The 228,572-nt window shown below is 60.5% G+C and carries 215 protein-coding genes, 3 tRNA genes and 6 pseudogenes (1 of these 224 only partly in view); 100 read left to right on the top strand and 124 right to left on the bottom strand.

Annotated elements, in window-relative coordinates:
* The 3 genes from mprF to QU606_RS29420 form a co-directional block, all read right to left on the bottom strand.
* A protein-coding gene (gene mprF / locus QU606_RS29430) for a bifunctional lysylphosphatidylglycerol flippase/synthetase MprF (protein ID WP_024077224.1) crosses the window boundary here: on the bottom strand, positions 1-520 show its start. Its footprint begins 2,123 nt before the window's first position; the window shows 520 of its 2,643 coding nt (coding positions 1-520); it begins with the start codon at positions 518-520; the stop codon falls past the left edge of the window.
* Between the two features lie 266 nt (positions 521-786).
* Positions 787-863 (bottom strand) — tRNA-Met (locus tag QU606_RS29425).
* 209 nt (positions 864-1,072) lie between these two features.
* A tRNA-Met gene (locus tag QU606_RS29420) sits at positions 1,073-1,149 on the bottom strand.
* Between the two features lie 276 nt (positions 1,150-1,425).
* On the opposite strand from QU606_RS29420, the gene dinB reads away from it, so the two are divergent.
* On the top strand, positions 1,426-2,484 hold the full coding sequence (gene dinB / locus QU606_RS29415; protein ID WP_304997895.1) for a DNA polymerase IV: 1,059 nt from the start codon (positions 1,426-1,428) through the stop codon (positions 2,482-2,484).
* A gap of 161 nt (positions 2,485-2,645) precedes the next feature.
* Here the strand turns inward: dinB and QU606_RS29410 are convergent, their stop codons facing one another.
* The 4 genes from QU606_RS29410 to QU606_RS29395 all read right to left on the bottom strand — a co-directional run bounded on the left by QU606_RS29410 (position 2,646) and on the right by QU606_RS29395 (position 7,431).
* On the bottom strand, positions 2,646-3,599 hold the full coding sequence (locus QU606_RS29410) for a hypothetical protein (RefSeq protein WP_024077221.1): 954 nt from the start codon (positions 3,597-3,599) through the stop codon (positions 2,646-2,648).
* A gap of 20 nt (positions 3,600-3,619) precedes the next feature.
* On the bottom strand, positions 3,620-5,335 hold the full coding sequence (locus tag QU606_RS29405) for a proline--tRNA ligase (RefSeq protein WP_024077220.1): 1,716 nt from the start codon (positions 5,333-5,335) through the stop codon (positions 3,620-3,622).
* Positions 5,336-5,540: 205 nt separating this feature from the next.
* Positions 5,541-7,073 carry an AmpG family muropeptide MFS transporter gene (locus QU606_RS29400; RefSeq protein WP_024077219.1) on the bottom strand — a complete coding sequence of 511 codons (1,533 nt, stop codon included), beginning with the start codon at positions 7,071-7,073 and terminating at the stop codon, positions 5,541-5,543.
* 43 nt (positions 7,074-7,116) lie between these two features.
* A complete protein-coding gene (locus QU606_RS29395; protein ID WP_206379640.1) occupies positions 7,117-7,431 on the bottom strand; it encodes an MGMT family protein in 315 nt (104 codons plus the stop codon).
* 194 nt (positions 7,432-7,625) lie between these two features.
* On the opposite strand from QU606_RS29395, the gene QU606_RS29390 reads away from it, so the two are divergent.
* From QU606_RS29390 to groL, 5 genes are all read left to right on the top strand, one after another.
* Positions 7,626-8,633, top strand: a complete 1,008-nt coding sequence (locus tag QU606_RS29390; RefSeq protein ID WP_304997894.1) for a DUF481 domain-containing protein — start codon at positions 7,626-7,628, stop codon at positions 8,631-8,633.
* A 114-nt stretch (positions 8,634-8,747) separates the two neighbouring features.
* Positions 8,748-9,479, top strand: a complete 732-nt coding sequence (locus tag QU606_RS29385) for a HugZ family protein (protein ID WP_024077216.1) — start codon at positions 8,748-8,750, stop codon at positions 9,477-9,479.
* 67 nt (positions 9,480-9,546) lie between these two features.
* Positions 9,547-10,023, top strand: coding sequence for an FxsA family protein (locus QU606_RS29380; RefSeq protein ID WP_024077215.1), 477 nt, complete (start codon positions 9,547-9,549; stop codon positions 10,021-10,023).
* Between the two features lie 246 nt (positions 10,024-10,269).
* Complete coding sequence (groES, locus tag QU606_RS29375; RefSeq protein ID WP_003175874.1) at positions 10,270-10,566, top strand: co-chaperone GroES; 297 nt, start codon at positions 10,270-10,272, stop codon at positions 10,564-10,566.
* A gap of 50 nt (positions 10,567-10,616) precedes the next feature.
* Positions 10,617-12,263 (top strand): chaperonin GroEL, encoded by a 1,647-nt coding sequence (groL, locus tag QU606_RS29370; RefSeq protein ID WP_024077214.1) that lies wholly within the window; start codon positions 10,617-10,619, stop codon positions 12,261-12,263.
* A 99-nt stretch (positions 12,264-12,362) separates the two neighbouring features.
* On the opposite strand, the gene QU606_RS29365 is transcribed toward groL, so the two are convergent.
* On the bottom strand, positions 12,363-13,100 hold the full coding sequence (locus QU606_RS29365; protein WP_024077213.1) for a phosphatase PAP2 family protein: 738 nt from the start codon (positions 13,098-13,100) through the stop codon (positions 12,363-12,365).
* Between the two features lie 48 nt (positions 13,101-13,148).
* Positions 13,149-15,098 (bottom strand): LTA synthase family protein, encoded by a 1,950-nt coding sequence (locus QU606_RS29360; RefSeq protein ID WP_304997893.1) that lies wholly within the window; start codon positions 15,096-15,098, stop codon positions 13,149-13,151.
* Between the two features lie 201 nt (positions 15,099-15,299).
* On the opposite strand from QU606_RS29360, the gene colR reads away from it, so the two are divergent.
* From colR to QU606_RS29335, 5 genes are all read left to right on the top strand, one after another.
* Positions 15,300-15,983 carry a two-component system response regulator ColR gene (gene colR / locus QU606_RS29355; protein WP_016975511.1) on the top strand — a complete coding sequence of 228 codons (684 nt, stop codon included), beginning with the start codon at positions 15,300-15,302 and terminating at the stop codon, positions 15,981-15,983.
* Entirely contained in the window at positions 15,973-17,253 is a 1,281-nt protein-coding gene (locus tag QU606_RS29350) for a HAMP domain-containing sensor histidine kinase (protein ID WP_024077211.1), read from the top strand. Before colR ends, QU606_RS29350 begins: the two co-directional genes overlap by 11 nt.
* Positions 17,254-17,441: 188 nt before the next feature.
* Complete coding sequence (locus QU606_RS29345; RefSeq protein WP_024077210.1) at positions 17,442-18,122, top strand: class I SAM-dependent methyltransferase; 681 nt, start codon at positions 17,442-17,444, stop codon at positions 18,120-18,122.
* A gap of 4 nt (positions 18,123-18,126) precedes the next feature.
* Positions 18,127-18,846 (top strand): lipopolysaccharide kinase InaA family protein, encoded by a 720-nt coding sequence (locus QU606_RS29340; RefSeq protein ID WP_304997892.1) that lies wholly within the window; start codon positions 18,127-18,129, stop codon positions 18,844-18,846.
* On the top strand, positions 18,843-19,070 hold the full coding sequence (locus QU606_RS29335; RefSeq protein WP_024077208.1) for a hypothetical protein: 228 nt from the start codon (positions 18,843-18,845) through the stop codon (positions 19,068-19,070). Before QU606_RS29340 ends, QU606_RS29335 begins: the two co-directional genes overlap by 4 nt.
* 640 nt (positions 19,071-19,710) lie before the next feature.
* Here QU606_RS29335 and QU606_RS29330 read toward each other — a convergent pair.
* The 5 genes and pseudogenes from QU606_RS29330 to QU606_RS29310 all read right to left on the bottom strand — a co-directional run.
* Positions 19,711-22,728, bottom strand: a pseudogene (locus QU606_RS29330) (multidrug efflux RND transporter permease subunit); the annotation flags it as partial.
* On the bottom strand, positions 22,725-23,870 hold the full coding sequence (locus tag QU606_RS29325; protein WP_304997891.1) for an efflux RND transporter periplasmic adaptor subunit: 1,146 nt from the start codon (positions 23,868-23,870) through the stop codon (positions 22,725-22,727). The gene QU606_RS29325 and the pseudogene QU606_RS29330, both read right to left, overlap by 4 nt.
* A gap of 192 nt (positions 23,871-24,062) precedes the next feature.
* On the bottom strand, positions 24,063-25,160 hold the full coding sequence (locus QU606_RS29320) for a DUF1513 domain-containing protein (protein ID WP_304997890.1): 1,098 nt from the start codon (positions 25,158-25,160) through the stop codon (positions 24,063-24,065).
* Positions 25,161-25,162: 2 nt separating this feature from the next.
* The gene (locus QU606_RS29315) at positions 25,163-26,227 is read right to left on the bottom strand and encodes an imelysin family protein (protein WP_069076908.1); all 1,065 of its coding nucleotides are present in this window, start codon (positions 26,225-26,227) and stop codon (positions 25,163-25,165) included.
* A gap of 31 nt (positions 26,228-26,258) precedes the next feature.
* Positions 26,259-27,686 carry a di-heme oxidoredictase family protein gene (locus QU606_RS29310; RefSeq protein ID WP_024077203.1) on the bottom strand — a complete coding sequence of 476 codons (1,428 nt, stop codon included), beginning with the start codon at positions 27,684-27,686 and terminating at the stop codon, positions 26,259-26,261.
* 139 nt (positions 27,687-27,825) lie between these two features.
* Here QU606_RS29310 and QU606_RS29305 point away from each other — a divergent pair, with 139 nt between their 5' ends.
* Positions 27,826-28,389 (top strand): NAD(P)H nitroreductase, encoded by a 564-nt coding sequence (locus QU606_RS29305; RefSeq protein WP_024077202.1) that lies wholly within the window; start codon positions 27,826-27,828, stop codon positions 28,387-28,389.
* 124 nt (positions 28,390-28,513) lie between these two features.
* Here the strand turns inward: QU606_RS29305 and QU606_RS33135 are convergent, their stop codons facing one another.
* From QU606_RS33135 to gap, 8 genes and pseudogenes are all read right to left on the bottom strand, one after another.
* On the bottom strand, positions 28,514-29,218 hold the full coding sequence (locus QU606_RS33135) for a methyl-accepting chemotaxis protein (RefSeq protein ID WP_370531132.1): 705 nt from the start codon (positions 29,216-29,218) through the stop codon (positions 28,514-28,516).
* Positions 29,219-29,419: 201 nt separating this feature from the next.
* Positions 29,420-29,476, bottom strand: a pseudogene (locus tag QU606_RS33130) (hypothetical protein); the annotation flags it as partial.
* A 1,315-nt stretch (positions 29,477-30,791) separates the two neighbouring features.
* A complete protein-coding gene (locus tag QU606_RS29295; protein ID WP_024077200.1) occupies positions 30,792-31,193 on the bottom strand; it encodes a YbaN family protein in 402 nt (133 codons plus the stop codon).
* A gap of 173 nt (positions 31,194-31,366) precedes the next feature.
* Positions 31,367-31,975 (bottom strand): biliverdin-producing heme oxygenase, encoded by a 609-nt coding sequence (locus QU606_RS29290; protein WP_024077199.1) that lies wholly within the window; start codon positions 31,973-31,975, stop codon positions 31,367-31,369.
* Between the two features lie 133 nt (positions 31,976-32,108).
* The gene (locus QU606_RS29285) at positions 32,109-34,673 is read right to left on the bottom strand and encodes a TonB-dependent receptor (protein ID WP_304997889.1); all 2,565 of its coding nucleotides are present in this window, start codon (positions 34,671-34,673) and stop codon (positions 32,109-32,111) included.
* 116 nt (positions 34,674-34,789) lie between these two features.
* The gene (locus tag QU606_RS29280; RefSeq protein ID WP_069076913.1) at positions 34,790-35,755 is read right to left on the bottom strand and encodes a FecR domain-containing protein; all 966 of its coding nucleotides are present in this window, start codon (positions 35,753-35,755) and stop codon (positions 34,790-34,792) included.
* 77 nt (positions 35,756-35,832) lie between these two features.
* The gene (locus QU606_RS29275) at positions 35,833-36,351 is read right to left on the bottom strand and encodes an RNA polymerase sigma factor (RefSeq protein ID WP_024077196.1); all 519 of its coding nucleotides are present in this window, start codon (positions 36,349-36,351) and stop codon (positions 35,833-35,835) included.
* Between the two features lie 333 nt (positions 36,352-36,684).
* Positions 36,685-37,686 carry a type I glyceraldehyde-3-phosphate dehydrogenase gene (gene gap / locus QU606_RS29270; protein WP_015885658.1) on the bottom strand — a complete coding sequence of 334 codons (1,002 nt, stop codon included), beginning with the start codon at positions 37,684-37,686 and terminating at the stop codon, positions 36,685-36,687.
* A gap of 221 nt (positions 37,687-37,907) precedes the next feature.
* On the opposite strand from gap, the gene edd reads away from it, so the two are divergent.
* From edd to QU606_RS29250, 4 genes are all read left to right on the top strand, one after another.
* Positions 37,908-39,734, top strand: coding sequence for a phosphogluconate dehydratase (edd, locus tag QU606_RS29265; RefSeq protein ID WP_024077194.1), 1,827 nt, complete (start codon positions 37,908-37,910; stop codon positions 39,732-39,734).
* Positions 39,731-40,687: a glucokinase gene (locus QU606_RS29260; protein WP_069076916.1), complete on the top strand. Its 957-nt coding sequence runs from the start codon at positions 39,731-39,733 to the stop codon at positions 40,685-40,687. Before edd ends, QU606_RS29260 begins: the two co-directional genes overlap by 4 nt.
* A 133-nt stretch (positions 40,688-40,820) precedes the next feature.
* Positions 40,821-41,555, top strand: coding sequence for a response regulator (locus QU606_RS29255; protein ID WP_024077192.1), 735 nt, complete (start codon positions 40,821-40,823; stop codon positions 41,553-41,555).
* Positions 41,545-43,014, top strand: a complete 1,470-nt coding sequence (locus QU606_RS29250) for an ATP-binding protein (protein ID WP_024077191.1) — start codon at positions 41,545-41,547, stop codon at positions 43,012-43,014. The genes QU606_RS29255 and QU606_RS29250 overlap by 11 nt, the downstream gene beginning before the upstream one ends.
* A 62-nt stretch (positions 43,015-43,076) precedes the next feature.
* On the opposite strand, the gene QU606_RS29245 is transcribed toward QU606_RS29250, so the two are convergent.
* Positions 43,077-44,006, bottom strand: a complete 930-nt coding sequence (locus tag QU606_RS29245; RefSeq protein WP_024077190.1) for an AraC family transcriptional regulator — start codon at positions 44,004-44,006, stop codon at positions 43,077-43,079.
* Between the two features lie 328 nt (positions 44,007-44,334).
* On the opposite strand from QU606_RS29245, the gene QU606_RS29240 reads away from it, so the two are divergent.
* Both QU606_RS29240 and QU606_RS29235 read left to right on the top strand, forming a co-directional pair.
* On the top strand, positions 44,335-44,676 hold the full coding sequence (locus QU606_RS29240; RefSeq protein WP_024077189.1) for an antibiotic biosynthesis monooxygenase family protein: 342 nt from the start codon (positions 44,335-44,337) through the stop codon (positions 44,674-44,676).
* 42 nt (positions 44,677-44,718) lie between these two features.
* Positions 44,719-44,964 carry a hypothetical protein gene (locus tag QU606_RS29235; RefSeq protein ID WP_024077188.1) on the top strand — a complete coding sequence of 82 codons (246 nt, stop codon included), beginning with the start codon at positions 44,719-44,721 and terminating at the stop codon, positions 44,962-44,964.
* Positions 44,965-45,087: 123 nt separating this feature from the next.
* Here QU606_RS29235 and QU606_RS29230 read toward each other — a convergent pair whose 3' ends face one another.
* On the bottom strand, positions 45,088-45,720 hold the full coding sequence (locus QU606_RS29230) for a flavin reductase family protein (protein ID WP_069076917.1): 633 nt from the start codon (positions 45,718-45,720) through the stop codon (positions 45,088-45,090).
* Positions 45,721-45,914: 194 nt separating this feature from the next.
* Here QU606_RS29230 and QU606_RS29225 point away from each other — a divergent pair, with 194 nt between their 5' ends.
* Entirely contained in the window at positions 45,915-46,670 is a 756-nt protein-coding gene (locus QU606_RS29225; protein WP_024077186.1) for a membrane protein, read from the top strand.
* Positions 46,671-46,725: 55 nt separating this feature from the next.
* Here QU606_RS29225 and QU606_RS29220 read toward each other — a convergent pair whose 3' ends face one another.
* The 4 genes from QU606_RS29220 to QU606_RS29205 all read right to left on the bottom strand — a co-directional run bounded on the left by QU606_RS29220 (position 46,726) and on the right by QU606_RS29205 (position 53,342).
* Positions 46,726-48,045: an MFS transporter gene (locus QU606_RS29220; protein WP_024077185.1), complete on the bottom strand. Its 1,320-nt coding sequence runs from the start codon at positions 48,043-48,045 to the stop codon at positions 46,726-46,728.
* Between the two features lie 295 nt (positions 48,046-48,340).
* Complete coding sequence (locus QU606_RS29215; RefSeq protein WP_024077184.1) at positions 48,341-49,666, bottom strand: sigma-54 dependent transcriptional regulator; 1,326 nt, start codon at positions 49,664-49,666, stop codon at positions 48,341-48,343.
* Positions 49,660-51,426 carry an ATP-binding protein gene (locus tag QU606_RS29210; RefSeq protein ID WP_041161010.1) on the bottom strand — a complete coding sequence of 589 codons (1,767 nt, stop codon included), beginning with the start codon at positions 51,424-51,426 and terminating at the stop codon, positions 49,660-49,662. The genes QU606_RS29215 and QU606_RS29210 overlap by 7 nt, the downstream gene beginning before the upstream one ends.
* Before the next feature lie 392 nt (positions 51,427-51,818).
* Positions 51,819-53,342, bottom strand: coding sequence for a fumarate hydratase (locus QU606_RS29205; RefSeq protein WP_024077182.1), 1,524 nt, complete (start codon positions 53,340-53,342; stop codon positions 51,819-51,821).
* A gap of 495 nt (positions 53,343-53,837) precedes the next feature.
* Here QU606_RS29205 and QU606_RS29200 point away from each other — a divergent pair, with 495 nt between their 5' ends.
* Both QU606_RS29200 and QU606_RS29195 read left to right on the top strand, forming a co-directional pair.
* The gene (locus QU606_RS29200) at positions 53,838-54,770 is read left to right on the top strand and encodes an iron-sulfur-binding ferredoxin reductase (RefSeq protein ID WP_024077181.1); all 933 of its coding nucleotides are present in this window, start codon (positions 53,838-53,840) and stop codon (positions 54,768-54,770) included.
* A 30-nt stretch (positions 54,771-54,800) separates the two neighbouring features.
* Positions 54,801-55,550 (top strand): enoyl-CoA hydratase-related protein, encoded by a 750-nt coding sequence (locus QU606_RS29195; protein ID WP_069076919.1) that lies wholly within the window; start codon positions 54,801-54,803, stop codon positions 55,548-55,550.
* A 366-nt stretch (positions 55,551-55,916) separates the two neighbouring features.
* On the opposite strand, the gene pyk is transcribed toward QU606_RS29195, so the two are convergent.
* Positions 55,917-57,368, bottom strand: a complete 1,452-nt coding sequence (gene pyk, locus QU606_RS29190; RefSeq protein ID WP_024077179.1) for a pyruvate kinase — start codon at positions 57,366-57,368, stop codon at positions 55,917-55,919.
* A 175-nt stretch (positions 57,369-57,543) separates the two neighbouring features.
* Here pyk and QU606_RS29185 point away from each other — a divergent pair, with 175 nt between their 5' ends.
* Together QU606_RS29185 and QU606_RS29180 are read left to right on the top strand one after the other, a co-directional pair.
* Positions 57,544-57,918, top strand: a complete 375-nt coding sequence (locus tag QU606_RS29185) for a hypothetical protein (protein WP_024077178.1) — start codon at positions 57,544-57,546, stop codon at positions 57,916-57,918.
* Between the two features lie 226 nt (positions 57,919-58,144).
* Positions 58,145-58,504 (top strand): PilZ domain-containing protein, encoded by a 360-nt coding sequence (locus tag QU606_RS29180; RefSeq protein WP_041161290.1) that lies wholly within the window; start codon positions 58,145-58,147, stop codon positions 58,502-58,504.
* A gap of 60 nt (positions 58,505-58,564) precedes the next feature.
* Here QU606_RS29180 and QU606_RS29175 read toward each other — a convergent pair whose 3' ends face one another.
* The 6 genes from QU606_RS29175 to QU606_RS29150 are packed head-to-tail and all read right to left on the bottom strand — an operon-like array spanning position 58,565 to position 65,235.
* Entirely contained in the window at positions 58,565-59,896 is a 1,332-nt protein-coding gene (locus QU606_RS29175; protein WP_024077176.1) for a DUF58 domain-containing protein, read from the bottom strand.
* A gap of 7 nt (positions 59,897-59,903) precedes the next feature.
* The gene (locus QU606_RS29170; protein ID WP_024077175.1) at positions 59,904-60,899 is read right to left on the bottom strand and encodes a MoxR family ATPase; all 996 of its coding nucleotides are present in this window, start codon (positions 60,897-60,899) and stop codon (positions 59,904-59,906) included.
* Positions 60,896-62,053 carry a DUF4350 domain-containing protein gene (locus tag QU606_RS29165; protein WP_304997888.1) on the bottom strand — a complete coding sequence of 386 codons (1,158 nt, stop codon included), beginning with the start codon at positions 62,051-62,053 and terminating at the stop codon, positions 60,896-60,898. Before QU606_RS29165 ends, QU606_RS29170 begins: the two co-directional genes overlap by 4 nt.
* Entirely contained in the window at positions 62,053-63,579 is a 1,527-nt protein-coding gene (locus QU606_RS29160; protein ID WP_304997887.1) for a DUF4129 domain-containing protein, read from the bottom strand. Before QU606_RS29160 ends, QU606_RS29165 begins: the two co-directional genes overlap by 1 nt.
* The gene (locus QU606_RS29155) at positions 63,566-64,546 is read right to left on the bottom strand and encodes a stage II sporulation protein M (protein ID WP_069076921.1); all 981 of its coding nucleotides are present in this window, start codon (positions 64,544-64,546) and stop codon (positions 63,566-63,568) included. Before QU606_RS29155 ends, QU606_RS29160 begins: the two co-directional genes overlap by 14 nt.
* The gene (locus QU606_RS29150) at positions 64,543-65,235 is read right to left on the bottom strand and encodes an RDD family protein (RefSeq protein ID WP_041161009.1); all 693 of its coding nucleotides are present in this window, start codon (positions 65,233-65,235) and stop codon (positions 64,543-64,545) included. Before QU606_RS29150 ends, QU606_RS29155 begins: the two co-directional genes overlap by 4 nt.
* A 167-nt stretch (positions 65,236-65,402) precedes the next feature.
* Between QU606_RS29150 and sbcB the strand changes: the two genes are divergently transcribed.
* Entirely contained in the window at positions 65,403-66,830 is a 1,428-nt protein-coding gene (sbcB, locus tag QU606_RS29145) for an exodeoxyribonuclease I (protein WP_102623798.1), read from the top strand.
* 90 nt (positions 66,831-66,920) lie between these two features.
* Here sbcB and mvaT read toward each other — a convergent pair whose 3' ends face one another.
* Positions 66,921-67,295, bottom strand: a complete 375-nt coding sequence (gene mvaT / locus QU606_RS29140; protein WP_024077169.1) for a histone-like nucleoid-structuring protein MvaT — start codon at positions 67,293-67,295, stop codon at positions 66,921-66,923.
* Between the two features lie 351 nt (positions 67,296-67,646).
* Here mvaT and purU point away from each other — a divergent pair, with 351 nt between their 5' ends.
* Positions 67,647-68,495, top strand: a complete 849-nt coding sequence (gene purU, locus QU606_RS29135) for a formyltetrahydrofolate deformylase (protein WP_024077168.1) — start codon at positions 67,647-67,649, stop codon at positions 68,493-68,495.
* A gap of 126 nt (positions 68,496-68,621) precedes the next feature.
* On the opposite strand, the gene QU606_RS29130 is transcribed toward purU, so the two are convergent.
* The 5 genes and pseudogenes from QU606_RS29130 to QU606_RS33120 form a co-directional block, all read right to left on the bottom strand.
* Positions 68,622-69,722, bottom strand: coding sequence for a lysylphosphatidylglycerol synthase transmembrane domain-containing protein (locus QU606_RS29130; RefSeq protein WP_024077167.1), 1,101 nt, complete (start codon positions 69,720-69,722; stop codon positions 68,622-68,624).
* The gene (locus QU606_RS29125; protein WP_304997886.1) at positions 69,719-70,462 is read right to left on the bottom strand and encodes a DUF2334 domain-containing protein; all 744 of its coding nucleotides are present in this window, start codon (positions 70,460-70,462) and stop codon (positions 69,719-69,721) included. Before QU606_RS29125 ends, QU606_RS29130 begins: the two co-directional genes overlap by 4 nt.
* Positions 70,455-71,576, bottom strand: a complete 1,122-nt coding sequence (locus QU606_RS29120; RefSeq protein WP_024077165.1) for a glycosyltransferase family 1 protein — start codon at positions 71,574-71,576, stop codon at positions 70,455-70,457. Before QU606_RS29120 ends, QU606_RS29125 begins: the two co-directional genes overlap by 8 nt.
* A 187-nt stretch (positions 71,577-71,763) precedes the next feature.
* Entirely contained in the window at positions 71,764-72,528 is a 765-nt protein-coding gene (locus QU606_RS33125; RefSeq protein ID WP_370531131.1) for a methyl-accepting chemotaxis protein, read from the bottom strand.
* Between the two features lie 93 nt (positions 72,529-72,621).
* A pseudogene (locus tag QU606_RS33120) lies at positions 72,622-73,653 on the bottom strand (cache domain-containing protein); the annotation flags it as partial.
* A 204-nt stretch (positions 73,654-73,857) separates the two neighbouring features.
* Here QU606_RS33120 and QU606_RS29110 point away from each other — a divergent pair.
* A complete protein-coding gene (locus QU606_RS29110) occupies positions 73,858-75,336 on the top strand; it encodes a helicase HerA-like domain-containing protein (RefSeq protein ID WP_024077163.1) in 1,479 nt (492 codons plus the stop codon).
* A 4-nt stretch (positions 75,337-75,340) separates the two neighbouring features.
* On the opposite strand, the gene QU606_RS29105 is transcribed toward QU606_RS29110, so the two are convergent.
* A complete protein-coding gene (locus QU606_RS29105) occupies positions 75,341-75,796 on the bottom strand; it encodes a DUF721 domain-containing protein (protein ID WP_024077162.1) in 456 nt (151 codons plus the stop codon).
* 305 nt (positions 75,797-76,101) lie between these two features.
* Between QU606_RS29105 and secA the strand changes: the two genes are divergently transcribed.
* From secA to QU606_RS29090, 3 genes are all read left to right on the top strand, one after another.
* Entirely contained in the window at positions 76,102-78,837 is a 2,736-nt protein-coding gene (gene secA / locus QU606_RS29100; RefSeq protein WP_024077161.1) for a preprotein translocase subunit SecA, read from the top strand.
* A 124-nt stretch (positions 78,838-78,961) separates the two neighbouring features.
* On the top strand, positions 78,962-80,179 hold the full coding sequence (gene argJ / locus QU606_RS29095) for a bifunctional glutamate N-acetyltransferase/amino-acid acetyltransferase ArgJ (protein WP_024077160.1): 1,218 nt from the start codon (positions 78,962-78,964) through the stop codon (positions 80,177-80,179).
* 150 nt (positions 80,180-80,329) lie between these two features.
* Positions 80,330-81,274, top strand: a complete 945-nt coding sequence (locus tag QU606_RS29090) for a Nudix family hydrolase (protein ID WP_024077159.1) — start codon at positions 80,330-80,332, stop codon at positions 81,272-81,274.
* A 127-nt stretch (positions 81,275-81,401) separates the two neighbouring features.
* Here the strand turns inward: QU606_RS29090 and QU606_RS29085 are convergent, their stop codons facing one another.
* Genes QU606_RS29085 through QU606_RS29075 form a run of 3 tightly spaced genes read right to left on the bottom strand, consistent with a single transcriptional unit; the run spans position 81,402 to position 84,982 of the window.
* On the bottom strand, positions 81,402-81,980 hold the full coding sequence (locus QU606_RS29085; RefSeq protein ID WP_024077158.1) for a cob(I)yrinic acid a,c-diamide adenosyltransferase: 579 nt from the start codon (positions 81,978-81,980) through the stop codon (positions 81,402-81,404).
* Between the two features lie 2 nt (positions 81,981-81,982).
* A complete protein-coding gene (locus tag QU606_RS29080) occupies positions 81,983-84,019 on the bottom strand; it encodes an ATP-binding protein (protein ID WP_024077157.1) in 2,037 nt (678 codons plus the stop codon).
* Between the two features lie 45 nt (positions 84,020-84,064).
* Complete coding sequence (locus QU606_RS29075; RefSeq protein ID WP_069077451.1) at positions 84,065-84,982, bottom strand: putative 2-dehydropantoate 2-reductase; 918 nt, start codon at positions 84,980-84,982, stop codon at positions 84,065-84,067.
* Positions 84,983-85,104: 122 nt separating this feature from the next.
* On the opposite strand from QU606_RS29075, the gene QU606_RS29070 reads away from it, so the two are divergent.
* Both QU606_RS29070 and QU606_RS29065 read left to right on the top strand, forming a co-directional pair.
* Positions 85,105-85,590 (top strand): YajQ family cyclic di-GMP-binding protein, encoded by a 486-nt coding sequence (locus QU606_RS29070; RefSeq protein WP_003193880.1) that lies wholly within the window; start codon positions 85,105-85,107, stop codon positions 85,588-85,590.
* 135 nt (positions 85,591-85,725) lie between these two features.
* On the top strand, positions 85,726-86,568 hold the full coding sequence (locus tag QU606_RS29065; RefSeq protein WP_024077155.1) for a mechanosensitive ion channel family protein: 843 nt from the start codon (positions 85,726-85,728) through the stop codon (positions 86,566-86,568).
* A 192-nt stretch (positions 86,569-86,760) separates the two neighbouring features.
* Here QU606_RS29065 and QU606_RS29060 read toward each other — a convergent pair whose 3' ends face one another.
* Positions 86,761-88,062, bottom strand: a complete 1,302-nt coding sequence (locus QU606_RS29060) for an OprD family porin (RefSeq protein WP_024077154.1) — start codon at positions 88,060-88,062, stop codon at positions 86,761-86,763.
* Positions 88,063-88,246: 184 nt separating this feature from the next.
* Complete coding sequence (locus QU606_RS29055) at positions 88,247-88,630, bottom strand: hypothetical protein (RefSeq protein WP_143036939.1); 384 nt, start codon at positions 88,628-88,630, stop codon at positions 88,247-88,249.
* Between the two features lie 174 nt (positions 88,631-88,804).
* On the opposite strand from QU606_RS29055, the gene QU606_RS29050 reads away from it, so the two are divergent.
* Entirely contained in the window at positions 88,805-89,230 is a 426-nt protein-coding gene (locus tag QU606_RS29050; protein WP_041161288.1) for an HIT domain-containing protein, read from the top strand.
* Positions 89,231-89,233: 3 nt separating this feature from the next.
* Positions 89,234-89,440, top strand: a complete 207-nt coding sequence (locus QU606_RS29045; RefSeq protein ID WP_024077152.1) for a SlyX family protein — start codon at positions 89,234-89,236, stop codon at positions 89,438-89,440.
* Positions 89,441-89,523: 83 nt separating this feature from the next.
* Here QU606_RS29045 and QU606_RS29040 read toward each other — a convergent pair whose 3' ends face one another.
* A complete protein-coding gene (locus tag QU606_RS29040) occupies positions 89,524-90,126 on the bottom strand; it encodes a cold-shock protein (RefSeq protein ID WP_024077151.1) in 603 nt (200 codons plus the stop codon).
* Positions 90,127-90,553: 427 nt separating this feature from the next.
* Between QU606_RS29040 and QU606_RS29035 the strand changes: the two genes are divergently transcribed.
* The 19 genes from QU606_RS29035 to nadA all read left to right on the top strand — a co-directional run bounded on the left by QU606_RS29035 (position 90,554) and on the right by nadA (position 105,880).
* The gene (locus QU606_RS29035; protein ID WP_003193874.1) at positions 90,554-91,027 is read left to right on the top strand and encodes a Dps family protein; all 474 of its coding nucleotides are present in this window, start codon (positions 90,554-90,556) and stop codon (positions 91,025-91,027) included.
* Between the two features lie 181 nt (positions 91,028-91,208).
* Positions 91,209-91,550 (top strand): ribbon-helix-helix domain-containing protein, encoded by a 342-nt coding sequence (locus tag QU606_RS29030; RefSeq protein WP_041161008.1) that lies wholly within the window; start codon positions 91,209-91,211, stop codon positions 91,548-91,550.
* 169 nt (positions 91,551-91,719) lie between these two features.
* Positions 91,720-91,941 (top strand): FmdB family zinc ribbon protein, encoded by a 222-nt coding sequence (locus tag QU606_RS29025; RefSeq protein ID WP_010208103.1) that lies wholly within the window; start codon positions 91,720-91,722, stop codon positions 91,939-91,941.
* Positions 91,942-92,055: 114 nt separating this feature from the next.
* Positions 92,056-93,831, top strand: a complete 1,776-nt coding sequence (aspS, locus tag QU606_RS29020) for an aspartate--tRNA ligase (RefSeq protein ID WP_024077149.1) — start codon at positions 92,056-92,058, stop codon at positions 93,829-93,831.
* A 135-nt stretch (positions 93,832-93,966) separates the two neighbouring features.
* A complete protein-coding gene (locus tag QU606_RS29015) occupies positions 93,967-94,713 on the top strand; it encodes a YebC/PmpR family DNA-binding transcriptional regulator (RefSeq protein WP_024077148.1) in 747 nt (248 codons plus the stop codon).
* Positions 94,714-94,869: 156 nt separating this feature from the next.
* On the top strand, positions 94,870-95,394 hold the full coding sequence (gene ruvC, locus QU606_RS29010) for a crossover junction endodeoxyribonuclease RuvC (RefSeq protein ID WP_024077147.1): 525 nt from the start codon (positions 94,870-94,872) through the stop codon (positions 95,392-95,394).
* Between the two features lie 67 nt (positions 95,395-95,461).
* Positions 95,462-96,073 (top strand): Holliday junction branch migration protein RuvA, encoded by a 612-nt coding sequence (ruvA, locus tag QU606_RS29005; protein ID WP_003175802.1) that lies wholly within the window; start codon positions 95,462-95,464, stop codon positions 96,071-96,073.
* Positions 96,074-97,132 (top strand): Holliday junction branch migration DNA helicase RuvB, encoded by a 1,059-nt coding sequence (gene ruvB / locus QU606_RS29000; RefSeq protein WP_024077146.1) that lies wholly within the window; start codon positions 96,074-96,076, stop codon positions 97,130-97,132.
* Between the two features lie 152 nt (positions 97,133-97,284).
* Positions 97,285-97,740, top strand: coding sequence for a tol-pal system-associated acyl-CoA thioesterase (gene ybgC / locus QU606_RS28995; RefSeq protein ID WP_032890914.1), 456 nt, complete (start codon positions 97,285-97,287; stop codon positions 97,738-97,740).
* Between the two features lies 1 nt (position 97,741).
* The gene (tolQ, locus tag QU606_RS28990; protein ID WP_024077143.1) at positions 97,742-98,437 is read left to right on the top strand and encodes a protein TolQ; all 696 of its coding nucleotides are present in this window, start codon (positions 97,742-97,744) and stop codon (positions 98,435-98,437) included.
* 23 nt (positions 98,438-98,460) lie between these two features.
* Positions 98,461-98,913 (top strand): protein TolR, encoded by a 453-nt coding sequence (gene tolR, locus QU606_RS28985; protein ID WP_160384999.1) that lies wholly within the window; start codon positions 98,461-98,463, stop codon positions 98,911-98,913.
* Positions 98,913-99,986, top strand: a complete 1,074-nt coding sequence (gene tolA, locus QU606_RS28980; RefSeq protein WP_024077142.1) for a cell envelope integrity protein TolA — start codon at positions 98,913-98,915, stop codon at positions 99,984-99,986. Before tolR ends, tolA begins: the two co-directional genes overlap by 1 nt.
* Positions 99,987-100,003: 17 nt before the next feature.
* Entirely contained in the window at positions 100,004-101,284 is a 1,281-nt protein-coding gene (gene tolB / locus QU606_RS28975) for a Tol-Pal system beta propeller repeat protein TolB (RefSeq protein ID WP_041161007.1), read from the top strand.
* Positions 101,285-101,339: 55 nt separating this feature from the next.
* Positions 101,340-101,840: a peptidoglycan-associated lipoprotein Pal gene (gene pal / locus QU606_RS28970; RefSeq protein ID WP_003209827.1), complete on the top strand. Its 501-nt coding sequence runs from the start codon at positions 101,340-101,342 to the stop codon at positions 101,838-101,840.
* A 6-nt stretch (positions 101,841-101,846) separates the two neighbouring features.
* Positions 101,847-102,683, top strand: a complete 837-nt coding sequence (gene ybgF, locus QU606_RS28965) for a tol-pal system protein YbgF (RefSeq protein WP_024077140.1) — start codon at positions 101,847-101,849, stop codon at positions 102,681-102,683.
* Positions 102,684-102,847: 164 nt separating this feature from the next.
* Positions 102,848-103,495 (top strand): 7-carboxy-7-deazaguanine synthase QueE, encoded by a 648-nt coding sequence (gene queE, locus QU606_RS28960; protein ID WP_024077139.1) that lies wholly within the window; start codon positions 102,848-102,850, stop codon positions 103,493-103,495.
* A gap of 16 nt (positions 103,496-103,511) precedes the next feature.
* Positions 103,512-104,186, top strand: a complete 675-nt coding sequence (gene queC / locus QU606_RS28955; RefSeq protein ID WP_162163619.1) for a 7-cyano-7-deazaguanine synthase QueC — start codon at positions 103,512-103,514, stop codon at positions 104,184-104,186.
* Between the two features lie 63 nt (positions 104,187-104,249).
* Positions 104,250-104,325: transfer RNA gene (locus tag QU606_RS28950), tRNA-Lys, on the top strand.
* 496 nt (positions 104,326-104,821) lie between these two features.
* The gene (nadA, locus tag QU606_RS28945; protein WP_304997885.1) at positions 104,822-105,880 is read left to right on the top strand and encodes a quinolinate synthase NadA; all 1,059 of its coding nucleotides are present in this window, start codon (positions 104,822-104,824) and stop codon (positions 105,878-105,880) included.
* A 135-nt stretch (positions 105,881-106,015) separates the two neighbouring features.
* Here the strand turns inward: nadA and QU606_RS28940 are convergent, their stop codons facing one another.
* From QU606_RS28940 to arcD (QU606_RS28885), 12 genes are all read right to left on the bottom strand, one after another.
* Positions 106,016-106,504, bottom strand: a complete 489-nt coding sequence (locus QU606_RS28940) for an RDD family protein (protein ID WP_024077136.1) — start codon at positions 106,502-106,504, stop codon at positions 106,016-106,018.
* Between the two features lie 107 nt (positions 106,505-106,611).
* Positions 106,612-106,824: a cold-shock protein gene (locus QU606_RS28935; RefSeq protein WP_024077135.1), complete on the bottom strand. Its 213-nt coding sequence runs from the start codon at positions 106,822-106,824 to the stop codon at positions 106,612-106,614.
* Between the two features lie 387 nt (positions 106,825-107,211).
* Positions 107,212-108,336 carry a glycine cleavage system aminomethyltransferase GcvT gene (gcvT, locus tag QU606_RS28930; RefSeq protein WP_069076931.1) on the bottom strand — a complete coding sequence of 375 codons (1,125 nt, stop codon included), beginning with the start codon at positions 108,334-108,336 and terminating at the stop codon, positions 107,212-107,214.
* 39 nt (positions 108,337-108,375) lie between these two features.
* Positions 108,376-109,752, bottom strand: coding sequence for an L-serine ammonia-lyase (locus tag QU606_RS28925; RefSeq protein ID WP_024077133.1), 1,377 nt, complete (start codon positions 109,750-109,752; stop codon positions 108,376-108,378).
* Positions 109,753-109,910: 158 nt separating this feature from the next.
* Entirely contained in the window at positions 109,911-112,760 is a 2,850-nt protein-coding gene (gene gcvP, locus QU606_RS28920; protein ID WP_304997884.1) for an aminomethyl-transferring glycine dehydrogenase, read from the bottom strand.
* A gap of 10 nt (positions 112,761-112,770) precedes the next feature.
* Entirely contained in the window at positions 112,771-113,154 is a 384-nt protein-coding gene (gene gcvH / locus QU606_RS28915; RefSeq protein ID WP_024077131.1) for a glycine cleavage system protein GcvH, read from the bottom strand.
* A gap of 413 nt (positions 113,155-113,567) precedes the next feature.
* A complete protein-coding gene (locus QU606_RS28910) occupies positions 113,568-115,076 on the bottom strand; it encodes a sigma-54-dependent transcriptional regulator (RefSeq protein WP_193689762.1) in 1,509 nt (502 codons plus the stop codon).
* A gap of 189 nt (positions 115,077-115,265) precedes the next feature.
* Complete coding sequence (locus QU606_RS28905; RefSeq protein WP_024077129.1) at positions 115,266-115,628, bottom strand: DUF5064 family protein; 363 nt, start codon at positions 115,626-115,628, stop codon at positions 115,266-115,268.
* 18 nt (positions 115,629-115,646) lie between these two features.
* Positions 115,647-116,576: a carbamate kinase gene (gene arcC, locus QU606_RS28900; protein ID WP_102623788.1), complete on the bottom strand. Its 930-nt coding sequence runs from the start codon at positions 116,574-116,576 to the stop codon at positions 115,647-115,649.
* A gap of 170 nt (positions 116,577-116,746) precedes the next feature.
* Positions 116,747-117,757, bottom strand: a complete 1,011-nt coding sequence (locus QU606_RS28895; protein WP_024077127.1) for an ornithine carbamoyltransferase — start codon at positions 117,755-117,757, stop codon at positions 116,747-116,749.
* 69 nt (positions 117,758-117,826) lie between these two features.
* Complete coding sequence (gene arcA, locus QU606_RS28890; protein WP_024077126.1) at positions 117,827-119,083, bottom strand: arginine deiminase; 1,257 nt, start codon at positions 119,081-119,083, stop codon at positions 117,827-117,829.
* A 24-nt stretch (positions 119,084-119,107) separates the two neighbouring features.
* On the bottom strand, positions 119,108-120,535 hold the full coding sequence (gene arcD, locus QU606_RS28885) for an arginine-ornithine antiporter (protein ID WP_277378658.1): 1,428 nt from the start codon (positions 120,533-120,535) through the stop codon (positions 119,108-119,110).
* Between the two features lie 446 nt (positions 120,536-120,981).
* Here arcD (QU606_RS28885) and arcD (QU606_RS28880) point away from each other — a divergent pair, with 446 nt between their 5' ends.
* The gene (arcD, locus tag QU606_RS28880; protein ID WP_024077124.1) at positions 120,982-122,409 is read left to right on the top strand and encodes an arginine-ornithine antiporter; all 1,428 of its coding nucleotides are present in this window, start codon (positions 120,982-120,984) and stop codon (positions 122,407-122,409) included.
* Between the two features lie 205 nt (positions 122,410-122,614).
* Here arcD (QU606_RS28880) and QU606_RS28875 read toward each other — a convergent pair whose 3' ends face one another.
* From QU606_RS28875 to QU606_RS28845, 7 genes are all read right to left on the bottom strand, one after another.
* A complete protein-coding gene (locus QU606_RS28875; protein ID WP_304997883.1) occupies positions 122,615-123,964 on the bottom strand; it encodes a CoA transferase in 1,350 nt (449 codons plus the stop codon).
* A gap of 40 nt (positions 123,965-124,004) precedes the next feature.
* Positions 124,005-125,348: a HAMP domain-containing sensor histidine kinase gene (locus tag QU606_RS28870; RefSeq protein ID WP_024077122.1), complete on the bottom strand. Its 1,344-nt coding sequence runs from the start codon at positions 125,346-125,348 to the stop codon at positions 124,005-124,007.
* Between the two features lie 67 nt (positions 125,349-125,415).
* On the bottom strand, positions 125,416-125,880 hold the full coding sequence (locus tag QU606_RS28865) for an LTXXQ domain-containing protein (protein WP_024077121.1): 465 nt from the start codon (positions 125,878-125,880) through the stop codon (positions 125,416-125,418).
* A gap of 236 nt (positions 125,881-126,116) precedes the next feature.
* A complete protein-coding gene (locus tag QU606_RS28860) occupies positions 126,117-126,794 on the bottom strand; it encodes a response regulator transcription factor (protein ID WP_024077120.1) in 678 nt (225 codons plus the stop codon).
* A 7-nt stretch (positions 126,795-126,801) separates the two neighbouring features.
* Positions 126,802-127,209, bottom strand: a complete 408-nt coding sequence (locus QU606_RS28855) for a translation initiation factor 2 (protein ID WP_024077119.1) — start codon at positions 127,207-127,209, stop codon at positions 126,802-126,804.
* 106 nt (positions 127,210-127,315) lie between these two features.
* A complete protein-coding gene (locus QU606_RS28850; RefSeq protein ID WP_024077118.1) occupies positions 127,316-127,615 on the bottom strand; it encodes a YciI family protein in 300 nt (99 codons plus the stop codon).
* 1 nt (position 127,616) lies between these two features.
* Positions 127,617-128,213, bottom strand: coding sequence for a septation protein A (locus QU606_RS28845; RefSeq protein WP_069076936.1), 597 nt, complete (start codon positions 128,211-128,213; stop codon positions 127,617-127,619).
* An 87-nt stretch (positions 128,214-128,300) separates the two neighbouring features.
* Here QU606_RS28845 and QU606_RS28840 point away from each other — a divergent pair, with 87 nt between their 5' ends.
* The 5 genes from QU606_RS28840 (at position 128,301) to rluB (ending at position 133,143) form a co-directional block, all read left to right on the top strand.
* On the top strand, positions 128,301-129,164 hold the full coding sequence (locus QU606_RS28840; protein ID WP_024077116.1) for a PHP domain-containing protein: 864 nt from the start codon (positions 128,301-128,303) through the stop codon (positions 129,162-129,164).
* Positions 129,165-129,177: 13 nt separating this feature from the next.
* Positions 129,178-129,807 (top strand): L-threonylcarbamoyladenylate synthase, encoded by a 630-nt coding sequence (locus QU606_RS28835; RefSeq protein ID WP_024077115.1) that lies wholly within the window; start codon positions 129,178-129,180, stop codon positions 129,805-129,807.
* 120 nt (positions 129,808-129,927) lie between these two features.
* Entirely contained in the window at positions 129,928-130,626 is a 699-nt protein-coding gene (locus QU606_RS28830; protein WP_172831386.1) for a ScpA family protein, read from the top strand.
* Between the two features lie 12 nt (positions 130,627-130,638).
* Positions 130,639-131,607 carry an SMC-Scp complex subunit ScpB gene (gene scpB / locus QU606_RS28825; protein ID WP_304997882.1) on the top strand — a complete coding sequence of 323 codons (969 nt, stop codon included), beginning with the start codon at positions 130,639-130,641 and terminating at the stop codon, positions 131,605-131,607.
* A gap of 291 nt (positions 131,608-131,898) precedes the next feature.
* Complete coding sequence (gene rluB / locus QU606_RS28820) at positions 131,899-133,143, top strand: 23S rRNA pseudouridine(2605) synthase RluB (RefSeq protein ID WP_024077112.1); 1,245 nt, start codon at positions 131,899-131,901, stop codon at positions 133,141-133,143.
* Positions 133,144-133,333: 190 nt separating this feature from the next.
* Here the strand turns inward: rluB and QU606_RS28815 are convergent, their stop codons facing one another.
* Positions 133,334-134,293: a leucyl aminopeptidase gene (locus QU606_RS28815; RefSeq protein ID WP_304997881.1), complete on the bottom strand. Its 960-nt coding sequence runs from the start codon at positions 134,291-134,293 to the stop codon at positions 133,334-133,336.
* A gap of 73 nt (positions 134,294-134,366) precedes the next feature.
* Positions 134,367-134,504: a hypothetical protein gene (locus QU606_RS28810; protein WP_003237751.1), complete on the bottom strand. Its 138-nt coding sequence runs from the start codon at positions 134,502-134,504 to the stop codon at positions 134,367-134,369.
* A 646-nt stretch (positions 134,505-135,150) separates the two neighbouring features.
* Here QU606_RS28810 and QU606_RS28805 point away from each other — a divergent pair.
* Positions 135,151-136,572 carry an amino acid permease gene (locus QU606_RS28805; RefSeq protein ID WP_102623785.1) on the top strand — a complete coding sequence of 474 codons (1,422 nt, stop codon included), beginning with the start codon at positions 135,151-135,153 and terminating at the stop codon, positions 136,570-136,572.
* An 84-nt stretch (positions 136,573-136,656) separates the two neighbouring features.
* On the opposite strand, the gene QU606_RS28800 is transcribed toward QU606_RS28805, so the two are convergent.
* Complete coding sequence (locus tag QU606_RS28800; protein ID WP_024077109.1) at positions 136,657-137,031, bottom strand: cytochrome c; 375 nt, start codon at positions 137,029-137,031, stop codon at positions 136,657-136,659.
* Between the two features lie 69 nt (positions 137,032-137,100).
* Here QU606_RS28800 and arfB point away from each other — a divergent pair, with 69 nt between their 5' ends.
* Positions 137,101-137,514, top strand: coding sequence for an alternative ribosome rescue aminoacyl-tRNA hydrolase ArfB (gene arfB, locus QU606_RS28795; protein WP_024077108.1), 414 nt, complete (start codon positions 137,101-137,103; stop codon positions 137,512-137,514).
* Here arfB and QU606_RS28790 read toward each other — a convergent pair.
* From QU606_RS28790 to QU606_RS28780, 3 genes are all read right to left on the bottom strand, one after another.
* Positions 137,511-138,707 carry an MFS transporter gene (locus QU606_RS28790; protein ID WP_024077107.1) on the bottom strand — a complete coding sequence of 399 codons (1,197 nt, stop codon included), beginning with the start codon at positions 138,705-138,707 and terminating at the stop codon, positions 137,511-137,513. The two genes, arfB and QU606_RS28790, sit on opposite strands and share 4 nt — an antisense overlap.
* Before the next feature lie 104 nt (positions 138,708-138,811).
* Positions 138,812-138,994: a hypothetical protein gene (locus QU606_RS28785; protein ID WP_024077106.1), complete on the bottom strand. Its 183-nt coding sequence runs from the start codon at positions 138,992-138,994 to the stop codon at positions 138,812-138,814.
* A gap of 363 nt (positions 138,995-139,357) precedes the next feature.
* A complete protein-coding gene (locus QU606_RS28780; RefSeq protein WP_024077104.1) occupies positions 139,358-139,669 on the bottom strand; it encodes a DUF962 domain-containing protein in 312 nt (103 codons plus the stop codon).
* 160 nt (positions 139,670-139,829) lie between these two features.
* Here QU606_RS28780 and QU606_RS28775 point away from each other — a divergent pair, with 160 nt between their 5' ends.
* On the top strand, positions 139,830-140,888 hold the full coding sequence (locus tag QU606_RS28775) for an AraC family transcriptional regulator (protein WP_069076942.1): 1,059 nt from the start codon (positions 139,830-139,832) through the stop codon (positions 140,886-140,888).
* Here QU606_RS28775 and QU606_RS28770 read toward each other — a convergent pair.
* From QU606_RS28770 to QU606_RS28735, 8 genes are all read right to left on the bottom strand, one after another.
* On the bottom strand, positions 140,845-142,299 hold the full coding sequence (locus QU606_RS28770) for a TrkH family potassium uptake protein (RefSeq protein ID WP_024077102.1): 1,455 nt from the start codon (positions 142,297-142,299) through the stop codon (positions 140,845-140,847). The two genes, QU606_RS28775 and QU606_RS28770, sit on opposite strands and share 44 nt — an antisense overlap.
* Before the next feature lie 248 nt (positions 142,300-142,547).
* Entirely contained in the window at positions 142,548-143,891 is a 1,344-nt protein-coding gene (locus QU606_RS28765) for an imelysin family protein (protein WP_024077101.1), read from the bottom strand.
* A 126-nt stretch (positions 143,892-144,017) separates the two neighbouring features.
* Positions 144,018-146,069, bottom strand: coding sequence for a bifunctional diguanylate cyclase/phosphodiesterase (locus QU606_RS28760; protein ID WP_024077100.1), 2,052 nt, complete (start codon positions 146,067-146,069; stop codon positions 144,018-144,020).
* A gap of 238 nt (positions 146,070-146,307) precedes the next feature.
* A complete protein-coding gene (locus QU606_RS28755; RefSeq protein WP_168232544.1) occupies positions 146,308-146,481 on the bottom strand; it encodes a hypothetical protein in 174 nt (57 codons plus the stop codon).
* Positions 146,482-146,848: 367 nt separating this feature from the next.
* Complete coding sequence (locus QU606_RS28750; protein WP_024074122.1) at positions 146,849-147,874, bottom strand: IS110 family transposase; 1,026 nt, start codon at positions 147,872-147,874, stop codon at positions 146,849-146,851.
* Positions 147,875-147,987: 113 nt separating this feature from the next.
* The gene (sodB, locus tag QU606_RS28745) at positions 147,988-148,584 is read right to left on the bottom strand and encodes a superoxide dismutase [Fe] (protein ID WP_024077098.1); all 597 of its coding nucleotides are present in this window, start codon (positions 148,582-148,584) and stop codon (positions 147,988-147,990) included.
* A gap of 178 nt (positions 148,585-148,762) precedes the next feature.
* Positions 148,763-149,362, bottom strand: coding sequence for a LysE/ArgO family amino acid transporter (locus QU606_RS28740; protein ID WP_069076944.1), 600 nt, complete (start codon positions 149,360-149,362; stop codon positions 148,763-148,765).
* Between the two features lie 6 nt (positions 149,363-149,368).
* Complete coding sequence (locus tag QU606_RS28735) at positions 149,369-149,770, bottom strand: ACT domain-containing protein (protein ID WP_024077096.1); 402 nt, start codon at positions 149,768-149,770, stop codon at positions 149,369-149,371.
* Between the two features lie 98 nt (positions 149,771-149,868).
* Here QU606_RS28735 and QU606_RS28730 point away from each other — a divergent pair, with 98 nt between their 5' ends.
* The 10 genes from QU606_RS28730 (at position 149,869) to QU606_RS28685 (ending at position 161,165) form a co-directional block, all read left to right on the top strand.
* Complete coding sequence (locus QU606_RS28730) at positions 149,869-150,762, top strand: LysR family transcriptional regulator ArgP (protein WP_024077095.1); 894 nt, start codon at positions 149,869-149,871, stop codon at positions 150,760-150,762.
* Between the two features lie 52 nt (positions 150,763-150,814).
* The gene (locus tag QU606_RS28725) at positions 150,815-151,813 is read left to right on the top strand and encodes an NAD(P)-dependent oxidoreductase (protein ID WP_069076945.1); all 999 of its coding nucleotides are present in this window, start codon (positions 150,815-150,817) and stop codon (positions 151,811-151,813) included.
* Positions 151,814-151,940: 127 nt separating this feature from the next.
* Positions 151,941-152,786: an ATPase gene (locus QU606_RS28720; RefSeq protein ID WP_069076946.1), complete on the top strand. Its 846-nt coding sequence runs from the start codon at positions 151,941-151,943 to the stop codon at positions 152,784-152,786.
* A 354-nt stretch (positions 152,787-153,140) separates the two neighbouring features.
* Positions 153,141-154,400, top strand: coding sequence for an AGE family epimerase/isomerase (locus QU606_RS28715; RefSeq protein WP_304997880.1), 1,260 nt, complete (start codon positions 153,141-153,143; stop codon positions 154,398-154,400).
* Between the two features lie 105 nt (positions 154,401-154,505).
* Positions 154,506-155,792 (top strand): ABC transporter substrate-binding protein, encoded by a 1,287-nt coding sequence (locus QU606_RS28710; RefSeq protein ID WP_024077091.1) that lies wholly within the window; start codon positions 154,506-154,508, stop codon positions 155,790-155,792.
* An 80-nt stretch (positions 155,793-155,872) separates the two neighbouring features.
* On the top strand, positions 155,873-156,781 hold the full coding sequence (locus tag QU606_RS28705; RefSeq protein WP_024077090.1) for a carbohydrate ABC transporter permease: 909 nt from the start codon (positions 155,873-155,875) through the stop codon (positions 156,779-156,781).
* Positions 156,774-157,619 (top strand): carbohydrate ABC transporter permease, encoded by an 846-nt coding sequence (locus QU606_RS28700; RefSeq protein ID WP_024077089.1) that lies wholly within the window; start codon positions 156,774-156,776, stop codon positions 157,617-157,619. Before QU606_RS28705 ends, QU606_RS28700 begins: the two co-directional genes overlap by 8 nt.
* A 2-nt stretch (positions 157,620-157,621) precedes the next feature.
* Positions 157,622-158,782: an ABC transporter ATP-binding protein gene (locus tag QU606_RS28695; protein ID WP_024077088.1), complete on the top strand. Its 1,161-nt coding sequence runs from the start codon at positions 157,622-157,624 to the stop codon at positions 158,780-158,782.
* Positions 158,783-158,869: 87 nt separating this feature from the next.
* On the top strand, positions 158,870-160,216 hold the full coding sequence (locus tag QU606_RS28690; protein WP_168233480.1) for a carbohydrate porin: 1,347 nt from the start codon (positions 158,870-158,872) through the stop codon (positions 160,214-160,216).
* Positions 160,217-160,319: 103 nt separating this feature from the next.
* On the top strand, positions 160,320-161,165 hold the full coding sequence (locus QU606_RS28685; protein ID WP_024077086.1) for a D-hexose-6-phosphate mutarotase: 846 nt from the start codon (positions 160,320-160,322) through the stop codon (positions 161,163-161,165).
* Between the two features lie 130 nt (positions 161,166-161,295).
* Here QU606_RS28685 and QU606_RS28680 read toward each other — a convergent pair whose 3' ends face one another.
* A complete protein-coding gene (locus QU606_RS28680; protein ID WP_172831385.1) occupies positions 161,296-162,156 on the bottom strand; it encodes a MurR/RpiR family transcriptional regulator in 861 nt (286 codons plus the stop codon).
* 219 nt (positions 162,157-162,375) lie between these two features.
* On the opposite strand from QU606_RS28680, the gene zwf reads away from it, so the two are divergent.
* Genes zwf through QU606_RS28665 form a run of 3 tightly spaced genes read left to right on the top strand, consistent with a single transcriptional unit; the run spans position 162,376 to position 165,225 of the window.
* Positions 162,376-163,842 carry a glucose-6-phosphate dehydrogenase gene (gene zwf, locus QU606_RS28675; RefSeq protein ID WP_024077084.1) on the top strand — a complete coding sequence of 489 codons (1,467 nt, stop codon included), beginning with the start codon at positions 162,376-162,378 and terminating at the stop codon, positions 163,840-163,842.
* Positions 163,829-164,542, top strand: a complete 714-nt coding sequence (gene pgl / locus QU606_RS28670; protein ID WP_102625437.1) for a 6-phosphogluconolactonase — start codon at positions 163,829-163,831, stop codon at positions 164,540-164,542. Before zwf ends, pgl begins: the two co-directional genes overlap by 14 nt.
* 17 nt (positions 164,543-164,559) lie before the next feature.
* Positions 164,560-165,225, top strand: coding sequence for a bifunctional 4-hydroxy-2-oxoglutarate aldolase/2-dehydro-3-deoxy-phosphogluconate aldolase (locus QU606_RS28665; protein WP_025858441.1), 666 nt, complete (start codon positions 164,560-164,562; stop codon positions 165,223-165,225).
* Between the two features lie 106 nt (positions 165,226-165,331).
* Here the strand turns inward: QU606_RS28665 and QU606_RS28660 are convergent, their stop codons facing one another.
* A complete protein-coding gene (locus QU606_RS28660; protein WP_024077082.1) occupies positions 165,332-166,507 on the bottom strand; it encodes an aminotransferase class V-fold PLP-dependent enzyme in 1,176 nt (391 codons plus the stop codon).
* A gap of 11 nt (positions 166,508-166,518) precedes the next feature.
* Positions 166,519-166,755 carry a DUF3820 family protein gene (locus QU606_RS28655; RefSeq protein ID WP_003213031.1) on the bottom strand — a complete coding sequence of 79 codons (237 nt, stop codon included), beginning with the start codon at positions 166,753-166,755 and terminating at the stop codon, positions 166,519-166,521.
* Between the two features lie 207 nt (positions 166,756-166,962).
* On the opposite strand from QU606_RS28655, the gene QU606_RS28650 reads away from it, so the two are divergent.
* Positions 166,963-167,430 (top strand): PA2169 family four-helix-bundle protein, encoded by a 468-nt coding sequence (locus QU606_RS28650; protein ID WP_024077081.1) that lies wholly within the window; start codon positions 166,963-166,965, stop codon positions 167,428-167,430.
* A gap of 136 nt (positions 167,431-167,566) precedes the next feature.
* Here QU606_RS28650 and QU606_RS28645 read toward each other — a convergent pair whose 3' ends face one another.
* Together QU606_RS28645 and QU606_RS28640 are read right to left on the bottom strand one after the other, a co-directional pair.
* Positions 167,567-168,037: a MaoC family dehydratase gene (locus tag QU606_RS28645; RefSeq protein WP_024077080.1), complete on the bottom strand. Its 471-nt coding sequence runs from the start codon at positions 168,035-168,037 to the stop codon at positions 167,567-167,569.
* A gap of 57 nt (positions 168,038-168,094) precedes the next feature.
* A complete protein-coding gene (locus tag QU606_RS28640) occupies positions 168,095-169,039 on the bottom strand; it encodes an alpha/beta hydrolase (protein ID WP_102625434.1) in 945 nt (314 codons plus the stop codon).
* Between the two features lie 221 nt (positions 169,040-169,260).
* Here QU606_RS28640 and fadD2 point away from each other — a divergent pair, with 221 nt between their 5' ends.
* The gene (gene fadD2, locus QU606_RS28635; protein WP_304997879.1) at positions 169,261-170,949 is read left to right on the top strand and encodes a long-chain-fatty-acid--CoA ligase FadD2; all 1,689 of its coding nucleotides are present in this window, start codon (positions 169,261-169,263) and stop codon (positions 170,947-170,949) included.
* A 383-nt stretch (positions 170,950-171,332) separates the two neighbouring features.
* Positions 171,333-173,024, top strand: a complete 1,692-nt coding sequence (gene fadD1 / locus QU606_RS28630; protein WP_024077076.1) for a long-chain-fatty-acid--CoA ligase FadD1 — start codon at positions 171,333-171,335, stop codon at positions 173,022-173,024.
* Positions 173,025-173,143: 119 nt separating this feature from the next.
* On the opposite strand, the gene QU606_RS28625 is transcribed toward fadD1, so the two are convergent.
* Entirely contained in the window at positions 173,144-173,521 is a 378-nt protein-coding gene (locus QU606_RS28625) for a hypothetical protein (RefSeq protein ID WP_024077075.1), read from the bottom strand.
* Positions 173,522-173,721: 200 nt separating this feature from the next.
* On the opposite strand from QU606_RS28625, the gene QU606_RS28620 reads away from it, so the two are divergent.
* The 3 genes from QU606_RS28620 (at position 173,722) to def (ending at position 175,582) form a co-directional block, all read left to right on the top strand.
* Positions 173,722-173,907: a CsbD family protein gene (locus QU606_RS28620; protein WP_024077074.1), complete on the top strand. Its 186-nt coding sequence runs from the start codon at positions 173,722-173,724 to the stop codon at positions 173,905-173,907.
* 181 nt (positions 173,908-174,088) lie between these two features.
* On the top strand, positions 174,089-175,039 hold the full coding sequence (locus QU606_RS28615) for a YihY/virulence factor BrkB family protein (RefSeq protein ID WP_024077073.1): 951 nt from the start codon (positions 174,089-174,091) through the stop codon (positions 175,037-175,039).
* A gap of 3 nt (positions 175,040-175,042) precedes the next feature.
* Positions 175,043-175,582: a peptide deformylase gene (def, locus tag QU606_RS28610; protein WP_024077072.1), complete on the top strand. Its 540-nt coding sequence runs from the start codon at positions 175,043-175,045 to the stop codon at positions 175,580-175,582.
* A gap of 74 nt (positions 175,583-175,656) precedes the next feature.
* Here the strand turns inward: def and QU606_RS28605 are convergent, their stop codons facing one another.
* From QU606_RS28605 to gstA, 3 genes are all read right to left on the bottom strand, one after another.
* Complete coding sequence (locus tag QU606_RS28605) at positions 175,657-176,475, bottom strand: class I SAM-dependent methyltransferase (protein ID WP_069076888.1); 819 nt, start codon at positions 176,473-176,475, stop codon at positions 175,657-175,659.
* Between the two features lie 59 nt (positions 176,476-176,534).
* Positions 176,535-176,972: a GNAT family N-acetyltransferase gene (locus QU606_RS28600; protein WP_024077070.1), complete on the bottom strand. Its 438-nt coding sequence runs from the start codon at positions 176,970-176,972 to the stop codon at positions 176,535-176,537.
* Between the two features lie 399 nt (positions 176,973-177,371).
* Positions 177,372-177,974, bottom strand: coding sequence for a glutathione transferase GstA (gstA, locus tag QU606_RS28595; RefSeq protein WP_024077068.1), 603 nt, complete (start codon positions 177,972-177,974; stop codon positions 177,372-177,374).
* 96 nt (positions 177,975-178,070) lie between these two features.
* Here gstA and QU606_RS28590 point away from each other — a divergent pair, with 96 nt between their 5' ends.
* Positions 178,071-178,943, top strand: a complete 873-nt coding sequence (locus tag QU606_RS28590) for a LysR family transcriptional regulator (protein ID WP_304997878.1) — start codon at positions 178,071-178,073, stop codon at positions 178,941-178,943.
* Between the two features lie 149 nt (positions 178,944-179,092).
* Here the strand turns inward: QU606_RS28590 and QU606_RS28585 are convergent, their stop codons facing one another.
* The 6 genes from QU606_RS28585 to QU606_RS28560 all read right to left on the bottom strand — a co-directional run bounded on the left by QU606_RS28585 (position 179,093) and on the right by QU606_RS28560 (position 184,426).
* Positions 179,093-179,605, bottom strand: coding sequence for a hypothetical protein (locus tag QU606_RS28585; RefSeq protein WP_024077066.1), 513 nt, complete (start codon positions 179,603-179,605; stop codon positions 179,093-179,095).
* Between the two features lie 133 nt (positions 179,606-179,738).
* The gene (locus tag QU606_RS28580; protein WP_102625304.1) at positions 179,739-181,154 is read right to left on the bottom strand and encodes an MFS transporter; all 1,416 of its coding nucleotides are present in this window, start codon (positions 181,152-181,154) and stop codon (positions 179,739-179,741) included.
* Between the two features lie 139 nt (positions 181,155-181,293).
* A complete protein-coding gene (locus QU606_RS28575) occupies positions 181,294-182,031 on the bottom strand; it encodes an NAD(P)-dependent oxidoreductase (protein WP_304997877.1) in 738 nt (245 codons plus the stop codon).
* 16 nt (positions 182,032-182,047) lie between these two features.
* Positions 182,048-182,680, bottom strand: coding sequence for a glutathione S-transferase family protein (locus QU606_RS28570; RefSeq protein ID WP_024077063.1), 633 nt, complete (start codon positions 182,678-182,680; stop codon positions 182,048-182,050).
* A 170-nt stretch (positions 182,681-182,850) separates the two neighbouring features.
* The gene (locus tag QU606_RS28565) at positions 182,851-183,084 is read right to left on the bottom strand and encodes a DUF6124 family protein (protein WP_150296001.1); all 234 of its coding nucleotides are present in this window, start codon (positions 183,082-183,084) and stop codon (positions 182,851-182,853) included.
* Positions 183,085-183,394: 310 nt separating this feature from the next.
* Positions 183,395-184,426 carry a LacI family DNA-binding transcriptional regulator gene (locus QU606_RS28560; protein ID WP_304998657.1) on the bottom strand — a complete coding sequence of 344 codons (1,032 nt, stop codon included), beginning with the start codon at positions 184,424-184,426 and terminating at the stop codon, positions 183,395-183,397.
* A 212-nt stretch (positions 184,427-184,638) separates the two neighbouring features.
* On the opposite strand from QU606_RS28560, the gene QU606_RS28555 reads away from it, so the two are divergent.
* Complete coding sequence (locus QU606_RS28555; RefSeq protein WP_024077060.1) at positions 184,639-185,172, top strand: gluconokinase; 534 nt, start codon at positions 184,639-184,641, stop codon at positions 185,170-185,172.
* A gap of 85 nt (positions 185,173-185,257) precedes the next feature.
* Positions 185,258-186,610, top strand: a complete 1,353-nt coding sequence (locus tag QU606_RS28550; protein WP_024077059.1) for a GntP family permease — start codon at positions 185,258-185,260, stop codon at positions 186,608-186,610.
* A 138-nt stretch (positions 186,611-186,748) separates the two neighbouring features.
* Here the strand turns inward: QU606_RS28550 and alaC are convergent, their stop codons facing one another.
* Positions 186,749-187,966, bottom strand: coding sequence for an alanine transaminase (gene alaC, locus QU606_RS28545; RefSeq protein ID WP_024077058.1), 1,218 nt, complete (start codon positions 187,964-187,966; stop codon positions 186,749-186,751).
* A 195-nt stretch (positions 187,967-188,161) separates the two neighbouring features.
* Here alaC and QU606_RS28540 point away from each other — a divergent pair, with 195 nt between their 5' ends.
* On the top strand, positions 188,162-188,641 hold the full coding sequence (locus QU606_RS28540) for a GyrI-like domain-containing protein (RefSeq protein ID WP_193689752.1): 480 nt from the start codon (positions 188,162-188,164) through the stop codon (positions 188,639-188,641).
* 255 nt (positions 188,642-188,896) lie between these two features.
* Here QU606_RS28540 and QU606_RS28535 read toward each other — a convergent pair whose 3' ends face one another.
* Positions 188,897-189,406, bottom strand: coding sequence for an N-acetyltransferase (locus tag QU606_RS28535; RefSeq protein WP_069076892.1), 510 nt, complete (start codon positions 189,404-189,406; stop codon positions 188,897-188,899).
* Positions 189,407-189,551: 145 nt separating this feature from the next.
* Between QU606_RS28535 and QU606_RS28530 the strand changes: the two genes are divergently transcribed.
* From QU606_RS28530 to QU606_RS28515, 4 genes are read left to right on the top strand one after another with little or no spacing between them, the layout of a single operon-like run.
* Complete coding sequence (locus tag QU606_RS28530) at positions 189,552-189,971, top strand: nuclear transport factor 2 family protein (RefSeq protein ID WP_024077055.1); 420 nt, start codon at positions 189,552-189,554, stop codon at positions 189,969-189,971.
* 43 nt (positions 189,972-190,014) lie between these two features.
* Positions 190,015-190,359 (top strand): YciI family protein, encoded by a 345-nt coding sequence (locus QU606_RS28525; RefSeq protein WP_024077054.1) that lies wholly within the window; start codon positions 190,015-190,017, stop codon positions 190,357-190,359.
* A gap of 34 nt (positions 190,360-190,393) precedes the next feature.
* Complete coding sequence (locus QU606_RS28520) at positions 190,394-190,870, top strand: SRPBCC family protein (protein WP_024077053.1); 477 nt, start codon at positions 190,394-190,396, stop codon at positions 190,868-190,870.
* Positions 190,867-192,090: an RNA polymerase sigma factor gene (locus tag QU606_RS28515; protein WP_193689750.1), complete on the top strand. Its 1,224-nt coding sequence runs from the start codon at positions 190,867-190,869 to the stop codon at positions 192,088-192,090. Before QU606_RS28520 ends, QU606_RS28515 begins: the two co-directional genes overlap by 4 nt.
* Before the next feature lie 124 nt (positions 192,091-192,214).
* On the opposite strand, the gene QU606_RS28510 is transcribed toward QU606_RS28515, so the two are convergent.
* Positions 192,215-193,069, bottom strand: coding sequence for a LysR family transcriptional regulator (locus QU606_RS28510; protein ID WP_150296005.1), 855 nt, complete (start codon positions 193,067-193,069; stop codon positions 192,215-192,217).
* Positions 193,070-193,157: 88 nt separating this feature from the next.
* Between QU606_RS28510 and QU606_RS28505 the strand changes: the two genes are divergently transcribed.
* Positions 193,158-193,670, top strand: a complete 513-nt coding sequence (locus tag QU606_RS28505) for a multidrug/biocide efflux PACE transporter (RefSeq protein WP_304997876.1) — start codon at positions 193,158-193,160, stop codon at positions 193,668-193,670.
* Here QU606_RS28505 and QU606_RS28500 read toward each other — a convergent pair.
* Positions 193,569-194,327 (bottom strand): SDR family NAD(P)-dependent oxidoreductase, encoded by a 759-nt coding sequence (locus tag QU606_RS28500; RefSeq protein WP_024077049.1) that lies wholly within the window; start codon positions 194,325-194,327, stop codon positions 193,569-193,571. The two genes, QU606_RS28505 and QU606_RS28500, sit on opposite strands and share 102 nt — an antisense overlap.
* A 106-nt stretch (positions 194,328-194,433) precedes the next feature.
* On the opposite strand from QU606_RS28500, the gene QU606_RS28495 reads away from it, so the two are divergent.
* On the top strand, positions 194,434-195,330 hold the full coding sequence (locus tag QU606_RS28495) for a LysR family transcriptional regulator (RefSeq protein WP_193689747.1): 897 nt from the start codon (positions 194,434-194,436) through the stop codon (positions 195,328-195,330).
* Here QU606_RS28495 and QU606_RS28490 read toward each other — a convergent pair.
* Positions 195,327-196,244, bottom strand: coding sequence for a LysR family transcriptional regulator (locus QU606_RS28490; RefSeq protein ID WP_304997875.1), 918 nt, complete (start codon positions 196,242-196,244; stop codon positions 195,327-195,329). The genes QU606_RS28495 and QU606_RS28490 overlap by 4 nt on opposite strands.
* Positions 196,245-196,348: 104 nt before the next feature.
* Here QU606_RS28490 and QU606_RS28485 point away from each other — a divergent pair, with 104 nt between their 5' ends.
* The 3 genes from QU606_RS28485 to QU606_RS28475 all read left to right on the top strand — a co-directional run bounded on the left by QU606_RS28485 (position 196,349) and on the right by QU606_RS28475 (position 199,314).
* Entirely contained in the window at positions 196,349-197,131 is a 783-nt protein-coding gene (locus tag QU606_RS28485; protein WP_024077046.1) for a 5-oxoprolinase subunit PxpA, read from the top strand.
* 333 nt (positions 197,132-197,464) lie between these two features.
* Entirely contained in the window at positions 197,465-198,343 is an 879-nt protein-coding gene (locus QU606_RS28480; protein WP_304997874.1) for an allophanate hydrolase subunit 1, read from the top strand.
* Entirely contained in the window at positions 198,340-199,314 is a 975-nt protein-coding gene (locus QU606_RS28475) for a biotin-dependent carboxyltransferase family protein (RefSeq protein WP_069076880.1), read from the top strand. Before QU606_RS28480 ends, QU606_RS28475 begins: the two co-directional genes overlap by 4 nt.
* Before the next feature lie 78 nt (positions 199,315-199,392).
* On the opposite strand, the gene QU606_RS28470 is transcribed toward QU606_RS28475, so the two are convergent.
* The gene (locus QU606_RS28470; RefSeq protein WP_024077043.1) at positions 199,393-201,009 is read right to left on the bottom strand and encodes an inorganic phosphate transporter; all 1,617 of its coding nucleotides are present in this window, start codon (positions 201,007-201,009) and stop codon (positions 199,393-199,395) included.
* A gap of 519 nt (positions 201,010-201,528) precedes the next feature.
* The gene (locus QU606_RS28465) at positions 201,529-202,548 is read right to left on the bottom strand and encodes a transporter (RefSeq protein ID WP_024077042.1); all 1,020 of its coding nucleotides are present in this window, start codon (positions 202,546-202,548) and stop codon (positions 201,529-201,531) included.
* A gap of 263 nt (positions 202,549-202,811) precedes the next feature.
* Between QU606_RS28465 and QU606_RS28460 the strand changes: the two genes are divergently transcribed.
* Complete coding sequence (locus tag QU606_RS28460) at positions 202,812-204,440, top strand: methyl-accepting chemotaxis protein (protein ID WP_304997873.1); 1,629 nt, start codon at positions 202,812-202,814, stop codon at positions 204,438-204,440.
* Here QU606_RS28460 and QU606_RS28455 read toward each other — a convergent pair whose 3' ends face one another.
* From QU606_RS28455 to QU606_RS28445, 3 genes are all read right to left on the bottom strand, one after another.
* Positions 204,441-204,596 carry a hypothetical protein gene (locus QU606_RS28455; protein WP_304997872.1) on the bottom strand — a complete coding sequence of 52 codons (156 nt, stop codon included), beginning with the start codon at positions 204,594-204,596 and terminating at the stop codon, positions 204,441-204,443.
* Between the two features lie 8 nt (positions 204,597-204,604).
* Positions 204,605-204,913 (bottom strand): PepSY domain-containing protein, encoded by a 309-nt coding sequence (locus QU606_RS28450; protein WP_024077040.1) that lies wholly within the window; start codon positions 204,911-204,913, stop codon positions 204,605-204,607.
* A gap of 87 nt (positions 204,914-205,000) precedes the next feature.
* Positions 205,001-206,149 carry a glycerophosphodiester phosphodiesterase family protein gene (locus QU606_RS28445; protein ID WP_304997871.1) on the bottom strand — a complete coding sequence of 383 codons (1,149 nt, stop codon included), beginning with the start codon at positions 206,147-206,149 and terminating at the stop codon, positions 205,001-205,003.
* Positions 206,150-206,381: 232 nt separating this feature from the next.
* Here QU606_RS28445 and QU606_RS28440 point away from each other — a divergent pair, with 232 nt between their 5' ends.
* A complete protein-coding gene (locus QU606_RS28440) occupies positions 206,382-206,705 on the top strand; it encodes a DUF2025 family protein (protein WP_024077038.1) in 324 nt (107 codons plus the stop codon).
* A 306-nt stretch (positions 206,706-207,011) separates the two neighbouring features.
* On the opposite strand, the gene QU606_RS28435 is transcribed toward QU606_RS28440, so the two are convergent.
* Positions 207,012-207,335 (bottom strand): antibiotic biosynthesis monooxygenase, encoded by a 324-nt coding sequence (locus tag QU606_RS28435; protein WP_102624552.1) that lies wholly within the window; start codon positions 207,333-207,335, stop codon positions 207,012-207,014.
* Positions 207,332-208,039 (bottom strand): CTP synthase, encoded by a 708-nt coding sequence (locus tag QU606_RS28430; protein ID WP_193689744.1) that lies wholly within the window; start codon positions 208,037-208,039, stop codon positions 207,332-207,334. The genes QU606_RS28435 and QU606_RS28430 overlap by 4 nt, the downstream gene beginning before the upstream one ends.
* Positions 208,040-208,119: 80 nt before the next feature.
* Here QU606_RS28430 and QU606_RS28425 point away from each other — a divergent pair, with 80 nt between their 5' ends.
* Positions 208,120-209,004: a LysR family transcriptional regulator gene (locus QU606_RS28425; protein WP_024077035.1), complete on the top strand. Its 885-nt coding sequence runs from the start codon at positions 208,120-208,122 to the stop codon at positions 209,002-209,004.
* On the opposite strand, the gene QU606_RS28420 is transcribed toward QU606_RS28425, so the two are convergent.
* The 5 genes and pseudogenes from QU606_RS28420 to QU606_RS28405 form a co-directional block, all read right to left on the bottom strand.
* Positions 209,001-209,519: a DUF1003 domain-containing protein gene (locus QU606_RS28420; RefSeq protein WP_024077034.1), complete on the bottom strand. Its 519-nt coding sequence runs from the start codon at positions 209,517-209,519 to the stop codon at positions 209,001-209,003. The two genes, QU606_RS28425 and QU606_RS28420, sit on opposite strands and share 4 nt — an antisense overlap.
* Positions 209,520-209,603: 84 nt before the next feature.
* Positions 209,604-210,038: pseudogene (locus tag QU606_RS33115) on the bottom strand (methyl-accepting chemotaxis protein); the annotation flags it as partial.
* A 165-nt stretch (positions 210,039-210,203) separates the two neighbouring features.
* Positions 210,204-210,833, bottom strand: a pseudogene (locus QU606_RS33110) (PAS domain-containing protein); the annotation flags it as partial.
* 352 nt (positions 210,834-211,185) lie between these two features.
* Complete coding sequence (locus QU606_RS28410) at positions 211,186-212,244, bottom strand: diguanylate cyclase (protein ID WP_150296015.1); 1,059 nt, start codon at positions 212,242-212,244, stop codon at positions 211,186-211,188.
* Positions 212,245-212,450: 206 nt separating this feature from the next.
* Positions 212,451-213,071 (bottom strand): TetR/AcrR family transcriptional regulator, encoded by a 621-nt coding sequence (locus QU606_RS28405; RefSeq protein ID WP_024077031.1) that lies wholly within the window; start codon positions 213,069-213,071, stop codon positions 212,451-212,453.
* Between the two features lie 123 nt (positions 213,072-213,194).
* On the opposite strand from QU606_RS28405, the gene QU606_RS28400 reads away from it, so the two are divergent.
* The 3 genes from QU606_RS28400 to QU606_RS28390 all read left to right on the top strand — a co-directional run bounded on the left by QU606_RS28400 (position 213,195) and on the right by QU606_RS28390 (position 216,767).
* On the top strand, positions 213,195-214,253 hold the full coding sequence (locus QU606_RS28400) for an MBL fold metallo-hydrolase (protein ID WP_024077030.1): 1,059 nt from the start codon (positions 213,195-213,197) through the stop codon (positions 214,251-214,253).
* Between the two features lie 322 nt (positions 214,254-214,575).
* The gene (locus tag QU606_RS28395; RefSeq protein ID WP_237141777.1) at positions 214,576-215,118 is read left to right on the top strand and encodes a hypothetical protein; all 543 of its coding nucleotides are present in this window, start codon (positions 214,576-214,578) and stop codon (positions 215,116-215,118) included.
* 200 nt (positions 215,119-215,318) lie between these two features.
* A complete protein-coding gene (locus QU606_RS28390) occupies positions 215,319-216,767 on the top strand; it encodes an amidase family protein (protein WP_304997869.1) in 1,449 nt (482 codons plus the stop codon).
* A 175-nt stretch (positions 216,768-216,942) separates the two neighbouring features.
* On the opposite strand, the gene QU606_RS28385 is transcribed toward QU606_RS28390, so the two are convergent.
* The 7 genes from QU606_RS28385 to argH form a co-directional block, all read right to left on the bottom strand.
* A complete protein-coding gene (locus QU606_RS28385; RefSeq protein ID WP_024077027.1) occupies positions 216,943-217,323 on the bottom strand; it encodes a helix-turn-helix transcriptional regulator in 381 nt (126 codons plus the stop codon).
* A 93-nt stretch (positions 217,324-217,416) separates the two neighbouring features.
* The gene (locus QU606_RS28380; protein WP_168233468.1) at positions 217,417-218,364 is read right to left on the bottom strand and encodes a hypothetical protein; all 948 of its coding nucleotides are present in this window, start codon (positions 218,362-218,364) and stop codon (positions 217,417-217,419) included.
* Between the two features lie 60 nt (positions 218,365-218,424).
* On the bottom strand, positions 218,425-219,615 hold the full coding sequence (locus QU606_RS28375; RefSeq protein ID WP_304997868.1) for an MFS transporter: 1,191 nt from the start codon (positions 219,613-219,615) through the stop codon (positions 218,425-218,427).
* A gap of 148 nt (positions 219,616-219,763) precedes the next feature.
* Positions 219,764-220,585: an ABC transporter substrate-binding protein gene (locus QU606_RS28365; protein ID WP_024077024.1), complete on the bottom strand. Its 822-nt coding sequence runs from the start codon at positions 220,583-220,585 to the stop codon at positions 219,764-219,766.
* 25 nt (positions 220,586-220,610) lie between these two features.
* A complete protein-coding gene (locus QU606_RS28360) occupies positions 220,611-221,375 on the bottom strand; it encodes an amino acid ABC transporter ATP-binding protein (RefSeq protein ID WP_024077023.1) in 765 nt (254 codons plus the stop codon).
* Between the two features lie 24 nt (positions 221,376-221,399).
* Positions 221,400-222,278, bottom strand: coding sequence for an amino acid ABC transporter permease (locus QU606_RS28355; RefSeq protein ID WP_024077022.1), 879 nt, complete (start codon positions 222,276-222,278; stop codon positions 221,400-221,402).
* 146 nt (positions 222,279-222,424) lie between these two features.
* Positions 222,425-223,852, bottom strand: a complete 1,428-nt coding sequence (argH, locus tag QU606_RS28345) for an argininosuccinate lyase (RefSeq protein ID WP_069076869.1) — start codon at positions 223,850-223,852, stop codon at positions 222,425-222,427.
* Between the two features lie 193 nt (positions 223,853-224,045).
* Here argH and QU606_RS28340 point away from each other — a divergent pair, with 193 nt between their 5' ends.
* On the top strand, positions 224,046-225,005 hold the full coding sequence (locus QU606_RS28340) for a LysR family transcriptional regulator (protein WP_069076868.1): 960 nt from the start codon (positions 224,046-224,048) through the stop codon (positions 225,003-225,005).
* Between the two features lie 116 nt (positions 225,006-225,121).
* On the opposite strand, the gene QU606_RS28335 is transcribed toward QU606_RS28340, so the two are convergent.
* From QU606_RS28335 to QU606_RS28320, 4 genes and pseudogenes are all read right to left on the bottom strand, one after another.
* Complete coding sequence (locus tag QU606_RS28335) at positions 225,122-225,769, bottom strand: HAD-IB family hydrolase (RefSeq protein ID WP_069076867.1); 648 nt, start codon at positions 225,767-225,769, stop codon at positions 225,122-225,124.
* A gap of 73 nt (positions 225,770-225,842) precedes the next feature.
* Positions 225,843-226,097 (bottom strand): annotated as a pseudogene (locus tag QU606_RS28330) (HNH endonuclease); the annotation flags it as partial.
* A gap of 95 nt (positions 226,098-226,192) precedes the next feature.
* Positions 226,193-227,443, bottom strand: a complete 1,251-nt coding sequence (locus QU606_RS28325) for a ribonucleotide-diphosphate reductase subunit beta (protein ID WP_024077017.1) — start codon at positions 227,441-227,443, stop codon at positions 226,193-226,195.
* Between the two features lie 582 nt (positions 227,444-228,025).
* The gene (locus tag QU606_RS28320) at positions 228,026-228,295 is read right to left on the bottom strand and encodes a DUF2790 domain-containing protein (RefSeq protein ID WP_069076866.1); all 270 of its coding nucleotides are present in this window, start codon (positions 228,293-228,295) and stop codon (positions 228,026-228,028) included.
* Positions 228,296-228,572 lie beyond the last annotated feature (277 nt).

Genomic DNA, 228,572 nt, shown 5'->3' with positions numbered 1-228,572 from the left:
TCAAGGTGGCCAATGCAGCCAGCGGCGGCAGGGCGCAGCCCAGGGCCAGGCTGGCGAACACGGTCATATGAGCGACTTCTGAAGCGCCGATACCGTGGCGTGCATATAAACGGTAGCGTACCGAACCGCCCGAGAGCATCGACAGGCCAATGGCATTACCGATCGCAAAGGCAGTGAAGCCGCCGAGGGCCAGGGTCTTGGCAGGTAGTTTTACGCCGGCATAGCGCGCGCCGGAAAACTCATAGCCCAACAGAATGATGAAGCCGGCGACGGCGGCGGCGAATGCGCCGAGCAGTGAAGGCTTGGGCACTTCCAGGATCGAGTCGTGGAGGGCGTAGAGGTCCAGCTCCAGCAGCAGGTGGCGGCAGGCGACGAGGGCGATTGCAAACAGCAACAAGGTTACTGCCAGCCCGATGGGTTGGCGATATTTGCTCAACAGATCCAGCCAGCGCAAACGGGTGGGAGTGATCGGTTGTTCTGCTGTGACGGAGTCTTGTGGTTCAGACGAGTTGGCGCGCATCAATCACCTCGTGGATTGTGCGCGACAGGATGGAGGTATCCAGCCAAGTTACCAATCCCTATGGACAAAATAATTACAAATATTAACGCGTATCGCCGGGGGCGGCGACTGCGGCCATTGGTCGTAGAGGATTAAGCATAGTGTGCAATGGAATGGACTCTATAAACCCTATACGGTTTCATGAAAGATGCCATGCCATTGTTTCAGAAGAGCTTTTTCACCGGATACAAAAAAGGCCACTCTTTCGAGTAGCCTTCTTTGATGTTTGGTTGCGGGAGCCGGATTTGAACCGACGACCTTCGGGTTATGAGCCCGACGAGCTACCAGACTGCTCCATCCCGCGTCTGTGGGCGGCATTCTACAGTCCAGCGGCGAGGTGTCAACCGTTAATGGGTCGATGGGTCAAATAAGTGTGAAATGAGAGGGGGGAGGTCGACTGCGGAAGGTAAGTGCGCGATGGGCAAAGATTTTTTTGTCTTACAATTTTCATACAGACACAAAACAGACACGCACAAAAAAAGGCCACTCTTTCGAGTAGCCTTTTTTGATGTTTGGTTGCGGGAGCCGGATTTGAACCGACGACCTTCGGGTTATGAGCCCGACGAGCTACCAGACTGCTCCATCCCGCGTCTGTGTGTCGGCATTCTACAGAGGAACGCGGGTGTGTCAACCTGTGAATTGAAGAAAAGCGCTTGTGGTTCAATTGCTTAGCTCTCCAAGCGCGTAGCTCGGTACGCTCGGGCCCAGTCTGGCTGAGGGTTTCAGCTCTATTGGGCGGACAATCTCGATTGAAAAAATAAATTCACCTTGGATTTTTCCTACCGCTCAGACGGAAGAATCAAACTACTGGTGCTATATACAGGGGTGAGTGCGATACTGGCCACCCGTTGAACTACACCCTTTATATGACGCAGCGCAAAATCATCCACGTCGACTGTGATTGCTTCTACGCCGCCATCGAGATGCGCGATGACCCGAGCCTGGCGCAAAAGCCGCTGGCGGTAGGGGGTTCGGCCGATCGGCGTGGTGTGATTGCCACCTGCAACTACGAAGCGCGGGCCTATGGCGTGCGCTCGGCGATGTCCTCTCACCATGCCCTGAAGCTCTGCCCGGACCTGACCATCGTCAAGCCGCGCATGGATGCCTATAAAGACGCGTCGAAGGAAATCCAGACGATCTTTCGCGACTACACCGACCTGATCGAACCGCTGTCGCTGGATGAAGCCTACCTGGATGTCTCTGACAGCCCGCACTTTGGCGGCAGTGCCACGCGTATCGCCCAGGACATTCGCCGCAGGGTTTCCAACCAACTGCACATCACCGTGTCCGCCGGGGTGGCGCCGAATAAATTCCTGGCCAAGATCGCCAGCGATTGGAAGAAACCCAACGGCCTGTTCGTGATCACCCCCGACCAGGTCGAAGACTTTGTCTCCCAGTTGCGCGTGAGCAAGCTGCATGGCGTTGGCAAGGTGACGGCGGACAAGCTTGCGCGCCTGGGCATTGAAGACTGCTTGCAGTTGCGCGAGTGGAACAAGCTGGCACTGGTGCGCGAATTTGGCAGTTTTGGTGAACGGCTGTGGAGTCTGGCCCGTGGGATTGATGAGCGTGCGGTGCAGAATGACAGCCGCCGGCAATCGATCAGTGTGGAAAATACCTATGATGTTGACCTGCCAGATCTCTCAAGTTGCCTGGCGAAACTCCCCGAATTGATGGAAACCCTGGCCGGGCGCATGGCGCGCATCGACAGCAGTTACCGCGCGGGCAAGCCGTTCGTGAAGGTGAAGTTTCATGACTTTACCCAGACCACGCTGGAGCAGGCCGGGGCAGGGCGGGACCTGGAGAGTTATCAACAGCTGATGACCCAGGCATTCAATCGCGGTGGCAAACCGGTGCGGTTGCTGGGGATTGGGGTGCGGTTGCTCGACCTGAGTGGTGGCAACGAACAGTTAGAGTTCTCTTGGTAGAAACCGGGAACAAAATGTGGGAGGGGGCAAGCCCTAATGCTGTTCAGTCAAGCGTACATCGCCTTCTATAGGAGCGAGCAAGCTCGCTCCTACAAAAAAGCCTTAACTGAATGGCATTCGGGCTTGCCCTCACACATTTAGATCTAAGCGTTTCCGAAGTATCAGCGTGCGCCGGGATCCGCCACCAAGCGCCCCGCATCCTTGGTCAGCGCTTGCAGGAATTCCTGTTGCAACTCCGGATCATTGCGGGTCAGTTCAATCAGGCTTTGTTCCAGCTCGCTGGCTTCTTCTTCCAGCCCCAGTTCCGACAGGCGCTTGACCCGATGCACCCATTGGCTGACTTCGTCATCTTCCAGGTCGTCGTAGATCAGGGCATGCGCTTCCAGCAGCTTGCCGCGCAGGGTGTTGCTGATCGCCAGGGTCGAGTCCGAATGCACGTCGTCCTGGCCATCTTCCACGCTGATCTTCAAGGTCGTGATGCGGTTCAAGTCCTGCTCGGCGAACGGGCTGTCCAACAGGTTCAGGCGCAGCACGCCATTACGGTCGGTGGTCAGCTCATGCACTTGCCGGCCGGCGGTGACCTGTACCGGACGCTCGCTCCAGGGCAGGCTCGAATATTCCACACGCTTGTCGCGCTGGACTTCATCAATACCCGCCAGGTTCTGTTGCGCACGGCCATGGGATTGCACGTTCATGAACGGGTTGAGCCCGTCCACGCCGTAGGTCAGCCAGTCATGGGTCATGCTGGTGGGCAAGTGCCCCAGGGCAAAGATATTCGCCACGTTCGCGCCTGCGCCCGCCACAAGGGCAACTGCTCCCAAGGGCATCTCATAGAGTTTGCGCCAGGGTTGGTAAGGGGTGTAGCGGTCGTAACGACGGGTGACTTCGAACTCGGTGACCTCGAAGGTCTTCTGCTCATGAATGCGAACCCGGCGTTGCGGCAGCTCCAGCACTTTGGGTTCGCCGACATCGATCTGCAGGCTGTGGTCGAGCAATTTCCGCTCGACCCGCTCCTCGTGCTCACTGCGTTGCGACATCTGGTTGGCGCAGCCGCTGACAAGCAGGGCGCCGCACAAGGCGGCGCCCCCCAGGGCTCTGGTGTTTCGCTTGAACATGACTTCTCTTGATCTGGTTTTCAGCGACGAATACGCGCCTGGAGGAAAGACAGCACGTCAGCCACCGGCAACGGTTGGGCTTCGGCTTCGGTCCGGCTCTTGTATTCGAGATTGCCATCGGCCAGGCCGCGGTCACTGACCACGATCCGGTGCGGGATGCCAATCAGTTCCATATCGGCGAACTTGATGCCCGGGCTGGTTTTCTTGTCGCGGTCGTCCAGCAGCACTTCAAAACCGGCTGCCGTCAGTTCGGCATACAGTTTGTCGGTGGCTTCGCGGACTTGCTCGGTTTCATAGCGCAGCGGCACCAGGGCCACCTGGAACGGCGCCAGGGCGTCACTCCAGATAATGCCTTTCTCGTCGTTATTCTGCTCGATCGCAGCGGCAACCACGCGCGAAACGCCAATGCCGTAGCAACCCATCTCCAGGGTGATCGGCTTGCCGTTCTCGCCCAGCACTTCGCACTTCATCGCCTTGCTGTACTTGTTACCCAGCTGGAAGATATGCCCGACTTCGATGCCGCGTTTGATTTCCAGGGTGCCCTTGCCATCCGGGCTTGGGTCGCCGGCCACCACGTTACGCAGGTCGGCCACGGTCGGTACTGGCAGGTCGCGCTCCCAGTTCACGCCGAAGTAGTGCTTGTCGTCGATGTTCGCGCCGATACCGAAGTCGCTCATCAGCTCGACCGAACGGTCGATGATGATCGGCAGTGGCAGGTTCAGCGGGCCCAGGGAGCCGGCGCCGGCGCCAATGGCGTCACGCAGTTCGGCATCGGAGGCCATGACCAGCGGGCTGGCCACGCCAGGTTGCTGGGCGGCTTTGATTTCGTTGAGTTCGTGGTCGCCGCGGATGACCAGGGCGATCAGCTTGCCTTTTTCTTCGGCATGCACGATCAGGGTCTTGATGGTCTTTTCAATCGGCAGATTGAATTTTTCCACCAGGGCCGCAATGGTCTTGGTCTCCGGGGTGTCGACCAGGCGCAGCTCTTCTGCCGGGGCTGGACGGGACGTTTCCCGTGGCACGGCTTCGGCTTTCTCGATGTTCGCCGCGTAGTCGGAACCGTTGCTGAACACGATATCGTCTTCGCCGGACTCGGCCAGTACGTGGAACTCGTGGGAGCCGGCGCCGCCGATGGAGCCGTTGTCCGCTTCAACCGGGCGGAATTTCAGGCCCAGGCGCGTAAACACGTTGCAGTAGGCGGTATGCATGCGGTCGTAGGTGACCTGCAAGGAAGCCTGGTCGGCGTGGAACGAATACGCGTCCTTCATGATGAACTCGCGGCCACGCATCAAGCCGAAGCGTGGGCGGATTTCATCACGGAATTTAGTCTGGATCTGGTACAGGTTGAGGGGCAGCTGCTTGTAGCTGCTCAACTCGTTGCGCATCAGGTCGGTGATCACTTCTTCGTGGGTCGGGCCCGCACAAAAGTCGCGGCCATGCCGATCCTTGAAGCGCAGCAACTCAGGGCCGTACTCTTCCCAGCGCCCGGATTCCTGCCACAACTCGGCCGGTTGGGTGCTCGGCATCAACACTTCCAGAGAGCCGGCGGCGTTCATTTCTTCGCGAACGATCGCTTCGACCTTGCGCATCACCTTCAAGCCCATGGGCAGCCAGGTGTACAGGCCGGAGGCCAGCTTGCGGATCATACCGGCGCGCAGCATCAGCTGATGGCTGATCACGACCGCATCGGAAGGCGTTTCTTTCTGTGTGGCGAGCAAATATTGACTGGTACGCATGGTAGGCCGTTGTCGGTTGCTTGAACTTGAAATGACTTGGGATTGTACGGGCGCAAACTGCCGCCGTACAGGCATCAGAATGTTGGGCTGCCTGTAGGAGCGAGCTGGCTCGCGAAGATCGTCAACGATGACGCGGGAAACCGGGATAAACGCGGTGTCTGTGACTTCTTCGCGAGCCAGCTCGCTCCTGCAGGGGGTGGCTCTGTCAGTCTTCGGCGGGCGGGCTCAACCGAATGCGCCGATTCTCCTGGTACCAGTGCAGCGCAATCAGCAGCAGCGTCGGTACACCCAGCACGCAGGTGATCAGGAAGAAGTTGTGATAGCCGAACTTCTCTACCATCACCCCCGAATAGCCGCCAATCAGGCGTGGCAGCAACAGCATGATCGAGCTGAGCAACGCATATTGGGTGGCGGAGAACTTGAGGTTGGTCAGGCTCGACAGGTAGGCGACAAACGCCGAGGTGGCCAGGCCCGAGCTGAAGTTATCCAGCGAGATGGTGAAGATCAGCATCTGCAGGTCCGGGCCCATGTCGGCGAGCATCACGAACAGCAGGTTGGTACCGGCCGAGGCGACGCCGCCGATAAACAGGATCGGCAGGATACCGAAGCGCACGATCAGCAGGCCGCCCATGCCGGCGCCGAGCAGGGTCATGATCAGGCCGAAGATCTTGCTGACCCCGGCGATCTGGTCCTTGGTAAAGCCCTGGTCGATGTAGAACACGTTGGCCATTACGCCCATCACCGTGTCGGACATGCGGTAGGTGGCGATCAGCCCGAGCAGCAGCAACGCTTGCCAGCGGTAGCGCAGGATAAAGTCGTTGACCGGCGTCAGCACCGGCGCCAGGCCGCGACGGCCCATGGCCGACAGGCACAACGCGGTGAGGGTGATGTACAGGATGGCGCGCAGGAAGGCGCGGTCTTCCATCAGCAATTCCCACAGGCTCACGCCGTGAAACAGCACGCTGGCGAAATCGGTGTTGTACAGCTGGGTGAACATGGCCGGTACCGACACCAGCAGCACGATCAGCACGAACACCGACACCAATTGATGCACGAAACTGTAGCGCCCCGCCTGCAACTGGGTGCGCAATGGCACATTGGGTTCGCGCATGAACAGGGTGGTCAGCAGCGCCGGGATCATCAGCACACCGAACAGGACATAGGTGCCGGTCCACGCCGAGTGCTTATAGTTGAAACCGGTGGAGCCGAAGCCTTCGGCGAAGAACAGCGCACCCGCCGTGGCCAGCAGGGCGGCAATGCGATAACCGGACATATAGCTGGCCGCCAGGGCTGCCTGGCGGCTGTCATCGGCGATTTCCAGGCGATAGGCGTCGACCGCGATATCCTGGGTGGCCGATGCAAAGGCGACCACGACCGCAATGGCAATCAGCCAGGACAGGTGTTTCTGCGGGTCGCAGAACCCCATGCCGATCAATCCGAGGATCACCAGCGACTGGGCCAGTACCAGCCAGGAACGACGACGTCCGAGTTTGCCGAGCAGCGGCAGGCGCCATTGGTCGAGCAGCGGCGACCACACCCATTTGAAGGCATACGCCAAACCGATCAGGCTCGCATAGCCGATGGTCTCGCGGGCCACACCGGCCTCGCGCAACCATACTGAAAGCGTCGAGAACACCAACATGTAAGGCAAGCCGGCGGCAAAGCCGAGCAACAACAGCACTAACGTCGAGGGGCTGGCATAGGCGGCGAGCGCGGCGCGCCAGGTTTTACGGGGCATGGGCTGGAGTCTGCCTCAGATTCACGGAAACAAAGCGCGCACTCTAACCGCTGTGCTCTACCGGGCGCCAGCCATGACGCTGAATATCCACGCGATTGTTCAGGATAGTGACACCTTCGCTGCGCAAACGCGCACGTTGCTCGTCGCCTGAGGCACTGCCCACTGGCAGGCTTATCCGACCGCCGGCACCCAGCACCCGGTGCCAGGGCAGGCGAGTGTCCTGCGGCAACTGGCTGAGCGTGCGTCCGACCCAGCGTGCCGCACGCCCCAACCCGGCGAGGTGGGCCAGTTCACCGTAGCTCACCACACAACCTTCGGGTACTTGCGCCAGTGTCAGGTAAAGCGCGGTGCGGCGCATCTCGGCGGGGCTTTGCGGGGTTTCATTGGGTGGGTTCACTGGGGGTATATCCGTTCGGATCCTGGGTCGTTTTGTAAGAAGCGTCTGATAAGTATGCGGATGAGTATTGAACTCAATATAGATCCCCGAGTCAGTCGTAGCTATCTAATACGATAATCGTCCTTTTTCGCCAATCTTGAGCTCCTTAATCGCTTATGTTGCCCAGAACCCTGCTGTGCCTTGCTGTTCTCAGCGCTTCCGCGCCCTTGCTGGCTGATACCGTCTGGTTGAAGAACGGTGACCGCCTGACTGGCAAGATCAAAGTCTTCGACGGTGGCAAGCTGCTGATCCAGACTGACTACGCGGGCGCGATCCCGGTGGACTGGAAGCAGGTGAAAACCCTGGAGAGTGACCAGGAGTTGCTGGTCAAGCAGGATGCCTATACCGGCGAGAAAGCTAAATCGTTAAAGGCCGCCGATGACGGCAAGGTGGTGCTGGCCAATGGCGAGGCGCCCAAGACCGTCGAACTGGCGAGCATCCAGCAGATCATCAAGCCCAAGCCGGTGATCGAAGACCTGGTATGGAAAGGCAATGTCGACATGGCACTGGACTACAGGCGTGCCGAGAAAGACACCAATGACTACGACATCGACTTCAAGACCATCGCGCGCCATGGTCAATGGCGCCACACGGGGCAGGGCGAATACAACCGCGAGTTCCAGGACGACGTCACCACCACCGACAACTGGGCCCTGGAGTACGACCTCGACCGCTTCCTGACCGAGCACTGGTTCTGGCAGGGGCGTCTGACCTACAAGCGCGACAAGGTTGAAGACCTGTCCCGTCAACGCACCGTGGGCACCGGCCCGGGCTACCAGTTCTGGGATGATGAGCTGGGGGCGTTCTCGCTGGGGTCGCTGGTCAACCGCACCGATTACGAATACTCCGATGGCGGCAAGGACAACTTCTATTCCCTGGCCATGAAGTGGAACTACAACCGCTATCTGGTCGGCAAGACGGTCGAGTTCTTCACCAACGGCGAAGTCGGCAAGCCCATCGGCGGCCCGGCCGAATATTCCCTCGATGCGGAAATGGGCCTGCGCTACAAAGTCACCGAGTGGGCCTCGCTCAACCTCAAGGCTGAACGCGACATTATCAGCGGCGAGTCGGAAAGCAGCTTGAGCAAGACCCGCTACACCGCAGGCTTTGGCGTCGCCTGGTAATCAGCTTGAACCCGCCCGCCGGGGTGCCGCTGGCAACCTGTGCGGATATTGATTACCTTGGGTTGAGATCCATTCCCATAGGCCAGGGCGGCCGAATACCCGAGGAGTCATACGTTGAGCGCGCACGTTGCCAAGAACGCCCGAGAGCTGTTGCTCAAGGAATACCGTGGGGCTCTCTCCACATTGTCCAAGGCCATGCCCGGTTTTCCCTTTGGTTCGGTGGTGCCCTATTGCCTGGACTCAGAAGGCCGGCCGCTGATCCTGATCAGCCGGATTGCCCAGCACACCCATAACCTGCAGAAAGATCCCAAGTGTTCGCTGCTGGTCGGCGAGCGCGAAGCGGATGATGTGCAGGCGGTGGGGCGCCTGACCTGCCTGGCCGAAGCCGAGAAGCTGGAGGAGGGCGCTGCGATTGAAGCGGCGGCCGAACGCTATTACCGCTACTTCCCCGAGTCGGCCAACTACCATAAGGCCCACGATTTCGACTTCTGGGTCCTCAAGCCGGTACGCCATCGTTATATCGGCGGGTTTGGCGCGATTCACTGGGTCGACCAACTGACCTTGGCCAATCCGTTCTTTGGTGCGGCCGAGCGCAGCATGATCGAGCACATGAACAGCGATCACGCCAAGGCTATCGCGCATTACGTCGAACTGGCCGGCCTGCCGAACCACGAGCCTGCGCAACTGGCCGGCATCGACAGCGAGGGCATGCACCTGCGTATCGGCCATGCCCTGCACTGGTTGCCCTTTGCCGAGCCTTGCAACACGCCGACACAAGTGCGCGAGGCCTTGGTTTTATTGGCTCACGCCGAGGTCTGGCCGAAAAAAGCCAGCGCTGAAGCTTGAATTCACGAAATGGCGACGTCATCTAAGGTGGACTGGCAAGGCATTCTTGCGTTGAGGAAACAATTTGATGCGCCCTTTTTTATTGCTCTTTCTGCTGTTCCCGGTGTTGGAGCTGTTCGTATTCGTTCAAGTCAGCGGTGCGATCGGGTTTTTCCCGGCTCTGCTGCTGATCATTCTCGGCTCGATGCTCGGCGTACTGGTACTGCGCGTCGCCGGCCTGGCCACAGCGCTGCGTGCCCGTGAAAGCCTGAATCGTGGTGAATTGCCGGCCCAGACCATGCTCGAAGGGCTGATGATGGCCTTGGCCGGTGGCCTATTGATCCTGCCGGGCTTTATCAGCGATGTGGTCGGCCTGGTCATGTTGCTGCCCTTCACCCGCAAGCTGCTGGCCGGCAAGATGCGCCAGCGCGCCGAAGAGGCTGCGATTCGCCAGCGCGCGTTTGCCGACGACCTGCAACCCCGTGGCGGCCCGGCTCCACGCCAGCCGTTGGGGCGCGAAGGTGATGTGATCGAAGGCGAGTTCGAGCATCGCGACAGCAAATAACCGCTTCACCGACACGGCACCTTCGGGTGCCGTGTTGCTTTTCTGGACTGGCAAACGCAAAAAAATTCATTCCACGCCCCTTGTAATCAGCTGATGCGCCCTTATGTAACGGTCACCGCAAGGTTTCTGGTGGCGACACCAGACAGACTTCCGCGTTTCGCCCAGCGAACCGCGACCGGCACCGCCGGATTTAACCTGCCGGTACTGACACCGGCCGATGAAAAACACAATTAGGAGAGATCGACAATGAGCAAGCTTCGTCCTCTGCACGACCGCGTCGTTATCCGTCGCAGCGAAGAAGAAAAGAAAACCGCTGGCGGTATCGTTCTGCCAGGTTCGGCTGCTGAAAAAGCCAACCACGGTGTGATCGTCGCTGCAGGCCCAGGCAAGACTCTGGAAAACGGTGACGTACGTGCGCTGGCCGTTAAAGTCGGTGACAAAGTCGTATTCGGCCCTTACTCCGGCAGCAACACTGTGAAAGTCGACGGCGAAGACCTTCTGGTTATGGCTGAGAACGAGATTCTCGCCGTTCTGGAAGACTGATTTCCCCGCTCATTTTCCCGTTACTACAAAGTATTTAAGGAATATCGATCATGGCTGCTAAAGAAGTTAAATTCGGCGATTCCGCCCGCAAGAAAATGCTCGTTGGTGTCAACGTCCTGTCTGACGCAGTAAAAGCGACCCTGGGCCCGAAAGGCCGTAACGTGATCATCGAGAAGAGCTTCGGCGCTCCGACCATCACCAAGGACGGCGTTTCCGTCGCTAAAGAAATCGAACTGGAAGACCGTTTCGAAAACATGGGCGCGCAGCTGGTCAAAGACGTTGCCTCCCGTGCCAACGATGACGCAGGCGACGGCACCACTACCGCCACCGTTCTGGCTCAGGCAATCGTCAACGAAGGCTACAAGGCCGTCGCTGCCGGCATGAACCCGATGGACCTCAAGCGCGGCATCGACAAGGCGACCATCGCTATCGTCGCCGAGCTGAAAAAACTGTCCAAGCCTTGCGCTGACACCAAGGCTATCGCTCAGGTAGGCACCATCTCCGCCAACTCCGACAGCTCCATCGGCGACATCATTGCCGAAGCCATGGAAAAAGTCGGTAAAGAAGGCGTGATCACCGTTGAAGAAGGCACTGGCCTGGAAAACGAACTGTCGGTTGTTGAAGGCATGCAGTTCGACCGTGGCTACCTGTCCCCGTACTTCGTCAACAAGCCAGAAACCATGGTTGCCGAGCTGGACAGCCCGCTGATCCTGCTGGTCGACAAGAAAATCTCCAACATCCGCGAAATGCTGCCAGTGCTGGAAGCCGTTGCCAAAGCTGGCCGCCCACTGCTGATCGTTTCCGAAGACGTTGAAGGCGAAGCCCTGGCGACGCTGGTTGTAAACAACATGCGTGGCATCGTCAAAGTTGCAGCCGTCAAGGCTCCAGGCTTCGGCGACCGTCGCAAGGCCATGCTGCAGGACATCGCCGTCCTGACCGGCGGTACCGTTATCTCCGAAGAGATCGGCCTGAGCCTGGAAAGCGCCACTCTGGAAAACCTGGGTAGCGCCAAGCGCGTGACCATCTCCAAGGAAAACACCATCATCGTTGACGGTGCTGGCGTAGACCAGGACATCCAGTCGCGTATCACTCAGATCCGCGCCCAGGTGGCCGAAACTTCCTCCGACTACGACCGTGAAAAACTGCAAGAGCGTCTGGCCAAGCTGTCCGGCGGCGTTGCAGTGATCAAGGTTGGCGCGGGTTCCGAAGTTGAAATGAAAGAGAAGAAAGCCCGCGTTGAAGACGCCCTGCACGCAACTCGCGCAGCCGTTGAAGAAGGCGTGGTACCTGGCGGTGGCGTTGCGCTGATCCGTGCTCTGGAAGCCCTGACTGACCTGACCGGCGACAACGCTGACCAGAACGTCGGTATCGCTGTGCTGCGTCGTGCTGTTGAAGCACCGCTGCGTCAGATCGCTGCGAACTCCGGCGACGAGCCAAGCGTAGTGGTCAACGAAGTCAAGAACGGCAAAGGTAACTACGGTTACAACGCTGCGACTGGCGTCTATGGCGACATGATCGAAATGGGCATCCTGGACCCTACCAAGGTGACTCGTTCCGCGCTGCAAGCGGCATCCTCCATCGGCGGTCTGATCCTGACCACCGAAGCAGCGATCGCTGATCTACCGAAGAAAGAAGGCCAGGCTGGCGGCGGTATGCCAGACATGGGCGGCATGGGTGGCATGGGCGGCATGATGTAAGCCAGCCTTACCCGGCTAATAAAACCCCGCCTGCAGCGATGCAGGCGGGGTTTTTTTATGGCCCTCAGGAAACGCCGGCGGTTGAGTGAATGAGCCGGTCTACGGATTCACTGCCTGAGTATTTGCCGCCTCAACGCGTGATGGCCGATAGAGCAACAGGCAGTACAGCCCCAGGCAGATCAGCCAGCAGAAAATCGCCGTCCATACGTTATGGGAAAAAAAGTGCGCGCCTTGCAGCATGCGGCTCACTGAAAAAACGCTACCCAGCGCAACAGCAAAGATGAACGCCTTGCGCGCCATCCGCGGCCGCCGATCCCGTAGTGCAAAGAACCAGGCGAACAGGGCAAACCCGGTAGCCGCATGACCGCCCGGCCAGCAGCGCCCGGGTTTGTCGGTGGGTGGGCGTGGGCTGAGCAGTTCGCTATAGGTTTCCTGGCCGCCGAATTCCTTGAGGCTCCAGGGGCACTGTACGGCAGTGATGGTTTTCAACGGCGAGACGAAGGCGGTGGCCAGGCCCAGGGACAGCACCAGGCACACCAGCTCGCGGCGGTACGGCTTGAGCCGTTGCAGGATGAACGTGCCGATAAGCCCCAGAATTGCCAGCACTGAAAACAGGATCACCAGCTGTTTAGCGCGGTCATGCAGGATGTCTTCGAGGAAGAAGCTGTAGCGGCCGATGAAGCCGCCGTCCGCCGCGTTGTAGAAGCGCTTGGCGAGGTCCATGTCCAGCGATGTCAGCTCCAGCAACAGCATCAGGAGCGCAGCCACGGCGGGGATGCCCAGGCACAGCCAGAAATTGAGAGGTTTGGAAACCGGCACTGCAGAGGTGGATGGCATGGTGAACCCTGGAAAAAGTCCCGTACTCAGCGGTACGGGACGTTTTGGTTAGCGCGTGCTCAGTGCCGGGGCCTCGTCCTTGGGTGCCCTCCAGCCCAGCAACTGTTGTTTGAAACCGTAGCTCGCGGCCTGGTAGTAGGTAATCGCGCGCTGGATCAGCGGATCATCACTGCCGACCCGCAGTTCCTGGCTCTCACCCAGGGCCTGGTCGTGGCGGCGCAGGCCCTGGCGTGGGCTGAGGATCGCCAGGTCCTTGCCGTCGAATAACCCCAGGTGCTGGTAGTTGCCGACCACTACCCGAGGTGGCAATGGGTTGTCTTGCAACAGGTTACGGCCGAAGAAGGTTGACTCGTAGCTCAGGTTGATCAGGCCCAGCAGGGTTGGCGCGAGGTCGATCTGGCTGGCCAGTTGCGCGTTTTCCCGGGCGTCGATCAGCTTGGGTGCATAGATGAACAGCGGAATCTGGTAGTTGGTGATGGGCAGGTCTTCCTTGCCCGCGCTGCCGGCGGTGTGGTCGGCGACGAACACGAAGATGGTGTTATCGAACCAGGGTTTCTGGCGTGCAGCTTCCAGGAACTGGCCGATGGCGTGGTCGGTGTACTTCACTGCGCCGTCGCGGCCATTGCCGGATTTGATATCGATGCGCCCGTCCGGGTAGGTGTAGGGGCGATGGTTGGAAGTGGTCATCAGTTGCAGCAAGAACGGCTGTTGCTTGGCGTAGTCGGCATCAGCCAGCTTCAAGGTTTGTTTGTAGAGGTCCTCGTCCGCCATGCCCCAGGCGTTTTTGAAGGAGATTTCCGACTCGGGTACGCTGCTCTGGTCGACCACGCGATAACCGTTGCCGCTGAAGAATGCGTTCATGTTGTCGAAGTAGCCACGGCCGCCGTAGACAAACACGCTGTCATAACCGATGGCACTGAGCTGCTGGCCCAGGCTGGCGAAACCGCTTTCACGGCCAATGCGCTTGACGATAGAGCGCCCAGGCGTCGGTGGAATCGCCAGGGTGATCGCCTCCAGGCCTCGGTCGGTGCGGGTACCGGTGGCGTAGAAGTTATTGAAATACAGGCTTTGTTGGCGCAGTGCATCGAGGTTGGGCGTAAGGTTGCGCCCGTCGCCATTGCTGCCCATGTACTTGGCGCTGAAGCTTTCAATGGTCACCAGCACGATATTGGGTTTGCGCAACGTGCCTGGGTTGGTGATGGCGCGGCGGACATCCAGCGGGTCCTGGCCGATAAAACGGGCATTCGGTTCGCTGAGTTCGGCGCGCAATTGCTTGGCCACCACGTCGGTCGACAGGCTTTTATAGAACTGCGAGTAATCCAGCTCGTTGTTACGGAACGCGGCGAAGAACTGATAGGGGCCATTGCTCGCCAGTTCGTTCATGTAGGCATTGCCGCCCTGGGCGCGTGGGCTGTCCTGGCTGATCAGTTGCAGGCTCAGACCGGCGACGACCAGCAACGCCAGGGCATTCAGCAGGCGGCCACGCATCGGCGGCAGTGGTGCGTTCAGCGCGGCATTGAACGGTTTGCGCAAGGCCAGGCTCAGCACGATGGCGAGCATTGCCAGCAAGCTGAGCAACTTGCCGATCGGGTAGGACTCCAGCAGGTTATTCAATACCTCGTTGGAATACACCAGGTAGTCGACGGCGATAAAGTTGAAGCGCACGCCGAATTCATCCCAGAACAGCCATTCGGCCACTGAGGTAAACAGCATTGCAAACACGCTGATGGTGAGCACCGCTTGCAGGAACCAACGGTGACCGCGGCGACGCCACAGCGCCGGTGGGCACAGCAGCAGGTACAAGCCCAAGGGCAGGGCGGCGTAGGTCAGGAAACCCAGGTCGTACAGCAAACCCACGCCGAACACTGGCAGCAGATTGCCGCCGACTTCATCCAGGTGAGTGACGAGCAGCACACTGCGTGTGAGCAGGAAAATAACCAGCCAGGTACCCGTTACCAGCAGCAGATAGCGCATAGGCGCTGTTTTGAGAAACCCCATGTCATCTTCCTTATATCAATGGGTGGCGATCTTCGGCCTGACACTGTAGTCAGTTTGTGAAGCTATAGTGAAAAACTCGTTGGTTTATTTAATCGGTTGAAAACCTTTATCGACGCGCCCCTCAGCTCTATCCCTGCGTCCCACTTGGCCTTAAGCTGCGCGAGCCAACACGGTCGTCACGAAAGTACGGAGACACTGCCCATGCGAATTTTATTGGTTGAAGACAACCGCGATATTCTGGCCAACCTGGCGGATTACCTGGGCCTCAAGGGCTACACCGTGGACTGCGCGCAGGACGGTTTATCGGGCCTGCACCTGGCCGCCACCGAGCATTACGACCTGATCGTGCTCGACATCATGCTGCCTGGCATCGATGGCTACACCCTGTGCAAACGCCTGCGCGAAGACGCGCGGCGTGATACGCCGGTGATCATGCTCACCGCCCGTGACCAGCTGGATGACCGGCTGCAGGGCTTCAAGTCCGGCGCCGATGACTATCTGCTCAAGCCGTTCGCCCTGTCGGAGCTGGCTGCCCGCATTGAAGCCGTGCTGCGCCGTGCCCAGGGTGGTGGGCGGCGGGCCCTGCAGGTGGCCGACTTGCATTACGACCTCGATACCCTGGAAGTCACCCGCGAAGGGCGCCTGCTCAAACTCAACCCGGTGGGCCTGAAGCTGCTGGCGGTATTGATGCAGAAAAGCCCTCACGTGCTGCGTCGGGAAATTCTCGAAGAAGCGCTGTGGGGCGACGATTGCCCGGACAGTGACAGCCTGCGCAGTCACGTCCACCAGTTGCGCCAGGTGATCGATAAACCGTTCGCCAAGCCATTGCTGCAAACCGTGCACGGCGTGGGTTACCGCCTGGCCGAGGGTCGTGATGGAGTTTAAGCAGAGCCTTGCCCAGCGCATCATCATCGCCTTTGCCTTGATGAGCGCATTGGTAGCGGGGGCCTTCGCCATGGGCATCGTCGCGACGGTGCACCTGGTGGAAGAGAAGCTGATATCGGCTGGCCTGGGCGGCGATCTGCAGCGCCTGCTGCTGATGGACAGCGTCGAAGACTGGAGCCACCGACCCGAGCCGGACCAGCTGTTCTATTTCAGCGGCGGGCGCGGGGACTTTGAGCTACCCAAGGACCTGCGGCACCTGGAGCCGGGGTTCCATGAAGTGTTCCGCGAGGCGCTGTCGTATCACGCCATGGTCGAAGTGGTGGATGGCCGGCGCTATGTGCTGCTGCAAGACCAGAGTGACTTCGAGGAACGTGAGCGCGTGTTGTTTGCCGTGGTGCTGGTGGGCTTCGTGCTCAGCCTGGCACTGGCAGTCTTCCTCGGCTGGGTGTTGGCCCGCAAGGTCATGGCCCCGGTGGTGCGACTGGCGCGCCAGGTTCGCCATCGCGACCAGTTGCTCGGCCTGGCGCCGCCCTTGGCGCCGGATTATGCCGCCGATGAAGTGGGCGAGTTGGCAGTGGCCTTTGATGCCACGTTGGGCCGTCTGCGCCAGGCATTGTCCCGTGAGCAGTTGTTCACCAGCGATGTCAGCCACGAGTTGCGCACACCCTTGATGGTACTGGCCAGTTCCTGCGAACTGCTGTTGGAAAACCCGGCCATCGACCAGCGCGGCCGTAACCAGGTGCTGCGCATCGCACGGGCCTGTGAAGAAATGCGCGAGCTGGTCCAGACCTTCCTGATGCTGGCACGCGCCCAGCACAACGATGCCACCATGTCGCCGCGGGTGACCCTCACCCAGGTGGCGGACGATTTGCTGGGCATCTGGCGCGAACCTATCGAGCAAAAGGGGCTGGAGTTGATCTATCAACCGGGCAACCCCCTGGACACCCGCTACAACACCACCTTCCTGCACGCGGTGATGGGCAACCTGTTGCGCAACGCCCTGCATTACACCGAACGGGGCTTTATCCGCCTCACGCTGGAGCCCAGTGGTTTCGTGGTGGAGGATTCCGGTGTCGGCATTCCCGAAGACAAGCGCGAGGCGATGTTCGAACCTTTTGTGCGTGGCAGCGAGAAGCGCGGCGAAGGCCTTGGCCTGGGCTTGTCCCTGGTGCAGCGCATCTGTGAGAACCAGGGCTGGAGCGTCAGCCTGAGCACCATGGAACCCAACGGTTGCCGCTTTCATGTCGAGTTGAGCCAGGTCAAACCTTGACCGCCCATCCTGCCGCTATGCTGCGGCAGATTCCCCGCTGTTCGGCGAAGATGGCCCCGTGCTACTGACTGTATCTGTAAAATCTTGAAATGTATGAGATTGGACAGGACAAGTTTTTCACACTTGGTTGACCTGTTGATCACAGTTAGCTGCCTAAGGTTGTAGGCATCAGTAACTGGAGATCAGCGATGCCTACCCCGATCAAGCTCGAATTTTCTGAAAAATACGACGATCAGCACGCGCAGAATTATTTGCTCAAGCATCAGGACAATTTGGCTCGCCGGTTGTCCCACAAACGTGACGAGCAATTGGCGCGCGGCGCACTGGCCATGGCCGGTGAACCGGGGCTGGTTCTGGACTTGCCTTGCGGGGCTGGGCGCTTCTGGCCGCTGCTGGCCGAAAAACCCAACCGCGTGATTATCGGTGCCGACAATTCGGAGTCGATGTTGAAGGTTGCGATGCACGCGCAACCGGCGGACGTGGTCAAACGGGTACGACCCTTGCAGACATCTGCCTTCGATATCGATTTACCCGATAACTCGGTCGATAGCATCTTCTGTATGCGCTTGATGCATCACATTGGTGATCCTGAGCACAGGCTGGCGATACTGCGCGAATTTCAGCGTGTAACCCGCGACAGCGTGATCATCTCGCTGTGGGTGGATGGCAACTTCAAGGCCTGGAAACGTAAGCGTGCCGAAGTAAAACGTCGTAAGAAAGGTGAGCAGGAAGGTTACCAAAACCGATTTGTGTTACCGGCTGCTACTGTTGAGGCAGAGTTTGAGCAGGCCGGTTTCCGTGTTCAGGAATCCCTGGACTTCATCCCGCTCTACGCCATGTGGCGGGTGTACGTATTGCGCAAGAGGTAACAGGATGGCAGTTGAGTGCGTAGCAGGCAGTCACGTAGCTCCCGAAGAGCGATTTGATTATTTCTGGCGCCAGCAGGGCGAATGGGTCGAAGAGCCCAATCGTCGGCGCGGTGGTGAAAGTGGTGTGCAGCGGGTGGTGGGCCCCAATGGGCGCTTGCTCTACAGCAAACGTCAGACCGGGCATATCTACCGCAGTTGGCTGCATCCTTTTGGACGTCCCACCGTGTTGCGCGAGCGCGATGCCCTCAAGGGCCTGCGCTTGCTGAATGTGCGCGTACCGGAAATGGTGTTCTGCGAGGCACGTCGTGATCCGGAGCACCAATGGAAGGCATTGTTGGTGACCGCTTCGCTGGATGGCTTCGATGAAATCGAAAAGTGGTACGCCGCCGGTGGCCGTGAACAGTACGGCGAAGTAGTCCATGAGCGCCTGCTCAAGGAAGTCGCGACTACCCTGGCGCGTATGCACAAGGGGCGCTGGCAACATGGTTGCCTGTACATCAAGCACATTTTTGCGCGGGTCACCGGCGAAGGCGACGCGGCCACCGTGGAAGTGGCATTGCTGGATTTTGAAAAGTGTCGCCAGCGCCTGACCGCCTATCGGGCGGCGTCCCACGATATGCTGCAATTGCGCCGCCATTCGTCGTGGAGCGATAGCGACTGGGAAAAACTCAGCTACTTTTACGAGACGGCGTTTGGCAGCGCTATCAAGGGTTTAACCAAATGAAGCTAGAAATAGCACGAGGTCTGTTCTTGGTGGGGGCATTGGGCATTGCAGCCTTGGCCCTGGTCGCCTGGGAACAACCTCGCACACAAGTACTCAGCGCGGTGCAAAGCGGCGGGCAATGCCTGTTGCCGCGCGTCGCCAAGGCGAGTGTGGCGGTCAAGCCTGACCACGAGTTACTGCTGTTTATGTTTGGAATGTCTCAAGGGATGAGGCCGCAAAGTTGAAACGATTGAAACCCCCGGAAAGGGCCTTGCGATGCGAGGCCCTTTTTTTTGGGGTGTGCCCCAGGCATGGCGCGTCGCGCGAAGCACAACCAGCTTGGCTGTGGCGGTGCTTTCGACGGCGCTATCGAGTGGTACCCGCGGTTGGCGGCTCTTCACTATCTGCCCGGACTCGAGCTGCATATCCTTGATTGCCTGCGCAATCACCAGACTCAGGTTCACGCCCTTCAAGGCCTTCCGTGTACTCACTGATGGTCAGCGTGGTTGCCTGGGCTGCGCGACGGCCATCGCCACGACGACACTCTCTGGCGGTTTGGGCCTGGAACAGACCGGGATCAGCAGGTAGATAGAAAAGGCCGTGTAATCCGCCCGTGGCAGGGCGATCAGCCGCACCACACCCCCTACGATCAACCTGCGGCGGCATGGCACCTTCCGGTTCCTTGGACGGATTGGGGCCGACGAATCGAAACGTTACTCCGTCTTTCCCAGGGGGGGGCGCTGGCAATGTTGACAGGCCTGGCAGGGGGGCCGGCAGCGCATGGCCGAGTAGCGGCGGCGCTTGAGGAAGGATCTCAAGCCGGCCGTAGCCTCCGAAGGGTGAGGGATACACCGGCAGCGGCAAGATACTGCCGGGTAGCATTCCGGGTTTTGCCAGCAGGGTGTAGATGCAGGGCAGTACAAATAAGGTGAACAGGGTGCCCACGGACATGCCGGTGGCAATCACCAAGCCGATATCGAATCGGCTGACCGCCCCGGCACCGCTGGCCAGGATCAACGGCACGACGCCCAGGACGGTGGCGAGGGTGGTCATCAGAATCGGACGCAGACGCGTCGCGGCGGCTTGTTCGACAGCTTCGCGAATCGTTAACCCCTGCTCTCGGCGCAACTGGTTGGCGAATTCGACGATCAGGATTCCATGTTTGCTGATCAGGCCAATCAGCGTGACCAAGCCTATCTGTGTATAGATGTTCAGGCTCGACCATCCCAGGAACAGGGCGACCAACGCCCCGCAGACCGACAACGGTACGCTGACCAGGATCACCAGTGGGTCGCGAAAGCTCTCAAACTGGGCGGCCAGTACCAGGCCGATGATTGCCAGTGCCAGGCCAAAGCTGCCCCATAACGCGCCACCTTCCTGAACGAACTGACGCGTGGCGTTGCTGTAGTCAAAGGTAAAACCGGGTGGGGCTTCCTCTTGCGCAATGTCGCGCAGGGTGTCGATGGCGTCGCCCATGCTGACAATCGGGAAACCCGCGATCAGTACTGAGTTCATTTGTTGGAACTGATTGAGCTGGCGTGGTCGTGCTTTCTGTTCGGACACCGTGATCAGCGTGGACAGGGGCAGCAACTGTCCTTTGGCGTTTTTGACGTAGTAGTGGTTCAGCCAGTCTGGCGTGTTTCGGAACGCTTGTTCGACCTGGGCAATCACTTTGTAATGACGGCCATCCATGCTGAATCGGTTGATTTCTGTCTCCGCCAGCAGTGTCGACAAGGTCAGCCCCAGGTCTTGCATCGAAACACCCATCTGTGACGCCTTGTTTCGGTCAATGTCGATCACGACTTCTGGCCGGTCGAAGGCCAGGTCGATGTCGACGTAAGCGAATTTTCCTGAGTCGATGGCGCGTTGTTTGACCCGTTCCGCTACATCGAGCAGTGACTGATGATCGCCGGGCGTACTGATCACGAAACCGAAGGGCAGGCCTTCACCGGTGCCCGGTAGGGCGGGTAGGTTGAAGGCAAGTACCTGAAGGCCGGGAATGCTGTCCAGTTTCTCGCGCAACTGTTCCAGTATCTGCATCGAAGTACGCTCACGTTCCCCCCAGGGTTTGAGCAGGAAGCCGCCGATGCCCGATTGCGCGCCGTTCAGGCCGTTGATCTGGAACGACCCCTGATACTCGGCGAGTGTCTCGAACAGCGACGTGAAGTCCTTGGTGTGGGCGTTCAAATAGGCGAGGTTGGAGGCTTGCGGCGCTTGGGTGAGCATAAAGACAACGCCTTTGTCCTCATCCGGCGCCAGCTGTGAAGGCGTGAACATGAGCATCGCCGGGATCAGGAGCATAACGATCAGAGCGAACACCAGTACAACCGGGCGTGCATTCAGCACCTCTTGCAGGAGGCGTAGATAACGCTGTTTCAGGCGTTCGAAAATGCGATCCAGCGTCAGTGCGAACCCTTGGGAAGGCTTCCCCTTGCGTAGCAACAGTGCGCACATCATCGGTGACAGGGTCAGTGCCACGATGCCGGATATCACCACGGCCCCGGCCAGGGTCAAGGCAAACTCCTTGAACAGCGAGCCCGTCAGCCCCTGCAAAAAACCGATGGGGGCATAGACCGCCGCGAGCGTAATCGTCATGGCGATGACCGGGGCGCATACTTCCCGAGCCCCTATGATCGCGGCCTTGAAGGGGGACCAGCCATTTTCAATGTGCCGATGAATGTTTTCCATCACCACAATGGCGTCATCCACCACCAGCCCGATGGCCAAGACCATGGCCAACAGTGTCAGGCCGTTGATGGAGTAGCCCATCAGTTGCATGAAAAACATCACCCCGATCAAGGATAAGGGGATGGTGACGATGGGAATAATCACCGAGCGCAGTGTGCCCAGGAACAGGAACACCACGATCACCACGATCAGTACGGCCTCCAGCAGCGTGGTCACGACTTCGTCGAGGGAGGCTTGGATAAACTGCGTGGAGTCAAAGGCAATATCGGCCGCCAGATCGGGCGGCAGCTGTGATTGCAGCGCGAGAATGAACTCACGCACCTGCTCGCCGAGCTCAAGAGGGTTGGCGTCCGGTGCAGGCTTGATGCTGATATAGGTGGCAGGCATGCCATTGAATGAACTGAAACTGTTGTAGTTTTCCGCCCCGATCTCCACCCGTGCCACGTCACCGAGGCGAACCTGGCTGTCATTCGTACTTTTCAAGGTGATCGCCTCGAAATCCTCGGCCGTGCGCAGCAGCGTATTGGCATGGACGCCGGTGACGACATAGGCACCCGTGACCTCACCGGCTGTCGACTGCACGTTGTAGCTATTGACGGCCTGGCTCACATCGCTGGCGCTCAAGCCGAAGCCGGCGAGCCTGATGGGGTCCAGCCACAGGCGCATGGCGCGGGTTTGATTGCCGATGATTTCTGCGTCTGCCATGCCGGGCAGCGTCGACAGTCGGGGTTGTACCACCCGTTGCAGGTAGTCGGCGACTTGGGCGCTACTCATCGTATTGCTGGAGAAGCTCAGGTACATCAAGGCGGTCGTATCCGTCGCGACTTTGCTCAGTACCGGGTCTTGCGCCTCGCGGGGCAGTTGGTTGCGCACTTCGTTGATCTTGGCCAGCAACTCGGTAAACAAGCGATCGCTGTCGGCGCCGGTACGGCTGTGCAGAGTAATCACCGAGACATTCTGGCGGCTCGTGGACTTCATGTAGTCGATGCCTTCAGCGCCTGCCAGGCTTTTCTGAAGTGGCTGCGTGACAAGGCTCTGAATAGTTTCGGCGTTGGCTCCCGGGTACAGGGTCGTCACGGTGATCTGGGCATTTTCCATTTGCGGGTATTGGCGCAGGGGTAATTGGTGGTAGGCCTGCAGCCCCAGCAACAGGATCAACAGGCTGACCACCATGGCGAGTACCGGGCGGCGAATAAACAGATCGGTAAATCTCATGGTGCGGCACCGTTGTCGCCAGAGAAGAGCGGCGCGTGCGGCGACAGGTTCCTGTCGGCGCTGACGATGACGGGGGCGCCATGTTTGAGCTTGAGTTGGCCCGCCGTGACCACCTGTTCACCGGGCGCCAGCCCCCTGGTGATGATCACCTGGCCATTGCGCCGCTCGCCGGTCTCTACCGGGCGTTGTTCGGCGGTCAGTACCGTACCGGCGGTTTCAGGGGCAGCCTCGTGTGGCGATACAACATAGACATACTGGCCAGCAGGGCTATAGCTGATTGACTCCTCAGGAACGACGACCTGCGGCGTTGGCTGTGCCAGTTGCACCTGCAAACTGGCGAACATGCCCGGCAGTAAACGGTTGTGCGGGTTGGGCAGGGTCGCCCGGACCCTGACATTCCGGGTACTGTCATCGACGATGGGGTTGATGGCGCTGACCAGGCCAAGGGTGTGCTGCCCGGGGCGCGCAGACACTTCAACCTGTACTGATTGGCCGACTTCAATGAACTGGACCGCTTGCTCGGGTACGTGGAAGTCGACGTAAAGGCTGCTGGTGTCTTGCAGGCTTGCGATCACTGCCGTGCTTTGCAGGTAGTCGCCGATATTGACCTGGCGAATGCCGATGGTGCCACTGAAAGGGGCGGTGATATGTTTCTTTTCCAGCGCTGCGGTGTACTGCTTGACCAGCGCATTGTGTCGATTGAACTCGGAGGAGAGCCGATCAAACTCACCTTTTGAGATCGCCTGACTGTCCACCAGCATCTGGCCGCGCTCGAAATTCTGTCGGGCCAGGCTACGGTTTGCCAGGGCGATATCCCGCTGGGCCGTCTCCATCTGGTTTTCCAATTGCAACAAGGATTGCCCGGCTGTAACGGCTTGTCCGGACTCGAAATGCACCTGCGTGACGACACCAGGCACTTCGATACTCAGATCGATTCCCTTAAGCGCTTTGAGACTGCCAGCCGCCGGCAGTTGGCGCTGCCAGAGCTGCGTGACGACCGGCGCCACCGATACGCTGGCGGGCGGCTTGGGGGCATTCAGACGTGCCAGTTGTTGGTTGATCCAGAACGCTTTGTAGCCCGCTAGCATCGATACCACGACGAGAACGACACCAAGCATCGCGAGCATGCGGCGGCCAGGCATAGATGGCTCCTTGGGTAACAATGACGAAGGCGTCGATTGTTATTAGGGCCGTAGGGGCGGGTAAGCCGAAAAATCCCCTTTGGATGAAGGGCATATAGCTATCAGAGGAAGGAAGCCTTTCTGCTTCTTGTAGGAATATACCCGCCAGGCAGTGCCGCCAGCGGGTATGTGAGCACTCTGCCGAGAGCGGCGTCAGATCAGGTGGAGATGGTTATCCCAGAGCCCAGCCGGCAACTCCAACGGTTTTGCTAGCAACTCTTTCTGGCGGCAATCGTAAAAGCGGCAACGGCCTTGGCCTGACGTGACGACAAACCCATCCGCCACCGGCCCGACACCGGCGCAGTCCGGCAACGGAGCGTCCAGGCGCAGTTCAGCGCTGTCGATGTCCCAGATAAAGAAGCGGTTACCCCGTGGGGCGGTCAATGCCACCAGGCGCAACTCACTGTGCACCGCGACGCTGGCGGTGTAATGACCCATTGCCTGCAACTGTTCATCCGCCACTGGAAACGCCACGAACGGTTGCCCTGGGCGCTTGATCGCCAGCAACTCGGAACGCTCCTGGGACGGCCCCATGAACTGTTGCCCGGTAAGGACGGTGCCATCACCGGCGATGCCCATATGGCGCACGCTGTTCATCGTCTGCCCGAGGGTTTCCTTGCTGATCAGCGTACCGTCGCGCTGCATCAGCACCAGGCTCGGTTCCATGGCATTGAGGTTCATCTCCACGCGGCTTTCGGCTTCGGTGCGAATGCCGCCGTTGGCAACGACCAGGGTTTCGCCGTCGGGCATCCACGACACCTGGTGCGGGCCGATACCGTGGGTGGATAGCTCACCGCTGTGCACCAGGCGCTCGCCTTCGAACCTGTAGACACCGAGCAGGCCACGGCCGGGGTCGGACGTGTCGTTCTCGGTGGCGTACAACCAGTCGCCGCTCTTGTGGATCACCGCATGGCCATAGAAGTGGCGATTGGCATGGGAGGTGACAGTCTGCAGCAGCGCGCCGTCGCGCAGGTCGATCAGGTAACTCTCGGTGCCCGGGCGGCGGGCGACGAACAGCGCTATCGGCAGCGTCGGGTGGTTGATGATGTCGTGGCAGCGCTGGCCGACCTGGGTGGCAAACACCCGCTGGCCGTCCAGGCGATAGCCCACGGCGTAATGCTTGCCGTCTGCATCATCGCGTGCCGACAGTAGCAGTGGGCCCTTGTCCTTCTGCTTGAACAACGTCCAGCCACCCAACGTCACTGCGCTGAGCAGCAGGCTACCCATCGCCAAAGCTTGTCGCCTGAGCATCATCAGTCACCGTCGTTGGCGTTGAAGCCCAGTTGGATGCCCAGCGCCTTGGCCAGTTCGCCTTCGTGCAGGCGGTGGACAACGTTGAGGCTGTCATAGATATCGTTAAGCTGCTGGCGGCCGGCATCATCGGCCAACAGTTCGTTCAGCGTGCGCTGGTTGCTGGCGAACAGTTTCAGGGCGGCGGCATAGGCGGCGTCGATCTTGTCGGCCAAGGGCTTCTGCGCTGACGGCAACAGGCCACGCAGGCCCTTGTTGTCGACCCCGACCCATACGGTCTGGGCGGCCGCCAGGCTGGCTTCCAGGCTTTGCAGGGAGGATTGGCTGCGCCACATATCGGCCTGGAACGGTTGCGCAATGCCCTTGGTCTGGCGGCCCATCGGCGTGCCAAGTTTTTTCTTCAGGGTGTCCAGGGCGGTAACCTGCGCACGCAACAGGTCGGCGATGGCTTCGTGGGAGTCGGCATAGCGCTGGTTCGGAAACTTGCTCATCTGCGCGAGCATGCCGTCGGTGCTGTTCCAGCTCGCCAGGATCTCTTCGGCCAGGGCTTTCTGGCGCTCGCCAATCGCCACCAGCAGCGGGCAGTAACGGGCTTTCTGCGCGTCGTCGGCGAGGTCGGTCTTGGCGTCGTAGAGGATGTATTCATAGGCCGACAGGCCCTGCACCACTACGCTGGACTTGGCCAGGGTGGCCGCATCGATCTGTGGCTGGGCGCTGACCAGTTGCTCGACCTGGCGGCCCACCAGGTTTTTCTTGTCTGGCCAGAACTGCACCTGCCACGAACGGTTGCCCTCGGCCAGTGGGCCGATCAGCAGCGGTTGCAACTCGGCCCAGGCCTTTTGCGCGTGAAGGAAGTCGGCGCGCGCGGTATCCAGGCTTTCTTTGCCTTGGCAGTAGGCCAGGGCGCTGACGGCCAGTTGACGGTCGGCTTCGACCCAGCGGCTATACGTTGGCAGGATCACTTGCTTGGCGATCGCCGCTGAGGTCACGGCTTGCGGGTCTTGAGGCGAGCAGGCGCCGAGGGCGAGGGCGGCCAGGCTGGTGAACAACAACTTGGGACGGAACATGTCGAGCTCCCTTCTGTAATGGGGGTGACGCTTATAAAGAGTTCAGGAACGCCAGCAACGCAGCGCGCTGTTCGGCATTGAAGGACAACACATGCTGCTGCGCCGCCTGTGCTTCACCGCCGTGCCAGAGCACGGCCTCCAGCAGGTTGCGGGCGCGGCCGTCATGCAAGAACTGGGTGTGGCCACTGACGGTTTGCGTCAGGCCTATGCCCCACAACGGCGGGGTGCGCCAGTCGCGGCCGCTGGCCTTGAATTCGGTACGGTGATCGGCCAGGCCTTCGCCCATGTCGTGCAACAGCAGGTCGCTGTAGGGGCGGATCACCTGGTTGGCCAGTTCAGGTTCGGCGGCGTTGGCCGCCGTGGTGAAGGCCGGAGCATGACAGCCCTGGCAACCGGCCTGGTAAAACAGGTTTTTCCCGGCCAGGACTTGCGGCGCATTGACGTCGCGGCGTGCGGGCACGGCAAGGTTGCGGGTGTAGAACAGCACCAGGCGCAGGATATTGTCGCTGACTTCGGGTTCGCCATCGGGGCCGTTGCCGTTGGGCGCCTGTTTGCAAGCCACTTGGGCGTCGGTGCAGTCATCGAAGGGCCTCAGGGAGGTCGTGAGGCCCATATCACCGGAAAATGCGTGAACATTTTGTTGATTGAGATTGGGTTGCCCGGCTTTCCAGCCGAAACGCCCGAGGACGGTCTTGCGCTGGGCATCGTCCCAGACCCAATTGGCCCGGCCGACGATGGCGCCTTTGGCGGCGGTCTTCGGGTCGGTGTTGCGCAGGATATCCGCATCAGGGATGGCTTCGAGCAACCCCAGGCCGATCATCGGCGGGGCGATACGCGCGGAAACACGCGTATCGGGGTGCATCGGCCCGTAGCCGAGCTGGGTGATGCGCAGGTCCGGCTTGCGCAACTCGACCACGGTACCGTCCTTGAACGTCACATTGACCGGCGTGTAGTCGACCCGCACCTTGCCTTCCGGCACCACCCCCGGCACGGCCATATCCTGCAATTGCCCGCCGTAGACCGGCTCGGGCACGACGCCGAGCTGCTCGATCACCTTGGCGTAAGGCGGCGTATCCGGGATCGACAGGCGCACCAGCATCGACACCGCATTCGGCGCATCGGGCAACGGTGGGTGGCCACGGCCGTCCTTGATATGGCAGTTCTGGCAGGCGTTGGTATTGAACAGCGGGCCCAGGCCATCGCGCGCGGTGGTGGTGGAGGGCGCGATCACCCAGGGGCTGCGGAAGAAACTGTTGCCGACGCTGAAATCCAGGCGACGGGTCGGCGCCAGGTTGGCCGAGGGCAGGGAGAACGCGTTCTGGTCGCGTTTGTTCACCGTCGTCGCGCCGCCGGCTCGTGCTTCACCGGGCTCGGCCTGGGTGAAGTGCGGGGCGTCGTCGCACGCGGTCAGGCTCAAGGCCATTAATGCGGCAGACAGGCGGAATAGCGGACGGAACATCGAGTTTCCCGGACGAAGGCTGAAAATCAGGTCGCAAAGTCTAACAGGGCGGGGCAGTTTGAATAAGAGCAATTATCGTTTGATGGCATCCCGATTCATTCCCGTTAGAATGACCGCACATTTTTTCTGGAGGTGGCCAATGCAGGCTCTCGACGCTTTGCTCAACCGTGTTTCCGTGCCGCGCTTGCTGGAGCCTGCACCGACCCAGGAGCAGCGCGATGTGCTGTTCGCCGCCGCCATGCGTGCGCCCGACCATGGCCAGTTGCGCCCTTGGCGTTTCCTGACCGTCGAAGGCGCGGCCCGTGAGCAGATGGGCACGTTGCTGGCCGAAGCCGCGCGCCTGCAGGACCCCGACGCACCGCAAGCGCTGATCGACAAGGCCCAGAATGGCCCGTTGCGCGCGCCGCTGGTGGTGGTGGTGATTGCTCGCCTGCAGGAACACTTCAAGGTGCCGAAATCGGAGCAGTTGCTGGCGGCGGCTTGTGCAGCCCACGGCATTCTGCTGGCGGCCTATGCCCAGGGGATTGGTGCGGTGTGGCGCACGGGTGAGTTGTCGTACTCGGCCCACGTGGCCAAGGGCCTGGGGCTGACGGCGGATGAGGAAGTGATTGGCTTCCTCTATTTGGGTACACCGCAGAATCCGCCGCGTACGGCAGCTAAAGAAGACCTGACGCAGTTTGTCAGCGCCTGGACCGGTCTTTAAGGCAAGTGTGATCCAAATGTGGGAGGGGGCTTGCCCCCGATAGCGGTGTGTCATTTATAGATAAGTTGACTGACACTCAGCCATCGGGGGCAAGCCCCCTCCCACATGGGTCCTGTTGTGTTTTTTAAACCCTGAACTGATCCATCAACTTCATCTGCTGGCTGGCCAATGCGTTGAGTTGGCTGCTGACCGCCGCCGACTCGGTGGCCTGTTCGGTCAGGGTCTCGGTCACGCTGCGGATCGCCGAGACGTTGCGATTGACCTCTTCGGCCACCGCGCTCTGCTGCTCGGCGGCGCTGGCGATTTGCAGGTTCATGTCGCTGATTACCGTCACTGCGTCGCTGATCTTGCCCAGGGCCTGCACTGCCTGATGGATCTGCCCGGCGTTGCTCTGGGCCTGGTGCTGGCTGGAGTGCATGGTCGCCACCACTCCTCGGGTGCCGCTCTGGATGCGTTCGATCACCAGGCGGATTTCCTCGACCGAGTCCTGGGTGCGTTTGGCCAGGTTGCGCACTTCATCGGCTACCACCGCAAACCCTCGCCCGCTTTCCCCGGCACGTGCGGCTTCAATCGCGGCGTTCAAGGCCAGCAGGTTGGTCTGTTCGGCAATGCTGCGGATCACTTCCAGTACGGAACCGATCTGCTCGCTGTTGACGGCCAGGGCTTCGACTTCGCTCACGGCTTTGCTGACTTCTTCAGCGAGGGTGGTGATGTCGCGGGTACTTTGCTCGATGATCGACATGCCTTCACGCGCCGACTGGTCCGCCCCGCGTGCGGCACTGGCGGCATTCGAGGCGCTGTTGGCGACGTCATGGGCGGTGGCGCTCATTTCGTTGGAGGCGGTGGCCACTTGGTCGATTTCGCGGAATTGCACCTGCATGCCTTCGCTGGTCTGGCGTGCAATGGCCGAGGACTGGTCAGCCGTGCCGCGCGCTTCGGTGATGCTTTGCTTGATTTGCGCGATGGTCGGTTGCAGCTTGTCGAGGAAGCGGTTGAACCAGTTCACCAGTTCGCCCAGTTCATCTTTCTTGGCGTAGGCCAGACGCTGGGTCAGGTCACCGTCGCCGCTGGCGATGTCCTTGAGCATGGCGGCCACACTGTTGATCGGGCGGGTCACGCCGGTGGCGGTCAGCCAGACCAGCAGCAGGCCCAGCAAACCGGCAGCCGCCGCCACCAGCAAGGCCTTGAGCGTGCCGCTGGCCTGGGCGTCGTCGAGCAACGCTTGCAGCTTGACGTTATCGGCCAGCATCACGCTTTTGGGCAGCTTGATCACGATGCCCCAGGCTTTGGCGTCGGCAATCGGCTTGACCGGGTACACGGCGCGAATGGTCCCGTCCTGTTCGCGGATCATGCGGTTATCGCTGGCCAGCAGTTGCACGATTTCCTTGCCTTCGGCGCCAAGGGTATCGATCAGGTTCTTGCCGATCTTGGCCGGCTCGCCACTGTAGGCGGCAATCAGACCGGTGCTGGAGAGAATCTCCAGGTGGGCCGCACCGTTGAACAGGTCGTGCTGCGCGGCATCGGTGGCGGCTTGCAGGGTGTTGAGGGCGATGTCGACACCGACCACGCCGATCATTTTACCGTCCACGATCAGTGGCTGGGCGATGGTGGTCATCAGCACGGGTTTGCCGCCCACCGTATCTTCATACGGGTCCAGCAGGCACGTATTACGGGTGTCCCGTGGGCAGGTGTACCAGATGTTGTAGGGCGTACCGTTGAGGGTGAGGGTGGTCTTGTTCAGGTCATCCTCGACCATGATCGTGTTCAAGCCCTCGCCGCCGGCGCGGCTCCAGTAGCTGGAGAAGCGGCCTTTTTCGTTGGACACACGGGCCTTGTCATTGATGAATTCGCTGTCCTTGCCATCCAGGCCGTTGGGTTCGAACGACAGCCAGAAACCCAGCACCTTGTTGTTGCGCTCGAAGGCGGTTTTTACGCTCTGGTTGAGTTCTTCACGCAGGGCGCCGGCCTCAAGGGAGCGCTTGGTCCCGAGGTTGCGCAGGTCTTTGATCTGGTCGGCCAGGGCGGTCAGGGCCACCAGGCTATCGCCAAAGGTCTTCTGCAACTGTACCGCTTGCTCCCCGGCCTTGGCCTGCAGCAGTTGTTCCACGCTGGCAGTGAGCATTCGTGAGCTTGAATCGCTGACCAACTGATCGTTCTGGTGGGTGTTGTAGATATTGATACTGACGACCAGCGCAATCACCCCCAGCAGGCAAAGGCCGGACAACAGCACGATTTTCAGGCGGATGGAGAGGCTGATGAACATAGGCTTACTCGCGAATGAACGTGTTGGAGGGCAAGCAATTCAGGCCAATTCCATTCAGCGCTATGTCTGAAACATCGGCGTAACAAATCAATTCATGAGAGGTAGGCGATAAGCGGTAGGAAAACGGCTACAGTCGGCGTCACACGGGCTGTGCGAGCCGTTCGGGGCGTGACCAGATCCACAGGTTGCCCAGGCTCATCCCGGCGATTGCGAGGTAGACCGGCCAGCCGTGATCCAGCATCACCAGCATCAGCCCGGCGCACAGCAGCATGCTGACGGTGGCGCTGAACTTGGCCCGGCGCGTGATGATCTTGCCGTTGCGCCAGTTGAACAGGATCGGTCCGAACAGGCGGTGGTTTTCCAGCCAGGCACTCAGGCGTGGCGAGCTTTTGGTCGCGGCCCAGGCGGCCAGGAGGATGAATTCGGTGGTGGGCAAACCCGGCACGACAATCGCCACCAGCCCGATGCCCAGGCTGACGTAGGCCAGCAGGCCGAAGAGAATCTGCGCGATTTTCGAGGTGGATTGGGTTTTGCCGGTCATGGTGAAGCTTTTCTGGGGGAAGGTTTACAAAGAAGTCCGCACTGAAATGCGATCAACATGTGGGAGGGGGCTTGCCCCCGATGGCGGTGGGTCAGTTACCTATTTGTTGGCTGATGCACTGCTATCGGGGGCAAGCCCCCTCCCACATGTCGACCGCATTTCAATCTGGGGGATCAGGCCAGTTCAGGGGCGCTAGCGTACGCCTGTTCCAGCAGCACGGTGAAGCGCACAAACGCATCCACCGCGCCTTTTTCCGCTGCGGCGTCTTCTTCGGCGCTCAATTCGAGCGCGTCGAGGGTACGGGTGAAGCGCTTCCAGCCTTCGGCACGACCGCCGGCCGGCTCACCGAGGTGGCGAGCCCCGAAGGTTTCGCTCAGGCCCAAGCCCACGGCACGCTTGATCAGGAACGCCGCGCCCAGCTTGGAGCCTTCAGACACGAACAGCCAGCCCAGGGCTTCGGCCTTGCTCGGGTTGTTCACCGCGCCGGCAACCGGTGCAGGCACTTGCGTGTCCAGGTCGGCCAGGTCCAGCTTGGCCGCTTCGGCGCGGCAGCGTTCGGCCAGGTCGGGGATGATCTTGATCAGCGCGGCATCGTTGTACAGCGCCACCAGTTCCGACTGGAACAGGTACTGCGCGACCACGAAACGCGCGAAGTTGGCCTGGGATTCAAACGGTGCATGTGCCTTCACCAGCGCGTCGAGCCGGGTATGTGGCGCGTGGGTGATCTGGTTCAGGCGTTGGGAGCGCAGGCTTGGGCGTTCTGCGGTAGGAGAAGCGGTCATGAAAAAGTCCTTGAGAAGGGGAGCGCCTGTTGCCCTGAAGAGAGCTGTTATCAACTAGACGAACAAGAAGACGCGGCACAGTAAAAAATCCTCACCTCGTCGCTGACATTTCGACGAGGTGAGTCGGGTGTTGTCAGATATCCCAGATCACGTTGATCGCAAAGTTGCGACCGGGCTGGGTCAGGCGGTCGAGGTTGGCAGGGCCGGTCACCGCGGCTTCACCCACGCTGTCGTAGCTGCGCACGTCATCCCAGTTCCAGTACTTCTTGTCGGTGAGGTTGTAGAGGCCGCCGTTGATGGTCACGTCGTTGGTGACTTTGTAGAAGGCGGTCAGGTCGACGACACCGAAACCAGGGGTCTTGAAGGGGCCGCTGGTGTCGCCGTCCGGTGCGTGGAAGGTACTGCTGTCGACGCGATCCTGCTTTTTCACCAGGGTCCAGCTCAGCAGGCCACCGTAGTTGTCCTGCTCGTAGCCCAGGCCGAATACGCCTTTGAGCGGGTTGACGCTGTTCAGCGGTTCGCCGTTATCGTCGTTGCGACCGTAGGCATAGGACACCGAACCTTGGGTGTACAGGCCCTGAGGTGCACCGAACGCATCCAGGTTCAGGCGGCCTTTGGCTTCCGCGCCCTTGATGGTGGCGCGCTTGATATTGATGGCCTGGAACTGTTCGAGGGTGCCGCCGACAACGGCGTTGTCTTCGTCGATGAAGTCGCGGTACTTGTTATAGAACGCGGTGATCTCGAAGGAACCCGCGTCGAACTTGCCGCGAATCCCGGTTTCGAGACCCTTGCTGGTTTCCGGCTTGAGGTCCGGGTTCGGCTCGACGGTGTAGCCCAGGTTCAGGTTTTCAAAGCGGCCGTACAGCGCCTTGGCGGAGGGTGTACGGAAACCTTCGGCATATTGGCCGAACCAGGTGTATTGATCGGTCAGGGCGTAGGTCAGGCCAAACTTGGGCGTCACGCGGTGCCAGGTCTTTTCCTGGTCGCTCACGGGGTCGGCCCCCGTGGGGTTTACGGTATTGAGGAACGCCTGGGTCAGCTTGGGCTTGAGCTGGGTGTAGTCGTAGCGCACGGCGGGCAGGAAGGTCCACTTGCCCCAGGTGACCTGGTCTTGTGCAAACAGCGAATAGGTGTTGATGGTCGGGTCCGGGAAGTCGCTGGATTTATTCACGCTGTCACTGGCCATTGGGCTAGGCGCGCCCACGGCCGTGCAACCACTGCCGACGACCAGGCAGGTGGCGCTGCCTTCGCGCGAGCCGGTGACTTTTTGCTGCTTGAGGGTGGTGCCATAGGTCACTTGGTGATCGGTCTCACCGAGGCTGAACGCTTTGTCCAACTGCGCGTCGAAAACCCACTGTTTTTCTTCGTAAAGCGTGTCGCGGGTGCGCAAGACGCGACGGCCCGATTGATAGATTTCGGCGGTGGTCTGGTCGGTCTTGGCGATCTGGTAGTTGAGGCTGGTCTTGATGCGGTCGGCAATCGGCGACTCAAGGGCAACGCTGTTTTCCAGGCCGAAACGTTCACGGGTAATGGTGTCGTTACCGCGACGATCACGGTAGAGGTTGAAGCCTCGGCCGCCGATGAACGGGCCGCCCACCGCGTTCTTCAGGTTGACGTCGCGATCATCCTTGTACTTCTCATACGTCACGCCCAGGCGGTTGTCATCGCCATAATTCCAGCCCAACTTGGCCAGCACGTTGGTGGTGCGCGCGTCCTCCGGGTTGGCGCCCGTGCGGGCCAGGCCGGTAGCGTTGTTGCCGTCGTAGGATTCGGTTTCATGGCCATTGCGCTGGCTCAGGTGCAACAGGCCGTCGAAGTCCTGCATACGGCCGGCGACCGTGGCGGAGGTCAGCCAGCTTTCGTCGGCGGAGCTGTAGCCGGTTTTCAGACGGGCGCCGACGTCCTGGCCGGGCTTGATGATGTCATCCGGGTCAAGGGTGAAGTAACTCACCGCGCCGCCGATGGCACTGCTGCCGTACAGGGCCGAGGCCGGTCCGCGCAGGATCTCCACGCGCTTGACGATTTCCGGGTCGACGTAGTTGCGACGGGTCTTGGCGTAGGGGCCGTTGAAGAAGTTGTCCGGCACTTCGACACCATCCACCTGGGTGAGGATGCGGTCGCCGTCGATGCCACGGATGTTGTAGCCCGCGTTGCCGGAACGGGTGCCTGCGCCGCCCACCGAGACGCCGGGCTCGTAGCGCGCCAGTTCGCGAATGGTGTTGACGTTCTGGCGGTCCAGCTCTTCGCGGCCATGCACGCTGACGGTGCTCGGTACGCTGTTGATGTCCTGCTCATTACGGGTGGCGCTGATGGTCACCTGTTGCAGATTCAACGTGCTGCCCGCCACGCGCTTTTCCAGCACGATGTTGTTATTGCCCAATTTGCGGTAGCTCAGGTTGGTCCCCACCAACAAGCGCTCCAGGGCTTTTTCCGGTGACAGCGCACCGTGTACGCCAGGGGACGATACACCCTGGCCCAGCTCCGCCGGCAGGCCGATTTGCCAGCCGGTCACGCTGGTGAAGGCATTCAGGGCCGAGACCAGCGGCTGCTGCTCAATGCTGAAACGGTAGTTGCCGTGGCTGCGGGCAACGGGCTCGGTGGTCGTGGCGGCCATCACGGGCGCACCGGCCAGCAGGATGGCGACGGTCAGCAAGGACAGCACGGGCGAAGAAGACCGGCGGTTGAAACGAGAGGACATCGAGAGCGCTCCGGAGGTACGAGTCTTATAGTTGCGAACCGTTCCAAATAGGAATCAGTTGCATTGGCTAAGACGAGACGTACTGCCGCAGGCTATCGAGTAAAAATAATTCTCATTTAGTTCAAGATCACCAGTGCCGGATATTCCGACAGCTTGGCCGAGGTGATGTGCGCCAGGGAACGCACCACGTCCAGCGGTTGGTCGAGGCGGTAATTGCCGGTGACGGCGATGCTGGCGAGCTTGTCGTTGGTGTTGACGATCCAGCCCGGGTAATAGCGGCGCAATTCGGCAAGCACTTCGCTCATCGGGCAGTTTTCGAAAATCAGCCGGCCCTGGACCCAGGCCAGGTCTTTGTTGGCATCGAGTTTGGCGGGCGGCCCAAAGCCCTTGGGGCCGATACGGATGCTTTCGCCCGCGCTCAAGCGCACACGGGCGTCGTCGAAGGTAGTGCTCAGGTCGACATCGCCGCGCTGCACTTGCACCTGGGCTTCGCCATTGAGGTAGCGCACGGCGAAGGCCGTGTCGCGCACGCTGGCGCGGACGGGGCCTGCGTCGATTTCCAGGGGCAGGCCGCGGCTGGGTACCACTTCGAAAAACGCCTCGCCCTGGTACAGGCGGGCGATGCGCTGATGGTCCTCGATGCGGCTGGAAAACGCCGAATTGGTATTCAGCAGTACTTTCGACCCATCGTCCAATTGCAGGCGCTGGCGCTCACCTACCACGGTGAGATGGTCCGCCTGCAGGCGCACGGGCAGGTTGCTGAAACTGAACAACCCCAGCAGCAACACGGCAGCGGTGGCCAAGGGTTTCCAATGCGGCTGCAGGCGACGCCAGGCGCTGGGTTTGCGTGGCGCCGCCAGGGCCACCGCGGCACTGTGTACGGGAGCGCCACCCCAGGCAGCCTGCGCCTTCCCGAACGCGTGGACGTGCGCCGGGTCGCGGGCCAGCCACGCTTCAAACTCGGCCTGCTGCCCGGCCCGCGGGCACTGCAAGGCGATCAGCCAGTCCAGTGCCTGGTCCATAGCCGGGTCTTGCAACACCTCATCCGCCAGCTCATGGGGGCGCAGGTTATTCGGGTCCATCACGGTGTGCCTCGGGTCTTCGCCACGTTTTATTTATCTTTTCTACAGCCTTGGTCGACATTTCTGTCGGATGAAGCTTAAGGCTGATCCAGCCGTTCGGCCACACCTACGCAGATGGCCATGATCAATTTCAGTTCCTTTTGCACGGTGCTCAAGGACACGTTCAACTGATCGGCAATCTCCTGGTAGCTGCAACCGTGCAGGCGGCTGAGGATGAAAATCTGTTGCTGGCGCGCGCTCAACCGGCCAAGGCTGACACTCAAGTGTTCGAGCAATTGTTCGGCCTGGGTGGCGTCTTCGGGGGTGCTGATGGGGGCAGCGACGCTTTGCAGGATGTCCAGTGGCACATCTTCCTGCAGCGTGCGGGCCTGGACCCTGCGCGAGCGCAAGTGATCCAGCGCCAGGTTACGGGCGGTCTGGTAGACGAAGGGTTCAAGGTGGTCGATAGGCCGCTCGCTCAGGGCCCGGGTGACGCGCAGGTAGGTTTCCTGCACCAGGTCTTCGGCGGTGCTGGGGTTATTCACCATCCGCTGCAAGGTGCGTAGCAGAATCAGCCGTTGGCTGAGAAAGACATGGTTGAAGCGAGATAGGCTCACAGTGATACCTGACCGATTGGCAGTTAATGATAATGCTTATCATCAATGCAAATGGCAAGTGGCACTTTGCTGCAACACGGTGAACTCTGCAGACGCGCGCTTTTGTGGCGAGCGGGCTTGCCCCGCGTTGGGCTGCGTAGCAGCCCTAATAAGAACACCGCGTTTTTCCAGGCAAAACGCGGCGGCAGTTTTTGGGGCTGCTACGCAGCCCAACGCGGGGCAAGCCCGCTCGCCACAACAAGCCCGCTTGCCACAGTAAGCCCGCTTGCCACAACAAGCCCGCTTGCCACAGTAAGCCCGCTTGCCACAACAAGCCCCGCCTGAACACAGGCGTTATTCGGCGTTGCACAGCGCCAGGCAGTTATCCAGCATGCGGTTGGAGAAGCCCCATTCGTTGTCGTACCAGGCCAGCACCTTCAGCAATTTGCCGCTGACCTTGGTGTGATTGGCGTCGAAGATCGACGACAACGGGTTATGGTTGAAGTCACTGGATACCAGCGGCAGGGTGTTGTAGCCGAGGATTTTCGAGTGCTGGCTGGCTTCCTTGAGCAGCGCGTTGACTTCTTCCGCGGTAGCTTCTTTCTTCAGTTGTACGGTGAGGTCCACCAGCGACACGTTGATCACGGGTACCCGCACGGCCATGCCGGTCAGTTTGCCCGCCAGTTCCGGCAGTACCAGGCCAACCGCTTCGGCGGCGCCGGTCTTGCTCGGGATCATGTTCTGGGTGGCCGAACGCGCCCGGTACGGGTCGGTATGGTAGACGTCGGTCAGGTTCTGGTCGTTGGTGTAGGCGTGAATCGTGGTCATCAAGCCGCTTTCGATGCCCAGCTCGCGATGCAGCACTTGGGCCACCGGCGCCAGGCAGTTGGTGGTGCAGGAGGCGTTGGAGATGATCTGGTGGGATTGACGCAGAATGTCATGGTTCACGCCGTAGACCACGGTAGCGTCCGCGCCCTTGGCCGGGGCCGAGATGATTACCTTGCGCGCGCCAGCGGTAATATGGGCGGCCGCCTTGTCGCGGTCGGTGAACAGGCCGGTGCATTCGAACACCACGTCGATCTTGTGCGCGGCCCATGGCAGGTCGGCCGGGTTGCGAATGGCACTGACGGCGATCCGGTCACCGTTGACGGTCAGGCTTTCCTGATCGTGGGCGACCTCTGCCTCGAAAGTACCGTGTACGGTGTCGTATTTGAGCAGGTGGGCATTGATCGAACTGTCGCCCAAATCATTGATGGCGACGATCTGCAAATCCTGGCGGTAGCCTTGGGTATACAGTGCGCGCAGGACATTGCGGCCGATACGGCCAAAACCATTGATTGCGATTCGAAGAGTCATTGGAAAGTGCCTGTCGTCGATTTGTTGTAAGAATTACAAGATTATTCGCATAAAAATAGAAAACAAGCCTTTTTAGTGGCAATATTTTGTTCAATCTACAACGAGTGACCTGAATCAACTGGTCCGATGATTTAAACGACTCCCTGCCATCCCATGTGCTGCGGGCGTTTGATCAGCATAGACACTCAGGTCGCCACATCCGTTAGCCTGGAGTTCTACACATGCATCCCCGCGTTCTTGAGGTCACCGAACGGCTTATCGCCCGCAGTCGTGCAACCCGTGAGGCATACCTTGCGCTCATTCGCGGCGCAGCCAGCGACGGCCCGATGCGCGGCAAGCTGCAATGCGCCAACTTTGCCCATGGCGTGGCCGGTTGCGGCACCGAAGATAAAAATAGCCTGCGCATGATGAACGCCGCCAACGTGGCAATTGTTTCGTCATATAACGACATGCTCTCGGCGCACCAGCCGTATGAACATTTCCCTGAACAGATCAAGAAAGCCCTGCGCGAAGTCGGCTCGGTCGGCCAGTTCGCCGGCGGCACCCCGGCCATGTGCGACGGCGTGACCCAAGGCGAGCCCGGCATGGAACTGAGCCTGCTCAGCCGTGAAGTGATCGCCATGTCCACGGCGGTAGCGCTGTCCCACAACATGTTCGACGCGGCGCTGATGCTGGGCATCTGCGACAAGATCGTGCCCGGCCTGATGATGGGCGCACTGCGCTATGGCCACCTGCCGATGATCTTCGTTCCTGGCGGGCCCATGCCGTCGGGCATCTCCAACAAGCAGAAAGCCGATGTGCGCCAGCGCTACGCCGAAGGCAAGGCCAGTCGCGAAGAGCTGCTGGAATCGGAGATGAAGTCCTACCACAGCCCTGGCACGTGCACCTTCTACGGCACTGCCAACACCAACCAGCTGTTGATGGAAGTGATGGGCCTGCACTTGCCCGGCGCCTCGTTCGTCAACCCGTACACGCCGCTGCGCGATGCGCTGACCCGCGAAGCCGCCCATCAGGTCACGCGCTTGACCAAGGCGAACGGCAACTTCACGCCAATCGGTGAGATCGTCGACGAGAAATCCATCGTCAACTCCATCGTCGCCCTCAACGCCACGGGCGGTTCCACCAACCACACCCTGCATATGCCGGCCATCGCCATGTCGGCGGGGATCATCCTGACCTGGCAAGACATGGCCGACCTCTCTGAGGTGGTGCCCACCCTGTCCCACGTGTATCCAAACGGCAAGGCCGACATCAACCACTTCCAGGCGGCGGGCGGCATGTCGTTCCTGATCCGCGAACTGCTGGAAGCCGGCCTGCTCCACGAAGACGTCAATACCGTGGCCGGCAAGGGCCTGAGCCGCTACACCCAGGAACCGTTCCTGGTCGACGGCGAGCTGATCTGGCGCGATGGCCCGATCGAAAGCCTCGATGAAGCCATCCTGCGCCCGGTGGCCCGTGCGTTCTCCCCGGAAGGCGGCTTGCGCGTGATGGAAGGCAACCTGGGCCGTGGCGTGATGAAAGTCTCCGCCGTGGCGCCGGAGCACCAGATCGTCGAAGCGCCGGCGGTGGTGTTCCAGGACCAGCAGGACCTGGCCGATGCGTTCAAGGCCGGCCAGTTGGAAAAAGACTTCGTCGCGGTGATGCGCTTCCAGGGGCCACGCTCCAACGGCATGCCGGAACTGCACAAGATGACGCCGTTCCTTGGCGTATTGCAGGACCGTGGCTTCAAGGTGGCGTTGGTGACAGACGGGCGTATGTCGGGCGCGTCGGGTAAGATCCCCGCCGCGATTCATGTCAACCCCGAAGCCCAGAGCGGCGGGCCGCTGGCACGGGTGCGCGATGGCGATATCATTCGTGTGGATGGCGTGAAAGGCACCTTGGAGCTTAAGGTGGACGCCGAAGAATTTGCAGCGCGCGCGCCAGCCACGGGCCTGTTGGGCAATAACGTGGGGGCCGGTCGCGAGCTGTTTGCATTTATGCGCTTGGCCGCAAGCTCCGCAGAGCAAGGCGCCAGCGCCTTTACCTCTGCCCTGGAGACGCTTAAGTGAAGCTTGCGCTGGTCGGTGATATCGGGGGTACCAACGCCCGTTTTGCGTTGTGGCGGGATCAGGCCCTGCATTCGATTCGTGTGCATGCCACGGCGGATCACAAGAGCCCTGAAGACGCGATCAAGGTCTATCTCCAGGAAGAAGGCCTGAAAATCGGCGACATCGGTGCGGTGTGCCTGTCGGTGGCCGGTCCGGTGAGCGGGGATGAATTTAAATTCACCAACAATCACTGGCGTTTGAGCAAGACTGCGTTTTGCCGGGCTTTGCAGGTGGATGAGCTGTTGCTGGTGAATGATTTCTCGGCCATGGCCCTGGGCATGACCCGCCTTAAGCCCGACGAGTTCCGCGTGGTCTGCGAAGGCACGCCGGAGCCGTTGCGCCCGGCGGTGGTGATCGGCCCGGGCACCGGCCTGGGTGTCGGCACCTTGCTGGACTTGGGCGGCGGCCGTTGGGCCGCGTTGCCGGGGGAGGGTGGTCATGTCGACCTGCCCCTGAGCAGCCCGCGGGAAGCCCAGCTGTGGCAGCACATTTACAATGAGATCGGCCATGTCAGCGCCGAAAGCGTCTTGAGTGGCGCCGGTTTGCCGCGTCTGTACCGGGCGATCTGTGCCGTGGACGGCCACACCCCGGTGCTGGAAACTCCTGAAGCCGTGACGGCGGCAGGCCTGGCCGGCGACCCGGTGGCGATGGAAGTCTTGGATCAGTTCAGCATCTGGCTGGGCAGGGTCGCGGGTAACAACGTGCTGACCACGGGTGGTCGCGGTGGCGTCTACATCGTGGGCGGTGTGATACCGAGGTTTGCCGACTTCTTTATCCACAGCGGTTTTGCCAAAAGCTTCAGCGACAAAGGCTGCATGAGCGACTACTTCAAAGGTATTCCGGTGTGGTTGGTGACCGCGCCGTATTCCGGGTTGACCGGGGCTGGCGTCGCACTGGAACAGGCGTTTGCATAGGGACTGATGGCCTCATCGGGGCAAGCCCCTCCCACATTTGGAACGTATTCCAATGTAGGAGGGGGGGGGCGACGATTCGACTTGCCCCCGATGAGGCCATCAATAACACCCCCATAACAACAAGGAGGACCCCGTGAGCGTAATCAGTAAATCGATTCTCCTCGTCGATGACGACCAGGAAATCCGCGAATTGCTGCAAACCTACCTCAGTCGTGCCGGCTTCCAGGTGCGTGGCGTGCCGGATGGCGCGGGGTTCCGCCAGGCGATGAACGAAGCGCCGTGCGACCTGGTTATCCTTGATGTGATGCTGCCGGACGAAGACGGTTTCAGCCTTTGCCGCTGGATTCGCCAGCACCCGCGCCAGGCGCAGGTGCCCATCATTATGCTCACGGCCAGTTCCGACGAAGCCGACCGCGTGATCGGCCTGGAGCTGGGCGCCGATGACTACATCGGCAAACCCTTCAGCCCCCGCGAGTTGCAAGCGCGCATCAAGGCCCTGTTGCGCCGCTGCCAGTTTGGCCAGGAGCGCAGCGGCAATGGCGACGTGCTGGTGTTCGATGAATGGCGCCTGGACATGATCAGCCACCGCCTGTTTCATGTGGACGGTGAAGAGGTGATTCTCTCCGGTGCCGACTTTGCCTTGCTCAAGTTGTTTCTCGATCACCCGCAACAGATCCTCGACCGCGACACCATCGGCAACGCCACCCGTGGCCGTGACCTGATGCCGCTGGACCGCATCGTCGACATGGCCGTCAGCCGCCTGCGCCAACGCCTGCGCGATACCGAAAAACCCCCGAGGCTGATCCGCACTGTGCGTGGCAGCGGTTATCAACTGGCAGCCAGCGTGGTTGCCGGCAATGCCCACTGAACACCTGACCGAGCGTCGCCGGCGCTTCCCGGTACCGCGTTCGTTGCTGGGGCGCATGCTGCTGCTGACTTTGCTCGCGGTGTTGTTCGCCCAGGCGCTGTCCAGCGTGATCTGGGTTTCGCAATTGCGCGCCACCCAGCTCGAAGGCTTGGTCACCAGCGCCCGCAGCCTGGCGCACTCGATGACCGCGAGCGTGAGTTATTTCCGTTCGCTGCCGGTGGCTTACCGCCCCTTGGTGCTCGACCAGTTGCGCAGCATGGGCGGCACCCGGTTTGTGGTCACCCTCAACGATCGCCCGCTGGACATGGCGATATTGCCGCAGACCCCGCGCAAGCAAGCGGTGCTGGAAGCGGTCGACGAAGTGCTGCGCCAGACCCTGGGCGCCGACGTGCATATCTCGGTGGAGTTCGTCAGCGCCGAAGACCTGCGCATCTTCAACGCCGGTTTGAAGCTCGATGAACTGCCCCGCTCCTGGGCGCATTACGCGCTGACCCTGGAGCCGGTGAATCCACCGGTACTGGTCACCCAGATCCAACTCGCCCCCGGCGAATGGTTGTACATTGCGTCGCTGTTGCCCGAGCCCTACACCAGTCTCGAAGAACAGGGCCTGCCGTCTCAGCAGGTGTGGTTTATCGTGCTGACCAGTGGCTTTTTACTGCTGTTCATCGGCCTGCTGGTGCACTGGCAGAGCCGGCCGCTCAAGCGCCTGGCACGGGCGGCGCGGGATATGTCCCTGGGCGCCGACGTGGAGCCGGTGGCCGAAGGCGGCGGCAGTGAAGTGGTGGAGGTAGGCCGTGCGTTCAACGCCATGCGCGAACGCATCAGCCGTTACCTGACCGAACGCAGCCAGTTGTTCAGCGCCATTTCCCACGACCTGCGCACGCCAATTACCCGCCTGCGCCTGCGGGTTGAATTGCTTGAAGATGAGAACCTGCAAACCAAGTTCGGCCGCGACCTGGATGAGTTGGAGTTGCTGGTCAAAGGCGCGCTGCAATGTGTGAAAGACACCGACATCCACGAAAACATCGAACCGGTGGACCTCAATCATGTGCTCGAATGCCTGGTGGAGCCGTATGTGGCGCCCAACGGCAACGGCCGCGTCACGTTGGACGGCTATGCCTTGGCGCCTTACCCGGGTAAGCCGCTGGCGCTCAAGCGCTGCATCGGCAACCTGATCGACAATGCCTTGAAGTATGGGCAGAACGCGCATTTGCACATCGAGGACGATGGCGCGGAATTTATCCTGCACGTGGATGACGAAGGTCCCGGCGTACCGGAACAGCGTCTGGAGCAAGTCTTCGAACCGCACTTCCGCCTTGCCGGCCAGCAGCAGGGCTACGGCTTGGGCCTGGGCATTGCGCGCAATATCGCCCATAGCCATGGCGGCGAGGTGAGTTTGCAGAACTTGCGCGAAGGCGGCTTGCGAGTCACGTTACAACTCCCCCGAACCCTGGATTAGCAAACAGCGCCGATCAAATGTGGGAGGGAGCAAGCCCCTCCCACATTTTGATCTTCATTGGCTCAGACGCTCTGGCGCAGTCTTGCCAAATCCCTCAGCGGCGGCGCCCCAAACAACCGGCTGTACTCCCGGCTGAACTGCGACGGGCTTTCATACCCCACCCGATACCCGGCCGCCGACGCTTCCAGCCCTTCGGCGATCATCAGGCGCCGGGCCTCCTGCAAGCGCAACTGTTTCTGGTATTGCAGCGGGCTCATGGCGGTGATTGCCTTGAAGCGGTGGTGCAAGGTCGAGACGCTCAGGTTCACTTCCTTGGCCAAGTCATCAATGCGCAGCGGTTGTTCGTAATTGCCGTTGAGCCACTTGATCGCCTGGCTGACCCGATGGCTTTGGCTGTTGGCCACGGCAATTTCATACAACCGATAACCTTGCGGCCCACGCAGCAAGCGGTAGAGGATTTCACGGTTGATCAACGGCGCGAGCATGGCGATGTCTTTCGGGGTATCCAGCAGGCGCGCCAGGCGCAGCACGGCGTCGAGCAACTGGGGGTCGATGCGGTCCACATACATCCCGCGCGATGTCGGACGCGTGGGCACGCCCATGGGGCCGGCTTCGGCGATCAAGGCCGTGAGCTGCGCCGGGTCGATATTGATGCGCACCGACAGGTTCGGATCTTCCGGCGTGGCATCGATGATCCGCCCGGCCACCGGCATCGCCACCGAGAACACCAGGTAGTTGAGCGGGTCGTAGGCAAAGATTTCGTCGGCCAGGCGCACTTCCTTGCTGCCGTTGGCGAGGATGCACAACGCCGGTTCCACCAGCACCGGCATGAAGTCACGCGGCGTGTTGTGGCGGTTCAGGAACAGTGACGTAATCGCCGTGCCATAGGAGCCGTCTTCCCAGGTATGACGATGCACGATACTCGCCAGCTCGGCGCGCTGTTTTTCCGTCTCGGCATCGAGGGGCATGGACTGATGTTCGGGCGACGACATGAGGCGTCCTCTGCATGCTTTTTTGATGGGCTCAGCTTAGCGGCCGCTTTTCAAACAGTGTTACGACGATTCTGCACAATCCTTGCCTGATCCTGCGACCTTTCGTGAATCAGGCAAGCGTAGGGGCTGTCATCTCCCTGAAACAAGGCGTTTGCCCACGGAATAAACCGGCGGGCCGAGCGTCCTTCTCTACGCTTTTCGCAGGATTGTGCAATAAGCCGGCAGGAATCGACTAACCGCGCTCACCATTGCGCCGCTATCTTTGATCCTGTGGCAACACACCCTCACAGTGCTTGCCGAGCATCACTTCTCAACGGGAGAGTCGAATATGTCCACCCCCATTCCCGCGAGCCATATGGCCTTTATCCGCGCCCGCAGCGGGTGCAGCACCGAACTCGGTGCACGCTTGAGCAGTTTGATCGAACCGGGCCGCCAGGCTCAGGGTTGCTTGCAATTTTCGTTGCAGCATTCCCAGGTCGACCCCGATGTCTGGTTGGTCTCCGGCTTCTGGAGCAGCGAGCAGGCAATGAGCGCTTACTTCAGTTCGCCGGCCCTGATGCTCTTCACCGAATTGTTGAACGACATGGTGGTGCGCAGCATGGACTTCCAGACCTTCACCGATGCATCCGCCGCCAACGCCTACGGTGAGTACCTGCAACTGGCCGGTTAATGGTTAGAATGGCCAACTTTTCCATTGGCCAGGACCTGCAACATGGCACGTAAACAATTTGCCCACCACGAAGCCGTTTCCGCCGTAGTACCGGGTGAAGGGGCCTACAGCGCTGCCGTCGCCGTCAAGGCACTGGATGGCATGGGCGCCCCGAAATTTCACAAGATCCTGGATGGGCAGACGTTCAAGACGGCCTCCGACGCCGATGATGCGGCCACCGTGCAGCTTGAGCGGTTGATCGATGTTGATGAAGAGGGTCAACTGACCTGGGCGAGCGCCGCCAGCTGAACAACGCCGACAATCTAATGTGGGAGGGGGCTTGCCCCCGATAGCAGTGTGACAGTCAACAAAGATGTTGAATGTGCCATTGCCATCGGGGCAAGCCCCCCCCTTTTTTTGACTGTATTTCAGTCAGGGTTTGGTGGCGCCTGGGCGATACATCTTGAACAGCGCCTCAGGGCCCAATTGGAAGTAATCCGCCGGGCCGCCGCCCCGCAGGATCGGCTCGGCGGCGGCGGTGTCGTAGATCCCGTCCTTGAGCAGCCACTTGGCAATGTGCACCGCGACCACCTCGCCCAGCACCAGCCAGCTTGGCACCGGTTGCTTGTCCGCACGTTGCAGCTGGATGATCTGCGTGACCTTGCACTCGAACGATACCGGGCTCTCGCCCACCCGCGGAACGCTCACGATCTTCGAAGCCACCGGTGTCAGCCCGGACAACTCGAATTCGTTCACCTCTGGTCCTACCGCCGCGCAACTCTGGTTCATCTGCTCGGCCAACGGGCGGGTGGCCAGGTTCCAGACAAACTCGCCGGTCTGTTCGATATTGTTCAGGCTGTCTTTGCGCCCGACACTGGAAAAACCAATGATCGGCGGAATGTAGTTGAACGCGTTGAAGAAACTGTAGGGCGCCAGGTTCAGGCGGCCGTTGCTGTCGTGTGAGGAGATCCAGCCAATCGGCCGTGGACCGACGATGGCATTGAACGGGTCATGGGGCAGGCCGTGGCCGTTGGCGGGTTCGTAGAAATAGATATCGTCAGGCATGGCCGGGGTTCCTGCTGCGGGGTTCGGGAAGGTAGCCATAGTGCAATCCACGGCAGTGAATTTCCATTGGCCCTATGGAATTTTCATTCAACGCCCACCTATTTTTCACAGCGCCCCGTTCAGTCTGCGCGCAACGTCGACACCCCCTATAAGTCGGCTATTTGACAGACTGAGCTTCGGAGCCTTGCCCCCCAATGAACAAACTTCCTCAGATCACCCTGGCGTTCTGGGTCATGAAAATCTGCGCAACCACCCTGGGCGAAACCGCCGGGGACTTGCTGTCGATGACCCTGAACGTTGGCTACGCCATCAGCTCGATGATCCTGATCAGCGTGTTCCTGGTTACCCTGGTGACGCAACTCTGGTCGAAAGCCTACAACCCGGTGCTGTACTGGATTGTGATCCTGTCCACCAGCACTGCCGGCACCACCATGTCGGACTTCATGGACCGCAGCCTGGGCCTGGGTTATGCCACGGGGTCGATGATCCTGATCGTGATTTTGATGATCATCTTTGCGTTGTGGCACCTCAGTGGCGACTCGCTGAACGTGAACAAGGTGCAGACCTTCCGGGGAGAGTTGTTCTACTGGATGGCGATCCTGTTCTCCAACACCCTGGGGACCGCGCTGGGCGACTTTCTGGCGGATGATTCCGGGCTCGGCTTCGCCGGTGGCGCGTTGTTGATTGGCTCCACCATCGCAGCGGTGGTGGCGCTCAAATACTTCACGCGGATTTCGTCGGTGTTGTTGTTCTGGGTGGCCTTCGTGCTGACTCGGCCATTTGGTGCGACCCTGGGCGATTTCCTGACCAAGCCCCACGAAAAGGGCGGGTTGGACTTCGGCACCATCGGTTCGTCGGCGGTGTTGGCGGCGGTGCTGGTGGTGATGATTGTCGGGGCGTCGTACGCACAGCGGCGCTATGTGCGGCGCGAAGTGGCAGAGTTGTCCTGATGCCAAATGTGGGAGGGGGCAAGCGCCCTCCCACATTTTTTACTGCATCCAGCGGTTAGTCCGTGGTAATCCGCGAATGTTTGCGGGTGTCCTTCATGGTCACATAGACCGCCAGAGACACCGCGATACAGGCCGTCACGTACCAGTAATAACCGGTTTCCATGCCAATGCTCTTGAACCACAGCGCGATGTATTCAGCGGTACCGCCGAAGATCGACACGGTCAGTGCATACGGCAGGCCCACGCCCAGCGCGCGGATTTCAGTCGGGAACAGCTCGGCCTTCACCACCGCGTTGATCGAGGTGTAGCCGCTGACGATGATCAGCGCCGCCATGATCAGGAAGAACGCGCCCCACCAGGTCTGGATGGTGTGCAGGGTGGTGAGGATCGGCACGGTGAACAGGGTGCCGAGGATACCGAATGCGATCAGGATCGGCCGACGGCCGATCTTGTCCGACAGCCCACCGACCAGGGGTTGCAGGCACATGAACAGAAACAGCGTGGCCGCCGAGATGGTGGTGGAGTCGGAGATGCTCATGCCGACGGTGTTCACCAGGTACTTCTGCATGTAGGTGGTGTAGGTGTAGAAGGCCAGGGTACCGCCCATGGTCAGGCCGACCACGGTCATCAGTTCCTTGGGGTGGCGCATCAAGGTGCGCATTGCGCTTTCCTTGGCTTTTTCCTTCTTGGTGAACGACTCGGTTTCCTCCATGCCACGACGCAGGTACAGCGCCACGACCGCGCACAGGGCGCCGATGGCGAACGGGATGCGCCAGCCCCAGGCATACAACTGCTCGGTGGTCAGCAATTGTTGCAGCACGATCAGTACGGCCAGAGCGATGAGCTGGCCAGAGATCAGGGTCACGTATTGGAAGCTGGAGTAGAAACCACGACGCTCCTTGGTTGCCATCTCGCTGAGGTAGGTGGCGGAGGTGCCGTATTCGCCCCCGACCGACAGGCCCTGCAGCAAACGGGCAAATACCAGCAGGATCGGCGCGCCGATACCGATGACTTCATAGCTCGGGCTCAGGGCAATCAGCAGCGAGCCGAAACACATCAGGTACACCGAGGCCATCAAGGCCTTTTTACGCCCCACTTTGTCGGCGTACAGGCCCATCAGCCAGCCGCCGATCGGGCGCATCAGGAAGCCCACGGCGAAGATCGCGGCGGTATTGAGCAGTTGGGCGGTGGTGTCGCCTTTCGGGAAAAAGGTTTTTGCGAAGTACAACGAGAAAGCGGCGTAGACGTACCAGTCGTACCACTCGACCATGTTGCCGACAGAGCCGCTGAAAATCGACTTGATCCGGCTGGAAGTTGTGCGCTCTTTTGTCGGCGCGGCCGCCGACCCCAGAGGCAGGGCGTTGGAGTTATCCATTGAAGGATCCTTCATCTAGTTGTTTTTATGGAGCGGCGTGAGCAAAGCGAACGCAGCCTGGCTCGAGCTATAGCAGGAGCTGTGCCAGCTGGATGAACGCCCGGTCTAGAGGGGGTTGGCGGATTTTTTGAGCGGAAAGTCGCTGATGGTTTTAAGGGGGGTGAGCGGAAATCCGCTTATCGCTGCAGGCCTCATCGGGGGCAAGCCCCCTCCCACACTTGAGCGTGTTCACAGATCAAAATGTGGTAGGGGGCTTGCCCCCGATAGCGGCCTGCGAGTCAACACAAGGATTCGCCTAGAGAAACATCTCCCGCACCAACCCATGGCGCTGCATCTTTTCATTGAAGGTACGGCGCGGCAGTTGCAACTCGGCCAGCACCGCCTTGATATCGCCCTTGTGCCGCGCCAGCGCGGCTTTCAGGCAGTGCGCCTCGAACGCCTCCTGCTGCGCCGCCAGCGATTGCCCGACCTCGATGCCCTCGGGTTCCGGATCGCCCAGCCCCAGGACCTGACGTTCGGCGACGTTGGCCAGTTCGCGCACATTGCCCGGCCAGTCATGGCTGAGCAGGCGTCCCAGTTGCGGGCCGCTCAATGGCTCGGCACTGCGGCCTAGGCGTTCGGCGGCGCTCTGGGCAAAGTGCTCGTACAGCAAGGGAATATCTTCGCGGCGCTCACGCAGCGGTGGCAGGCGCAGTTGTGCGACGTTCAACCGGTAGGCCAGGTCTTCGCGAAAGCGCCCGGCGCGAGCCTCTTCCAGCAGGTCCGGCTTGGTGGCGGCGATGATGCGCAAATCGACGTGGATGCTTTGGTTGGAGCCGAGCCGCTCCAGCTTTTGCTCCTGCAGCACCCGTAGCAATTTCACTTGCTGGGCCAGGGGCATGCTTTCGATTTCATCCAGGAACAGGGTGCCGCCGTGGGCGTATTCCAGCTTGCCGATGCGCTTGCCCTGGGCGCCGGTGAATGCACCGCTTTCGTGGCCGAACAACTCGGCTTCAAACAGCTGCTCTGGGATCGCCGCGCAATTGAGCGCCACAAACGGCTTCTTCGCCCGAGGACCAAAATCATGCAGGCAGCGGGCGACCATTTCCTTGCCGCTACCGGTTTCGCCACGGATCAGCACATTGACCGGCAACGTCGCCAGGTCCAGCACCTGGCGTCGCAGGTTTTGCAAACTTCGGGACACCCCCAGCAGGCTGTTCTCCAGTTTCTCCCGGTGGTCGGCCTGTTGATGCAGGCGACGGTTTTCGAGAATCAGCCCACGTTTGTCCAGCGCGCGGCGCAGGCTGTTGAGCAGCGCATCGGGGCTGAAGGGTTTTTCCAGGAAATCGTAGGCACCGTCGCGCATCGCTTCGACGGCCATCGGTACGTCGCCATGGCCAGTGAGCAATATCACCGGCAAGTCGGCATCACGGCGCTGCACTTCGGCCAGCAGCTCCAGGCCGCTGAGCCCGGGCATGCGCACGTCGCTCAGAATCACCCCGGGAAAATCCTTGGGCAACTGCGCCAGGCACGTTTCGGCACGGCTGAAAAGCTGCACTTCAAATCCCGACAGGCTCAACCATTGCTCGACGGCCGTGCGAATGCTGGTTTCGTCATCGACCACAATCACCGCATTCAACATAGGTCGGGTGTCTCCAGTGCGATAGGCAGGGTCAGGGTGAAGACGGCGCCGTCGCCACGGTTGCCGGCGATCAGGCGCCCGCCCAGTTCGTGCACGATAGCGTAGGAAACCGCCAACCCCAACCCGAGGCCGTCTCCCACCGGCTTGGTGGTGAAGAAGGGGTCGAACACGCTGTTCAGGTGTTCTTCGGCAATGCCGCCACCGCTGTCGCTGACGGTCAGTCGCCACAGCTGCTCATCAGCGTGCAGGTGGATTTCGAGGCGTTTGCGCGGCTTGTTCGCCATCGCATCCAGGGCATTGCGCAGCAGGTTGATCAGTACCTGTTCCAAGCGGATCGCATCGCCGCGTACCCAGGCGGGGCGGGTCAGGTCCAGCAGGGTGCCGATGCCTTCATCGCGCAGGCGCGCGTCGAGCAACTGCAGAGACTGATCGACTACGGTGGCCAGGTCCAGGCGTTCGCGCAGGCCGCTGGGGCTCTTGCGCGCGAAGGTCTTGAGGTGGCCGGTCAGCGCGGCCATGCGTGTGAGCATATCGTCCAGTGGGGTCAGGGCCTTGTAGGCATCGTCTATACGGCCGTGGTCAAGCAGCAGGCGCAGGGTCGCCAACTGCATGCGCTGGGCGGTCAGCGGTTGGTTGATTTCATGGGCGAGGGCGGCAGACATCTGCCCCAGCGCCGCCAATTTGGCCGATTGCACCAGGCCGTCCTGAGCGGTGCGCAGCGCCTGGGTACGCTCCTCCACAAGCTGTTCGAGCTCTTCGCGGCTGCGCTGCCGCAAGCGGGCCAGGCGCCAGCGCTGGGTCAGGAACAGCACCAGAAACACCAGCGCCAGCCAGGAGCCAGCGGCGGCCAGGCCGGCGTTGCGTTGGTCTTCAAAGGCGAATTGGGGCTTGCGCAGCAGGTGCAGGGTCCAGCCCTCAGCCTTCAGCGGCAAGGATTCCCAGATGTAGTTGGCGTTGCCGTCAGGTCCGTTGACGCGCATCAGGTGACTGTTGTCGTCGAAGCGTTGCAACGCCTGGGTTTCCAGGGGCTGCAATTGTTTTTTGTCGTATTGGCGGGTGGCCTTGAGTTCGGCCAGGTCGCTGGCCGACAGCGGGCTCAGGTTGCGATAACGCCAGCCGGGCTGGTTGGCGATAAACACGATACCGCGCGCGTCGCTGACCAGCAGCAGGTCATTGCCCTGGGCCCACTCGCGTTCAAGCTCGGGGAATTCCAGCTTGACCACCATGGCGCCGAGGAACTGCTCATGTTCATCGAGCACCGCGCTGGAGAGGAAGTACCCCGGCACCCCGGTGGTCACCCCGACCGCATAAAAGCGCCCGGCGCCCTGGCTCTGGGTTTGGCTGAAGTAAGGTCGAAACGCGTAGTTGTGCCCGACATAACTGCTGGGCAGGTTCCAGTTACTGGCGGCCACGGCCAGGCCGGTGCGGTCCATCAACTCCAGGGTGGAAGACTGGGCGGCACCGTTGATGCGTTCCAGTTTGCGGTTGAGCATGTCCTGGGTGGTGGCATCCAGCGGACCTTTCAAGGCGCTGATCATTTCCGAGTCCAAGGCCAGTACGGCGGGCAGGGCGCGGTAGCGTTCGATCAAGGTGTGCAGGGAGTTGGCGTACAACGCGAGTTGCTGGTTGGCGCGGGCGGCATCGTCCACCAGGGCCACGCGTTCGGCGTGGCGCGTGGCCAGGGCCGCGGCCAGCAGTGCACCGGCGATGATGAGCAGGGAATAGAAGGTCAGGCGCAGTGGGCGAGGGATCACGATCATACGATGATGAACAGGCGCAGTAAGGGGGAGCACCATAGCATGAGCTGCCTGGATCTTGTGGTGGGAGAGGCTACGGTGGCTAGAGGGCTTGTTGTGGCAAGCCCTAATGCCGTTCAGTTAAGCGTACATCGCCTTCTGTAGGAGCGAGCTTGCTCGCGAAAAACGTCAACGATAACGCGTGTTTCCTGAGTGAACGCGGCGCCTGTGAGTTCTTCGCGAGCAAGCTCGCTTCTACAAAAAAGCCTTAACTGAACGGCATTATGGCAAGCCCGCTTGCCACAGGACGCCTGGTCGCCCGTGACCGCCTCGATTGCCAAAGGGCAATCGGCAGTCAGAAAAAAAGGCGACCGGGCTTATCGCCGCAGTCGCCTTTATCCTTGCGGGGAAAGTGCTTACTGCACTTCCACCGCCAGGCTTTCACTGATCTTTTTCTGCCAGATGGCAGGACCGGTGATATGGACGGATTCGCCCTTGCTGTCCACCGCCACGGTGACCGGCATGTCTTTCACGTCGAACTCGTAGATCGCTTCCATGCCCAGTTCGGCGAAAGCCACCACACGCGACTTCTTGATGGCTTGCGCCACCAGGTAAGCAGCGCCGCCGACGGCCATCAGGTACACGGCCTTGTGGTCCTTGATCGCTTCGATGGCGGCCGGGCCGCGTTCGGATTTGCCGATCATGCCCAGCAGGCCGGTTTGCTCGAGGATCTGGCGGGTGAACTTGTCCATCCGCGTTGCGGTGGTCGGGCCGGCAGGGCCAACCACTTCTTCGCGCACGGGATCAACCGGGCCGACGTAATAGATGAAGCGACCCTTGAGGTCCACCGGCAGGGCTTCGCCCTTGTTCAGCATCTCGACCATGCGCTTGTGCGCGGCATCGCGACCGGTGAGCATCTTGCCGTTGAGCAACACGGTTTCGCCCGGCTTCCAGCTCTGCACGTCTTCCGGGGTCAGGGTGTCGAGGTTGACGCGACGGGCCGAAGGGCCGGCTTCCCAGACGATTTCCGGGTAGGCGTCCAGCGGTGGCGCCTCCAGCGACGCCGGGCCCGAACCGTCGAGCACGAAGTGCGCGTGACGGGTGGCGGCGCAGTTGGGGATCATGCACACCGGCAGCGAAGCGGCGTGGGTCGGGTAGTCCATGATCTTCACGTCGAGCACGGTGGTCAGGCCGCCCAGGCCCTGGGCGCCGATGCCCAGTTGGTTGACCTTCTCGAACAGCTCCAGGCGCATCTCTTCGATACGGTTGGACGGGCCGCGCTTTTTCAGCTCGTGGATGTCGATGGATTCCATCAACACTTCCTTGGCCATCACCGCGGCTTTCTCGGCGGTGCCGCCAATGCCGATGCCGAGCATGCCCGGTGGGCACCAGCCGGCGCCCATGGTCGGAACGGTCTTGAGCACCCAGTCGACGATCGAGTCGGACGGGTTGAGCATGGCCATCTTCGACTTGTTCTCGGAACCACCGCCTTTGGCCGCCACGTCCACTTCCACGGTGTTACCCGGGACGATGGAGTAGTGGATGACTGCGGGGGTGTTGTCCTTGGTGTTCTTGCGCGCGCCTGCCGGGTCGGCGAGGATCGATGCACGCAGGACGTTTTCCGGCAGGTTGTAGGCGCGACGCACACCTTCGTTGATCATGTCGTCCAGGCCCATGGTGGCGCCATCCCAACGTACATCCATGCCCACGCGCACGAACACGGTGACAATACCGGTGTCCTGGCAGATCGGGCGATGGCCGGTGGCGCACATGCGCGAGTTGATCAGGATCTGCGCGATGGAGTCGCGGGCCGCTGGCGATTCTTCGCGCAGATAGGCTTCGTGCATCGCTTGGATGAAGTCAACGGGGTGGTAGTAGGAAATGAATTGCAGGGCGTCGGCAACGCTCTGAATCAGGTCGTCTTGCTTGATCACGGTCATGAGTCGCGCTCCTCTATAAGGGAACATTCAATAAAGGTGGCTTCAGTGAAGTGCATCGGTCGGCTGAAACCACCTTTCCAAGGCGCGTCGCCAAGAAGAGCAGGTATTGTTGGCGCGACGCTAAAAAGGCGCGGCAGTATAACCCGGCGTGGTGGCCGATACACCCGACGATGGTCAAACTCTGTGGCAAGCCCGAATGCCTGTCAGTTAAGAGATAGAACGAGCAAACAGCAGCGGGCTTGTTGTGGCGAGCGGGCTTGCCCCGCGTTGGGCTGCGCAGCAGCCCCAATCAATCGGAATACGGAGTATCAGGCACTCCTCAGCGGCGGGTTCTGGGGCTGCTTCGCAGCCCAACGCGGGGCAAGCCCGCTCGCCACAGTTACAGTGTTCCTCCTTGGCTGACAGGCATTATGGCAAGCCCGCTTGCCACAAAAATGCGTTTCGTCATGCTGCCCGCGTTATCGTTAGCAATCTTCGCAATGTTTGAGTCCTTGTATGCCTGAACTGCACGTCGGCGAACGCCACTGGTCGGTCTCCACCGGCAGCAACCTGTTGGATGCCCTGAACCAGGCCGGCGTCGCCGTGCCCTACAGTTGCCGCGCCGGCAGTTGCCATGCATGCCTGGTGCGATGCCAGGGCGACGTCGAGGACAAGCAACCCGACGCCCTCAGCCCGGCACAGCGCCAGGATGGCTGGCGCCTGGCCTGTCAGTGCCAGGTGACGGCGGACTTGCGGGTCGAAGCGTACGATCCGACACGCGACGGTCTGTCGGCCGAAGTGGTAGGCGCCGACTGGCTGAACACGACGGTACTGCGCTTGCGCCTGCAACCGGAGCGCGGCCTGCGCTACCGGGCCGGGCAGCATCTGGTGTTGTGGGCGGGGCAGGTGGCGCGGCCCTACTCCCTGGCCAGCCTGCCCCAGGAAGATCCATTCCTGGAGTTTCATCTCGAGTGTCGCCAGCCTGGCGCGTTCAGCGATGCCGCTCGGCAGCTGCGTGTCGGAGACCGCCTGCGCCTGGGCGAACTGCGCGGCGGCGCGTTGCAATACGACCCCGCCTGGCAAACCCAGCCGCTGTGGCTGCTGGCATCCGGTACCGGTATGGGCCCGTTGTGGGGCGTGCTGCGCGAGGCGTTGCGCCAGAATCACCAGGGGGCTATCCGCGTGATTCATCTCGCCCATGATGCCAGTGGCCATTACCTGGCCGAACCCCTGGCCGCGCTGGCCGCGCAGCATGCGAACCTGACGGTGGAGCTATGGACCGCGGCGGAGCAAGCCCAGGCATTGGCGCAACTGCGGCTTGTTTCGCGGCAAACTCTGGCCTTACTCTGCGGGCACCCCGCCAACGTCGAGGCCTTCTCCAAGCGCCTGTTCCTGGCGGGATTGCCGCGCAATCAACTGCTGGCCGATGTGTTCTTGCCCCGTGGTTGAGCGCTGAATTCTACAGCCGCGAGACTGACCATGACCGACGCCATCCTGCAGCAGCGCGAACGTGGGTTGCTGACCCTGCAGTTCAACCGCCCCGACAAGAAAAACGCCCTGACCCGCGCCATGTACACGCAGTTGGCCGAAGCGCTGGAGCAGGCTGACGCGGACCCCGCCATCAGCGCCGTGCTGATTCAGGGCAGCCACGCGTGTTTTACCGCCGGCAACGACATCGGCGACTTTCTTGAACAGCCGCCCAGCGACCTCGACAGCCCACCGTTCCACTTTATGAAAAGCCTGCTCAATTGCCGCAAACCAGTGATCGCCGCCGTGGCGGGCGCAGCGGTGGGCATTGGCACGACGCTGCTGCTGCACTGCGATCTGGTGTACGTCAGTCGCGATGCTCGTTTGCGCATGCCGTTCGTTAATCTGGGGCTGTGTCCCGAATTTGGGTCAAGCCTGATCCTGCCGCGCTTGCTGGGGCACGCGAAGGCGGCTGAGTTGTTGCTGCTGGGGGAGGGGTTCACAGGCGAACAGGCGGCCCTTTGGGGCATTGCCACCGAGGCGCTGGGCAGTGGCGAAGCCGCCTTGGCCAAGGCGCGAGAAATCGCCGAACGCTTTGACACCCTGGCGTCGGGTGCGGTGCAAGTCACCAAGCAATTGATGAAAAGTGTGGACCGTGAGCAGTTGCGGCGAGTGATCGAGGAGGAGGGCGCGTTGTTTGTCCAGCGCCTGAAATCCTCTGAAGCGATCGCAGCCTTGTCGGAGGTTATCTCAAGGAAGTAAGGCTAATCAGGCGGAGCGGGCACGACCTCAGCCGTGCCTGCCTGGAGGAGCCCTTTCTGGAAAAGCGAGAACATCAGTAGCCGAAAATTCTCACCATGCTGGCAACGCGATTGCCAGCAACTCCCGAGACGCCGGCCACCACCAGCCTGCTATTGGGTACTTCAGCTCTTTCCACACGGCATGAATTGAATAGAGCGGCAGGTGCGGTATATGCCTTAGGTCTGACCGCACACACGATTGGGCGCCTGTTCGTGGGTGGCGTCTACGGGTAGAGCTGACAGTAGACAATGGGCCGTGAATGTTTTTTTAACTGACAAAAAAGCCCCGCCATTCACATGGCGGGGCTTTCGTTTTTCAACCGATCACTCAGACCATTGGGTCGCCAACGTGCAGGATCTTCATGCCATTGGTGCCACCGGTGGTGTGGTAGCTGTCGCCCTTGGTCAGGATGACCCAGTCGCCTTTCTCTACGACGCCGCGTTTGACCAGCTCGTCGATGGCCTTTTGGCTGACTTCGTTGGGTGCCAGCGAAGCCGGATCGAACGGAATGGTATACACGCCACGAAACAGCGCCGTGCGAGCCTGGGCTTCACGGTGGGGGGTGAACGCGTAGATCGGCACCGAGGAACGGATGCGCGACATGATCAACGGCGTGTAGCCACTTTCGGTCAGGGCGATGATCGCTTTAACACCTGGGAAGTGGTTGGCGGTGTACATGGCCGCCAGGGCGATGCTCTGGTCGCAGCTTTCGAAGACCTTGCCGATGCGATGGCTGGAGGTCTTGCTGGTCGGGTGCTTTTCAGCGCCGACGCAGATACGCGCCATGGCCTGGACGGCTTCCAGCGGGTACGGGCCTGCGGCGCTTTCTGCAGAAAGCATCACCGCGTCGGTGTAGTCGAGCACGGCGTTGGCTACGTCGGACACTTCGGCGCGGGTCGGCATCGGGTTCTGGATCATCGACTCCATCATCTGGGTCGCCACGATCACCGCTTTGTTGTGGCGGCGTGCGTGCAGGATGATCTTCTTCTGGATACCGATCAGCTCGGCGTCACCGATTTCCACGCCCAGGTCGCCACGGGCAACCATTACGGCGTCCGACGCCTTGATCAGGCCGTCGAGGGTTTCGTCGTCGGCCACGGCTTCGGCGCGTTCGATCTTCGCCACCAGCCAGGCGGTACCGCCGGCTTCGTCGCGCAGCTTACGGGCGTATTCCATGTCGGCGGCGTCGCGCGGGAAGGATACGGCGAGGTAATCCACTTCCATTTCGGCGGCGAGCTTGATGTCGGCCTTGTCTTTTTCAGTCAGGGCCGGGGCGGTCAGGCCACCGCCGCGACGGTTGATGCCCTTGTGGTCGGACAGCGGGCCGCCGATGATCACGGTGCAGTTCAGCTCGGTGACGGAAGCGGTGTCGACGCGCATGACCACACGGCCGTCATCCAGCAGCAGTTCGTCGCCGACGCCGCAGTCCTTGACCAGGTCCGGGTAGTCGATACCGACGACTTCCTGGGTACCTTCGGTCAGCGGGTGGCTGGTGGAGAAGGTGAACTTGTCACCGATCTTCAGCTCGATCCGCTTGTTGGCGAATTTGGCGATACGAATTTTCGGGCCTTGCAGGTCACCCAGCAATGCGACGAAGCGGCCATGCTTGGCGGCCAGGTCTCGCACCAGCTTGGCGCGAGCCTTGTGCTCGTCCGGAGTGCCGTGGGAGAAGTTCAGACGGGCAACGTCCAAACCAGCCAGAATCAGCTGTTCGAGGACTTCCGGCGAGTTGCTGGCCGGGCCAAGGGTGGCGACGATTTTGGTACGACGGACGGACATGCACAGACTCCTGAGTTCAAGCGCTGAGGAAGGCTACTATGCTCTTTGGTTGTAGTCATTGTTCGTTTGCACTACTTATCGGCCATTCGCTTGTTTTCGCTTCGATTGAATAAATGAACATCCTTGAAGATTTTCGACCAGGGGTCGATACACTGCACAAGACAGGAGAACCCCCATGCGAATTTTGCTCATTGCTGCCCTGGCCGTCAGCGTTACCGGCTGCACCCGCTGGTCGATGGACCACCATTTGAACAACGCCTACCGTGCGTACGGGGTCGGTGACTGCGAACGCGTGACCCTGGAATTGTCCCAGGTCGACCGTGAAAGCCGTACCCGCCGCTATGTGCAACCTGAGGTCTCGATGTTGCGCGGGCAATGCCTGGAGCGGCAGAAGCTGTTTGTCGATGCGGTGCAGACCTATCAGTTCATCATTAATCAGTACCCGTCCAGTGAGTACGCTTATCGGGCCCGTGCCCGGCTCGATACCCTGCAGCAACTCGGGCATTACCCCGGCGCGAGCGTTGCGCAGCCACGTCCGGCCTCGTTGTGATGATATTTGTCATTCTATAGCTGGCCCGTCGCCAGTCTTGGGCTATTCTTTGAGTGTCCGTTTGTACAAGTTTGTACTCATACGGATGGAAGGCTTGGGATTGGCAGCCGTAGAGTGACAAGGCGCTTGCTGTTGTCGCACCGATTCCCAGGGAGAGCGGCCTTGCATTAGCCGTTCCGAATCACTGGTAAGGCCAGAGTCATGGCCAATGGATGGCGATTTCATCATGTTTACTGATCGACGGATTGAGCGACATCAGTTGTCTTGTTTCCTGCAAGTGTTCAACCGGCTGACGGACAAACCCATTGGCTACTTGGGTAACGTGTCCGAAGATGGGCTGATGTTGATCAGCCAATTGCCGATGATGGTCGACGTAGAGTTCGAGCTGCGCTTGAAGATTCCTGCGGCCGACGGCGATTTTCAGGCCATTGACCTTACAGCTGCCTGTTTATGGAGCCATGAGGACGTCAACCCGCAGCACTATGATTCCGGGTTCAGGGTGGTTGATGCGTCGCCAGAGTACAGTCTTCTGATCAACGCCTTATTGCATTACTTCAGCTTCGATCCCTTGCAGGCTTCTGCCTAGACACTACTTGCTGCGCGCCCGGCTTAGGTCGGGCTATCCACGTTGGGGCGTGTGTGACCTTCACAGGACGCCGGCTTTTTTCCAGCCCAGGTAACGTGTCACCAAGGCCGGCCCCAGCCCTGAGGGTGGTGTATCCAGTACCGACAACCCATGGGCGCTCAAGCGTTCGTGCAGTTCGTCCCTTTTATTCAGGTAGTCGACGGTGCCGCTGTAGGCCAGCGCTTCGGGCAGGGTTTGCACCGGCGACTGGCGCAATTGGTCGAGTACGTCTTCGCGCAGGCTGGCGACCATCACCCGGTGCTGTCGGCCGATGCGCTTGACCGCTGTCAGTAATGCCTCATCGTCCTCATCCCGCAGGTTGGTCACCACAATGACCAATGCCCGACGTTTTTGCCGCGCCAGTAACTGACTGGCTGCGGCCTCGTAATCGGCTGTGCGTCGGGTGGTGTCCAGGTCGTATACGGCGTTGAGCAACAGGTTCAACTGGCCGGTGCCCTTGACGGGGGCCAGGTAGCGCGGCTGGTCGCAGGCAAAGGTACACAGGCCCACCGCATCGCCCTGGCGCAAGGCGACATAACTGAGCAGCAGGCAGGCGTTGAGTGCGTGATCGAAGTGGGACAGTTCGGCATCCTGGCTGCGCATGCGTCGGCCACAATCGAGCATGAACACGATCTGCTGGTCGCGCTCGTCCTGGTATTCCCGGGCAATCGGCGTGCGTTGGCGCGCGGTGGCCTTCCAGTCGATCTGCCGCAGGCTGTCGCCCTCGCGGAACTCGCGCAACTGGTGAAACTCCAGGCCCAACCCCCGTCGCTGGCGTTGACGCACTCCCAGTTGGCTCAGCCAGTTATCCACACCCAATAGCTGGGCGCCATACAGGCGGGCGAAATCCGGGTAGACGCGGGTGGCATCGCTGGCTTGGGTAAAGCGTCGTGCGGCCCACAGCCCCAAGGGGCTGGGCAGCTGTATCTCGCATTGACTGAAACTGAAATGGCCGCGCCGCAAAGGGCGTAGGCGATAGCCCAATTCACTGCATTCGCCCGGGCGCAGTTCGATGGACTGGGGCATATTCTCCACACTCAAGCCGTCGGGGACGTGATCGAACACCTGTACGGTCAGCGGCTGTGGGTAATCATGTTCGAGTTTCAGGCGTACTTCTCCCCAGCGGCCCAGCGCCAGGCTGCCTGGCATCTGCCGTTGTACCCGCACGGAGGGGCGGCGGTGCAGGCGAGCTGCGTCCAGTAGTGCCAGCAGCAACAGCGCCAGCAGCAGGCCCCAGGCGACTGAATGCAGGCTGGTGGGTAGCTTGAGCTGCAACGCTGCCGCCGTACCCAGCAGGATATTCAAGCCCAGCAGCACGCCGAGCCAGCTCAACAGCAGACGAGTCGGCTTCATGGACGGCTCATTGGCGAGGCGCCGGAATCTGGTCCAGCAGTTGCTTGAGCACCTGGTCCACCTCCAGTCCGTCGATATCCAGTTCGGGAGCGATACGAACCCGGTGGCGCAGCACCGCCAAGGCGCAGCCCTTGATGTCGTCCGGGGTGACGAACTCGCCCCCGCGCAGCAGAGCTCGGGCACGGGCACCGCGTACCAGGGCAATGGAGGCGCGCGGACCTGCACCGATGGTCAGCCCCGGCCAACTGCGGGTGGCCCGGGCCAGGCGCACGGCGTAGTCCAGCACTTGCTCGTCCAGCGCCAGCTCACTGGCTATCTGCTGCAACTTCAGTACATCCCCGGCTTGCAGCACGACTCGCAGCGGTTGGACATCCAGCATGTCGGCCCGGGACGAACGCGTGACTTCGCGCACCATGTCCAGTTCCTGCCGGGAGTCGGGATAGTCCATGCGTACCTTGAGCATGAAGCGATCCAGTTCGGCCTCGGGCAGCGGGTAGGTGCCTTCCTGCTCGATGGGGTTCTGGGTCGCCAACACCATGAACGGCTGGCCGATCGGCAAGGCCTCGCCCTCAAGGGTGACTTGGCGTTCCTGCATGGCTTCGAGCAGCGCTGCCTGGGTCTTGGCTGGCGCGCGGTTGATTTCATCGGCCAGCAGCAAGTGGGTAAACAGCGGCCCCTTGCGCAGTTTGAATTGTTCGGTGTGCAGGTCGTACACGGCATGGCCGGTGACATCGCTGGGCATCAGGTCCGGCGTGAACTGGATACGTGCGAAATCGCCGCCAAAGCAACGGGCCAGGGCCCGCACCAGCAGGGTCTTGCCCAGCCCGGGTACGCCTTCAAGCAGCACATGGCCACCGGCGATCAGCGCAGTGAGTACGTCATCGATTACCTGATCCTGACCGATGACCGCCTTGCGCAGTTCAATGCGCAGGGACTGGGCCTGCTGGCTGGCGAGTTGCAGGGTTTCGCTGGTCAGGGCCGTGGCCGTTGGAAAGTCGCTCATAGGGCATTCCTGAGAGTTTGCAGGCATGCCACCTGACGGCTGAAATCGGCGCTGGAAAGCCGTTTTGCCGAAAGTGGGCCGAGGGCCTGATTGATGACGTGGGAGGGTTGGCGTGTCAGGTGTTCAAGGACCCGCCACTGTTCTTCGGTGTCGAGGTGTTCAAAACCGGGGCGGCGGTGCCGGGCGGCGCGCAGGATATCGCGCTGCAAGGCACGGAGCAGCGTGCCTTGGCCGTTGCGCCGCATGAGGAAATCGGCGCTGGCCTTCAAGTGCTCCTGCAATTGTCGGCGAGCCTTGGGGGCGGGCGCCTGGATCGGCCCCTGGCGCATGCCGGCGTGCCAGAGTGCCAGGATGAGCAGCGCGGCGAGTGCGACCAGGGCCTGGGGGAAATGGCGCAGCAGCAGGGTGAACAGATCGTCCACGTCGCTGTTGAACAGCAAGGTCACGTCAGTGCCCTGGTTCAGGTACCACAGCAGCCAGGCGTTATCGTGCTTGCCGATGTTCGCGTTGTTCCACAGGTCGCTGTCAGTGACCACCGTCACATTGCCTTGCCCGAGGTCGAGTTGCATCAGGTGGCTGGACCTGGCGCTGTTGGCGGAAAACTGCGCGACATGCTTGGGGTCGGTGAGATTGAAGTCGGTATCGAAGCTGAAATAGGCCGGAGCGGTTTCATTGTCGACATAGAGCTTGGTCAGGTCCGGCGTTTTCTTCTTGGGGGCCGGGGAGGGGGCTTCAGGGTCATCGCTCAATGTCTGGTGGATGTGCAGGCGATCGAGCAGCCAGTCACCGCTCTTACCGGTCTCTTCATCCCACAGTGCTTCGGCGACCACCAACAGGTGCCCGCCGGACCTGGCCCACGCCAGCAGTTGATCCACCTGGCGTGGGGTCATGTTGCTGCGCTCACCTAGCAACAACAGGCTGTGGCCCTTGGCTGGCAAGTCGTCAAGCCGATCAAGGCCGTTGGCATGCCCCACCGACAGGCCTTGCTGGCGCAGGAAATGCTCGGCTGCCAGGTAGGGATTGGCCAGCGCCTCCGGCGATGGACCGCGATCCACTACTTGCTCATACGGGATAGCCTTCTGCCACGCGTACAAGCCGCCCGCTCCCAACAGGCATGCCAGCAGCAGCCCCACCCACAATAACGGTTGTTTCATCATGCGGCCCCCGCGTTGAACAGGGCGCGCCAATCTCGGCACAGTTGCTGTTGTGCCAAGGCCGGTGGGAGGCGATGACCATAGGCGAGGTTCTGCCAATGACGGGTCAGATCATCGCTGAAGGCCAGCAGTTGCGGTTGTTGCAACTGATGAATGCGAGCCAGGACCTGGCCCTCGGTGTCTGCGCTTTTCAGCGGCAGGTCGAAGTCGTGCAATAACCGACTGAGCAGGCCGCGATACAGCAGGCCGAGGGCTTCCCGTGGTTGGGTGGCCCAGAGTTGTTCGGCGGTAGCGGCGATATCGTCTGGCAAGGTTTCGGTGGCCAGTTCCAGGCCGAATAATTGCGACGGCACCGGCCTGGTGATTTCAGGCTTGAGTGGCACTTGCCGGCTGACAAACGTGCGCAGCCAATCACGATAGCGCCAGATCAGCAAGGCCACGCTACCTGCCAGCAAGCTCCATAGCAGCACTTCCAGGGCTTGGGCGACGGGCTTGAAGGTATCGCTGTTGAGATTGTCCAGCAGCGCCTGGAGCCAGGCCGGCAGCTTGCCGTCGCCGTGCTCTTTGTTTTTGACGACGGGTTTATCCTCGCCAAAACGGTAGTGGGTGACGGTTTCCGGGTTCTTGAAGGGGGGCACGTCCAGCAGCGCCTTGATCGATTGGCTGGAGGCCTGGGGCGTCAGTGGCTTGGGTGATATGGGGTTGTCTGCCAGGGCCTGTGGGCTGAACGGCAGCAACATCAGCCCGGCCACCAGCAACAGCAATGGCGCGACACTGCTCAAGCGTTGGCGCAGGCGGCGGAATACCAGCTCCAGGTCCCAGGCCTCCAGCACGGTGCGGCGGTTGAGATAGAGGCTGAAGCCGCAAGCGATGTAGATCGGTTCCCAGAACACCAGGATCAGCGCATAGAAGGCGTTGCCCAGGTGCTCCAGCCATAGCCCTTCTGAATCGCCCGCCAGCGCCAGGCGTTGCCAGTCCCAGGTCAGTTCAAGCTGCTGTGGAATCAATAGATAGAACAGCGCCATGCAGCCAAACCAGAGACCAATCTCCAGATGCACGCCTAGGATGGTCAACCAGCGTGCGGCCCCGGCGTTGTGTTGCTGCAATACACCCAGGCGTTTTTGGCGTGCCGGGCCATCCAGGCCTTCGAGTTGGCTAACCGGCATCACAAAGCTGCGGCTCAGGCTGAACCGCCGCCAGGTCAGGCTGGCCAGCAACTGGCCCTTGAGCAGTCGCGGCCATTGGCGCACGGCCTGCTTGAGGCTGGGCGTCTCGCCAAACAAGGTTTTGGACAGGATATGCAATGGCAGGCGGTCGAAGGCGGGCTTTAACCACCAGAACAGGAATATGGCCGTGGACGGGGATTGCCACAGTAGTGCGGTCAACAGGATGAACACCGGGAGGGTGACGATGGCCCAACTGGCCATTAACAACAGGCGGTGTTCCCGGGCCATTAATACGCCAAGGTCCATGGCTTCCCAGGTCGTACGGGGACGAATCACGACGCTGGCATCACTCAGGCGCATGATGAGTCCGTCCGGCAAGGATCAGGTAGGCGGCCACCAGTAGCCAGAGCCCGGCACCAACCAGGTATTTCACCCAGTGAGCGACCGAGGTAATGGATGACCAGTAGGCTTCGATAAAGGCTGCGATCAGCAGGAAGGCCATGACACCGCAGAGCATCTGCACGCTTTTGTGCGCTGCCAGCCGCAGGGCCTCGCCACGGGTCAACCGGCCGGGAGCGATCAGCGCCCAGCCCAACTGCAAGCCCGCCGCGCCGGCCAGGGCAATGGCGCTGAGTTCGAATGCGCCATGGCCGATGACAAATGACCAGAAAGTCTGGCCATAACCGATTTCAGTGAGGTGCCCGGAGACGGCACCGATGATCAGGCCGTTGAAAATCAGGAAAAACACGCTGCCCAGCCCGAACAGCAAGCCGGCGGCAAAGGTCTGGAAGGCGATGCCGATGTTATGCATCACGTAGTAGCCGAACATCATCCAGTCTTCACTGGAGGCGCGGTCGGCGACGCGGCCCAGGCGACTGGCATCGGGGTCGTACATGCTTTGCATCTCGGCCACCTGCTGGGGGCTGACGATGCTGTAGATCAGCTCGGGGAACAGGTACACCAGCAGCGCGATACCCACCAGGCTGCCGAAAAACAGCAGGCTGGCGATCAATACGAAACGCCATTGTTCACGCACCAGCCGAGGGAAGTCGGCCAGGACGAAACTCAACAGGTTAGCCCCCAACTGGCTGCGATGGCGGTACAACTGTTGGTGGCCGCGCAGTGCCAGCTGTTGCAACGGGTCCACCAGGTAGCTGCTGTAGCCACGCTCCTGGGCCAGGGCGAGATGTTGGCACAAGCGTCGATATTGATGAGGGAAGTCGGCCACATCACCGGCCTTGGCGTTGCCTTGCTCCAACTGCTTCAGTTGCTCGGCGAAGGCTTGCCATTGCGCTTGATGACGACTTTCGAACAGGCTCTGCTTCATGTCGGCCCCAGTAAGCCACGCGCCACGCCATTGAGCTGCTCCACGGCGCGAGCCGGGGATACTTGCAGGGGCGTTGCAAGGATTGAGGCCAGTTCGTGTACCCGCTCAGCCGACAGTTGGCCCTGGCGTTCCGCGAAACCCAGGATCGCACGTTGTTCGCTGAGCTCCAGGGCGAAGGGCAGGCGCAGGGCCGCCGCCGGGGGCACCTGTGGACGAGCCAGGGGGTGTTCACGGTAGATCACCAGCGTGCCGCCGGCCAGGTCGCCCAGTCGTTTGAAATGAGGATGTTGCAGGCAACTGATGGCGCCGAGAAAGTAACCGAAAGGCAGCATGTCGACAAAGCGCAGCAGGTTGCGGATAAGCGAAGCGGACCAGCCAACAGGCGTGCCGTCGTCCTGTACCACGCGCAGGCCCATGACTTGCTTGCCGGGGGAGCAGCCCTGGTTGAGAACTTCAAACAGCACCATGTACCACCAACTGACCAGGAACAGAAGCAGCGAACCCAGGCCTATGCCGATATTGCCGAGCAGGGCCAAAGGCACCAGCAGGATGCCCATGAACAGCCCGCGCACGCCCAGGTCGAAGGCAAAGGCCAGCGCGCGTGGCAGCAGGCCGGCCGGGCGCAAGGGCAGGTCGATGCCCTCCGGGGTCTCGATCTGGTAACGGGTATCCAATGGGGCTGATGGCATCGCGATCCTTGGCAGTGCAGGGCAGTTGGAAGACACGGATGCTAGCAGTGTCGGCGGTGGAAGCAACCATTCAAGGTTTTTCTGGGTGTTTGTACCGTTAAGGTAGCGCTGGCCCCGAACGCCTTGCAGCGCCTAGACTTTGTCGATCTTCAGCACAGGAACAGCCCGTGACCTCCATTTTCTGGTACGACTATGAAACCACCGGCATCAACCCGCGCAGCGATCGCCCCCTTCAGGTAGCGGGTATCCGCACTGACCTCGACCTCAATGAGGTTGGCGCACCGGTCAACCTGTATTGCCGACCCAGTGACGATATCCTGCCTCACCCGGCGGCCTGCGCCATTACCGGCATTACCCCGGGCATCCTGGCGCAAAAGGGCTTGGCCGAAGCCGACTTCATGACTCGGGTGCATGCAGAACTGGCGGCCCCCGGCACCTGTGGCGCTGGTTACAACACCCTGCGCTTTGACGATGAGATGACGCGCTACAGCCTCTATCGCAACTTTTTCGACCCCTATGCGCGTGAATGGCAGGGCGGGAACAGTCGCTGGGATTTGATCGATGTGGTGCGAACCGCCTATGCGCTGCGCCCGGAAGGGATCACCTGGCCCCAGCAGGATGGGCGTGTCACGCTCAAGCTTGAGCGTTTGACCGAGACCAATGGCATCGAGCATGGCCAGGCCCATGATGCCTTGTCCGATGTGCGCGCCACCATTGCCCTGGCCCGGCTGGTGCGCGAGAAACAGCCCAAGTTGTACGACTGGCTGTTCCAGCTGCGCAGCAAGCAGCGGGTGATGGACCAGGTGCGCCTGCTGCAACCGATGGTGCATATCTCCGGGCGTTTTTCTGCCGAACGCCATTATCTGGGGGTTGTATTGCCCCTGGCTTGGCACCCGCGCAATCGCAATGCGCTGATCGTCTGCGACCTCGGGCTCGACCCGCAGGGCCTGTTGGACGTGGACGCCGAGACCTTGCGCCAACGCCTCTATACTCGCCGTGATGAACTGGCCGAAGGCGAGTTGCCGGTGCCGCTCAAGTTGTTGCATATCAACCGCTGTCCAGTGGTCGCACCGTTGAACGTGCTGCGTGCCCAAGACCGTGCGCGGCTGCAATTGGATATGGACGCTTATCAGGCGCGTGCGCTGCGGCTAACTGACGCACAGGAAGTTTGGCGCGACAAGTTGGCGGCGATTTACGCGGATGAAGAGTTTGCACCGGTGACCGACCCGGAGCAGCAGCTCTACGATGGTTTTATCGGTGATCGTGATCGTCGTTTATGCGAGCAAGTGCGAGCGGCAGAGCCTGCGCAATTAGCGAGCCAGCAGTGGCCATTTGATGATCAGCGTTTGCCGGAATTATTATTCCGCTACCGAGCGCGTAACTTTCCTGACACCTTGAACAGTGAGGAGCAGCAACGCTGGCAATTCTTCTGTCAGCAACGTTTGAGCGATCCACAATGGGGCGCCCCCAATACCCTGGAAGCATTTAATCAGGCGCGCCAGGAGTTGGCTGTTAGTGCTACGCCGTTTCAATGCCAGGTGCTCGATCAATGGCAGGAGTTTGCCAATGCATTAGCGGCGCGCTTGAAGCTGTAGTCAGCTAATTGCAGAATCTGCAGGCAATAAAAAACGCCAGCAAGCTGGCGTTTTTAATGTGTCGCGTATCAGGCGCAAGCCTGGCAAGGCTTAGCCCAGCAGGGTAGCCCAACCTTCAACCACGTCAGCGCCCCACTTGGCTTTCCACTCTTTCAGCGTCTTGTGGTTGCCGCCTTTGGTTTCAATCACTTCGCCGTTGTGTGGGTTTTTGTATTGCTTGACCTTACGAGCACGCTTGGTGCCGGTAGTTTTTACGGCGCCACGTGGTGCTTTAACTTTCGATTCTGGATCCAGCAGCGCAATGATGTCACGCAGGGATTTGGAGTATTCGCCCATCAGGGTGCGCAGTTTGCCTTCGAATTCCAGCTCGGTTTGCAGCTTGTCGTCTTGGGACAGGTTCTTCAAACGGGCTTGCAGTTCTTTGATAGCTTCTTCGGTGGCACGGTATTCGTTGATCAGAGACATGTGGACTACCTTATGTAGAGCGCTGATTGACAGGGATAGTGGCCCAATAATAGTCAGGCAATTTCATCAAGTAAACATTTAAGAACGCATTTATGTGAATTACTTTGAATGTTTGTGGCAAAGCGATGCAATTGAGTTAATTAGTAGAGGGTACGGCTATAGATAATCTCGTTAATTTCCCTCGCAACTGCACGTGCTTGCCCATGCATCTTCATATAGCAGTGCTAAAACCTTACGCTATTAAGGGCTGTGGCCAGGCCGGGCTGTCAGAATAAGCCTCAAGGAATACTACAGTTTTTCTGCGTAATCGCTAGAATAGCGGCCTTTGCGAAGTTCTGGAGTTCCCCCCTAATGCGCACTTTTCGGCTGGTGATAGCTTGCCCGGACCGGGTTGGCATCGTTGCCAAAGTCAGTAACTTTCTGGCTTCCCACAACGGCTGGATCACCGAGGCGAGCCATCACTCGGACAATCTCAGCGGTTGGTTCTTCATGCGTCACGAAATTCGTGCCGATACGCTGCCCTTTGGTCTTGAAGCTTTTCGTGAGGCGTTTGCGCCGATCGCCGAAGAGTTTTCGATGACCTGGCGCATCACCGACACCGAGCAGAAAAAACGCGTGGTGCTGATGGCCAGCCGCGAATCCCACTGCCTGGCTGACTTGCTGCACCGCTGGCACAGCGATGAACTGGACTGTGAGATTGCCTGTGTGATCTCCAACCATGACGACCTGCGCAGCATGGTCGAGTGGCATGGCATCCCGTACTACCACGTACCGGTCAACCCACAGGACAAGGAGCCCGCGTTCGCCGAGGTCTCCCGCCTGGTCAAGCAGCATGACGCTGATGTGGTGGTACTGGCGCGCTATATGCAGATCCTGCCACCGGACCTGTGCCGCGAATACGCCGGCAAGGTCATCAATATCCACCACAGCTTCCTGCCGTCGTTCGTCGGTGCCAAGCCTTATCACCAGGCTTCCCTGCGTGGTGTGAAGTTGATTGGCGCAACCTGCCACTACGTGACCGAGGAACTGGACGCCGGCCCGATCATTGAGCAGGACGTGGTGCGTGTCAGCCATAGCGACAGCATTGAAGACATGGTGCGTTTCGGCCGCGACGTCGAGAAGATGGTGCTGGCCCGTGGCCTGCGTTATCACTTGGAAGACCGCGTGCTGGTGCACGGCAACAAGACGGTCGTGTTCTGATCATCGTGTTTTGATTGAACAAAGAAGGGCCTGGGCGTTAAATCGTCGCAGGCCCTTTTTATTGATCGGCATAAGAGGACAAGCCCATGACCGACCCGCTCGATAAAGCCACATCCAAGGCGCCCGCTACGTTGGGCGAGGGGTGTCTGAGTCGCTATGACCCGGATGCGCTGGATGCCGAGGATGGTACGGACTTCCCAGGGGCTGCCCAGTTATGGGAGCAGTTGCAGGAGCAACCTGCTTACCCTGAAAAAGACGCTTGAGCAGTGGTTTGCCAACCATCAGCACAAACACCGGCCCACCGGCCAACAGATAGAAGTAATAGGTCACCGCCCGCCAGATCAAAATCGCCGCCGCGGCGGTGGATTTGCCCACCATGGGCGCCAGCAAGGCCGCCGACGTCAGTTCCGCCGCGCCGGCACCGCCCGGTAACAGGCTGAATTGCCCCGCCGTCAAAGACAGCATCTGGATCAGGAAGCTCCAGGCCCACTGCACATCGCCGCCCAGCCCGCGTAGCGCCAGGTACAGCACGCTGTAACGCAATAGCCAATGCAGACTGGTCAGCGCGAACACTGCCACCAGTGTGTGCCAAGGCAGTTTCAGCGTGTCACTGAATGCCGCTAGAAAATGCAGCAGCCGGCGTGCCCAGCGCCGCCGTGTCGTGGCCCGAACCTTTAGGGCCTTGAGTGCCAGGCCTATCAGGCGAATCAGGCGCCGATGAAATCGCACCATGAGCAGGCAACTGACAACGCCCCCGGTCATCGATACGGCGCTGAGCCCCAGCAACCATTCCAGGCGTGGATTGAGGCTGTGGAACAGCGCGTACAACGCGATCCCCACCAGCGCACAAAGAAAAAACAGCAAGTCGCTCAACTGGTCCATGGCGAAGACCGCGCTGCCGTGGGCCGGGCGTATACCGTGGCGTGCCAGCAAGGCCATCAAGGTCAGCGGCCCACCGCTGCCACCGGGTGTGGCGCACATGGCGAACTCAGTCGAGATCACCACCCCAAGGCATTTAAGTCGCCCCAACCGGCCACGGTGCATGCCCAGCAATAAGCGGATGCGCAGGCTGTTGATCAGCCAGCACAGGACAATCATGACAAACATCAGCAACAGCAGCGGCAAGGGGAATTGCCGAAGGCGCGTTATGGTTTCGCTGCCCCCCAATCCCACGGGAATCACCAGCGCGACCAGCAGGGCGAGCAACAGCCAGATCAATCGGCTCACGGTTGCATCGCCAGCCACGCGGCCTTGGTCAGTGGAGTGCGTCCGGCGTTCAACAGGCGTTGCAGGGTGTCCAGCCAATAACGGCGGGAAAACTCATGGCGCATGTCCACCGGGTGTAACCCCAGGCGAATGACCGGGGCTGCTTGCCAGTGTTGCTCACGTCGGTCGCTGAGGACTTTGGACAAGCCACGGCGCCAGGCGCTGCGCGCGCTCCACACCAGCCCCGGCGCATTGAGCGCGGTGAAGTCGGGCAGGCGATACAGGTGCTGCGGGTCGCTGGTGTAGCTCAGGGGTAATTGGCGTAGTGCCTGGCGAGTGCCCTGGCTCATCAGCCAGGCAGGGGCGACGAAACCCTGCAGCGGCCAGCCATTGCGTCGGAACACCTCGATGCCATCGGTAATACGCTGCAAGGCCTGGACCTGGGGCAGTTGGTAGAACTCGCCTTCATGGGTATAGACCCGGCGCATGAACCACTCTTTTGGCGAGCGCGGTGGCGGTTGATCGTCGCAATGGTAGTAGCCGTGCAACGTCAGTTCATCGCCCTTGGCGACGCGGGTGTCGAGCAACCGTCGGAAATCAGTGTGGGCGGCCAGGGCGTCACGATGATGAAAGTCCGGCACCACCAGCCAGGTCATCGGCACGGCGCCCAAGGCGTCGACAGCTTCGACAAATGGGCGATAGTCGGTCCAGGTGTGCGGCGCGACATCGTGCAGCACCAGTAAAACCGAGCGCTCAACCATGGGCGAGCATCGGTTTGTGGCGGCCCAGCACCGCGTAGTAATGACCCAGCAGGCTATCGACCACCGTGTCCCAGGCGTAATGCTGTTCGACATGGCGTCGTGCCTGCTCCCCCAGGCGCCGACTATCGGTGCCGAACAACTCGCGCACGGCATCGGCCATCGCTTTGGGGTGGTTGGGCGCGCAGAGCAGGCCGCAGCGCTCGTCGACAATCTCAGTGAACGCACCGGCCGCCACGGCAACGACCGGGATACCGCAGGCCATGGCCTCCAGGATCACCAGGCCGAAGGTTTCCTGGTCTCCGGCATGCAGCAGCGCGTCGGCACTGGCCATCAACCGGGCGACATGGAGGGCGGGGCGGAACCCATCGATCACCGTGACGTTGTCCGGTACGCTGGCCGGCATGCCAGAGCCCACTAACAGTAAGTGGTAGCCATCCCCCAGGCGCTTCATGCACTTGAGCAGCACCGGCAGGTTTTTTTCCTTGGAACCTCGCCCGGCGAAGATCAGCAGGCGGGTGTCTTCATCAATCCCCAGTTCGGCGCGCAAGCCGGGGTCGCGCACGGCCGGCGTGAAGGTCTGCAGGTCGACACCCAGCGGCTGCACGAACACATTCCTGACCCCAAGCCCGATGAGCTTGTCGGCCATCACTTGGCTCGGCGCCAATACCCGATCGAAATTGCCGTAGAGCTTGCTGACATACGCCTCGACATTAGGGGTAAACCAAGGCCCCATGCGGTTGCTCACCAGCAGCGGTAAATCGGAATGGTAGAAGCCGATGACCGGCACATCCAGCTGGCGCCGCGCATCCAGTGCCGCCCAGGCGGTCAGGTAGGGATCGCCAACTTCGATCAGATCGGGCTGTAAGTCATGCAGGACATTTCGCCAGGGCGCGAGCCGAAGGGGGAAGCGATAGCCTTTGCCGAAGGGCAGGGCAGGCGCCGGCACCTTGAAGATCCCATCCTGTTCGCTCAAGTGCGCGCCGGGGATCAACAGGCTGTGGCGAATGCCGGGCTTGAGCGCCAGACGCCGATGCTTGGCGTCGAGATAAGTGCGTACGCCACCGCTGGCAGGGGCGTAGAACATGGTTATGTCCGCAATGTGCACGATGAACATCCCTCCTATCCGTTGCTCTCCTAACGTGGACCTGAGGTAAGGATAGATGTTCGATCGAGATTGGGGATGCACGGTGCGATCGAGTTCGAACAGCGTCAGTGTGGGAGCGGGTTCACTCGCGATAGCCGTGGTTCAGTCAATACGTCACCGACTGATGCTGCGCTATCGCGAGAGAGAGGGCTGCCTGTCAGATGCGGAAACTACCCACCAGTTGCTTCAGCCGTGCCGCCTGCTGTTCCAGGTCCGAGCACGCGCGCAGGGTTGATTGCAGGTTTTCCACGCCTTCCTGGTTAAGCGTATTGATCTCGGTGATGTCCATGTTGATCGACTCCACGACCGACGTCTGCTCCTCGGTGGCGGTGGCGACGGACTGGTTCATCCCGTCGATCTCACCGATGCGCTGGGTCACGCTGTTCAAGCGTTCGCCGGCCAGGTTGGCGATTTCCACACTGTCGAGGCTGTGGCGCTGGCTTTCGCTCATGGTGCTGACCGAGTCTCGGGCGCCGATTTGCAGCTCCTCGATCATGGTCTGCACCTGCTGCGCCGACTCTTGGGTGCGATGCGCGAGGTTGCGCACCTCATCGGCGACCACCGCAAACCCGCGTCCGGCTTCCCCGGCACGCGCCGCTTCAATGGCGGCGTTGAGTGCCAGCAGGTTGGTTTGCTGGGAAATACTGGTGATTACCTCAAGAATCTGGCCGATATTCACCGTCTTGCTGTTAAGTGCTTCGATATTGCTGCTTGAAGTGCTGATCATCGCGGACAGCTGGGTCATCGCCTTGATGTTGCGATCAACCACCTGTTGACCGTCTTCGGCCAACTGCCGCGCATCGCTGGCCTGGTTGGATGCTTGCGCAGCGTTGCGGGCGATTTCCTGGGCCGCGGCCCCTAGCTCGTTGATGGCGGCGGCAACGCTGTTGGTACGGTTGGCCTGCTCGTCGGAGTTGACCATTGACGAGTTGGAGGCGCTGACCACCCGCAGGGCCACTTCGTTGACGTGCTCGGTGGCCGAGGACACTTCGCGAATCGATGTATGAATGCGTTCCACGAAGCGGTTGAACGCATTCCCCAGGATGCCGAACTCGTCGTGGTTCTGGATGGTCAGCCGGCGGGTCAGGTCACCCTCACCGTCGGCGATGTCCTGCATGGCACGGGTCATCACGTGCAGCGGTTGCATCAAGACGCGAATCAGCATGCCCAGCAGGGCGATGATGATCACCACGGCAATGACGGTAGCGATGACGGCCGAGGTACGGAATTCGCTGAGCATGGCGAAGGATTTGTCTTTATCCACCGAAATACCCAGGTACCAGTTCACCGATGGCAGCCCTTTGATTGGCGTGAAGGTCACGATGTTGTCTTTGCCATTGGCTTGGACCTCACTGAAATCACCGCTGATTTTGGGTGTGTGTGTCGGGTAGACGTCCGCCAGGGTCTTCATCACCAGGTTTTTGTCCGGGTGCACCAACACTTTGCCGTCGGCGCTGACCAGGAACGCATAGCCCATGCCGCCGAAGTTCAAGGCTGCGATGTTGTCCACCAGGGTTTGCAGGCTCAGGTCGCCGCCGACCACGCCGATGCTCTGGCTGCCCTTGGCGCTGGGGGTGGCGATGGAGATGATCAATTGCCCGGTTGCGGCATCGATGTAGGGTTCGGTCAGGGTCGAACCGTTGCTGTTCTGGGCGCCTTTGTACCAGGGGCGAACGCGCGGGTCGAAGCCGTCCGGCATCTTGGTGTCGGGACGGATGGTGAAGGCGCCTTTGCTGTCGCCCACGTAGGTCGCCATGAATGCAGAGGTCAGGGCTTTCTGTTCCAGCAGGCTGGCAACCACGCTTGGTTCGGGATTGATGGCGATGTTTTGCGCAGCGTTTTCCACCAACGCAATGCGCCCGGTGAGCCAGGTTTGAATGTTGTTGGCGGTGACATCGCCCATTTCATGCAGGTAGTTATTCAGGTCGTCGCGAATCGCGTTGCGTTGCAGGTAGTCGTTGTAGAGGGTAAACAGCGCGAAGGCGGCAATGACGATAAGGGAGGCTGCAAGCAGGATTTTATGGCTGAAACGCAGATTTTTATTCATGGCTTGAAGGGTCCGCTAAGGTCTTTATATCCGAAGCGCGTCCTTGTGGGAGGCGCAAAATGGCAGTGTCAAAAAAGGTGTGATACTTCTTGGCGATAGCTCTGTGGGTCCCTGTAGGAACTATCTGACCTATTTTTAGACTTTGTGGGTCTCACATCTGTCTGTATCGACTGGCGGCACGAAAGATTAACCATAGGTGACGAAATGCCTGATTCCTCGCAACTCCTTATTGGTGCCGGTCCCGACGACCAGCCCATCGCCCAGGCCATGCGCCTGGCCAACCGCCACGGGTTGATTGCTGGCGCCACCGGCACGGGCAAGACCGTCACGCTGCAACGCCTGGCCGAGGCGTTCAGTGATGCGGGCGTGGCGGTATTTGCCGCCGATATAAAGGGTGACCTCTGTGGCCTGGGCGCTGCGGCGAACCCGCAGGGCAAGGTGGCCGAACGCATCGCCGGCATGCCCTTTCTTCATTACACGAGCAAAGCGTATCCGGTCACGCTGTGGGACATTCATGGCCAGTCTGGTCATCCCTTGCGCACCACGATCAGCGAAATGGGCCCGCTGTTGCTCGGCAGCCTGCTGGAGTTGACGGACAGCCAGCAGTCGGCGCTCTACGCGGCATTCAAGGTGGCAGATCGCGAAGGCCTGTTGCTGCTGGACCTCAAGGACCTCAAGGCACTGCTCAACCACCTGCGCTATCACCCGGAACTGCTGGGGGAAGATGCCGCGCTGATGACCACGGGTTCCAGCCAGGCATTGTTGCGGCGCCTGGCGGTGCTGGAGCAGCAGGGGGCCGAAGCCTTGTTTGGCGAGCCGGCCCTGCAGCTTGAGGATATTTTGCAGCCTGCCAGCGACGGACGCGGACGCATCCACTTGCTGGACGCCAGCCGCCTGGTGCATGACGCGCCGAAGGTCTATGCGACCTTTCTGCTGTGGCTGCTCGCTGAGTTGTTTGAGCAGCTGCCGGAGCGCGGCGATGCGGACAAACCGCTGCTGGCGCTGTTTTTTGACGAGGCCCACTTATTATTCGCCGACACGCCCAAGGCCTTGCAGGACCGCCTGGAACAAGTGGTTCGATTGATTCGCTCCAAGGGGGTGGGGGTGTATTTCGTCACCCAATCCCCTGGCGATTTGCCTGATGCGGTGCTGGCGCAACTGGGCCTGCGTATCCAGCATGGGTTGCGTGCGTTCACCACTAAGGAGCAGAAATCCCTGCGAGCGGTGGCGGACGGCTTTCGCCCCAACCCGGCGTTCGATGCCTTGGCGGTCCTGACGGAGTTGGGTACGGGCGAGGCATTGGTGGGCACCTTGCAGGAAAAAGGCACACCGGAAGTCGTCCAGCGCGTGTTGGTCGCACCGCCACAATCGCGGATCGGGCCGCTCAGTGACGGTGAACGTGCCGCCTTGGTCGCCAGTTCGCCGTTGCAAGGCCGTTATGACAAGCCGATTGATCGAGAGTCGGCCTATGAAGTACTGATGGCGCGCAAGGAATTGGGGCCTGCCGAGGCGTCCACGCCTGCAGCCCAGGAGCCGAGCTTTACCGATAAGGCCGGTGCGTTCCTGGGGACTGCGGCGGGCAAGGCGCTCAAGTCCGCCATGCAGCAAGCCGCCAATCAGATGGGGCGGCAATTGGTGCGGGGCTTGTTGGGGTCTTTACTGGGGGGGAGCAAGCGCAAATAACGGATCAGGGCTTGGGCTTGGCATGCGCGGCCAGGCGCTCCAGTGCCGCGCGCAAGCCCGGGTCGCTGATGCCGTCGGCCGTGGCTTGAATGGTCTCGGCCGCGTTCACCGATAAATTGATTGTGTGCCCGACCGCGCCTTGCTGCACGGTTGGCGGTTGCACCTTGAACTGGATCCGCGTCAGGCTGGCGAACTCATCGAAGGCCATCAATTGCCGTTGCAGGCGTTTTTGCTGATAGCGCAGGCGTGTCGCCCAATGGCCATCTGTGACAATTAGCAGCAGGTTGCCTTCGCGCCAGGAGGCCACATGACAGTGTTCCCGCGCGGCAGGTTGCAGTTGGGTTTCAAGCAGGCGTTGCAAATGGCCCAAGCGTTGCGCATGGCCAAAGATGGCTTTCAACGGCTTGGCTTCGCGAAGCAACACGCTGGGCGCGCGGGCTGTAAGAGGGCGAAATGCCATGATCAGACACCTAAAGTAACAGAGCGGCCATCTTAGCAGAATCCGCCCAGGCACCCCCAGGCAATGCATTGGCGAGGCTTTACCCGTGAAATCAATAGATAACTTCTGGGCTCCATGGGTTGAAGTTCCAGCAAAAGCCCTTATTTTAAACAAGCCCTCTCACAGCACCATGCCAGCATCGGGGAACAACGCCACTTTCCTCACCCACGATTCCGGGTAGAATGCGCGTTCGCATGCGGCCGTGAGGGCTGCTCGGGCCACTCACGGTGCGCCCTCCATCCCTATGTGTGGAAGAACCTGCCGATATGTTTGCGCCTTTGTTAAAGAAACTTTTTGGAAGCAAGAATGAGCGCGAAGTCAAACGCATGCTCAAGACGGTGCAGCTGGTCAATGCCTTCGAAGAGCAGATGGTTGCCCTTTCGGACGAGCAATTGCGCGCCAAGACCGAAGAGTTCAAGGCCCGCATAGCCAAAGGTGAAACCCTCGACAAGCTGCTCCCCGAAGCCTTTGCGGTTGCCCGTGAAGCCGGTAAGCGCGTCATGGGCATGCGCCACTTCGACGTCCAGTTGATCGGCGGCATGACCTTGCATGAAGGCATGATTGCCGAAATGCGTACCGGTGAAGGCAAGACCCTGGTGGCGACCCTGGGTGTTTACCTCAACGCACTGTCCGGCAAGGGCGTGCATGTTGTGACGGTGAACGACTACCTGGCCCGCCGGGACGCCAACTGGATGCGCCCGCTGTATGAATTCCTCGGCCTGACCGTCGGTGTCGTGACGCCGTTCCAACCGCCGGAAGAAAAACGCGCGGCCTACGCTGCCGACATCACCTACGGTACCAACAACGAATTCGGCTTCGACTACCTGCGCGACAACATGGCGTTCAGCATGGAAGAAAAATTCCAGCGTGAACTCAACTTTGCCGTCATCGACGAAGTCGACTCCATCCTCATCGACGAAGCCCGTACCCCGCTGATCATCTCCGGCCAGGCCGAAGACAGCTCGCGCCTGTACACCGAGATCAACAAGTTGATCCCGCGCCTGGAGCAGCACATCGAGGAAGTGGAAGGCGTGGTGACCAAAGAAGGTCACTTCACCATCGACGAGAAGACCCGCCAGGTCGAACTCAACGAAGCCGGCCACCAGTTCGTCGAAGACATGCTGACCCAGATCGGCCTGCTGGCCGAGGGCGAAAGCCTGTACTCGGCACACAACCTGGGCCTGTTGACCCACGTGTATGCTGGCCTGCGCGCCCACAAGCTGTTCCATCGCAACGTCGAATACATCGTCCAGGACGGCCAGGTCGTACTGGTTGACGAACACACCGGCCGTACCATGCCGGGTCGTCGTCTGTCCGAAGGCCTGCACCAGGCCATCGAAGCCAAGGAAATGCTCAACATCCAGGCTGAAAGCCAGACGTTGGCGTCCACGACTTTCCAGAACTACTTCCGTCTGTACAACAAGCTGTCCGGCATGACCGGTACCGCCGACACCGAAGCGTTCGAGTTCCACCAGATCTACGGTCTGTCGGTGGTGGTCATTCCGCCGAACAAGCCATTGGCGCGTAAAGACTTCAACGACCTGGTGTTCCTGACCGCCGAAGAGAAATACGCGGCGATCATCAATGACATCAAGGACGGCATGGCCCAGGGTCGTCCTATCCTGGTGGGTACCGCCACCATCGAGACTTCCGAGCATGTGTCCAACCTGCTCAACAAGGAAGGCATCGAGCACAAGGTCCTCAACGCCAAGTTCCACGAAAAAGAAGCCGAGATCATCGCCCAGGCCGGCCGCCCAGGCGCGCTGACCATCGCCACCAACATGGCCGGTCGTGGTACCGACATCCTGTTGGGCGGCAACTGGGAAGTGGAAGTCGCGTCCCTGGACAACCCGACCCCTGAGCAGATCGCCCAGATCAAGGCCGACTGGCAGAAACGCCACCAGGCGGTGCTGGAGTCCGGTGGCCTGCAGGTGATCGCTTCCGAGCGCCACGAGTCGCGCCGTATCGACAACCAGCTGCGTGGTCGTGCCGGTCGTCAGGGTGACGCCGGTTCCAGCCGTTTCTACCTGTCGCTGGAAGACAGCCTGATGCGTATCTTCGCCTCGGATCGGGTGAAGAACTTCATGAAGGCCCTGGGCATGCAGTCCGGTGAAGCGATCGAGCACCGCATGGTGACCAACGCCATCGAGAAGGCCCAGCGCAAGGTAGAAGGTCGTAACTTCGACATTCGTAAGCAACTGCTCGAGTTCGATGACGTCAACAACGAACAGCGTAAAGTGATCTATCACATGCGTAACACGTTGCTGGCCGCCGACAACATTGGCGAGACCATTGCCGATTTCCGCCAGGACGTGCTCAACGCCACCGTCAGCGCGCACATTCCGCCACAGTCCCTGCCTGAGCAGTGGGATGTTGCCGGTCTGGAAGCTGCGTTGAAGAGCGACTTCGGTGTTGACTTGCCGGTCCAGCAATGGCTCGACGAAGACGACCACCTGTACGAGGAAACCCTGCGCGAGAAGCTCATGACCGAGCTGCTGGCCGCGTACAACGAGAAAGAAGAGCAGGCGAGCGCCGAAGCCCTGCGTACTTTCGAAAAACAAATCGTACTGCGCGTACTGGATGACCTGTGGAAAGACCACCTGTCGACCATGGACCACCTGCGTCATGGCATCCACCTGCGTGGCTATGCCCAGAAGAACCCTAAGCAGGAGTACAAGCGCGAGTCGTTCACGCTGTTCTCCGAGCTGCTGGATTCGATCAAGCGCGATTCGATTCGCGTGTTGTCCCACGTCCAGGTGCGTCGCGAAGATCCTGTCGAGGAAGAAGCTCGCCTGCGCCAGGAAGCGGAGGCCTTGGCTGCGCGCATGCAATTCCAGCATGACGAAGCGCCAGGTCTCGAGGCTCCTGAGGTGTTGGGCGAGGAGGTCGATGTGGCCCTGGCCCAGACCCCCGTGCGCAACGAGCAGAAGCTGGGCCGTAACGAGCTGTGCTGGTGCGGTTCGGGCAAGAAGTACAAACACTGCCACGGCGAAATCAACTAAGATTTTCGCCTGACGCTGCAACACCCCGCGCCGCGACCGGCATCAGCCGTCGCGGCGTTTTGCCATTAATTCCTACCGTCGAACGCGACGGCACAGACATCACCTATTTTTAAGGAGCGCATTCATGGCTGTTGGTCTTGGTCCTTTGCCCACTTTGCACCCGGTTGCCGGTTTTGAACTCGGTATCGCTTCGGCCGGCATCAAACGCCCGGGGCGCAAGGATGTGGTGGTGATGCGCTGTGCCGAAGGCTCGACCGTCGCTGGTGTGTTCACCCTCAACGCCTTCTGCGCCGCGCCGGTGATCCTGGCCAAGCAGCGCGTGGCCGGCCCGATTCGTTACCTGTTGACCAACACCGGCAATGCCAACGCCGGCACCGGTGAACCTGGCCTGGTCGCCGCCGCCCGCACTTGCGCCAAGCTGGCGCAACTGACCGGCGTGGACGCCAGCCAGGTACTGCCGTACTCCACCGGCGTGATCGGCGAGCCGCTGCCCGTGGAAAAAATCGAAGCGGCCCTGCAAGCCGCGTTGGATGACCTGTCTGTGGATAACTGGGCGGCCGCCGCCACTGGCATCATGACCACCGACACCCTGCCCAAAGGTGCGAGCCGCCAATTCGTGCACGAAGGCGTGACGGTCACCGTGACCGGCATCAGCAAAGGTGCGGGCATGATTCGCCCGAACATGGCCACCATGCTCGGCTACATTGCCACCGACGCCAAAGTTTCCCGCGATGTGCTGCAACGCCTGATCCTGGATGGCGCCAACAAGTCGTTCAACCGCATCACCATTGATGGCGATACCTCCACCAACGATTGCTGCATGCTGATCGCCACTGGCCAAGCCAACCTGCCGCAAATCACCGAAGCCAACGGGCCGCTGTTTACTGCATTGAAGCAGGCGGTGTTCGAAGTGTGCATGGACGTGGCCCAGGCCATCGTGCGTGACGGCGAAGGCGCAACCAAGTTCGTCACGGTTGAAGTCAACGGCGGCGGCAACCACCAGGAATGCCTGGATGTCGGTTATACCGTGGCCCATTCGCCACTGATCAAGACTGCACTGTTCGCCTCCGACCCGAACTGGGGGCGTATCCTCGCCGCCGTCGGTCGTGCCGGCGTGCCGGACCTGGATGTGAGCAAGATCGACGTGTTCCTCGGCGACGTATGCATCGCCAGCGGTGGCGCGCGCGCCGAGACCTACACCGAAGCCCAGGGCTCGGCGGTGATGCAGCAGGAAGAAATCACCATCCGCATCGAACTGGGGCGTGGTAACTGCAGCGAAACCATCTGGACCACCGACCTGTCCCACGAATACGTGAAGATCAATGCGGAATACCGCACCTGAAAACGAACGTTACCTTGTAGGCGCGAGCTTGCTCGTGAAGAACGTCAACGATAACGCGGACATTCTGGATGCACGCGGTGCCTGGGCGTTTTTCGCGAGTAGGCTCGCTCCTGCAAAGGGCAGCTCAAAGCTTGTAAGGGAGACAGTGGCGTGAAACGAGTGCATGTAGCAGCAGCGGTGATCCGCGGCGTCGATGGCAGGATCCTGCTGGCGCGCCGCGCCGATACCCAGCATCAGGGCGGTCTCTGGGAGTTTCCTGGCGGCAAGGTGGAGGCCGACGAGTCGGTCGCCACCGCGCTGTCCCGCGAGTTGCAGGAAGAGCTGGGTATCCAGGTCACCACGGCGCGGCCACTGATCAAGGTGCAGCATGACTACCCGGACAAGCAGGTGTTGCTGGATGTCTGGGAAGTCTCGGCCTTTACCGGCGAGCCCCATGGTGCTGAAGGGCAGCCGCTGGCGTGGGTGGCCCAACGGGATTTGCTCAACTATGAGTTTCCGGCAGCCAATGCGCCGATCGTTGCCGCCGCACGCCTGCCCGCCGAATACCTGATCACCCCGGGCGAGCTGGAAACTCCGACATTGTTGCGTGGTATCCAGAAAGCCATTGCCGGTGGCGTCAAACTGGTTCAGTTGCGTGCCCCCAACGGTTATGACCCCAAGTACCGTGACCTTGCGGTGGACGCAGTGGGGCTGTGCGCCGGTAAGGCGCAGTTGATGCTCAAGGGGCCGTTTGAATGGCTGGGGGATTTTCCGGCGGCCGGCTGGCACATGACCGCCGCGCAACTGCGCAAATACGCGAGCAAGGGCCGCCCGCTGCCCAAGGATCGTTGGCTGGCGGCTTCCTGCCACAACGCCGAAGAACTGGCGCTGGCGGAAATGATGGACGTGGATTTTGTCACGCTGTCGCCCGTGCAGCCGACCCAGACCCATCCTGATGCCCAACCGTTGGGCTGGGAACTGGCGGCAGAGTTGATCCGTGGGTTCAGCAAACCGGTGTTTCTGTTAGGCGGGGTTGGGCCTGCGCAGCGGGAGCAGGCGTGGGAAGCCGGCGCTCAAGGTGTCGCAGGGATTCGGGCGTTCTGGCCTGAGCTTTGATGGTGCTCTGAAGGGCCCTATCGGGGGCAAGCCCCCTCCCACATTCGACCGAGTTCCAACTTTGGAATGTGATCAACATGTGGGAGGGGGCACCCCCGATGAGGCCCAATCAGTCACCGAATCATCATCAGTGCGGCTTCGCCGCCGCCTGCCACAACACTTCTGCAACACCCTGGCGCTTGGCAATCACCCGCGCCGCCACAAACAGCAAATCCGACAGCCGATTGATATACGCCAACCCCACCCCTTCCAACGGCTCTACAGCATTCAGATGCTGACAGCGCCGCTCGGCACTGCGCGCCAGGCTGCGGCATACATGGGCCTGGGCAATCAGCGCTGAACCACCAGGCAAGATAAAGTTTTCCAGCGGTCCGACTTCCTCGTTCCAGCGATCAATCGCTGCTTCCAGCCGATCAACTTCCGCCGCATTCAGTGCCTTGTACTCCGGCATCGCCAACTCGCCGCCCAGATCGAACAATCGATGCTGGCAAGGCGTAAGCACCTCGATCACGTCTTGTAAGCCTGGATGCTGCCCGCCGAGTGCTTCGAGATACGCCAGCAGCAACCCCAACTGACTGTTCAGCGTATCGACTTCGCCAATGGCTTCCACCCGTGGGTGGTCCTTGGGCACGCGGCGACCGTCGCCGAGGCCGGTTTCACCCTGGTCGCCGGTACGGGTGTAAATCTTCGACAGGCGAAAGCCCATGGTCAGTGCTCCAGTTGGGTAAGTTCAGCGGGGGACAATTGGCTGCCCGCCAGGGGCAGGCGCAAGGTGAAGCAGGTACCTTGGCCCAAGGTGGAGTGCACCTCCATCTGGCCCTTATGGTTGTTGGTGATGATGAAGTACGACACCGACAGCCCAAGCCCGGTGCCCTGGCCGATCTCCTTGGTGGTGAAGAATGGCTCGAACGTGCGTTTGCGCACGTTTTCGCTCATGCCGATACCGTTGTCTTCCACCTGGATTTCGGCCCAGGGCGGATTAAGCCGAGTGCGCAGGATGATGCGTCCCGGCTCGCGATCGTCCCCGCGCAGGTGAATGGCCTGGGCTGCGTTTTTCAGCAGGTTGAGCAACACCTGCTCCAGCTCGTTGGCGGTGCCGGGCACCGGGCCCAGTTGCGGGTCGAATTGGCGGATGATCGCCTGGCCCTTGAAGTCGAAGCCGATGGCGAGGTCGAAGTCATTACCGGCAATTTCCACGGCCTGGTCGATCAGGGCCGGCAAGTCGCAAGGCGCCATTTGCCGATTGCTGCGGCGGCTGAAACTGAGCATATGGGTCACGATCTTCGCCGCCCGCGCGCCGGCTTGCTGGATGCCGTCGAGCAGCTGCGGCACTTCGCGGCTTTGCAGGTAGCGGTTGACCGTGTCCAGGTCGATGCCAACCTGCTCGGCCTGTTCCAGGTTCTTGGGCAGGTCGGGCGACAAGCGGCGGCGGATGTTTTGCACGTTATGCAGGATCGCTCCCAGCGGGTTGTTGATCTCATGGGCCATGCCGGCCGCGAGCCCGCCGACGGAAAGCATTTTTTCCGACTGCACCATCATTTCTTCCAGGGACAGGCGCTGGGTGATGTCATCGATGCGGATCACCACGCCGCGCCCGGCACCGCCCGTCAGCGGGTAGAAGGTCAGGGCGTAATGCTTGGGCTCATCGTCCTTGATCCAGGTGACCCGCTCGATGCGTTCCACCGTGTGTTGCTCGACGGTAGCCTTGATTTGCGGCAGGTATGGCTTGAGGGGTTGGAAGGCGAGGTAGATCGGCTGGTTCAAGGCTTCGTCGAGGCGCGTACCGGAAAGCGCGCTGGCTTCCTGGTTCCACTGGGTGACATAGAGCTGCTCATCCAGGGCGATCAGCGCCGACGGCATGGAGTCGATGATACTGTTCAGGTAATTCTGGAAACCGGTGAGTTTTTTCTCGATCTTGCTGCGCACCTGGACTTCCAGTTCCAGCTTGCGGTTGGTGTGGCGCGTCTCCTCGGCCAGGCCCTGGGCCTGGGAATAGGCGGCCTGGGAGTCGTCCCGCGCGCGCTTGAGCTGCTGTTCGCGGGCTTCGATACGCGACAGCATGGTATTGAAGGCCTCGGCCAGGCTGCCGATTTCATCGCGGTTGCCGCGGCCGGCGCGCAGGGCGTAGTTCTCTTCGCGGGTGACCTGGCGGGACAGCTCTTCCAGCTCATGGATGGGGCGCGTGATCAAGCGTTTGATCTGCCGGGCGATGACCAGCCACAGCAGTACGCTGAAAATCAGGATACCCAGGCTGGCGGTCAGCGTACCGGTGTAGAACGCCACCGGCAGCTCACTGCTGGCCACCAGCAGCAAATGCCCGGATGGCTGGCCCGCGCGAGGCAGGGTGATCACCTGGTTGCTGCGGAATTCAGTGACCCGCCAGGCCTCGATATGCCGGTAGCTGTCCGGCAAGTGCAGGCGGTCGCCATGTTGCATCTGCGCCAGGCGGTTGCCTTCGCCGTCGTACAGTGCGGCGGCGCGCAGCGGCGAATAGCTGGTCAGTTCATTGAGCAGGGCGTCGGCCTTGGCTGGAGATTCCAGGGCTTCGGCGGCGAGTGCCGGGTTGGACACCAGCCGACCGATGGCCTGCAAGGCCTGGGGCGCCATGCTTTCCTGGGAAATCCAGTAGGCGGCGCTGATAAAGGTCAGGTTGGCCACCAGCAATACAGTGGTCAGCAGCACCAGTAGGGCGGCCAGCAGCTTTTGCCCCACCGGGAGATTTTCGAGACGCTGGCGCAGTGGCATCAGTTTTCCACAGGTAATAGACAAGTGGGCAGGGTAGCGCGTGCCTCAGTCGCTGGGCAATCCGCGTGCAATCAACTGCTCGACCAGGCGCATCTGCACCTGTTGCAAGTGCGGCAGGACCAATTGATGACGGTTGGCCGCCTGGCACGCATAGCCCAGCAGGTAGCTGATTTCGGTGCGCCGCGCGTTGGCCACGTCCTGGTACATCGAGGAGTAATTGGCGGCCGTGGCCTGGATCACTCGCTCTACCTCACTGTGCAGATCTTGCGCGGCGGCAGGCTGGCCGCAGCATTCGAGCAGCTCGCTCAGTTCGGCGCACAGGGTCGCGACTTCACACTGATGTGCCTGCAGGCCGCCATTTCGGCATTGGTACAGCACCGTCAGCGGGTTGATCGCGCAATTGAGCGCGAGTTTGCGCCACAGGCGGGTGAGGATGTCGGTGCTCCATTCGTGGGGGATGCCCGCAGCTTGCAGGTCATCCAGCCATAGCGGTGGAGTGGGGTGCTGAGCGTCGCCCAGCCAGGTGTAGCCATGCCCGGCGAATACCACGCGCCAGTCGCCGTCGCGAAACGCGCCTTCGGTGCTGGAGGCGAAGATGCAGCGCGCCTGGGGCAGTTGCGCCGCGACGGCGTCCTGGCTGCCCAGGCCGTTTTGCAAGAGGATCAGTTCGGCGTCCGGTACCAGTCGATGCTGCAACCGGGCGATGGCACCCTGGGCGTCGTAGGCTTTGCACGCCACCAGCAGACGATGAATCGGCCCGGGGCTGTCGGGTGTTTCGCCGATCACAGGGTAGGTGTGTGCTACGCCTTGCTCCACCAGGGTCAGCCCTGGCCCCGCCTGGTAGCTGGCCAGGCGCGCCTCATCGCGCAGGATCAGCCTCACGGGCACGCCGGCGCGCGTCAGGCGGGTGGCCCAGAGTGTGCCGAGGCTGCCGGCGCCGAGAATGTGCCAAGGGGTCGACATCAGTTTGTGCTCCGTAGGGGCGCCCACGGTGAATGGGGCGAAAGAACCGCTATAATGCCCCGGCATTTTAGCTCGGCGCGCTCCATCTTTACTGAGTCCGCCCTTTATATTGGAGAAATGACATGCCTTCGTTCGACGTGGTATCCGAACTGGACAAACACGAAGTCACCAACGCCGTCGAGAACGCCGTCAAGGAACTGGACCGCCGCTATGACTTGAAAGGCAAGGGCAGCTTCGAATTCAAGGAAAAGGAACTGACTGTCAACTTGACCGCTGAAGCCGATTTCCAGCTGGAAGCGATGATCGAGATCCTCAAGCTGGCCCTGGTCAAGCGCAAGATCGACGTGCAGTGCCTTGAAGTCAAGGACGCCTACGCCTCCGGCAAGCTGATGAAGCAGGAAGCCGTGCTCAAGGAAGGCATCGACAAGGAGCTGGCGAAGAAGATCGTCGCCCATATCAAGGATGCCAAGCTGAAAGTCCAGGCTGCCATCCAGGGTGAGCAGGTACGTGTCACCGGCAAGAAGCGTGACGACCTGCAAGAGGCAATCGCGGCCCTGCGCGCCAAGACATTCGACATGCCGCTGCAGTTCAATAACTTCCGCGACTGATGGCACTTCGGGGAACCTGCGGGCGTTTTCGACGTCCCACGCCCCAGAACCCACGCCTGCACTTGAGCCCTACGGGGCTCATTTGTGTTTCTAGGCCGTCAATAAGCCGCACATCCGCCACACAGGAGAAGCTACATGGATTTAAACGCTGAAATGGATCACTTGATCAAGACGTCGCAGTCGTGGATCCCGATGATCATGGAATACGGCAGCCGGGTGTTGCTGGCGGTGATCACCCTGGCCATTGGCTGGTGGCTGATCAACGTATTGACCCACCGCGTGGGCCGCCTGCTGGCCATGCGTAACGCGGACCTGGCGCTGCAGCACTTCATCACCAGCCTTGCGAACATTGCACTGAAAGTCATGCTGATCGTCAGCGTGGCCTCGATGATCGGCGTGGCAACCACCTCGTTCGTCGCGGCTATCGGTGCGGCTACCCTGGCCATCGGCCTGGCATTGCAAGGCAGCCTGGCCAACTTCGCCGGCGGGGTGCTGATTCTGTTGTTCCGTCCGTTCCGTATCGGCGACTGGATCGAAGCCCAGGGCACCGCCGGTACCGTCGACAGCATCCAGATCTTCCACACCGTGCTGCGCACCGGCGACAACAAGACCGTGATCGTGCCGAACGGCATCCTGTCCAATGGCATTATCACCAACACCAACCGTCAGCCGACCCGCAAGGTGGTGTTCGATGTGGGGGTGGATTACGAGGCCGATCTGCAAAAAGCCCGCGAAGTGCTGCTGGAGCTGGCGAAAGATCCGCGCGTGCTGGCTGACCCTGCGCCTGTTGCCGTGGTGTCGACCCTGGGTGACAGCTCAATCACTGTTTCTCTGCGTTGCTGGACCAATACCCCGGATTATTGGGATGTAGTGTTCATGCTTAATGAACTGTCGCGTGACCGTTTAAAGGCAGCCGGGATTGATATTCCATTTCCGCAGCGAGTTATACGAGTCATGCAAGAGGCTGCGCCGAAGTAAGCGAAAGCGTCATGTTTAACTTGGCCGAAAGGTCAGGTTAAACGTGTCAGCTTAATCTCGTTAGTTAGCTTGCTAGTTATTTATTCGCTGAAGTAAAACTGCAATAAAAAAGCCGCCCCCCTGGCTAGCAGAGGGGCGGCTTTTTTTGTTTAAGGCCGAAGCCTTAAGTCATCGTTGTAATCAAACGCTTAATTACAAGATGTTCAGCGGGTATTGCGCGATCAGACGCAGTTCGTCGATCGACGCCGAACCGTAGTACACGCCGTCAGACGAACGATAGGTCGCTTGACGGACGCGCAGGCTCAGGTCTTTGGCTGGGCCGCTCTGGATCACGTATTTGGCTTCGATGTCGCGTTCCCACTCTTTACCGTTCGAAGTGGTGCCAGTGTTGGCGCCGCTGCCGTTGACGTAACGAGTCATGAAGCTCAGGCCTGGCACGCCGAAGGTGGCCATGTTCAGGTCGTAGCGAGCTTGCCAGGATTTCTCGTCTTCAGCGTTGAAGTCGGAACGGGCGATGGAGTTGGCCAGGAAAATCGTGCCGCCGCCGTCTACGCCGTAACCGTAGTCGCCGTCACCGCTAACTTTCTGGTAGGCGAGGGTAAAGGTGTGAGCGCCGAGGGTATAGGCGCCCTGCAAGCTGTAGGCACGGTTATCCAGCTTGGTGGTGCCGTCTTTTTCTGCGCGTTGCAGGCCGGCGCCGTCGCTTTTGGTGCTGTAGATGTTGAAGTCGACAGCCAGGGACTGATCATCGCTAAGCGCGTGGGTCCAGTTCACGTTGGCGTAGAGTTTCTTCCAGTAGTCTTCCACTTTCGAGTAGTAGAGGCTGGTAGTGAACTCTGGGGTCCAGGAGTACACGCCGCCTACGAAGTTGGCGTCGCGCAGGCCAGTACCGGTACCCGGCTCGGAGCTTGCGATACTGTCCTTGTAGGTGTGGTCCTGGGCAACGATCGAGGTGAAGTGACCGGCTTCCAGTTTCAGGCCCTTGATCTCGTTGCTGGTGAGCGAGATACCTTGTGGCAGTTCTGGCAGGAGGCGGCTGTCATCGGATGCGAATACCGGGGCGGTGGTGTACTGGTCGCCCACTTTCAGGACCGTATCGGAAATACGGAACTTGATGGCTGCGCCACCCTTGGAGTAATCATCCTGCGCACGACCGTCGGAGCCGTTAGGGAACAGGCCGGTACCGGCACGGCCCTTGCCGCTGTCGAGTTTGATGCCCAGCAAACCAATGGCATCGACACCGACACCGATGGTGCCTTGGGTGTAACCCGAGCTGAACAGACCGTGGAAGCCGAGACCGGTTTCTTCGCGACGGCTTTGAGTGCCTGGCGCGTTGTTACGGAAGTCACGGCTGAAGTACAGGGTACGAGTCAGGATACTGGCTGTGCTGTCCTCGATAAAGCCCTTGGAATCGTCCTGGGCGGACGCCATTGCGAACTGCGAGGTGCCTGCTGAAACAGCCAGGGCGATCATGCTCCACTTCATCACGCGCATCGTGATTTGCTCCTTTGGTTTAGGAAGAGTACTGCCGTCCCACCTGTATTTTTATCTGGGCGGCTCTTTCTTTTTTGTGTCGGCGTAAAGTTATATCACGCAGACCGTATTGACGATACTTGTCCAACTATCCTTTCAGCTTCTTTACGAGGCTGTCGTAAATTGCTAGCTCCATGTCGCAAATTCACAGTCCGAATGTAACTGGACTGACAACTTCAATGCTGTTTTCAAACCCTTCAATAGTTTGGAGTCTTCCTTGATTCGCATTGAAACGCTGTTGTTCTTTTCGCGAAACACCTGCTTCCGAACGGGTGTCGTTGCCGACGATATGGGTGTGAATGCAACAAGCGCGCCCAAATCGGTAACTGAATGTCATTTTTTCGTGAAAATCGTTACTGCCCTGTAAAAACCGCATAAGCACGGGCTTTTTACGCCCTTTGGTTTGGTCTTGACGGCCGCGCATGACATCAGTGCGGTGGTACAAAAAACCTGTGCCTGCGCAAAACGTTACCGGTTCACCCCGATGAGTGGGTACTTGGCGGATCTCTTTGAGGCACAAGTGGGTCATTTTGGTGCGTTCCGGTGAGGCCCGTTCTAGCGTAGCTCATATATTCGCTTGCTTCGAAAAGGTGCAGGTTTTTTTGTCGGACCGTGCCGACGCTTCCTGCATTCGCCGTGAAGCCGCGAACAATCAACGGTATGCTGGGTACCTGAACTTGACCTGCCGAACGGAGTGCCCGCGGTGTTCGCCTTAGACCAACGCTTGCAACAAGACACACTGGCCCTCGGGGACTTCCCGCTGTGCCGCCTGCTGCTGTCCAATGACTCGAACTACCCATGGTTCATTCTGGTACCGCGTATCAACGGTATCAGCGAAGTGTTTCAGCTGGATGTCGCAGATCAACGAATCCTATGGGAAGAAACCACGGCCCTGGCGCAGTTGCTCAACGAAGGCTTGATGGCCGACAAGATGAATATTGGTGCATTGGGCAACGTCGTCAGCCAGTTGCACGTGCATGTGATCGTACGCAGGCGCGATGACGCGGCATGGCCGGCTCCGGTTTGGGGCAAGCATCCGGCGCAGCCGTACACTGAACAACAGGTAGCGGCTATTCGCGCGCGCATGCGTGAGTTGTTGCCTGCCGACTTTATTTTTGCGCAGGACTGAACCATGGATCTGCAAGACCGTGTGACGGACCTGGAAAGCCGCTTGGCCTTCCAGGACGACACCATCGAGACGCTCAACGATATTCTGGTGACCCAGCAGCGCGCGGTTGAACGCCTGCAGCTTCAGATGGCGGCGCTGCTCAAGCGCCAGGAAGAAATGGGCGGCCAGTTCGAAACCTCCGAAGAGGAGGCTCCACCGCCTCACTATTAATTGGCCCACCCTTAATAGTCGCGCATAAAAAACCGCGATCCAGCCTAGCTGGATCGCGGTTTTTTTTGCAGCGCGGGCTGAAATCAGCGACGTGGCAGGGCAGCGATCACGTCTTCGGCTTGCAGGCCTTTGTCGCGGTTCATGACGGAGAATTCCACACGCTGGCCTTCGACCAGAACGCGATGGCCTTCGCCACGGATGGCCCGGAAGTGGACGAAGATATCGTCGCCCGAATCGCGGGAAATAAAGCCGAAGCCTTTGGACGTGTTGAACCACTTGACGGTCCCGGTATCCCGATTGGTCATGTCGTAGTTTTGCGACGCGGCCGCAGGGGACGAACGGTAGAAGCTGATGGCCAGGTGAAGAACGATGGCGACCAGCGCAATGACCAGGCTGAGCAGGATGGCCGGGTGGCCGCCGACTTCAGGCATGGGTGCCAGGAGGGTGAGAGTTTGGACCACAACAGTCAGCACCAACAGCGCACTGACGAGGTTTTGCAGTTGATGACGCATGCCTTTGTTCCAGTACGGAATCACGGGCGCCAGCGTCAGGTTAAGAAGGCCGAACAAGGCCAGGTACAGAGCGTCATGTTGTTGCAGGTAGGGCAGGCTTTCAGGCTGCAGGCTCGGGATAAAGGACAGCAGCAAAGCTGCAACGCCCGTTAGCAGGTGGACGATTTTCAACATTTTGATTAACTCACGTTAAGACGGATCACAAGGAAGAGCTGACTGGCACGGTTCGCTTCTGAACAATGGGAGGCGTTGAGCACGTGCACGGGTATCAGCCTATGCGCTGGCCGAAGAAAATAACGGCAGCGACACGCTGCCTATTTAACAGCAAAGGCTGTGCCTACTCAAATCAAGCATTTCCAGGCATTGCAAGGGGTGTGGCATTTCTGCGTCAAACGCTTGTCCTAGACGTTTGCAGGCTTTTTTATCGCTATCAGGCAAATCGCCTGTCGGGCGCAAAGCCTTGCTTGTCACAGGCCGGTGCGCCCGCGCGGGGCGAATTGCCGCACGTCGCCTGGTGCTGCCGGGCTGCACAAGGTGGGGACTCTTGCTAGAGTGGTCCTGCACCTGATCAATGAATGCTTGTCAATTGAAGGGGATAAACATGGCAATCGATATCGGTATCAGTGAAGAAGATCGTAAATCCATCGTCGATGGGCTTTCGCGACTGCTTTCCGATACCTATGTACTGTACCTGAAGACCCACAATTTCCATTGGAACGTCACGGGCCCCATGTTCCGCACGCTGCACCTGATGTTCGAGGAGCAGTACAACGAGCTGGCGCTGGCGGTGGACTCCATTGCCGAACGTATCCGTGCCCTGGGCTTTCCGGCGCCGGGTGCCTATTCGATCTATGCCCGTCTTTCTTCGATCAAGGAAGAAGAAGGCGTACCGAGCGCAGAAGAGATGATCAAGCAATTGGTTGCGGGCCAGGAAGCGGTCACGCGGACCGCCCGTGGCATTTTCCCGCTGCTCGACAAAGTCAGTGACGAGCCAACGGCCGACTTGTTGACCCAACGCATGCAGGTTCACGAGAAAACCGCGTGGATGCTGCGTTCCCTGCTCGAAAACCAGTAACCATCGACCTCGAGTGGCGTCGCCCCGGCGCCGCTCGCGGGTTTCCCCGCGCTTCCTGGCGTTCTCCTACGATGATCGACTCTCCGTCTTCTGGCTGCCCCTGTCTTCCTGCTGTTTTATAGGCCTATCGCCCAATGGGAGAAACCCATGGGCTGTTGTTTGGCAACGGAGTGTCAGGTGTATGTCACGTGGAGCGGTGAGTGGAGTGATGGAAACGGGTGGTTTTCAGAAGATAAAGGTCGATCCCTTCTCCAGGGGGTTCGATATGGGATTGGCCAGGCCGTTGTCCCGATCGGTCAGGCTCAACGGTTTTTCCACCTGTCTGCGGCTCGAGCAGATCTATTGGAATATCCTCACGGAGATTGCCAGGCTCAATGCCTGTTCGGTCAGTGCATTGCTGTCTTACGTCGATCGGGAAGTGCATTTGCGGTATGGAGGCGTAAAAAACTTCAGTGGACTGGTCAGGGTCGTGTGCGTGGTTCACCTGTTAAAAGGCTGCAGCGCACCGTTGAGTCCTGAGTAATCTTGCGGTTCCGTGGCCAGGCCTGCCCCAGGGCGGGCCTGGCTTCGGGCAGAAAGCCGGCTGCGCTGCCTCGATTTACCAGATATAATCCCGCGCTTTGCTGCGAATGCCGGGGCTTGATCCGTTGGGCAGGCGTAGCGCGTAACGATCTGATCGCCGAGACATCTCCATGCCCATGTACGACTATCAATGTGCTTCCTGTGGTCATCAGTTGGAAGCCATTCAAAAGATCAGCGCAGCGCCGTTGGTCGATTGCCCGGCCTGCCAGGCGCCTGAACTCAAGAAGATGTTGTCCATGCCGGGCTTCCGCCTGAGTGGCAGCGGCTGGTACGAGACCGATTTCAAGACCGGCTCGAAGAAGAATCTGGCCGGCGGCGACAAAGCAGACTGAGTTGAACTCTACGCGCGGGCTCCTGCATTATCCGTCCCCTGCTTAACTGTGCGGTGACGAGGCAGGCCTCCACCGAATTTCGAATTACGAATTACGAGAAGTGAAACCACTACCATGATGCGCAGCCACTATTGCGGCCAACTGAACGAGACCCTGGATGGTCAGGAAATCACCCTTTGCGGATGGGTTCACCGTCGCCGCGACCACGGCGGGGTGATCTTCCTCGATATCCGTGATCGTGATGGTCTGGCCCAGGTGGTGTTCGACCCGGATCGCGCCGAGAGCTTCGCCGCCGCCGACCGCGTGCGCAGCGAATACGTCGTGAAGATCACCGGCAAGGTACGCCTGCGTCCGGCCGGGGCTGTGAACCCGAACATGGCGTCCGGCGCAATCGAAGTGCTGGGCTACGAGCTGGAAGTGCTGAACGAATCGGAAACCCCGCCGTTCCCGCTTAACGAATACTCCGACGTCGGCGAAGAAACCCGCCTGCGCTACCGCTTCCTGGACCTGCGTCGTCCGGAAATGGCCGAGAAGCTGCGCCTGCGTTCGCGCATGACCACCAGCATCCGTCGCTTCCTGGACGAGAACGGCTTTCTCGACGTCGAAACGCCGATCCTCACCCGGGCTACCCCGGAAGGCGCGCGTGACTACCTGGTGCCAAGCCGCACCCACGCCGGCAGCTTCTTCGCCCTGCCGCAATCGCCGCAGTTGTTCAAGCAACTGCTGATGGTGGCCGGCTTTGACCGTTACTACCAGATCGCCAAGTGCTTCCGTGACGAAGACCTGCGCGCCGATCGCCAACCTGAATTCACCCAGATCGACATCGAGACCAGCTTCCTCGATGAAAAAGAGATCATGGGTATCACCGAACAAATGATCCGCAACCTGTTCAAGGAAGTGCTGGACCTGGAATTCGGCGAATTCCCGCACATGACTTTCGAAGAAGCCATGCGCCGCTACGGTTCCGACAAGCCAGACCTGCGTAACCCGCTGGAACTGGTGGACGTGGCCGACCAGCTTAAAGATGTCGATTTCAAGGTGTTCAGCGGCCCGGCCAACGACCCGAAATGCCGCATCGCCGCCCTGCGTGTGCCTGGTGGCGCGAGCATGCCGCGCAAGCAGATCGACGACTACACCAAGTTTGTCGGCATCTACGGTGCCAAGGGCCTGGCGTACATCAAGGTCAACGAGCGCGCCAAAGGTGTTGAAGGCCTGCAGTCGCCTATCGTGAAGAACATCCCGGAAGCCAACCTCAATGTGATCCTGGATCGCGTTGGTGCGGTCGACGGCGACATCGTGTTCTTCGGCGCCGACAAGGCCAAGATCGTCAGTGAAGCCCTCGGCGCGCTGCGGATCAAGCTGGGCCACGACCTCGACCTGCTGACCTGCAAGTGGGCACCGATGTGGGTCGTCGACTTCCCGATGTTCGAAGAGAACGACGACGGCAGCTTCAGCGCCTTGCACCACCCGTTCACTGCGCCGAAGTGCTCTCCTGAAGAGCTGGAAGCCAACCCGGCGGGCGCTCTGTCCCGTGCCTACGACATGGTGCTGAACGGCACCGAGCTGGGTGGCGGTTCGATCCGTATCCATCGCAAAGAGATGCAGCAAGCGGTATTCCGCCTGCTGGGCATCAACGAAGCGGAACAGGAAGAGAAGTTCGGCTTCCTGCTCGACGCCCTGAAATACGGCGCGCCGCCGCACGGTGGCCTGGCCTTCGGCCTGGATCGCCTGGTGATGCTGATGACTGGCGCCCAGTCGATCCGTGAAGTGATCGCGTTCCCGAAAACCCAGAGCGCTGCGGACGTCATGACCCAGGCGCCGGGTGTGGTGGATGCCAAGGCACTGCGCGAGTTGCACATTCGCCTGCGCGAGACGCCGAAGGCTGAGTAAGGCTGCTGCGTGAAAGCGCGATAAGGTTTTACGCGGTCAAAAAGGCGCATCTTCGGATGCGCCTTTGCGTTACAAGGGTTGCATCCCGCCTGGGGCGGGGTTGATAAGGTTTCTAGAGAATTTCGGAGTTGTGTTATGGCTGGCCATTCCAAGTGGGCGAACATCAAGCACCGCAAAGAGCGTCAGGATGCCAAGAAAGGCAAGATCTTCACCAAGTGGATTCGCGAACTGACGGTCGCTGCCCGCCAGGGCGGTGGTGACCCAGGCTCCAACCCGCGTCTGCGCCTGGCGCTGGATAAAGCCCTCGGCGCCAACATGAGCCGCGACATCATCGACCGCGCCGTGGCCCGTGGTGCCGGGGCGGCCGATACCGACGACATGGTCGAGCTTACCTACGAAGGCTACGGCCCGGGTGGCGTGGCGGTGATGGTCGAGTGCATGACCGATAACCGCAACCGTACCGCGGCGGCGGTGCGCCATGCGTTCAGCAAGTGCGGGGGTAACCTCGGCACAGACGGTTCGGTAGCCTACCTGTTCGAGCGCAAGGGGCAGATCTCCTTCGCACCGGGTGTGGATGAAGATGCGCTGATGGAAGCGGCAATGGAGGCGGATGCCGACGACGTGGTGACCAATGAAGACGGCTCCATTGACGTGTTCACCTCGTTCGCCGGGTTCTACGCCGTGCGTAACGCGCTGGAAGCGGCCGGTTTCAAAGGTACCGACGCGGAAATCGTGATGCTGCCAACCACCAGCGCCGAGCTGGACCTGGACGGCGCGCAGAAAGTACTGAAGATGCTGGATATGCTCGAAGACCTGGATGACGTGCAGAACGTGTATTCGAATGCCGACATCCCTGAATCTGTAGCCGAACAGCTAGGCTGAAGGGCGATGTAGTTTTAAATGTGGGAGGGGGCTTGCCCCCGATAGCGGTGGTTCAGTCGATTGAGAGATAACTGACACACTGCCATCGGGGGCAAGTCCCCTCCCACATTGGGCCTCCCTGTATCAAAAATTGTGTTTACCCGACCTGCAGGCCTTATGACTTTAATCCTAGGTATCGACCCCGGTTCGCGCATTACCGGCTTTGGCGTGGTGCAACACACCCCGCGCGGCTGCGTCTATGTCGCCTCGGGCTGTATTCGTACCGGCGCGGGCGAGTTGGCTGAGCGCTTGCAGATCGTCTATCGCGGCGTGCGTGAAGTGATCCAGACCTACGGGCCAGTGACCATGGGCATCGAAAAGGTGTTCATGGCCAAGAATGCCGACTCGGCCCTCAAGCTCGGCCAGGCCCGTGGCGCTGCCATCGTGGCCGGTGCCGAGGAAGGCATGGAAATCGCCGAATACACCGCGACCCAGGTCAAGCAAGCAGTGGTTGGCACGGGGGCGGCGAATAAAGAGCAGGTGCAGATGATGGTGATGCACATGCTCAAGCTCACCTCAAAACCGCAGATCGATGCCTCCGACGCCCTGGCCATTGCCATTTGCCATGCGCACACGCGCTCCAGCCTGCTACCGCACGGCTTGGGGACGGCACGCAGTCGTGGCGGGCGCCTGCGTCTCTGATAGCATCAGCGCAATCGTTATTTCCGGTCAGGCCTCGATCTGACCCCACGCTTTAAGGATCTGAACCGTGATTGGACGCTTGCGCGGCACCCTGGCTGAGAAACAGCCGCCGCACCTGATTCTGGATGTCAACGGGTTGGGGTATGAGCTGGAAGTGCCCATGACTACCCTGTATCGCCTACCGTCGGTCGGTGAACCCATAACGCTGCACACCCACCTGGTGGTGCGCGAAGACGCGCAACTACTCTATGGTTTCATCGGCAAGCGCGACCGCGACTTCTTCCGCGAGCTGATTCGCCTTAATGGCGTGGGGCCGAAGTTGGCCCTGGCGTTGATGTCGAGCCTGGAAGTGGACGAACTGGTGCGTGCCGTTTCGGCCCAGGACACCTCGGCGTTGACCAAGGTGCCGGGCGTGGGCAAGAAAACCGCCGAGCGCCTGCTGGTGGAGCTCAAGGACCGCTTCAAGGCCTGGGAAGTGGTGCCGAGCATGTTCGCCCTGGTGCCGAACCAGCCGGATATGCCGGCAGGCCAGGTGGCCAGCGCTGAAAGCGATGCCGTCAGCGCGCTGATCTCCCTGGGCTACAAGCCGCAGGAGGCGAGCAAGGCGGTGTCGGCCATCAAGGACAAGAACCTGAGCAGCGAAGACATGATCCGCCGAGCCCTGAAGGGAATGATTTAAGTGATTGAAGCTGATCGTCTGATCGCGGCCACGGGCCCCCGTGACCGCGAAGAAATCCAGGACCGTGCCATCCGGCCCCTGAGCCTGGCCGACTACATCGGCCAGCCTACCGTGCGCGAGCAGATGGAGTTGTTCATCCAGGCCGCGCGCGGGCGCAGCGAGTCCCTGGATCACACCCTGATCTTTGGCCCGCCGGGGCTGGGTAAAACCACCCTGGCCAACATCATTGCCCAGGAAATGGGCGTGTCGATCAAGTCGACTTCCGGCCCGGTGCTGGAGCGTCCTGGCGACCTGGCGGCGCTGCTGACCAATCTTGAACCCCATGACGTGTTGTTTATCGACGAAATCCATCGGTTGTCGCCGATCGTCGAGGAAGTGCTGTACCCCGCCATGGAAGACTTCCAGCTCGACATCATGATCGGCGAAGGCCCCGCGGCCCGATCGATCAAGCTCGACCTGCCGCCATTCACCCTGGTGGGGGCGACCACGCGTGCGGGCATGCTGACCAACCCGCTGCGAGACCGTTTCGGTATCGTTCAACGTCTGGAGTTCTATAGCACCGCAGACCTGGCGACCATCGTCAGCCGTTCGGCCGGCATTCTCGGCCTGCCCCTGGATCCGGAAGGCGCGTTTGAAATCGCCCGTCGGGCCCGGGGCACGCCACGTATTGCCAACCGTCTGCTGCGCCGCGTGCGTGATTTTGCCGAGGTGCGGGCCAAGGGGCATATCACCAAGCCGGTGGCCGACCTGGCCTTGAACCTGCTGGATGTGGACGAGCATGGCTTCGATCACCAGGATCGACGTCTACTCTTGACCATGATCGAGAAGTTCGACGGTGGCCCGGTGGGGGTAGACAGCCTGGCCGCGGCCATCAGTGAAGAGCGCCATACCATTGAAGATGTGCTGGAACCGTACCTGATCCAGCAGGGCTACATCATGCGCACGCCAAGGGGGCGGGTGGTCACGCGCCATGCCTATTTGCACTTCGGGTTAAACATTCCGTCACGATTGGGTGAGATGCCCGTGGTAGACGAATTCCTGGATGCAGTGGACGATTAAAAAGACCACGTGGATCGATTTATTCAAGGTTTGTGCTGTCCTAGTGGCTGGTGTCGTCATTCAGTCACTGGAAATATTCTCGAACGCAAAAAGCGAGAATGAAAAAACAGTTGCTAAGCCGGATTGGCAACCTGAGGAGTAAGCACTAGAGTATGCGCGCGCAAAACGGGGATCAGTCGTTCGCACATCGCTGTCGCGTTTATTACGAGGACACCGATGCCGGCGGTATCGTGTATTACGTCAATTACCTCAAGTTCATGGAGCGGGCTCGAACCGAGCGGCTACGGGAGCTGGGCTTTGCCCAATCCCAGCTGGCAGGGGAGGACCTGTTATTCGTCGTGCATTCCAGCGAGGCTCGCTATCACGCGCCGGCGCGACTGGACGACGAACTGCTGGTCAGCGCTGAAGTAATCGAATTGAACCGTGCCAGCCTGCGATTCAAGCAGCAGGTCAGGCGGGCTACGGATGCAACGCTGCTCTGCGAGGGGCAGTTCCTGGTGGCGTGTGTACGCACCAACAGTTTGAAACCTCGGGCCATTCCCGAAACTCTACGTGCGGCCTTTGCCGCCGTGAGCGGCGCGGGTAAACAATCAAAGCAGGAGATTTAGCGTGGAACCTACCGTCGTCGACCATTCCTCCATGTGGAGCCTGGTCAGTAATGCCAGTGTTGTGGTTCAACTGGTGATGCTGATCCTGGTAGCCGCATCGGTTACCTCTTGGGTCATGATTTTTCAGCGCAGCAACCTGCTGCGTGCCGGTCGACGTGCCCTGGAGAGCTTCGAAGAGCGCTTCTGGTCGGGTATCGACCTGTCCAAGCTCTACCGCCAGGCCGGCAGCAACCCAGATCCGGATTCGGGCGTCGAGCAGATCTTCCGCGCCGGATTCAAGGAATTCTCCCGTCTGCGCCAGCAGCCAGGCGTTGACCCGGAAGCGGTCATGGAAGGCGTGGCCCGTGCCATGCGCGTGGCCATCTCCCGCGAAGAAGAGAAGCTGGAGCAGAGCCTGCCGTTTCTCGCCACCGTCGGTTCCGTCAGCCCGTACATCGGCCTGTTCGGTACCGTGTGGGGGATCATGAACTCGTTCCGTGGCCTGGCCCAGGCCCAGCAAGCGACCCTGGCCACCGTGGCCCCGGGTATCGCCGAAGCCCTGGTCGCCACCGCGATCGGCCTGTTCGCCGCTATCCCCGCAGTAATTGCCTACAACCGTTTTGCCGCGCGCGGCGAGACCTTGATCAGCCGTTACTACACCTTCGCCGATGAATTCCAGGCGATCCTGCACCGTAAAGTGCACACCAGCGAAGAATAAGCAGGTACTCCCCGATGGCTTTAATCACTCGAGCTCGAACCAAGCGCAAGCCGGTCGCCGAGATGAACGTAGTGCCTTACATCGACGTGATGCTGGTGCTGCTGGTGATCTTCATGGTGACCGCGCCGATGCTCAACCAGGGTGTGAAAGTTGATCTGCCCAAGGTTTCCAGCGAAGCCTTGCCCCAGGACAACAACACCCAGGTGCTGACCATTTCGATCAAGGCTGACAAGACCTACTACTGGAACCTTGGCAGCGAAGTCGATACCCAGAAGCAGCAGGACAAGGCCCTGACCTTGCCGGCGATGACCGACGCAGTGACCAAGATCATTCGCTCCGGCAACGAAGGCGGCAAGCACACCCAAGTCTTCATCCGCGGTGACAAATCGGTCGACTACGGCTCCGTCATGGGCGCCATGGGCGGGCTGCAGAAGGCCGGCGTCGGCAACGTTGGCTTGATTACCGAGGCGCCCTGATGCACCAACAGCGAGAGCCGTCCGCCTCGGAAAGCTACTTCTGGCCTAGCGTCTGGGCAATTGCCCTGCATGTCCTGGTGTTTGGCATGTTGTTCGTCAGCTTTGCCATGACCCCGGACCTGCCGCCAGCCAAGCCGATCGTGCAGGCGACCCTGTATCAGCTGAAATCGAAAAGTCAGGCCACTACCCAGACCAATCAGAAGATTGCGGGTGAGGCCCAGAAGTCGGCTGCGCGCCAGACTGAAGTCGAGCAGATGGAACAGAAGAAGGTCGAGCAGGAAGCGGTGAAGGCTGCTGCGGAACAAAAGAAAGAAGAGGCGGCTCAAAAGGCCGAGGAATCGAAAAAGGCTGACGAAGCGAAGAAGGCCGACGAGGCGAAAAAGGCTGATGAAGCCAAGAAAGCCGAGAAAGCTGCCGAAGCTAAAAAAGCTGAAGAGAAACAATTGGCTGATATAGCCAAGAAAAAATCTGAAGAAGAAGCCAAAAAAGCAGCCGAAGAAGAGGCCAAGAAAAAGGCCGCTGAAGACGCCAAGAAAAAGATAGTCGAGGACGCGAAGAAGAAAGCCGCCGAAGACGCCAAGAAAAAAGCTGAAGCAGACGAGGCGAAGAAGAAAATCGCCGACGACGCGAAGAAGAAAGCTGCCGCCGACGCCAGCAAGAAAAAGGCCCAGGAAGCAGCGCGTAAATCCGCCGAAGACAAAAAGGCCCAGGCCTTGGCAGATTTGCTTTCCGATACGCCTCAGCGTCAGCAAGCATTGGCCGATGAACGTGGTGATGAAGTCGCGGGCAGTTTCGACGACCTGATTCGGGCACGAGCAGCAGAAGGCTGGACACGTCCACCTTCGGCACGCAAAGGCATGACAGTAGTGCTGCAGATCGGCATGTTGCCGGACGGTACGGTGACTTCGGTCAGCGTGGCCAAGTCCAGTGGTGACGGTTCGTTCGACAGTTCGGCGGTTGCCGCGGTCAAGAACATTGGCCGGTTGACCGAGATGCAGGGAATGAAACCAAGCGACTTCGCTCCCTATCGTTCATTCAAGATGACATTCACACCTGAGGATCTAGCCTTGTGAGAAACCTTCTTCGAGGAATGCTTGTCGTTATTTGCTGTATGGCAGGGATAGCGGCGGCGGATGAAAAGAACATCCTGGTCACCAGCGGTAGCGATCGGGCCACCCCGATCGCGGTTGTGCCGTTCGGCTGGCAGGGCGGCAGCGTGCTGCCGGATGACATGGCCCAGATCGTCAGCGACGACCTGCGCAACTCCGGTTACTACGCGCCGATTCCGAAAGGCAACATGATCAGCCAGCCTACCCAGGCCAGCGAAGTCATCTTCCGTGACTGGAAGGCCGTGGGTGCCCAGTACCTGATGGTCGGCAACATCCAGCCTGCCGGCGGTCGCCTGCAGATCCAGTACACATTGTTCAACGTGGCCACCGAGCAGCAGGTATTGACCGGCAGCGTGTCGGGCACCGCCGAACAACTGCGGGATATGGCCCACTACATTTCGGACCAGTCGTTTGAAAAGCTCACCGGTATCAAGGGTGCTTTCTCGACGCGCATGCTCTATGTCACTGCTGAACGTTTCTCTGTAGACAACACTCGCTACACGTTGCAGCGTTCGGACTACGACGGTGCGCGCGCCGTGACCTTGCTGCAGTCCCGGGAGCCGATCCTGTCGCCGCGCTTTGCGCCGGACGGCAAGCGTATTGCCTATGTGTCTTTCGAACAGAAGCGTCCGCGTATCTTCGTCCAGCACATCGATACTGGCCGTCGTGAGCAGATCACCAACTTCGAAGGCCTCAACGGTGCACCTGCCTGGTCGCCGGATGGTTCGCGCCTGGCATTCGTACTGTCCAAGGACGGTAACCCGGATATCTACGTGATGAACATGGCTTCGCGCCAGATCACTCGCGTCACCAGCGGCCCAGGTATCAACACCGAACCGTTCTGGGGTAAAGATGGCTCGACCATCTATTTCACCTCCGACCGCGGTGGCAAGCCACAAATCTACAAATCGAGCATTGGCGGTGGGGGCGCGGAACGCGTGACCTTTATCGGTAACTACAACGCCAATCCGAAGCTTTCGGCTGATGAAAAGACGTTGGTGATGATTCACCGTCAGGATGGTTTCACTAATTTCCGGGTTGCGGCCCAGGATTTGCAGCGCGGAACCGTAAAAATCCTTACAGATACCAACCTTGATGAGTCAGCCACTGTTGCGCCCAACGGCACCATGGTAATCTACGCCACCCGCCAGCAGGGCCGGGGAGTCTTGATGCTCGTGTCCATTAATGGACGCGTAAGGCTCCCGCTTCCTACCGCACAAGGCGAAGTCAGAGAACCATCCTGGTCCCCTTACCTGAACTGACGCGGCGCTACAAAAAGATTTGCTTAACACACTGGGGTTCATTAGGAGTTTCACGATGGAAATGCTGAAGTTTGGTAAGTTTGCTGCTCTGGCTCTGGCTCTGTCCGTAGCCGTTGGTTGCTCGTCTAAAGGCGGCGACAATGCCGGTGAAGGCGCAGCTGTTGATCCAAACGCTGGTTACGGTGCTAACACTGGTGCAGTTGACGGCTCCCTGAGCGAAGAAGCTGCTCTGCGCGCAATCACTACTTTCTACTTCGAATACGACAGTTCGGACCTGAAACCAGAAGCCATGCGCGCTCTGGACGTTCACGCGAAAGACCTGAAAGCTAACGGCGCTCGCGTTGTTCTGGAAGGTAACACTGACGAACGTGGTACTCGTGAGTACAACATGGCTCTGGGCGAGCGTCGTGCGAAAGCCGTTCAGCGCTACCTGGTACTGCAAGGTGTTGCTCCAGGCCAACTGGAACTGGTTTCCTACGGTAAAGAGCGTCCAGTTGCTACTGGCCACGACGAGCAGTCCTGGGCTCAAAACCGTCGCGTCGAACTGCGTAAGTAATTCGTCATGCGAACGTGCCGTCGTGCTCTAACTGTACTGACTCTCAGCCTCGCGCCGCTCTCGGTGTGGGCTGCGGCTCCTGTGGTCGATAGCAACTCTGGCTATAACAATAGCGGAAGTGCTTATCCGCCAGCGGGTTATGGCACGAACGGCGCCTATGCTGGGGGGGCGGCTACGTCAGCCCCCTCGGCACAGGGCGAACTGTTCAACCAGCTGCAACGCATGCAGGATCAATTGTCGCAGCAACAAGGCGCCATTGAGGTTTTGCAGAACCAAGTGAACCAGCTGAAGCAAGAAGGCCTGGAGCGATATCAGGATCTTGACCGACGTATTGGAGCCGGCGTTACACCTGCCGCAACTCCTGATAATTCTTCTACCGGTGGCGCACCCAGTGCCGCCGCCGGTGGTGCAGCAGCAGGGGCCTCGGCCGCCAGCCAAGCCCCTGCCGCCAGCAGCGAACCGGGTGATCCGGCGAAGGAAAAGCTGTATTACGATGCCGCCTTCGATCTGATCAAAGCCAAGGATTTCGACAAGGCCAGCAAGGCTTTCACCGCATTCCTCGGTCGTTACCCAAACAGTCAGTACGCAGGCAATGCCCAGTACTGGTTGGGTGAGGTAAACCTGGCAAAGGGTGATTTGCAGGGGGCAGGCCAGGCATTTGCCAAGGTCAGCCAACTCTACCCTAAGCACGCCAAGGTGCCGGACTCGCTGTACAAACTCGCTGACGTAGAACGCCGCCTGGGTCATACCGACAAGGTCAAAGGCATTCTGCAGCAGGTGGTTGCCCAGTATCCGGGTACTTCCGCTGCCCAGTTGGCCCAGCGCGATCTGCAACGCTTGTAAGCGATGCAGCCCGTTTGGAAGAAACCCGCGCCTGGCGCGGGTTTTTTCGTTAGAATCCACGCCCTTTTATGAAACACGCTTCCTGGGGTTTACGCGTTGGCGGAATTCCTTGAAGTGCCTGACGGAGGCGGACAGCCTGTTTAGCTGTTACGCCCGTGGCGACTATGCAAGACACATTACGCATCACCGAAGTTTTTTACTCGTTACAGGGTGAAACGCGCACCGCTGGCCTGCCCACAGTATTTGTGCGCCTGACCGGCTGCCCATTGCGTTGCCAATACTGTGACAGCGCCTACGCCTTCAGTGGCGGCACCGTGCGCACCCTCGATGACATCCTCGAGCAGGTTGCCAGCTATCGACCGCGCTACGTTTGTGTGACGGGTGGCGAGCCGCTGGCGCAGCCAAATGCCATTCCCCTGCTCAAGCAGCTGTGTGACGCCGGTTACGAAGTGTCCCTGGAGACCAGTGGTGCCCTGGACATTTCCGCGGTAGACCCGCGCGTAAGCCGCGTGGTCGACCTGAAGACCCCAGGCTCCAAAGAGGCGCATCGCAACCTCTACGAGAACATAGACCTGCTGACGGCCAACGACCAGGTCAAGTTCGTGATCTGTTCCCGCGACGACTACGATTGGGCGAGCTCCAAGCTGATCCAGTATGGCCTGGACCGTCGCGCGGGCGAGGTGCTGTTCTCGCCGAGCCACCACGACCTGAACGCACGCGACCTCGCCGACTGGGTGGTGGCTGATAACCTGCCAGTGCGCCTGCAATTGCAGCTGCATAAATATCTTTGGAATGACGAGCCAGGACGCTGAAATGACTGAACCTACGATTGCTCAAAAACGCGCTGTCATCCTGTTGTCCGGTGGCCTGGACTCCGCCACCGTGGTCGCCATGGCACAGGCTGAAGGTTATACCTGCTACACCATGAGCTTCGACTACGGCCAGCGCCATCGCGCCGAGCTGAACGCTGCTGCCCGTGTTGCCCGTGAGATGGGCGTGGCCGAGCACAAGGTGATTGGCCTGAACCTCAACGGCATTGGTGGCTCAGCCCTGACCGACAGCAGCATCGATGTGCCGGAAGCGCCGAGTGAAGGTATTCCGGTGACTTACGTGCCAGCACGCAACACCGTATTCCTATCCCTGGCCCTTGGCTGGGCAGAAGTACTGAATGCCCGCGACATCTTTATTGGCGTCAACGCGGTGGATTATTCCGGTTACCCGGATTGCCGCCCGGAGTTCGTCGAGTCGTTCGAGCGCATGGCCAACCTGGCCACCAAGGCCGGTGTCGAAGGGCAGGGCTTTCGCATCCTGGCGCCGCTGCAAAACCTGAGCAAGGCCGATATTGTGAAGGCTGGCGTAGGACTAGGCGTCGATTATTCGCTGACTGTTTCCTGCTACCAGGCAGACGATGACGGCCGTGCTTGCGGGAAATGTGACAGCTGCCGACTGCGTGCTGAGGGCTTCCAAGCGGCCGGAATTACGGACCCAACGCGTTATTTCTGATTTATTTCAAATAAGGTGTTGAATAATCCTTAGAAATCAGTATTATACGCGCCACCACACAGCGGGTCGTTAGCTCAGTTGGTAGAGCAGTTGGCTTTTAACCAATTGGTCGTAGGTTCGAATCCCACACGACCCACCATTTTTGGCGGTTTAGAAAATCCGGAAGGCCCACGCAAGTGAGGATTTCCGGGTTTTTTTTTGTCTTGTGAAAAAGTCGATGTGTCATGCGCCGTCCGTGAGATGCCGAGTCATACGCCCCGGTGGAGGAGGCGATTCTCGCCCTCCTGCGGTCGGCTTATGCGGCCCTTGACGAGTTTTTGTAACAGCAAGGCCAGTGTCTCGGTCGCGTACCGCTTCTGACGTTTGTCGCCTGGCCTGAATCAACCCTGTCGGCGTTGAGCGAGATAAAAAAACGGGAAACACCAGCGATGGTGTTTCCCGTTTTTTTACCCGCTTATCACGGCCTCGAACGCCAGATTAGGCTTTTGAAACCATTCGATATTCTGTAGCCTTGCCCAGCTTCACTTTAACCCGTGCTTGATGAACACCCTCACTTCGTCCGGCGGCGCCCGAAGGGCTCCAGAGCCGGTGGTACACTCGACTTTCGCGCAACTGCGCCTGCAGGTCTTGCGAACATGACGCAAACTTCCGAACGCCTACTGGTTCAAGCCCACCTCGACGCCAAGCAGCCCAAGGTCCTCAGTGCCGATGAAGAGGCTGGCCTGCGTACCGCCATCGCCGCCGAGCTGAAAGCTCAGGACGCGGTGCTGGTCGCTCACTTCTACTGCGACCCGGTGATTCAGGCCCTGGCCGAAGAAACCGGCGGCTGTGTCTCCGATTCCCTGGAAATGGCACGTTTCGGCGCCGCCCACCCGGCCAAGACCGTGCTGGTCGCCGGTGTGCGTTTCATGGGCGAGACCGCCAAAATCCTCACCCCTGAAAAACGCATCCTGATGCCGACCCTGGAAGCTACGTGCTCCCTCGACCTGGGCTGCCCAGTGGATGAGTTTTCGGCGTTCTGCGATCAGCACCCCGAGCGCACCGTGGTGGTGTATGCCAACACCTCGGCGGCGGTCAAGGCGCGGGCGGATTGGGTGGTGACCTCCAGTTGTGCGCTGGAAATCGTCGAAAGCCTGATGGATAACGGCGAGACCATCATCTGGGGCCCGGACAAGCACCTGGGTACCTACATCCAGCGCCAGACCGGAGCCGACATGTTGTTGTGGGACGGTGCCTGCATTGTCCATGAAGAGTTCAAGTCCAAGCAGTTGGAAGATATGAAGGCGCTGTACCCGGACGCCGCGATCCTGGTGCACCCGGAGTCGCCGACGTCGGTGATCGAGTTGGCGGATGCGGTGGGTTCCACCAGCCAGTTGATTGCCGCGGCGCAGCGTCTGCCCAACAAGACCTTCATCGTCGCCACCGACCGCGGCATCTTCTACAAGATGCAGCAGTTGTGCCCGGACAAGGTCTTCGTCGAAGCGCCTACCGCCGGTAACGGCGCGGCATGCCGCAGCTGTGCACACTGCCCGTGGATGGCGATGAATACGCTGGAGCGCACCTTGCAGTGCCTGCGTGAGGGCAGTAACGAGATCTTCGTCGAGCCTTCGGTGATCCCGCAGGCGGTGCGGCCGCTCAAGCGCATGCTGGATTTCACTCAGGCTGCGCGCCTGAAGCTGGCCGGTAACGCCTGAAACGAAGCGAGCTCGGTTAAAAATGTGGGAGGGGGCTTGCCCCCGATGACGGTGTGTCGGTCAATAGAAATATTGAATGTAGAGCCGCTATCGGGGGCAAACCCCTCCCACATTTTGATTTCAGCAGGCAGGGAGTTATTTCTTTTGCTTCGGAATTCTCACCAACTGCGTATCCGAGTAGATGTCATGCCAGCTGCGTTTCTGCTTGTCGAACAACGACCAGATAAACCCCAGCCCCACGCACAACCACGACGCAATCGACACCACAAAGCGTAACAGCGCCTGCCACAGGCTGATCCGCGAGCCGTCGGCGTTCTGTACGCGCACGCCCCACACCTGCATGCCCAGGGTCTGCCCGGAATGGGTCCAGAATTTGGCGAAGAAGCCAAACAGCACAAAGAACAGAATGGTCGACAGCAGCGGGTCGCCGTCCAGCGCACCGGACTCGGTGAGAGTGCGCATTTTCGCTTCGCCCACGAATGCGATCCACACCAGTTTGTAAAGGAAGGCGGTGACGATCAGCAGTGCGGTGCACAACAGGAAGTCATAGAACATCGCTGCCAGGCGACGGCCCAGGCCAACGGCGGGGAACTCGCCTTGGGGGCTCAGCAGGGGTTTTGACATGGCAGGGCTCTCTGGAGAAAAAATGCATTTTACGGGGCAATGCCCCTGCGGCGCCCATAAAAAAGCCCCTGATGGTGACATCAGGGGCTTTTTGTCGCAGGGAAGTATCAGCCTTCGGCGATCACTTCATCAGCTTGCATGCCTTTTTGCCCTTGCACAGCAACGAAAGTCACTTTCTGGCCTTCTTTCAGGCTCTTGAAGCCGTTGCCCTGAATAGCGCGGAAGTGTACGAACAGATCCGGACCGCTTTCTGGAGTGATAAAACCAAACCCTTTTTCGTCGTTAAACCACTTGACGGTACCGCTCTTACGTTCAGACATTTTCTTATTTCCTTGACGCTAAAAATTGATGACAGCCCCTTCGCATGAAAGAGTACTGGGCTGGGTTGCAGGAAAGTAAGAGACGTCGAACGGGTTGTAGCAAGCTTTGGCTACTGCCCAGGTCAGGTTCCAAGCGACCCATGCAAACACAGTGGACAAACTCTACGACAACTAATGCAGAAAAAACAAGCCCTGCCAAAAGCCCAGGTTTTGCTTGGCCTCATGACACTTCGTTGAATAATGTGGAAGCGACTTATTCGATAGAATGGGTCACTTGTTATAGGTTAATTCCTTTAACAAAGACTATCGTTGCTGCACTGTTTTATGGCGGTTGCGTTACAGATTAGTGCACATTAACGCAACCGCGTTACTTATAGGAACAGTCAATCAGCCACGATAGTAACGCTGCGGCACAAATGGCATTTTACTTACACGAAGAGGTACCTTTTTCCCACGCACCAGCGCAGAGACTTGGGTATCCAGTGCGATGAATGCACTGTCCAGGTAACCCATGGCCAGTGGGCCGCCCAGGCTCGGGCCAAAGCCACCGCTGCATACGCTGCCGATCACGGTGCCGTGTTCATCGACGATCTCTGCGCCTTCACGTACGGGGGTGCGCTCCTGGGGCAGCAGACCTACGCGCTTGCGGCTGACGCCGGCCTGCTGCTGGGTGAAGATGCGATCGGCGCCCGGGAAGCCGCCGGCACGTGCGCCGTCAGCCCGACGGGCCTTGGAGATCGCCCACAGCAGGCTGGCCTCGATCGGCGTGGTGTCGGTGTTCATGTCATGACCGTACAGGCACAGGCCGGCTTCCAGGCGCAGCGAGTCACGCGCACCCAGGCCGATCGCCTGTACTTCGGTTTCGGCGAGCAGGCTGCGTGCGAGGCTTTCGGCGTTGGCGGCCGGCACCGAGATTTCAAAGCCGTCTTCGCCGGTGTAGCCCGAGCGGCTCACGTAGCAGTCCACGCCCAGCAGGCGCAGGGAGGCGAACTGCATGAAGGTCATCTGCGTGACTTCAGGTGCCAGGCGAGCCAGTACCTTCACCGCAGCCGGGCCTTGCAGGGCCAGCAGGGCGCGTTCTTCGAACAGCGGCTCAATGCTGCATTGGTCGCCGATCCGCGCACGCAGGTGCGCCAGGTCCTGGTCCTTGCAGGCGGCGTTGACCACCAGGAACAGCTCGTCGTTACCCAGGTTGGCGACCATCAGGTCATCGAGGATGCCGCCCTGGTCATTGGTGAACATGGCATAGCGCTGCATGCCCACCGGCAGGTCAATGATGTCGACCGGTACCAGGGTTTCCAAGGCCTTGGCGGCATTGGCGCCGGTGAGGCGGATCTGGCCCATGTGGGACACGTCGAACAACCCGGCCTGTTCACGGGTGTGCAGGTGTTCCTTCATCACGCCCAGTGGGTATTGCACCGGCATGTCATAGCCGGCGAAAGGCACCATGCGCGCGCCCAGCTCGATATGCAGGGCGTGCAATGGGGTTTTCAACAGGGTTTCGGTGGACATATTCAGCTCCTGAAAAACGTACTGGCGCGCAGTTGGGCGTCAGCACTCGATAATGTTGACCGCCAAACCGCCACGGGCGGTTTCCTTGTATTTGCTTTTCATGTCGGCGCCGGTCTGGCGCATGGTACGGATGACCTTGTCGAGGGACACAAAGTGCTGCCCATCGCCGCGCAGGGCCATGCGCACGGCATTGATCGCCTTGACCGAACCCATGGCATTGCGCTCGATACACGGTACCTGTACCAGGCCGCCAATCGGGTCGCAGGTCAGGCCGAGGTTGTGTTCCATGCCGATCTCGGCGGCGTTTTCCACTTGGGAAACGCTGCCGCCCAACACTTCGCACAGTGCGCCGGCCGCCATGGAGCACGCCACGCCGACTTCGCCCTGGCAGCCAACTTCGGCCCCGGAGATCGACGCGTTTTCCTTGTACAAAATGCCGATGGCGGCGGCGGTGAGCAGGAAGCGCACCACGCCGTCTTCATTCGCGCCCGGGATAAAACGCATGTAGTAATGCAGCACTGCCGGCACGATCCCGGCGGCACCATTGGTGGGCGCTGTGACCACGCGGCCGCCGTTGGCGTTTTCTTCGTTGACCGCCAGGGCGTACAGGTTGACCCAGTCGAGTACCGACAGCGGGTCGCGCAGGGCCGATTCGGGGTTCTTGCACAGTTGGCGATGCAGGGCAGCGGCGCGGCGCTTGACCTTCAAGCCGCCCGGCAAGATGCCTTCGTTGCGACAACCGGCGCTCACACAGTCCTGCATCACTTGCCAGATCTTCAGCAAGCCGGCGCGGGTTTCTGCTTCAGGGCGCCAGGCACTTTCGTTGGTCAGCATCACCTGGCTGATGGACAGCCCGTAGGTGGCGCAATGGCCAAGCAAGTCCTTGGCGTGCTTGAAGGGGAAGGTCAGGGGGGTGGTGTCTTCGACGATCCGGTCGGCGCCGGCGGCGTCTTCATCCACCACGAACCCGCCGCCGACCGAGTAGTACTCGCGGCTGCGAATCTGGATACCCGCGGCGTCAAAGGCCCGAAAGATCATGCCGTTGGGGTGGTAGGCCAGGGGTTTGCGAATCATTGCCAGGTGTTCTTTCTCGTTGAACGCAATGCTGTGTTCGCCGAGCAGGTTCAAGCGACCGTCGCTGCGCATCTGCGCCAGGCGTGCGGCCACGGTTTCGGTGTTCACGGTGTCCGGGTGTTCGCCTTCCAGGCCCAGCAGCACGGCCTTGTCGCTGCCGTGGCCTTTACCGGTGGCGCCGAGGGAGCCATAGAGTTCCACCTTGATGCCGGCGGTGGCGCTCAGCAGGTTGTCCCGCTTGAGGCCCTCGACGAATCGAGCGGCCGCGCGCATAGGGCCGACGGTGTGGGAGCTGGAGGGGCCGATGCCAATCTTGAACAGGTCGAACACGCTTAACGACATGAGTTGTTCTCCGGTTTCTTATTGTTCTTGAGGTCATACGCGGTCAAGTGTGGGAGGGGGCTTGCCCCCGATAGCGGTGGGTCAGTAGAAAGTTCTGGTGACTGACACTCTGCCATCGGGGGCAAGTCGAATCGTCGCACCGCCCCTCCCACATTTGATTACGCGTAGCTCTCGATCGAAGGGCACGCGCATACGAGGTTGCGATCGCCAAACACGTTGTCGACCCGGCCAACCGGTGGCCAGTATTTGCCTTCGATCAACGAAGCTACCGGGTACACCGCCTGTTCACGGCTGTATGGGTGGCTCCATTCGCCCACCAGTTCCGCCGCGGTGTGCGGGGCGTTTTTCAGTGGGTTGTCGTCCTTGTCCAGGGTGCCGTTTTCCACCGCGCGGATTTCTTCGCGGATGGCGATCATCGCGTCGCAGAAGCGATCCAGTTCTTCCTTGGATTCACTTTCGGTGGGCTCGATCATCAAGGTGCCGGCGACCGGGAACGACATGGTCGGTGCATGGAAACCGAAGTCGATCAGGCGCTTGGCCACGTCATCCACGCTGATGCCGCTGCTGTCTTTGAGCGGGCGCAAGTCCAGGATGCATTCATGCGCTACCAGGCCGTTGCTGCCGGTGTACAGCACGGGGTAGTGCTCTTCCAGGCGACGGGAGATGTAGTTGGCATTCAGGATCGCCAGTTGCGACGCACGCTTGAGGCCCGCACCGCCCATCATGCTGATGTACATCCAGGTAATCGGCAGGATGCTTGCGCTGCCAAAAGGCGCTGCGCACACCGCGCCTTCCTTGCGCGCCATGGCCGCGTGGCCCGGCAGGAATGGCGTGAGGTGCGATTTGACGCCAATCGGGCCGACGCCCGGGCCGCCACCGCCGTGGGGGATGCAGAAGGTCTTGTGCAGGTTCAGGTGGGACACGTCGCCACCAAACTTGCCCGGTGCGCACAGGCCGACCATGGCGTTCATGTTCGCGCCGTCGATGTACACCTGGCCGCCGTTGTCGTGGATGATCCCGCAGATTTCGCGGATGCCTTCCTCGAACACACCGTGGGTGGACGGGTAGGTGATCATCAGCGCGGCGAGGTGTTCGCTGTGCTCGATGGCCTTGGCACGCAGGTCTTCGATATCCACGTTGCCCCGGGCATCGCAGGCGGTGACGACCACGCGCATACCGGCCATGTTGGCGGTGGCCGGGTTGGTGCCGTGTGCCGACGATGGGATCAGGCAGATGTCGCGACGGGCTTCGCCACGGCTCTGGTGATAGGCGCGAATGGCCAACAGACCGGCGTACTCACCCTGGGAACCGGCGTTCGGTTGCAGGGAGATCGCGTCGTACCCGGTGGCCGCGCAGAGCATGGCTTCCAGGTCAGAGGTCAATTGCAGGTAGCCGGCGCTTTGCTCGGCTGGGGCGAAGGGGTGCAGGGCACCGAATTCAGCCCAGGTCACCGGGATCATTTCGCTGGCGGCGTTGAGCTTCATGGTGCATGAACCCAGCGGGATCATGGTGCGGTCCAGTGCCAGGTCCTTGTCGGCCAGCTTGCGCAGGTAGCGCATCAGCTCGGTTTCCGAGTGATAACGGTTGAATACCGGGTGGCTGAGGATCGGCGACTGGCGCAGCAGCGCGGCGGGCAGGGTGCTGTCGACGCTGGCCGCCAGGGCGGCGAAGTCCGGCAGGGCTTTACCGTCGGCCAATACGCTCCACAGGGTCTCGATATCGGCCTGGGTGGTGGTTTCATCCAGCGACAGGCCCAGTCGCGCAGCGTCCACGACCCGCAGGTTGATGCGTTGGGCGCGGGCTTTGTCGTGCAGCGCGGCGGTGTGAGTGCCGGTGGCCAGTGTCAGCGTGTCGAAGAAGGTGGCTTGTTCAACCTGAAGGCCCAAGGTGGTCAAGCCCTTGGCCAGGATCGCGGTCAGGTGGTGAATGCGCTGGGCGATCTGGGTCAGGCCTTTAGGGCCGTGGTACACGGCGTACATGCTGGCGATGTTGGCCAGCAGCACTTGGGCAGTGCAGATGTTGCTGGTGGCTTTCTCGCGGCGGATATGTTGCTCGCGGGTCTGCATGGCCAGGCGCAGGGCCGGCTTGCCGAAGCGGTCTACCGATACACCGACCAGACGCCCCGGCATATCGCGTTTGAACGCATCTTTGGTGGAGAAGTACGCCGCGTGCGGGCCACCGAAGCCCAGCGGCACGCCGAAGCGTTGCGCGCTGCCAATGGCCACGTCGGCGCCGAACTCACCCGGTGGGGTCAGCAGGGTCAGGGCCAGCAGGTCGGCGGCTACCGCCACCAGCGCATGGGCGGCATGGAAGCGTTCAGCCAGTTCACGGTAGTCGAACACGTCACCGTTGCTGGCCGGGTATTGCAGCAGTGCCCCGAAGAACGGGCTGACGTCGGTCAGTTCGCGCTCATCGCCCACCACCACATCGATGCCCAATGGCTCGGCACGGGTGCGCAGCACATCGAGGGTTTGCGGGTGGCTGTGGATCGAGGCAAAGAAGGCATTGCTGCCTTTGTTCTTGCTCAGGCGCTTGCAGAAGGTCATGGCTTCGGCGGCCGCGGTGGCTTCGTCGAGCAAGGAGGCGTTGGCGATCGGCAGGCCGGTGAGGTCGCTGATCAGGGTCTGGAAGTTCAGCAGCGCTTCCAGGCGGCCTTGGGAGATTTCTGGCTGGTACGGGGTGTAGGCGGTGTACCAGGCCGGGTTTTCCAGGAGGTTGCGCAGGATCGGCGACGGCGTATGGCAGTTGTAGTAGCCCTGGCCGATATAGGTCTTGAACAGTTGGTTCTTGCCTGCGATCGCCTTGATCCTGGCCAGTGCCTCGGCTTCGCTCAGGCCGTCTTCCAGGCCAAGCACGCTGGTGCCCTTGATGCTTTCCGGGATCACGCTGGCGCTCAAGGCTTCCAGGGAGTCAAAACCCAGGCTGGCGAGCATCTGCTGCTCATCGTCCTGGCGCGGGCCGATATGGCGGGCGATGAATTCGTTGGCGGTGCTCAGGTTGATACTCATGGCGCGCTCCTCAGGCTTCGGCGTTGGCTTTGATCAGACGGTCGTACGCGTCCTGATCCAACAGTTTAGCGATAGCCTCGGCATCGGCCGGTTTAAAGCGGAAGAACCAGCCTTCGCCCATCGGGTCTTCGTTGACCAGTTCCGGGCTGCCGTCGAGCTTGTCGTTCACTTCCAGCACTTCACCGTCCAATGGCATGTACACGCCGCTGGCGGCCTTGACCGACTCAACGGTGGACGCTTCGGCGCCCTTAGCGTAGGCCTGCAACTCTGGCAGTTGCACGAAAACCACATCACCCAGCGCGTCCTGCGCGAAAGCGGTGATACCCACGGTGACGCTGCCGTCAGCTTCGGCGCGCAGCCATTCGTGATCTTCAGTGAAACGCAACTCGCTCATGGAAACTCCTCGGGGCCAGATTCGTCTGGTGGACGGGATTGGAATAATGGGGAGTTGCTTAGCAATATTGCGGCCAATGTTATTAATTCGTTACAAATCAATAGGTTAATAAAATGGGTTATGACGTTATGCGTTTTGCCTGTAGCGATTTCGCTACAGTCCGGACGTCTAAAAAAAGCCTATGTGGATCAAAGCCTTGCATGGCGCGTAAAAAACAGGGTTGTAGCGATATCGTTCCACTGTAGCGCTTTCAGTACAGTGGATGTCGTTCTCAGACCCTTTTTTGAAACGCGACCCTGTAGGCGCGAGCTTGCTCGCGAAGATCGTCAACGATGACGCAAGCAGCCTGGATGAACGCAGCACCCTTGGGGTTTTCGCCAGCAAGCTTGCGCCTGCAGTAAGCAGAGCCCATCTCAGGGTTTGTTCGGGATGCCGTACTTGCGCAGGCGATGGGCGATAGCGGTGTGGGAGGTTTGCAGGCGGCTCGCCAGTTGACGGGTCGAGGGGTAGCTGGTGTAGAGCTTCTCCAGCAGGTTGCGCTCGAAATCGTCCATAGCTTGTTCCAGGCTGTCGATCTCGCCATCGCTTTGGCGGGCGACCGAGGTGCCGGCGATATCCAGGTCACCAATGTCCACCAGGCTGCTTTCGCAGATGGCAGCTGCGCGGAAGATCACGTTCTGCAACTGCCGCACATTGCCCGGCCAGCGGTTGCCGAGCAGCGCCGGATACGTGCCGGGCGCCAGGCGGCACACCGGTCGCTGGATCTGGGCACAGGCCTGCTGCATGAAGTAGCGCGCCAGCAGCAGGATGTCCTGGCCGCGCTCGCGCAGGGGCGGCACTTCGACGTTGAGCACGTTGAGCCGATAGAACAGGTCTTCGCGAAAAGTCCCCTCGCTGACCATCTTTTCCAGGTCGCGGTGGGTTGCGCTGAGGATGCGCACATTGACCTTCACTTCGCGATCACCGCCGACCCGGCGAAAGCTGCCGTCGTTGAGAAAGCGCAGCAACTTGGCCTGCAGGTACGGCGACATCTCACCGATCTCATCCAGGAACACCGTGCCCTGGTTGGCCAGCTCCATCAGCCCCGGCTTGCCACCGCGCTGGGCGCCGGTAAACGCACCGGGGGCATAACCGAACAGTTCGCTTTCGGCGAGGTTCTCCGGCAGCGCCGCGCAGTTCAGCGCCAGGAACGGTGCGCTGTACCGCGCACTGATGGCATGGCAGGCGCGTGCCACCAGTTCCTTGCCGGTACCGGTCTCGCCCTGGATCAACAGCGGTGCATCCAGCGCGGCCACCCGCTGCGCGCGCGCCTTGAGGGTGCGGATCACCGGGGACTCGCCCAACAGTGCATCGAAGCCTTCGGCATGGTCGTGGTGCAGCGCAGACAATTGCTCGCCGATGCGGTTGGGCTGATAGAGCGTGAGCAGGGCGCCGGCATCGGTGATCGGGGTGGCATCCAGCAACAGGGTCTGGCCGTTGACGTTGATTTCGCGCAACGGCAAACGAAAGCCCTGTTCCAGCAAGGTGTCCAGCAACGCGGGGTCATTGAACAGCTCGGCAATGCTTTCCCCGGCCGGCTCGCGGCCGTACAGGGCGATCAACGCCGGGTTGGCCAGCAGGATCGTACCGGCGCTGTCCAGGGCCAGTACCGGGTCGGTCATGGCCGCCAGCAAGGCGTCGAGTTGCAGATGGCGACGTTGGCCGGGGAGGATGTCGACCACGGTGACCGACTGGACGCCGTGCACGCTGAACAGCGCATCGCGCAACTCTTCGAGGACTTCGGCACTCAGGGTCGGCGCGTCGATGTAGACGTTGGGCGGCACCATTTCCACGGCATCCAGGTTGAGATTGCGCCCACCGAGCAAGGCCAGGACTTCCTGGGTGATGCCGACGCGGTCGATGAAGCTGACGTGGATACGCATGGGGCGCTAACAATTCTGGGGAGCGAGAGGCGGCAAGTATGCCTTGGCGCGGATGGAGATCAAAATATGGGAGGGGCGGTGCGACGATTCAACATGCTCCCGATGGCGGTGTGTCAGTCAGCTGATCCACCGCCATCGGGAGCAAGCCCCCTCCCACATTTTGAGCAGTGTTGTGTCAGTGCAACCGGGTTATTCCAAGTGTTCAGGCTTGATCGGGTCGCCGGATTTAACATCCAGTTGATGCCGTACATCCTCGAACATCTGGTCGTACTGTTTGTGCATCGATCCATTCAACACGGCGATCTTCGGCATGCCGTATTTCTGCGCGATGTTCATCGCATGCCGCGCAAAGTCGAAGGCCTGGTCCTTGGGCAGGAAGAACTCTTCCTTGAGGTCCTTGCCCTGCACCGAGCCGTGCAGCTTGAACAGCATGCCCTTGCCTTCCTTTGGGTCCTGGCTGATTTCGTAGTCGATACACAGGTTGTAGCTGTAGTCCTGGGTATTCAGCGCGTGACGTTCAACGTGCAAGTGACCGGGTTCAAAGGTGGCCATAGGCGTATCTCCTCTACTTCACAGATAGGTGATGCCAGGTGTTGCCGTGCTGATGCGTGTGCCGGCACTGCCCTGGACGATGGCTTCGATGTCGGAGAGTGAACCGATCACTGCGGTTTTGCCAGTCTGGCGGGCGAACTCGCAGGCTGCTTGCACCTTGGGCCCCATGGAGCCGGCGGCGAAACCGAGTCTTTCCATTTCATCCGGGTGGGCCTGGCCGATAGCCTTCTGGGTCGGTTTGCCAAAGTCGATATACGCCGCGTTGACGTCGGTGGCGATCACCAGCAAATCGGCTTCCAGTTGCGATGCCAGCAGCGATGAGCACAGGTCTTTGTCGATGACCGCTTCAATACCCTTGAGCTTGCCGTCTTCGCCATACATCGTTGGAATACCGCCGCCGCCGGCGCAGATCACGATGCTGCCCTTTTCCAGCAGCCATTGGATCGGACGAATTTCAAAGATGCGTTTCGGCCGCGGGCTGGCCACGACGCGGCGGTATTTATCGCCATCCGGGGCGATCGCCCAGCCTTTTTCAGCGGCCAGTTGCTCGGCTTCGGCCTTGGAGTACACCGGGCCTATGGGCTTGCTGGGGCGCTGGAAGGCCGGGTCGTTGGCGTCCACTTCGACCTGGGTGAGCAGGGTGGCGAAGGGCACTTCGAAGTCCAGCAGGTTGCCCAGTTCCTGTTCGATGATGTAGCCGATCATGCCTTCGGTTTCCGCACCGAGCACGTCCAGCGGGTAGGGCGATACGCTGGTGTAGGCCGCAGCCTGCAACGACAGCAGGCCGACCTGCGGGCCATTGCCGTGGGCGATGACCAGCTCGTTGCCGGGGTGGATCTTGGCGATCTGTTCGGTGGCAATGCGGATATTGGCGCGTTGGTTGTCTGCGGTCATGGGTTCACCACGGCGCAGGAGGGCGTTGCCGCCCAGGGCTACGACGATGCGCATAATGCAATCCTTCTAGAGTTCAGCTTGTGAACACAGGACTAAGTGTGGGAGGGAGCTTGCTCCCGATGGCGGGCTAACATTCAATACTTGTGTCGACTGATACACCGCTATCGGGGGCAAGCCCCCTCCCACATTTTGACCGTGTTCCTACAGTAGGGGCTGTGTCGAAATCAGATATCCGCCAGCGCCGACACCAGGATCGCCTTGATGGTGTGCATGCGGTTTTCCGCCTGCTCAAAGGCAATGTTGGCCGGCGACTCGAACACTTCTTCAGTCACTTCCACACCATTGGCCAGGTTCGGATAACGCGCGGCGATGTCCTTGCCGACCTTGGTCTCGCTGTTATGGAACGCCGGCAGGCAGTGCATGAACTTCACGCGCGGGTTGCCCGAGGCTTTCATCATCTTGGTGTTGACCTGGTACGGCAGCAGCTGCTCGATACGTTCGTCCCACGCTTCCACCGGCTCACCCATGGAGACCCAGATATCGGTGTGGATAAAGTCCACGCCTTTGACCGCTTCTTTTGGGTCTTCGGTGATGGTGATACGCGCGCCGCTTTCTTCGGCAAAGGCCTGGCATTGCTTGATGAAATCTTCATGGGGCCACAGGGCTTTTGGCGCGCCGATGCGCACGTCCATGCCCAGCTTGGCGCCGATCATCAGCAGCGAATTGCCCATGTTGTAGCGTGCGTCACCCAGGTAGGCGTAGCTGATGTCATGCAGCGGCTTGTCGCTGTGTTCGCGCATGGTCAGGGTGTCGGCGATCATCTGGGTCGGGTGGAATTCAGCGGTCAGGCCGTTGAACACCGGCACGCCGGCAAACTTGGCCAGCTCTTCGACGATTTCCTGCTCGAAGCCACGGTATTCAATGGCATCGAACATGCGGCCGAGCACGCGGGCGGTGTCTTTCATGCTTTCTTTGTGGCCGATCTGCGACGACACCGGGTCGATATAGGTGACGTGAGCGCCCTGGTCGTGGGCTGCCACTTCGAACGCGCAGCGGGTGCGGGTCGAGGTTTTTTCAAAGATCAGCGCGATGTTCTTGCCTTGCAGGTGTGGACGCTCGGTGCCGGTGTATTTGGCGCGCTTGAGGTCGCGGGACAGGTCCAGCAGGTAATGCAGTTCGCGGGTGGTGTGGTGCATCAGCGACAGCAGGCTGCGGTTGCGCATATTGAAAGCCATGGTGGATCTCCTTCTGTTCAGGTTATCCCCTGGGCCGACGCCTTATGAGCGGCGGCCAAGGTTTGAAAGTTAGTAGTCGATAGGGTCGCGGATGATCGGGCAGGTCATGCAGTGGCCGCCGCCCCGGCCCCGGCCGAGTTCACCGGCGCTGATGGTGATGACTTCCACGCCGGCCTTGCGCAGCAGGGTGTTGGTGTAGGTATTGCGGTCGTAGCCAATGACCACGCCCGGCTCCACGGCGACCACGTTGTTGCCGTCGTCCCACTGCTCGCGTTCGGCAGCGAAGCTGTTGCCGCCGGTTTCGACGACCCGCAGGGCCTTGAGGTTGAGCGCTGCGGCCACGGTTTCGAGGAAGTTGGTTTTCTCCCGTTGAATATCGATGCCGTGTGGCTTGCTCTCGTCAGGGCGTAGGGTGAAGGGCACGATCTGGCTGACCACTTCGGGGAAGATGGTGACCAGGTCGCGGTCGCAGAAACTGAACACGGTGTCCAAGTGCATTGCCGCGCGGGATTTTGGCAGGCCGGCAACGATCACCCGTTCCACGGCTTTGTTCTTGAACAGGTTGCGCGCCAACTGGCCGATGGCCTGGTGGGATGAGCGCTCGCCCATGCCGATCAACACCACGCCATTGCCAATCGGCATGACGTCGCCACCTTCCAGCGTGGCGGCACCGTGTTCCTGGTCGGGGTCGCCATACCAGATTTGGAAGTCGGCGTTGGTGAACTCGGGGTGGAATTTGTAGATGGCGCTGGCCAGCAGGGTTTCCTGACGTCGCGCCGGCCAGTACATCGGGTTGAGCGTCACACCGCCGTAGATCCAGCAAGTGGTGTCGCGGGTGAACTGGGTGTTGGGCAGCGGCGGCAGAATGAAGCTGGCGTGGCCGAGGAAGTCGCGGAACATCTCGATGGTTTTGCCACCGAAGCTGCTCGGCAGGTCATCGGCCGACACGCCACCAATCAGGAACTCGGCGATCTTGCGGGGCTCCAGGCTACGCAGCCAGGAACCGACTTCATCGACCAGGCCCAGACCGACGGTGTTGGAGGTGATCTTGCGCTCCAGGATCCAGTCCAGGGCTTCGGGGTTGGCAACGATATCGGTCAGCAGGTTGTGCATTTCCAGCACATCAATGTCCCGCTCGCGCATCTTGGTGACGAAATCGAAATGGTCGCGCTTGGCCTGGGCCACCCACAACACGTCATCGAACAGCAATTCATCACAGTTGTTGGGGGTCAGCCGCTGGTGGGCCAAACCTGGGGAGCACACCATGACTTTACGCAGTTTGCCGGCTTCGGAATGTACGCCGTACTTCACTTTTTCCGTGGTCATTACAGATCCTCCAGTGAGCAACAATTACATAGTCAGGAAGCCGGCGTAGAGCCCATAGGCGGCCACCAGGGCGCCAATGACCACTGCGACGAAAATCAGCTTCTCGACGTTGGTGAAAATCGGTTTGCCCAGTTCATGCTTGGCCTTGGCGAACAGGATCGCGCCAGGGGCATAGAGCAGGGCGGAGAGCAGCAGGTATTTGGTGCCGCCGGCATACAGCAGCCAGACCGCATAGATCAGCGCGATCGCGCCGATGACCAGGTCTTTCCTGCGTTCGCCCGCGGCGTTTTCGTAAGTCTCGCCACGTACCGCCAGCAGCAGCGCATAGGCAGCGGACCACAGGTAAGGCACCAGGATCATCGAGGTGGCGAGGTAGATCAGCGACAGGTAGGTGCTGGCGGAAAACAGCGTGATCACTAGGAATACCTGGACCAGCGCGTTGGTCAGCCACAGGGCGTTGGCCGGCACATGGTTGGCGTTTTCGCGGCGCAAAAACTCCGGCATGGTGTGGTCCTTGGCGGCGGCGAACATGATCTCCGCACACAGCAGCACCCACGACAGCAACGCACCGAGCAGCGAGATAACCAGGCCGACACTGATCAACACGGCGCCCCAGTGGCCCACGACATGCTCCAGCACGGCAGCCATCGATGGGTTCTGCAACTTGGCCAGTTCCGGTTGGGTCATGATCCCGAGGGACAGCACGTTCACCAGCATCAGGAACAGCAGCACGGTGATAAAACCGATCACGGTGGCCTTGCCCACATCCGAACGTTTTTCGGCACGCGCCGAGAAGATGCTCGCGCCTTCGATGCCGATGAACACCCACACGGTGACCAGCATCATGTTGCGCACCTGGTTCATCACGCTGCCCAGGTCCGGGTTTTTCAGGCCCCAGATGTCAGCGGTGAAGATGTCCAGCTTGAACGCGAACACGGCGATCAACACGAACAGCACCAGCGGCACGATCTTGGCGACGGTGGTCACCAGGTTGACGAACGCCGCCTCCTTGATCCCGCGCAGTACCAGGAAATGCACGGCCCAGAGCAGGACCGAGGCGCCGATCACCGCGGCCGGGGTGTTGCCCTCGCCAAAGATCGGGAAGAAGTAACCGAGGGTGCTGAACAGCAGCACGAAATAGCCGACGTTACCCAGCCAGGCGCTGATCCAGTACCCCCAGGCGGACGAGAACCCCATGTAGTCGCCAAACCCGGCCTTGGCGTAGGCATATACGCCGCCGTCGAGGTCGGGTTTGCGGTTGGCCAACGTCTGAAACACGAAGGCGAGGGTCAACATACCCACGGCCGTGATGACCCAACCAATCAGGACAGCGCCAACATCGGCACTGGCCGCCATGTTTTGCGGCAGGGAGAAGATCCCGCCGCCAATCATTGAACCCACGACAAGTGCAACCAGTGCACCGAGTCGAAGTTTTCCGGCAGATTCAGACATTGCATAACTCCAATGCAGGAGAAGAGAGACCACAGAATAATTCCGTGCGCTATTCAAACAGCTGACTCAGATCACATCATTGGCACATTCCATTGTGAATTAATGACTTAGGCTGAAAAGCCGCGGGCAGCACTTTTCTTCGCAAAGGCGCTTTCCAGAGCGATCTGTGCGGTATGGTCAATCTTTTAGTGCAATGCGTGGACGTTTGAAGCTAGTCCTTTTTTCTGAATGTGCAAACTTTTCCAAAAGGCGACGATAAGTAGCTTGGAGGCGACAAAGTATTCGTCGTATTTAAATTCTAAATAAGCCTAAACTATGAAAACTGTCATGCCCTTGAGTTATGAGCGTGGCAGTTTTATCGCGGTCTTTAATAAACGCTACACTCGCTGAGTTAATTAGTTGAGTGCACGGTTGTCAGCTCAAACGTTATTGATTCAGGAGTCTGCATGTCTCAACCGGTCCAAAAACTTCGGCTAGGTGCCCTGATTGCCCTGGTGGTGGGGTCGATGGTGGGGGGCGGGATCTTCTCCCTGCCACAGAACATGGCCGCCCGCGCCGAAGTGGGCGCGATATTGATCGGCTGGGGCATCACCGCCGTGGGCATGTTGACCCTGGCGTTCGTGTTCCAGACCCTGGCCAATCGCAAACCGGGATTGGATTCCGGGGTGTATGCCTATGCCAAGGCCGGTTTCGGCGACTACATGGGGTTCTCGTCTGCCTGGGGGTACTGGATCAGTGCGTGGATGGGCAACGTCGGCTACTTCGTGTTGCTGTTCAGCACCCTCGGTTACTTTTTTCCGGTGTTCGGAGAGGGCAACACGCCGGTGGCCATCGGTTGCGCGTCGGTGCTGCTATGGGCTGTGCATTTCCTGGTACTGCGTGGGATCAAGGAGGCAGCGTTCATCAACCAGATCACCACCGTGGCGAAGATCGTGCCGCTGCTGCTGTTTATCGTGATCGCTGCCGTGGCATTCAAGGCGGATATTTTCACCCGTGATATCTGGGGCCTGGGCAACCCGCAATTCGGCAGCGTGGTGGACCAGGTGCGCAACATGATGCTGGTGACGGTGTTCGTGTTTATCGGTATCGAAGGCGCCAGCGTGTATTCGGCGCGGGCGGAGAAACGCTCGGACGTGGGCCGCGCGACCGTGATCGGGTTTCTTGGCGTGCTGGCGCTGCTGGTGCTGGTGAACCTGCTGTCCCTGGGCATCATGAGCCAGCCGGAACTGGCGCAATTGCAGAACCCATCCCTGGCCGGCGTGCTGGAGCATATTGTCGGCCCCTGGGGCGCATTGCTGATCAGCATCGGCCTGGCGGTATCGCTGGTGGGCGCGTTGCTGTCGTGGGCGTTGCTCTGTGCGGAAATCCTCTACGCCACTGCCCATGACAAGACCATGCCGGCCTTCCTGAAAAAGGAAAACGCCAACCAGGTGCCGGTCAATGCGCTGTGGCTGACCAATGTGATGATCCAGCTGTTCTTGGTGATTACGCTGTTTTCCCACAGCACCTACACCACCCTGATTTACCTGGCCTCGTCGATGATCCTGGTGCCGTACCTGTGGTCGGCGGCCTACGCGGTGCTACTGAGCGGGCGCGGCGAAACCTATGAAGGCGCCCCGCACCATCGCATCAAGGACCTGCTGATTGGCTTGATCGCTTTGGGCTATGCCGTGTGGCTGCTCTACGCCGGAGGCTTGAAATACCTGCTGCTCTCGGCGCTGCTGTATGCCCCTGGGGTGATTCTGTTCGCGCTGGCCAAGCGTGAGCAGGGCCAGCCCTTGTTCAGCCATGTGGAAAAAGGCATTTTCGGCTGCGTGATCGCCGGTGCGGGGTTGGCGGCGTACGGGCTGTATAGCGGGGTGTTGTCGTTGTGAGGCTGGCGTATCAGCCGCCCGATGACAAGGCGGCCATGGTGGGTTTTCTATCGGCGCGGCATTTGCGGACATTGCTGGGTCGGGGATTGATAGTGGCTGTGCTGGCCTCATCGGGGGCAAGCCCCCTCCCACAGGATGACTGAGTATTTCCTTCGAAATGCGCTCGAGCGTGGGAGGGGGCTTGCCCCCGATGGCGATCTTCAAGTCACCACCGAGGCCGGTGTGAACCCAGTTCCCCAGCCGGCAAATCCCACTGCACCGGCGTGCCGCTAATGCTCAGTGGCGCCAGCAAACGGTGGGCCTGACCCCAGGCTGTTTGTTCCACCACCAACCCCTGATCGCTTGGCTCTTCGGCACGCAACCCGGCCTGCTCCGGTACTTGCCCCGCATCCACCAGCAATTTCGCCGTGCGCGCCAATGACAAGCGCGCCGCCCCACCCCGGCCTGATGCCAAGCGCTCACCCAAGGCCCGGATTGCACTGGCCGCCATCAGGTAGCCGGTGGCATGATCCAGCGCCTGCAACGGCAGCGGCACTGGTTTATCCGCCCGCTTCCAGGCCATGCCCGCCTCAGCGATGCCGCTGCTCATCTGCACCAGGCTGTCAAAGCCGCGACGATTGCGCCACGGGCCGCTCCAGCCGTAGGCGTTGAGGCTGACGTCAATCAGCCCGGGAGCGAGGTGTTGCAGTTCGCCCGCGGTGTAACCCAGTTGTTCCAGTGCATCGGCGCGGTAACCGTGGAACAGTACGTCAGCGTCCTTGAGTAAGGCTTCGAATACCTGTCGGCCTTCAGCGCCTTTCAGGTCGAGGCGAGCGCAGCGCTTGCCCAGGGTCATTTCCGGTACCACGCCGGGTTCGTTCCAGGTGGGCGAGTCGATGCGCAATACATCCGCGCCCAGGCCGGCGAGGAAACGACTGGCCACGGGGCCGGCCAATACGCGGGTCAAGTCCAGCACCTTGATGCCGGTCAACGGGCGGGCAGCCGAACCGAGCCAGGGTTTGTCGGTGCCATTTTCGAAGACCTGACGCTGTATCAGTTCTTCGGCATTCACCGCCAGGCCCTGCGGATGTTGCTGCCAGGCTTGCCAGCCACGCATCTGCGCCGCACAACCGCCGGCCTCGACAATCGACTGTTCCAGTTCGGCGGCGTTCCAAGCCGTGACTTTGGCTGCCATTTCGGCGCGGTCGGCAGCCCGCCCCAGCACCCGCTCGGCCGCTGCACGGTGATGGGGCGCGTTGGTGTGCAAGCGAATCCAGCCATCGGCGCTGGCATAGTCGCCGGCCACCGGGTCCCACAGTGGCGGCACTTGCCAGCCCACCGGGCGAATCGAGGAAGAGAACCAGAAGGAGGCCAGGCGTCGGTCCACGCTCACACTGGGCAGGCGCCCGGTCTGTTGCTGGATCAGTTGGGCGACGGCCTGGCCGGCGGCACCGATGCTGGCGCTGGCCAGGTCGGTCACGGCGAAGGTCGAGGGCAGGGCGCCGGCCTCGGTCAGGGGCAGCGGGGTTTGTGGCAGATCGAGTGCGGCTTGGATGGGAGTCAGCAGGTCAGTCATCAAAGGCCCTCCGTAAGAGAAGGGCCACTATAGAAGATCCTCACATCGGTGTGACAACTCCCGGTTCCAGCGGCAGGTCAATGCTGGCGATAAAACCACCGTCGGGGTGATTGGCCAGGATCAGGCTGCCGCCGTGGCGTTCAGCGGCGCGACGGGCAATGGCCAGGCCCAGGCCATGGCCCTGCGCAGTCTGGCCGGGCGCGCGGTAGAACGGTTCGCCCAACTGGCTCAGGTGTTCGGCATCGACGCCTGGGCCATGGTCACGCACGCTGATCAGAATGCGTTCACCCTGGTGTTGGGCCTGCAACTCGATGGGCAGTCCCTGTGGGTTGAAGCGCTGGGCATTGCGCAGCAGGTTATCCACCGCGCGTTCGATCATGGTCGGCCAGCCTTTGAGATGCAGGTCGGCGTCGGCCGTCAGTTGCACCACCTGGTCCGGTGCGCTGAGCTGGGCGTCTTTTTGCAGGGTCTTGAGCAGCGGGATAAGGTCGACCTCCTCGGCGCTGGCGTTGTCGGCATCGACCCGGGCCAGCACCAGAATTTCACTGATCAGCGCTTCCAGGCGGTCGCATTCACGCGTCAGGCGCGGCCAGAGCTTTTCCCGTTCCTCAGGGCTGGCACGTTCAGCCAGCGCGAGGGCGATCCGCAAGCGGGCCAGGGGCGAGCGCAGTTCGTGAGACACGTCGCGCAGCAATTGGCGCTGGCTGCCGATCAAGCTTTGCAGGCGCGCGCCCATGCGGTTGAAGTCGGTGGCGAGCACGCCGAATTCATCGCGGCGGTTGGCCAGTTGCGCCAGGCTGTTTTGCTGGTAGGTGGCCTGGCCGAGGTCATGCACCGCACCGCGCAGGCGGCTTAAGGGGCGGGTAATGGACAGTGTCACCAACAGGCTGAAGAGCGTGAGCACCACCAGCGCGATCGCCAGTGCGCTCAACGGCCACAACAGGCTGTTACGGTGCCAGGCATCCAGCTCCGGGTGGGGGATGCGGTAGATCAGCAGGTAGGTGTCACCGGTTTTTTCGCTGGTGTACTCGGCGGTCAGGCGCCGCCAGGGCAGGTGGCCGTCCTTGCTGTCGTTCTGCCGGGCCTCGAAGGCGGCGGCGCGTCGCGGGAAGGTGCCGCGCACCACGGGCTCGCCGCTTTCGTTGAGCACTTGCACGTCGATGTGGTACTGGCGCTTGCGCTGTTGCAGCAGGTCTTGGGCGGCGTCCTCGCCCTGGGTTTCGTAGAGTTGGGTCCACTCTTCGGCCAGGTTATTGAGGCCGGGATGGCGGCTGAGAATCCAGGCGTCCTGGTTGAGCATATGCCCAAGCAGGATCGACAGCCCGGCAACCAAGGCGATGGCCAGCCAGAAACTGGCCAGGATGCGCCAGAACAATGAACGCACAGGAAACCCTCAAACAGGAAAAGCCCAGTGGCGTGAGCCACTGGGCTGGGGGAGTGACGCTAACGCATTATTGCGCTTTTTGCGGCTGTTGCGCCTTCCAGGCTTGGAATTCCTTCCACTCGGCACGGCGCTGTTCTTGCTTCTTGACGATTTCGTCGAATTTTTTCTGCTGGTCGGGCTTGAGCACGGCACGGATGTCGGCCTGGGTTTTCTGTCTGCCGGCTGCGATTTCATCCTGCATGGCTTTCTGGTCAGCGGCCGGGAGTTTGTCCAGGTACTTTTTGACCAGGTCTTTGCGAGCGTGCCATTGGTCACCCATCAGCCTGCCGATCTGCTCGCGCTGTTCCTTGCTCAAATCCAACTGGCTGAATGGGCCACCCTTGCCACGCGGGCCGTGTTCACCGCCGTGGCCCGGGCCACCCATCATGTGGCCTTCAGGGCCGCCCATCGGGCCTGGACCTTCGGGCATCGCGGCCATGGCAACGGTCGGCAGGGCGGCGGCGAACATCAGAGCGATTAGGGTCTTGCGCATGGTGATTCTCCTGTCTCTATTCCGGTGAGTCCGGATGTGAGTAGATTACGGAGATCAAGGTCAGCGGCGGTCAGGTGTGGGTAAAGCTTGGGTAAAGAGGGTTTTGTCGCGAACTGACAAAACCCTGTAGGAGCGAGCCTGCTCGCGAAAAACGCAAGATAAGCGCGGGCATTCAGGCCGCCCGTATTATCGTTGACGTTTTTCGCGAGCAAGCTCGCTCCTACAGGGGCGGGGGGTTAGAGGCTGTAGTAGTAACCGCGACTGCGCAGCGCCACGATCCGTGGCCGTCCGTCCGGGTGCGGGCCGATCTTTTTGCGCAGGTTGCTTACGTGCATGTCCAGGCTGCGATCGTAAAGGGTCAGCTTGCGGCCGAGGGCGATCTGCGCCAGTTCCTGCTTATCCAGCGGTTCGCCGGGCTGGCGCAGCAAGGCTTCCAGCAGGCGGCTTTCGGAGACGGTGAGGGTGAATTCCTGTTCATCAATGCTGACCACGCCGCGCACTGGGCTGAAGCACAGGTCGCCCAGTTCAAGCTGGGTCGACACGGCGGCCGGGTGGCTGCGGCGTAATACCGCGCGCAGGCGGGCAGTCAATTCGCGGGGGTCACAGGGCTTGGCCAGGTAATCGTCGGCGCCCAGTTCCAGGCCGAGGATACGGTCCAGCGGTTCGCCCCGGGCCGAGAGCATCAACACCGGCAGCTCCGGGTGGTCGTTGCGCAATTGCTTGAGCAGCTCCAGGCCGCTGCCGTCGGGCAGCATCACATCGAGCACCACCGCCGCTGGGGCGCTGTCGGCCAATGCTTTACGGGCGCTCAAGCCGTCGTGGCAGGCGCGTACCTGGAAGCCTTCCTGGCCCAACCAACTGGTCAGCAGCTCACAGAGCTCCTGGTCATCATCTATCAGTAGCAGCTCGCTCATGACTCACTCAATTTAGCCATTGTCGACGACGACGGTGTCCACCGCTGGCGAAGATCCCGCACAGCAAGGCGATCAGCGCGACGGCCCCACCGGTGACGAACCATTGCTGTTGCTCGGTCAGCCATCGGGTCAAGCCGCCACCCTCTGTCTCTTTGAGTTGCTGGACCAGGCGTTGGTTCTCTTGGCGCAAGCGACTCAGTTGAGCGCTTTCGCGGGCCGCATCGGCCGTTTGCAGTTGCTTGCTCAGTTCTTCGCGCAGTCGTTCGCTTTCTTTCAAACGTTGCTGCAATTCGGTGATCTGGCTGCCGGCACTCAAGGACAGGGGCGTAGAACTGCCGGTGTTCGAGGTTTCTTCAGCGTGGGCCGTAGCCCCGATCATTAACACTGCCAACAGACACAACTGACGTAAGCGCATCGGAACTCCTGATTCCACACGAATATTCAGAACGTTGTCGGCAGGTTACCGAGAATAATGAGCAAATAGGAGTGCGCCGAACCGATTAGGTTCGGCGCGACCCGAATCAAGGCAGGACTTGCTTGAACGGTTTGACCACGACGTCGGCGTAGACGCCGGCAGCGACATAGGGGTCGGCCTTGGCCCAGGCCTGGGCGTCGGCCAGGGAAGCGAACTCGGCGACGATCAGGCTGCCGGTGAAACCGGCGTCGCCCGGGTCGTTGCTGTCAACGGCCGGGTGCGGGCCGGCCAGCACGATGCGGCCTTCGGCTTGCAGCACTTTCAGGCGCTCGACATGGGCCGGGCGCACGGACAGGCGTTTTTCCAGCGAGTTGGCAACATCGGTAGCAATGATGGCGTAGAGCATGTCAATCCTCGGTTTTCGGCGTGGTGGGGTCGGTGTCATGCAGGTGACGCGACAGGTAGATGCCCTGACCGACCAGGAACAGCACGGTCATGCCCAGGCTGCCGAACACTTTGAAGTCGACCCAGTAGTCCTGGAAGGTAAAGGCCACGAACAGGTTGGCGGCGCCGCAGAACAGGAAAAACACGATCCAGGCCACGTTCAAGCGGGTCCAGACCGGCTCCGGCAGGGTCAATGCATGGCCCATGATCCGCTTGATCAGCAGGCGATCCCCGATGAAGTGGCTGCCGATGAATGCGAGGGCAAACAGCCAGTTCACCACCGGGGCTTTCCATTTAAGGAAGGTTTCGCTGTGGAAGGCCAGGGTCAGGCTACCGAAGACCAGGCACGCCACCAGGGTCAGCCATTGGCTTTTTTCCAGTTTGCGCTGGGAGATGAAGATGGCGCCGTAGACCACAATGGAGCTGATGATCAGCACCGCGGTGGCGCTGTAGATGCCTCCGACGGTCAGCTCATGGCCGGCGAGATCGATGACCCTGGGGTCGAGTTTGTAAACGATGAAAAACAGCAACAGCGGGATGAAGTCGATGAATTGTTTCACAGTAAGAGCCAGAAGCTGGATGTGGCGGCATAATAACAAACATCCTTGGTAGCGAAAGCGCCAGCTGACTTGAGGTTACACTCCCCCGTGAATGTTGATTTGCACTGCCACAGCACGGCCTCCGACGGCGCCCTGGCGCCCGCGGTACTGGTTGCGCGTGCGTTTGAAAAAGGCGTGCGAGTCCTATCGTTGACCGACCACGACACCCTCGAAGGCCTCGATGAAGCCCGCGAGGCGGCGCATGCCCTGGGCATGCAACTGGTCAACGGTGTGGAATTGTCCTGCACCTGGGGGGGCGCCACTATTCATGTGCTGGGCTATGGCTTCGATCAAAAAGCCCCGGCGTTGGTCGAGGCCATCGCCCAATTGCACGATGGCCGTTGGCTGCGGTCCGAAGAAATAAGTCGCAAGCTCGGCCTTAAAGGCATGGCCAACGCCCTCGACGGCGCCCGGGCCATCCAGCAGGAACTGGGTGACAGCGGCAACGCGCCGGCCCGTCCGCATTTTGCCGACTGGATGGTGCGTGAAGGGTTTGTCAGGGATCGCGCCGAAGCTTTTCGCAAATGGCTGGGCGCCGGCAAGTTGGGCGACGTCAAGCAACACTGGCCAACCCTGGAAGACACCGTCGAGACCCTGCGGGCCTCCGGGGCCTGGGTCAGCCTGGCACATCCCTGGCATTACGATTTCACCCGCAGCAAGCGCCGCAAGCTGATTGGCGACTATATTGGTGCGGGCGGCCACGCGATTGAAGTGGTCAACGGGCATCAACCCGCCGAACAGGTTGGCAGCCTGGCGATTCTTGCCCGCGAATTTGGTCTGCTGGTCAGTGCCGGCAGTGACTTTCATGGCCCAGGCGGCTGGTCCGAGATTGGCGAGTATCGCCCCGTCCCGGAAGACTTGCCGCTCTTGTGGGGGCGATTCAAGCATGACCCCATTACTGCCACCGTCTGAACAGGTAGAACACGTGAGTCAATTCTTCCAGATTCATCCGGAAAATCCCCAGGCGCGCCTGATCAAGCAGGCTGTGGAGATCATCCGCGCCGGCGGCGTGGTGATCTATCCAACGGATTCGTCCTACGCCATTGGTTGCCAGATTGGCGACAAGAACGCGGTCGAGCGTGTCCGGCGCCTGCGGGGCCTGGACAAGAACCACAACTTCGCACTGATTTGCAGCGACCTGTCCCAATTGGGCTTGTTCGCCAAGGTCGACACCGGCACCTTCCGCCTGCTCAAGGCCCACACGCCGGGGCCCTACACCTTTATCCTCAACGCCACCCGCGAAGTGCCGCGCCTGCTGCTGCACCCCAAGAAGCGCACCATCGGCCTGCGCGTGCCGGAACATCCCATTGCCCTGGCCCTGCTGGCCGAGCTGGGTGAGCCGTTGATGAGCGTGTCGTTGATCCTGCCCGGCGAAGCCGAGCCGCTATACGACCCCTACGAAATGCGCCGCCTGTTGGAAAAACACGTCGACCTGATCATTGACGGTGGTTATGGCGGCAACAAAGCCTCCACCGTGATCAACCTGGCCGACGGCGAGCCGGAAGTGGTGCGTGTCGGCTGCGGTGACCCGACTCCGTTTATGGTCGAGGCCTGAATGTCGGCCGTGGAAACCGTCGACAGCCAGGCCGGCGCCCAACAGGAACTGCCGTTCGCCATGGTGTACGGCCAGGCGGTCATGGAAATGCCGCTGGACCTGTACATCCCGCCGGACGCCCTGGAAGTCTTCCTTGACGCCTTCGAAGGCCCGCTGGACTTGCTGCTGTACCTGATCCGCAAGCAGAACATCAACATCCTCGACATTCCGGTGGCGGAAATCACCCGCCAGTACATGGGCTATGTCGAGCTGATGCAGTCGGTGCGCCTGGAGTTGGCCGCCGAGTACCTGGTGATGGCTGCCATGCTCGCCGAGATCAAGTCGCGCATGCTGCTGCCGCGTTCGGAAACCGTCGAGGCTGAAGAAGACGACCCGCGTGCCGAACTGATCCGCCGCTTGCAGGAGTACGAACGCTTCAAGGCCGCCGCCGAAGGCATCGACGGCCTCAGCCGCGTGGGCCGCGATGTGCTGGTGCCCAAGCTCGACGCCCCGGAGGCCCGAGCGCGCAAATTGCTGCCGGACGTGAGCCTGGAAGAGTTACTGATGTCCATGGCCGAGGTGCTGCGCCGTGGCGATATGTTTGAACACCACCAGGTCAGCCGCGAGGCCCTGTCGACCCGCGAGCGCATGAGCGACGTGCTCGAACGCCTCAAGGGCGGTGGCTTCGTGCCGTTTGTCGAGCTGTTCACAGCCGAAGAAGGGCGCCTGGGGGTGGTGGTGACCTTTATGGCGATCCTCGAACTGGTCAAGGAGTCCTTGGTCGAGTTGGTCCAGAATGAGCCTTTTGCGGCTATCCACGTGCGGGCGCGAGCCGAATAAAGAGCTGAATCGATGAATCTGACTGAACCCCGCGAACTGGCCCCGTTGCTGGAGGCCTTTCTCCTGGCCTCGGGTAAGCCGCAATCCCTGGAGCGCCTGTTCGAACTTTTTGAAGAAGCCGAGCGCCCTGAACCCCCGGTCTTTAAAAAGGCGCTGGAGATTTTGCGCAAGTCCTGCGATGGCCGCGCCTTTGAACTGCGCGAAGTGGCGTCGGGTTACCGCCTGCAGATCCGTGAGCAGTTTTCCCCGTGGGTCGGCCGCTTGTGGGAAGAACGCCCGCAGCGCTATTCCCGCGCGATGCTCGAGACCATGGCGCTGATTGCCTATCGCCAGCCGATTACCCGGGGCGAAATCGAAGACGTGCGCGGCGTGGCGGTCAACAGCCATATCGTCAAGACGCTGCTGGAGCGTGAGTGGATTCGCATCGTTGGCTACCGCGATGTGCCCGGCAAGCCGGCGATGTTCGCCACTACCAAGGCATTCCTCGACCACTTCAACCTGAAAAACCTCGACGACTTGCCGCCGCTCGCCGAACTGCGCGAGATGGAAGCCGAGCCGGTGCTCGACTTCGACGACGTGCCGGTTCCGGCCAGCCTGCAGGAACTGGCCGATGCCACCGCCGAGCCGGAGGAGCCAAAGGACGAAACCAGCTTCCACACCCTGTTGCTGGAACTGGACGACATGGAGCAGGGCATCAAGACCGACTTCGACGACTTGTTGCGTGACGGCGCATCCGAACCGGACGCCCAGGTAAACGTCGAAACCGAGCCGGTGGTCGAAATTGAACCTGAACCTGAACCTGAACCTGAACCTGAAGCAGAGGCCGAGGCCGAGGAAGACATCCTCGGCGTCGCCGAAGCCCGGGAAAAACTCCTGGCCGCCGTCGCCGCCCTCGAACAACCGCCGTTGAGCGATGAAGAAGACGAAGCCCGCGCGCTGGCCGAAGCCATCGAGAACGAGCGACGTCAGCTAGAAGACTGACGCGATCCCCCTGTAGGAGCGAGCTTGCTCGCGAAGATCGTCAACGAAAACGCGGGGAATCTGGGGGGGGTGCGGTGTTCTTGCGTTTTTCGCGAGCAAGCTCGCTCCTACAGGATGTGCACCACCGGTCGGCGGAAAGACCACTGACCTGGCGCTTATCGACTAGTCTCTGATGCGCAACGCGCAGCATGCGCGTATGATTCGCGACCCTTTGCCGACGTATTCGGCCAAAGCCCCGCTTTCAACACTCTTCAGGCCACGCCTGAATCGACCCACCGGGAGGTGCTTAAGATGAACGACAAAGACCAGAACGACAGCCAGGAAATCGGCCCAGCAGGCGAAAAACTGCAAAAGGTGCTGGCGCGTATCGGCGTGGGCTCGCGCCGCGACGTCGAAGCCTGGATCACCCAGAAGCGCATCAAGGTCAACGGCGTAGAGGCCACCCTTGGCCAGCGCGTCGACCTGCACGATGCAATCACCATTGATGGCAAGGTCATCAAGCGTGAAGAGGCTGCCGAATCGGTACGCCGCGTCATCATGTACAACAAGCCCGATGGCGAAATCTGCACCCGTGACGACCCGGAAGGCCGTCCGACCGTGTTCGACAAGATGCCAAAGCCCAAAGAAGGCCGCTGGATCAATATCGGCCGCCTCGACATCAACACCACCGGCTTGCTGATGTTCACCACCGACGGTGAGTTGGCCAACCGCCTGATGCACCCGTCTTACGAGATGGACCGTGAATACGCGGTGCGTGTACGCGGTGAAGTCGACGACGAGATGATCGAACGCCTCAAGGCGGGCGTGGTACTGGAAGACGGCCCGGCCAAGTTCACCGACATCAAGCAGGCTCCAGGCGGCGAAGGCTTTAACCACTGGTACCACTGCGTGGTGATGGAAGGTCGTAACCGTGAAGTCCGTCGCCTGTGGGAATCCCAGGGCCTGGTGGTCAGCCGCCTGAAGCGCGTGCGTTTTGGCCCGGTGTTCCTCAACTCCGACCTGCCAATGGGCCGCTGGCGCGAAATGAGCCAGTACGAAGTCGACATCCTCAGCGCCGAAGTTGGCCTGACGCCGGTCGCCATGCCGCAGATGAACGCCAAGAGCAAAGACAAGCTCGAGCGTATGCAGCGTAAATCGTCGCGCCCTGTGGCCCGTACCGAGCGCGTTGCGCGCACCCTGCGCCCGGCACTGAACGCACCGGCAACCGGCGGGCGTATTTCTCGTGAGCCGCAGATCGAAGGCGAGCGCCGCCCAACGGCTCCGTCGCGCCAGGAAGGCGAGCGTGCACCACGCGCACCGCGCCCGGCAGGCCGTGGTGAAGCACCTGCTGGTGGTCGCAGTAATCGCGGTGAGGCCGGTCGCGGTGCGCCATCGGATCGTCCGGCCGACAGCGCCAACACCAAACGCCCAGCCAAGCCAGCGCCGAAAAAGCGCCCTGGCCTGAAACTGGTCGCAGACGAGCCGTCGGGCAAGCGCCGTGGCGCTCCGGCGGGTTCCGGTCAGCGTCCAGGCTTTGGTCGCAAGAAGCCGCAGTGATGTAAGCGCTGCACACCAACGCCAACCCTAGGGTTGGCGTTTTTTTTGCCTTGGAATACAGGCAAAAAATGTGGGAGGGGGCTTGCCCCCGATAGTGGTGTATCAGCTTGCCAATCCGGCGACTGATGCACCGCTATCGGGGGCAAGCCCCCTCCCACATTTGGATCTTCATCCTTTTCAAGGTCGGTGCTCAGAACGCGAAAGTGCCGTCAAACACCGGTTTGTCATCCAGGGCCAAGACCCCACTGGCAAAGATCAGATCCAGGTGATGGCTGCCTTTCTGCCCGCCGCCCAAGCCCAGGTGCAAGCCGCAATGGCGCTCCTCGAACCCGGCATTGCGGGCGTACAGATCCTTGACCCCCTCATTGGTGCCGATCCCCAGCTCTTCCACCCGGCGGTTGGAGGGGTTGGCATTCAGGTATTTGTTGAAATCCTCCGCGAGCCCCGGCACTTCACTGGCCACGCTGCAGATGGTCGAGTTCTCGATCCACAACTCCAAGGGTGATTGCAGTACACCGTATTTGCGCGCAAAGGGGATGGTGCTGAGGAAGGTCCCCATGAACCGCACTTGGCCATTGATCGCCTCGCTGTGGGTAGCGATCTCGCCGGGGGCCAGGTCGTGGTTGCCGATACCGTTGATATTGGTCCACTTCTTGATGCTGCTCAGCGGCGCTTCCAGGCGCGAGCCGTGTTCGTCGGTAAAGCTCAGCACCGTGGCCTGGGACATGCGCCGGATCAGCGTGGCATTGAGGTCGGCGATACGCTGCGGTTCGACGCTGAAGGTGTCGTAGAAATAGTCGCCGTAATCCTTGAACAGCAGGGATTTCTTCCAGTGTTCAGCCATGACCTCATGCAAGGCGCGAATAAAGTCCGGGCCTTCGGCGCGTGGGTTGGGCAAGGTCGAGGAGTCGTACAGAAACAGGTACAGGTCGCAGGCTTCGATGGCCTGGGCCAGGTGGTGGCTGGGCGCCAGGTCCAGGCGTTGTAGCTGGAAGTTAAAACGGGCGGCACTGCCGTGGGTGATGGCCTGGGCAATGGCGTCGTAGCGTTCGGTATGGCCCAGTAACACGGTCGGGCGGCTCAGGCCGATAAGGGCCGGGTGATGCGCGAGGTAGTAGAGAAAGTGTTCGACGGCGCGGGCCTTGTCCATGACGTATGTCCTTCTGTGCCTTGGGTAAGGGGGCAGGTGCCGTGCACAGCACCTGCCGGATGCCTGCCGCGTGTTAGAAAGGCCACATCGCGGTGCCAAAGGGCACAACGGCGTCGGCTTGCATCATTTCAACGGCTGCCTCGTGGGTCGGTGCTTCAAACCAATCGTCAAGTTGCAGTTCGGTTTCCAGGTCTTTTTCCAGTGCTTGCATGGTGTATCTCCTAGAGGACGTTGTTTGAGAACGGCTTGCCAGCGGCTTCGCTGGGCAAGTGAAAGAACCTAGGTGAGAGTGTTTGGTAATGCAAAAAATTTATTGACACGGTTTCATTTGCATTTTTTGTTCTGTTTTTTCAGGGCGTCGATTTATTCAGAAAAAACAGTTGGCTAGCTGACACGACAGGTCAGCAATTTCCTGGCGACAATTTTCTGCTGAATGACGGATAAGCGTGCCTGTAACGCTGGGTTTCCGCGGTGTAACAATAAATTTACGATATTGGCCGGGCATTTCTCAGCCTCGCCAAGCTGTAAGGAATACCTGACAGATTGTCGCGCACGCTCTGCGACGGCCTCCCGAAGCTGTCGAGCGGTGTACAATGCGCCGCGTTTTACTGTGACCCCCTTGCGTAACCACGCAAATGGCCAAGACCTCAGGGTGACTCGCCCTGATCATTCCGCCTGGCCACGAGCCAGTCGGGTTCTATTTCGTCACAGATAAAAACAAACAGGTGACGCATGACCGTTAGAACGACGCTGTACTCCTGGTGCCTGCGCTGGGGTTTGAGCGGTGCTGCTTGAGTCGGTAATTCAAGCCAGCAACGTGCATTCAACATCATCAAACCTTGCGTGAGACCCTTTTCATGAGTGGACCCCATTCTTCTTCAGGCGAGCTGAAACGCGGCCTGAAAAATCGGCATATCCAGTTGATCGCCCTCGGTGGTGCCATCGGTACCGGCCTGTTCCTGGGCTCGGCCGGGGTGCTCAAATCCGCCGGCCCGTCGATGATCCTCGGCTATGCCATCTGCGGCTTTATCGCGTTCATGATCATGCGCCAGCTCGGCGAAATGATTGTCGAAGAGCCGGTCGCCGGATCTTTCAGCCACTTTGCCCACAAGTACTGGGGCGGTTTCGCCGGCTTCCTGTCGGGCTGGAACTGTTGGATCCTGTACATTCTGGTGGGCATGTCGGAGCTGACGGCTGTCGGCAAGTACGTGCATTACTGGTGGCCGGAGATCCCGACCTGGGTGTCGGCGGCAGCGTTTTTCGTGCTGATCAATTTGATCAACCTGGCCAACGTCAAAGTCTTCGGTGAGGCCGAGTTCTGGTTTGCCATCATCAAGGTGGTGGCCATCGTCGGCATGATCGCCCTGGGCAGTTACTTGCTGGTCAGCGGCAGCGGCGGCCCACAAGCCTCGGTGAGCAACCTGTGGGAACATGGCGGCTTCTTCCCCCATGGCGTCGGCGGGTTGGTGATGGCCATGGCGATTATCATGTTCTCCTTCGGCGGCCTGGAAATGCTCGGCTTCACCGCTGCCGAAGCCGACCAGCCACGCACCGTGATCCCCAAGGCAATCAACCAGGTGATCTACCGCATCCTGATCTTCTACATCGGCGCCCTGGTGGTGCTGTTGTCGCTGACGCCGTGGGACAGCCTGCTGGCGACCCTCAACGCGTCCGGCGATGCCTACAGCGGCAGCCCGTTCGTGCAGGTGTTCTCGATGCTGGGCAGCAACACCGCCGCGCATATCCTCAATTTCGTGGTGCTGACGGCGGCGCTGTCGGTGTACAACAGCGGCACCTACTGCAACAGCCGCATGCTGCTGGGCATGGCCGAGCAGGGCGATGCGCCCAAGGTGTTAGCGAAGATCGACAAGCGCGGCGTGCCAGTGCGTTCGATCCTCGCTTCGGCGGCGGTCACGCTGGTGGCAGTGTTGATGAACTACTTGATCCCGCAACACGCGTTGGAGCTGCTGATGTCTCTGGTGGTGGCCACGCTGGTGATCAACTGGGCGATGATCAGCTTCTCGCACTTCAAGTTCCGCCAGCACATGAACCGCACCGGCCAGGTGCCGCTGTTCAAGGCGTTGTGGTACCCGTATGGCAACTACGTCTGCCTGGCGTTCGTGGTGTTTATCCTGGTGATCATGCTGATGATTCCGGGGATCCAGGTGTCGGTGTACGCGATCCCGGTGTGGGTCGCGTTCATGGCGGTGTGTTACGGGATCAAGAACAAGCGCAGTGCTGAAGCCGCGTTGAGCGCAGCGAGTGCGACACTGAAGTAAACAGGCGCACGTCTAAAGAAAACCCCGCACCCTGTATTCCGCTGTCGGGAACTCAGGGCGCGGGGTTTTTGAATGTTGAAGTCGTCAACTTTTTGAAATCACACCGCTCATGTATTCGTTCAAGTCGCGCAAGTCCTTGACGTTCCAGGCATGCGGCGCGACCTTCACCCCATTCTCGCGCAGCGTTTTTGGGATCAGGTCTCCATTCGGGCGGAGTATGACCGAAGACACAATAACGCCCGGATAAGCCGCCAGCCGTTTTTTGAAGGCCGGGGTTGTAAGGTCAGGTGTGGGCGGGTTGCTTTTCTTGGCCAACGGCCCCGTTGCCTTGAGGTCTGGCCCGTGGCACATGGCGCATCGCTGTGAATAGAGGTTTTTGCCATTGGTATTGTCTGCAAGGGACAGTGGCGTTTGAATGAGTGATAAGGTGCCGAGCAAAATGATCAATAGTATTTTCATGTTCATGCGTCCTTGTTGTTGATGTTGTTGTCCGAGTTGGGCGTGTCCGTTGCCTAAGGTTTTTGATCGATGCTGGTGATATCCAATAATGTGCAGCTACCCGATGCCGAGATCGAGCTGACTGCCATCCGCGCTCAGGGCGCCGGTGGTCAGAACGTCAATAAGGTGTCGAGCGCGGTGCACCTGCGGTTTGATATTCCAGCATCGTCGTTGCCGGACTTCTATAAGGAGCGGTTGCTGGCGCTGCGTGACAGTCGGATCACCAGCGAAGGGGTGCTGGTGCTCAAGGCCCAGCAATATCGGACCCAGGAGCAGAACCGCGCCGATGCGCTGGAGCGCCTGGTGGAGTTGATCCTCAGCGCCACCAAGGTCGAGAAGAAGCGCCGCCCCACCAAGCCCACGCTGGGTTCGAAGAAGCGCCGCCTGGAATCCAAGACCAAACGCGGCAGCATCAAGGCCGGGCGCGGCAAGGTCGATTTCTAGGCACCGCGCGACTCACGGGCCTTGGGCGCTTGCCGGTACAGATAGACACTCAGCAGCAACCCTCCCAGGGCGGCAAGGGCGGCGAACAGGAAGATCGAGGCGAAGCCGAAGCCTGCCGCCACGGCCCCGGCCAGCGGGCCGGTAATCCCCAGCGACAAGTCGATAAACAACGAGTAAGCCCCTACCGCCGAACCCCGGCTGGACGCGGGCACCAGGTTGACCGCCTCCACCCCGAGCGCCGGGAACACCAGGGAAAAGCCGAAGCCGCTCAACGCCGCCCCAGCCAGGGCCAGGTGGGCATCCGGCGCCAGCCACAGCAACAACAGGCCAAGGATCTCCACTGACAGGCAGGCGATCGCCACGCGAAAGCCGCCAATCCGGTTGATCAAATTGCCGAACAACAGGCGGGCGCCGATAAAGCTGGCACCGAACAGGCTCAAGGCCCACACCGCGTTATCCCAGTGCTGGGTGGTGTAGTACAGGGTGATAAAGGTGGCGATGGTGCCAAAGCCGATGGAGCCCAGGGCCAGCGCGCAACCGTGGGGCAGGACCCGACCCAGCACGTTCATGAACGGCAGGCGCACCCCGGCCACAATCGGCGCCGCTTCCTTGGGCCAGGCCAGGGCGACGCCGATGACCGCCAGCAGAATGATGCTGACCCCCATGCTCCACAACCCGAGATGACTGACCAGCAGCACCCCCAACGGTGCGCCGACCGCCAGCGCGCCGTAGCTGGCGATGCCGTTCCATGAGATCACCTTGGCGGTATTTGTCGCGCCCACACGGCCAATGCCCCAGCCGATGGCGCCCGAACCGACCAGGCTTTCAGCACTGCCCAAGACCAGGCGGCCGATCAGCAGGCTGCCCAGGCTCAAGGCCGGCAGGCTGGAAAACCAGGCTGCGAGCAACATGAACACGCCGCTCAGGCCGCAGCCCACCAGCCCGATCAATACCGCACGCTTGCTGCCCAGGTTGTCGATGATGCGCCCGGCGTAGGGGCGGCTCAGTAAGGTGGCCAGGTATTGCACGCTGATCACCAGCCCGGCGATCACCGCGCCATAGCCCAGTTCACTGTGGACATAGCCGGGCAATACGGCGAGGGGGATGCCGATGTTCAGGTAGCCGATGAAGGTGAACAACACGATGGAAACAACTTGCAGCGTGACCGCCATGGGGCGCTGGGTATCTGGCATGGGAGAGGTCCACTGTCGCAGCAGGTAAAGATAGGCTGCTAATGATACCGGGGCTTTGGTCCGCGCAGGGCGGTAAAACGCAAAAACCTCAGATCAAAAAGACCTCAGGCTCGAGCGGGGGCCAGCAATTGGGTGGTGACCAGGGCGGCCAGCGCATTTTCCTGGGTACCGAAGCGCTTGAGCAAAACGGCTTGTTTGTCTGCGCTGAGGCGGTTCCAGACGTCGACCATCTGCAAGGCCGTATCAAGCACGGCGGTGTCGCGGCTGTCGGGAGGGGTATCGGTCATGGTGGGGATCTCGGGCAATTCAGGCAGTGTGGAAAGCGCTCAAAGGTGCGCTTTCCACACGGTCTGGTACGGCGTCAGTCCTGGCTTTTGCTGTCGACTGGTTTTGCTTCTTTGGCCTCAGGCTGCTTCGCGCTGGCCTGCTGCGGGGTTGGCTGCTCAGTTTCGTGCAGGCTTGGGAAGGGGAGATTAGGTATCTCGTGCATCGTCGTCGCTCCTCGCAAGGTCTGTGGTTTTCAATCGCAGGTGATTCCGCGCTCTCAAAAAGCCTTGGCAGGATACAGCACTGTAAATGACAAAAAGACTTTTATATCGACGGATGTGCGAGCCTTGATTTTTTTACGCAAGTGACAAGAGGCCGCACGGCTAGAACGGCACCTTGCCGAGGATCATGTCGCGGTACATCACGAAATCCCCCAGCAGGCTGTAGAACGGGTGCTGGAAGGTCGCCGGCCGATTCTTTTCGAAGAAGAAGTGGCCCACCCAGGCGAAGCCATAGCCGGCGATGGGCACCGCCAGCAACAGGCCCAGGGAGCCTTTGCCCACCGCATACGCCAAAAAGCCAATCACCAGCGTGGTCCCGATGAAGTGCAGGCGCCGGCACGTGCTGTTGGCGTGCTCCGCCAGGTAATAGGGGTAGAACTCGGCAAAGCTGTTGAATCGCTTGATGTTTTGCACGACGGGCGGCCCTTTGATTGTTATGCCGCCCAACAGATGTTCGGCGGGGAGCTTATTTGAGTCTAGAGTGATCAGTGGTAACAGCCAGTGACAATAGATGCCACTTTAGTATCCTTGGCTTCCTGGCTGCTGGTTGAGCCTGCTTTTTTAAGAAGACGCCATGAGCGAACGAACAACTTCTGCAAGCTGGGCGATGGGGATAGTCAAGGCATTGGAAATGGACGGCCTGGATTGCCGTGCCTTGTTCCAGCAACTGGGCCTGGACTACGCCGCCCTCAACGATCCCGATGCGCGTTTTCCGCAAGACTCCATGACGCGGCTCTGGCAGCGCGCGGTTGAGTTATCGGGCAACCCCGCGATCGGCCTGAACATGGGCAAGGTGGTGCGCCCGGCGTCGTTCCATGTGGCCGGCTATGCGCTGATGTCCAGTAACACCCTGGCCGAAGGTTTTATGCGCCTGGTGCGTTACCAGCGCATCATTGCCGAAAGTGCCGACCTGAGTTTCCGCCTGTTACCCGAAGGTTATGCGCTGATCCTCACGGTTCATGGCGATCACCTGCCACCGACCCGGCAAAGCGCCGAAGCGTCGCTGGCCTGTGCATTGGCATTGTGCGGCTGGCTGACCGGTCGCACCCTGCAACCGCGCAAGGTGCTGTTGCAAGGCGAGCAGCCCGCGAACCTGGCGCCCTACAGGCAAGCGTTCCATGCCCCACTGGAGTTCGACGCGCCCTACGACGCGTTGATCTTCGAGCGCGCCGACATGGACGCGCCGCTGCCCACCGCTAACGAGGCCATGGCGCTGTTGCATGATCGGTTTGCCGGTGAATACCTGGCGCGCTTCTCGGAAAGCCGTGTGACCCACAAGGCTCGGCAGGTACTGTGCCGCCTGTTGCCCCAGGGTGAGCCCAAGCGCGAAGTGGTGGCCCAGACCCTGCACCTGTCCCAGCGCACCTTGCAACGGCGTTTGCAGGAGGAGGGCACCAGTTTCCAGACCTTGCTCGACGACACCCGTCGCGAACTGGCCGAGCAATACCTGGCGCAGCCGAGCATGACCCTGCTGGAAATTGCCTACCTGTTGGGGTTTGCTGACCCGAGCAACTTCTTTCGCGCGTTTCGCCGCTGGTTCGATAGCACGCCCGGCGAATACCGGGCGCGTCTGTTGGAAACCTCGACGGTCAGTGACGCCAGAACGCAGGAATACACAGAACAAAGACTGTAATGATCTCCAGCCGGCCCAGTAACATGCCCAGCGACAAAATCCACTTGGCCGCATCCGGCAGGCTGGCGAAGTTGCCGGCCGGGCCGATGGTTTCTCCCAGGCCCGGGCCTACGCCGGACACGGTGCTGGCGGCGCCGGTCAGGGCGGTCATCCAATCCAGGCCCAGCAACGACAAGGCCAGGGCGATCATGCAGATGGTGATCGCGAAGAAGAACGAGAACGTGAGGATCGAGCGTACGATTTCTTCGTCGAGGCGGTGGCCGTTGTACTTCTGCTTGATCACCGCGCGCGGGTGAATCAGTTGGTTCAAGTTGGCCTTGAGCAGGATATAGGCGACCTGGAAACGGAAGATCTTGATTCCGCCCGCCGTGGACCCCGAGCAGCCGCCGATAAAGCCCAGGTAGAAAAACAGCATCAGTGAGAAGTTGCCCCACAGGCTGTAGTCCCCCAGTGCAAAGCCCGTCGTCGTAACCACCGACGTCACGTTCAGCGCCACATGGCGCAGGGCATCCAGCCAATGCAGGTTGGTGGTCCACCAGTACCAGGTGCCGAGCACCAGCCAGGTCACCAACAACAAGGCGAGCAGCCCCTGCACCTGCTGATCCTTGATCAACGCCCGGCGGTTGCCGCGCAACGTGGCGACATACAGGGTGAACGGCAGGCTGCCGAGGATCATCACCACCACCGCCACCCAGTGCACGGCCGGCTGTTTCCAGTGGGCCAGGGACTCATCGGAGGTGGAAAAACCGCCGGTGGAAATCGCCGACATCGCATGGTTGATCGCATCGAACAAGCCCATCCCGGCCCACCAGAACGCCAGGCTGCCGAGGATGGTGATGCCTACGTATGCCGCCACGATCAGCCGCGCCACCATGTGCGAACGCGGCATGACCTTCTCCGAGCGGTCCGAGGATTCGGTCTGGAACAGGCGCATGCCACCGATGCGCAGCAGCGGCAGGATCGCCACCGCCATGCCGATAAAGCCGATACCGCCGAGCCAGTGCAGCAGCGAGCGCCATATCAGGATGCCCGGCGACATGCTGTCCAGCCCGCTCAGGACCGTGGAACCGGTGGCGGTGATACCGGACATGCTTTCGAAGAAGGAGTCGGTGTAGCTGATGTGTTGGGTCAGCAAAAAGGGCAGCGCGGCGAAGATGCACACCACCACCCAACTGCTGACGGTCAGCAGGTACATGTCTCGGGGCCGCAAGTGCACATGCTCCGGGCGCCCGGGGATTACCAGGACCAGGCCGGCGACAAAGGTGATCAGGCTGGCCCACAGGAACGAAGGCAGGTCTTGGGTGCGCTCGAACAGCACCAGGGTGGCCATGGGCACAACCATGGCGATCGCGAGGGTGATCAGGAAGATGCCGATGATGAAACCGATGATGCGTAGGGTCGGCAACGCCATGAAGTGAGCTCGGGTGAAAGGAGAGAGGCGCCATTCTACCTGGGGTGCAGGGCATGTAAACCGGGCCGTCGAGACGATGCAGGTCAACTGTGGGAGGGGGCTTGCCCCCGATAGCGGCCTGTCAGTGAAGGAAGTACCTGCTGACCCACCGCCATCGGGGGCAACCCCCTCACACATGGGGTCTGTGGTAGAAGACATAGCGCAAAAAAAAGGCGACCCGAAGGTCGCCTCATTCAACACGGCACGGATCAGAACTCGTGATCAGCGTTATCCGGGTTCAGGTCGCTGATGCCCAGCTTGCCTGCAGCGGCTTCGATCGAGCCGGTCTGCTTGACCAGCGCGGCGATGGCGTCACGCACGATCTGGTTGCCCGCGTCGTTACCGGCAGCGATCAACTGGTCGTAATGTTCACCCTTGTTGGCATGATCAACCATGACCTGGATCTTCGCTTCGGTCGCGGCCAGGTCGGCCTTCAGGGCGCTATCGGCCGCCGGATCGACCTTGGCCACCAGCGACGACAGGCTGGCGCCCGTCATCTTGGTGCCGTCGACTCGGGTGTATTCGCCCAGGTAGACGTTGCGGATGCCCTTGGCGTCATAGAAGTGCGAGTTGTGGGTGTTGTCGCTGAAGCAGTCCTGCTCGTCTTCCGGCGAGTTGGCCTCCAGGGAAACCTTCATGCGCTCGCCAGCCAGTTCGCCCAAGGACAGGCTGCCCATGCCGAACAGCATTTTGCGCAGGCCGTCGGTGGCAGGTTCTGCCTCCAGGGTGGCGCGGTAGTTGTCTTCGACGTTGGGTTTCCAGTTGCCGACCATTTCTTCCAGGTCGCTGACCAGCAGTTGGGTCACGGCGCGCAGGTAAGTGCGGCGACGCTCGTTGTGGCCGCCCGTGGCGCCGTCGCCCGTCATGTAGTCCGATGCAGGGCGGTTGCCGGCACCTGGGCCGGTGCCGTTCAGGTCTTGGCCCCACAGCAGGAATTCGATGGCGTGGTAGCCGGTGGCGACGTTGGCTTCGGAACCGCCGAGCTCATTGAGGCTGGCGAGTTTTTCCGGGGTGATGTCCTTCACGTCGACCTTGTCTTCGCCCACCTGGATCTCGGTATTGGCAATGATGTTGGCGTTGGCGCCTGGGTTACCCAGGGCGTGTTCGTAGGATTTGTCGGTGTAGTCGATCAAGCCTTCGTCCAGGGGCCAGGCGTTCACTTGGCCTTCCCAGTCGTCGATGATGGTATTGCCGAAGCGGAACACTTCACTCTGCAGGTACGGTACGCGTGCAGCGACCCAGGCGGCACGGGCGGCTTTCAGGGTCTGGTCGTTCGGATTGGCGAGGAAGGTGTCGATCGCGGTCTGCAGGGTTTTCGCGGTGGATTCGGCGTCGCTGTAGACCGCGAATACCATGTCGGCGTAATGCGCGACCACAGCCTTGGCGGCTGCTTCGTCGACCTGGCCGGCAGGGGTGGCAGCCGCTGGAGCGGTAGTGCTGGCAGCCGGGGTCGGCGCCTGGGGCGCAGCGGCTTTGTCTTTACCTTCGCCGCAACCGGCGAGAGAAATGGCAATGGCCAGCAGACTGGCGGTGGCCAGGGGCATACGAATCATGGCGAACATCCTGCTTCGGTTGTTAATAGGGCGCGCGGGGCCGCGCAAAACTGCAACATAATGCGAAAGATTTGCATTTTGTGTAAAGGCTTAAACGAGGGAAATATTCAGTATTGTTTTATCGGCTCAAAGAATGGCTGCGTTATTGCGCTCGGACTGCTTCAAATAAGCTGCCAATTCCCGCGCTGGCAGCGGTTTGCTGTAGTGATAGCCCTGACCCTCATGGCAGCCTTCGGAGATGATATAGGCCTCTTGCTCCGCGGTTTCCACGCCCTCGGCGATCACCTGCATGCCCAGGCTTTTGCCCAACTGGATGATGGCGCGCACGATGGTTGCATCGTCATCGTCGTCCAGCAGGTCCTGAACGAAGCTCTTGTCGATCTTGATCTTGTCCAGGGGCAGGCTTTTCAGGTAGCTCAAGGATGAATAACCGGTCCCGAAGTCATCGATGGCGATCAGCGCACCGGAACGGCGCAGGCTCAGCAGGTGCTGGGCGGCGGTGCTGATGTCTTCCATCAGGCCGGTCTCGGTCACTTCCAGTTCCAGGCTGCGCGGCGGCAAGCGGTAGATCTGCATGAGGTTATTGACCACTCGCGGCAGTTCGGCGTGGTGCAACTGCACGGTGGACAAGTTGACCGCCATGCGCAGGCCGGTGAAGCCCTGGTCATGCCATTCGCGCAGTTGCCGGCAGGCCTGGTCGAGCACCCATTCGCCAATGGGGATGATGGTGCCGTTCTGTTCCGCCAGCGGGATAAACAAGTCTGGCGGTACCAGGCCATGCTCCGGGTGCTGCCAGCGGATCAATGCCTCGACGCCGACCACACGGTGGTCGCGATAGCTGATCTGCGGCTGGTACACCAGGTGGAACTGGTCGCGGCTCAGGGCGTCGCGCAGGTCTTTTTCCAGTTCGCGGCGACGGCGCATTTCGCTGTCGACGCTGGCGATATAGAACTGGTACCGGTTGCGCGAGCGGCTCTTGGCCAGGGTCATGGTTTGTTCGGCTTTTTGCAGCAGCTTTTCGGTGCTGTCGCCGTCTTCCGGGAACAACGTGATGCCAATGGTGGCGCGCAGGCGGATCAGCTCATGGTCGAGGGCGAATTCCGCTTCCAGGTCATCGAGGATGCTTTGCGCCAGTTCAGCGGCTTCGTACGGCTGGTCGATATCGGCCTGCACCAGGGCAAACTGGTCGCCGCCGAGGCGGGCAAGCGCACCGAGGCGGCCACTGTGGGCGCGCAGGCGGTCGGCCAGGGCGAGCAATAATTTGTCGCCGGCCTGGTAGGTGAACTGCTCGTTGACACTTTTAAAGTCGTCCAGGCCCACGCACAACACGGCCACGCGGCGTTGCCGGCGGCCGGCGTCGATCAGGATCTTGTCCAGTTGCTCCTGCAGTTTCTGGCGGTTCGGCAGGCCGGTGAGAAAGTCGTATTGGGCCATGCGCAGCAGGCTGGATTCAGCTTCGTGGCGCAGGTGGGTATTGCGTTCGATGGATTCGAGCAACTGATTGGCGGTGTTGATCCACAGCCCCAGTTCGTTGCGTTCGTGGCCCTTGAGCTGAGGGATCTTGTGTTCGCTGGGCCGGTCGGGGTTGATCGACGTCAGGTGCTCGATAATCCGCGACAACGGTTTGGTCAGCAGCCAGTGGTACACCAGGTACAGCACCAGGCCCATGGCCAGGGCGCGCAGCACACCGGAAATGAAGATGATCACCGAATTGACAATAAACCCCTGGCCATAGGTGGCTGTGTCGAGGGTGATGCTCAGGTCGCCGTAATATTCGCTGTAGGGGCCTTTGCCGACCAGGGCGGTGGTGAATGTGCGTTCCTGGCCGAGGATCAAGTCGGTCAGCCAGCGGCTGGGGGATTGCTGCATGGCGCGGCTTTTTTCCGCGAGCATGGTTTCGTTGGGATGGCCGATGGAGGCCATGCGCACCGCGTCGTCCTGAAACAGCCCCTCGATCACCTGCATGCCCATCTCGCGGTCCAGGCTATAGACGGCCTGGGTCGAGGGGTCGCGAAACATATCGAGGATGCGCTGGGCATCACTGGCCACGGCCTGGCGTGTCTTGTAGGCATCGAAGACGATCTGCGCGACGCTCAGCGCCACACCCACGATCAATGCCGACAGCAGCACAACCCGTAACAACTTCACCGACAAGCTGTTTTTGAGTTCCAGCTTCAAAGGGTCATTCCTTGTTCCATGCGGGTGGCCTTCAATATGCCATGAGTATTGGCAATCTGGTGAGGGCAGTCAAAGGGACATTAAGAGCAAGAGCCCAATCGACGTTTTGGCTGGATAAACGCGAGAGATGGCAGGTTATCTCATGGCTTGTCTGAAGTGGACGAGGAGAGGGGCGGGCGCTGCAAGCCCCACTGGGAAAAAAGCGGAGGAGCTGCGCCTTTATTATTCGCAGAGTGTCTTAAAAACTAATCGGACCCTGTGGCTGTTGCTCTTCGCCGCCGATCTTCGCGCCGTCGCCGGCTGTGTCCATTGCTTTATTGGCCATGTCCATTGCGTCTTTTGCCAGATCCATCCCCGTCCCCAGAAGGCCCATTATCATTGAGATTGCACTTGCTCCCGATATCGGATCCATCGTCATTCCTCACACTTGATTAAGAGGTTCATTCCTCCTATCGCTTGTGTGGCGAATTCTGTTGTTGGGTTCCCGTGCTTATGGCCTGTCTATCCTGCGCCCGTAAAAAATCTATGGTCCCCCCCATTTTTGCAATACTGATTAACGGGCGATGTGGTTGGCTTGCTTAAATCTATCCGGCGTCTGTTTGGGGCTTGCCCCAGCGCCACGATGAGAGTCGCGCCTGACGATCCTTAAAAGCCCGTCGGCTTCTGAAGCCGATTTTTATGTCAGGATCTTCGCCAGGCCGGTAGGCCGTTCACGTCATCCGTTGTTCAGCTATCGCAAAACCTGAAGGGTGAATTGTGGTACTGCAACAACCGCAGGGTCAGGCGTTCAAGGCGTCTGGCCCTGCTTCATATTGCGCATGGTGAGCCGCTATCGCCCAAGCGATACGCGCCAGTTTGTTGGCCAGGGCACAGGCCACCACATTCGAGTGTCGTCGGCGCAGCAGCGCTCGCACCCAGTCGGCCAAAGCCCCCTTCTGATGATCCAGCCTCTGCATGTAAACCCTGGAGCATTGCACCAGCAGTTGCCGCAGGTGCTTGTCACCCCGCTTGCTGATCCCCAACAAATTGGCTTTGCCGCCCGTGCTGTACTGTCGCGGCACCAAGCCCACTGAAGCCGCAAAATCGCGACTGCATCGGTATTGCTTGCCATCGCCCATTTCTACAGCCAGAAGGCTGGCGGTGATCGGACCGACACACGGCATGCTAAGCAAACGGCTCCCCAGATCATCGTCGGCCAGCTGGCAAGCCAGTTGTTTGTCCAGTTCCTTGATCTGTTCATCCAGGTAAACGAAGTGATCGTGCAGGCGTTGCAACAGCACTGTCAGCCGCACAGGCAGCTCATGCTCGGCCAAAACAGCTGCCAAACGCTTCATGATGGCTGAGCCTTTGGGCAGGCTGATGCCAAATTCCAGCAGGAAACCGTGCATCTGATTGGCTGTCTTGGTGCGGTCATGCACCAACGACTCGCGCATGCGATGCAGGACAGACAGGGTTTGCTGAGACTCGGTTTTAGGCGTAACGAAGCGCATGGACGGACGGGAAGCCGCCTCGCAAATGGCCTCTGCGTCGATAAAGTCATTTTTGTTGCCCTTGACGAAAGGGCGGACAAACTGCGGTGAAATCAACTTGGTCGTATGCCCCATCGCCGCAAGCTGACGGGCGATGAAGTGAGAGCCGGCACAGGCTTCCGTTACCACGACGCAGCTCGGTAAGTTGCCGAAGAACCGCATCATCTGCGCTCGCGAGAGCTTTTTGCGAAACACCTCGCGGCCCGATTTGTCTTGGCCCAGAAGGTGGAAATTATGTTTGCCGAGATCGATCCCGATCAGTGCTGACTCGCTCATGATGATGGCCTCCAAAAACAAAACACCCTGCGAAAGCGTAGCCCTCGCAGGGTGTGGGGGGGACCATCTCATTAGCCCGGCAATTGCCGGGCTCTTTCTACTGCAAGGGTTGCTTAGGCAGTGAAGGTCTTGCCTTCGAACTGCTCAGCCACGAACTTCCAGTTGACCAGGTTCCAGAACGCTTCCACATACTTTGGACGGGCGTTGCGGTAGTCGATGTAGTAAGCGTGTTCCCAGACGTCGCAGGTCAGCAGCGGGGTGTCGCCGCTGGTCAGCGGGTTGCCGGCGCCGATGGTGCTGGCCAGGGCCAGGGAACCGTCAGCCTTTTTCACCAGCCAGCCCCAACCGGAACCGAAGGTGCCGACGGACGTCTTGGTGAACTCTTCCTTGAACTTGTCGAACGAACCGAACGAAGCGTTGATCGCTTCAGCCAGTGCGCCGGTCGGTTGGCCACCGGCGTTTGGCGCCAGGCAGTTCCAGTAGAAGGTGTGGTTCCAGACCTGAGCGGCGTTGTTGAAGATACCGCCCGAAGAGGATTTGACGATCTCTTCCAGGGTCTTGCCTTCGAACTCGGTGCCAGGCACCAGGTTGTTCAGGTTCACGACATAGGTGTTGTGGTGCTTGTCGTGGTGATATTCCAAGGTTTCCTTGGAGATGTGCGGCTGCAGGGCATCGTGTGCGTAGGGCAGCGGCGGCAATTCGAAAGCCATGATGATTCTCCTAATCAGGTCAGTTGCGGTGAGCGCAAGGCCGATCACGGGCGGCCAAACAAGCGCCGGGGAGTTTGTACTCTTTGCGGCGCAGGGTCCGGATCATAGCACCGGGGGTACGGCAAAACCACGCAACAACTGTGTGGGATAGAGGTTCCAGAGCGTTTTAGAATATTCGTCATGCAGCAATCAATTGATAAGCGACGCTGAACATCATCGCGGCCACCAGCAGGTCCAGCAGGCGCCATGTTGCCGGGCGTGCCAGCCAGGGTGCCAACCAGGCCGCGCCGAGCGCCAGCGTGGCGAACCACAGGAACGAAGCGCTGGCTGCGCCGGCGACGTAGGCGCCGGGTTCGGTCTGCTGCGCGCCGAGCGAGCCAATCAGCAACACCGTGTCCAGGTATACATGGGGATTGAGCAGCGTCACCGCCAGGGCACTGAGCATGACCGCGCGTAATGAACGCACCTTGAGGTTGCCGCCTTGCTCCAGGCTTTGTCTGGAAAACGCCCGGCGCAACGCCAGGGTGCCGTACCACAGCAGGAACGCCGCCCCGCCCCAGCGGGCAATTGCCAGCAACAGCGGGTTCTGCGCCAACACCGTCGCCAGGCCGAAAACCCCGGCGGCGACCAGAATCGCGTCGCACACCACACACAATGCCGCCACTGGCAGGTGATGTTCACGGCGCAGGCTCTGCGCCAATACAAATGCGTTTTGCGTGCCGATCGCCATGATCAGGCCCAGGGCCACCAACAGGCCATTCAGATAGCTTTGCCACATAGGGTTTTACTCCGCGTTCGCCGCCAAATGCCGTAGTACGTCCATGGCGCGTTCGGCATCCGCATGGCCGACAAACAGGTGATCGTGGTAATACCCGGCAATCACGTTGCAACTGATGCCGGCCTTGCCCAGCGCGCCGGCGAAGGCGGCGGTCAGGCCCACCGCCTCCAGGGCCGAATGCACATTCAAGGTGATCCAGGCCGCCACATAGTCGAAGGGCAGCCCGGCCAGTTCGGCTTGCTGGCGTTCCAGGATCAGCGTCAGGCCTTGCGGTTCGCGAAAGCTGCCGATCACCTCGCAACCCGCAGGGATACGGTGGTCGGGCAGGGTGCAGAACACATACTCACCCGTGTTCAACTGCGGGCTCATGCTGCGCAGCAGGGTCGCCAGGGCGGTTTCGCCAGCCATGTGAGGTTCCTTTTAAAGAGAGAAGCAATGCTGGCTATTCTCATGGGACGAGCTGTATAAGAAAAACCAATATTGCTGATCGCTCATTAGAGAAACTGATGTTCGACTATAAATTGCTCTCCGCCCTGGCGGCGGTGGTGGAACAGGCCGGGTTCGAACGCGGCGCACAGGTGCTGGGGCTGTCGCAGTCGGCAATCTCTCAGCGCATCAAATTGCTGGAAGCGCGGGTCGGCCAGCCGGTGCTGGTGCGGGTTACGCCGCCGACACCCACCGATATCGGCCGGCGCCTGCTCAACCATGTGCAGCAGGTGCGGTTGCTGGAGCGTGACCTGCAAAGCCAGGTGCCGGCACTGGACGAAGAGGGCATGCCCGAGCGCCTGCGTATCGCCCTGAATGCCGACAGCCTCGCCACTTGGTGGGCCGAGGCCGTCAGCGAGTTTTGCGCCGAGCAGCATTTGTTGTTGGACCTGGTGGTGGAAGACCAGACCGTTGGCCTCAAACGCATGCGCGCCGGCGAAGTGGCGGCTTGCATTTGTGCCAGCGAACGCCCGGTGGCCGGTGCACGCAGCCTGTTGCTGGGGGCCATGCGCTATCGGGCGTTGGCCAGCCCGGCCTTTATTGCCCGGCATTTCCCGGCAGGCGTGCGTGCCGATGAACTGGCGCGCACGCCCGCCTTGGTGTTCGGCCCTGATGATTTCCTGCAACACCGTTACCTGGCCTCCCTTGGGGTAGAAGGCGGTTTTGAACATCATTTATGCCCATCATCCGAAGGCTTCATTCGCTTGACTGAAGCCGGGCTCGGCTGGGGCCTGGTGCCGGAGTTGCAGGTGCGCGACCAGTTGCAAAAGGGCGTGTTGCTCGAGTTATTGCCAGATAAGCCCATCGATGTACCGTTGTACTGGCATCATTGGCGCAGTGGCGGGCAACTGCTGGGCTTATTGACCGACCATCTGGCTCAGGCCTGTGGTCAATGGTTGGTGCCGTTGGAGTGATGGCAGGCGTCAAGGCAGCAGCGATGAAAAACGAAAGAACACGGGGTAATACATGAAAATTCTGGTCACCGGCGCAAGCGGCTTCATCGGCGGGCGCTTTGCGCGTTTCGCCCTGGAGCAGGGCCTGGACGTGCGGGTCAACGGGCGGCGCGCCGAAGGTGTGGAACACCTGGTACGGCGCGGCGCCGAGTTTATCCAGGGTGATTTGAATGACGCCGACCTGGTGCGCGACTTGTGCCGCGATGTCGAAGCCGTGGTGCATTGCGCCGGCGCTGTCGGGTTGTGGGGGCGTTATCAGGATTTCCATCAAGGCAATGTGCTGGTCACCGAAAACGTGGTCGAAGCCTGCCTCAAGCAACGGGTCAGGCGCCTGGTGCATCTGTCGTCGCCGTCGATCTACTTCGACGGGCGCGATCACCTCGGGCTGACCGAAGAGCAGGTGCCCAAGCGTTTCAAGCATCCCTACGCCGCCACCAAGTACCTCGCCGAGCAGAAGGTGTTCGGCGCCCAGGAGTTCGGCCTCGAAGTGCTGGCCCTGCGCCCGCGTTTTGTCACCGGCGCCGGCGACATGAGCATCTTCCCGCGCCTGCTGAGAATGCAGCGCAAGAACCGCCTGGCCATCGTCGGCGACGGCCTGAACAAGGTCGACTTCACCAGCGTGCACAACCTCAACGAAGCGCTGCTCAGCGGCTTGCTCGCCACCGGTTCGGCGCTGGGCAAGGCCTATAACATCAGCAACGGTACGCCGGTGCCGGTGTGGGATGTGGTGAACTACGTGATGCGCCAGATGGGGATGCCTCAGGTTACCCGTTACCGGTCGTATGGCTTGTCCTACAGCGTAGCGGCGTTGAACGAGGCGTTTTGTGCGATGTGGCCCGGGCGCCCCGAGCCGGCGTTGTCGCGCCTGGGCATGCAGGTGATGAACAAAAATTTCACCCTCGACATCAGCCGGGCCAGGCATTATCTGGACTACGAGCCCAAGGTCAGCCTGTGGGCGGCCCTCGACGAGTTCTGCAGTTGGTGGAAAGCCCAGGACCCTGGCTTGAAGTAAGCTCATAACCAGCAACACATCGGGAACCGAATTCCGGGTTCCGGGTCGATCAGTGCAGCGGGACTGCGGTTTATACTCCCGTCGCTCGGCGTTCCAGGTAGCTCCCTCACCGATTCAAGGTTGATTCATGCGTAACGATGCTAATGACGATTTTGACAATGTTCCCAGCCTGCGGGCCGACATCGGGGATGACGATGATTTCGTGCCGACTCCCGCCACGTCCGTGCGCTCGCGCAGTACCCCCGTGGTCAAGGTCAAGAGCGCCAGCACCGGGCCATTGTGGGCGCTGGTCGGTGCGCTGCTGATCGCCTTTGCCGGCCTGGCCTGGTGGAGCTTCCAGCAGATTTCCCTGATGGGCCAGCAATTGGTCGCCACCCAGGAAAGCTTTGCGCGCATCAGTGAAGAAGCGGCGGGGCGCCTGCAGGATATTTCCGGCAAGGTGGTGGCCAGCGAGGCCAGCGTGAACAACGGCAGCGAAGCGCTGAAACTGCAGATCAAGCAGTTGGAAACCCAGTTGCTGGAGCAGAGCAAGCAGCAAGTGGGCGTGGCCGGCCAGGCCACCGAGTTGGACAAGCGCCTGGCGCAAATGACCGCCAGCACCACCGACCTGTCGACTGCCAACGCCAAGCTGCAAGGCCAGGTGCAGGCCCTGACCGATGCCGTGGCGACCCTCAAGGCGGCGCAGGTCGATGCCGGCAAGCGTGATACCGAGATCAGGGAGCTGGCCGCCGACGTGGCGGCCTTGAAGAAGCAGGGCAACCCAAGCGCCGCCGTCGCCCGGCTGGAACAGGACGTCATGGTCCTCAAGAGCGCCCAGGACAACCAGTCAGCCAATAGCGATGCGCCGACCAACAAAGAGTTCGACGTGTTCCGCATCCAGACCACCCGCAATATCACGACCTTACAGAGCCAGGTGCAAAACCTGAATCAGCGCCTCAATGCGCCGGCGGCTGTCACGCCACTCATCCAGTAACACTCGCTCCTGAGTGTGCCTGTGGCGAGGGCTTGCGTGTGGCGAGCGGGCTTGCCCTAATGCCGTTCAGTTAAGGCTTTTTTGTAGGAGCGAGCTTGCTCGCGAAAAGCTCACAGGCGCCGCGTTCATTCAGGAAACACGCGTTATCGTTGACGTTTTTCGCGAGCAAGCTCGCTCCTACAGAAGGCGATGTACGCTTAACTGAACGGCATTAGGGCAAGCCCGCTCCCCATAGCCAACTCAGTGGTGTGAATGTCACCATCCGGTGACATTTCCCATTCCCTTCGTTACTTGCCCTCGTCTCGCCCTTGTTTAGACTCGGGCCCATCCCATAAAAAATAAAAAGGGCTACCCATGACCACGCAACCACTGCCTGCCAGCAGTTGGCTGAACGCACCTGCCCATCACGCCTGGCTCGCCAACGAAGGCCAGCGCCTGCTGTCATTCGCCAAGGCCGCCCGCTTGCCTGAAGGCTTTGGCAACCTGGACGATCAAGGCCAGTTGCCAGCCAATGCCCAGGCCGAAACCATGAACACCGCTCGCATGACCCACAGCTTCGCCATGGCCCACGCCATGGGCGTACCGGGCTATGCCGAGCTGGTCGCACATGGGGTCGCCGCGCTCAGTGGCCCGCTGCGCGATAGCGAACATGGTGGCTGGTTCGCCGCCCCTCGCGCCTTGGATGGCAACACCGGTAAGGCCGCGTACCTGCACGCCTTTGTCGCCCTGGCCGCGAGCTCGGCGGTGGCGGTGGGTGCACCCGGTGCGCAAACCTTGCTGAACGATGCCGTCTCTATCATCGACCAGTTCTTCTGGAGCGAGGAGGAGGGCGTGATGCTCGAATCCTTTGCCCGGGACTGGAGCAGCGTCGAAGCCTATCGCGGCGCCAACAGCAACATGCACGCCACCGAAGCGTTTCTCGCCCTGGCTGATGTCACCGCCGATACCCGCTGGCTGGACCGTGCTTTGCGTATCGTCGAGCGTGTGATACAGACCCACGCCGCCGGCAACCAATTCATGGTGATCGAGCATTTCGACGCCCAGTGGCAACCCTTGCTCGACTACAACGAAGACAACCCCGCTGACGGATTCCGCCCCTACGGCATCACCCCTGGCCACGGTTTCGAATGGGCTCGCCTGGTGTTGCACCTGGAAGCCGCACGCCTGCAAGCCGGCCTGGCCACGCCGGGCTGGCTGTTGACCGCCGCCAAAGGCCTGTTCGCCAGTGCCTGCGAGTCTGCATGGGCGGTGGATGGTGCCCCCGGCATCGTCTACACCCTGGATTGGAACCACCGCCCGGTAGTGCGCGAGCGCCTGCACTGGACCCACGCCGAAGCCAGCGCCGCCGCCCAGGCTTTGCTCAAGCGCACCGGCGAGTTGCAGTATGAAACCTGGTACCGGTGCTTCTGGGAGTTTTGTGACACCCATTTTATTGATCGAGCCCATGGCAGTTGGCACCACGAACTCAGCCCGCATAACCAGCCCAGCAGTCGGATATGGGGTGGCAAACCGGACCTGTATCACGCCTGGCAAGCGGTAGTGCTGCCTGCACTGCCCTTGTCCCCAAGCATGGCCAGCGCCTTGGCAGAGGGGTTCTATGTCACCAGATGGTGACATTTGTGCATCCCTTTGTTACCTGCGCTTGCAACATCCCTGTTTAAACTCCGTGCAGCGCAAGCTCCAGACTTGCATGCATAACAACAAAAAAAAGGTACTCAGATGAACGCGATTAATCGCCTCGCCATCGCTATTTCCGTCGCCTCGTTGTTTCCCCTCAGTGCTTTTGCCGCCGACTCGAAAGGGACGGTTGAAGTTGTGCATTGGTGGACCTCCGGTGGTGAGAAAGCGGCCGTAGATGTCCTGAAGGCCCAAGTTGAGAAAGATGGTTTCACCTGGAAAGACGGCGCCGTTGCCGGTGGCGGTGGCGCCACAGCCATGACTGTGCTGAAAAGCCGCGCGGTGGCTGGCAACCCGCCAGGTGTTGCCCAGATCAAAGGCCCGGACATCCAGGAATGGGCGTCTACTGGCCTGCTCGATACCGACGTGCTCAAAGACGTCGCCAAAGAAGAAAAGTGGGACTCCCTGCTCGACAAGAAAGTCTCCGATACCGTGAAGTTCGACGGTGACTACGTCGCCGTACCGGTCAACATCCACCGCGTGAACTGGCTGTGGATCAACCCGGCCGTCTTCAAGAAAGCCGGTATCACCAAGAACCCGACCACCCTCGAAGAATTCTACGCAGCCGGCGACAAGCTCAAGGCCGCGGGCTTCATCCCGCTCGCCCACGGTGGCCAGCCTTGGCAGGACAGCACCGTGTTCGAAGCCGTCGTCTTGTCGGTGATGGGGGCCGATGGCTACAAGAAAGCCCTGGTCGACCTGGATAACGGCGCGCTGACCGGTCCGCAGATGGTCAAGGCCCTGACCGAGCTGAAGAAAGTCGCGACCTATATGGACGTCGACGGCAAAGGCCAGGACTGGAACCTCGAGGCCGGCAAGGTCATCAACGGCAAGGCCGGTATGCAGATCATGGGTGACTGGGCCAAGTCCGAATGGACCGCTGCCAAGAAAGTCGCCGGCAAGGATTACGAGTGCGTAGCCTTCCCAGGCACCGACAAGGCCTTCACCTACAACATCGACTCCCTGGCGGTGTTCAAGCAGAAAGACAAAGGCACTGCCGCTGGCCAGCAGGACATCGCCAAGGTCGTGCTGGGTGAAAACTTCCAGAAGGTGTTCAGCATCAACAAGGGTTCGATCCCGGTTCGTACCGACATGCTCAATGAAATGGACAAGCTCGGCTTCGACTCCTGCGCCCAGACCGCGGCCAAGGACTTCCTGGCCGACGCCAAGACCGGCGGCCTGCAGCCAAGCATGGCGCACAACATGGCCACCACCCTGGCCGTGCAAGGTGCGTTCTTTGATGTCGTGACCAACTACATCAACGACCCGAAAGCCGACCCGGCCGACACCGCCAAGAAACTCGGCGCTGCGATCAAGTCTGCCAAGTAACGGTTGACCTTGTGAGGGGGGCCCCTGACCCCTCACAGGGCCTGTTCCTGTAGTCCTTTTTTCCTGTATTGGATTTCCCCATGAGTTCTGTTGCTGTGTTCAGCAAAGCCTCGCCGTTCGATGCACTGCAGCGCTGGCTCCCCAAACTGGTGCTGGCGCCCAGCATGTTCATCGTGTTGGTGGGCTTCTACGGCTACATCCTGTGGACGTTTGTACTGTCGTTCACGACGTCTACGTTCCTGCCGAGCTACAAATGGGCGGGCCTTGCGCAATACGAGCGGTTGTTCGACAACGATCGCTGGTGGGTCGCGAGCAAGAACCTGGCCCTTTTCGGCGGGATGTTTATCGGTATCACCTTGGTGATCGGCGTGACACTGGCGATTTTCCTCGACCAGAAAATTCGTCGCGAAGGTTTTATCCGCACCATTTACCTGTACCCGATGGCGCTCTCGATGATCGTCACCGGTACGGCGTGGAAATGGCTGCTCAATCCAGGCATGGGCCTGGACAAACTCCTGCGTGACTGGGGCTGGGAAGGCTTCCGTCTCGACTGGCTGATCGACCCGGATCGCGTGGTCTACTGCCTGGTGATCGCCGCGGTGTGGCAAGCCTCCGGTTTTATCATGGCGATGTTCCTGGCCGGCCTGCGTGGCGTGGACCAGTCGATCATCCGTGCTGCGCAGATCGATGGCGCGAGCATGCCGCGCATCTACTGGAGCGTGGTGCTGCCAAGCCTGCGTCCGGTGTTCTTCAGTGCGGTGATGATCCTGGCACACATTGCAATCAAGAGTTTCGACCTGGTGGCAGCGATGACTGCTGGCGGCCCGGGTTATTCCTCCGACCTGCCAGCCATGTTCATGTACTCGTTCACCTTCAGTCGTGGCCAGATGGGCATGGGCTCGGCCAGTGCAATCCTGATGCTCGGTGCGATCCTCGCGATCATCGTGCCGTACCTGTATTCCGAGCTGAGGACCAAGCGTCATGACTAGTCTCGCCTCCAAACCTGCCATCAGCCTGAGTCGCATCGCGATCTATGCGGTGCTGATCCTCGCGGTACTGCTGTACCTGGTACCGCTGGTGGTGATGCTGCTCACCAGCTTCAAGACCCCGGAAGACATCAGTACCGGCAACCTGCTGAGCTGGCCAACCGTGGTCACCGGCATCGGCTGGGTCAAGGCCTGGGCCACCGTCGACGGTTACTTCTGGAACTCGATCAAGATCACCGTGCCGGCCGTGTTGATTTCTACCGCCATCGGCGCGTTGAACGGCTATGTGCTGTCGTTTTGGCGCTTCCGTGGTTCACAGTTGTTCTTCGGTTTGCTGTTGTTCGGCTGCTTCCTGCCGTTCCAGACCGTTTTGCTGCCGGCCTCGTTCACCCTCGGCAAGATGGGGCTGGCCAGCACCACCACCGGCCTGGTGTTTGTGCACGTGGTCTACGGCCTGGCGTTCACCACGCTGTTTTTTCGTAACTACTACGTCAGCATTCCCGATGCGCTGATAAAGGCGGCGCGACTGGACGGTGCAGGATTCTTCACCATCTTCCGTCTGATCATCCTGCCGATGTCGACCCCGATCATCATGGTCTGCCTGATCTGGCAGTTCACCCAGATCTGGAATGACTTCCTGTTCGGCGTGGTGTTCTCCAGCGGCGACTCCCAGCCCATCACGGTGGCGCTGAACAACCTGGTCAACACCAGCACCGGGGCCAAGGAATATAACGTGGATATGGCGGCGGCGATGATCGCCGGGCTGCCGACCCTGCTGGTCTATGTGATCGCAGGCAAGTATTTCGTGCGCGGCCTCACGGCCGGCGCGGTCAAGGGGTAATCATGGCTACGCTTGAACTTCGCAATGTAAACAAGACCTATGGCGCCGGCCTGCCCGACACCTTGAAGAACATCGAACTGTCGATCAAGGAAGGCGAATTCCTGATCCTGGTCGGTCCCTCGGGCTGCGGTAAATCCACGCTGATGAACTGCATCGCGGGCCTGGAGACCATCACCGGCGGCGCAATCATGATCGGTGACCAGGACGTCAGCGGCATGAGCCCCAAGGATCGCGACATCGCCATGGTGTTCCAGTCTTACGCGCTGTACCCGACCATGAGCGTGCGCGAGAACATCGAGTTCGGCCTGAAGATTCGCAAGATGGCCCAGTCCGACATCGACGCCGAAGTGGCCCGTGTGGCCAAGCTGCTGCAGATCGAGCACCTGCTCAACCGCAAGCCGGGCCAATTGTCCGGCGGCCAGCAACAGCGGGTGGCCATGGGCCGTGCCCTGGCGCGTCGTCCGAAGATCTACCTGTTCGACGAACCGCTGTCCAACCTCGACGCCAAGCTACGCGTCGAGATGCGAACCGAAATGAAGCTGATGCACCAGCGCCTGAAAACCACCACGGTCTACGTCACCCACGATCAGATCGAAGCGATGACCCTGGGCGATAAAGTGGCGGTGATGAAGGACGGCATCATCCAACAATTTGGCACGCCGAAAGAAATTTACAACGACCCTGCTAACCTATTTGTGGCAAGCTTTATCGGTTCACCACCAATGAACTTCGTTCCTATGCGCCTAAAACGCAAGGACGGGGGGCTGGTGGCGCTGCTCGACAGCGGCCAGGCGCGTTGTGAATTGCCGCTGGGTATGAACGACGCCGGTCTGGAAGACCGTGATGTGATTCTGGGCCTGCGCCCGGAGCAGATCGTGTTGGCGGCGGGTGAGGGCAATGGTTCATCGAGCATTCGTGCCGAGGTTCAGGTCACCGAGCCGACCGGGCCGGACACACTGGTGTTTGTGCAGCTCAATGACACCAAGGTCTGCTGCCGTTTGGCGCCTGATGTGGCGCCGCAGGTGGGCGAGACCCTGACACTGCAATTCGATCCATCCAAGGTATTGCTGTTCGACGCCAACACTGGCGAGCGCCTCGGCACTGCTTCTTCATTGCCCGCACAGGGGCATGCGGACAATGTGGCCCAATTCAAAGGTCGCTGAAGTAGATAAGTTGTTGTTTTAGATGAAAAAAAAGTAACCCGCGTTAGATAAAAACAGTTTAATAACAATAAAGACGAGGATGTAGGGATGAAAAAGCAACACAACAACACTCGGCTGATCTGCCAACTGTCAGCAGCAGCAGCCCTTGTACTGTCCGCCAATGCGATGGCGGCCGATGCATTCAGCGCCGATTCCAAGTGGATGACCGGCGATTGGGGCGGTGAGCGTACCAAGCTGATCGAGCAAGGTATCGACATCAAGGCTGACTACGTAGGGGAAATGGGCGCCAACCTGCACGGCGGCTATAACGACGACAAAACCGGCCGTTACTCCGACCAGTTCGGTCTGGGCGTAGCGCTGGACCTGCAAAAGCTGTGGGGCTGGGATAACACCCAGGCCAAGATCCAGCTGACTAACCGTAATGGCCAGAACATCTCCAACGACCGCATTGGCGACCCGCGTGCCGGCACGCTGAGTTCGTCGATGGAAGTCTACGGTCGCGGCCACATGGTGCGTCTGACCCAGTTCTGGATCCAGCACCAGATGTTCGACAACAAGTTGGACGTGAAGCTGGGTTACTTCGGTGAAGGCGAAGACTTCAACACCTTCCCATGCGACTTCCAGAACCTGTCGTTCTGCGGCTCGCAAGTGGGTAACTATGTAAATACCTGGTACAACTGGCCGGTTGCCCAGGCCGCGATCCGCGTGAAGTACAACATCACGCCTGAGCTGTATGCGCAAATCGGTGCCTACAACCAGAACCCATCGCAACTGGAGCACGGCAACGGCTTCAAGCTCAGCGGCAGCGGCACCAAAGGTACCGTGATTCCGGTGGAATTGGTCTGGTCGCCGAAGGTTAACAACCTGCCGGGCGAATACCGTGTGGGTTACTACAAGAGCGCCGCCGATGCCTCGGACGTACGTGAAGACGTCAACGGCAACGACGCTGCTACCACTGGCGCCGCCTTCCGTACCCGCAGCAGCAAGAAAGGCTACTGGTTCGTTGCCCAACAGCAACTCACCACCCATAACGGCGACGCTTCCCGTGGCTTGAACATCGCAGCCAACGCGACCTTCCACGACAAGGAAACCAACCTCGTCGATAACTACCAGTCGTTGATGCTGGTGTACAAAGGCCCATTCGACGCGCGTCCAAAAGATGACGTCGGCATTGGCGCTGCGCGTCTGCACGTCAACAATGACGTGAAGAAAAACGCCGAACTGCTTAACGTCGCCAATGGTGTGAGTGATTACGACAATCCGCTGTACACGCCTATTCGCGAAACCGAGTACAACTTCGAAATCAACTACGGCTTCCACGTCACCAACTGGCTGACCGTGCGTCCCAACCTGCAATACGTTGTCCAACCGGGCGGCGTGGATAAAGTCGACAACGCGCTGGTGGCTGGCCTGAAAATTCAGTCTACGTTCTAACGCTGTTGCGATAAGCTCCTTCTCTCTGTGCGCATTTTGCGGGTAGCCATGGCTATCCGCTTTTTTTTGGGTGGCACTGTGACGATATTCAGGACCGTGGCACATGCATGAGCATCCGTTGCAACGCTTTTTCAAATCCCTGCGCGAGCGTCCGGTGTTTGCCTGGGAACGCTTCCAGATGCGCGATGTGTTGGTGATCGACCATCCCCTGTGTCAGGCGGTGTTCAGTCGTCAGGGCGCGCAATTGCTGCATTTCCAACCCCGCGGCCAGAAACCCTGGCTGTGGTGCGCGGCCAAGTGGCCGCAAGTCGGCGCCATCCGTGGTGGTGTGCCCGTGTGCTGGCCGTGGTATGGACGCCACCCGAGCGAGAACGCCTGGCCCTCCCATGGCTGGGCGCGGCTGATCGACTGGAAGCTGCTCGACAGCGCCAGCGACGACGACGGCGTACGCCTGCATTGGCAGTTGCAGTTATGCGACTGGCAGGTCGACCTGCATGCGCACCTGGGCGAGGCCCTGGAACTGCGCCTCAGCACCGAGCACCAGGACGAACTGCCGTGCCAACTGAGCCATGCGTTGCATGCCTATTGGCGTATCGGCAACGTCGGTGAGATAGCGCTGTCTGGACTCGATGGGGCCCAAGGCTATGACCAGCTCAACCGCCAGGTTTGCCAGCAGGAAGGTGAACTACGGGTCGATGGCGGGTGCCAGCGGGTGTTCCAGCATGAGGGCGAATTGCACCTCAAGGATCACGCCTGGCAGCGCGAGTTGTGCATCGACACCGGTGACAGCGCCGACACCGTCGTATGGCATCCCGGCAGCCGGCCGCTATTGGGCGTCAGTTTCAACGAGGCGTCGGGGTTTGTCTGTGTGGAGTCGGCGATGGCCGGGGCGAGCCTGGCGCCGGGGGAGAGGGCGCATTTGAGTTTGCAGGCCAGGGCTGGCGTTTAGCGGTGTTGCGGGTGGCCTTATCGGGGCAAGCCCCCTCCCACAATTGACCGGGTTTCAACAGGGGAATGCAGTCGAATGTGGGAGGGGGCTTGCCCCCGATAAGGCCAGTACAGCCAATACAAAGGCAGGCCTAGTTGAACTCATCCCCCACCGGATACCGGCTGTCGTTCAAGCTCTCTTTGATCTTGCGCAAATGCGGCTGGAAATCCACGCCACGGCGCAAGGTCATGCCGGTCGCCAGCACATCCAGTACCGTCAATTGGATGATCCGCGAGGTCATCGGCATATAGATGTCGGTGTCTTCCGGCAGCGGAATGTTCAGGCTTACCGTACTGGCCTTGGCCAGCGGCGAGTTTTCGGCGGTCACACCCAGCACCGACGCGCCATTTCCCCGGGCGATGCGCGCCACTTCCACCAATTCGCGGGTGCGCCCGGTGTAGGAGATGATCACAAACAGCTCGCCCGTATGCGCCACTGACGCGATCATGCGCTGCATCAGCACGTCGGCATGGGCGGTCACCGCCAGGTTGAAGCGGAAGAACTTGTGCAGTGCATCCATGGCCACCGGCGCCGACGCGCCGAGGCCGAAGAAGTGGATCTGCCGGGCCTGGATCAGCAAATCCACGGCCTTGCTGATCAAGGCCGGGTCCAGGGCCTGGCAGGCGGCGTCCAGCGAGGCAATCGCGCTGCCAAAGATCTTCTGTGTATAGGCCTCAGGGTTATCATCGGCCTCCACGGCGCGGCTGACGTACGCTGCGCCACTGGCCAGGCTTTGCGCCAACTGCAATTTAAGTTCAGGGTAACCGCTGACGCCGAACGAACGGCAGAAACGGTTGACCGTCGGTTCACTGACCGAGGCGGCTTGGGCGAGGGCTGCGATCGAGAAGCGGGTCGCCTGCTGCGGGTTGAGCAGGATGACCTCGGCGACTTTTTTCTCAGCCTTGTTCAGTTCTTCGAGGCGGTTCCGGATCTGTTCCAGAAGATTTCGCACGCGGTCCATTCAGTCTTTCCTTCGGGCGACGATGCAAATAAAGGGCGGCAACTCATCGACGAGTAGCCCTTTGCGGTGGCCTATCCTACTGAGGGTAGCTGAACACCACCACTCGGAATGCGTATTTCGGGAAAATGTTGTGGTTATTACTACATTTTTCCTTGAGTGATGCCTTGAAAAAAGGTATTTGTAGCTTAACTTGATAAAAGAACAAACATCATGCCTTCGATAACCGTAGAACCCTGCACCTTTGCCCTGTTTGGCGCCTTGGGTGATCTGGCGCTGCGCAAGTTATTTCCTGCCCTCTATCAACTCGATGGCGCCGGGCTGCTGCACGACAACACGCGCATCCTGGCCCTGGCCCGTGAAGCCGGTTCCGAGCAACAGCACCTGGCCCATATCGAAAAAGAACTGCGCAAGTACGTCGGCAAGGAACTGGACGAGAGCGTCGCCCAGCGTTTCCTCGCGCGGTTGACCTATGTTCACGTCGACTTCATGAAAGCCGACGATTACGTGGCCCTGGCTGAAATCGCCGGCACCGAGCAACGCCTGATTGCCTACTTTGCCACGCCGGCTGCAGTGTACGGCGCGATTTGCGAGAACCTGTCCAAGGTCGGCCTGGCGGAAAATACCCGGGTGGTGCTGGAAAAACCCATCGGTTCGGACCTGGAATCCTCGCGTAAGGTCAACGACGCCGTGGCGCAGTTTTTCCCGGAAAACCGCACCTACCGTATCGATCACTACCTTGGCAAGGAAACTGTCCAGAACCTGATCGCCCTGCGTTTCGCCAACAGCCTGTTCGAAACCCAGTGGAACCAGAACTACATTTCCCACGTGGAAATCACCGTGGCCGAGCAGGTCGGGATCGAAGGCCGTTGGGGTTACTTCGACAAGGCCGGCCAACTGCGCGACATGATCCAGAACCACCTGTTGCAGCTGCTGTGCCTGATTGCCATGGACCCGCCCGCCGACCTGTCCGCCGACAGTATCCGCGACGAGAAGGTCAAGGTGCTCAAGGCGCTGGCACCGATCAGCCCGGATGGCCTGACTACCCAGGTGGTCCGCGGCCAGTACATCGCTGGCTACAGCGCTGGCAAGCCGGTGCCGGGTTACCTGGAAGAAGAGAACTCCAACACCCAGAGCGACACCGAGACCTTCGTTGCCCTGCGCGCCGATATCCGTAACTGGCGGTGGGCCGGGGTGCCGTTCTACCTGCGTACCGGCAAGCGCATGCCGCAAAAGCTGTCGCAGATCGTGATCCACTTCAAGGAACCGTCCCACTATATCTTCGCCCCTGAGCAGCGCCTGCAGATCAGCAACAAGCTGATCATTCGCCTGCAACCGGACGAAGGGATCTCCTTGCGGGTGATGACCAAGGAGCAGGGCCTGGACAAGGGCATGCAACTGCGCAGCGGCCCTCTGCAACTGAATTTTTCCGACACTTACCGCAGCGCCCGTATCCCGGATGCCTACGAGCGGTTGTTACTGGAAGTGATGCGCGGCAATCAGAACCTGTTTGTTCGCAAAGATGAAATCGAAGCCGCGTGGAAGTGGTGTGACCAGTTGATCGCCGGGTGGAAGAAGTCCGGCGATGCGCCCAAGCCGTACGCGGCGGGGTCCTGGGGGCCGATGAGCTCGATTGCACTGATCACGCGGGATGGGAGGTCATGGTATGGCGATATCTGAATTGAAACTGCCTCAGGGCGTCACTGCCCATGAGTACCGTACGCCCGCGCTGCTGGCGGACGGCCTGGCCAATGACGTGGCCGAACAACTGCGCGCGGCCATCAGTGCCCGTGGCGAAGCGACCCTGGTGGTGTCCGGTGGCCGTAGCCCCGTGGCGTTTTTCCAGAACCTGGCCAAGCAGGGCCTGGACTGGTCCAAGGTCACCATCACCCTGGCCGACGAGCGTTGGGTGCCGGTGGAACATGCCGACAGCAATGCCGGTTTGTTGAAGCAGCACCTGTTGCAAGGCCCGGCAGCCAAGGCCAAGTTCCTCAGCCTGTACAGCGCCGCCGCCAACCTTGAAGACGCTGCCCGGCAGGCCGATCGCCTGCTGGCCGAACTGCCAGCCATTGATGTGCTGGTATTGGGCATGGGTGATGACGGCCACACCGCATCGCTGTTTCCCAACAGCCCGAACCTGAGCGAAGCCCTGCAGGCCGACGGTACCCGCCGTTGCTGGCCGATGCTGGCGCCGACCGTGCCGCACCAGCGCCTGACCATGAGTCGCGCGCTGCTGGCCACGGCCAACTACACCGTGCTGTCGATCTCCGGCAGTTCGAAATTGACCACCTTGAGCGCCGCGCTGGCCAGTGACGACGTTGCTGCCATGCCGATTCGCGCGTTTTTGCAACCTACTTTAGAGATTTACTGGTGCCCATGAGCCAAGGATCAGCCGCTATGAAAAGCCCTCAACCGACCGTGTCCATGGCGGATAAAGTTGCCCTGATCGACAGCCTCTGCGCCAAGGCGCGGATCCTGCCCGTGATTACCATTGCCCGCGAACAGGACATCCTGCCCCTGGCCGATGCCCTGGCCGCCGGTGGTTTGACCGCATTGGAAGTGACCCTGCGTTCGGAGTTCGGCCTCAAGGCCATCCAGGTCCTGCGCGAGCAGCGCCCTGAGCTGTGCACCGGCGCCGGCACCGTACTCGACCGCCACATGCTTGAAGCGGCCGAAGTGGCAGGCTCGCAATTTATCGTCACCCCTGGCATTACCCGCGACCTGCTGGAAGCCTCGGTGCACAGCCCGATTCCGCTGCTGCCCGGCATCAGCAATGCCTCGGGCATCATGGAAGGCTATGGCCTGGGCTATCGTCGCTTCAAGCTGTTCCCGGCCGAAGTCAGTGGCGGTGTAGCGGCCATCAAGGCCCTGGGCGGCCCGTTCGGCGAAGTGAAATTCTGCCCGACCGGCGGGGTTGGCCCGGCCAACATCAAGAACTACATGGCGTTGAAAAACGTGATGTGCGTGGGCGGTAGCTGGATGCTTGACCCGGAGTGGGTCAAGAACGGCGACTGGGCGCGTATCCAGGAAGTCACCGCCGAGGCGCTGGCGCTGCTGGACTGATCTGATTTACCGAATCGTTGTTGCTGTGCTTGACGGCATTTTTGCGGTGCACTTGGTCGGTGTACCGCTTTTTTTTGCCTGCAAAAAACTGAGCCCTCTCCCACGTTTAATCGCTGCTTAGCTCGGTAATGGCGTTGACCAGCACATCGATGTCCGCCGCTGAGGTCAGCAACCCTGGCGTCACCCGAATGCAGGTACCGAACGACGCTCCGACACGCGTGGTGGTGAACAGGTTGAAGTCCTTGAGCAACCGGTCCGCCATGACCTGCTGATCCCGGCCAATGAACTTGAATGCCGTAATCCCGCAATACAGCCGTGGATCGTCCGGCGTCAGTACCTCGATGCCCGGCAACGGCCGTACCCGGCTCACCCACAAATCCCTCAGGTAATTGACCCGGGCGCCCTTGGCTTTCGCGCCGCCCATTGCGCGATGCTCTTCAAACACCAGGGGCAAGGTCATCAGTGCCGGAAAGTTTGGCGTGCTGTACGACGTACGTGCACGAACGTCGGTGGCGGGGTAGTGGAACTCGCCCATGTCCGGATCTATGTCAGCCAGGCGTTCGGGGGCGATATAGAGAAACCCCAGGGTCAGCGGCGCGCCGATCCATTTGTGCAGGTTGAAACCGGCGAACTGAATGCCCAGCTCGACGAGGTTGAACTCGATCTGGCCCAGTGCATGAGCGCCGTCGAGGATCACGTCGATGTCATGCTCACGTGCAGCCCTGGCGATGGCCTCGACAGGCATCACCAGGCCGGTGCGATGGGTCACGTGGGTCAGCGCCATCAGCTTGAGGCGCGGGTAGCGCTCGAACGCATCACGATAGGTCTGCACCAAGCTGTCGAAACTGGCCGGATGAGCGTGGGACATTTCGATCACCTCCACCCCTCTGTAGCCGGCCAGCCAGCGCATGGCGCCTTTCACTGTGTCGTACTCCAGATCGCTGATCAGCACCTGATCGCCCGGTTGCAGGCGGTTGTAGTTGCGGATCAACGACTGCAACGCTTCGGTGGCATTGCGGGTGAATGTGACGGCTTCGGGGTCGGCATCGATCAGCTCGGCCAGTTGGCGGCGGATCGTCTCGTTCTCGCCCTGCTCGAAACGCTGGCGCACATGCACCGCGTTACTGCGGTTGATAAACGCCACGTGCTCCAGGTACTGCGCTTGCACCGCGTGGCTCATGCGCCCGAAGTAGCCGTTTTCCAGGTTGATCGGGCCTGGCTCCAGGGCATAGCGCTGGGCGATGGCCAGCCAGTGGGTTTCGTTATCTGCATTCCATGGCATGGCATAGGTTCCTAATGACGAGGGGCGGGTTTGCCGTGTTTGGCGCGCAGCGGTTCCAGCAGTTCGGACAAGCCGTTGTGGTCGATCTCCTGCATCAGGGCCAGCAGGCCGCCGAGTTCGCCGTGGGGGAAACCTTCACGGGCAAACCAGTTCAGGTACGGGCCGGGCAGGTCCGCGATGATGCGTCCCTTGTACTTGCCGAAGGGCATTTCGCGGGTGATCAGCAGTTCGAGTTTTTCGGGGTTCATGAAGGCTCAGGCGTTTGCGTCGAGACCTTGGAAAATACAGGCATTCTGCATGAAGGCCAAATGACAGATCATGCAAATAACGTACATACAGATGGTTAAAATATTTTTAAGTTGTTGAAAGTAAACATAAAAGTATTTTCTAAAAAACTGGCACGGGCGCTGCAATCATTAAGGCAACCCTTCTTCACCTGCCTAAGGAATTGAAAAATGACCGACATCAACAAAGAATCCATCTCCGTACTCAACGACCTGATCGAGACCAGCATCGACGGCCAGAAAGGCTTCAAGGAATGCGCTGAAGATATCAAGCACCCAGAACTCAAGGCTCTGTTTGCCAAGCGCTCCGCTGACTGCGCCACTGCCGCCGCCGAACTGAAGACGGCCGTGCGTGCCCTGGGCGGTGACCCAGAAGATTCCGGTAGCGTAGCCGGTGCCCTGCACCGTGGCTGGGTCGACGTGAAGTCGATGGTGACCGGTAAAGATGAAGAGGCTGTGCTGAACGAAGCCGAGCGCGGTGAAGACCACGCACTGAAGGCTTACAAAGAAGCCATCGAGAAGATCAACAAGCACAACTTGCTGGGCATTCGTGACTTGGTTGAACGTCAGTTCCACGGCGTGCAACGTAACCACGACCAGGTGAAAGCCCTGCGTAACCAGGCTCGCGCTCAGTCGTAAGCCCTGCGCTGTAACAATTGTGGGAGGGGGCTTGCCCCCGATAGCGGAAGATCAGTCGATATTTCAATGACTGATCCTCCACTATCGGGAGCAAGCCCTCTCCCACATTTGCATTGTGCTGACTCTGAAATGGCTATCAGCCGATGCTGATCGGCGGCAGTTCGGTCAAGGTGACTACCTGCTGCTTGCGCGGTGCGAGGATTTCGGCTTCGCCATCCACCACCAGCTCATCACGCTGGTTGAACACGCGGGTGGCAATGCGTACGCGGAACTTAGGCAGCTTCTCGAGGATTTCCAGACGCACGGTCAGGGTATCGCCGATTTTCACCGGCTTCTGGAAGGTCATCTGCTGGCCGATATAGATCGTGCCCGGCCCAGGCAGCTCGCAGGCCACCGCCGCACTGATCAGCGCTCCGCTGAACATGCCGTGAGCGATACGCTCCTTGAACATGGTCGCCTTGGCGTATTCGGCATCCAGGTGCACCGGGTTGTGGTCGCCCGACATCGCGGCGAACAGTTGGATGTCGCGCTCTTCGACGGTCTTGCTGTAGCTGGCGGTCTGGCCAACTTCGAGGGCTTCGTACGGGGTGTTGGTTACCTGGGTCATCTAAAGGTGCATCCTGTGGCTAATCGATAATTTAAACGGATGATTTTAAAGGAAAAATTATTCGCAGCGGGCTGGCCTGCGCAAACTCAAGGCCTGGTCGAGCCACGTCAGCACATCCGCTGTGACTTCGTCGCGATTGGTTTCGTTGAACACTTCGTGACGCGCCTGTGGGTAGATAGTCAGTTGCAGGTTCCGGCAGCCGGCCTCGCGCAATGCGTTGGCCAGGCTTTTGAGACGCTTGCCTTCACTCACCGGATCACATTCGCCGCCCATCACCAGGATCGGCAGGCCGGGATCGATCTGCGCGAGATTGGACGCTTTGCTGATTTGCTGCAAGCCACCCAGCAGGTCGATCCACAGTTGGTTGGTGCAGCGGAAACCACAGAGCGGGTCATGGATGTACTTGTCGACCTCAACCGGGTCGCGACTGAGCCAGTCGAAACCGGTGCGATTGGGTTTGAACGCCTTGTTGAACGATCCGAATGACAGGAATTCAATCAATGCACTGCGCCCGCGCGGGCCCTGGCGCAGGCGTTCGGCGCGGGCGATGATTCGCGCTGCGCGATACAGCGCCACCGGCTGGAAATTCGAACCGCTGAGGATCGCACCGTCCAGGCTGGCGCTGTGGTGCAGCAGGTAGGCCTGGGCGATGTAGCTGCCCATGCTGTGCCCCAGCAAAATGATCGGAAGGCCCGGCTGCTGCTGGCCGATATGCTGATTGAGACTGGCCAGGTCACCCACCACCTTGTTCCAGCCGTCCTGCTCGGCGAACAACCCTAGCGTACCTTCGTCAGCGGTGCGGCCATGGCCGCGCTGGTCCAGCGCATACAGGCCGTAGCCGGCGCCGCACAAGGCCTGGGCCAGGCGCGCGTAGCGACCACTGTGCTCGGCCATGCCATGGGACAGCATCACCAGGGCCTTGGGCGTGCCGTCGGGCAGCCACTGGTTGACGTACAGGCGGCTGCGGTCATTCGCGGTCAGCCAGAAGGTGGTGTGGTTCATGGCGGTTCCTTTGCTCAGGGTCGTTGCAGTGTATAGCTCATCCCGAGGGTTGCGGCTGATCTGTGCAAGCCCTTGTAGGAAGATTCACGCAATTAATGAAGCTCAGTTCTGTATTTGCCTGTTTGGCCATTACTGCTAACGTCCCCAAAGCTCCGCTTTCTATAGCAGCACGCTTTTATAGCTGCAGCGGCCGGACACACTCAGGTAAGAGGACAAGAATAATGCAACCTGATTTCTGGAATGACAAACGCGCGGCGGGTGTCCCCAATGACATCGACCTCACCAGCTACAAGTCGGTGATCGAAGTCTTCGAGCGTTCCTGCAAGGCTTTTGCCGACCGTCCGGCGTTCAGCAACATGGGGATCACGCTGACCTACGCCGAACTTGAACGCCAGAGCGCGGCGTTCGCCGGCTACCTGCAACAGCACACAGACCTCAAGCCCGGCGATCGCATCGCGGTGCAGATGCCCAACGTGCTGCACTACCCGGTTGCGGTGTTCGGTGCGCTGCGCGCCGGGCTGATTGTTGTCAACACCAACCCGTTGTACACCCCGCGCGAGATGCGCCACCAGTTCAAGGACGCCGGCATTCGTGCCCTGGTCTACCTCAACCTGTTCGGGGCGCGGGTGCAGGAGGTCTGCACTGATACCGAGATCGACTACCTGATCGAAGCCAGGATGGGCGACTTCATGCCCGCCGCCAAGGGCTGGTTGGTCAACACCGTGGTCGACAAAGTGAAGAAGATGGTGCCGGCCTATCACCTGCCGCGTGCGGTGTCGTTCAAGCGCGCGTTGCGCATGGGCGCGGGGCAGGGTCTGATCCGCCATCCGGTGAGCCTCGACGATATCGCCGTGCTGCAATACACCGGCGGCACCACCGGCCTGGCCAAGGGCGCGATGCTCACCCATGGCAACCTGGTGGCCAATATGCAGCAGGTGCGCGCGTGCATGTCGCAGATTGGCGAAGATGGCCATCCGCTGATCAAGGAAGGGCAGGAGGTGATGATCGCGCCGCTGCCGCTGTACCACATCTATGCGTTCACCGCGAATTGCATGTGCATGATGGTCTCCGGCAACCACAACGTGCTGATCACCAACCCGCGCGACATCGGCGGCTTTATCAAGGAACTGAAGAACTGGCGCTTTACCGGGTTGCTGGGGCTCAACACGCTGTTCGTGGCACTGATGGACCATCCGGACTTCAAGAGCCTGGATTTCTCCCACCTCAAGCTCACCAACTCCGGCGGTACCGCGCTGATCAAGGCCACGGCCGAACGCTGGCAGCAGATCACGGGCTGTACAATCGGCGAGGGCTATGGCCTGACTGAAACCTCCCCCGTTGCCAGTACCAACCCCTATGGCAAGCAGTCTCGTCTGGGCACCGTAGGTATCCCGGTGCCGGCCACGGCGATGAAGGTGATTGATGAAGAGGGCGTCGAGTTGCCCCTGGGCGAGCGCGGCGAGCTATGTATCAAAGGTCCGCAAGTGATGAAGGGCTACTGGCAGCAACCGGTCGCCACCGCCGAGACCCTGGACGCCGAGGGTTGGCTCAAGACCGGCGACATCGCGGTGATCGACGCCGATGGTTTCATCCGTATTGTGGATCGCAAGAAGGACCTGATCATTGTCTCGGGTTTCAACGTGTATCCGAACGAAATCGAAGACGTGGTGATGGCCCACCCGGCGGTGGCCAACTGCGCGGTGATCGGCGTGCCGGACGATCGCACGGGGGAGGCGGTGAAACTGTTCGTGGTGGCGCGGGCCGAGGGCGTGAGCCTTGAAGAGTTGAAGAACTACTGCAAGACCAACTTCACGGGGTACAAGGTGCCCAAGCATATTGTGCTGCGCGAGTCGTTGCCGATGACGCCGGTGGGCAAGATTTTGCGGCGTGAGTTGCGCGATATCGCCTGATTGGAATTGGGCTCGACAATGTGGGAGGGGGCTTGCCCCCGATGGCGATGTATCAGTCACCAAATGTGTTGGCTGAACCATTGCTATCGGGGGCAAGCCCCCTCCCACATTGCTGTTTATCGCCTTGAAGGGCCTATTCCAGAGCCTTTTTCTGGGTGATTTCACCCTTGTTTAGAGTGTGACCAAATATTGTAGGACAGTCATGATTATGACTGTAGGGCCCTCTTTTGGATCTAGTCGGCCCTTGGCAAAGCTGCTACTCTCGGCGCGCTTTGTGACCTCTCGGCCTGCTTGAACGCGCCAGACTCACCTAAAAAAACATACACCAATAATAATCGCATCAAATGCGATGATGAATTCGCGTCGCTGAGGAGTGGGCTTCCATGAACGTAGACTTTTGGAAGGATAAGTACCCCGCCGGGATTGCTGCAGACATCAATCCAGACGAGTATCCAAATATTCAGGCGGTACTGAAACAGTCCTGCCAGCGCTTCGCCAACAAACCGGCTTTCAGCAACCTGGGCAAGACAATCACCTACGGTGAATTGTACGAATTGTCCGGCGCGTTCGCCGCGTACCTGCAACAGCATACCGACTTGAAGCCCGGCGATCGTATCGCCGTGCAACTGCCCAACGTCCTGCAATACCCGGTCGCCGTATTCGGCGCTATCCGTGCCGGCCTGATCGTGGTCAACACCAACCCGCTGTACACCGCGCGGGAAATGGAACACCAATTCAACGATTCCGGCGCCAAGGCCCTGGTGTGCCTGGCCAATATGGCTCACCTGGCGGAAAAGGTCGTGCCCAAGACCGCCGTCAAGCATGTGATCGTCACCGAGGTTGCCGACCTGTTGTCGCCGTTCAAGCGCCTGCTGATCAACAGCGTCATCAAGTACGTGAAGAAAATGGTCCCGGCCTATCACTTGCCCAAGGCGATCAAGTTCAACGAGGTGCTCGCCAAGGGCCACGGCCAACCGGTCAACGATGCCAGCCCGGCCAGCAGCGATGTGGCCGTGCTGCAATACACTGGCGGTACCACCGGCGTGGCCAAGGGCGCGATGCTTACCCACCGCAACCTGGTGGCCAACATGCTGCAGTGCAAGGCGCTGATGGGGTCGAACCTCAACGAAGGGTGCGAGATTCTCATCACCCCGCTGCCGCTGTACCACATCTACGCGTTCACCTTTCATTGCATGGCGATGATGCTGATCGGCAACCACAACATCCTGATCAGCAACCCGCGCGACCTGCCGGCGATGGTCAAGGAACTGTCGAAATGGAAGTTCAGCGGCTTTGTCGGCTTGAACACGTTGTTCGTGGCGCTGTGCAACAACGAAGGTTTCCGCAAGCTGGACTTCTCTGCACTGAAAGTCACCCTGTCGGGTGGCATGGCCCTGCAGCTGGCGGCGGCCGAGCGTTGGAAGGCCGTGACCGGTTGCAACATCTGCGAAGGCTACGGCATGACCGAGACCAGCCCGGTGGCGACGGTCAACCCGATCCAGAACATTCAGATTGGCACTATCGGCATTCCGGTGCCGTCGACCCTGTGCAAAGTCATCACCGATGACGGCGTCGAGTTGGCCCTCGGTGAAGTCGGCGAACTGTGCGTCAAGGGCCCGCAGGTGATGAAGGGCTACTGGCAGCGCGAAGACGCCACCGCGGAGATTCTCGACAGCGAAGGCTGGCTGAAGACCGGTGACATCGCGATCATCCAGCCGGACGGTTACATGCGCATTGTCGACCGCAAGAAGGACATGATTCTGGTCTCCGGCTTCAACGTCTACCCCAATGAACTCGAAGACGTGCTGGCGACCCTGCCGGGCGTGCTGCAATGCGCGGCCATCGGCGTGCCGGACGAAAAATCCGGGGAGCACATCAAGATCTTCATCGTGGTCAAGCCGGGGGCGACCCTGACCAAGGACCAGGTGATGGAGCACATGCGCGCCAATGTCACCGGCTACAAGGTGCCCAAGGCCGTGGAGTTCCGCGATGCGTTGCCGACCACCAACGTGGGCAAGATCCTGCGTCGTGAGTTGCGCGATGAAGAGCTGAAGAAACTCGGTCTTAAAAAGTAACGTAACCCAAATGTGGGAGGGGGCTTGCCCCCGATGGCGGTGTGAAGTCAACCGATTCAGTGACTGACACTCTGCTATCGCGGGCAGGCCCCCTCCCTCATTTTTTTTTTGCCGCGTTCCTACAGGGCGAACTGCGCGAAGTTGACACCGGCACCCGCCGGACGCACATCCTTCAGGAACGAATCCTTGTCCGCGCTCAGCTCCAGGGTAATCTCCGGCTTGCGCTTGCCCGCATTGCGCACCACCAGCCCTTCGAGCTTTTCACGCAGGAATACCGTCGGCACCTTCAGGTGCAGCAACTGGTCGGTCTCGGCGTTGTGCATCAACAGGTGAATCCACTCGTACTGGCCCACGGCAATCCGCGCCACCGGCAAGTCGAACCACCAGATATTGCGTTTGCGGTCCAGGTCGGTGAAATGGCAGTTGTTGACGCCGAGAACGGCACCGCCCAGTTCCTGGTTTCTGCGGGCGATGGCCTGTGCTTTATTGAGTTTCATAACCTTCCTACGGGATCTGTTATTCAGCGTTATAGCCTGAATGTGCCGCGCATTCTCGTGGGTTGGCCGCAAAACATAAAGCCAAACCTGCGCATGGCGATGAAATGCCCACCGAAAAATAATTGAAACTCTGCCGAACAGCCCCCGGTCAATCTTTAGGTAATGACCAAAACCCTTGATTGTTCTTTCGGAGGCATACCATGAGCAGCACATCGGATAAGGTAAAAGGCGTCGCGAACGAAGCTGTCGGCAACATCAAGCAAGGCGTCGGCAAAGTGACCGGCAACGATAAGTTGCGTGCTGAAGGTGTCATTCAGGAAAAGAAAGGCGAAGTGCAGAAAGCCGTCGGCGACACCAAGGATGCCGTCAAAAAAGCGACCAAGTAAACCTGAATCGCTGGCTGTGTTCCTTCAGCCCAACGGCCATCCACGGATGGCCGTTTTTATGTGCGGCGGTGCAACTAAATTCTTGAAATTGTTTCAAAGTCGCCAGATAGGCTACTTTGATGTAGAAAACGCCCCCTGAGTCGCCCCTGAACTCAACCTTTTTGCGGCGAAAGGAGACGCTATGATTTTTCCGGTACTCGATGGCCTCAAGCTGCACACAGTGCTGGTGCGCACGGTCAAGGAATTCGTCAACGACGAGATGTCGACTTACGCCTCGGCACTGGCCTACCAGATGCTGTTTTCCTTGTTTCCGTTCCTGCTGTTCCTCATTGCCTTGATCGGTTTCCTGCACCTGCCGGACTTTTTCACCTGGCTGCGCCTGCAGTCGGAACTGGTGTTGCCGCCCCAGGCCCTGGAGCAGGTCAACCCGGTGATCGACCAGTTGCAGCAGTCCAAGGGTGGCCTGCTGTCGGTGGGTATCGTGATTGCACTATGGACCGCCTCGGCCGGCGTGCGCTTGATGATGAGCGCGATGAACGCCGCCTACGACGTGGTCGAAGGGCGGCCGATCTGGAAGCGGTTTCCGTTGTCGATTTTCTACACCGTGGGCATCGCCGGCATGCTGCTGGCCGCCGCTGCGCTGATGGTGCTCGGGCCGCAGGTGATGGAGTGGCTGGCGGGGCAAATCGGTATGCAGGAATTCGTGGTCACCTTGTGGACCATCCTGCGCTGGCCGCTGATCGTGGTCCTGCTGATGTTCGCTGTGGCCCTGATGTACTACGTGATGCCCGATGTCGAGCAGAAATTCCGCTTTATTACCCCAGGTTCCGTGCTGGCGGTGGTGGTGTGGATCGTCGCGTCCCTGGGCTTTGGCTACTACGTCAAGACCTTCGCCGACTACAACGCCATGTATGGCAGTATCGGTGCAATCATTGTCCTGCTCCTGTACTTCTATATTTCTGCTGCCGTGTTGTTGCTCGGTGCGGAGATGAATGCCGTGATCGAACACATGTCCGCCGAAGGCAAGGACCCCGGCGAAAAGGCATTCGATGCACACACCCACGTGAGTGAGAAACAGCACGTCTCTGGCCTCGGCCGAGACCATTCCAAGCCCACCCCTGACGAAGTCTGATCGATGATCCGTGAAATCCTGAAAATGGGCGACGAACGCCTGCTGCGTATCGCGCCACCGGTCCCGCCGGAAATGTTCGACAGCCCCGAGCTGTGGCAATTGATTGACGACATGTTCCAGACCATGGAGCACGTCGGCGGCGTCGGCCTGGCCGCACCGCAGATTGGCGTCGACCTGCAACTGGTGATCTTTGGTTTCGAGAGCAGTGAACGCTACCCGGACGCTCCGGCCGTACCACAGACGATCCTGATCAACCCGCTGATCACACCGCTGAGCCCGATACTGGAAGAGGGCTACGAAGGTTGCCTTTCCGTACCCGGCCTGCGTGGCGCGGTAGACCGTTACCAGCAGATTCGCTACGAAGGTTTCGACCCCAAGGGCGAGCCGATCGTACGTATCGCCGAAGGCTTCCACGCGCGCGTGGTGCAGCATGAATGCGACCACCTGATCGGCCGGCTGTACCCGTCGCGGATCACCGACTTCAGCAAGTTCGGGTTTATCGAAGTGATGTTCCCGGACATGGACCCGACGGCCGACGAATAACCTCGCCGATACCCACAAATCCCTGTGGAAGGGGCTGGTTTGCCCCCGCCACAGGGGGGCGGCGGTGAGTCAGATCATTTGGCTGGTTTGACGAACCGCAACGTCATCCGGTCCGATTCGCCAATCGCCACATACCTGGCCTTATCCTGCTCGCCCAGCTTCAACGTCGGCGGCAAGGTCCAGACGCCGCCGGCATAGTCCTTGGTGTCCTTCGGGTTGGCGTTGACCTCACTCTGCCCGGCCAGTTTGAACCCGGCATCGGTCGCCAGCTTCACCACCTGCGCCGTGGTCAGGTAACCACTGTCCTTGATGGCGTCAAGGTTTGCGCCGTCCTTGGCGCGATGGTCTTCCACCCCCAGCACGCCACCCGGTTTCAACACGTTGTAGAACCCGCTGAAAGTGGCCTCGGCGGTATCGGCCAACACCCAGTTATGCACATTGCGGAACGTCAGCACTGCATCCGCCGAAGCGGGTTTGCCGAACACCGGGGCCTTGGGATCGAACTCGACCACTTCAGCCTTGGCGTAGCGCGCCGGGTCGGCGGCGAATTTCTTTTTCAGGTTTTCTTCCGACGTGCGCGCGTAGGCACTCACACTGGGGGCCTGCACGGCGGCGATGTAGTGCCCGTGGTCCTTGAGCAGCGGTGCGAGAATCTCGCTGTACCAGCCGCCACCTGGGGTGATTTCGATCACCCTCTGCTGGGCGCCCAGGCCAAAGAACTCAAGTGTCTGCTGCGGATGGCGATAGACGTCACGCGCGCTGTTGGCCGGGTCGCGCCAACTGCCGGCCAGCACACTGGCGTATTGCTTGGCGGTAATCGGCGCGTCGGCGGCCTGGCTGAAGGTTGGCGCGAGGAGGGCGGTGAGGGACAGAGCTGCAAGCGTCGTTTTCATGATCATCCTGTAGAGGGCTTCTGTGCCGTCGAGGCTAGCATGGGCCCAGTGTCGGCCGATCACACATTATCCGAGGTCGACCTCACCAAAGGTTCTAAGCCCATCGCAATCATCGGCTTGTTACGCTTGTAGCGCACCAGTCGTTCGCTGAGGGATTGCGGCAACAGCGTGTCCTGGGTAAAGCCCATGCGCTGATAAACGCCTTCCAGCTCCGGATGACAGAGCAGCCACACGGTGCCTTCCACATCTGCCACCGCCGCACCGATCAAGCGGGCTGCCAGACCCTGGCCGCGATACGCCGGGTCGACAAACACGCCCGTCAACCATTGCCCGCCAACCACGGGCGTGAGGCACAGGCCGGCGACAATCTCGCGGCGGCGCGCCACCCACAGACGTCCGCCCTTGAGCGCCTTCATCGACGACTGGTGGCTGCGATAAAACTTGTTCAGCAGCGGCCACAGGGGCTCTGCCAGCAGATCGATGGTCAACTCGGGCATGGTCTTCAGGCAGCGTAATCACGGGCCGGGGATTATAAGCGCCTTCTGTAGGGCAATAGGTGGTATACCCAGTGTTACATCCCCTGTAAGTGGAGCACGCATCATGGCCAAAGGTATGGATTCAAAGAAAGCCGCGAAGAAGAAACCGGCAAAAACCGCCGACGAAAAACGCGCCGACAAGAAAGCCAAGAAAACCGACACAGGTCTGTTCGGTCACTGAGTGACAAGCTTATAACCCAATGATCTGCCAGATTTTCCCGCCTCATTGCACAGAGCAGGAAACACCTGCTCTGAGCTGCCGCACGCCCCCTCTACCAGAACAGCGCACGGCCTCTGTGCCGCATGCAGCCCCCCCAGTCATTGCAGGCGAGCCGGTGCCACACTGGCGTCTATTTCAGATCATGAATTTTCGGCGGCCAGCGCGGCGATGACCGTTGGCCGCTCGCCCACCCGCTGTTGAAACGCCGCCAGCGCCGGCCACTTGCCCAGATCAATGGCGTGAAACCCCGCCCAGCGCAGCACCACGAACAGGTAGGCATCCGCTACTGAATAGTGCGCGCCTAACAGGTAATCCTGGTGCTCCAGGGTCTGCACCAGCACCGCGAAGCGCTTGAACAGCGTGGCCTGGAACGAGGCTTTGACCTCGCCCTGAATCGCATTGTTGAAAAACACTGCCAACCCACCATGAATTTCAGTCGCAATAAAATTCAGCCACTCCTGCAAGCGCACGCGCTCCCAGCTGCCATTGGCCGGGGCCAGGCCCGCGTCGGGTTTGAGGTCGGCCAGGTATTGCAGGATCGCGCTGGCTTCGGTCAACACCTGGCCGTTGTCCAGTTGCAGCGCTGCCACATAGCCCTTGGGGTTGATCTGCAGGAAGTCCTGGCCATCGGCAGTGGTTTTGGCCTGGTTATCCACGCGCACCAGGTCGAACGGAAGCGCCAATTCGCGCAGCACGATATGGGGGGCGAGGGAACAGGCATTGGGGAAGAAATACAGTTTCATCTGTGACAGCTCCGTTGAATTTGCGCCAGTCTCACCGCCGTGGCACCTTGCGTAAAATTAAACCTTCGGATCCCTGCCATAAGGACAGCGACTGTCATGATGAACCTGATGCACTGGCGCCTGCTGGTGGCGGTGGCCGATCACGGCAGCATCACCGCCGCCGCCGGACATGTCGGCATGACCCAGTCCGCCGCCAGCCAGGCCATGGCTGGCATGGAGGCGACGCTGGGTGCTCAGTTGTTTACCCGCGAGCCGCGCAAGACCTTGCCCACCGCCCTGGGGCTGAGTGTGATCGAGCAGGCGCGGGTGATGCTCGGGGCCTTGCAGGCGATTCGCAGTACTGTGGATGAGGCCAGGCCCATGCTGCGGGGGACGATTCGCATCGCTAGTTTCCCCATGGTGCTCGCGACCTTTCTGACGCCGTTTTTGCAACGTTTCCGCCAGTTATATCCCGGTATCGACGTCACCACCCTGGATGTTACCGATAACGAGGTGCTGACCCTGCTCGAGGCCGACCTGATCGACCTGGGCGTGGTGCTCAACCCCAAGCCCGAGCGCCAGGCCACCATATTGGGCCGTGACTGCTGGATGGCAGTGCTGCCGACGAACCATCCACTGGCACAACGCCCGGCCGATGCAAGCGTAAGTCTTGAGGAACTGTTCGAACAAGCCTTCGTGCTTGCCACCGGTGGTTGCAGCGCCAATGCCCGCAGCCTGGGCGCCGCGGTAGGGCTGACCCTGCGCGATATCCGCGTGGAAGTCCGCGAATGGAGCAGCGCCTTCAGCCTGGTACGCGAAGGCGTTGGCGTGACGCTGGTGCCGGAGATGGCCCTGCCGGTCGAGCGCCAGGGTTTACGCGTGATGCCGCTGACAGCGCCGCGGTACCGCGAGTTTGCCCTGGTCGGTTCACCCAACCGCCCACCTTCGGCCGCCGCCGACGCGTTGTTGAAGATGCTGGCTGAACGTTGATGCGCTTGAATCCACCAGGGGGCGATGGATCAGTCGCCCAAGGTTGAGACTGACACCCAGTGATCGGGAACCGGCCCGCTCGCCATCAGGGGGCCGGTTTGCTGTACGACAGCGCCAAGTCGCAGACAGGGTTTGCCTTGCGCGGTTGCTTAGATCGCCGCGAGGGTGTCTTTCACCGACTGCGCCTGGGGCGCCGCGGTCTTCGCCGCTACCTGCTGCTCTTGTTGTACTTTCACGCGCTCAGCCACCTGCTTGGCGATCGCATCCTGTTTTTCCTGGGGCATGGCCTGCACTTGTTCCTCGGTCAACCCTTGCTCCTTGAGCAACTGCTCGCGGATACGTTCGGCCGGGGTTTTGCTCATGTAATCGGTGAAGTCTGCGCGTGCGCTGCTGGTGGTGGAACCGGCGGCGGGTACATCCGTGGTCGCCGGAGTGGCTGCCGTGCTCGCTTGCAACTGCACGCGGGTCTTGGCGAAGGCTTCGTCGATGCGATCGTTGGCCTTGTCCAGTGCCTTCTGTACAACTGGCACGGTCACGCTTTGCTGCGCCGCTTGCAGGGCGCCGCTGTATAGCGTGCTGGCGGCGGCGTTGGCGGGGTCCATATCGGGGCGCTTGAGCTGTTGGACGGTCGATACGGCTTGAGTGTTGTTGTTAACCAGCATGATGGTTCACCTGGGGAAATGTACGGTGCCTCAGGTGGAGCAATTAGCGTGCCGGGCAGCATCACCCCGGTTTTACTGGGGCGCGCACGGCCGTCGCGGCAATAGTTGTCCCGTCGACGGCCAATCGTTGCCGTCAGTGGGCGATATTTTCCAACGCCAGATTGCGCGTACGCGGCCCGAACCAACTGATGGTGATCATCACGATCAACATGCTGCTGGCGATAAACGCCAACACGCCCGGGGTGCCCAGGTGTTCGAGGATAAAACCGATCAACAGGCTGCTGAACACCGTGGACAAGCGGCTGAACGAATAACAGAACCCCACCGCCCGCGCGCGGATATTGGTCGGGAACAGTTCGCTCTGGTACGAGTGATAACTGAAGCTCAACCAGGCATTGCAGAACGTGATCATCACCCCGCAGATCACCAACCCTACCGCCGTGGTCTGCAGGGCGAACAGGCTACCGAAGATCATCGCGCCCATGGCCGAGCCGACAATCTGCCATTTGTTTTCAAAGCGGTTGGCCACCTTCACGAACAACAACGGCCCCAAGGGGTAGGCGAGCGTGATGATAAAGGCGTACAGCAAGCTGTGGGTCACGCTGACACCCTGGCCCGAGAGCAACGCCGGCAGCCAGTTGCCAAAGCCGAAAAAACCGATGGCCTGGAACACATGGAACACGATCAGCATCAACGCACGGCGGCGGTACGGGGGTTGCCAGATATCGGCAAAGCGGCCGCTGCCTTGCACGCTGACGGTTTCCGGTTCGGGCTCATCCAGCGGCTGGCCGTAATCCTTCTGACAGCGGGCTTCGAGGTTGTCCATGATCGCACTGGCTTCGCCGAAACGACCTTTCTGCGCCAGCCAGCGCGGTGATTCCGGCAGGCGCTTGCGCAGTTGCCAGATAAATAGCGCAAACACTGCACTCGACAGCACTACCCAGCGCCAGCCGGCGACGCCGAACGGCGCCTGGGGCACCAGCCACCACGACATCAAGGCCACCGCCGGCACCGACAGGAACTGGATGAAAAACGCAAAGGCGAACGCCGAGCTGCGCATGCGCTTGGGTACCAGTTCCGACAGGTAAGCGTCGATGGTGACCAGCTCGATGCCCAGACCGATGCCCACCAGGAAGCGCATGCAGATGATGCCCAGGGCGGACGTCTGGATACCCATCAACACCGTGGCGACGGTGTACCAGATCAACGCGAAGGTGAAGATCGCCCGGCGCCCGAAGCGGTCGGCGATGGGGCTGAGCAGGCTGGCCCCGAGGAACAGGCCAAGAAAGGTCGCCGAGGCGAACGCGGCCTGGTCGGAGAAGCCGAATACACCGCCGCTGCCGGTGGCAAAGATGCCGTCCTTGATCAGGCCCGGGCTGATGTAGGCGGTCTGGAACAGGTCATACAGCTCGAAAAAACCGCCAATCGACAGCAGCGCCACCAGGCGCCAGATACTGGCGACAGCCGGCAGGCGGTCGATGCGCGCGCTGATATGGGCGGCACGGACCGGGTCGATGCCGTCCGTGGCAGAGGCAGTGAGTGTCGACATGGGGCAGATTCCAGGGGCAGTGAAGTGGAATCTTAGCCTGCTAACGGAAATCGCCGCTTGTGAAGTTGCCCGCGATGGCACGCCGATTCGCTGATTTATTGCGCGTCGGCGTGGTGTTTCAAGGTTTTATGGCGTGTGCTCAGAAGGTGATCGGAATTTCAAAGGCCTGGAACGCGTCATCCACCGGTTGATAGCCCAGCACGCGCGTGGTTTCGCTTAAATCCAGGCGCTTGAAGCGGTTATTGGAGATGCCATGGGCGATCAGGTGTTTGACCCCGGCTGTTTCCACTGCACGTTGCAGCAATTGCACCGCGTCACGGGGGCTAAGCCAGGCGCTGAGGTCGCGGGCGTTGCGCAGGTCATGGGCCTCGGGGAATTCGAAGGCGCCGATGCGCAGGGCGATGGTCGATAGCGGGGTTTTCGCTGCGTAATAACCGCATAACGCCTCGCCGTAGCATTTGCTCACGCCATACAGGTTGGCAGGCAGCACGGGCATGCCGGGGGTGATCTGGCGGTCTACCGGGTAGCCTTCGATGGTCTGGGCGCTGCTGGCAAATACCAGGCGCTCCACGCCTGCGGCCACGGCGGCTTCGAACAGGTAGGTGGTGGCGAGGATATTGTTGGGCAGCAACTCCTCGAACGACGCGCTGGCGTGGGGGATGCCCGACAGGTGCACGATCACGTCGATGCCTTCGAGCAGGGCGGTGAGGGTGGAGCGGTCGCTAAGGTCGGCGTGTACGAAGCGGTGGTCACCCAGGTCGAAATCCGGCGCGACGCGGTCAGTGAGGATGAAACGGTAGCGGTCTTTCGAAGCCTCGAAAAATGTCTTGCCGATTCTGCCGCAAGCGCCGGTGAGCAGTACGTTGAATCCTTTCACGTGCTTGTCCTTGTGCTTAATTGTGACCGTCGAGGGCGAAGGTCTTGAAGCCGGCGTGCTGGCTGAGCCGCTGGTAGTACGCCGCAATGGCGGGGTAGGGCGGCCGCTGCATGGGCGTCATCTGCCAGCGATGCACCGAGAGGCCGATCAGGATGTCGGCGAGGGTGAAATCATCGCCGGCCACGTAGGCGCCGGTTTTAGCCAACTGTTGTTCCAGCAGCCCCATCTTGTCGTTCCAGGCCTGCACGCCGGCTGCGATACGTTGCGGGTCCTGATGGTCGGGGCTATTGCGCACCAGCGCCTGGAAGGCATAGCCCCAGGACGGGTTGAGTTCGGTCGCCTGCCAGTCCATCCACTGCTCGACCCGCGCGCGCGGTGCGGGTTCGATGGGCAGCAGGTCGTGGCGTTGGTAGAGGTTCACCAAATAGCGGCAGATGGTGTTGGATTCCCACAGCACGCCGTGGTCATCGATCAGTACCGGTATTTGGGCATTGGGGTTCAGGGCCAGGAATTCGGCGGATTGGGTGGGTTTGAAACCGATGCCCCAGTCTTCGCGCACGTAGTCTATGCCCAGTTCCTGGCAGGTCCACAGGACTTTGCGCACGTTGATCGACGAGGTACGGCCCAAGATTTTCAGTGAGTGTCCCATGGTGCTTTCCTGGCGGTGGAGAGTGGTTAATCTAGCAGGGGCCAAGTAGGCGCGGTTAAAAAATGTGGGAGGGGGCTTGCCCCCGATAGCGGTGATGACGTCAGCCTGTCTGTAGCCGACCCACTGCCATCGGGGGCAAGCCCCCTCCCACATTTTTATCCAGTAGGGCCTTAGCAGCGTGGTGTGTGCTGGTCCATGGCTTTGCCCACCAGCAACACGCTTAGTTCGCTCAATTGGTGAATGGCCAGGGCAACATCACGGTGTTTGCCGGTAAGGTCATCAGACAGGTCGAGCAGCAAGGTGCTGACGGAGCACACGGTTTCGTAACTGTTGATCAGCAGGGTTTCGGTGGGGACATCGGGGATGAGCGTGAACAGCGTAGTCGGGGGATTGACGCTTTGCATGGTTGAAGTACCTGGCTGTGCCAACACCCTAATCGCTACTAAACGAATGGGTGGCAGCTGTACGCAGGTTAGTAGACCGGTAATCCCACACAAACCCGGCGCACCCGAAGGCGCCCTACGCACAGCCACCATGGTTGGCTTATGCATATGTGTGGAGAGCTTCAGGCTACTAAACCCGATCACCGAGAAATTCAGCGACCGGCAAACCTTAAAGATCACCCCTCAAGCGCACAAGCCGGCGGATTCTGACGTAAGCGTAGGCAACCGGGCAAGGCGCTTACCGCAATGTCAGCCTCATCCTACAGGCGTCCTACGTGCTTTCCCGCACCTGCAATTCAAACCCCATATCCACTACCGGCTTGGCGATCCTATTGCCCGCCATGATCGTCAACAAATGCTCCGCCGCACGTCGACCGATCGCTTCCCTGGGGGTGCTGATGCTGCTCAAGCGCGGCACCATGAAAGACGACGCTGGCAGGTCGTTAAAGCCCAGCACGGCCACGCGCTCCGGCACGCTGATGCCATGGCGCAGGGCTTCCAGCAGCGCACCTTGCGCCAGGTCGTCGTTGCCGAAGAAGATTGCGTCCACATCCGGGTGCGCCGCCAGCAATTGCAGGAACAGCTCGCCACCCAGGCCGACCGAGGAAGGGCGCGGTGTCAGCAGTTCCAGCGCCGGGTCGTACATCCCCGCTTGTTGCAACGCCCGGCGGAAACCCTCGCCGCGCAGCAGGGTACGTTGGTCCAGTTGCGCACCGATATAGGCCAGGCGCTTGCGCCCACGGGAGAGCAAATGCGCCGCTGCCGTTTCACCTGCGGCCAACTGTGAGAAACCCACGCAGTTCACGCCCGCATTAGGGTCCAGATCCATCATGTACACACAGGGCACATTGCTGGCCTCGACCATCCGTCGCGCGCTTTCGGTGCGATCGAACCCGGTCAGCAGCAACCCCCGTGGCTGGTAGGCCATGTAGTTGCGCAGCAGGTTTTCTTCTTCATCGCGCGAGTAATGGGAGTTGCCGATCAGTACTTCGAACCCCTTGGGCCGCAGTACCTGATGGATGGCTTCGAGGGTTTCGATAAACAGCAGGTTGGACAACGACGGCACCAACACCACCACCGAATGGCTCTGGGCCGAAGCCAGGGCACGGGCGGCGGGGTTGACCACATAGTTGAGTTCGGCGGCGGCTCGCTGCACTTTTTCCACCAGTTCGGTGGCCACGGTGCTGATGCCGCGCAGCGCGCGCGAGGCGGTAATCGGGCTGACGCCGGCCAGGCGGGCGACTTCATTGAGGGTAGGGCGACCGGTGGTGCGGGTATTTTTATCGTTCTTAGAGGTCATCAGGCGGCTTGCCAAACAAAAATCGAGGCACTAAGGTAGCGCTGTCTCCAAAAGGCTGCAAATTATTGAACTTTGGGTTGCCTGATCCGGTTCAAATGATTGGAGCGGATGCACGCGTCACTCCATAAAAATGACAAGACGGCGCGGGAAAAGCCTGTTTTTGCACTCGCCTTACAGCGTGCAAAGGTAGCGCTATCTGCGTCCTGAGGTGTTCCATGAGTCAACCTGTTACCGCCCTGGTCATCATGGGTGTTGCCGGCTGTGGCAAGACCAGCGTCAGCGAGGCCCTGTGCCGCCTGAACGGTGCCACGGCCATTGAAGGCGACAGCTTTCACCCCGCCGCGAACATCGAAAAGATGAGCGCCGGCCACCCCCTCAACGACGACGACCGCGCCGGCTGGCTCGACATCCTGTGCGATGAACTGCGCCGCTCGCTCAAAGCCGGTGAACACCCGGTACTCACCTGCTCCGCGCTGAAAAAGAAATACCGCGACCACCTGCGCGAAGCCGCGCCTGGCCTGGGCTTTGTATTCCTGGAACTGACCCGTGAAGTCGCCGCCGACCGCGTGTCCCATCGCCCCGGCCATTTCATGCCGGCCAGCCTCATAGACAGCCAGTTCGCCACCCTTGAATCGCCCAAGGGCGAGCCCCTGACCCTGGCTCTAAACGCCAGCGAAGACAGCGTCGAGGCGCTGGCCGAGCAGACCAACGCCTGGTGGCTGCAACACGGTTTTGAACCAACCCGATAATTTTTTGCCGGACAAGATAGCGCTATCCCCGGCAGGAAATTCAACACCCGTTTTAATAACAACAACAAACAGGAGAGACCCCCCCATGTTTGGCATGTCCCACGAGTCGTACCTGCTGTTAGATGCAGTCGTTACCATCATCGGGCTGATCGTATTGATTACCCGGTTCAAGGTTCACCCGTTCATTGCGCTGATCATCGCGGCCGGCTTCCTCGGCCTGACCTCGGGTATGCCCGTGGACAAGATCATCAAGGCATTCCAGGACGGTTTCGGCGGGGTGCTTGGCTTTGTCGGCATCATCCTCGCGCTGGGTACGATGCTCGGCAAGATGATGGCTGAATCCGGCGGTGCCGATCAGATCGCCCAGACCTTGATCCGCGCCTTCGGCAAGGAAAAGGTCCAGTGGGCCATGATGTTCGCCGCGTTCCTGGTGGGCATTCCGCTGTTCTTCGAGATCGGCTTTGTGCTGCTGATCCCGTTGGTGTTTATCGTTGCGCGCCGTACCGGCGTGTCGCTGATCAAGATCGGTATCCCGTTGCTGGCCGGCCTGTCGGCGGTGCACGGCCTGGTGCCACCGCACCCGGGTCCACTGCTGGCCATCGGCGTGTTTGGCGCGGATATCGGCAAGACCATCCTGTATGGCCTGATCGTCGCACTGCCGACGGCCATCATTGCCGGCCCGATCTTCGGTACGTTCATTGCCAAGTACATTCCCGGCAACCCGTCCCAGGAGCTGGTCGACCAATTGGCCCGCGAGTCGGAGCACAAGACGTTGCCGAGCTTCAGCATCACCCTGATCACCGTGCTGCTGCCGGTGTTCCTGATGCTGCTGAAAACCTTCGCCGACATCGCCCTGGCCGAAGGCCACGTGGTGCGCAACTGGATGGACATGATCGGTCACCCGATCAGCGCCTTGCTGCTGGCCTTGCTGCTGTCGCTGTACACTTTTGGCCATCGCCAGGGTATCCACTCCAAACAAATCCTCAAGCTGCTCGACGCCAGCCTGGCGCCCACTGCCGCGATCATCCTGATCATCGGTGCCGGTGGTGGCTTCAAGCAGATGCTGGTGACCAGCGGTGTGGGTGACGTGATCGGCCATATGGCGGTCAACGCGCAGATCAACCCGATTTTGCTGGCGTGGCTGGTGGCGGCGGTGATTCGTGTGGCGACGGGTTCGGCGACCGTAGCGACCATTACGGGTGCTGGCATTGTGGTGCCGGTGGTGGGGATGATCCCAGGGGTCAACCGCGAGCTGCTGGTACTGGCGACCGGGGCGGGCTCGTTGATCCTGTCTCACGTCAACGATGCTGGCTTCTGGCTGGTCAAGCAGTACTTCAACATGACCGTGGCCGAGACATTCAAGACCTGGACGGCGATGGAAACCATCCTGTCGGTGGTGGCGCTGATCTTTATCATGTTGCTGTCGTTGGTGGTCTAACAGACACACCACAAGGCCAGGGTGAAAACCCAATCAAATGTGGGAGGGGGCTTGCCCCCGATATAGGGGGTCAATCACTGCATCTGGTGACTGACCCACCGCTATCGGGGGCAAGCCCCCTCCCACATGTTGACCGAGTCAGGCGCCGGTTTTCGGTACTAACCCATCCGCCCGGAACATCCCGCGAATTCCGCGCACCGCCTGGCGAATCCGGTCCTGGTTCTCGATCAGTGCAAAGCGCACATGGTCATCGCCATACTCACCAAAGCCGATCCCCGGCGACACGCACACCTTGGCTTCCTGCAGCAGTTTCTTGGCAAATTCCAGCGAGCCCATGGCGGCATAGGCTTGGGGAATCTTCGCCCAGACGTACATTGACGCCTTCGGGTTCTCGACCATCCAGCCCAGTTCATGCAGGCCCTTGACCAGCACATTGCGGCGCTGGCGGTACTGCTCGGCGATGTCCTTGACGCACTGTTGGTCGCCTTCCAGCGCCGCAATCGCGGCAACTTGCAGCGGGGTAAAGGTGCCGTAGTCGTGGTAGCTCTTGATCCGTGCCAGCGCGTTGACCAGTTCCGGGTTACCCACCATGAAACCAATACGCCAGCCGGCCATGTTGTAGCTCTTGGACAGGGTGAAAAACTCCACCGCAATATCCTTTGCCCCAGGCACCTGCATGATCGAGGGGGCTTTCCAGCCGTCGTAGACAATGTCCGCGTACGCCAGGTCATGCACCACCAGTACGTCGTACTGTTTGGCCAGCGCAATCACCCGTTCGAAGAAATCCAACTCCACACACTGCGCGGTGGGGTTGGACGGGAAGCCCAGGATCATCATCTTCGGCTTGGGGATCGAGCCGCGAATCGCCCGTTCCAGCTCGGCGAAGAAGTCCACGCCGGGTACCAGCGGCACCGAACGCACCTGGGCGCCGGCAATCACGGCACCGTAGATATGAATCGGGTAGCTCGGGTTGGGCACCAGTACGGTGTCGCCCTGGTCCAGGGTGGCCAGCATCAAGTGCGCCAGGCCTTCCTTGGAACCGATGGTGACGATGGCTTCCGACTCGGGGTCGATGTCCACGTCGTAGCGGTCTTTGTACCAGCGTGAAATCGCCCGGCGCAGACGTGGAATGCCTTTGGAGGTGGAGTAGCCGTGGGTATCTTCACGCTGGGCGACGGTGACCATTTTCTCCACGATATGGGGAGGCGTGGCGCCGTCGGGGTTACCCATGCTCAAGTCGATGATGTCTTCGCCGCGCCGACGCGCAGCCATCTTCAGCTCGGCAGTGATATTGAACACGTAAGGGGGGAGTCGATCGATGCGCGCAAAGCGGCGCGGCGAACCTTGGTCGGCCATTGTTGCCTCGGAGTACGTAAGCGCCCGGAACCGTCCGAGCGACGTTGGCCACTGCGGTGGCCTGCGGGGCAGACAATACGGTCGATGATGGCCAGTTGTCCAGATGCGTAGGAAAATTTTCTGCATGGAGTACAGCGCGGATATACCCCTATACTCGATATGGGTTTGTTCCCTCATAAGAAGGAGACTGTTCAGATGGATCAGCAGATAACACAACCGTTAGAGCCGCGCATGAAAGACGGCAAAGCCCTGGTAATCGCGGGGGTGCAAGGGCGTTATTCGAAGGCCACGGCGGGCGATATCCCCAAGCTGTGGGGCGTGTTTGACGACAGCGTAAAACACATCAAGAAACGCGTCGGTGGTGTGACCTACGGCGTTTGCCATAACCCCAGCCACGGTGAGTTCGATTACATGGCGGGGGTGGAAGTGCCGTCCAAAGGCGATGTGCCGAGCAACTTCGAATTCGTCGAACTGCCTGCGCACCACTACGCCGTGTTCCCGCACTATGGCCCGGTGCAGGCACTGGAGCAGACCTACGAGCGCATCATGTTCGAGTGGTTGCCGCACTCGGGCTACAAGGTGGCGGGAGCGGATTTCGAGCGCTACAGCGCGGATTTCGATGTACGCAAGGGCACGGGGACGGTGGAGATCTGGTTGCCCGTGGAACCCCGGTAACCGGCAGGCTGAACACGTCCCTCTGTGGCGAGCGGGCTCGCCCCGCGTTGGGCTGCGCAGCGGCCCCAAAACCTACCGCTGCGGTTCACCCGGAAGAATGCGGCAGCGCTGAATAGGGCTGCTGCGCAGCCCCTCGGCAGAGCCATGGTTAAGACGCATGGCGCGAACTTGGCTGTCGGGTTGCTGAGCGATAACTGAAGTATTCATGTCGCATATTCATTACTTTTTATCGGGTAAGTTATCTATACGTGACATTTAAAGCAGGCCAACACCGTATCGACCAAACACCCACCTCAACCTCCGCTCATACCCAACCCGCCCCTGATACGCCTCCCCGCTGTCCACCCATCCGGCGCCCAGATACAGCCCCATCGCCGCCACATTGTCCGTGTCCACCGACAACTCCAGCGCCTTGATCTGCGGCCACGCCTGTATCGCCGCCGCCGGCAGCGCCTGCAAACACGCCTTGCCAAAGCCCCGGCCCTGCTGCTGCCGATCCACCTGTAGCGCATGCAGCGTGGCGCTGTGTTCATCCGCCCAGTGCGGCAGGCAGGGCGGGCGCTTGAGCAGGAGGAACGCCACCGGACGCTCGTCGGCCAGCAGCGCAAAGCCTTTGACACCTGGGCTTGGGTTGACCAGCAGGGTGTTGAGTGCGCAATACATGTCGCCGCAAAACGGCAACTGCTCAGGATGAACTTCGAGGGCGCCGACTTGCTGTTGTTGCACAGCATTCAGCGCCTCGTAGGCGACAAGGCGGGTTTGCATCGGGGCGTCCGAACGGCTGCAAAGAAGGGCGCAGTCTAGCGGTTTTGTGCGGCACGAAATTATTTTTCAACGGGCTGTCGATTTGCCCGGAGGCCGTTCGACTAAGGGTGTCTTCCTTGATTTTCCAACCCGAAGGAGTATCGCCATGAGTACCGCAATCAACACCCTGATCGAAGAATGGAAGCAAGCCGTACTTTCCCGGAATATCGATAAGATTGTCAGCTATTACGCCGACGATATCGTCTCGTTCGATGCCGTGAGCGCCCTGCAGTTCAAAGGCAAGGCGGCCTACCGTGCGCACTGGGAAGCGTGCATGGAACACTGCCCCGGCCCCGGCATTTTCGAGTTCCACGAACTGCGTATCGTCGAGTCCCAGGACAGCGCATTCGCCCACTGGCTGGCCCACTGCGGCGGCGCCGGGCCGGACGGTGAAGTGAAGGCCTGCTGGATGCGGGTGACGGCCGGCTATCAACGTTTTAACGGCGACTGGAAGGTGGTGCATGAGCATTGGTCGGCGCCGTTCGACATGGCAAGCGGCACGGCACTGTTCGACCTGAAACCTTGAGCGCCGCGAACTATAGTCAGTCGTTGCGAAAACGGAGAACGCCATGAAATACCTGTGCCTGATCTACAGCAATGAACAGCTGTTGCACACTTCGCCAGACAGCCCCAAAGACCCGGAGTGTCTCGCCTACGCCCAGTCGATACAGGCCAGCGGGCGCATGCTTGCCGCCGAGCCGCTGGAGTCGGTGAGCACGGCCACCACCGTGCGCATGCGCAATGGCAAGCTGTCGATTACCGACGGGCCGTTTGCCGAAACCAAGGAGCAGCTCGCCGGGTTCTACCTGATCGAGGCGCGGGACTTGAATGAAGCGATCCAGGTGGCCGGTGGCATTCCGGCCGCTCGGGTCGGCAGTGTGGAAGTGCGCCCCGTGCGCGAATTGAATCTCTGACTCCAACAACCCTAAGACTCAGGAGGTTTATCCCATGCCCAAGCAACCTGCCGAATTTGAGCTGTCCATCAGCCGCGTGATCGATGCGCCGCGCAGCCGTGTGTTCCGCGCCTGGACCGAACCTGCCCTGTTGCAACAATGGTGGGGGCCCCACGGCATGACCACCCCCGAGTGTGAAATGAACCTGTGGGTTGGTGGCCTGTTCCGCACCCTGATGCGCGCACCGGATGGCAGCGAGTACCCGACCCAGGGCGTGTTCCTGGAGATCGACGCGCCCAACCGCCTGGTGTTCACCGATGCCTTCATGCCGGGCTGGATACCTTCGGGCAAGCCGTTCATGAGCGCTGAAGTCACCTTTGAGGAACAAGACGGGAAGACCCTCTACACCGCTCGCGCCATGCACTGGAGCGCTGAAGACAAACAGGCCCACGAAGCCATGGGCTTTCACGACGGCTGGGGCCAGAGCCTGGACCGCCTGGTGGCGCTGGTGACCCAGGGCATGCGCGATTGACGCCTCCCATCGAGGCGATCTACCGCAGTGAGTCCCGGCGCGTCCTCGCCACGCTGATCCGTTTGCTGGGGGATTTCGACCTCGCCGAAGAAGCCTTGCACGAGGCGTTCTTCGTCGCGGTCGAGCGCTGGCCGCAAGACGGTGTGCCGAGCAACCCACGCGCCTGGCTGGTGTCGACCGGACGCTTCAAGGCCATCGATCGTCTGCGCCGCCAGGCCCGGTTTACCCCGTTGTTGCAGGCGCAGGCCGACGCACTGGAAGCCGCTGACTGGAGTGAGGAAGACGTGGAAGACGACCGTCTGCGCCTGATCTTCACCTGCTGCCACCCTGCGTTGGCGGCCGACGCCCAGACGGCGCTGACCTTGCGTGAGGTCTGCGACCTCACCACCGAAGAAATCGCCCGCGCCTTCCTGGCCACGCCCACCACCATCGCCCAACGCATCGTGCGGGCCAAGGGCAAGATCCGCGAGGCGAAGATTCCCTATCAGGTGCCGTCCCTGGCCGAATTACCCGAACGCCTGGACAGTGTGCTGCGCGTGATTTACCTGGTGTTCAACGAAGGCTACTCGGCGTCCATGGGCGCGGACCTGACCCGCGAAGACCTGACCCGTGAGGCCATCCGCCTCGGTCGCTTGTTGACCCAATTGCTGCCCGAACCGGAAGTCCTGGGCTTGCTGGCGTTGATGCTGCTCCACGAATCCCGCCGCGCCGCGCGCACCTCGGCCAGCGGCGAACTGGTGCTGTTGGATGAACAGGACCGTTCGTTGTGGGATACGTCCTTGATGGCTGAAGGTTGCGCGCTGGTGGAACAGGCACTGACCCAGCGGGGTTTTGGCCCGTATTGCCTGCAAGCGGCGATTGCGGCGGTGCATGCCGAGGCACGCAGCGCCGGGGAAACGGATTGGCCGCAGATTATTGGGCTCTACGATGTATTGCTCAGGGCGGTGCCTTCGCCAGTCATTGAATTGAACCGCGCCGTGGCTGTGGCCATGCGCGATGGACCGTTGGCGGGCTTGCAGCAGGTGGAGGCGATTCTGGCGCGCGGGGAGTTGCAGGATTACCACTTGGCGCATTCGGCGCGGGGCGAGTTTTGCCGGCAGTTGGGACGGGTGGAAGAGGCCCGCAGGGCCTATGAAACCGCCCTGTCACTGACCCAGCAGATCCCTGAAAAACGCTTCCTCGAACACCGCCTGGCCGAACTCGATTCCCCCCAACAATGAAGATCCAAATGTGGGAGGGGGCTTGCCCCCGATAACAGGGTGTCAGTCACTGTATTAGGTGACTGACCCACCGCTATCGCGGGCAAGCCCCCTCCCACATGTGATCTTCATTGTCTGGGAGATCTCACTCCAACATCTTCCCCAACAACCAACTCCCCGCAGGCCCCGGAGGATGGTGACGGGACCACAGTGCATCCACGGCCACCGAACGCGGCCAGCCGCGTGCCTTGAGTTCGACCAGTTGCCCGCCACCGAAGCGTTCCACCAGCCAGCGGGGAATCGGCGCCCAGCCGAAACCCAACTGGGCCATCTCCAGCAGCATCAGATAACTGGGGGCCGACCAGACGCGGCCGTTGGCGCGGGTTTCGTTCGGGTTGATGATGCTTGCCAGGCGCAATTCGCGGTGCTGTTGCAGGGCGTGCGCCGTGAGGGTATCGAGGCCCGCCAGCGGATGCTTCGGTGACACGAACAGGGCAATCTCGGTGCGCTCGTCCACCGGCGCGCGGGTCAGGTCCGGCGGATACACGTCCTGGTGTTCAATAAACGCGATCTGCGCCCGCCCGCTTTGGACCAGGGCGATCAGGTCTTCGCATTCGGCGATCAGGCATTCCAGCTCAAGGTCCGGGTAGCGTTGTTCAAACGCGCTGAGGGCGACCTCGAAACGGTCGGACTGGTAGGTATCGGACATGGCGATACTCAGCTTCGGCTCCAACCCCTGGGCCAACTGACTCGCCGCCAACTCCAGCCGGCTGCTGGCCTCCAGCACCTGCTCGGCGCGTTGCAACAACACATGGCCTGCGGGCGTCAGTGTCGGCTTGCGGCTGCTGCGGTCAAACAGCACCACATCCAAATCAATCTCCAGGCTCGCCACCGCTGCGCTGACGGTGGACTGGCTCTTGCCGAGCTTGCGCGCCGCCGCCGAGAACGAACCTTGGGTCGCCGCCTGGACAAATGCCTGCAGCACTTCGTTAGAGGCCATGACTATCGCCTTGATCGATGGTTATTGGTTATGAAGTATCGAGCCAAGGGGTAATGATGGCAACCATCGTCACTCACGGAGCCGGGTTATGAACCCTACCAAGTCGATTACTGAACGTGTGTGCCAGGCCATTGGTTTCGAGGCCCTGGCGTTGTTGATTTGCACGCCGTTGCTGGCGTGGATCATGGATAAACCGGCCCTGGAAATGGGCATGGTCACCCTGGCGATCAGCCTGTTGGCGCTGACCTGGAACGTGATTTTCAATGGCCTGTTCGACCGCCTCAAGACGCGCTGGCACCTGGCCAACAACGCCTGGACCCGGGGGCTGCATGCCTTGATGTTTGAAGGGGGCTTGATTCTGGTGTGTGTGCCGCTGATTGCCGCCTGGCTGAATATCAGCCTGGTGCAGGCGTTTATCCTCGACATAGGCGTACTGCTGTTTTTCCTGCCGTACACCTATGTGTATCACTGGGGCTATGACGTGCTGCGCGAGAAGCTCCTACAGAAACATGCCGCCCGACGCCTCGATGCGCTGGCCGGTGATCCAGTGGCTGCCGTCGGCGAGCAGGCTGGCAATCGCCCCGCCGATATCATCCGGTAGGCCCGCGCGGCCCAGGGCGGTGTTGTTGGCGACCATCGCATTGAGGCTGGCGTTGTCACGCACGGCGCCGCCGCCGAAGTCGGTCTCGATGGCGCCCGGGGCCAGGATGTTGACGCTGATGCCACGTGCACCCAGCTCCTTGGCCTGGTAGCGGGTCAGCACTTCCATCGCGCCTTTCATGGCCGCGTAGGCGGCGTAACCCGGCAGGCTGAAGCGCGCCAGGCCGCTGGACACATTGAGGATGCGGCCGCCGTCGCGGATTAACGGTAACAGCTGCTGGGTCAGGAAAAACGGGCCCTTGAATTGGATCGCCACCAGTTGGTCGAACTGGGCTTCGGTGGTCTCGGCAAAGCTGGCGTGAATGCCAATCCCCGCGTTATTGATCAGAAAATCGAAGCGCTCCTGTGCGAACACATCCTTGAGCACGCCGGCCACTTCGCCAACAAACTGACTGAAGCTCGCGCTCTGGCTGACATCCAGTTGCAGCATGGCCGCGCGGCCACCCAATTGTTCGATCTGCGCGACCAAAGCCTGCGCTTCCTCCGCTTTGCTGTGGTAAGTGCCGATGATGTCCACGCCTTGCGCCGCCAGGTGCAGCGCGGCGTTTTTACCCAGGCCACGGCTGGCGCCGGTGATCAATGCGATTTTGCGGGTCATGATGAATGCCTCTGGATGGGATGGTGGCGCACAGTGTATTTGTGCGCCTATAACGTGATAAACAGCAGTGAATCGGAATCACTGGTCGGATCAGGCGAACAATCCCATGAACAAACTCGAACTGTTGCGCACCTTCGTACGCGTCACCGAACTGTCGAGTTTCACCGGCGCTGGCGAGAGCCTGGGCTTGCCGCGTTCGACGGTGTCCGAGCATGTGCAGGCGCTGGAAGAACTGCTCGGCGCGCGGTTGCTGCAACGCACCACGCGCACGGTGCAAGCCACGCAGGACGGGCGTGTGTTGTATGAGCGCAGCAAGGATCTGCTCGCGCACATGGAGGAACTGGAAGGGCTGTTTCGCCAGGAGGAAGCACAACTGGCCGGGCGTATTCGGCTGGACCTGCCCAACGTGATGGCGCGTGACCTGATCCTGCCGCGCCTGCCGCCCTTCATGGACGCGCACCCGTTGATCGAGCTGGAAATCAGCTGCACCGACCGTCAGGTCGACCTGCTCGCCGAGGGCTTCGATTGCGTGCTGCGCGTGGGCGCGCAGCCGGACCAGTCCGTGGTGGCGCGGCGGTTGTGCAGCCTGCCGATGATCAACTGTGCGAGCGCCACCTACCTGCAACGCTACGGCGTGCCGAAGACCTTGGCCGACCTGGCCGATCACCACCTGGTGCATTACGTGCGCCCGCTGGGTTCGCGCTCGATGGGGTTCGAATACCTGCTGGGCAACAAGGTGCACCGCCTGCCCATGGCCGGGCGGGTCACGGTCAACAGCACCGATGCCTACACGTCGGCCTGCCTGGGCGGCTTCGGGATCATCCAGGTGCCGGCCCTGGGCATGGCGCAGGCGTTGGCCAGTGGAGAGTTGGTGGCGGTGTTGCCGGACTATCCGGCGCCGCCGTTGGACGTGTCTCTGCTCTATGCCGGGCAGCGCCATTTACCGCTGCGGGTTCGGGTGTTCATGGACTGGCTGGCCGCGACCCTGCAAGACCAACTCTAACGCCGTGCCCACAACTGCTGCGGCGCCAGGAACGCGTCGTGGAAGTAATCGCGGAACGCCTGCATCGCCGGGGTAAACGCCCGTTCGCGGTGCCAGGCCAGGCCGACGCTCATGGGCGTCACCGGGTCGGTCACGGTCAGGGTTTCGATGCGCTTGCCTTCCAGGGACCAGGGCCGATGCACCAGGTCCGACAGGATCGCCACGCCGCTGCCGTTGGCGACCATGCTGCGCACCGCCTCCACCGAGCTGGTGCGCAGCCGCACCTGGGGCGTTTGCCCGGCCTGTTCCCAGTAGCGCATGGCGCTGTGTTCGGCCTCGTCGACGGTGAGCAGGATGTACGGCTCGCGGGCCACATCTGCCAGGCTCACGGCGCCACGTTCGCACAATGGGTGATGGCTGGGCAGCCACAGGCGGCGTTCCGAATTGAAGAGAATTTCCGAGACGATATCCGGGTGGGTGAGGTTGGCGGTCAGGACGACGGCCATATCAAACCGGCCGTCGAGCAGGCCCTGCTCAATGGCCTGGCGCTCTTGTTCGAACACCTCGATGCTCACGTCCGGGTGCCAGTGCTCCATGCGTTGCAAGTGGTGCGGCAGGAAATACCCCAGCACGGTGTAGCTGGCCGCCACCCGCAATACGCCGCTGGCGCGGTAGTCGGGGAGGGGGCTGTTCAGTGCGTCGTCGACACTGCGCACAATCACATAGGCACGGTTGAGAAAATGCCGCCCGGCGTCAGTGAGGCTCATGCCCTGGGCCGAGCGTACGAACAACTGCACGCCGAGCAGGGCTTCGAGCTCCTTGATCGCCGTGGTCACGGCAGACTGGGAGATGTTCAAGTGAATCGCCGCCTGGGAAATCTGGCCGATTTCGGCGGTGGCGACGAAATAGCGAATTTGGCGCAAGGTCAGGGACATAGCTTTATCTGATTTTCAGAAGATAGATCATCTGATAATAGATCTTCCCAAGGGGTCAAGCCGCAGCCTACTTTCGAGCATCACCTTTTGGCGGAGCGACCTCGATGCAGGCAGTGGATTTCAATTCAGACATGGGCGAAGGCTTCGGCCCCTGGACCATTGGCGACGGCGTTGACGCGGAACTGATGGCCTACATCAGCTCGGCCAATATCGCCACCGGCTTCCATGCCGGCGACCCCGGCACCATGCGTCGCACCGTCGCGCGCGCCAAGCAACTGGGGGTGGCTATTGGTGCGCACCCCGGTTTTCGTGACCTGGTGGGCTTCGGCCGTCGGCATATCCAGGCGCCGGCCCAGGAGCTGGTCGACGACATGCTCTACCAACTGGGCGCCCTGCGTGAAATCGCCCGTGCCCAGGGTGTGACGCTGCAACATATCAAGCCGCACGGCGCGCTCTACATGCACCTGGCCCGCGACGAAGAAGCCGCGCGGCTGCTGGTACAAAACCTGCAAATCATCGAGCCGACGTTGCTGCTGTATTGCATGCCCAATTCGGTGATCTGGCGCGTGGCCAAGGAGCTGGGGCAGCCGGTGGTGCGCGAGTTTTATGCCGACCGTGAGTACGACCTCACGGGCTCCATTGTGTTTACCCGCCACGTACGTGCGCTGGACCCGGCCACTGTCGCAGCCCGCGTCCTGCGTGCGTGTCAGACGGGGCTGGTGCGGACCGTAGAAGGCGAAGACCTGTTTATTGAGTTCGACTCCATCTGCCTGCACAGCGACACCCCCGGCGCCCTGGAACTGGTGGAAGCCACCCGTGAAGCGTTGGACCAGGCTGGCATAGCGGTAGTGAACGGGCTTGCTGTGGTGAACAGGCTTGAGGTGTGAGCAGGCTGGGTGTGGCAGTTGGCTTGGTGTGTGAACGGGCTTGATGTGGCGAGCGGGCTTGCCCTAATGCCGTTCAGTTAAGGCTTTTTTGTAGGAGCGAGCTTGCTCGCGAAAAACTCACAGGCGCCGCGTTCATTCAGGAAACACGCGTTATCGTTGACGTTTTTCGCGAGCAAGAACTAGGCGTCCCCCTCGCTCCTACAGAAGGCGATGTACGCTTAACTGAACGGCATTAGGGCTTGCCACAACTGACTCGCTCACACACCAAGCCCGCTCGCCACAGATCATTTTTTTTTTGCCTGCCTTTCTACAATGATTCCAAGAGGAACAGACATGGCTGAAACATCCCCAATCCGCTACAGCTTCGGCGCGGATGAACACCTGTTTGCCGAGGTCAGCGACAGCATGTCCCTGGAGGCTTTTTTCAAGGGCATGGCCGTGACCCGCGCCGTGGAGCGCCTGGCCCTGGATGGCGTGCTGGATGTATGCCTGGCCAATGCCTCGTTCCAGATTCGCTTCGACCCCGACCGCATCGCGCCCCATGTGCTGCTCGACGCGGTGCAAAGCGCCGAAGCCCAGGCGGTGGCCGAACGCACCTTGCACACGCGCATCATCGAAATCCCAGTGCTGTACAACGACCCCTGGACCCATGAAACCCTGATGCGTTTTCGCGATCGCCACCAGGACCCCAGCGGTACCGACCTGGAGTACGCCGCGCGCATCAATGGCCTGGCGGATGTCGACGCATTTATCGCCGCCCACAGTGGCGCGCCGTGGTTTGTGTCGATGGTCGGCTTTGTCGCGGGCTTGCCGTTCATGTTCCAGATGGTCGAGCGCGCGCGGCAATTGCAGGTGCCCAAGTACCTGCGCCCGCGCACCGACACGCCAAAGCTGACCCTTGGCCACGGTGGCTGTTTCGGTTGCATCTACTCGGTGCGCGGCGCCGGCGGTTATCAGATGTTCGGCGTAACCCCGGCGCCGATCTACGACCCGGCGCAGCAGTTGGCTTACCTTCAGGAACACATGGTGTTCTTCCGCCCCGGCGATATCGTGCAGTTCAAACCCATCGACCGCACGGCCTACGACCTGGCCGTCGCCGAGTTGGACGCTGGGCGTTTCGACCTGCGCATCCGCCCGGTGGAGTTTTCCCTCGATGCGTTTCTCGCCGACCCCATCGGCTACCCGAAAACCCTGCAGGAGGCGCTGGCATGATCAAGGTCCTCAAACCCGGCCTGGCCACCTCCGTACAGGACCTGGGCCGTGAAGGTTATTACCACCTGGGCATCCCGCCGTCGGGCGCGCTGGACCAGTACGCGTTGAGCGCGGCCAACCACTTGGTGGGCAATCCGGTCGGCGCGGCGGGGCTGGAATGCACGTTGATCGGCCCCGAACTGGCGTTTCAACAGGACGCGCTGGTGGCCATCAGCGGCGCCCTGATGTCGCCACGCCTGGACGGCGAAGTGGTGCATCAGGACACCGCCTTCCTTGTACGCGCGGGGCAGGTGTTGCGCTTTGAATTTCCGAAGGCGGGCGCCCGGGCCTACCTGGCGGTCGCCGGGGGGATCGACGTGCCGGTGGTGCTCGGCAGTCGTTCCACTTACACCCTCGGCGCGCTGGGTGGGTTCCATGGGCGGCGCTTGCAGGCAGGCGATGAATTGCCCATCGGCCCAGCCAGCGGACAGGGGCGGGCGGGCAACAGTTTGCCGATGGCGTTGCGTCGTTCGGTCGGTGGCGATGTGACCTTGCGCGTGGTGCCGGGGCTGTATTACGAACGCCTCAGCGATGGGGCAAAAAGCAGCTTTTTTGCCGAACCGTGGACGGTGGGTTCCGAAGCGGACCGCATCGGTTATCGCTTCAAGGGCGGCAGTGCCTTGAGCTTCCAGCCACGGGAGCAGCCGTTTGGGGCCGGGTCTGACCCGTCGAATATCGTCGACAGTTGCTACCCCATCGGCTCGATCCAGGTACCGGCCGGTCTGGAGCCGATTGTGCTGCACCGCGATGCGGTATCCGGCGGTGGTTACGCGATGATCGGCACGGTGATCAGTGCCGACCTGGACCTGATCGGGCAGATGCAGCCGAACCAGCGGGCGGGGTTTGTGGCGGTGACCTTGGAAGAGGCGCTGGAGGCGCGGCGGGTGTACAAGAAACGGCTGAAGGCGATGGCCGGGCTCTTCAACAGCTGACACAGCACACGTCCAAATGTGGGAGGGAGCACGTCGAATCGTCGCACCGCCCCTCCCACATTGTGCATCGATGGTGTGTCAGAAGAGTTTGGTGAACAGCCAGTACAGGCTACCGGATAGCACAATCGCCGCGGGCAACGTCAACACCCAGGCCATCAGCAAATTGCGGATGGTCTTCATCTGCAAACCGCCGCCATTGGCCACCATGGTCCCCGCCACACCGGACGACAACACATGGGTGGTCGACACCGGCAACCCGAACATATCCGCGGCGCCGATGGTCAGCATCGCCACGGTCTCGGCCGAGGCGCCCTGGGCGTACGTCAGATGGGTCTTGCCGATTTTCTCGCCCACGGTCACCACGATGCGCTTCCAGCCGACCATGGTCCCAAGCCCCAGGGCGATGGCCACGGCGATCTTCACCCACAGCGGAATAAACCGGGTGGAATTGTCGATCTGTTGCTTGAACAGTTGCAGCTTGCCCTGGGTATCGGCGTCGAAATGGCCGACCTTGTCCTTGTCCATCAAGCGAATGGTTTCACTGCTCAGGTACATGTCGTTACGCACGTTGCCGACGGCTTCGGCGGGGACTTTGGCCAGGGAGCCGTAGCCTTTGACTTCATCGCCGATCTGGCCGGCGAGGGCGGCGAGGGCCGGGATCAGCTCGGGGGTGGCCTGCTTGGTAGTCACATAGGTCGACAGGATCGGTCGCGGGTCGCCGGCCAGCGCCTGCGGCGCGCTTTTCATCAGCGCCACTTGGGTCACTTCGGCCACCGCCGCAAATTGCAACGACTGTTCGGCGGGCATGGTGCGGTTCAGCGCATAGGCCATCGGCAAGGTGCCAACCAGGATCAGCATGATCAGGCCCATGCCTTTTTGCCCATCGTTGGAGCCGTGGGCGAACGACACACCGGTGCAGGTGACGATCAGCATGCTGCGAATCCACCAGGGCGGCGGGGTGTCGCCTTTGGGCGCCTTGTACAGTGCACGGTTTTTCACGAAGACACGCAGGGCCAGCAGCAAGAGTGCGGCAAAGACGAAGCCGATCAACGGCGAGAGCAGCAGGGCATAACCGATCTTGATCGCCTGGCTCCAATCCACGCCGCTGGTGCCGTCACGCCCGTGCATCAGGGCGTTGGCCACGCCGACACCGATGATCGAGCCGATCAGGGTGTGGGATGAAGACGCCGGCAACCCCAGCCACCAGGTGCCGAGGTTCCACAGGATCGCCGCGATCAGCAGGGCGAAGATCATCGCGAAACCGGCCGAGGAACCCACCTGCAAAATCAGCTCGACCGGCAGCAGGGCAATGATGCCGAACGCCACCGCGCCGCTGGAGAGCAGCACGCCGAGGAAGTTGAAAAAGCCCGACCACACCACCGCAAATTGCGGCGGCAGCGAGTTGGTGTAGATCACCGTGGCCACGGCGTTGGCGGTGTCGTGGAAACCGTTGACGAACTCGAAACCCAGGGCGATCAACAGTGCCACGCCCAACAGCAGAAACGGGGTCCAGGTGGTAACGACGGTGCCCAGTTCGTGCATGTCGCGCATCAGGCTGTAGGCGGTAAACAACAGGCCCATGGCGAGCACGGCAAAGAAGATGATCACCGTCAGCAGGCCGGGTTTCTTGTCGAGCCGGGGTTGGGTATCAATCGATGACGTATGCGTGGAGGCAGTCAGGGAAGGGGTGGCCATGCCGGAGCATCCAGTGTTGTGAGGATGTCGTGCATGTTCGTTGCAGAATGTTACAGCGATGCTGCCGCAGGTCATTGTTTAGGTAATCGGGTGTGCCGCTGGTCTATAAAGCGCAGGGGAGCCAATGTGGGAGGGATGGGTACCTACGCACCTTTTCAGCCCCTGACAAATCGCCCTGTGGCGAGCGGGTTTGCCCCGCGTTGGGCTGCGAAGCAGCCCCAAAACCAGCCGCCACGGAGTGGCTGATACACCGCGTTCTTCTCGACTGTGGCGGCTACGCAGCCCAACGCGGGACAAGCCCTAATGCCGTTCAGTTAAGGCTTTTTTGTAGGAGCGAGCTTGCTCGCGAAGAACTCACAGGCGCCGCGTTCACTCAGGAAACACGCGTTATCGTTGACGTTTTTCGCGAGCAAGCTCGCTCCTACAGAAGGCGATGTACGCTTAACTGAACGGCATTAGGACAAGCCCGCTCGCCACAACAGCCCTAGATGCCGGGCGTTCAGCGTGATTGATAGCATTTCAGTTTGAAAATTTGCGGAACGCCCAGCGCCCGGCGATCAGCGTGAAGGTCGCGACCAGCGCCACCAGGATCCAGAAGCCCTCCGGGTCCTGGGAAAGCGGCACGCCGCCGACGTTCATGCCGAAAAAACCGGCAATGATATTGATCGGTAACGCCAGCACGGTCACCACGGTCAGGGTGAACAGCGTGCGGTTGCTTTGTTCGTTGAGGTTGGCGGCGATCTCTTCCTGCAACAGCTTGATCCGCTCACCCAGGGCCGTCAGGTCGTTGATGATCAGCGCGAACTCCTCGGTGGACTTGCGCAGCTCCTTCACGTCTTCCTTTTGCAGCCACTGCGGTGGGCGGTTGAGCAGGCGCAATAACGAGCCCGGCTCCAGCGCCAGCAAGCGTTGCAGGCGCACCAGCACCCGGCGTGCGGCCCCCAGTTCGGCGCGGTTGGTGGACAGGCGCGAGGACAGTAGCTGATCTTCGATATGGTCGACGCTGATGCTGGTCTTGCGCACGATCTGCGTCAGCACTTCGCCCTGGTCGCGTAGCAGGTGTACCAGCAGCTCCGAGGGCGAGCGAAAGCGTTCGCCGGCCTTCACCGAAGAACGCAGTTTATCCACCGAGTGCAGGGGTTGCAGACGTGCGCTGATCAACAGCCGGCTGCGGGCGCATACCCACAGTGTGGAAATATCCGACGAGACCATGCTGCTGAAGTTGAACACCACGTCGTTGACCACCGCCAGCAAGGCCGAGTCGACGTGCTCGATACGGGTGGAGCGCGAGCCTTCGTGCAAGGCTTCGAAGAACTCTTCCGGTAAATCCAGATGCGCCTGCATCCAGCGCTCGCACGCGGCGTGGGCCAGGTTCAGGTGCAGCCAGAGGAATTCTTCCGGGTCGCCCGGTTGCTGTAATGCTTGCAAGGCCGTGGCTGAATCAATCTGCTCACCCTTTTCACCGGGGCGAAAACGAAAACCGTAAAGCAAGCCAAACAGATCAGGATCCTGGTGGCTGTGGTCGATGCTGTGGTTCATGGCGGCTCGCAAAGAAAGCGCCTGTAGGACGTTTCACAGGTTCGCGTGGGCGAATCATTGCAAGGATATTTGACAGTTTTGTGACCGTTTGAAGGGGGCGAGCATAATTAAGACACTTTTTTGACCATCGGTCCGATAGGCTCAAGAAGCGTCTAGGACAGCCGATCCAGCACATAAGCACCCTACGCCCAGGCGTGCCTTTTATGACAGGGAAGTTGAGGCGTGCATGCACCCTATTTTCTTTGTATCGAGAATTCCCCCCAATGAATCTTTTGCGAACTTCTTTGAGAGCACAAATCCTGTCGTTGCTCGGTGGCAGCCTGTTGGCGATGCTTTTGATTGCCCTGGCCTGTTTCAACTTCCTCTCCAGCGGGGTACAGAGCTATCGCAGTTTGCTTGAAGGGCCGTTGCTGACCTCACAGTTGATCGATGAAGCCAACCTGCAATTCAAGGTGCAGGTGCAGGAATGGAAAAACGTGCTGTTGCGCGGCAAGCAGCCTCAGGAGTTGGAGAAGTACTGGAGCCAATTCCAGGACCGGCAGCGCGATGTCCAAGGCATTCTGACGCGGCTGGTGACCCAGACCAACAGCGACCCGGCCCTTAGCCGGCGTATTGAAACCCTGCGTCAGGAACACCAGCAACTCGGCGTCGCCTATCAGAAGGGCCGTGATGCCTATGTGGCCGCGGGTGCCGACCCGGTCGCCGGTGATACGGCGGTCAAGGGCGTGGACCGCTCCGCCAGTGAGCAGATGAGCGCCCTGGTCAGCGACCTGCGGGCCCAAGGCACCCAGCAATCCCAGGCCATTAGCGCCTATGCCAAACGCACGGTACTGGTGGGCCTGGCGATCATGCTGCTGTCCGGTGTACTGATCGGTTTGTTCAGCCTGTGGTTGATCAACCGCAACCTGATCCTGCCGATCCGTGGTCTGATCGACTACGTGACCCAACTGAGCCATGGTCGATTTGCCGAGCGCGTCGCCAGCCGCCGTCAAGACGAACTGGGGCACCTGGCCGCTGCTGCGAATACCTTGCGCGACTTTTTGGCCGAAACCTTCAGCCGCCTGCAACGCAGCGCCACCGATCTGGTCAACGCCAGCGGCGAGTTGAACTCGATCGCCGGGCAGATGGCGACCGGCACCCATGAACAATTCAATCGCACCGACCAGGTGGCCACGGCCATGACCGAAATGTCGGCCACCGCGCAGGAAGTGGCGCGCCACGCCGCCAGTGCTTCGCGCGCGGCCGATGAGGCCGACCATTCAGCCCGCGAGGGCGGCGAAGTGATGAAAGTCACCATCGCCACCATCGGCCAGATGCGCGATGAAATCCTCAACACCGGTACGATCATTCGCCGCCTGGAAACCGACAGCGTGCGCATCGGCAAAGTGCTGGAAGTGATTCGCGGGATCGCCGAGCAGACCAACCTGCTGGCGCTTAACGCGGCGATTGAAGCGGCACGGGCGGGCGAGGCGGGGCGTGGGTTTGCGGTGGTGGCTGATGAAGTGCGCAGCCTGGCGCAACGCACGGCGGCGTCGATCATCGAGATCAACCAGATTATCCAGGCCGTGCAAACCGGTGCGGTGGATGCGGCCGAGGCGATTGTCACGGGCCAGTCGTGCAGTGATGACAGCGTGGAAAAAGTCACCCAGGCCGGCGCGATGCTCGCTCACATCACCCAGGCGGTGGAAGCGATTCGCGACATGAACCGTCAGATTGCCACGGCGGCCGAGGAACAGACGTCGGTGGCCGAAGACATTTCGCGCAATATCACCCAGATCACCACCGTGGCCACGACCAACCTCGACAACGTGAAGCGCACCGAAGCGGCGAGCCACAACTTGCGCGGCTTGTCCGGCGAGTTGAACGAGGTGACGGCGCGCCTGAGCGCCTGATCAGGCTGCGGGCAGGGTGATCAGGCCTTGCGCCCTCTGCGCGCTGAGCGGCTCCGGGCCGTCATGGTTGCCGCGATGAAGGGCAGTGACCAGCAGGTAGAAGGATGAACGCCCATAAAAAAACCGCGCCACCCAAAGGTGGCGCGGTTTTTTCAAGGGTTGACTCAAGTGTCGAGTTTGTCTTCCAACACGGCGCCGGTCTTGGCGTCGAGTTTCACTTCGAACTTCTTGCCGGCGGTGTCGGTCAGGTCGACTTCGTAGACCAGTACACCGCTTTTGTTGTGGTCCAGCTCGGTGTCGGTGATGCTGGCACCTGCGTGCTTGGCCAGCGCGGCGGCATTGAGTTGCTCGAAAGGCTTCACGGCACCGGACTTGAGCAGGCCTTCAATGTGATCCGGGCGAACATCCGCCTGGGCCAGGCCGGCGGTCAGGGTCAGGGCAGTGGCGGCGAACAGGGCAGTCAGGGTTTTCATCGTGTGTGTCCTTCTTTGTTGAGCTGTTTAAGTGGCGCCAGATTAACCAGCGCAACTTAACTCATCCTTAATGGCAAACTGACTCACTCAGTACTTATAGTCGTTCAGCAGGTCCTGCACGCTGGACGACGGCCAGCGCTTGTAGAACTTCAGCAGTTCGGCTGCGCGGTTGGTGAAGATGCCATCGACACCGGCTTTCATCACTTTCTCGAAGTCCACGGGCTCATCCACGGTGTAGACGTGCACCAGCAGGCCCTTGTCGTGGGTCAGCTTGTTCATTTCAGGCTTGACCAGGTCGGTGTAACTCTGGTCGCCGTGGGCCGTCAGTTCGGCCGAAGGGCCCGTGCCGATGGCGCCCAGGCTCTTGGCTTCGTCGACCCACTTTTCGAACTCGGCAAAGTCTTTCGGCTCTTGCTTGGCGTAGTAGGCCGCCTTGGTCGGCTCGCCGGATTCGGCGAAGGTGACTTTGGACTTAGGCTCGATGCTGCCTTCACCCACCCACAACAGCAGGATCTTCGGGGTGTTCGGCATTTCTTTCTGCAGCTCTTTGAGGCTGGCGGTCTCGAACGTTTGCAACACCACGCGGCCCTTGCCTTGGCCGACGCCGGTGTTGCTCTTGCCCAGCTTGGAGCCGGCGGAGCTCAGCCAGCCTTTGTCCAGCAGCTTGTTCTTCAGGTCGGCTTCGATACCGGGGAATTGCTTGGGCTCCTTGGTCTCGATGTACAGGCCGGGTTTGTGCTGCGGGTTGCCTTCGGCGATCTTGATGATGTCGTCCAGGCTCTGGATTTTCAGGCCGACGAAGCCGGGACGGGCGCGATCCGGGTAGGCGGCATTGAACCAGCTGCCGGCGTCGAGGGTTTGCAGTTCTTTCCAGGTGAACTCGTTGGCCGGGGCGTCCTTGCGCTCGGGAAACTTGGTGGCCACGTCGGTGGTGCGTTGCAGGTTGTTGTCGTGCAAGGCGAACAGCACGCCGTCCTTGCTGCGCTGCAGGTCCATTTCCAGGTAGTCGGCGCCCAGGTCTCGCGCCACCTTGTAGGCCGCCGCGGTGGATTCAGGGGCGTCGTAGGAGGCGCCACGGTGGGCGATCACGGCGGGGTGGGGAATGCCTTCGTTAGTTGCCAATTCAGCCGGGCTGATCGGGTCGGCCGCCTGTACAGGGGTCACGCCGAGCATCAGGGCGAGCAGCACGCCCCCTAGGGTGGCGGGCGCCGGGCCGTTGGTAAACGTGACAGGCATATGCGAAATCCTTTCGTGGAGGTAGCTTTGAGAAGGCCTCCTTTTTAACAATTGATTGCGAACGGCGCTATCACCAAACCGACATTAACGTGCGCACGCGCCAATTTTCTCGGTTTTTTTGCGATACATTGCAGTACTCTTGCTGCGAACTGCCCCGTTAGAGGGCAGTCCTTTCTGCCACGCGTGTAAACCATCTTTCCAGTCCCTGTGGGACTTTTCAGTGAGGTTTACCATGCGCATCACCTCCGAGCTTATCTGCCAGGCTGCCGATCAACTCCGCGGATTTGTCGGCCTGAACCGCAAGACCGGCCAATACATCGTACGTTTCAGCGAAGACTCCTTCGGCATGGACGTGGCCGATGACGGCATCATTCCTACCGCGGAATTCGTCTGGTTGCCGGCCCCTGAGCAGACCATGACGCTGTCGCGCGAACGTATCCAGTTGCTGTTGGACCAGAATATCGACGACCGCATCAACATCAGCGAACCGCTGCGTGTGTATATGCGGCGCGTGGAGATTCCGCAGATCAGCGCATTACGCAGCCTGGTGAGCTAGACGGCATAAGCGGTAAGCGAGCTTGTTGTGGCAGTGGGCTTGTCGTGGTGGGTAGGCTTTCTCTGGTGAGCGGGCTTGTTGTGGCAAGCGGGCTTGTTGTGGCGAGCGGGCTTGCCCCGCGTTGGGCTGCGCAGCAGCCCCAATTAAGAACGCTGCAGTGTGTCAGGCAGCTCCGGGGCTGTGTTTTGGGGCTGCTGTGCAGCCCAACGCGGGGCAAGCCCGCTCGCCACAGTAGGCCCTCCACACCACAACAGGCCCGATTGCCACAACAAGCCCGCCCCCACAGAGAACCAGGCGATACGAAGGTTACTGGCCCTGGAATGCGTAGGCCCGTTCCACCTTGCACACCCTTGTCTGAAACGCCGAGTACCAGGTGGCGCGTCCTTGTTCACGCACTGCCCGGTGCTCGGCCTGCTGCTTCCAGGCGAGGATGTCGGCCTCGCTGCGCCAGTACGACACGGTGATCCCCAGGCCATCCTCCCGGGCCGATTCCACCCCGAGAAAACCCGGTTGCTCGCGCGCCAGTTCCAGCATGCGGGCGGCGGCTTCGCCGTAACCGTGATCACCATCGGTGCGCAGTGAGCTGAAAATCACGGCGTAATAAGGTGGGGCGGGGGTGTTGGCGATCATGCCGAGACCTCCTGGCAAGCCTTCAGCATCGCAATCGCCAAGGGCGGCGTGATGCCCTTGAGCGCCGCGCGTTCCGGCTGGAACAGGGTGGCGACGAAGAACGGATGATCCAGCAACTCGACCGCGCGCAGGTCGCCCGCCGAATCATGCCCGCTGGCAATCAAGTTGCCTTCCAGCAGCGCGTCGGCGAACTCGGGGTTGATGCCGTAGCGGCAGCGATAGCCTTCCTCGATATCGAGGCTGTCGTAGGCTTGGGCGATGCGCGTGTAGGGCGCCAGGCGCACCGTGTCAGAGGCCTCGACCAGAGCGCAACTCAGTGGCGTGATCACTGCGCGCCTGGCCTTCGGCGCCAGTTCACCGTGTTCGGCGTCGGCCCAGCCCAGCACGTTGCGGGCGTATTCCAGCACTGCGTGTTGAAAACCGCCGCAGGTACCGAGGAACGGCCGACGTTGCTCGCGGGCAAACCGGATCGCCCGTAGCGCACCGTCGGTGTCGCGGTAGGGGCTGGCAGGCACGCACCAGAAACCATCGAAACCCTGCAACGGTTGATGGGGGCCAAGGGTGTCCGTCTCCAGCCATTGCACGTGAACCTTCAGGCCCAATGTGTCGGCGGCTTGTTGCAAGGCGAGGGGAATCGCCTGGTGGGCGATAACGTCAGGGTTGTAATCGCCGATCAGGGCGAGGTGCAGGGCGGTGGTTTTCATCGGGTGCATCCCATGGCTTGTGGTGTCCTGAGGCGCACTATAGATTGGCGCTCACGCAATCAATATTGGCATTTCCCCATATGCTCAATGCAGCCACGCACTATCGACTCGACTACAACGACCTGTCGCTGATCCTTGCCTTGGTGCGCGGCGCCACGCTGGCGCGCGCGGCGGCGTTGCTGCGGGTGGATGTGTCGACGGTGTTCCGCGCAGTACGGCGCCTGGAGGCCGCGCTGGGCCAGACCTTGTTCGAGAAAAGCCGTGCCGGCTACTTGCCCACCAGCCTCGCCAGCCACCTGGCGCAGCAGGCCGAGCGCGCCGAACAGGCCTTGGAAGCGGCGCGGATTGGCGTGGAACAGGGCGGCGAGGTGATCAGTGGCACGGTGCGCCTGACCTGCACCGACTCAGTGCTGCAAGGCCTGTTGCTGCCGGCACTGGCGCAGTTCATGCCGGACTACCCGGCACTGACCCTGGAACTGAGCACCTCGAACGATTTCGCCAACCTCAGCCGCCGCGATGCCGACATCGCCCTGCGCTTGACCAAGACCCCGCCCGAACACCTGGTAGGACGCTGCCTTGGCAGCGTGACGTATCGGGTGTGTGCCAGCGCCGATTTTGCACGACGACATGCAGGACGTGACCTGGCCGACCTGGCCTGGATCGCACCGGATGACTTTTTGCCCGATCACCCCACCGTCGCCTGGCGCCGCGCGCACTTGCCAGGCGTGCGCCCCAGTTATCGCTGTAACAGCATGTTGTCGGTCACCGAGCTGGTGCGGGCGGGGTTGGGCGTGGCGGCGCTGCCGGACTTTCTGCTGGGTGGCGACCTGCAACCGCTGGGCCCTGTGCTGGCAGGGCACGACACGGCGCTATGGCTGCTCACGCGTCCCGATTGCCGGGCGTTGCGTTCGGTGGTGACGCTGTTTGATGAGCTGGGGAAGCACCTGCGGTTGCCGGGGCGCTAGGTTTTCCGCACAAAGTGCTCATGCATTTCGCAGGTCAGGGTCTCGATACGCTCGGTCAGTTGCTTGGTCATTTCCGTCAGGCGGGTGTTCTGCTCCAGCAGTTCCAGCAGTTGCTTGGTGGTCCGCGCGGCCTCGGCCTGGCGCTCGGCGTTGGCCACGGCCAGCGCTTCCCGGTGCTGCGCGTCGGCGTCGGACTGGGCTTTATCGCGGGCGGCCTGGCGTGTCTGGGCCAGCAGGATGAGCGGCGCGGCATAGGCCGATTGCAGGCTGAACGCCAGGTTGAGCAGGATGAACGGGTATACGTCAAAGTGCGTGATGCCGCTGACGTTGAGCGCCACCCACAAGATCACGATCGCGGTTTGCGCGCCGAGGAAGGTCGGCGTGCCAAAGAAGCGCGCGAAGGCTTCGGCCTTCAGCGCAAAGGTGTCGTTGCCGAAGGTCGGCGCCAGGTGATCGTGGCGCCGGTGGAAACGTCGATGGTCGACGGGGGTGGTTTCAGGCTTATCTGGCGTCATGGTGGGCTCGGGTCATCAACGGTAAGACGGGCGTTCACTATAGTCCTGGCGACCTGTCTGACGTATGAATAACCCAGAGCCGATTCAGTGGGCGCTGCGTTCGTTGGCAAAAGCGCTCACTGCCTGTACCGCCTCACTGGTGCCTTCGCGAATTTGCAGGATCACCGTGCCGGCGCGGTTGGCCAACTCCACAGCCTGGGCGGCGCGGTCACGCGTGCCGTCCATGCTGTCGATAGCCTGGCGGGTCTCGTCTTGGATCATCGCGATCATGCTGGAGATCTCGGTCGTCGAGCCGCTGGTGCGCGCCGCCAATTGCCGTACTTCGTCGGCCACCACCGCGAAGCCACGGCCTTGTTCACCCGCCCGCGCCGCCTCGATTGCCGCATTGAGCGCCAGCAGGTTGGTCTGGTCAGCGATGCCTCGGATGGTGTTGACGATGGCGGTGATCTGCTGCGAACGCTGGCCCAGCTTGGCGATCAGTTGCGACGAGCCGTCGATGTCGGCGGCAATCTCACGCATGCCAGTGGCGGATTGCTGGATCACTTCGGCGCCTTTTTCCGCGATGTCCCGGGTGTTCAGGGAGATGTGGTACGCCTGGGCTGCACTGGCCGCGTCGGCGGCGTGCCGTTGCACCATGGCTGTGACGTCGGAGGCGAACTTCACCACTTTGCACAGGCGCCCACTGGCGTCGTGTACCGGGTTGTAGTTGGCTTCCAGCCAGACGGTCTGGCCGTTTTTATCGACGCGCTCAAACTGGCCGCTGAACAACTGGCCCTGGTTCAGGCGCTGCCAGAATTCACTGTAGGCCGAACTGTTGACCAACTCCGGTTTGCAGAACAGGCGGTGATGCTTGCCCTGGATCTGCGCCAGGCTGTAACCCATGCGGCGCAGGAAATTGTCGTTGGCGGTGATGATAGTGCCGTCGAGGTTGAACTCGATCACTGCCATGGAGCGGTCGATAGCGCCCAGTTTGGCATCCGCTTCGCTCTCGGCCTGCAGGCGCGGGGTGACATCCATCGCGTACTTCACCACCTTGATCACTTTGCCGGCGTCGTCGCGTACCGGGTTGTAGCTGGCTTCCAACCACACCGACTGGCCGGCGTTGCCCACCCGTTCAAAGGTGCCGGATTGGAATCGACCGTTGCGCAAGTCCGACCACAACTGGTTGTACTCGGCGCTGCGGGCGTATGCCGGGGTGCAGAACAGGCGGTGGGATTGGCCCTCGATCTGCTCGGCGCGATAGCCCAAGGTCTTGAGGAAGTTCTCGTTGGCTCGCAACACGGTGCCTTGCAGGTCGAATTCGATCACTGCCATGGAGCGCTCGATGGCGTTCAGCAGGCTGGCCTGTTGCGCGACGGTATGTTGCAGGAGGTCGATGGTTTTTTTATGCGCGTTGAATAGCATGTTCGGGTGCTCGGGTAAGCAAGCGTCTTGGGGTATCCATGAATATGCGCCTGCCTCCGTAGGGCGCTTAGCCTCACGGTTGACGTGCTCATTGTCAGCTTCCTTGTGCCGACAGCGGGGTGGAACAACCGGTTCAGAGTGATCAGCCTGGCCAGAAGTTCGACCCAGGGCAGGGCCTTTTTTGGGTTAGCGGACGGATGGCGGCATTGTGCTATCTATTCGGGGGTGTCGCGGCAGTCAGACGGGCTGCCGCATCAGGTCTTCAGGCGGAATGGGCGATCAAGTAATTGCTGACATTGACGCGATTGCGCCCGGTATCTTTGGCTGTGTACAGCGCTCGGTCCGCCGCATTCAGCCACATGGCGGCATCGGTGAAGAGCGGCTGGAAGTCCGCCAGGCCGATGCTCAGGCTGACGCGCAATTCGGGGATCAGCGGGTTCTGATAACGGCTGAAGGTTTCGCGCATGTGTTCCATGACCTTCGCGGCTTCGTTCAACGACATTTGTGGAAGAATCACACAGAACTCATCGCCACCGTAACGGCCGGCCAGGTCGTTTTCGCGCAGGTGGCGCCGCAGCTCCAGGCCCAATTGCCGCAACACGGCGTCGCCGATGATATGCCCGTGGGTGTCGTTGATCTGCTTGAAGTGATCGATATCGATCAGGGCGATGGTGGCGTGGCTTTGCTGCAACTGGCACTTATGGAACTTGAGGTGCAGCAGGTCTTTCCATGAACCGTGGTTGAGCAGGCCGGTCAGGCTGTCGGTGCGGCTCAAGGCACTGAGGGCACGTTTGTGTTCCGCCAGTTTGATCGCCAGTTGATAACAGACCATGCCGATGGCCATGGGATAGAGGGTCAGCATCGGCAGGCAGGTGTAGACCTGCAGCAGGCTGACATCGGGGTTGAACCGGATGCCGAACAGCGCCCAGGCCACACATGCCCCGGCCCCTTGTGCCAGCAGGCCGCGCAGGAACAGGCGTAGGCCTCCGGCCGCGACGTTGTTCATGGTCATCATCGACAGGATGGTCACGGCTGTCAGTGGCGTGAACTGTGTGGCCGCGGCCCAGAAGCCGCCCGATAGGGAGTCATACAGCAGGTTGCGCTGTTCGGCCTGGTAGGGGAATTGGGAGCGGGTCGACAGCTGATATGCCACATGGGCCCAGGCAAACCCATTGAACAGCAGGAACGCCCATACCCAGCCCGGCATCGTGAGTGGATACAGCGCGCCGATGACGCTGATGCAACCGATGCCCAGGCCGATGATCCTTGGCTTGTAGATTCGCTTGGCAAATGAAAGCCCCTTGCCTCGTCTGTTTTCCATAAATTCCTGGTTCAGCTGTTTTTCACTGATACGGCTGCGCACGTTTGCCCGATTAACCGTTGATCGGATAAGTCCGGTGAATATTGTCAGTTATTCCTGTGGGAATAATCAGTGTCCTTCCAAGCCATTTGTGGAGAGACCGTGCAGGAATCGTCGAAAAACGACCAGGGATGTCGCTTATGCAACAGTGGGGAGGGGCCAGTGCTTCAGCGCTGTGCAGTGATTTCGTAACCGGCCAGGAAAAGATCGATGGCCGACTCGATGACCCTGGCCTGGCTGGCTGCATCAAGGGTGGGTTGGCCCAGCGTGATCTGTGGCCAGAACGCGAAAGCCTTGAGCAGGCTCTGGATCTGGTGGGCGGCGAAGGCCGGGTCGCTGCAACTGAGTCGGCCGTCTTGCTGGGCGGCGCGCACCCACTGGGTAAAGCCTTCTTCGCGTTTGCTCAGGCGGTTGACCATGTCCTGGGCGCGTTCCGGTGAATGGATGGTGGCGGCGATGGCAACCCGGGCCAGGTCGAGAAAATTGGCGTCCGACATCATCTTCATCTTGGCTTCGAGCAACTCGCGCAATTGTTCGCGCAACGGACGGTCGCTGGCGTAGCTGACGTCGAGCTGGGCGACGCTGCTGGCCCAGAGTTGGTGGAGAATTTCGGCGAACAACTCTTCCTTGCTGGGGAAATGGTTGTATACGGTGCGTTTGGAGACGCCGGCGGTGGCGGCGATCTTGTCCATGCTGGTGACCTCGAACCCGTTGACCCGAAACTCGGCAATGGCGGCGGCCACGATGGCTTCGCGTTTGCGGTCGGTGAGGCGCTGGGGGGCAGTCATGGGCAGTGATCGGCTCTAGGGGGAAAATTACACTCGGTAGTTTACTTGCTCCGGGTTTTGTTGCAATCTTGAAACTACACTGTGCAGTGTAACTTATGAGCGGTCTGTAGGAGTCACTCTGGAATGGCCACGATCTCAACCCGTCTCGACCCCGCGCCCGTCGCCCGCAAGCCTGCCGAACAGGCTCCGGGAAGCTTCAGCAACGGCGCCCCCGTGCAGCACGCCGGCTTTGCCAAAACCTTGGGTATTTTCTGGAAGATGCTCTTTCACAAGCCGCGCACCACGCGGCCAGTAGGGCAGATCCCGGTGCAACCGCTGACCCGCGAGCAACTGTCCGCCGCCCCCGACCACAGCGTATTTCGCCTGGGGCATTCCACGGTACTGCTGAAAATGCGCGGCAAGTTCTGGCTGACCGACCCGGTGTTCGCCGAGCGCGCGTCACCCTTCAGTTGGGCTGGCCCCAAGCGTTTCCATCAGCCCCCTATCACTCTTGAAGAACTGCCTGATTTGGAAGCGGTCATTCTTTCCCACAACCATTACGACCACTTGGACCGTAAGGCTGTCATCCAGTTGGCCGACAAGACCGCTGCCTTCCTGGCGCCGCTGGGCGTGGGCGATATCCTCGTCAAATGGGGCGTGGACGCGCGTAAAGTGCGGCAGCTCGATTGGTGGGAGGGCACGGAGGTCGGCGGCATTCATTTGGTCGCCACGCCTGCACAGCATTTTTCCGGGCGGGGCCTGTTTGATAGTAACCAGACGCTGTGGTGCTCTTGGGTGATGATCGACGGCGCGCGTCGGATCTTTTTCAGTGGCGACACCGGCTATTTCGACGGCTTCAAGCGCATCGGCGAACATTACGGCCCGTTCGACCTGACCCTGATGGAAACCGGTGCTTACAACGTCGACTGGCCCCATGTGCACATGCAACCTGAGCAAACCTTGCAGGCGCACATTGACCTCAAGGGCCGTTGGTTATTGCCGATTCACAACGGCACCTTCGACCTGGCGTTCCATGCCTGGCACGAACCCTTCGACCGCATCATGGCGCTGGCATGGGAGCGCAATGTGTCGATTACCACGCCGCCGATGGGCCAGGCGTTCAGTTTGAGCATGCCTGAACGCGGTCATGCGTGGTGGCTGGATGTCGAGACGCAAGCGGTTGAGGAACACGCCGTGGGCTGAACGTCGGCGCACTTGGAAAAAGGAATTTTCAGGGTGTTTCGAGGTTGCGACAAGCGCCGGACGACGGTGCGATGATCCTTGGGAATTTCATTTCTCGGGGCAGGTTCTGATGGAAGACAAGTGTAGGAAGTACTGGCGCCCATGCGTGCCATGCCCAACGGGGCAAGCGTTACCCTCGGGCGCGACCTGCCCGCCCTCCGTTCCTCCCACTGATGCACCGAGCGGCAGCGCGGGCGGCATCACGTTCGGTGCCGCTGCTCACACACCTGAGCCTGCGGGAACCGGCGTCCCCACTCCCCGGTTTGACGTGCCGGGCCCGCTGATGAAAACCGTACGCGACCCGGCGTTATCGCTCAGTGCGTTAAGTGGCGTCGACCCATCGGGGCCGGTGATGGTGGAAGTCCCCCTGGTACTGAACAACAGTGCTTTTACCCCGGCACCGGCATTGACCGGGTGGCGCATAGGGTATGCCGGGCGCTATGTACGGGGTGATGCATACGAACCCGCTGAACACAGCGCCTCCTTCACTCGTGCCTTGGATAAGTTGCGCCAGGCGGGGGCGCAACTGGTGGCGCTGGACGCGGAGCAGGTGGACGACAGCCTTCAATTCAGCATGCACAACGAAATCGATCGACACGTGACGGAGAATCGCCTTGATGCCCTGGTGTCCGAGGGGCGAAGTGCCGCGTTTCATGCCGCGTGCAGAAGTGGCTACCCGGGGCTTTTCGAGCCGCTGGAAGAAGGCAACAGGCTTTGGTTTTATAGCGCCCACTGGATGCGTGATCACGTGAGGGCGTTGGCACAGAGCTACCGCCTGCTGTTACAGGAACCCGCCACCTTACAGCCCACACCTTGGGTGGAGTAATCGGACGAGACTGCAAGATTTACCCTGGGGGAGGAAAGCACCGCCCTTTTTAGACTGGTACCGGGTTATCAATCGATAGCTCGCACGTTCCGTCCAATCGAGGGGAATTTATGTTCATACCTTCTTCGTCCGGGGGATGGGCTGCCGACCTTTACCGGGCATTTACACAGCCTGGGCAGGGATACAAGAGCGCCCATGAAATGTCAGCGGATATGGCCAAGCACTCAGGGGTCACTTCAGAGTCGTTGGTGAAGGAATCGTTGAAGCAGATCGCCAATATTGACCAGGGGCTCCAGGGGGGAAACGCGTTTTTAGAAATCAACCGCAACGCCAGGAATGAGGCGAAGGCGCTCGATCAGGAGCGTGCCAACGGCCAGGTGCGCAGTTATCTGCATGGCGTGCCCGTGGCACTCAAAGATGTGTTTGAAACCCAAGGCAATATGCAGACGAGTGCTGGCTCAAAAGCCCTGGTGGGCGCGCCGGCGACTAAAAATGCCAAGGTCGTGGACCAGCTGCTGAAAGCGGGCATGGTCATTGTGGGTAAAACCAACATGAGCGAATTGTCCAACTTTCGCTCCGAAGCGCCGGCAGATGGGTGGAGCTCCCGAGGTGGACAGACGCTCAACCCTCATCGGCTTGGTGGCCCGGTGGCAGGGTCGAGTTCTGGCTCGGCGGTGGCGGTGGCCCAAGGGCATGTTCCGCTGGCGCTGGGGCTTGAGACCAATGGTTCTGTTATTGCTCCGGCCGCCTATAACGGTGTTTTCGGCATGAAAACCACTGCCGGCCTGGTCAGCACGGAGGGCGTCATGACCAGTACGCGCCTGGATTCGGTGGGCACTTTTACACGTAATGTGCGTGACGCGGCGGAGGCACTCAACGCCATGACTGAGACCACCGTGTACACCGAGGGCCTCACGCCAGATGCCTTGAAAGGCAAGCGCATTGGCTACACACCATTGCCTGAGCTGACGCCGGAGGAGGCCAAGGACCCCGCGAAGCGCGCGGATAGAAAACACTTCGAGGACGCGATTGAACGGCTCAAGTCCGAGGGCGCTACCCTGGTGCCAGTGGGGCCAATGGACGAAGGCATATCTGATGACAACTACCGGGACTACAACGAAGCGTTGTTTACCGACGTTAAAAAACAGCTCGAGGACTATTTGGCGGGAAGGCAAGGCCTGCCGGTCAAATCACTATCGGAGCTGATCGCATTCAATAAACGCAACGGGCTGCCGGGCGAGCCGGACCAGAACCTTCTGGAACTCATCAACACCCTGGAGGTGCCGCAGGAGGAGCTCGACAGCCTGTGGGAGGCCATTACTCCGATTTTCCAGCAAACGATTGATAACCCGTTGAAGGCACACAAGCTCGACGCCATCGTGTCGAATTTCCTGTCCCATAACTATTACTTCACTGCTGCCGCGGGCTACCCAGGCATTTCAGTCCCTAGCGGCATGGATGATGAAGGCATGCCTACGGCGCTGTATTTCTATGGTTCGGGCAACAGCGAGGCCACCTTACTGTCCGTAGCCCATGGCTATGAGCAGGTGTCGCAGGCGATCAGGGAGCCGGCTTTCACCCCTGGTACGCCTTTCTCTCCCGCACCGCCGATGACCGATGGCGGGGTTGAGATGACCGCCAACCACTGAACCTGACCCCCGCGTGATACAGGATGCATTGGGCGCTGCAATTGCAGGCCCGGTGCATTCAGCGTTCACGGTCGCCCGGCCACGGGATGAGCGTATCGGCCTGCTGCAAGAGCAAACCGCCGGCCTCTAAATCGCTGTGTGACTGGGGCGACTCCATGGCTGACCCGCCTGGACTCTACGCACCATTCGGTTGAGGCGTTGGTGGCTCGATTGCTGCCGCAGTTGAGCCCATCAGCCGCGACATAATGCCTTTAGAGGCCGGCTCGGCGGGTGCGGTTTCAAACCTGCGCGCCCTCATCCCCCATCCCGGCGCAAACCCAGGGAAAAACACCAGCCCCTCCGCCTCCAGGCGAAACGCCAGGGTCAGGCGGGTTTCATCGTCCACGTCGCCGTTGTTCTCGAATTGTTGAATCGCCGCCACCGACACGCCGGCCTGACGGGACAGGTCTTCGCGGCTCCAACCCAGCATCACGCGGGCCTGGACGCTGTGCTTGGCGGTGAATTGATGCAGGACGATCTGCTGTTCTACGAAAGAGCTCATTGCCAGAGAGGACATGGGTTGTCTCCAGGGTTCGACGGGGAAGGCAAACTATACTGTGTTTTTGTACAGTTGTTTCGACCGCTCATCAACTGGATTCTTAACCACCTGCTATTCCAGCATCGGCACTTCCCGAATAATCAGGTGGTCCAGGTTCTCGATATTGGCGCTGAATACCCCGAACGTCTGTTCCGGGTTTTTCTTGCTCGGCACTTGCTTGAGCGCCGGCGTCACCCCGTAGAAGAAGCAATACAGCGGCCGTTCGCTGCTGGCCGCGGCCTTGATCTGCTCCAGGAACGCCTTGCGCTTGCGGTAGTTCTCGATGAGTTTCTTGCTCAGGTAGACATTGACCGAATAGGGCTTCTTGTCGAGCCAGACCCTCTTTTCAAAGTCGATGCGAAAACTGCTGGTGTAGTCCTTGATCGCTTTGATCTTGCCCCAGTAGATCAGGCCGTGGTTGTCCTGCAGGTACTCGATTTTCTTGAAAAACGCCCAGTAGGTCGCGCTGTGCTCGCCGATCTTCAGCGGCATCGCCTTGAGCTTATCCTTGTGGTCGATATTCGACACATAGCATTCCACCGGGTGGGCGAACACGCTGGTTTTATCCGGGGTGCTGTCGCTGGCGCTGACGGCTGCGGGGGGGCGGCCTGAAGGTGTTTGCGCGGGTGCTTGCGGGGCTTGCCCCTCGGCGTCGACGACCGGAGTGATGCGCGCGTAGGTACGCCGGGTCAGGACAAATTCCGATGGGAAGTTGTCCTCGCGCGCGTCGTCGCTTTCGCCTGCCGCCGGCTTGTGGCTGCTGGCATAGCGGCAACCCTCGATATGCTCGGTGCTGGGCGTGTTCTTGAAATGCGGGGTGCGCTGGTAGTTGACGTTCTTGGCGTTATACGTGCCCAGCACGTTGCCCGTTTCAAAGGCTGCGCGGCAGGCGTCGTTGGGGCAGAGGAAACGGTCCTTGTCGGAGTCGTACGCGGCGGTTTCGTCGAAATTCAGCTCTCGTACGTCGTAGATCGATAGCTTGTTGTCGAGACTCACGCTGTAGGCCGTGTCGAATTTCATGAGGCTCGGGTCCGTGAGAGGGATAACCGGATATTACGCAAATATCAGCCGTGGCAGCGATCAAATGTGCGGGCTGGCCGAAGGGGGGCTAGCCGCCACGCGGCGTCCGCTCAGGAAGCACAGGGTGCCGCCGAGGGCAGTGAGTGCGCCCAGGGCATAAAACATGCTGGTGGGCGCCGCGTTGATCAGCAAATACCCGCAAATCACCGGGCTCATCGCCCCGCCAAACGCGGCCAGGTTCTGTGCCCCGTAGTAACTGCCGCGCAGGGCATCCGGGGCGATGGTGTCGATAAACAGGAACTCGGACGGGTAGATGATCATCTCGCCGAGGGTGAACACAAACATCGCCAGGCACCAGGTGAGCAAGCTGTCGGCCAGGCTGAAGCCGATCAACCCAAGCATGAACAGCAAAGTGCCCAGCACGATCCAGTAGCGCAATTGCTCACGCTTGAGAAACCGCCCGATCTGGTACTGCATCGCGATGACGGTCATGGCGTTACACGCCAGCACCGCCGACAGAATCTTCAGCGCCTCGGCCGGCTTGTAGGCCACCAGCAGAAACTGCGACAGATACAGCGTATAGCGCCCGTGGACAATGGTGCTCAGCAGGCTGCCGCTGGTGAACAGAATCAACGTGCGGTCGCTGCGCAAGGTGCGCAGGGTACTGACAAAACTCAAGGGTCTGTGGCTGTCATCCCGTTGCGTCGGCGGGATACCGATCATCAGGAACACGCTGCCAAAGGCAATCGCGCTGGCGATCAGGAAGGGCGCCAGTTGCATGTGGCCGGCAATCACCACGCCGACCATCGGGCCGGTGGCGTAGCCGACATTGGTCAGGGTATAGCGCAGGGAAAACACCTTGGCGCGATCGCCCACCGGCAGGTTCTCGCTGATGATGGCTTTGGAGCCGATCAGGAACAGCGCTGACGCTGCTTCGGTGATGACCAGGGTCAGGGTGGTGAGGTAGAGGTTGCTGGCAAACGTCAGTAACAGAAAGCCGATGGCGCTGGAGAGCATGGCCAGGATCAGCAGCTTGCGCTTTTCCAGGCGGTCGATGATGTAGCCGCCATACAGGCCCAGCAGTGTGGCGATAAACACCGCGATGCCCATCAGCAGGCCGATGTCCTGCTGGTTGAGGCCCAGGCGCGTGCTCAGCAGCAGCGCCAGCAGTGGGCTGGTCATGGCGCGGCTGACCACGATGGTCACCGAGCAAATCATCAGGCGGCGGATTACCAGGGAGTAGGTGGCCACGGTGGGGCGGATGTCCTTGTCAGGTGCCTTGGTATTCTGTAGGAGCGAGCTTGCTCGCGAAGATCGTCAACGATAGCGCGGGCTTTCTGATTGCCCGCGGTGCTCTCGGGTTTTTCGCGAGCAAGCTCGCTCCTACAGTGGGGACGGGTTACTGGCCGGCGTTGATGCTGATCTTCTCGACCGCACCCTGTTCCAGATCCCACTTCTTCAGGATCTTGCCGTAGGTCCCGTCATCGATCATGCCCTGCAACGCCTCACTGATCGCCGTGACCAGCCCGGTGTTGCTCTTCTCGATCCCCAGCCCGGTGAACTGCTTGGAAATCGCCAGGCCCACCGGCTTGTACTTGCCCTTGTCCAACGACATCAAATAAGGAATCGTCTCGCTGCCCTGCATCGCCGCGTCCAGGCGGTTCTGCTGCAACTGTGCCCGCGCATCCGCCGAGCCTTCAGTGCCGATCACCACGATGGCGGGTTTACCCGCGGCTTCGCAGTTTTCCTTGCTCCACGCGGCAATTTCCGACGGCCAGGTGGTGCGGCGGCTGGTGCCGACTTTTTTACCGCACAGGTCGGTCAGTTCCTTGATCTCTTCACGCTTGGCCAGGGTGTACAGCTGCGGGCCGCTGGTGAAGTAGTCGATGAAGGTCACGGATTTCTGGCGCTCGGCGGTGTCGCTCATGCCCGACAGCACGATGTCCACGCGCTTGGTGGTCAAGCCGCTGAGCATTTGCTCGAAGCCGGTTTCCTGCCACTTGATCTTCACACCCAGGCGCTCGGCCAGGGCGTTGCCCAGGTCGAAGTCGAAGCCGGTGAGCTTATTGGTGGCCGGGTCCTTGAAATCCATCGGCGGGTAGTTCGGCACGATGGCCGCGCTGATCTCACCCTTGTCCTTGATTGCCGCCGGCAATGCCGCCAATACACCGGTGGAGGCCATCAGGCCTGCGAGCAACGTTGGGATGAACAATTTTTTCATGGGGGCGTTCTCGTTAGTTTTTTAGTTAAGTGCGAACGGCAGAAATAAAGCTTTGGGTACGCGGGTTTTGTGGGCTTATTAGAATTTCTTCAGGGCTGCCGGCTTCCACAATCTGGCCTGCATCCATAAACACCATGCGGTTGGACACTTCGCGGGCGAAGCCCAACTCATGGGTGACCACGATCATGGTCATGCCGGTGGTGGCCAAATCGCGCATCACCGACAGCACTTCTCCTACCAGCTCCGGGTCGAGGGCTGAGGTGGGTTCGTCAAACAACATCAACTTGGGGCGCATCGCCAACGCGCGGGCAATCGCCACACGCTGCTGTTGCCCACCGGACAATTCCACCGGGTAGGCATTGCGCTTGTCCGCCAGGCCAACGCGGGCGAGCAACTCCAGGGCGTCCTCCGTGGCTTCCTTGGGCGAGCGCTTGAGCACCTGGCACGGGCCTTCGACGATGTTCTGCAACACGGTCATGTGCGGGAACAAATTGAAGCGCTGGAACACCATGCCGGTGGCCAGGCGTTGGCGCGCGATCTGCACTTCATTCATCTCATGCAGCTTGTTGCCGACCACGCGGTAACCCACCAGTTCGCCGTCGACCCACAGGCCGCCCTTGTCGATTTTTTCCAGCTGGTTGACGCAGCGCAGCAGGGTGCTTTTACCCGAGCCCGACGGGCCGATGATGCACATGACTTCGCCTTGCTCGACCTCGATATTGATGTCGCGCAACGCGTGATACTGGTCGTAATACTTGTTCAGGTTGACGGCCTTGACGATGCTTCTCATGGGGCAAATCTCCTCAACCCAGACTTACGAACGCTTGCCGGCGCCGCGGGCAAAACGACGCTCGAGGCGGCTTTGACCAAATGAAAGAACAGTCACCACCGCCAGGTACCAGATGCCGGCGACGATCAGCAGCTCCATGACCCGGGCGTTGGCGTAGTAGATGTTTTGCGCGTTGTGCAGCAGCTCCGAGTACTGGATCACACTGGCCAGGCTGGTCATTTTCACCATGCTGATGAACTCGTTGCCTACCGGTGGAATGATCACCCGCATGGCCTGCGGCAGAATGATCCTGCGCAGCGCCTGCAGGCTCGGCATACCGATGGACTTGGCCGCTTCGTACTGGCCGGTATCCACCGACAGCAGGCCGGCGCGCACCACCTCGGCGGTGTAGGCGCCCTGGTTGATGCTCAAGCCGAGCAGGGCGGCCACGAATGGCGTCATCAGGTCGACGGTGTCGATGCTGAACAGGCCGGGGATCGCGATCACCGGGAAGATCAACGCCAGGTTGAACCACAGCAGCAACTGCAAAATCAGCGGTGTACCGCGGAACAGCCAGGTGTAGGTGATGGCCACGTAACGCAGGATCGGGTTGGCCGACATGCGCATGATCGCCGTGATCACCCCGATCACCACGCCCAGCGCCATCGCCAGGATCGACATGACGATGGTATTCACCAGGCCCCAAATGATGGCCTCAGACGTGAGGAACTGACCGATGTAGGACCATTCGATTTGGCCATTGGCAAACGCGCGCAACAGCGCGGCCAACACGATCACGATCAAGGTGGCAAAAAACATCCGCCCGTAATAGCGACGTGGCACGTGCTCGTACTGCGTGATATCGAACTGGTTCTCGGACAACTTACGCTCAGCTTCCAAGCGCTCGGCCGGGGTTTGGTTCATGGTTCTACTCCAAATGCTGTACACAGCCTTCCACTGTAGGAGCCAGCTTGCTCGCGAAGATCGTCAACGATAACGCGGGAAACCTGATGCCCCGCGGTGTTCCTGGGTTCTTCGCGAGCGAGCTCGCTCCTACAAGGTGAAGGTGTTCAAATTCTGAAACCGGTGTAGGTGTCGGCCCATTGCTGCTGAGCAGCCAATGCCGTTTTCAACCGCCCAATCTGCTCCCGCACCCGCTCTGGCGCCGTCCCACCCCATCCACTGCGTGCCGCAATCGCCGCTTCCAGGGTCAGGCAATCGCGCACCTCTGGCGTCAACCGCGCATCCACCTCCGCCAGCATTGCCGGCGAGGCTTCCCACAACTCAATCTCATGCTTCTCGCAGGCCTGCACCAAGGCGCCGGTAATCTCATGGGCCTCCTTGAACGGCACGCCACGGGTGGCCAACCAATCCGCCACTTCCGTCGCCAAGGTAAAGCCCATCGGCGCCTGGCGCCGCAGCTCCTCCACCTGGACCTTCATGGTCGCGACCATCCCGGCCATCGCCGGCAGTACCAGCAACAAGGTGTCCACACTGTCCAACACGCTGTGTTTGTCCTCGCTCAAATCGCGGTTGTACGACAGCGGCAAGGATTTGAGCGTCGACATCAGCCCGGTCAGGTTGCCGATCAACCGCCCAGCCTTGCCTCGCGCTAATTCAGCAATGTCCGGGTTCTTTTTCTGCGGCATGATCGAACTGCCGGTGGCGTAGGCATCGTCCAATACCACCCAACGAAACTGGCGCGACGACCACAGGCAAAACTCCTCCGACAGCCGCGAAATATTCACTCCGAGCATGCCCGCCACAAACAGGAACTCCGCCACATGGTCGCGACTGGCGACGGCATCGATCGAGTTTTCGCACGGCCCGGTGTAGCCCATTTCCTTGGCTGAATGTTCCGGCTGTCGCGCAATCGCCGAGCCGGCCATCGCCGCCGCACCCAACGGTGACAACGCCGTACGCGCATCCCAATCCACCAGGCGCTGGACATCGCGCAACATCGACTGCGCATGGGCCAGCAAGTGATGGGCGAACACGATGGGTTGCGCCTGCTGCAAATGGGTAAAGCCGGGGCAGATGCTCTCGACATGCTGCTCAGCCTGTTCCACCAACGCCTGCTGCAGACCCAACACCTCGGTGGTGATGGTGCGCGCATGGTCGCGTAGGAAAAGGCGCAGATCGTTGGCGGTTTGATCATTACGCGAACGCCCGGCGCGCAGCTTGCCGCCCAATGCGCCCAGGCGTTCGGTCAAGACGCGTTCGATAAAGGTGTGTACGTCCTCGTCATCCAGGGTGGGATGCAGGCGGCCGGCGGCGAAGTCTTCACCGATGCGGTCCAGGGCCTCGAGGGTGCGCAAGGTCTCCGATTCATCCAGCAGACCGGCGCGCTGCAACTCACGGGCATGGGCACGGGAGCCGGCCAGGTCGTAGGGCGTCAGGCGAAAATAGCGCTCAGGGCAACGGGACAATGCGGCCAACGCAGCAGACGGACCGGTCTTGAAACGAGCGCCCCAAAGGCGGTCGGTGGGCTGGGACATGGGTATTCCTCACGCTTGTTTTTAGAAGAGTCGGAGGCAGTAAAAAAAGGTTTTCAACTAAACTGAACCGGCGTCTGACGCGCCGTATTCAAGGTTGCCAAGGGCGGATGTTTATGTTCATTATCGCCGCCTGGCTATGTTCAAGGATTGGGTTGAAGCCTGTTGAATATGGCACTTGAGGTCAACGCGTATTATGGAAACTCCACTTTCCACTTCTGGAAACCTACCGCCAAAACCCGGCACAAGACCGCCCCTGCAACTCAGTGGTTTGGATTTCAAACTGCTGCGGGTATTTATGGCCGTGGTCGAAGCTGGCGGCTTCAGCGCTGCGCAAAACGAGCTGAACGTGGGCCTGGCGGCCATCAGCAAACAGATCTCCGACTTGGAAATCCGCATCGGCATGCGCCTGTGCACACGGGGCCGAGAAGGCTTCGGGCTGACCGAAGAAGGCAAGTTGGTGTATCAAGCGTCCATCGAGTTATTTACCTCGGTAGACAGTTTCAGAGACAAGCTTAGTTCGGCGCAAAATGAACTCATCGGCGACCTTAGTGTGGGCGTTATTGATAACACTGTCTCCGACGTTAATTCACCGCTGATTGCCGCGCTTGGCAACTTACATAGCCAATCACCAAAAATAAGATTACGCCTGCATGCCTCGCAATTGGACGAAGTTGAACGCGGTGTGGTGGAAGGGCGCTTGATTGTCGGCATCGTCCCCGTGTACCAGCGCCGCGAAGAGTTCGACTACTTCCCGCTCTACGAAGAAAAGGCCCACGCCTACTGTGCCGTAGGACATCCGCTCTTCACCGCGAACGACATTACGCCCGAGGTGCTGCGCCAATATGAAGTGGTCAACCATCGGTATGCGATCCATCGCGACAAGGCCACCTTCGTCAATTACGACAGCCAGTCCGCCTCGGCCTCGCAAGTCGAAGCCGTCGCTATCCTGATCCTCACCGGTCGTTTCCTCGGCTTCCTGCCGGAACACTACGCCGCGCCATTGGTAAGGGAAGGGCGCCTACGCGCACTGTGCCCGGAACACGTGCACCTGAGCACCGTCTTCAACCTGATCCTGCGCCACAACGCGCCAAGAAGTCCGCTGGTAAAAGCCTTTGCCACCGCCCTGGGCGTAGACCTCAAAGCCACGACATAACGTTCACGACAAACGCCGATCTACCGGATCACAGAAATCAAATGTGGGAGGTCTCGAGCTTTAGCGAGGCACCGATGGCATCGACTCGGTGTTCCAGCCGATCCCCATTACCCGCATCATCGCTGCAACCGAGCCCGCTTTTTCTTCTTCGCATGAAAATGCCGAAAATGCGCATCCTGCGCCGCCGCCAGCAGCTCCCGATCCCCGCGTGTATCGCCCCAGGCCCGCAGCCGATACTCCCCCAGGTCCCCATACACCGCCTCGAGCCGCAGCACCTTATTCTCACAGCGGCAATTATTCCCGGTGAGCTTGCCGGTCAACACCCCGTCGACCACCTCAAGCTCAGTCCCGATCAACTTGATCCCCAGCCGATTCGCAAACGGCTGCAACACCAACGCCGGCGACGCCGAACACAGCGTGACCTCCGCCCCGGAGCCCAACTCATGCTCCACCGACAACACCCCCGCCGGGCGCATCAACCGCGCCCAATTGCGTTGGCAATACTCCTCGGCCTTCTGCTGCACCCACGCCTTCTCCACCCCGGTCATAAAGGTGCGGATCAACTGCGCCTTCAACTCATCCCGGCTGATCTGCCGCACCAAAAAACGCAGCCCAGGCACCGCCAGCTTGACCATCCGGCCATAAAACTCGCCAGGGCCAAAGGCAAACTTGAGGAAGGGCACGAAACTGTCGTGGTGGGTCAGGGTGCCGTCGAAGTCAAAGACGGAAAGTACTTTGGCGTCAGCGGGGCCGGCTTCGAGCATGTCTGGGTTCACGGGTTGGCCTCGGTCCTATCTAGTATTTTTTTGAGTGTGCATCAGGTGTGACAGCAGGAGTTTACTCCCGTGCCAATCTTCCGACCTTGGCGTAAAGCCCCTCGGTGAAAGCCTCCCGGTCAGTCGACCGGTGACAACGCTGATGGCAATTGGGGCACAAGGCTACAGCATTGGTGATGCGATCCGAACCCTTCTGGGCGAGGTGCTTGACGTGATGTACTTCAAGAAATGGCAAGCCGTCGACCTCGAACGGCGCGTTAGAGCCGCAGCCTTCGCAGATGCCCTTGGCTTCTTTCAGTACCCAGGCGCGGACTTTTAGGGCTCGACCGCAGCTGCAAGCTCCGCGTCAGTGAACTCGCATAAAAAAGCCCCGAACAAGTCAGGGCTTCTTGGTGTTGCTGTGTTAAGGAATCAATCCCAGCTCAACGCCCCACCCGTCTGATACTCAATCACCCGGGTCTCAAAGAAATTCTTCTCTTTCTTCAAGTCCATGATCTCGCTCATCCACGGGAACGGGTTAGTGGTCCCTGGATACTCTTCCTTCAAACCAATCTGCGACAGGCGACGGTTAGCGATGAACTTGAGGTAATCCTCCATCATCGCCGCGTTCATACCCAGCACACCGCGAGGCATGGTATCGCGCGCATATTCGATCTCCAGCTGCGTCCCTTGCAGGATCATCTGGGTCGCTTCTTCCTTCATCTCGGCATCCCACAGGTGTGGGTTTTCGATTTTGATCTGGTTGATCACATCGATACCGAAGTTCAGGTGCATCGACTCGTCGCGCAGGATGTATTGGAACTGTTCGGCGACGCCGGTCATCTTGTTGCGGCGGCCCATGGACAGGATCTGGGTGAAGCCGCAGTAGAAGAAGATGCCTTCCAGCACGCAGTAGTAGGCGACCAGGTTGCGCAGCAGTTCTTTGTCGGTGTCGACGGTGCCGGTTTCGAACTTCGGATCGGAGATCGAACGGGTGTACTTCAGGCCCCAGGCGGCTTTTTTCGCCACCGATGGGATCTCGTGGTACATGTTGAAGATCTCGCCTTCATCCATGGCCAACGATTCGATGCAGTACTGGTAGGCGTGGGTGTGGATCGCTTCTTCGAAGGCCTGGCGCAGGATGTACTGGCGGCACTCCGGGTTGGTGATCAGGCGGTACACGGCCAGGACCAGGTTGTTCGCAACCAGGGAGTCGGCAGTGGAGAAAAAGCCGAGGTTGCGCATGACGATGCGGCGCTCGTCGTCGGTCAGGCCTTCGGGGTTTTTCCACAGGGCGATGTCGGCGGTCATGTTGACCTCTTGCGGCATCCAGTGGTTGGCGCAGCCGTCGAGGTACTTCTGCCAGGCCCAGTCGTACTTGAAGGGCACGAGTTGGTTGAGGTCGGCGCGGCAGTTGATCATGCGTTTTTCGTCAACGGCGACGCGGGCGGAAGCGCCTTCGAGTTCGGCGAGGCCTTCGGCGACGTCGAGTTTGTCCAGGGCCGCCTTGGCGCGCACGATGGCGGCGGAGTCACTGGCGGTGACGGCGCGGGCTTCGATGGCGGCAGCGGCGCCGGCACCGTCGAGGCGGTCCATGTTGGCTTCGGTGGCGTGGCCGGCGTTGGCGCCTTTGGTGGCTACTTCGCCGTCTTCTTCTTTGTCGAATTCGTCCCAGCTCAGCATGACGTGTCGTCTCCTGCGTGAGGGCTCAAAGGTGCCCGTGTGAAACCGGATGGTTGGGTGTTCACACGGCCCTAGGGCCGCGGTGGATCTTAAGAAATCGTTTGTTGCAACCGCTGGCGCAGGCATTAAACGGAATAGGGTCACGGGTGCTCTGCGTGAGGCTTGAGAGGCGGAGCGACAGGTGCATGCTCCAGCGCAGGCTCAGGTCTGGCTCTTCATCCCAGTGTAAAGGGATATTGCAGGCCCGATTTACCCGCGCATTATAGGGAAAAATTCGACTTTGTGTTGCGGCGGATGGTCTCGGAGGAGGGCCGCAATGGCGTGGTTTTCGGCCAAAGCGTGTGTTTGCAAGGCTTTGCTGGGGTTGGTTTTTTTTGAGGGGCGATGAGTGGCTTTTTGCGGGTCGGATGCAGGGGGGCGGGGCGTAGGGGGTAATAGCGTAATAGAGGTGCGTCGGCTGACGCTATCGGGGGCAAGCCCCCTCCCACATTTGGTCTGCGGGGGGTCAAAGGCCGGTTCTTGGCCGCAAGAACGATTTCTTGCGGCAAACAAGATCAAGTTCAAATTGAACTAACGAAGTGTTTATCCGTTAGAGCAACCATTGCCCATAACCTTGTAATTAAGAATGTGGCGCTGACCTTGGGAATCTTCATATTCCATTTTTACCGGTACCACTTCGCAAACTTCTGGAATAGTGCTCATGGACAATACTTTGGCCACGTCCAGCTTGGTGCTGTAGGTGTAGTCCTCGACAATCGGGGCTTTCTGGCCGGCCAGCTCAGTCGGGGCCTCATCGGCCAGGGCGGCGGTGGCGCACAAGCTGCTGAGGGCCATAACTAATAAAGCTTTCATTTCTCTATTTACCTTCTTCAGGGCGAAAGGGGTCACGGGGCCTTTGTGAGGCCACGTGTGTAACTTAGGGTTGGTAAGTTCGGATTAACGTGCCTTCGTGGGGGCTGTTACGTTGTTAATCACAGTGCCTTGTTGGCGGAGTTGATTTTAGGCCCGCAGGTTATATTCATATACCCGTGCTTTTGATAAACACTATTGGCGGTTTTTGTAACAATCCCGTGGTAAAGGTTTTTTCATCAGGCAGCCAAGCCACGCAGGCCGCGGGCCAGAGGCCCGT

This window comes from Pseudomonas sp. OVF7 (assembly GCF_030644265.1).
GTDB classification, from domain to species: Bacteria; Pseudomonadota; Gammaproteobacteria; order Pseudomonadales; family Pseudomonadaceae; genus Aquipseudomonas; species Aquipseudomonas gorinensis.
The sequence above is the reverse complement of the archived record's forward strand: the minus strand, read 5'-3'. Positions and strand labels throughout refer to the sequence as shown.

Bases quoted from the DNA above. Each gene is read 5' to 3' on its own strand.
- dinB (WP_304997895.1), top strand. From the start codon at position 1,426: ATGACGCAGCGCAAAATCATCCACGTCGACTGTGATTGCTTCTACGCC.
- QU606_RS29410 (WP_024077221.1), bottom strand. From the start codon at position 3,599: ATGTTCAAGCGAAACACCAGAGCCCTGGGGGGCGCCGCCTTGTGCGGC.
- QU606_RS29405 (WP_024077220.1), bottom strand. From the start codon at position 5,335: ATGCGTACCAGTCAATATTTGCTCGCCACACAGAAAGAAACGCCTTCC.
- QU606_RS29400 (WP_024077219.1), bottom strand. From the start codon at position 7,073: ATGCCCCGTAAAACCTGGCGCGCCGCGCTCGCCGCCTATGCCAGCCCC.
- QU606_RS29395 (WP_206379640.1), bottom strand. From the start codon at position 7,431: ATGCGCCGCACCGCGCTTTACCTGACACTGGCGCAAGTACCCGAAGGT.
- QU606_RS29390 (WP_304997894.1), top strand. From the start codon at position 7,626: ATGTTGCCCAGAACCCTGCTGTGCCTTGCTGTTCTCAGCGCTTCCGCG.
- QU606_RS29380 (WP_024077215.1), top strand. From the start codon at position 9,547: ATGCGCCCTTTTTTATTGCTCTTTCTGCTGTTCCCGGTGTTGGAGCTG.
- groES (WP_003175874.1), top strand. From the start codon at position 10,270: ATGAGCAAGCTTCGTCCTCTGCACGACCGCGTCGTTATCCGTCGCAGC.
- groL (WP_024077214.1), top strand. From the start codon at position 10,617: ATGGCTGCTAAAGAAGTTAAATTCGGCGATTCCGCCCGCAAGAAAATG.
- QU606_RS29365 (WP_024077213.1), bottom strand. From the start codon at position 13,100: ATGCCATCCACCTCTGCAGTGCCGGTTTCCAAACCTCTCAATTTCTGG.
- QU606_RS29360 (WP_304997893.1), bottom strand. From the start codon at position 15,098: ATGGGGTTTCTCAAAACAGCGCCTATGCGCTATCTGCTGCTGGTAACG.
- colR (WP_016975511.1), top strand. From the start codon at position 15,300: ATGCGAATTTTATTGGTTGAAGACAACCGCGATATTCTGGCCAACCTG.
- QU606_RS29350 (WP_024077211.1), top strand. From the start codon at position 15,973: ATGGAGTTTAAGCAGAGCCTTGCCCAGCGCATCATCATCGCCTTTGCC.
- QU606_RS29345 (WP_024077210.1), top strand. From the start codon at position 17,442: ATGCCTACCCCGATCAAGCTCGAATTTTCTGAAAAATACGACGATCAG.
- QU606_RS29340 (WP_304997892.1), top strand. From the start codon at position 18,127: ATGGCAGTTGAGTGCGTAGCAGGCAGTCACGTAGCTCCCGAAGAGCGA.
- QU606_RS29335 (WP_024077208.1), top strand. From the start codon at position 18,843: ATGAAGCTAGAAATAGCACGAGGTCTGTTCTTGGTGGGGGCATTGGGC.
- QU606_RS29325 (WP_304997891.1), bottom strand. From the start codon at position 23,870: ATGCCTGGCCGCCGCATGCTCGCGATGCTTGGTGTCGTTCTCGTCGTG.
- QU606_RS29320 (WP_304997890.1), bottom strand. From the start codon at position 25,160: ATGCTCAGGCGACAAGCTTTGGCGATGGGTAGCCTGCTGCTCAGCGCA.
- QU606_RS29315 (WP_069076908.1), bottom strand. From the start codon at position 26,227: ATGTTCCGTCCCAAGTTGTTGTTCACCAGCCTGGCCGCCCTCGCCCTC.
- QU606_RS29310 (WP_024077203.1), bottom strand. From the start codon at position 27,686: ATGTTCCGTCCGCTATTCCGCCTGTCTGCCGCATTAATGGCCTTGAGC.
- QU606_RS29305 (WP_024077202.1), top strand. From the start codon at position 27,826: ATGCAGGCTCTCGACGCTTTGCTCAACCGTGTTTCCGTGCCGCGCTTG.
- QU606_RS33135 (WP_370531132.1), bottom strand. From the start codon at position 29,218: ATGAGCGCCACCGCCCATGACGTCGCCAACAGCGCCTCGAATGCCGCC.
- QU606_RS29295 (WP_024077200.1), bottom strand. From the start codon at position 31,193: ATGACCGGCAAAACCCAATCCACCTCGAAAATCGCGCAGATTCTCTTC.
- QU606_RS29290 (WP_024077199.1), bottom strand. From the start codon at position 31,975: ATGACCGCTTCTCCTACCGCAGAACGCCCAAGCCTGCGCTCCCAACGC.
- QU606_RS29285 (WP_304997889.1), bottom strand. From the start codon at position 34,673: ATGTCCTCTCGTTTCAACCGCCGGTCTTCTTCGCCCGTGCTGTCCTTG.
- QU606_RS29280 (WP_069076913.1), bottom strand. From the start codon at position 35,755: ATGGACCCGAATAACCTGCGCCCCCATGAGCTGGCGGATGAGGTGTTG.
- gap (WP_015885658.1), bottom strand. From the start codon at position 37,686: ATGACTCTTCGAATCGCAATCAATGGTTTTGGCCGTATCGGCCGCAAT.
- edd (WP_024077194.1), top strand. From the start codon at position 37,908: ATGCATCCCCGCGTTCTTGAGGTCACCGAACGGCTTATCGCCCGCAGT.
- QU606_RS29250 (WP_024077191.1), top strand. From the start codon at position 41,545: ATGCCCACTGAACACCTGACCGAGCGTCGCCGGCGCTTCCCGGTACCG.
- QU606_RS29245 (WP_024077190.1), bottom strand. From the start codon at position 44,006: ATGTCGTCGCCCGAACATCAGTCCATGCCCCTCGATGCCGAGACGGAA.
- QU606_RS29240 (WP_024077189.1), top strand. From the start codon at position 44,335: ATGTCCACCCCCATTCCCGCGAGCCATATGGCCTTTATCCGCGCCCGC.
- QU606_RS29235 (WP_024077188.1), top strand. From the start codon at position 44,719: ATGGCACGTAAACAATTTGCCCACCACGAAGCCGTTTCCGCCGTAGTA.
- QU606_RS29230 (WP_069076917.1), bottom strand. From the start codon at position 45,720: ATGCCTGACGATATCTATTTCTACGAACCCGCCAACGGCCACGGCCTG.
- QU606_RS29225 (WP_024077186.1), top strand. From the start codon at position 45,915: ATGAACAAACTTCCTCAGATCACCCTGGCGTTCTGGGTCATGAAAATC.
- QU606_RS29220 (WP_024077185.1), bottom strand. From the start codon at position 48,045: ATGGATAACTCCAACGCCCTGCCTCTGGGGTCGGCGGCCGCGCCGACA.
- QU606_RS29215 (WP_024077184.1), bottom strand. From the start codon at position 49,666: ATGTTGAATGCGGTGATTGTGGTCGATGACGAAACCAGCATTCGCACG.
- QU606_RS29210 (WP_041161010.1), bottom strand. From the start codon at position 51,426: ATGATCGTGATCCCTCGCCCACTGCGCCTGACCTTCTATTCCCTGCTC.
- QU606_RS29205 (WP_024077182.1), bottom strand. From the start codon at position 53,342: ATGACCGTGATCAAGCAAGACGACCTGATTCAGAGCGTTGCCGACGCC.
- QU606_RS29200 (WP_024077181.1), top strand. From the start codon at position 53,838: ATGCCTGAACTGCACGTCGGCGAACGCCACTGGTCGGTCTCCACCGGC.
- QU606_RS29195 (WP_069076919.1), top strand. From the start codon at position 54,801: ATGACCGACGCCATCCTGCAGCAGCGCGAACGTGGGTTGCTGACCCTG.
- pyk (WP_024077179.1), bottom strand. From the start codon at position 57,368: ATGTCCGTCCGTCGTACCAAAATCGTCGCCACCCTTGGCCCGGCCAGC.
- QU606_RS29185 (WP_024077178.1), top strand. From the start codon at position 57,544: ATGCGAATTTTGCTCATTGCTGCCCTGGCCGTCAGCGTTACCGGCTGC.
- QU606_RS29180 (WP_041161290.1), top strand. From the start codon at position 58,145: ATGTTTACTGATCGACGGATTGAGCGACATCAGTTGTCTTGTTTCCTG.
- QU606_RS29175 (WP_024077176.1), bottom strand. From the start codon at position 59,896: ATGAAGCCGACTCGTCTGCTGTTGAGCTGGCTCGGCGTGCTGCTGGGC.
- QU606_RS29170 (WP_024077175.1), bottom strand. From the start codon at position 60,899: ATGAGCGACTTTCCAACGGCCACGGCCCTGACCAGCGAAACCCTGCAA.
- QU606_RS29165 (WP_304997888.1), bottom strand. From the start codon at position 62,053: ATGAAACAACCGTTATTGTGGGTGGGGCTGCTGCTGGCATGCCTGTTG.
- QU606_RS29160 (WP_304997887.1), bottom strand. From the start codon at position 63,579: ATGCGCCTGAGTGATGCCAGCGTCGTGATTCGTCCCCGTACGACCTGG.
- QU606_RS29155 (WP_069076921.1), bottom strand. From the start codon at position 64,546: ATGAAGCAGAGCCTGTTCGAAAGTCGTCATCAAGCGCAATGGCAAGCC.
- QU606_RS29150 (WP_041161009.1), bottom strand. From the start codon at position 65,235: ATGCCATCAGCCCCATTGGATACCCGTTACCAGATCGAGACCCCGGAG.
- mvaT (WP_024077169.1), bottom strand. From the start codon at position 67,295: ATGTCTCTGATCAACGAATACCGTGCCACCGAAGAAGCTATCAAAGAA.
- purU (WP_024077168.1), top strand. From the start codon at position 67,647: ATGCGCACTTTTCGGCTGGTGATAGCTTGCCCGGACCGGGTTGGCATC.
- QU606_RS29125 (WP_304997886.1), bottom strand. From the start codon at position 70,462: ATGGTTGAGCGCTCGGTTTTACTGGTGCTGCACGATGTCGCGCCGCAC.
- QU606_RS29120 (WP_024077165.1), bottom strand. From the start codon at position 71,576: ATGTTCATCGTGCACATTGCGGACATAACCATGTTCTACGCCCCTGCC.
- QU606_RS33125 (WP_370531131.1), bottom strand. From the start codon at position 72,528: ATGGTCAACTCCGACGAGCAGGCCAACCGTACCAACAGCGTTGCCGCC.
- QU606_RS29110 (WP_024077163.1), top strand. From the start codon at position 73,858: ATGCCTGATTCCTCGCAACTCCTTATTGGTGCCGGTCCCGACGACCAG.
- QU606_RS29105 (WP_024077162.1), bottom strand. From the start codon at position 75,796: ATGGCATTTCGCCCTCTTACAGCCCGCGCGCCCAGCGTGTTGCTTCGC.
- secA (WP_024077161.1), top strand. From the start codon at position 76,102: ATGTTTGCGCCTTTGTTAAAGAAACTTTTTGGAAGCAAGAATGAGCGC.
- argJ (WP_024077160.1), top strand. From the start codon at position 78,962: ATGGCTGTTGGTCTTGGTCCTTTGCCCACTTTGCACCCGGTTGCCGGT.
- QU606_RS29085 (WP_024077158.1), bottom strand. From the start codon at position 81,980: ATGGGCTTTCGCCTGTCGAAGATTTACACCCGTACCGGCGACCAGGGT.
- QU606_RS29080 (WP_024077157.1), bottom strand. From the start codon at position 84,019: ATGCCACTGCGCCAGCGTCTCGAAAATCTCCCGGTGGGGCAAAAGCTG.
- QU606_RS29075 (WP_069077451.1), bottom strand. From the start codon at position 84,982: ATGTCGACCCCTTGGCACATTCTCGGCGCCGGCAGCCTCGGCACACTC.
- QU606_RS29070 (WP_003193880.1), top strand. From the start codon at position 85,105: ATGCCTTCGTTCGACGTGGTATCCGAACTGGACAAACACGAAGTCACC.
- QU606_RS29065 (WP_024077155.1), top strand. From the start codon at position 85,726: ATGGATTTAAACGCTGAAATGGATCACTTGATCAAGACGTCGCAGTCG.
- QU606_RS29060 (WP_024077154.1), bottom strand. From the start codon at position 88,062: ATGCGCGTGATGAAGTGGAGCATGATCGCCCTGGCTGTTTCAGCAGGC.
- QU606_RS29055 (WP_143036939.1), bottom strand. From the start codon at position 88,630: ATGACCCACTTGTGCCTCAAAGAGATCCGCCAAGTACCCACTCATCGG.
- QU606_RS29045 (WP_024077152.1), top strand. From the start codon at position 89,234: ATGGATCTGCAAGACCGTGTGACGGACCTGGAAAGCCGCTTGGCCTTC.
- QU606_RS29040 (WP_024077151.1), bottom strand. From the start codon at position 90,126: ATGTTGAAAATCGTCCACCTGCTAACGGGCGTTGCAGCTTTGCTGCTG.
- QU606_RS29035 (WP_003193874.1), top strand. From the start codon at position 90,554: ATGGCAATCGATATCGGTATCAGTGAAGAAGATCGTAAATCCATCGTC.
- QU606_RS29030 (WP_041161008.1), top strand. From the start codon at position 91,209: ATGTCACGTGGAGCGGTGAGTGGAGTGATGGAAACGGGTGGTTTTCAG.
- QU606_RS29025 (WP_010208103.1), top strand. From the start codon at position 91,720: ATGCCCATGTACGACTATCAATGTGCTTCCTGTGGTCATCAGTTGGAA.
- aspS (WP_024077149.1), top strand. From the start codon at position 92,056: ATGATGCGCAGCCACTATTGCGGCCAACTGAACGAGACCCTGGATGGT.
- QU606_RS29015 (WP_024077148.1), top strand. From the start codon at position 93,967: ATGGCTGGCCATTCCAAGTGGGCGAACATCAAGCACCGCAAAGAGCGT.
- ruvC (WP_024077147.1), top strand. From the start codon at position 94,870: ATGACTTTAATCCTAGGTATCGACCCCGGTTCGCGCATTACCGGCTTT.
- ybgC (WP_032890914.1), top strand. From the start codon at position 97,285: ATGCGCGCGCAAAACGGGGATCAGTCGTTCGCACATCGCTGTCGCGTT.
- tolA (WP_024077142.1), top strand. From the start codon at position 98,913: ATGCACCAACAGCGAGAGCCGTCCGCCTCGGAAAGCTACTTCTGGCCT.
- tolB (WP_041161007.1), top strand. From the start codon at position 100,004: ATGCTTGTCGTTATTTGCTGTATGGCAGGGATAGCGGCGGCGGATGAA.
- pal (WP_003209827.1), top strand. From the start codon at position 101,340: ATGGAAATGCTGAAGTTTGGTAAGTTTGCTGCTCTGGCTCTGGCTCTG.
- ybgF (WP_024077140.1), top strand. From the start codon at position 101,847: ATGCGAACGTGCCGTCGTGCTCTAACTGTACTGACTCTCAGCCTCGCG.
- queE (WP_024077139.1), top strand. From the start codon at position 102,848: ATGCAAGACACATTACGCATCACCGAAGTTTTTTACTCGTTACAGGGT.
- nadA (WP_304997885.1), top strand. From the start codon at position 104,822: ATGACGCAAACTTCCGAACGCCTACTGGTTCAAGCCCACCTCGACGCC.
- QU606_RS28940 (WP_024077136.1), bottom strand. From the start codon at position 106,504: ATGTCAAAACCCCTGCTGAGCCCCCAAGGCGAGTTCCCCGCCGTTGGC.
- QU606_RS28935 (WP_024077135.1), bottom strand. From the start codon at position 106,824: ATGTCTGAACGTAAGAGCGGTACCGTCAAGTGGTTTAACGACGAAAAA.
- gcvT (WP_069076931.1), bottom strand. From the start codon at position 108,336: ATGTCCACCGAAACCCTGTTGAAAACCCCATTGCACGCCCTGCATATC.
- QU606_RS28925 (WP_024077133.1), bottom strand. From the start codon at position 109,752: ATGTCGTTAAGCGTGTTCGACCTGTTCAAGATTGGCATCGGCCCCTCC.
- gcvP (WP_304997884.1), bottom strand. From the start codon at position 112,760: ATGAGTATCAACCTGAGCACCGCCAACGAATTCATCGCCCGCCATATC.
- gcvH (WP_024077131.1), bottom strand. From the start codon at position 113,154: ATGAGCGAGTTGCGTTTCACTGAAGATCACGAATGGCTGCGCGCCGAA.
- QU606_RS28910 (WP_193689762.1), bottom strand. From the start codon at position 115,076: ATGCGTATCCACGTCAGCTTCATCGACCGCGTCGGCATCACCCAGGAA.
- QU606_RS28905 (WP_024077129.1), bottom strand. From the start codon at position 115,628: ATGGCCACCTTTGAACCCGGTCACTTGCACGTTGAACGTCACGCGCTG.
- arcC (WP_102623788.1), bottom strand. From the start codon at position 116,576: ATGCGCATCGTCGTAGCCCTGGGCGGCAACGCCCTCCTGCGCCGTGGT.
- QU606_RS28895 (WP_024077127.1), bottom strand. From the start codon at position 117,757: ATGGCTTTCAATATGCGCAACCGCAGCCTGCTGTCGCTGATGCACCAC.
- arcA (WP_024077126.1), bottom strand. From the start codon at position 119,083: ATGACCACGGAAAAAGTGAAGTACGGCGTACATTCCGAAGCCGGCAAA.
- arcD (WP_277378658.1), bottom strand. From the start codon at position 120,535: ATGTCTGAATCTGCCGGAAAACTTCGACTCGGTGCACTGGTTGCACTT.
- arcD (WP_024077124.1), top strand. From the start codon at position 120,982: ATGTCTCAACCGGTCCAAAAACTTCGGCTAGGTGCCCTGATTGCCCTG.
- QU606_RS28875 (WP_304997883.1), bottom strand. From the start codon at position 123,964: ATGACTGACCTGCTGACTCCCATCCAAGCCGCACTCGATCTGCCACAA.
- QU606_RS28865 (WP_024077121.1), bottom strand. From the start codon at position 125,880: ATGCGCAAGACCCTAATCGCTCTGATGTTCGCCGCCGCCCTGCCGACC.
- QU606_RS28860 (WP_024077120.1), bottom strand. From the start codon at position 126,794: ATGAGCGAGCTGCTACTGATAGATGATGACCAGGAGCTCTGTGAGCTG.
- QU606_RS28855 (WP_024077119.1), bottom strand. From the start codon at position 127,209: ATGCGCTTACGTCAGTTGTGTCTGTTGGCAGTGTTAATGATCGGGGCT.
- QU606_RS28850 (WP_024077118.1), bottom strand. From the start codon at position 127,615: ATGCTCTACGCCATCATTGCTACCGATGTTGCCAACTCGCTGGAAAAA.
- scpB (WP_304997882.1), top strand. From the start codon at position 130,639: ATGAATCTGACTGAACCCCGCGAACTGGCCCCGTTGCTGGAGGCCTTT.
- rluB (WP_024077112.1), top strand. From the start codon at position 131,899: ATGAACGACAAAGACCAGAACGACAGCCAGGAAATCGGCCCAGCAGGC.
- QU606_RS28815 (WP_304997881.1), bottom strand. From the start codon at position 134,293: ATGGACAAGGCCCGCGCCGTCGAACACTTTCTCTACTACCTCGCGCAT.
- QU606_RS28810 (WP_003237751.1), bottom strand. From the start codon at position 134,504: ATGCAAGCACTGGAAAAAGACCTGGAAACCGAACTGCAACTTGACGAT.
- QU606_RS28805 (WP_102623785.1), top strand. From the start codon at position 135,151: ATGAGTGGACCCCATTCTTCTTCAGGCGAGCTGAAACGCGGCCTGAAA.
- QU606_RS28800 (WP_024077109.1), bottom strand. From the start codon at position 137,031: ATGAAAATACTATTGATCATTTTGCTCGGCACCTTATCACTCATTCAA.
- arfB (WP_024077108.1), top strand. From the start codon at position 137,101: ATGCTGGTGATATCCAATAATGTGCAGCTACCCGATGCCGAGATCGAG.
- QU606_RS28790 (WP_024077107.1), bottom strand. From the start codon at position 138,707: ATGCCAGATACCCAGCGCCCCATGGCGGTCACGCTGCAAGTTGTTTCC.
- QU606_RS28785 (WP_024077106.1), bottom strand. From the start codon at position 138,994: ATGACCGATACCCCTCCCGACAGCCGCGACACCGCCGTGCTTGATACG.
- QU606_RS28775 (WP_069076942.1), top strand. From the start codon at position 139,830: ATGAGCGAACGAACAACTTCTGCAAGCTGGGCGATGGGGATAGTCAAG.
- QU606_RS28770 (WP_024077102.1), bottom strand. From the start codon at position 142,299: ATGGCGTTGCCGACCCTACGCATCATCGGTTTCATCATCGGCATCTTC.
- QU606_RS28765 (WP_024077101.1), bottom strand. From the start codon at position 143,891: ATGATTCGTATGCCCCTGGCCACCGCCAGTCTGCTGGCCATTGCCATT.
- QU606_RS28755 (WP_168232544.1), bottom strand. From the start codon at position 146,481: ATGGATCCGATATCGGGAGCAAGTGCAATCTCAATGATAATGGGCCTT.
- QU606_RS28750 (WP_024074122.1), bottom strand. From the start codon at position 147,874: ATGAGCGAGTCAGCACTGATCGGGATCGATCTCGGCAAACATAATTTC.
- sodB (WP_024077098.1), bottom strand. From the start codon at position 148,584: ATGGCTTTCGAATTGCCGCCGCTGCCCTACGCACACGATGCCCTGCAG.
- QU606_RS28740 (WP_069076944.1), bottom strand. From the start codon at position 149,362: ATGTGGCAAAGCTATCTGAATGGCCTGTTGGTGGCCCTGGGCCTGATC.
- QU606_RS28735 (WP_024077096.1), bottom strand. From the start codon at position 149,770: ATGGCTGGCGAAACCGCCCTGGCGACCCTGCTGCGCAGCATGAGCCCG.
- QU606_RS28730 (WP_024077095.1), top strand. From the start codon at position 149,869: ATGTTCGACTATAAATTGCTCTCCGCCCTGGCGGCGGTGGTGGAACAG.
- QU606_RS28725 (WP_069076945.1), top strand. From the start codon at position 150,815: ATGAAAATTCTGGTCACCGGCGCAAGCGGCTTCATCGGCGGGCGCTTT.
- QU606_RS28720 (WP_069076946.1), top strand. From the start codon at position 151,941: ATGCGTAACGATGCTAATGACGATTTTGACAATGTTCCCAGCCTGCGG.
- QU606_RS28715 (WP_304997880.1), top strand. From the start codon at position 153,141: ATGACCACGCAACCACTGCCTGCCAGCAGTTGGCTGAACGCACCTGCC.
- QU606_RS28710 (WP_024077091.1), top strand. From the start codon at position 154,506: ATGAACGCGATTAATCGCCTCGCCATCGCTATTTCCGTCGCCTCGTTG.
- QU606_RS28705 (WP_024077090.1), top strand. From the start codon at position 155,873: ATGAGTTCTGTTGCTGTGTTCAGCAAAGCCTCGCCGTTCGATGCACTG.
- QU606_RS28700 (WP_024077089.1), top strand. From the start codon at position 156,774: ATGACTAGTCTCGCCTCCAAACCTGCCATCAGCCTGAGTCGCATCGCG.
- QU606_RS28695 (WP_024077088.1), top strand. From the start codon at position 157,622: ATGGCTACGCTTGAACTTCGCAATGTAAACAAGACCTATGGCGCCGGC.
- QU606_RS28690 (WP_168233480.1), top strand. From the start codon at position 158,870: ATGAAAAAGCAACACAACAACACTCGGCTGATCTGCCAACTGTCAGCA.
- QU606_RS28685 (WP_024077086.1), top strand. From the start codon at position 160,320: ATGCATGAGCATCCGTTGCAACGCTTTTTCAAATCCCTGCGCGAGCGT.
- zwf (WP_024077084.1), top strand. From the start codon at position 162,376: ATGCCTTCGATAACCGTAGAACCCTGCACCTTTGCCCTGTTTGGCGCC.
- pgl (WP_102625437.1), top strand. From the start codon at position 163,829: ATGGCGATATCTGAATTGAAACTGCCTCAGGGCGTCACTGCCCATGAG.
- QU606_RS28665 (WP_025858441.1), top strand. From the start codon at position 164,560: ATGAAAAGCCCTCAACCGACCGTGTCCATGGCGGATAAAGTTGCCCTG.
- QU606_RS28660 (WP_024077082.1), bottom strand. From the start codon at position 166,507: ATGCCATGGAATGCAGATAACGAAACCCACTGGCTGGCCATCGCCCAG.
- QU606_RS28655 (WP_003213031.1), bottom strand. From the start codon at position 166,755: ATGAACCCCGAAAAACTCGAACTGCTGATCACCCGCGAAATGCCCTTC.
- QU606_RS28650 (WP_024077081.1), top strand. From the start codon at position 166,963: ATGACCGACATCAACAAAGAATCCATCTCCGTACTCAACGACCTGATC.
- QU606_RS28645 (WP_024077080.1), bottom strand. From the start codon at position 168,037: ATGACCCAGGTAACCAACACCCCGTACGAAGCCCTCGAAGTTGGCCAG.
- QU606_RS28640 (WP_102625434.1), bottom strand. From the start codon at position 169,039: ATGAACCACACCACCTTCTGGCTGACCGCGAATGACCGCAGCCGCCTG.
- fadD2 (WP_304997879.1), top strand. From the start codon at position 169,261: ATGCAACCTGATTTCTGGAATGACAAACGCGCGGCGGGTGTCCCCAAT.
- fadD1 (WP_024077076.1), top strand. From the start codon at position 171,333: ATGAACGTAGACTTTTGGAAGGATAAGTACCCCGCCGGGATTGCTGCA.
- QU606_RS28625 (WP_024077075.1), bottom strand. From the start codon at position 173,521: ATGAAACTCAATAAAGCACAGGCCATCGCCCGCAGAAACCAGGAACTG.
- QU606_RS28620 (WP_024077074.1), top strand. From the start codon at position 173,722: ATGAGCAGCACATCGGATAAGGTAAAAGGCGTCGCGAACGAAGCTGTC.
- QU606_RS28615 (WP_024077073.1), top strand. From the start codon at position 174,089: ATGATTTTTCCGGTACTCGATGGCCTCAAGCTGCACACAGTGCTGGTG.
- def (WP_024077072.1), top strand. From the start codon at position 175,043: ATGATCCGTGAAATCCTGAAAATGGGCGACGAACGCCTGCTGCGTATC.
- QU606_RS28605 (WP_069076888.1), bottom strand. From the start codon at position 176,475: ATGAAAACGACGCTTGCAGCTCTGTCCCTCACCGCCCTCCTCGCGCCA.
- QU606_RS28600 (WP_024077070.1), bottom strand. From the start codon at position 176,972: ATGCCCGAGTTGACCATCGATCTGCTGGCAGAGCCCCTGTGGCCGCTG.
- gstA (WP_024077068.1), bottom strand. From the start codon at position 177,974: ATGAAACTGTATTTCTTCCCCAATGCCTGTTCCCTCGCCCCCCATATC.
- QU606_RS28590 (WP_304997878.1), top strand. From the start codon at position 178,071: ATGATGAACCTGATGCACTGGCGCCTGCTGGTGGCGGTGGCCGATCAC.
- QU606_RS28585 (WP_024077066.1), bottom strand. From the start codon at position 179,605: ATGCTGGTTAACAACAACACTCAAGCCGTATCGACCGTCCAACAGCTC.
- QU606_RS28580 (WP_102625304.1), bottom strand. From the start codon at position 181,154: ATGTCGACACTCACTGCCTCTGCCACGGACGGCATCGACCCGGTCCGT.
- QU606_RS28570 (WP_024077063.1), bottom strand. From the start codon at position 182,680: ATGGGACACTCACTGAAAATCTTGGGCCGTACCTCGTCGATCAACGTG.
- QU606_RS28565 (WP_150296001.1), bottom strand. From the start codon at position 183,084: ATGCAAAGCGTCAATCCCCCGACTACGCTGTTCACGCTCATCCCCGAT.
- QU606_RS28555 (WP_024077060.1), top strand. From the start codon at position 184,639: ATGAGTCAACCTGTTACCGCCCTGGTCATCATGGGTGTTGCCGGCTGT.
- QU606_RS28550 (WP_024077059.1), top strand. From the start codon at position 185,258: ATGTTTGGCATGTCCCACGAGTCGTACCTGCTGTTAGATGCAGTCGTT.
- alaC (WP_024077058.1), bottom strand. From the start codon at position 187,966: ATGGCCGACCAAGGTTCGCCGCGCCGCTTTGCGCGCATCGATCGACTC.
- QU606_RS28540 (WP_193689752.1), top strand. From the start codon at position 188,162: ATGGATCAGCAGATAACACAACCGTTAGAGCCGCGCATGAAAGACGGC.
- QU606_RS28535 (WP_069076892.1), bottom strand. From the start codon at position 189,406: ATGCAAACCCGCCTTGTCGCCTACGAGGCGCTGAATGCTGTGCAACAA.
- QU606_RS28530 (WP_024077055.1), top strand. From the start codon at position 189,552: ATGAGTACCGCAATCAACACCCTGATCGAAGAATGGAAGCAAGCCGTA.
- QU606_RS28525 (WP_024077054.1), top strand. From the start codon at position 190,015: ATGAAATACCTGTGCCTGATCTACAGCAATGAACAGCTGTTGCACACT.
- QU606_RS28520 (WP_024077053.1), top strand. From the start codon at position 190,394: ATGCCCAAGCAACCTGCCGAATTTGAGCTGTCCATCAGCCGCGTGATC.
- QU606_RS28510 (WP_150296005.1), bottom strand. From the start codon at position 193,069: ATGGCCTCTAACGAAGTGCTGCAGGCATTTGTCCAGGCGGCGACCCAA.
- QU606_RS28505 (WP_304997876.1), top strand. From the start codon at position 193,158: ATGAACCCTACCAAGTCGATTACTGAACGTGTGTGCCAGGCCATTGGT.
- QU606_RS28500 (WP_024077049.1), bottom strand. From the start codon at position 194,327: ATGACCCGCAAAATCGCATTGATCACCGGCGCCAGCCGTGGCCTGGGT.
- QU606_RS28495 (WP_193689747.1), top strand. From the start codon at position 194,434: ATGAACAAACTCGAACTGTTGCGCACCTTCGTACGCGTCACCGAACTG.
- QU606_RS28490 (WP_304997875.1), bottom strand. From the start codon at position 196,244: ATGTCCCTGACCTTGCGCCAAATTCGCTATTTCGTCGCCACCGCCGAA.
- QU606_RS28485 (WP_024077046.1), top strand. From the start codon at position 196,349: ATGCAGGCAGTGGATTTCAATTCAGACATGGGCGAAGGCTTCGGCCCC.
- QU606_RS28480 (WP_304997874.1), top strand. From the start codon at position 197,465: ATGGCTGAAACATCCCCAATCCGCTACAGCTTCGGCGCGGATGAACAC.
- QU606_RS28475 (WP_069076880.1), top strand. From the start codon at position 198,340: ATGATCAAGGTCCTCAAACCCGGCCTGGCCACCTCCGTACAGGACCTG.
- QU606_RS28470 (WP_024077043.1), bottom strand. From the start codon at position 201,009: ATGGCCACCCCTTCCCTGACTGCCTCCACGCATACGTCATCGATTGAT.
- QU606_RS28465 (WP_024077042.1), bottom strand. From the start codon at position 202,548: ATGAACCACAGCATCGACCACAGCCACCAGGATCCTGATCTGTTTGGC.
- QU606_RS28460 (WP_304997873.1), top strand. From the start codon at position 202,812: ATGAATCTTTTGCGAACTTCTTTGAGAGCACAAATCCTGTCGTTGCTC.
- QU606_RS28450 (WP_024077040.1), bottom strand. From the start codon at position 204,913: ATGAAAACCCTGACTGCCCTGTTCGCCGCCACTGCCCTGACCCTGACC.
- QU606_RS28445 (WP_304997871.1), bottom strand. From the start codon at position 206,149: ATGCCTGTCACGTTTACCAACGGCCCGGCGCCCGCCACCCTAGGGGGC.
- QU606_RS28440 (WP_024077038.1), top strand. From the start codon at position 206,382: ATGCGCATCACCTCCGAGCTTATCTGCCAGGCTGCCGATCAACTCCGC.
- QU606_RS28435 (WP_102624552.1), bottom strand. From the start codon at position 207,335: ATGATCGCCAACACCCCCGCCCCACCTTATTACGCCGTGATTTTCAGC.
- QU606_RS28430 (WP_193689744.1), bottom strand. From the start codon at position 208,039: ATGAAAACCACCGCCCTGCACCTCGCCCTGATCGGCGATTACAACCCT.
- QU606_RS28425 (WP_024077035.1), top strand. From the start codon at position 208,120: ATGCTCAATGCAGCCACGCACTATCGACTCGACTACAACGACCTGTCG.
- QU606_RS28420 (WP_024077034.1), bottom strand. From the start codon at position 209,519: ATGACGCCAGATAAGCCTGAAACCACCCCCGTCGACCATCGACGTTTC.
- QU606_RS28410 (WP_150296015.1), bottom strand. From the start codon at position 212,244: ATGGAAAACAGACGAGGCAAGGGGCTTTCATTTGCCAAGCGAATCTAC.
- QU606_RS28405 (WP_024077031.1), bottom strand. From the start codon at position 213,071: ATGACTGCCCCCCAGCGCCTCACCGACCGCAAACGCGAAGCCATCGTG.
- QU606_RS28400 (WP_024077030.1), top strand. From the start codon at position 213,195: ATGGCCACGATCTCAACCCGTCTCGACCCCGCGCCCGTCGCCCGCAAG.
- QU606_RS28395 (WP_237141777.1), top strand. From the start codon at position 214,576: ATGAAAACCGTACGCGACCCGGCGTTATCGCTCAGTGCGTTAAGTGGC.
- QU606_RS28390 (WP_304997869.1), top strand. From the start codon at position 215,319: ATGTCAGCGGATATGGCCAAGCACTCAGGGGTCACTTCAGAGTCGTTG.
- QU606_RS28385 (WP_024077027.1), bottom strand. From the start codon at position 217,323: ATGTCCTCTCTGGCAATGAGCTCTTTCGTAGAACAGCAGATCGTCCTG.
- QU606_RS28380 (WP_168233468.1), bottom strand. From the start codon at position 218,364: ATGAAATTCGACACGGCCTACAGCGTGAGTCTCGACAACAAGCTATCG.
- QU606_RS28365 (WP_024077024.1), bottom strand. From the start codon at position 220,585: ATGAAAAAATTGTTCATCCCAACGTTGCTCGCAGGCCTGATGGCCTCC.
- QU606_RS28360 (WP_024077023.1), bottom strand. From the start codon at position 221,375: ATGAGAAGCATCGTCAAGGCCGTCAACCTGAACAAGTATTACGACCAG.
- QU606_RS28355 (WP_024077022.1), bottom strand. From the start codon at position 222,278: ATGAACCAAACCCCGGCCGAGCGCTTGGAAGCTGAGCGTAAGTTGTCC.
- argH (WP_069076869.1), bottom strand. From the start codon at position 223,852: ATGTCCCAGCCCACCGACCGCCTTTGGGGCGCTCGTTTCAAGACCGGT.
- QU606_RS28340 (WP_069076868.1), top strand. From the start codon at position 224,046: ATGGAAACTCCACTTTCCACTTCTGGAAACCTACCGCCAAAACCCGGC.
- QU606_RS28335 (WP_069076867.1), bottom strand. From the start codon at position 225,769: ATGCTCGAAGCCGGCCCCGCTGACGCCAAAGTACTTTCCGTCTTTGAC.
- QU606_RS28325 (WP_024077017.1), bottom strand. From the start codon at position 227,443: ATGCTGAGCTGGGACGAATTCGACAAAGAAGAAGACGGCGAAGTAGCC.
- QU606_RS28320 (WP_069076866.1), bottom strand. From the start codon at position 228,295: ATGAAAGCTTTATTAGTTATGGCCCTCAGCAGCTTGTGCGCCACCGCC.